The sequence below is a fragment of the Acinetobacter sp. A1-4-2 genome (assembly GCF_040233925.1).
In the GTDB taxonomy this organism is placed as follows: Bacteria; Pseudomonadota; Gammaproteobacteria; order Pseudomonadales; family Moraxellaceae; genus Acinetobacter.
Genome location: NZ_CP157981.1, coordinates 749,578 through 980,263 on the forward strand (window position 1 = coordinate 749,578; position 230,686 = coordinate 980,263).

General features: G+C 40.8%; 200 protein-coding genes, 14 tRNA genes and 8 pseudogenes (2 of these 222 running past the window's edge). 127 read left to right on the forward strand and 95 right to left on the reverse strand.

Annotation, left to right across the window (positions count from 1 at the left end; all coding sequences use genetic code 11):
* From ABJ384_RS03660 to ABJ384_RS03690, 7 genes are all read left to right on the forward strand, one after another.
* Positions 1-331, forward strand: the 3' portion of a protein-coding gene (locus ABJ384_RS03660) for a hypothetical protein (RefSeq protein WP_349928904.1). 53 nt of this gene lie to the left of the window's left edge; the window shows 331 of its 384 coding nt (coding positions 54-384); its start codon lies beyond the left edge, outside the window; its stop codon occupies positions 329-331.
* Entirely contained in the window at positions 328-543 is a 216-nt protein-coding gene (locus ABJ384_RS03665; RefSeq protein ID WP_349928906.1) for a helix-turn-helix domain-containing protein, read from the forward strand. Before ABJ384_RS03660 ends, ABJ384_RS03665 begins: the two co-directional genes overlap by 4 nt.
* The gene (locus tag ABJ384_RS03670; RefSeq protein ID WP_349928907.1) at positions 540-1,046 is read left to right on the forward strand and encodes a BRO family protein; all 507 of its coding nucleotides are present in this window, start codon (positions 540-542) and stop codon (positions 1,044-1,046) included. Before ABJ384_RS03665 ends, ABJ384_RS03670 begins: the two co-directional genes overlap by 4 nt.
* Complete coding sequence (locus tag ABJ384_RS03675) at positions 1,039-1,407, forward strand: hypothetical protein (RefSeq protein WP_349928909.1); 369 nt, start codon at positions 1,039-1,041, stop codon at positions 1,405-1,407. The genes ABJ384_RS03670 and ABJ384_RS03675 overlap by 8 nt, the downstream gene beginning before the upstream one ends.
* 9 nt (positions 1,408-1,416) lie before the next feature.
* Positions 1,417-1,734: a hypothetical protein gene (locus tag ABJ384_RS03680; RefSeq protein ID WP_349928911.1), complete on the forward strand. Its 318-nt coding sequence runs from the start codon at positions 1,417-1,419 to the stop codon at positions 1,732-1,734.
* Between the two features lie 111 nt (positions 1,735-1,845).
* Complete coding sequence (locus ABJ384_RS03685; protein WP_349928913.1) at positions 1,846-2,160, forward strand: hypothetical protein; 315 nt, start codon at positions 1,846-1,848, stop codon at positions 2,158-2,160.
* Positions 2,153-4,618 carry a DUF927 domain-containing protein gene (locus ABJ384_RS03690; RefSeq protein WP_349928915.1) on the forward strand — a complete coding sequence of 822 codons (2,466 nt, stop codon included), beginning with the start codon at positions 2,153-2,155 and terminating at the stop codon, positions 4,616-4,618. The genes ABJ384_RS03685 and ABJ384_RS03690 overlap by 8 nt, the downstream gene beginning before the upstream one ends.
* A gap of 417 nt (positions 4,619-5,035) precedes the next feature.
* Here ABJ384_RS03690 and ABJ384_RS03695 read toward each other — a convergent pair whose 3' ends face one another.
* A complete protein-coding gene (locus tag ABJ384_RS03695) occupies positions 5,036-5,986 on the reverse strand; it encodes an FRG domain-containing protein (protein WP_349928916.1) in 951 nt (316 codons plus the stop codon).
* Between the two features lie 1,712 nt (positions 5,987-7,698).
* Here ABJ384_RS03695 and ABJ384_RS03700 point away from each other — a divergent pair.
* Both ABJ384_RS03700 and ABJ384_RS03705 read left to right on the forward strand, forming a co-directional pair.
* A complete protein-coding gene (locus ABJ384_RS03700; protein WP_349928918.1) occupies positions 7,699-7,875 on the forward strand; it encodes a hypothetical protein in 177 nt (58 codons plus the stop codon).
* 333 nt (positions 7,876-8,208) lie between these two features.
* Positions 8,209-9,345, forward strand: coding sequence for a tyrosine-type recombinase/integrase (locus ABJ384_RS03705; RefSeq protein ID WP_349928919.1), 1,137 nt, complete (start codon positions 8,209-8,211; stop codon positions 9,343-9,345).
* Positions 9,346-9,505: 160 nt separating this feature from the next.
* Here ABJ384_RS03705 and ABJ384_RS03710 read toward each other — a convergent pair.
* Positions 9,506-10,653 (reverse strand): IS3 family transposase gene (locus ABJ384_RS03710; RefSeq protein ID WP_349927412.1). Its coding sequence is split into 2 segments (ribosomal slippage): positions 9,506-10,407 and positions 10,407-10,653, totalling 1,149 coding nucleotides; the frame shifts between segments, so codons are not numbered across the junction.
* A gap of 289 nt (positions 10,654-10,942) precedes the next feature.
* Between ABJ384_RS03710 and ABJ384_RS03715 the strand changes: the two genes are divergently transcribed.
* A complete protein-coding gene (locus ABJ384_RS03715) occupies positions 10,943-11,926 on the forward strand; it encodes a hypothetical protein (protein ID WP_349928921.1) in 984 nt (327 codons plus the stop codon).
* Between the two features lie 609 nt (positions 11,927-12,535).
* Here ABJ384_RS03715 and ABJ384_RS03720 read toward each other — a convergent pair.
* Both ABJ384_RS03720 and ABJ384_RS03725 read right to left on the reverse strand, forming a co-directional pair.
* Positions 12,536-13,981, reverse strand: coding sequence for an amino acid permease (locus ABJ384_RS03720; protein ID WP_180042448.1), 1,446 nt, complete (start codon positions 13,979-13,981; stop codon positions 12,536-12,538).
* A 417-nt stretch (positions 13,982-14,398) separates the two neighbouring features.
* Positions 14,399-15,901, reverse strand: coding sequence for a PLP-dependent aminotransferase family protein (locus ABJ384_RS03725; protein WP_300043262.1), 1,503 nt, complete (start codon positions 15,899-15,901; stop codon positions 14,399-14,401).
* Positions 15,902-16,208: 307 nt separating this feature from the next.
* Here ABJ384_RS03725 and ABJ384_RS03730 point away from each other — a divergent pair, with 307 nt between their 5' ends.
* The 4 genes from ABJ384_RS03730 to ABJ384_RS03745 all read left to right on the forward strand — a co-directional run bounded on the left by ABJ384_RS03730 (position 16,209) and on the right by ABJ384_RS03745 (position 21,827).
* Positions 16,209-17,492 (forward strand): Glu/Leu/Phe/Val dehydrogenase, encoded by a 1,284-nt coding sequence (locus ABJ384_RS03730; RefSeq protein ID WP_349928924.1) that lies wholly within the window; start codon positions 16,209-16,211, stop codon positions 17,490-17,492.
* A 145-nt stretch (positions 17,493-17,637) separates the two neighbouring features.
* Positions 17,638-18,819, forward strand: a complete 1,182-nt coding sequence (locus ABJ384_RS03735; protein ID WP_349928926.1) for a hypothetical protein — start codon at positions 17,638-17,640, stop codon at positions 18,817-18,819.
* Positions 18,820-19,099: 280 nt separating this feature from the next.
* Entirely contained in the window at positions 19,100-20,359 is a 1,260-nt protein-coding gene (gabT, locus tag ABJ384_RS03740; RefSeq protein WP_349928928.1) for a 4-aminobutyrate--2-oxoglutarate transaminase, read from the forward strand.
* Positions 20,360-20,378: 19 nt separating this feature from the next.
* Entirely contained in the window at positions 20,379-21,827 is a 1,449-nt protein-coding gene (locus ABJ384_RS03745; RefSeq protein ID WP_166167687.1) for an NAD-dependent succinate-semialdehyde dehydrogenase, read from the forward strand.
* A gap of 515 nt (positions 21,828-22,342) precedes the next feature.
* On the opposite strand, the pseudogene ABJ384_RS03750 reads toward ABJ384_RS03745, so the two are convergent.
* The 4 genes and pseudogenes from ABJ384_RS03750 to hcaE all read right to left on the reverse strand — a co-directional run.
* Positions 22,343-22,572 (reverse strand): annotated as a pseudogene (locus ABJ384_RS03750) (FAD-dependent oxidoreductase); the annotation flags it as partial.
* The gene (locus ABJ384_RS03755; RefSeq protein ID WP_349928930.1) at positions 22,565-23,530 is read right to left on the reverse strand and encodes a 3-carboxyethylcatechol 2,3-dioxygenase; all 966 of its coding nucleotides are present in this window, start codon (positions 23,528-23,530) and stop codon (positions 22,565-22,567) included. The gene ABJ384_RS03755 and the pseudogene ABJ384_RS03750, both read right to left, overlap by 8 nt.
* A 153-nt stretch (positions 23,531-23,683) precedes the next feature.
* Positions 23,684-24,202 (reverse strand): 3-phenylpropionate/cinnamic acid dioxygenase subunit beta, encoded by a 519-nt coding sequence (gene hcaF / locus ABJ384_RS03760; RefSeq protein ID WP_180042443.1) that lies wholly within the window; start codon positions 24,200-24,202, stop codon positions 23,684-23,686.
* Positions 24,199-25,566, reverse strand: a complete 1,368-nt coding sequence (hcaE, locus tag ABJ384_RS03765; protein ID WP_166167679.1) for a 3-phenylpropionate/cinnamic acid dioxygenase subunit alpha — start codon at positions 25,564-25,566, stop codon at positions 24,199-24,201. The genes hcaF and hcaE overlap by 4 nt, the downstream gene beginning before the upstream one ends.
* Before the next feature lie 1,535 nt (positions 25,567-27,101).
* Here hcaE and ABJ384_RS03770 point away from each other — a divergent pair.
* Both ABJ384_RS03770 and ABJ384_RS03775 read left to right on the forward strand, forming a co-directional pair.
* Positions 27,102-27,584 (forward strand): VOC family protein, encoded by a 483-nt coding sequence (locus ABJ384_RS03770; RefSeq protein ID WP_349929704.1) that lies wholly within the window; start codon positions 27,102-27,104, stop codon positions 27,582-27,584.
* A gap of 603 nt (positions 27,585-28,187) precedes the next feature.
* The gene (locus ABJ384_RS03775) at positions 28,188-28,766 is read left to right on the forward strand and encodes a hypothetical protein (RefSeq protein ID WP_349928933.1); all 579 of its coding nucleotides are present in this window, start codon (positions 28,188-28,190) and stop codon (positions 28,764-28,766) included.
* 350 nt (positions 28,767-29,116) lie between these two features.
* On the opposite strand, the gene ABJ384_RS03780 is transcribed toward ABJ384_RS03775, so the two are convergent.
* On the reverse strand, positions 29,117-29,404 hold the full coding sequence (locus tag ABJ384_RS03780) for a hypothetical protein (protein WP_349928935.1): 288 nt from the start codon (positions 29,402-29,404) through the stop codon (positions 29,117-29,119).
* A 371-nt stretch (positions 29,405-29,775) separates the two neighbouring features.
* Here ABJ384_RS03780 and apbC point away from each other — a divergent pair, with 371 nt between their 5' ends.
* Positions 29,776-31,053, forward strand: coding sequence for an iron-sulfur cluster carrier protein ApbC (apbC, locus tag ABJ384_RS03785; RefSeq protein WP_349928937.1), 1,278 nt, complete (start codon positions 29,776-29,778; stop codon positions 31,051-31,053).
* A gap of 197 nt (positions 31,054-31,250) precedes the next feature.
* On the opposite strand, the gene ABJ384_RS03790 is transcribed toward apbC, so the two are convergent.
* Complete coding sequence (locus tag ABJ384_RS03790; RefSeq protein WP_349928939.1) at positions 31,251-31,790, reverse strand: DUF2062 domain-containing protein; 540 nt, start codon at positions 31,788-31,790, stop codon at positions 31,251-31,253.
* A gap of 277 nt (positions 31,791-32,067) precedes the next feature.
* On the opposite strand from ABJ384_RS03790, the gene ABJ384_RS03795 reads away from it, so the two are divergent.
* The 6 genes from ABJ384_RS03795 to ABJ384_RS03820 all read left to right on the forward strand — a co-directional run bounded on the left by ABJ384_RS03795 (position 32,068) and on the right by ABJ384_RS03820 (position 40,139).
* Positions 32,068-32,661, forward strand: coding sequence for a LysE family transporter (locus ABJ384_RS03795; protein WP_349928940.1), 594 nt, complete (start codon positions 32,068-32,070; stop codon positions 32,659-32,661).
* A 141-nt stretch (positions 32,662-32,802) separates the two neighbouring features.
* A complete protein-coding gene (gene dcd / locus ABJ384_RS03800; protein WP_349928942.1) occupies positions 32,803-33,372 on the forward strand; it encodes a dCTP deaminase in 570 nt (189 codons plus the stop codon).
* A gap of 245 nt (positions 33,373-33,617) precedes the next feature.
* Positions 33,618-35,723 (forward strand): hypothetical protein, encoded by a 2,106-nt coding sequence (locus ABJ384_RS03805; protein ID WP_349928943.1) that lies wholly within the window; start codon positions 33,618-33,620, stop codon positions 35,721-35,723.
* A gap of 11 nt (positions 35,724-35,734) precedes the next feature.
* Entirely contained in the window at positions 35,735-36,454 is a 720-nt protein-coding gene (locus ABJ384_RS03810; protein ID WP_349928945.1) for a hypothetical protein, read from the forward strand.
* Between the two features lie 28 nt (positions 36,455-36,482).
* Complete coding sequence (locus ABJ384_RS03815) at positions 36,483-38,807, forward strand: DUF6160 family protein (protein WP_349928946.1); 2,325 nt, start codon at positions 36,483-36,485, stop codon at positions 38,805-38,807.
* Positions 38,808-38,846: 39 nt separating this feature from the next.
* On the forward strand, positions 38,847-40,139 hold the full coding sequence (locus ABJ384_RS03820; protein WP_180042437.1) for a DUF6160 family protein: 1,293 nt from the start codon (positions 38,847-38,849) through the stop codon (positions 40,137-40,139).
* Between the two features lie 52 nt (positions 40,140-40,191).
* On the opposite strand, the gene ABJ384_RS03825 is transcribed toward ABJ384_RS03820, so the two are convergent.
* The 4 genes from ABJ384_RS03825 to ABJ384_RS03840 all read right to left on the reverse strand — a co-directional run bounded on the left by ABJ384_RS03825 (position 40,192) and on the right by ABJ384_RS03840 (position 46,965).
* Entirely contained in the window at positions 40,192-41,907 is a 1,716-nt protein-coding gene (locus ABJ384_RS03825; RefSeq protein ID WP_349928948.1) for a proline--tRNA ligase, read from the reverse strand.
* Between the two features lie 96 nt (positions 41,908-42,003).
* Positions 42,004-45,108 (reverse strand): efflux RND transporter permease subunit, encoded by a 3,105-nt coding sequence (locus ABJ384_RS03830; protein ID WP_349928950.1) that lies wholly within the window; start codon positions 45,106-45,108, stop codon positions 42,004-42,006.
* A gap of 26 nt (positions 45,109-45,134) precedes the next feature.
* A complete protein-coding gene (locus ABJ384_RS03835; RefSeq protein ID WP_349928952.1) occupies positions 45,135-46,241 on the reverse strand; it encodes an efflux RND transporter periplasmic adaptor subunit in 1,107 nt (368 codons plus the stop codon).
* Between the two features lie 79 nt (positions 46,242-46,320).
* Positions 46,321-46,965, reverse strand: a complete 645-nt coding sequence (locus tag ABJ384_RS03840; protein WP_349928954.1) for a hypothetical protein — start codon at positions 46,963-46,965, stop codon at positions 46,321-46,323.
* A 281-nt stretch (positions 46,966-47,246) separates the two neighbouring features.
* Here ABJ384_RS03840 and pilG point away from each other — a divergent pair, with 281 nt between their 5' ends.
* The 6 genes from pilG to ABJ384_RS03870 all read left to right on the forward strand — a co-directional run bounded on the left by pilG (position 47,247) and on the right by ABJ384_RS03870 (position 55,788).
* On the forward strand, positions 47,247-47,630 hold the full coding sequence (pilG, locus tag ABJ384_RS03845) for a twitching motility response regulator PilG (protein ID WP_086195987.1): 384 nt from the start codon (positions 47,247-47,249) through the stop codon (positions 47,628-47,630).
* Positions 47,631-47,653: 23 nt separating this feature from the next.
* Positions 47,654-48,022, forward strand: coding sequence for a response regulator (locus ABJ384_RS03850; RefSeq protein WP_086195986.1), 369 nt, complete (start codon positions 47,654-47,656; stop codon positions 48,020-48,022).
* 5 nt (positions 48,023-48,027) lie between these two features.
* Positions 48,028-48,564 carry a chemotaxis protein CheW gene (locus ABJ384_RS03855; RefSeq protein WP_086195985.1) on the forward strand — a complete coding sequence of 179 codons (537 nt, stop codon included), beginning with the start codon at positions 48,028-48,030 and terminating at the stop codon, positions 48,562-48,564.
* A gap of 45 nt (positions 48,565-48,609) precedes the next feature.
* Positions 48,610-50,682 carry a methyl-accepting chemotaxis protein gene (locus ABJ384_RS03860; protein WP_349928957.1) on the forward strand — a complete coding sequence of 691 codons (2,073 nt, stop codon included), beginning with the start codon at positions 48,610-48,612 and terminating at the stop codon, positions 50,680-50,682.
* A 173-nt stretch (positions 50,683-50,855) separates the two neighbouring features.
* A complete protein-coding gene (locus ABJ384_RS03865) occupies positions 50,856-55,325 on the forward strand; it encodes an Hpt domain-containing protein (RefSeq protein ID WP_349928959.1) in 4,470 nt (1,489 codons plus the stop codon).
* Positions 55,326-55,329: 4 nt separating this feature from the next.
* The gene (locus ABJ384_RS03870) at positions 55,330-55,788 is read left to right on the forward strand and encodes a hypothetical protein (protein WP_086195982.1); all 459 of its coding nucleotides are present in this window, start codon (positions 55,330-55,332) and stop codon (positions 55,786-55,788) included.
* Positions 55,789-55,864: 76 nt separating this feature from the next.
* Here ABJ384_RS03870 and dapE read toward each other — a convergent pair whose 3' ends face one another.
* The 3 genes from dapE to ABJ384_RS03885 form a co-directional block, all read right to left on the reverse strand.
* A complete protein-coding gene (gene dapE, locus ABJ384_RS03875) occupies positions 55,865-57,001 on the reverse strand; it encodes a succinyl-diaminopimelate desuccinylase (RefSeq protein WP_166167645.1) in 1,137 nt (378 codons plus the stop codon).
* 129 nt (positions 57,002-57,130) lie between these two features.
* The gene (locus ABJ384_RS03880) at positions 57,131-57,280 is read right to left on the reverse strand and encodes an entericidin A/B family lipoprotein (RefSeq protein ID WP_086195980.1); all 150 of its coding nucleotides are present in this window, start codon (positions 57,278-57,280) and stop codon (positions 57,131-57,133) included.
* A gap of 99 nt (positions 57,281-57,379) precedes the next feature.
* Positions 57,380-58,276, reverse strand: coding sequence for a DUF1853 family protein (locus tag ABJ384_RS03885; protein WP_349928961.1), 897 nt, complete (start codon positions 58,274-58,276; stop codon positions 57,380-57,382).
* 96 nt (positions 58,277-58,372) lie between these two features.
* On the opposite strand from ABJ384_RS03885, the gene ABJ384_RS03890 reads away from it, so the two are divergent.
* From ABJ384_RS03890 to ABJ384_RS03940, 11 genes are all read left to right on the forward strand, one after another.
* Complete coding sequence (locus tag ABJ384_RS03890) at positions 58,373-58,756, forward strand: YbaN family protein (protein WP_349928963.1); 384 nt, start codon at positions 58,373-58,375, stop codon at positions 58,754-58,756.
* A gap of 7 nt (positions 58,757-58,763) precedes the next feature.
* Entirely contained in the window at positions 58,764-59,294 is a 531-nt protein-coding gene (gene elsL, locus ABJ384_RS03895) for a cell wall-recycling L,D-carboxypeptidase ElsL (RefSeq protein WP_349928964.1), read from the forward strand.
* A 293-nt stretch (positions 59,295-59,587) separates the two neighbouring features.
* Positions 59,588-59,663 (forward strand) — tRNA-Val (locus ABJ384_RS03900).
* Between the two features lie 26 nt (positions 59,664-59,689).
* A tRNA-Asp gene (locus ABJ384_RS03905) sits at positions 59,690-59,766 on the forward strand.
* Between the two features lie 47 nt (positions 59,767-59,813).
* Positions 59,814-59,890: transfer RNA gene (locus ABJ384_RS03910), tRNA-Asp, on the forward strand.
* Between the two features lie 21 nt (positions 59,891-59,911).
* A tRNA-Val gene (locus ABJ384_RS03915) sits at positions 59,912-59,987 on the forward strand.
* Between the two features lie 13 nt (positions 59,988-60,000).
* Positions 60,001-60,077: transfer RNA gene (locus ABJ384_RS03920), tRNA-Asp, on the forward strand.
* Between the two features lie 31 nt (positions 60,078-60,108).
* Positions 60,109-60,184 (forward strand) — tRNA-Val (locus ABJ384_RS03925).
* A gap of 58 nt (positions 60,185-60,242) precedes the next feature.
* A tRNA-Asp gene (locus ABJ384_RS03930) sits at positions 60,243-60,319 on the forward strand.
* Positions 60,320-60,424: 105 nt separating this feature from the next.
* Positions 60,425-60,500: transfer RNA gene (locus ABJ384_RS03935), tRNA-Val, on the forward strand.
* A gap of 74 nt (positions 60,501-60,574) precedes the next feature.
* A complete protein-coding gene (locus tag ABJ384_RS03940; protein WP_349928966.1) occupies positions 60,575-61,036 on the forward strand; it encodes a DUF2750 domain-containing protein in 462 nt (153 codons plus the stop codon).
* A gap of 2 nt (positions 61,037-61,038) precedes the next feature.
* Here ABJ384_RS03940 and ABJ384_RS03945 read toward each other — a convergent pair whose 3' ends face one another.
* The 4 genes from ABJ384_RS03945 to yccS form a co-directional block, all read right to left on the reverse strand.
* Entirely contained in the window at positions 61,039-61,821 is a 783-nt protein-coding gene (locus tag ABJ384_RS03945; RefSeq protein WP_349928968.1) for a YdcF family protein, read from the reverse strand.
* Positions 61,822-61,924: 103 nt separating this feature from the next.
* On the reverse strand, positions 61,925-64,561 hold the full coding sequence (locus ABJ384_RS03950) for a sulfite reductase flavoprotein subunit alpha (protein WP_349928970.1): 2,637 nt from the start codon (positions 64,559-64,561) through the stop codon (positions 61,925-61,927).
* A 167-nt stretch (positions 64,562-64,728) separates the two neighbouring features.
* Positions 64,729-65,289 (reverse strand): YcxB family protein, encoded by a 561-nt coding sequence (locus ABJ384_RS03955; RefSeq protein ID WP_086195974.1) that lies wholly within the window; start codon positions 65,287-65,289, stop codon positions 64,729-64,731.
* 85 nt (positions 65,290-65,374) lie between these two features.
* Positions 65,375-67,549 carry a YccS family putative transporter gene (yccS, locus tag ABJ384_RS03960; RefSeq protein ID WP_349928972.1) on the reverse strand — a complete coding sequence of 725 codons (2,175 nt, stop codon included), beginning with the start codon at positions 67,547-67,549 and terminating at the stop codon, positions 65,375-65,377.
* A gap of 135 nt (positions 67,550-67,684) precedes the next feature.
* On the opposite strand from yccS, the gene ABJ384_RS03965 reads away from it, so the two are divergent.
* From ABJ384_RS03965 to ABJ384_RS04005, 9 genes are all read left to right on the forward strand, one after another.
* Positions 67,685-68,902, forward strand: coding sequence for a multidrug effflux MFS transporter (locus ABJ384_RS03965; RefSeq protein ID WP_349928974.1), 1,218 nt, complete (start codon positions 67,685-67,687; stop codon positions 68,900-68,902).
* A 653-nt stretch (positions 68,903-69,555) separates the two neighbouring features.
* A complete protein-coding gene (locus tag ABJ384_RS03970; protein WP_349928975.1) occupies positions 69,556-70,848 on the forward strand; it encodes a DcaP family trimeric outer membrane transporter in 1,293 nt (430 codons plus the stop codon).
* Positions 70,849-71,169: 321 nt separating this feature from the next.
* A complete protein-coding gene (locus tag ABJ384_RS03975) occupies positions 71,170-72,162 on the forward strand; it encodes a patatin-like phospholipase family protein (protein ID WP_349928977.1) in 993 nt (330 codons plus the stop codon).
* A gap of 315 nt (positions 72,163-72,477) precedes the next feature.
* The gene (locus tag ABJ384_RS03980) at positions 72,478-72,675 is read left to right on the forward strand and encodes a hypothetical protein (protein ID WP_171263187.1); all 198 of its coding nucleotides are present in this window, start codon (positions 72,478-72,480) and stop codon (positions 72,673-72,675) included.
* A gap of 365 nt (positions 72,676-73,040) precedes the next feature.
* Positions 73,041-73,562, forward strand: coding sequence for an acyl-CoA thioesterase (locus ABJ384_RS03985; protein WP_086174788.1), 522 nt, complete (start codon positions 73,041-73,043; stop codon positions 73,560-73,562).
* 146 nt (positions 73,563-73,708) lie between these two features.
* Entirely contained in the window at positions 73,709-74,272 is a 564-nt protein-coding gene (locus ABJ384_RS03990; RefSeq protein WP_086195969.1) for a TetR/AcrR family transcriptional regulator, read from the forward strand.
* Positions 74,273-74,298: 26 nt separating this feature from the next.
* Complete coding sequence (locus tag ABJ384_RS03995; RefSeq protein ID WP_349928980.1) at positions 74,299-75,492, forward strand: MFS transporter; 1,194 nt, start codon at positions 74,299-74,301, stop codon at positions 75,490-75,492.
* A 15-nt stretch (positions 75,493-75,507) separates the two neighbouring features.
* Entirely contained in the window at positions 75,508-76,401 is an 894-nt protein-coding gene (locus tag ABJ384_RS04000; protein ID WP_349928982.1) for a LysR substrate-binding domain-containing protein, read from the forward strand.
* Positions 76,402-76,544: 143 nt separating this feature from the next.
* Positions 76,545-77,159 (forward strand): glutathione S-transferase family protein, encoded by a 615-nt coding sequence (locus ABJ384_RS04005; RefSeq protein WP_180044401.1) that lies wholly within the window; start codon positions 76,545-76,547, stop codon positions 77,157-77,159.
* Between the two features lie 551 nt (positions 77,160-77,710).
* Here ABJ384_RS04005 and ABJ384_RS04010 read toward each other — a convergent pair.
* Positions 77,711-79,318 (reverse strand): bifunctional 3-(3-hydroxy-phenyl)propionate/3-hydroxycinnamic acid hydroxylase, encoded by a 1,608-nt coding sequence (locus ABJ384_RS04010; protein ID WP_349928984.1) that lies wholly within the window; start codon positions 79,316-79,318, stop codon positions 77,711-77,713.
* A gap of 478 nt (positions 79,319-79,796) precedes the next feature.
* Here ABJ384_RS04010 and ABJ384_RS04015 point away from each other — a divergent pair, with 478 nt between their 5' ends.
* From ABJ384_RS04015 to pgaD, 8 genes and pseudogenes are all read left to right on the forward strand, one after another.
* Positions 79,797-80,807 carry a GTP-binding protein gene (locus ABJ384_RS04015; protein ID WP_349928986.1) on the forward strand — a complete coding sequence of 337 codons (1,011 nt, stop codon included), beginning with the start codon at positions 79,797-79,799 and terminating at the stop codon, positions 80,805-80,807.
* Between the two features lie 62 nt (positions 80,808-80,869).
* The gene (locus tag ABJ384_RS04020; RefSeq protein ID WP_349928988.1) at positions 80,870-81,400 is read left to right on the forward strand and encodes a YaeQ family protein; all 531 of its coding nucleotides are present in this window, start codon (positions 80,870-80,872) and stop codon (positions 81,398-81,400) included.
* Between the two features lie 88 nt (positions 81,401-81,488).
* A pseudogene (locus tag ABJ384_RS04025) lies at positions 81,489-81,581 on the forward strand (MgtC/SapB family protein); the annotation flags it as partial.
* Positions 81,582-81,827: 246 nt separating this feature from the next.
* Positions 81,828-82,166, forward strand: a complete 339-nt coding sequence (locus tag ABJ384_RS04030; protein ID WP_086195963.1) for an FKBP-type peptidyl-prolyl cis-trans isomerase — start codon at positions 81,828-81,830, stop codon at positions 82,164-82,166.
* Positions 82,167-82,371: 205 nt separating this feature from the next.
* On the forward strand, positions 82,372-84,168 hold the full coding sequence (locus tag ABJ384_RS04035) for a diguanylate cyclase (protein ID WP_349929705.1): 1,797 nt from the start codon (positions 82,372-82,374) through the stop codon (positions 84,166-84,168).
* 275 nt (positions 84,169-84,443) lie between these two features.
* Positions 84,444-86,438, forward strand: a complete 1,995-nt coding sequence (pgaB, locus tag ABJ384_RS04040; protein WP_349928990.1) for a poly-beta-1,6-N-acetyl-D-glucosamine N-deacetylase PgaB — start codon at positions 84,444-84,446, stop codon at positions 86,436-86,438.
* Positions 86,439-86,449: 11 nt separating this feature from the next.
* The gene (gene pgaC / locus ABJ384_RS04045; RefSeq protein WP_349928992.1) at positions 86,450-87,742 is read left to right on the forward strand and encodes a poly-beta-1,6-N-acetyl-D-glucosamine synthase; all 1,293 of its coding nucleotides are present in this window, start codon (positions 86,450-86,452) and stop codon (positions 87,740-87,742) included.
* Positions 87,732-88,145, forward strand: coding sequence for a poly-beta-1,6-N-acetyl-D-glucosamine biosynthesis protein PgaD (pgaD, locus tag ABJ384_RS04050; RefSeq protein ID WP_349928994.1), 414 nt, complete (start codon positions 87,732-87,734; stop codon positions 88,143-88,145). Before pgaC ends, pgaD begins: the two co-directional genes overlap by 11 nt.
* A 79-nt stretch (positions 88,146-88,224) precedes the next feature.
* Here the strand turns inward: pgaD and ABJ384_RS04055 are convergent, their stop codons facing one another.
* Positions 88,225-89,175, reverse strand: a complete 951-nt coding sequence (locus tag ABJ384_RS04055; RefSeq protein ID WP_349928996.1) for a DMT family transporter — start codon at positions 89,173-89,175, stop codon at positions 88,225-88,227.
* A gap of 75 nt (positions 89,176-89,250) precedes the next feature.
* On the reverse strand, positions 89,251-89,394 hold the full coding sequence (locus ABJ384_RS04060) for a hypothetical protein (protein ID WP_180044399.1): 144 nt from the start codon (positions 89,392-89,394) through the stop codon (positions 89,251-89,253).
* A gap of 117 nt (positions 89,395-89,511) precedes the next feature.
* On the opposite strand from ABJ384_RS04060, the gene ABJ384_RS04065 reads away from it, so the two are divergent.
* Positions 89,512-89,994, forward strand: a complete 483-nt coding sequence (locus ABJ384_RS04065; RefSeq protein ID WP_349928999.1) for a hypothetical protein — start codon at positions 89,512-89,514, stop codon at positions 89,992-89,994.
* Positions 89,995-90,138: 144 nt separating this feature from the next.
* Here the strand turns inward: ABJ384_RS04065 and ABJ384_RS04070 are convergent, their stop codons facing one another.
* Positions 90,139-90,924: a crotonase/enoyl-CoA hydratase family protein gene (locus ABJ384_RS04070; RefSeq protein ID WP_349929001.1), complete on the reverse strand. Its 786-nt coding sequence runs from the start codon at positions 90,922-90,924 to the stop codon at positions 90,139-90,141.
* A gap of 222 nt (positions 90,925-91,146) precedes the next feature.
* On the opposite strand from ABJ384_RS04070, the gene pnuC reads away from it, so the two are divergent.
* From pnuC to ABJ384_RS04085, 3 genes are all read left to right on the forward strand, one after another.
* Positions 91,147-91,731 (forward strand): nicotinamide riboside transporter PnuC, encoded by a 585-nt coding sequence (pnuC, locus tag ABJ384_RS04075; protein WP_349929003.1) that lies wholly within the window; start codon positions 91,147-91,149, stop codon positions 91,729-91,731.
* 17 nt (positions 91,732-91,748) lie between these two features.
* Positions 91,749-92,024 carry a hypothetical protein gene (locus ABJ384_RS04080; protein WP_349929005.1) on the forward strand — a complete coding sequence of 92 codons (276 nt, stop codon included), beginning with the start codon at positions 91,749-91,751 and terminating at the stop codon, positions 92,022-92,024.
* 136 nt (positions 92,025-92,160) lie between these two features.
* Complete coding sequence (locus ABJ384_RS04085; protein WP_180082114.1) at positions 92,161-92,658, forward strand: DUF2505 family protein; 498 nt, start codon at positions 92,161-92,163, stop codon at positions 92,656-92,658.
* Between the two features lie 221 nt (positions 92,659-92,879).
* On the opposite strand, the gene ABJ384_RS04090 is transcribed toward ABJ384_RS04085, so the two are convergent.
* Positions 92,880-93,083, reverse strand: coding sequence for an amino acid transport protein (locus tag ABJ384_RS04090; protein ID WP_166167563.1), 204 nt, complete (start codon positions 93,081-93,083; stop codon positions 92,880-92,882).
* A 219-nt stretch (positions 93,084-93,302) separates the two neighbouring features.
* Between ABJ384_RS04090 and def the strand changes: the two genes are divergently transcribed.
* The 4 genes and pseudogenes from def to ABJ384_RS04110 all read left to right on the forward strand — a co-directional run bounded on the left by def (position 93,303) and on the right by ABJ384_RS04110 (position 97,228).
* Complete coding sequence (def, locus tag ABJ384_RS04095; protein ID WP_349929006.1) at positions 93,303-93,782, forward strand: peptide deformylase; 480 nt, start codon at positions 93,303-93,305, stop codon at positions 93,780-93,782.
* 359 nt (positions 93,783-94,141) lie between these two features.
* Positions 94,142-95,074 carry a GGDEF domain-containing protein gene (locus ABJ384_RS04100; RefSeq protein ID WP_349929008.1) on the forward strand — a complete coding sequence of 311 codons (933 nt, stop codon included), beginning with the start codon at positions 94,142-94,144 and terminating at the stop codon, positions 95,072-95,074.
* 286 nt (positions 95,075-95,360) lie between these two features.
* Positions 95,361-95,582 (forward strand): annotated as a pseudogene (locus ABJ384_RS04105) (DUF559 domain-containing protein); the annotation flags it as partial.
* A 74-nt stretch (positions 95,583-95,656) separates the two neighbouring features.
* On the forward strand, positions 95,657-97,228 hold the full coding sequence (locus ABJ384_RS04110) for a DUF2971 domain-containing protein (protein WP_349929010.1): 1,572 nt from the start codon (positions 95,657-95,659) through the stop codon (positions 97,226-97,228).
* A 55-nt stretch (positions 97,229-97,283) separates the two neighbouring features.
* Here the strand turns inward: ABJ384_RS04110 and metH are convergent, their stop codons facing one another.
* Entirely contained in the window at positions 97,284-100,973 is a 3,690-nt protein-coding gene (metH, locus tag ABJ384_RS04115; protein WP_349929012.1) for a methionine synthase, read from the reverse strand.
* Between the two features lie 781 nt (positions 100,974-101,754).
* On the opposite strand from metH, the gene ABJ384_RS04120 reads away from it, so the two are divergent.
* On the forward strand, positions 101,755-103,374 hold the full coding sequence (locus tag ABJ384_RS04120; protein WP_349929014.1) for an inorganic phosphate transporter: 1,620 nt from the start codon (positions 101,755-101,757) through the stop codon (positions 103,372-103,374).
* Between the two features lie 323 nt (positions 103,375-103,697).
* Here ABJ384_RS04120 and ABJ384_RS04125 read toward each other — a convergent pair whose 3' ends face one another.
* Together ABJ384_RS04125 and ABJ384_RS04130 are read right to left on the reverse strand one after the other, a co-directional pair.
* Entirely contained in the window at positions 103,698-105,248 is a 1,551-nt protein-coding gene (locus ABJ384_RS04125; protein ID WP_349929016.1) for a hypothetical protein, read from the reverse strand.
* 233 nt (positions 105,249-105,481) lie between these two features.
* On the reverse strand, positions 105,482-106,099 hold the full coding sequence (locus tag ABJ384_RS04130) for a rhomboid family intramembrane serine protease (protein ID WP_086195945.1): 618 nt from the start codon (positions 106,097-106,099) through the stop codon (positions 105,482-105,484).
* A gap of 158 nt (positions 106,100-106,257) precedes the next feature.
* Here ABJ384_RS04130 and nfuA point away from each other — a divergent pair, with 158 nt between their 5' ends.
* A complete protein-coding gene (nfuA, locus tag ABJ384_RS04135; RefSeq protein WP_086195944.1) occupies positions 106,258-106,896 on the forward strand; it encodes a Fe-S biogenesis protein NfuA in 639 nt (212 codons plus the stop codon).
* Positions 106,897-106,997: 101 nt separating this feature from the next.
* Here nfuA and ABJ384_RS04140 read toward each other — a convergent pair whose 3' ends face one another.
* Complete coding sequence (locus ABJ384_RS04140; protein WP_349929018.1) at positions 106,998-108,005, reverse strand: hypothetical protein; 1,008 nt, start codon at positions 108,003-108,005, stop codon at positions 106,998-107,000.
* A gap of 15 nt (positions 108,006-108,020) precedes the next feature.
* Entirely contained in the window at positions 108,021-108,974 is a 954-nt protein-coding gene (locus tag ABJ384_RS04145) for an alpha/beta hydrolase (RefSeq protein ID WP_349929706.1), read from the reverse strand.
* A gap of 384 nt (positions 108,975-109,358) precedes the next feature.
* Here ABJ384_RS04145 and ABJ384_RS04150 point away from each other — a divergent pair, with 384 nt between their 5' ends.
* Positions 109,359-109,973 carry a carbonic anhydrase gene (locus tag ABJ384_RS04150; protein WP_086195941.1) on the forward strand — a complete coding sequence of 205 codons (615 nt, stop codon included), beginning with the start codon at positions 109,359-109,361 and terminating at the stop codon, positions 109,971-109,973.
* A 28-nt stretch (positions 109,974-110,001) separates the two neighbouring features.
* Here the strand turns inward: ABJ384_RS04150 and ABJ384_RS04155 are convergent, their stop codons facing one another.
* Positions 110,002-110,631 carry an arylesterase gene (locus ABJ384_RS04155; RefSeq protein WP_349929020.1) on the reverse strand — a complete coding sequence of 210 codons (630 nt, stop codon included), beginning with the start codon at positions 110,629-110,631 and terminating at the stop codon, positions 110,002-110,004.
* An 11-nt stretch (positions 110,632-110,642) separates the two neighbouring features.
* On the opposite strand from ABJ384_RS04155, the gene ABJ384_RS04160 reads away from it, so the two are divergent.
* Together ABJ384_RS04160 and ABJ384_RS04165 are read left to right on the forward strand one after the other, a co-directional pair.
* Complete coding sequence (locus tag ABJ384_RS04160; RefSeq protein WP_349929022.1) at positions 110,643-111,371, forward strand: ABC transporter ATP-binding protein; 729 nt, start codon at positions 110,643-110,645, stop codon at positions 111,369-111,371.
* A 1-nt stretch (position 111,372) separates the two neighbouring features.
* Positions 111,373-113,853 (forward strand): FtsX-like permease family protein, encoded by a 2,481-nt coding sequence (locus tag ABJ384_RS04165; RefSeq protein ID WP_349929024.1) that lies wholly within the window; start codon positions 111,373-111,375, stop codon positions 113,851-113,853.
* A 33-nt stretch (positions 113,854-113,886) separates the two neighbouring features.
* On the opposite strand, the gene ABJ384_RS04170 is transcribed toward ABJ384_RS04165, so the two are convergent.
* Positions 113,887-114,699: a rhomboid family intramembrane serine protease gene (locus ABJ384_RS04170; protein ID WP_349929025.1), complete on the reverse strand. Its 813-nt coding sequence runs from the start codon at positions 114,697-114,699 to the stop codon at positions 113,887-113,889.
* A gap of 79 nt (positions 114,700-114,778) precedes the next feature.
* Here ABJ384_RS04170 and mtgA point away from each other — a divergent pair, with 79 nt between their 5' ends.
* Together mtgA and ppk1 are read left to right on the forward strand one after the other, a co-directional pair.
* The gene (gene mtgA / locus ABJ384_RS04175) at positions 114,779-115,453 is read left to right on the forward strand and encodes a monofunctional biosynthetic peptidoglycan transglycosylase (protein ID WP_180042938.1); all 675 of its coding nucleotides are present in this window, start codon (positions 114,779-114,781) and stop codon (positions 115,451-115,453) included.
* Positions 115,454-115,569: 116 nt separating this feature from the next.
* Positions 115,570-117,651, forward strand: a complete 2,082-nt coding sequence (gene ppk1, locus ABJ384_RS04180) for a polyphosphate kinase 1 (RefSeq protein ID WP_349929027.1) — start codon at positions 115,570-115,572, stop codon at positions 117,649-117,651.
* Between the two features lie 939 nt (positions 117,652-118,590).
* On the opposite strand, the gene oxyR is transcribed toward ppk1, so the two are convergent.
* The 4 genes from oxyR to rubA form a co-directional block, all read right to left on the reverse strand.
* Positions 118,591-119,496, reverse strand: a complete 906-nt coding sequence (gene oxyR, locus ABJ384_RS04185; RefSeq protein WP_349929029.1) for a LysR family transcriptional regulator OxyR — start codon at positions 119,494-119,496, stop codon at positions 118,591-118,593.
* A 6-nt stretch (positions 119,497-119,502) separates the two neighbouring features.
* Positions 119,503-120,447: an esterase EstB gene (estB, locus tag ABJ384_RS04190; protein ID WP_349929031.1), complete on the reverse strand. Its 945-nt coding sequence runs from the start codon at positions 120,445-120,447 to the stop codon at positions 119,503-119,505.
* A gap of 56 nt (positions 120,448-120,503) precedes the next feature.
* Entirely contained in the window at positions 120,504-121,682 is a 1,179-nt protein-coding gene (gene rubB / locus ABJ384_RS04195; RefSeq protein ID WP_349929033.1) for a rubredoxin reductase RubB, read from the reverse strand.
* Positions 121,683-121,755: 73 nt separating this feature from the next.
* On the reverse strand, positions 121,756-121,920 hold the full coding sequence (gene rubA / locus ABJ384_RS04200) for a rubredoxin RubA (RefSeq protein ID WP_086195931.1): 165 nt from the start codon (positions 121,918-121,920) through the stop codon (positions 121,756-121,758).
* Positions 121,921-122,441: 521 nt separating this feature from the next.
* On the opposite strand from rubA, the gene ABJ384_RS04205 reads away from it, so the two are divergent.
* On the forward strand, positions 122,442-122,984 hold the full coding sequence (locus ABJ384_RS04205; RefSeq protein ID WP_166167506.1) for an adenine phosphoribosyltransferase: 543 nt from the start codon (positions 122,442-122,444) through the stop codon (positions 122,982-122,984).
* Between the two features lie 41 nt (positions 122,985-123,025).
* Here ABJ384_RS04205 and ABJ384_RS04210 read toward each other — a convergent pair whose 3' ends face one another.
* Positions 123,026-123,532 carry a YqiA/YcfP family alpha/beta fold hydrolase gene (locus tag ABJ384_RS04210; RefSeq protein WP_086195930.1) on the reverse strand — a complete coding sequence of 169 codons (507 nt, stop codon included), beginning with the start codon at positions 123,530-123,532 and terminating at the stop codon, positions 123,026-123,028.
* Positions 123,533-124,319: 787 nt separating this feature from the next.
* Here ABJ384_RS04210 and lysS point away from each other — a divergent pair.
* Positions 124,320-125,849 carry a lysine--tRNA ligase gene (gene lysS, locus ABJ384_RS04215; protein ID WP_349929036.1) on the forward strand — a complete coding sequence of 510 codons (1,530 nt, stop codon included), beginning with the start codon at positions 124,320-124,322 and terminating at the stop codon, positions 125,847-125,849.
* Between the two features lie 334 nt (positions 125,850-126,183).
* Here the strand turns inward: lysS and trpS are convergent, their stop codons facing one another.
* Positions 126,184-127,197, reverse strand: a complete 1,014-nt coding sequence (gene trpS / locus ABJ384_RS04220; RefSeq protein ID WP_349929038.1) for a tryptophan--tRNA ligase — start codon at positions 127,195-127,197, stop codon at positions 126,184-126,186.
* Between the two features lie 198 nt (positions 127,198-127,395).
* On the opposite strand from trpS, the gene ABJ384_RS04225 reads away from it, so the two are divergent.
* Together ABJ384_RS04225 and ABJ384_RS04230 are read left to right on the forward strand one after the other, a co-directional pair.
* Entirely contained in the window at positions 127,396-128,322 is a 927-nt protein-coding gene (locus ABJ384_RS04225) for a DUF808 domain-containing protein (RefSeq protein WP_349929040.1), read from the forward strand.
* Between the two features lie 51 nt (positions 128,323-128,373).
* Positions 128,374-129,279 (forward strand): neutral zinc metallopeptidase, encoded by a 906-nt coding sequence (locus ABJ384_RS04230; RefSeq protein WP_349929042.1) that lies wholly within the window; start codon positions 128,374-128,376, stop codon positions 129,277-129,279.
* Between the two features lie 46 nt (positions 129,280-129,325).
* Here ABJ384_RS04230 and ABJ384_RS04235 read toward each other — a convergent pair whose 3' ends face one another.
* Entirely contained in the window at positions 129,326-129,883 is a 558-nt protein-coding gene (locus ABJ384_RS04235; RefSeq protein WP_349929044.1) for a hypothetical protein, read from the reverse strand.
* A 237-nt stretch (positions 129,884-130,120) separates the two neighbouring features.
* Between ABJ384_RS04235 and ABJ384_RS04240 the strand changes: the two genes are divergently transcribed.
* Both ABJ384_RS04240 and ABJ384_RS04245 read left to right on the forward strand, forming a co-directional pair.
* Positions 130,121-131,620, forward strand: a complete 1,500-nt coding sequence (locus ABJ384_RS04240; RefSeq protein WP_180176535.1) for a cation:proton antiporter — start codon at positions 130,121-130,123, stop codon at positions 131,618-131,620.
* A gap of 82 nt (positions 131,621-131,702) precedes the next feature.
* A complete protein-coding gene (locus tag ABJ384_RS04245; protein ID WP_166167487.1) occupies positions 131,703-132,038 on the forward strand; it encodes an MGMT family protein in 336 nt (111 codons plus the stop codon).
* 68 nt (positions 132,039-132,106) lie between these two features.
* Here ABJ384_RS04245 and ABJ384_RS04250 read toward each other — a convergent pair whose 3' ends face one another.
* The gene (locus ABJ384_RS04250; protein WP_166167484.1) at positions 132,107-132,547 is read right to left on the reverse strand and encodes a universal stress protein; all 441 of its coding nucleotides are present in this window, start codon (positions 132,545-132,547) and stop codon (positions 132,107-132,109) included.
* Positions 132,548-132,870: 323 nt separating this feature from the next.
* Here ABJ384_RS04250 and ABJ384_RS04255 point away from each other — a divergent pair, with 323 nt between their 5' ends.
* Positions 132,871-134,289, forward strand: a complete 1,419-nt coding sequence (locus tag ABJ384_RS04255; protein WP_349929046.1) for a P-loop NTPase fold protein — start codon at positions 132,871-132,873, stop codon at positions 134,287-134,289.
* Here the strand turns inward: ABJ384_RS04255 and ABJ384_RS04260 are convergent.
* Positions 134,286-134,912, reverse strand: coding sequence for a CatB-related O-acetyltransferase (locus ABJ384_RS04260; RefSeq protein WP_349929048.1), 627 nt, complete (start codon positions 134,910-134,912; stop codon positions 134,286-134,288). The two genes, ABJ384_RS04255 and ABJ384_RS04260, sit on opposite strands and share 4 nt — an antisense overlap.
* Positions 134,913-135,078: 166 nt before the next feature.
* Positions 135,079-135,381, reverse strand: a pseudogene (locus ABJ384_RS04265) (RidA family protein).
* On the opposite strand from ABJ384_RS04265, the pseudogene ABJ384_RS04270 reads away from it, so the two are divergent.
* Positions 135,350-135,481 (forward strand): annotated as a pseudogene (locus ABJ384_RS04270) (TetR/AcrR family transcriptional regulator); the annotation flags it as partial. The pseudogenes ABJ384_RS04265 and ABJ384_RS04270 overlap by 32 nt on opposite strands.
* A 101-nt stretch (positions 135,482-135,582) precedes the next feature.
* On the opposite strand, the gene greA reads toward ABJ384_RS04270, so the two are convergent.
* The 3 genes from greA to carA form a co-directional block, all read right to left on the reverse strand.
* Complete coding sequence (gene greA / locus ABJ384_RS04275) at positions 135,583-136,059, reverse strand: transcription elongation factor GreA (protein ID WP_086196278.1); 477 nt, start codon at positions 136,057-136,059, stop codon at positions 135,583-135,585.
* Between the two features lie 95 nt (positions 136,060-136,154).
* Entirely contained in the window at positions 136,155-139,385 is a 3,231-nt protein-coding gene (gene carB / locus ABJ384_RS04280) for a carbamoyl-phosphate synthase large subunit (protein WP_349929050.1), read from the reverse strand.
* Positions 139,386-139,398: 13 nt separating this feature from the next.
* Positions 139,399-140,538 carry a glutamine-hydrolyzing carbamoyl-phosphate synthase small subunit gene (carA, locus tag ABJ384_RS04285; protein ID WP_200222965.1) on the reverse strand — a complete coding sequence of 380 codons (1,140 nt, stop codon included), beginning with the start codon at positions 140,536-140,538 and terminating at the stop codon, positions 139,399-139,401.
* Between the two features lie 310 nt (positions 140,539-140,848).
* Between carA and ABJ384_RS04290 the strand changes: the two genes are divergently transcribed.
* On the forward strand, positions 140,849-141,322 hold the full coding sequence (locus ABJ384_RS04290; protein ID WP_349929052.1) for a hypothetical protein: 474 nt from the start codon (positions 140,849-140,851) through the stop codon (positions 141,320-141,322).
* Between the two features lie 134 nt (positions 141,323-141,456).
* Here the strand turns inward: ABJ384_RS04290 and ABJ384_RS04295 are convergent, their stop codons facing one another.
* Positions 141,457-141,996: a DOMON-like domain-containing protein gene (locus ABJ384_RS04295; RefSeq protein ID WP_086196274.1), complete on the reverse strand. Its 540-nt coding sequence runs from the start codon at positions 141,994-141,996 to the stop codon at positions 141,457-141,459.
* A gap of 9 nt (positions 141,997-142,005) precedes the next feature.
* Positions 142,006-142,329, reverse strand: a complete 324-nt coding sequence (gene yhbY, locus ABJ384_RS04300; protein WP_086199214.1) for a ribosome assembly RNA-binding protein YhbY — start codon at positions 142,327-142,329, stop codon at positions 142,006-142,008.
* Between the two features lie 195 nt (positions 142,330-142,524).
* On the opposite strand from yhbY, the gene rlmE reads away from it, so the two are divergent.
* The 4 genes from rlmE to ABJ384_RS04320 all read left to right on the forward strand — a co-directional run bounded on the left by rlmE (position 142,525) and on the right by ABJ384_RS04320 (position 146,696).
* Complete coding sequence (gene rlmE / locus ABJ384_RS04305; RefSeq protein WP_086196272.1) at positions 142,525-143,175, forward strand: 23S rRNA (uridine(2552)-2'-O)-methyltransferase RlmE; 651 nt, start codon at positions 142,525-142,527, stop codon at positions 143,173-143,175.
* A 132-nt stretch (positions 143,176-143,307) separates the two neighbouring features.
* Positions 143,308-145,197, forward strand: a complete 1,890-nt coding sequence (gene ftsH, locus ABJ384_RS04310; RefSeq protein WP_166167460.1) for an ATP-dependent zinc metalloprotease FtsH — start codon at positions 143,308-143,310, stop codon at positions 145,195-145,197.
* Between the two features lie 132 nt (positions 145,198-145,329).
* On the forward strand, positions 145,330-146,187 hold the full coding sequence (gene folP / locus ABJ384_RS04315; protein ID WP_349929055.1) for a dihydropteroate synthase: 858 nt from the start codon (positions 145,330-145,332) through the stop codon (positions 146,185-146,187).
* A 194-nt stretch (positions 146,188-146,381) separates the two neighbouring features.
* On the forward strand, positions 146,382-146,696 hold the full coding sequence (locus ABJ384_RS04320; RefSeq protein WP_349929057.1) for a DUF5713 family protein: 315 nt from the start codon (positions 146,382-146,384) through the stop codon (positions 146,694-146,696).
* 29 nt (positions 146,697-146,725) lie between these two features.
* On the opposite strand, the gene ABJ384_RS04325 is transcribed toward ABJ384_RS04320, so the two are convergent.
* The 3 genes from ABJ384_RS04325 to ABJ384_RS04335 form a co-directional block, all read right to left on the reverse strand.
* Positions 146,726-147,118 carry a hypothetical protein gene (locus ABJ384_RS04325; protein WP_349929058.1) on the reverse strand — a complete coding sequence of 131 codons (393 nt, stop codon included), beginning with the start codon at positions 147,116-147,118 and terminating at the stop codon, positions 146,726-146,728.
* 105 nt (positions 147,119-147,223) lie between these two features.
* Positions 147,224-147,309: transfer RNA gene (locus ABJ384_RS04330), tRNA-Leu, on the reverse strand.
* Positions 147,310-147,472: 163 nt separating this feature from the next.
* Positions 147,473-148,204 (reverse strand): hypothetical protein, encoded by a 732-nt coding sequence (locus tag ABJ384_RS04335; RefSeq protein WP_349929059.1) that lies wholly within the window; start codon positions 148,202-148,204, stop codon positions 147,473-147,475.
* Positions 148,205-148,503: 299 nt separating this feature from the next.
* On the opposite strand from ABJ384_RS04335, the gene ABJ384_RS04340 reads away from it, so the two are divergent.
* A complete protein-coding gene (locus ABJ384_RS04340; protein ID WP_349929060.1) occupies positions 148,504-149,010 on the forward strand; it encodes a hypothetical protein in 507 nt (168 codons plus the stop codon).
* Between the two features lie 359 nt (positions 149,011-149,369).
* On the opposite strand, the gene ABJ384_RS04345 is transcribed toward ABJ384_RS04340, so the two are convergent.
* Positions 149,370-150,695, reverse strand: a complete 1,326-nt coding sequence (locus tag ABJ384_RS04345; protein ID WP_086196264.1) for a hemolysin family protein — start codon at positions 150,693-150,695, stop codon at positions 149,370-149,372.
* A 127-nt stretch (positions 150,696-150,822) separates the two neighbouring features.
* Positions 150,823-151,812: a LysR family transcriptional regulator gene (locus tag ABJ384_RS04350; protein ID WP_086196263.1), complete on the reverse strand. Its 990-nt coding sequence runs from the start codon at positions 151,810-151,812 to the stop codon at positions 150,823-150,825.
* 654 nt (positions 151,813-152,466) lie between these two features.
* Here ABJ384_RS04350 and ABJ384_RS04355 point away from each other — a divergent pair.
* Complete coding sequence (locus ABJ384_RS04355; RefSeq protein WP_086196262.1) at positions 152,467-154,071, forward strand: isocitrate lyase; 1,605 nt, start codon at positions 152,467-152,469, stop codon at positions 154,069-154,071.
* 136 nt (positions 154,072-154,207) lie between these two features.
* Here the strand turns inward: ABJ384_RS04355 and ABJ384_RS04360 are convergent, their stop codons facing one another.
* On the reverse strand, positions 154,208-154,582 hold the full coding sequence (locus ABJ384_RS04360; RefSeq protein WP_166167846.1) for a diacylglycerol kinase: 375 nt from the start codon (positions 154,580-154,582) through the stop codon (positions 154,208-154,210).
* A 395-nt stretch (positions 154,583-154,977) separates the two neighbouring features.
* On the opposite strand from ABJ384_RS04360, the gene ABJ384_RS04365 reads away from it, so the two are divergent.
* Both ABJ384_RS04365 and ABJ384_RS04370 read left to right on the forward strand, forming a co-directional pair.
* Complete coding sequence (locus tag ABJ384_RS04365; RefSeq protein ID WP_349929061.1) at positions 154,978-158,073, forward strand: multidrug efflux RND transporter permease subunit; 3,096 nt, start codon at positions 154,978-154,980, stop codon at positions 158,071-158,073.
* A gap of 240 nt (positions 158,074-158,313) precedes the next feature.
* The gene (locus ABJ384_RS04370) at positions 158,314-158,895 is read left to right on the forward strand and encodes a DUF4112 domain-containing protein (protein WP_349929062.1); all 582 of its coding nucleotides are present in this window, start codon (positions 158,314-158,316) and stop codon (positions 158,893-158,895) included.
* A 168-nt stretch (positions 158,896-159,063) separates the two neighbouring features.
* Here the strand turns inward: ABJ384_RS04370 and htpX are convergent, their stop codons facing one another.
* A complete protein-coding gene (gene htpX / locus ABJ384_RS04375) occupies positions 159,064-159,969 on the reverse strand; it encodes a protease HtpX (RefSeq protein ID WP_166167439.1) in 906 nt (301 codons plus the stop codon).
* Positions 159,970-160,104: 135 nt separating this feature from the next.
* Positions 160,105-160,971, reverse strand: a complete 867-nt coding sequence (locus ABJ384_RS04380) for a lytic transglycosylase domain-containing protein (protein WP_349929063.1) — start codon at positions 160,969-160,971, stop codon at positions 160,105-160,107.
* A 499-nt stretch (positions 160,972-161,470) separates the two neighbouring features.
* Here ABJ384_RS04380 and ttcA point away from each other — a divergent pair, with 499 nt between their 5' ends.
* Positions 161,471-162,391 carry a tRNA 2-thiocytidine(32) synthetase TtcA gene (gene ttcA / locus ABJ384_RS04385; RefSeq protein ID WP_200222925.1) on the forward strand — a complete coding sequence of 307 codons (921 nt, stop codon included), beginning with the start codon at positions 161,471-161,473 and terminating at the stop codon, positions 162,389-162,391.
* A gap of 225 nt (positions 162,392-162,616) precedes the next feature.
* Positions 162,617-163,000 (forward strand): SCP2 sterol-binding domain-containing protein, encoded by a 384-nt coding sequence (locus ABJ384_RS04390; protein WP_086196256.1) that lies wholly within the window; start codon positions 162,617-162,619, stop codon positions 162,998-163,000.
* Between the two features lie 96 nt (positions 163,001-163,096).
* Here ABJ384_RS04390 and ABJ384_RS04395 read toward each other — a convergent pair whose 3' ends face one another.
* Positions 163,097-164,206, reverse strand: coding sequence for a transglycosylase SLT domain-containing protein (locus ABJ384_RS04395; RefSeq protein ID WP_349929065.1), 1,110 nt, complete (start codon positions 164,204-164,206; stop codon positions 163,097-163,099).
* 363 nt (positions 164,207-164,569) lie between these two features.
* Here ABJ384_RS04395 and greB point away from each other — a divergent pair, with 363 nt between their 5' ends.
* The 4 genes from greB (at position 164,570) to ABJ384_RS04415 (ending at position 167,854) form a co-directional block, all read left to right on the forward strand.
* On the forward strand, positions 164,570-165,064 hold the full coding sequence (gene greB / locus ABJ384_RS04400; protein ID WP_349929067.1) for a transcription elongation factor GreB: 495 nt from the start codon (positions 164,570-164,572) through the stop codon (positions 165,062-165,064).
* Positions 165,065-165,154: 90 nt separating this feature from the next.
* Positions 165,155-165,244, forward strand: a tRNA-Ser gene (locus ABJ384_RS04405).
* 251 nt (positions 165,245-165,495) lie between these two features.
* Positions 165,496-167,466 (forward strand): ATP-binding protein, encoded by a 1,971-nt coding sequence (locus ABJ384_RS04410; RefSeq protein WP_349929069.1) that lies wholly within the window; start codon positions 165,496-165,498, stop codon positions 167,464-167,466.
* A 13-nt stretch (positions 167,467-167,479) separates the two neighbouring features.
* On the forward strand, positions 167,480-167,854 hold the full coding sequence (locus ABJ384_RS04415) for a hypothetical protein (RefSeq protein ID WP_279735514.1): 375 nt from the start codon (positions 167,480-167,482) through the stop codon (positions 167,852-167,854).
* Between the two features lie 88 nt (positions 167,855-167,942).
* On the opposite strand, the gene ABJ384_RS04420 is transcribed toward ABJ384_RS04415, so the two are convergent.
* From ABJ384_RS04420 to ABJ384_RS04430, 3 genes are all read right to left on the reverse strand, one after another.
* On the reverse strand, positions 167,943-168,950 hold the full coding sequence (locus ABJ384_RS04420) for a hypothetical protein (protein WP_349929071.1): 1,008 nt from the start codon (positions 168,948-168,950) through the stop codon (positions 167,943-167,945).
* 31 nt (positions 168,951-168,981) lie between these two features.
* A complete protein-coding gene (locus tag ABJ384_RS04425) occupies positions 168,982-170,262 on the reverse strand; it encodes an inovirus-type Gp2 protein (RefSeq protein ID WP_349929073.1) in 1,281 nt (426 codons plus the stop codon).
* Positions 170,263-170,638: 376 nt separating this feature from the next.
* A complete protein-coding gene (locus ABJ384_RS04430) occupies positions 170,639-170,851 on the reverse strand; it encodes an AlpA family phage regulatory protein (RefSeq protein WP_349929075.1) in 213 nt (70 codons plus the stop codon).
* A gap of 109 nt (positions 170,852-170,960) precedes the next feature.
* Between ABJ384_RS04430 and ABJ384_RS04435 the strand changes: the two genes are divergently transcribed.
* Positions 170,961-172,427 (forward strand): hypothetical protein, encoded by a 1,467-nt coding sequence (locus ABJ384_RS04435; RefSeq protein WP_349929076.1) that lies wholly within the window; start codon positions 170,961-170,963, stop codon positions 172,425-172,427.
* Positions 172,428-172,620: 193 nt separating this feature from the next.
* Here ABJ384_RS04435 and ABJ384_RS04440 read toward each other — a convergent pair whose 3' ends face one another.
* From ABJ384_RS04440 to ABJ384_RS04455, 4 genes are all read right to left on the reverse strand, one after another.
* Positions 172,621-173,154 (reverse strand): hypothetical protein, encoded by a 534-nt coding sequence (locus ABJ384_RS04440; RefSeq protein ID WP_349929077.1) that lies wholly within the window; start codon positions 173,152-173,154, stop codon positions 172,621-172,623.
* Positions 173,155-173,216: 62 nt separating this feature from the next.
* On the reverse strand, positions 173,217-173,522 hold the full coding sequence (locus ABJ384_RS04445; protein ID WP_349929079.1) for a hypothetical protein: 306 nt from the start codon (positions 173,520-173,522) through the stop codon (positions 173,217-173,219).
* Positions 173,523-173,539: 17 nt separating this feature from the next.
* Positions 173,540-173,686, reverse strand: coding sequence for a hypothetical protein (locus ABJ384_RS04450; protein WP_004984451.1), 147 nt, complete (start codon positions 173,684-173,686; stop codon positions 173,540-173,542).
* Positions 173,687-173,708: 22 nt separating this feature from the next.
* Positions 173,709-173,984 carry a hypothetical protein gene (locus tag ABJ384_RS04455; protein ID WP_349929081.1) on the reverse strand — a complete coding sequence of 92 codons (276 nt, stop codon included), beginning with the start codon at positions 173,982-173,984 and terminating at the stop codon, positions 173,709-173,711.
* 823 nt (positions 173,985-174,807) lie between these two features.
* Between ABJ384_RS04455 and ABJ384_RS04460 the strand changes: the two genes are divergently transcribed.
* The 4 genes from ABJ384_RS04460 to ABJ384_RS04475 all read left to right on the forward strand — a co-directional run bounded on the left by ABJ384_RS04460 (position 174,808) and on the right by ABJ384_RS04475 (position 178,482).
* Complete coding sequence (locus tag ABJ384_RS04460; RefSeq protein WP_349929083.1) at positions 174,808-175,125, forward strand: hypothetical protein; 318 nt, start codon at positions 174,808-174,810, stop codon at positions 175,123-175,125.
* Positions 175,126-175,188: 63 nt separating this feature from the next.
* The gene (locus ABJ384_RS04465; protein WP_349929084.1) at positions 175,189-176,226 is read left to right on the forward strand and encodes a DUF932 domain-containing protein; all 1,038 of its coding nucleotides are present in this window, start codon (positions 175,189-175,191) and stop codon (positions 176,224-176,226) included.
* 158 nt (positions 176,227-176,384) lie between these two features.
* Complete coding sequence (locus ABJ384_RS04470; protein WP_349929086.1) at positions 176,385-177,428, forward strand: lambda-exonuclease family protein; 1,044 nt, start codon at positions 176,385-176,387, stop codon at positions 177,426-177,428.
* 118 nt (positions 177,429-177,546) lie between these two features.
* Positions 177,547-178,482 carry a hydrolase or metal-binding protein gene (locus tag ABJ384_RS04475; protein ID WP_349929088.1) on the forward strand — a complete coding sequence of 312 codons (936 nt, stop codon included), beginning with the start codon at positions 177,547-177,549 and terminating at the stop codon, positions 178,480-178,482.
* A 38-nt stretch (positions 178,483-178,520) separates the two neighbouring features.
* On the opposite strand, the gene ABJ384_RS04480 is transcribed toward ABJ384_RS04475, so the two are convergent.
* On the reverse strand, positions 178,521-179,408 hold the full coding sequence (locus ABJ384_RS04480) for a hypothetical protein (protein WP_349929090.1): 888 nt from the start codon (positions 179,406-179,408) through the stop codon (positions 178,521-178,523).
* Positions 179,409-179,775: 367 nt separating this feature from the next.
* On the opposite strand from ABJ384_RS04480, the gene ABJ384_RS04485 reads away from it, so the two are divergent.
* Genes ABJ384_RS04485 through ABJ384_RS04495 form a run of 3 tightly spaced genes read left to right on the forward strand, consistent with a single transcriptional unit; the run spans position 179,776 to position 184,497 of the window.
* Positions 179,776-181,425, forward strand: coding sequence for an ABC-three component system protein (locus tag ABJ384_RS04485; RefSeq protein WP_349929092.1), 1,650 nt, complete (start codon positions 179,776-179,778; stop codon positions 181,423-181,425).
* Positions 181,418-182,128, forward strand: coding sequence for an ABC-three component system middle component 1 (locus ABJ384_RS04490; protein WP_349929094.1), 711 nt, complete (start codon positions 181,418-181,420; stop codon positions 182,126-182,128). Before ABJ384_RS04485 ends, ABJ384_RS04490 begins: the two co-directional genes overlap by 8 nt.
* Complete coding sequence (locus ABJ384_RS04495; protein WP_349929097.1) at positions 182,125-184,497, forward strand: AAA family ATPase; 2,373 nt, start codon at positions 182,125-182,127, stop codon at positions 184,495-184,497. The genes ABJ384_RS04490 and ABJ384_RS04495 overlap by 4 nt, the downstream gene beginning before the upstream one ends.
* 676 nt (positions 184,498-185,173) lie before the next feature.
* Here the strand turns inward: ABJ384_RS04495 and ABJ384_RS04500 are convergent.
* The 6 genes from ABJ384_RS04500 to ABJ384_RS04525 form a co-directional block, all read right to left on the reverse strand.
* On the reverse strand, positions 185,174-186,514 hold the full coding sequence (locus tag ABJ384_RS04500) for a DUF6602 domain-containing protein (protein ID WP_349929099.1): 1,341 nt from the start codon (positions 186,512-186,514) through the stop codon (positions 185,174-185,176).
* Positions 186,515-186,658: 144 nt separating this feature from the next.
* Positions 186,659-187,933 carry a tyrosine-type recombinase/integrase gene (locus tag ABJ384_RS04505; protein ID WP_349929101.1) on the reverse strand — a complete coding sequence of 425 codons (1,275 nt, stop codon included), beginning with the start codon at positions 187,931-187,933 and terminating at the stop codon, positions 186,659-186,661.
* 265 nt (positions 187,934-188,198) lie between these two features.
* Positions 188,199-188,609, reverse strand: a complete 411-nt coding sequence (locus tag ABJ384_RS04510; RefSeq protein WP_180042719.1) for a hypothetical protein — start codon at positions 188,607-188,609, stop codon at positions 188,199-188,201.
* Positions 188,610-188,898: 289 nt separating this feature from the next.
* The gene (locus ABJ384_RS04515) at positions 188,899-189,207 is read right to left on the reverse strand and encodes a NifB/NifX family molybdenum-iron cluster-binding protein (protein ID WP_349929103.1); all 309 of its coding nucleotides are present in this window, start codon (positions 189,205-189,207) and stop codon (positions 188,899-188,901) included.
* 72 nt (positions 189,208-189,279) lie between these two features.
* The gene (locus tag ABJ384_RS04520; RefSeq protein ID WP_166171018.1) at positions 189,280-189,540 is read right to left on the reverse strand and encodes a helix-turn-helix domain-containing protein; all 261 of its coding nucleotides are present in this window, start codon (positions 189,538-189,540) and stop codon (positions 189,280-189,282) included.
* A 252-nt stretch (positions 189,541-189,792) separates the two neighbouring features.
* Entirely contained in the window at positions 189,793-190,263 is a 471-nt protein-coding gene (locus ABJ384_RS04525) for a DUF2946 domain-containing protein (protein WP_349929105.1), read from the reverse strand.
* Positions 190,264-190,532: 269 nt separating this feature from the next.
* Between ABJ384_RS04525 and ABJ384_RS04530 the strand changes: the two genes are divergently transcribed.
* From ABJ384_RS04530 to ABJ384_RS04555, 6 genes are all read left to right on the forward strand, one after another.
* The gene (locus ABJ384_RS04530; protein WP_086194965.1) at positions 190,533-190,880 is read left to right on the forward strand and encodes a rhodanese-like domain-containing protein; all 348 of its coding nucleotides are present in this window, start codon (positions 190,533-190,535) and stop codon (positions 190,878-190,880) included.
* Positions 190,881-191,306: 426 nt separating this feature from the next.
* On the forward strand, positions 191,307-191,714 hold the full coding sequence (locus tag ABJ384_RS04535) for a DUF2946 domain-containing protein (RefSeq protein WP_349929107.1): 408 nt from the start codon (positions 191,307-191,309) through the stop codon (positions 191,712-191,714).
* 261 nt (positions 191,715-191,975) lie between these two features.
* Complete coding sequence (locus tag ABJ384_RS04540) at positions 191,976-193,421, forward strand: cytochrome ubiquinol oxidase subunit I (protein ID WP_349929109.1); 1,446 nt, start codon at positions 191,976-191,978, stop codon at positions 193,419-193,421.
* On the forward strand, positions 193,418-194,422 hold the full coding sequence (gene cydB / locus ABJ384_RS04545; RefSeq protein WP_349929111.1) for a cytochrome d ubiquinol oxidase subunit II: 1,005 nt from the start codon (positions 193,418-193,420) through the stop codon (positions 194,420-194,422). Before ABJ384_RS04540 ends, cydB begins: the two co-directional genes overlap by 4 nt.
* A gap of 9 nt (positions 194,423-194,431) precedes the next feature.
* Positions 194,432-194,539, forward strand: coding sequence for a DUF2474 family protein (locus tag ABJ384_RS04550; RefSeq protein WP_004973777.1), 108 nt, complete (start codon positions 194,432-194,434; stop codon positions 194,537-194,539).
* A 127-nt stretch (positions 194,540-194,666) separates the two neighbouring features.
* Positions 194,667-194,984 (forward strand): hypothetical protein, encoded by a 318-nt coding sequence (locus ABJ384_RS04555; RefSeq protein ID WP_349929113.1) that lies wholly within the window; start codon positions 194,667-194,669, stop codon positions 194,982-194,984.
* Positions 194,985-195,383: 399 nt separating this feature from the next.
* Here ABJ384_RS04555 and ABJ384_RS04560 read toward each other — a convergent pair.
* A pseudogene (locus ABJ384_RS04560) lies at positions 195,384-195,530 on the reverse strand (MFS transporter); the annotation flags it as partial.
* Between the two features lie 39 nt (positions 195,531-195,569).
* On the opposite strand from ABJ384_RS04560, the gene ABJ384_RS04565 reads away from it, so the two are divergent.
* Positions 195,570-195,926 (forward strand): LysR substrate-binding domain-containing protein, encoded by a 357-nt coding sequence (locus ABJ384_RS04565; protein WP_349929115.1) that lies wholly within the window; start codon positions 195,570-195,572, stop codon positions 195,924-195,926.
* 317 nt (positions 195,927-196,243) lie between these two features.
* On the opposite strand, the gene ABJ384_RS04570 is transcribed toward ABJ384_RS04565, so the two are convergent.
* The 3 genes from ABJ384_RS04570 to ABJ384_RS04580 form a co-directional block, all read right to left on the reverse strand.
* Complete coding sequence (locus tag ABJ384_RS04570) at positions 196,244-197,218, reverse strand: class I SAM-dependent methyltransferase (RefSeq protein WP_349929117.1); 975 nt, start codon at positions 197,216-197,218, stop codon at positions 196,244-196,246.
* A 338-nt stretch (positions 197,219-197,556) separates the two neighbouring features.
* A complete protein-coding gene (locus ABJ384_RS04575) occupies positions 197,557-198,255 on the reverse strand; it encodes a pirin-like bicupin family protein (protein ID WP_086194971.1) in 699 nt (232 codons plus the stop codon).
* A 184-nt stretch (positions 198,256-198,439) separates the two neighbouring features.
* Complete coding sequence (locus tag ABJ384_RS04580; protein ID WP_349929119.1) at positions 198,440-199,675, reverse strand: L,D-transpeptidase; 1,236 nt, start codon at positions 199,673-199,675, stop codon at positions 198,440-198,442.
* Positions 199,676-199,877: 202 nt separating this feature from the next.
* Between ABJ384_RS04580 and hemE the strand changes: the two genes are divergently transcribed.
* The 5 genes from hemE (at position 199,878) to ABJ384_RS04605 (ending at position 205,909) form a co-directional block, all read left to right on the forward strand.
* Complete coding sequence (hemE, locus tag ABJ384_RS04585) at positions 199,878-200,948, forward strand: uroporphyrinogen decarboxylase (RefSeq protein WP_180042711.1); 1,071 nt, start codon at positions 199,878-199,880, stop codon at positions 200,946-200,948.
* A 38-nt stretch (positions 200,949-200,986) separates the two neighbouring features.
* Positions 200,987-201,787, forward strand: a complete 801-nt coding sequence (locus ABJ384_RS04590) for a DUF817 family protein (RefSeq protein ID WP_349929707.1) — start codon at positions 200,987-200,989, stop codon at positions 201,785-201,787.
* Between the two features lie 146 nt (positions 201,788-201,933).
* Positions 201,934-202,404: a DUF3015 family protein gene (locus tag ABJ384_RS04595; RefSeq protein ID WP_349929121.1), complete on the forward strand. Its 471-nt coding sequence runs from the start codon at positions 201,934-201,936 to the stop codon at positions 202,402-202,404.
* Positions 202,405-202,490: 86 nt separating this feature from the next.
* Entirely contained in the window at positions 202,491-204,392 is a 1,902-nt protein-coding gene (locus tag ABJ384_RS04600; protein ID WP_349929123.1) for a DUF4105 domain-containing protein, read from the forward strand.
* A 140-nt stretch (positions 204,393-204,532) separates the two neighbouring features.
* The gene (locus ABJ384_RS04605) at positions 204,533-205,909 is read left to right on the forward strand and encodes a diguanylate cyclase (RefSeq protein ID WP_349929125.1); all 1,377 of its coding nucleotides are present in this window, start codon (positions 204,533-204,535) and stop codon (positions 205,907-205,909) included.
* 89 nt (positions 205,910-205,998) lie between these two features.
* Here ABJ384_RS04605 and ABJ384_RS04610 read toward each other — a convergent pair whose 3' ends face one another.
* The 6 genes from ABJ384_RS04610 to ABJ384_RS04635 form a co-directional block, all read right to left on the reverse strand.
* Entirely contained in the window at positions 205,999-206,358 is a 360-nt protein-coding gene (locus ABJ384_RS04610; RefSeq protein WP_180081143.1) for a cupin domain-containing protein, read from the reverse strand.
* Positions 206,359-206,473: 115 nt separating this feature from the next.
* Positions 206,474-207,022 carry a GTP cyclohydrolase I FolE gene (gene folE / locus ABJ384_RS04615; protein WP_171522021.1) on the reverse strand — a complete coding sequence of 183 codons (549 nt, stop codon included), beginning with the start codon at positions 207,020-207,022 and terminating at the stop codon, positions 206,474-206,476.
* Positions 207,023-207,116: 94 nt separating this feature from the next.
* On the reverse strand, positions 207,117-207,806 hold the full coding sequence (locus ABJ384_RS04620; protein WP_180081145.1) for a Smr/MutS family protein: 690 nt from the start codon (positions 207,804-207,806) through the stop codon (positions 207,117-207,119).
* Positions 207,807-207,821: 15 nt separating this feature from the next.
* Positions 207,822-208,628 (reverse strand): indole-3-glycerol phosphate synthase TrpC, encoded by an 807-nt coding sequence (trpC, locus tag ABJ384_RS04625; protein WP_180081147.1) that lies wholly within the window; start codon positions 208,626-208,628, stop codon positions 207,822-207,824.
* An 18-nt stretch (positions 208,629-208,646) separates the two neighbouring features.
* The gene (gene trpD, locus ABJ384_RS04630) at positions 208,647-209,693 is read right to left on the reverse strand and encodes an anthranilate phosphoribosyltransferase (RefSeq protein ID WP_180081149.1); all 1,047 of its coding nucleotides are present in this window, start codon (positions 209,691-209,693) and stop codon (positions 208,647-208,649) included.
* 17 nt (positions 209,694-209,710) lie between these two features.
* A complete protein-coding gene (locus ABJ384_RS04635; RefSeq protein ID WP_218944725.1) occupies positions 209,711-210,295 on the reverse strand; it encodes an aminodeoxychorismate/anthranilate synthase component II in 585 nt (194 codons plus the stop codon).
* A gap of 965 nt (positions 210,296-211,260) precedes the next feature.
* Between ABJ384_RS04635 and glnA the strand changes: the two genes are divergently transcribed.
* The 4 genes from glnA (at position 211,261) to ubiA (ending at position 214,544) form a co-directional block, all read left to right on the forward strand.
* Complete coding sequence (glnA, locus tag ABJ384_RS04640) at positions 211,261-212,676, forward strand: type I glutamate--ammonia ligase (protein ID WP_171263131.1); 1,416 nt, start codon at positions 211,261-211,263, stop codon at positions 212,674-212,676.
* A gap of 92 nt (positions 212,677-212,768) precedes the next feature.
* Complete coding sequence (locus ABJ384_RS04645) at positions 212,769-213,044, forward strand: hypothetical protein (RefSeq protein ID WP_349929128.1); 276 nt, start codon at positions 212,769-212,771, stop codon at positions 213,042-213,044.
* 103 nt (positions 213,045-213,147) lie between these two features.
* Complete coding sequence (locus tag ABJ384_RS04650; RefSeq protein WP_349929708.1) at positions 213,148-213,648, forward strand: chorismate lyase; 501 nt, start codon at positions 213,148-213,150, stop codon at positions 213,646-213,648.
* Positions 213,649-213,665: 17 nt separating this feature from the next.
* Positions 213,666-214,544, forward strand: coding sequence for a 4-hydroxybenzoate octaprenyltransferase (ubiA, locus tag ABJ384_RS04655; protein ID WP_349929130.1), 879 nt, complete (start codon positions 213,666-213,668; stop codon positions 214,542-214,544).
* Positions 214,545-214,623: 79 nt separating this feature from the next.
* Here the strand turns inward: ubiA and ABJ384_RS04660 are convergent, their stop codons facing one another.
* A complete protein-coding gene (locus ABJ384_RS04660) occupies positions 214,624-215,508 on the reverse strand; it encodes a LysR family transcriptional regulator (protein WP_349929132.1) in 885 nt (294 codons plus the stop codon).
* Between the two features lie 188 nt (positions 215,509-215,696).
* Between ABJ384_RS04660 and ABJ384_RS04665 the strand changes: the two genes are divergently transcribed.
* Together ABJ384_RS04665 and ABJ384_RS04670 are read left to right on the forward strand one after the other, a co-directional pair.
* Positions 215,697-217,439 (forward strand): FAD-dependent monooxygenase, encoded by a 1,743-nt coding sequence (locus ABJ384_RS04665; RefSeq protein WP_349929134.1) that lies wholly within the window; start codon positions 215,697-215,699, stop codon positions 217,437-217,439.
* A 140-nt stretch (positions 217,440-217,579) separates the two neighbouring features.
* A complete protein-coding gene (locus ABJ384_RS04670; protein WP_349929136.1) occupies positions 217,580-217,822 on the forward strand; it encodes a hypothetical protein in 243 nt (80 codons plus the stop codon).
* Positions 217,823-217,885: 63 nt separating this feature from the next.
* Here ABJ384_RS04670 and ABJ384_RS04675 read toward each other — a convergent pair whose 3' ends face one another.
* From ABJ384_RS04675 to ABJ384_RS04705, 7 genes are all read right to left on the reverse strand, one after another.
* Positions 217,886-218,332 carry a DUF2726 domain-containing protein gene (locus ABJ384_RS04675; RefSeq protein WP_349929138.1) on the reverse strand — a complete coding sequence of 149 codons (447 nt, stop codon included), beginning with the start codon at positions 218,330-218,332 and terminating at the stop codon, positions 217,886-217,888.
* Between the two features lie 54 nt (positions 218,333-218,386).
* A tRNA-Asn gene (locus ABJ384_RS04680) sits at positions 218,387-218,462 on the reverse strand.
* Between the two features lie 103 nt (positions 218,463-218,565).
* Positions 218,566-218,817, reverse strand: coding sequence for a hypothetical protein (locus ABJ384_RS04685; RefSeq protein WP_349929140.1), 252 nt, complete (start codon positions 218,815-218,817; stop codon positions 218,566-218,568).
* Positions 218,818-219,068: 251 nt separating this feature from the next.
* Positions 219,069-219,144: transfer RNA gene (locus ABJ384_RS04690), tRNA-Asn, on the reverse strand.
* A gap of 5 nt (positions 219,145-219,149) precedes the next feature.
* A tRNA-Asn gene (locus tag ABJ384_RS04695) sits at positions 219,150-219,225 on the reverse strand.
* Between the two features lie 158 nt (positions 219,226-219,383).
* Complete coding sequence (locus ABJ384_RS04700) at positions 219,384-220,010, reverse strand: superoxide dismutase (RefSeq protein WP_086195136.1); 627 nt, start codon at positions 220,008-220,010, stop codon at positions 219,384-219,386.
* Positions 220,011-220,160: 150 nt separating this feature from the next.
* Complete coding sequence (locus ABJ384_RS04705) at positions 220,161-220,919, reverse strand: Nif3-like dinuclear metal center hexameric protein (protein ID WP_349929142.1); 759 nt, start codon at positions 220,917-220,919, stop codon at positions 220,161-220,163.
* Between the two features lie 170 nt (positions 220,920-221,089).
* Here ABJ384_RS04705 and ABJ384_RS04710 point away from each other — a divergent pair, with 170 nt between their 5' ends.
* A complete protein-coding gene (locus ABJ384_RS04710) occupies positions 221,090-222,271 on the forward strand; it encodes a trypsin-like peptidase domain-containing protein (RefSeq protein ID WP_180042741.1) in 1,182 nt (393 codons plus the stop codon).
* Between the two features lie 166 nt (positions 222,272-222,437).
* On the opposite strand, the gene ABJ384_RS04715 is transcribed toward ABJ384_RS04710, so the two are convergent.
* Positions 222,438-222,513, reverse strand: a tRNA-Asn gene (locus ABJ384_RS04715).
* A 238-nt stretch (positions 222,514-222,751) separates the two neighbouring features.
* On the opposite strand from ABJ384_RS04715, the gene ABJ384_RS04720 reads away from it, so the two are divergent.
* Positions 222,752-223,210: a hypothetical protein gene (locus ABJ384_RS04720; RefSeq protein WP_349929144.1), complete on the forward strand. Its 459-nt coding sequence runs from the start codon at positions 222,752-222,754 to the stop codon at positions 223,208-223,210.
* 60 nt (positions 223,211-223,270) lie between these two features.
* Here the strand turns inward: ABJ384_RS04720 and ABJ384_RS04725 are convergent.
* Positions 223,271-223,655 (reverse strand): annotated as a pseudogene (locus ABJ384_RS04725) (PaaI family thioesterase).
* 239 nt (positions 223,656-223,894) lie between these two features.
* On the opposite strand from ABJ384_RS04725, the gene ABJ384_RS04730 reads away from it, so the two are divergent.
* Positions 223,895-224,746, forward strand: coding sequence for a DMT family transporter (locus ABJ384_RS04730; RefSeq protein ID WP_349929709.1), 852 nt, complete (start codon positions 223,895-223,897; stop codon positions 224,744-224,746).
* Between the two features lie 122 nt (positions 224,747-224,868).
* Here the strand turns inward: ABJ384_RS04730 and ABJ384_RS04735 are convergent, their stop codons facing one another.
* The 3 genes from ABJ384_RS04735 to map form a co-directional block, all read right to left on the reverse strand.
* Positions 224,869-226,095, reverse strand: a complete 1,227-nt coding sequence (locus ABJ384_RS04735) for a pyridoxal phosphate-dependent aminotransferase (RefSeq protein WP_086194996.1) — start codon at positions 226,093-226,095, stop codon at positions 224,869-224,871.
* A 308-nt stretch (positions 226,096-226,403) separates the two neighbouring features.
* Positions 226,404-226,823 carry a hypothetical protein gene (locus ABJ384_RS04740; protein ID WP_349929146.1) on the reverse strand — a complete coding sequence of 140 codons (420 nt, stop codon included), beginning with the start codon at positions 226,821-226,823 and terminating at the stop codon, positions 226,404-226,406.
* A gap of 163 nt (positions 226,824-226,986) precedes the next feature.
* Positions 226,987-227,814, reverse strand: coding sequence for a type I methionyl aminopeptidase (gene map / locus ABJ384_RS04745; protein ID WP_180044554.1), 828 nt, complete (start codon positions 227,812-227,814; stop codon positions 226,987-226,989).
* Between the two features lie 207 nt (positions 227,815-228,021).
* Here map and rpsB point away from each other — a divergent pair, with 207 nt between their 5' ends.
* The 3 genes from rpsB to ABJ384_RS04760 all read left to right on the forward strand — a co-directional run bounded on the left by rpsB (position 228,022) and on the right by ABJ384_RS04760 (position 230,353).
* Positions 228,022-228,774, forward strand: a complete 753-nt coding sequence (gene rpsB / locus ABJ384_RS04750) for a 30S ribosomal protein S2 (protein WP_086175302.1) — start codon at positions 228,022-228,024, stop codon at positions 228,772-228,774.
* Between the two features lie 140 nt (positions 228,775-228,914).
* Positions 228,915-229,790 (forward strand): translation elongation factor Ts, encoded by an 876-nt coding sequence (tsf, locus tag ABJ384_RS04755; RefSeq protein ID WP_086194999.1) that lies wholly within the window; start codon positions 228,915-228,917, stop codon positions 229,788-229,790.
* Between the two features lie 77 nt (positions 229,791-229,867).
* Positions 229,868-230,353, forward strand: a complete 486-nt coding sequence (locus tag ABJ384_RS04760; RefSeq protein WP_349929149.1) for a DUF3465 domain-containing protein — start codon at positions 229,868-229,870, stop codon at positions 230,351-230,353.
* Positions 230,354-230,467: 114 nt separating this feature from the next.
* On the opposite strand, the pseudogene ABJ384_RS04765 reads toward ABJ384_RS04760, so the two are convergent.
* A pseudogene (locus tag ABJ384_RS04765) lies at positions 230,468-230,686 on the reverse strand (Mpo1-like protein) (it continues 179 nt past the right edge of the window).

The following is a 230,686-nucleotide window of genomic DNA, read 5'->3' on the forward strand; positions in this document are numbered from 1 at the left end:
CGCCGTGGCAAAGGATGTTTATAACCGTGATTTAGTGACGAGCATTAATCATGACCAGTTAAAAGACACCTCGGCCACGCTAAACGATCTATACGGCGTATTGGATACTCAGTACCAGCGCAGTATGAAAGCCGGTATTGATGAGCCTATGGAATACACAGAGCTTGTCAAAAAGCGCATTGATGCCCTTGCCGAATATATCCGTCCAGCGCGTCTTAAAACTGTTCATATCTCACCTAAGCATATTGTACAAATGCTCGATACTGAACAGCAGGCCATGCACCACCTTTCAACCCTCCTGGATGGAATCAATATAGGGGGTAAGGCATGAGTACAAACCATCAAACCCAAGTTTTAGCCCACCTTAAAACTGGCAAAACACTTTCACAGGCTGAGGCTATTTATCACTTTGATTGCTACCGGTTGAGCGCCGTCATTCAGCGTTTACGCATTGCCGGGCACAACATCGTAACCCACAACGAACCCAACCTTAACGGTAAAGGAACCCATGCACGTTACGAGTTAAATGAGGTGCAGGCATGAAACCATCTATTTTTAATTTCAATGAGCACGGCGTTCGTATTGTCCTTGATGGGAATAACGAGCCTTTATTTTGCCTTACTGACGTATGTAGCGTCCTATCAGTGAGCAGAACATCACGCTTATTACGTGAATTAGATTCAAAGGGTATGGCAGATTGCCACATCCTTACAAATGGCGGTACTCAAAAGCTCAAGTTTATTAATGAGCCGAATCTTTATCGCATTATTTTCCGATCTAATAAAAAAGAAGCATTGAGCTTCCAAAACTGGGTATTTGCAGAGGTACTGCCGACTATACGAAAAACTGGGAGCTATTCAGCACGGCAGACCGCTTATGAAGAATTGAACCGCCTTTGTATGCAGGAAAAAATATCAAAGGACAAAGGCACATTTCACAGTTTAGGTATGCACCGCCGTAAACATGAAAAGCATTTAAACGCCGTCCGTATTGAAACATGCAAAGCAAATTTACAGTTCACTTTTGAAGGGGTAGGCCATGAATAAACATGTAAACCCCGAGTTTTTTAAAGCCTTTGACCATTACAAAGCAATGCTGGCCCAGTATGGGGAACACCACCCCATCACAGAGCAGGCACTCATGCTGACAATGCACTACACGCCTGAGCATATCAAAGCGGAAATGCACCAAAAGGCTAAGGAATTAAACCTACTGCCACCAGTAAGCGGTTATACGGATGACGGTGAGCCTATGTACAGCCTGGAAGATATAGCCAAGCATTTCGGTATTAGCTTTGAAGATGCCGAACAGCATTTACTGCAGATGATGGATAACCGCGAAAAAGTCGGACTATCCAATGATGGCGTTTTGGTTGATTCAAATATCAATATCAACCTGGTGCAATGAGGGGAAAGCATGAAAAATAAATCATTCAACATTGCCAACATGCCCAAGTATGGTTATATTAATCAGGCTTTGAGCAAAATCTCAAAGTTAGCTTTGGTCGGCTATAAATATTCAGCGCATACAGTCCGCTTAGTGGGCTTTTTTTGTATGTGTAATCTCTCTATGCGTTCGCATATCTCTATGGCGAAGTTGGAGGGGGACACTCTCGAGTGTGCCAGTTACCTGAATTACTGGTCGACCAACCCCTTTCAGCTTTGCCACCATAATTACTTGGTCGTAATTGGCAAAGCTCCGTTAAATAATTCAGGAGCGCACTCTCATGCCTAAAAATATCCATCAAATTACACGCCAGCGCATCCAATCCGCAGACTTTGCACAAAAACAGGGATTAGTTCAGCGCATTTCCTCAATGCTTAAAAAAGTATTGGGAGTGTAATCATGTCGAATCAAATCAATTCTAAAAATGCACCTAAAACCTATGATGCTGGCGATATGCACGACTTAGCTGCATTGGCCGAGTGTGATATGGGCTGGATGAGTACGGCAATCACTCATGTTAAAAAAGAAATAAAAAGGATTCATGGTTTAGCCAAAAATGGTGAAGTTATTTCTCAATATCATTTTTCTGAATTAATCACGCATTTAGATATGTATGAATATCTGGCAGATGACCGCCGTCATCATCATGCTAAAGAGGCTGAGGCATACGAAGCTGAATGGGAGAAAATTAAAGGGGGTAGCCACAATGCTTGATTATGACCACCCCAAAGAACTAATAACACCCGAAGCTATTTTATCCGAATGTGTGCAGCTTGTATCGTTTAATGAGGCTTATTCATCACATCCATTAATACAGCGTTTTGGCAGCCCAAATCAGCCAATCTATGTTGATCAAAGCAATGTCGATATAAACGGCGTTACTTATGAACAGCCTTTGATTCTGCCTATCATGAATGGTCAACTTGAGCAGATCCAATGCGCAGTATTACAGGATGCCCAGCGTGTGCAAATCATGCTGGACGGATTGGCCAAAGGTTTTGCATGTTATGGCGACTTAAAGAAAGATCAGCCCATTATCATTACCTATGGCCTGGAAGCATTCTTTAAGATTGCCCAGGCCGGTTACGCCGTTGTATTGGTCGTACTCCCTACGCTATGTAATGTTAAGCATACAACACTCAAACCGTTTGATTTTGAGCAGATCCATTTTGTGATTAATCAGCTGTCAAATGCCGGATATAGCCAGCTTTATATGCCGGTACGCCCTGAGCATATCCAGCTGGAGGCATTCCAAAGCCTTGAGCAAAATACGGCAGTCAGATTATTAAACCAATATATAGAATATGGCGAAAGTTCATTTCTGACTGAGCTGTATAAGGATGATGATGTAGAAGAGGTTAAAGCTTTTATTCAGCTGGCGATTCAGCAATTGCCTGCAAATAAACTATTGCCCAAAGGTCATTTAGCCAAGCCTTTCAGAATGGATGACGGCGCATTTCTACATATCCTGGATACGGGCCTATATCTGATTAAAGAAAAAAGAGATGAGGACGGACAGCTTAAACAGACCCGGACTTTTATCTGCCATTCAGCCATTATCTTAGGCGAAGCGCGCAGCCTGAATAATGACAACTGGAAGCGTGTTATTCAGTTCCATGACAAGGACAATACTCTACACCGGTTATTAATCCCTTATGAGCATTTTATGGGTGAAGCCCAAGAGGCCTTAAAGATTATTGCCAATCATGGCTTGATGCCACCACGTCAAGCCTACAAGAAAAATGTCTTCATCAACTATATTCAAGATTACCCGATAGAACAGCGTTTCCGCTGCGTAGATCGTGCCGGATGGCATGGCTACTGTTTTGCCACACCCAATAAAACCTATGGCAACAGTGAAGATGAAGAACTGCTTTTTCACAGTGACAGCAAAAGCCCTTATACCGTATCCGGGACCTTTGACGAATGGCAGGATCTTAGCCGGCTGATTGAATCCCATGCTTTAGCTGTACTGGCATTCTCATGTGCATTTTCCGGGCAATTGGTTTTGCCTTTAGGTGCTGAAAGTGGTGGCTTTCACATCTATGGTTCATCGACCGATGGTAAAAGTACCATTACTAAAGCTGCCTGCAGTGTGTGGGGTAATCCAAAGCATATATCCAAGTCATGGCGGACCACAGATAACGCTTTAGAAAATGAAGCCGAGTTAAGAAATGACAGTTTTTTAAATCTGGATGAACTACGCCAGGCTGTGCCTAAAGCCGTGTCTGATATTGTTTATATGCTTACCGGTGGCCAAGGTAAGGCCCGAAGCACCAAGGCAGGTAAAAACCGAGATGCCAAGCAATTCAGCCTCATGTATACCTCTACCGGTGAAGTCACCCTAGAGGAACATTTACGCCGTGGCAATATCGAACTGGATGCAGGCCTATTGCTGCGCTTCGCACATATCCCCAGCGATGCAGGTAAAGGATACGGCGTATTTGACTGTATTAACTACGGTATAGCACCGCAGGACATTGGTAACCGCATTAATGAGCTGGCATCACAGCATTATGGTCATGCCGGCATTAAATGGCTTGAGTATCTGACCCAAGATAAAGATACGGTCATGCAGAAAGCCCAGGTTCTACTGGATAGCTTTATTGAACAGTACAGCCACGTTAAGAATGGTCAAGCCAGCCGTGTTTTACGCCGTTTCGCACTTGTAGCTGCAGCTGGAGAACTGGCCACACAAGCAGGCATTACAGGATGGCAGCAAGGGCGTGCATTTGAGGCTATAGCACAATGTTTTAATACTTGGCTGGGGAGCCTGGGCAACGGTGAGAACATGGAAGAAACCAAAACACTCGAGCATATCAAGGCCTTCTTTGAGGCCAATGGTACAAGCCGTTTTGAGGATCTAACTGTAATCAGACAGGCAGATGGTGAAGTCATCCGGCAACGTATTCATAACCGTGTTGGCTACTATGACCCTGAAGAAAAGACCTACCTGGTATCGCCGACCATGTTTAAGAAGGAAATGTGTATCGGGATGAATGAAGCCAGTGTTAAAAAGGCATTGATCAAGCATGGTTGGATTAAAGAATTTATTGAGGGAGATAAAAAACTCTATGTGAAGAAGTCCAGCAATAATCTACCCGATGGCACCCGGCCCCGAATGATGCATTTCAGCGCAGAAGCTATGCAGAGCCTAGATCATGAAATCTAGAAATCATATTTATAAGGTGGACGCAGTGGACAAGGTGGACATAGAGATATTTATTTTAGTTAAAATACTGTTATATATAGATATTAAGATGTCCACTTTATATAAATATATCTATTTTAATAGGTGGACATAAGGTGGACACGATTCAACGCAATCTATTCTGTCCACCTTATCTATTTTTAATGTCCACTTTTTTACTATGCAGATTTACATACAGGTGGACTAAATTAATTATTTAAAAACATGTATATAATTACTTCTGTCCACTTTGTCCACCATGTCCACCTAAAAAGACACACATACAAGTACAAACAGATTAAGAGATTGGCCAAATGCCAAACGTCAACAAAGTAATCCTCATGAGGTGTATTAGGTCGTGACCCTGAAGAAAAGACCTATAACCATAGAACTTAATTTTTAAAGGTAAACAGGGATGCCATCACCAGATTTTTGCCCAGTTCCTCTCTCAAAGTTTCTTTTTGCAATACATTCATTTGCATACCTAGCTGCTCCATCTGCTCCCCTAAATAGAGTTGCAGCATTAATTGAATAATCATTACAAAAATTAAAAATTTTTAGAGCCTCTATATGAGAAATAGTAATTTTCAACAATCCCTTCTCTTGTTTTTTTTCTTTCATAAGATCATTTAGTAATTTAACATTTGTGAAACGATTTTCTTTGAATTCTAATTCTTGATTGCGGTGAAATTGCTGTCGAATTAGCGTAAAACATCCTTGTTGAGATGATACGTTTACATTCGCTGCTCTTGGTACATCAATAATTTCTAAATTAGTTTGACTGTTCTGATTGAGTCTATATTTTATATCGGTATCAAAAACCCAAATAGACAAAGATTTTTCGTTCACTGATTCGTAATTTTCTTTATAGGAACATATAGCTCCACTAGCAGCGAAATACAAAGCAACCAACGGATTGTAAGACCAATCAAGTAGTTCTGTTCTATAACCATAGTGCTGGGAAAATGCTAATAATTCATAGATAGATTTACTTGGCCAAATAGATGAATCAAAAACACCCCTGTCATCAAATACCTTAACAGCCTCTCTCAATTCATAAGAATCATTAGGAATTAAAACGGCACTTAAATCACATCCTTGAATAAATGATTGAAGGTAAGTAGAGTGAGTGTGGTATAAATCTTCATATTTCTTCGAATACTTAAATGTATCTCTAAAAAGACTTGGAACTAGCAAATGTTCAGAGTCATATTGCCCTCTATATATTAAACGGGTGTTTTTAGCTCCAATATGTGGATCTAGTTTGTCTTTGTTTTCGGGTCTCAATAAATCAATAAATTCATCAAAATTAACAGTTAATTCAATAAAACCATCGTCTGAAGTACTCATCATATAAGCCATTTAAATTATTAATATTAATGAGTAAACATTATCATAATTTTAGCTTTGATTAGCTCCAACACATATATCTTGTCAATTGCTATATCAGTTAGCCACTTAATTGGGGCTTTTCTTCCTTGATAGACCTTTTGTATTTGTTGGACAAGGTACTCAAAAAAACACTTATAAAAATGCACTCAAACCGAAGCTATACAAGGCATACGGCGTTTTAACTAAACATTGACTTTGTCCTGCTACGTCCAACAAGATTATCCTTATTTTAGGTGGACGACATATATTAAAAATAATACTCAAAAACTCACTCAAAAGCAGATACGGCAAGGCTTTAGGCTGTTTTATGAAAACCCTATTTCGTCAACCTAGGTCAACCTAAATTGGCTAAAATTTACTTTGACAAGGTACGCCGTAAATATTCTATAAAATCGCCTATAAGCCTTATCAGCCATAGAACACAGCCCTTTTATATACTTTTCATAAAACTGCATTCCGTCTAAGTACGTCAAAGAAGAAGCCTTATTTCATCAACGTACATCAACGTAATACGTGCCATTTCCACCATTCCAACAAGGTACAACAAGGTAAATTTATTTTGCTTTACAGCCCATCTGCATAAATCGCTATGTAAGCCAAGCACAGAAAGGCATACAGCCATTTTATTAATTTCAATCCGTATAGCTACGTAAAGCAAGAAATGTGAAAAATGACCTATCTCATCAAGGTACATCAAGGTAAATGGCTTATTTCATCTAAGTACATCTAAGTAATTTTTGTTTTACATGGTACTTATAAGAAATACCGCCTATGCCAGTTACAGCAAGGCATACAGCGATTTAATGGCTTTGATTTCGTAAAACAACGTAAAACAAAACACCCTTAAATTATTCTCTACGGCGTTTATTTAGTTTCCTTGATAGGACACCAGTAGAAAGACTATTAAAATGACCTTAAAGCTATATGCAGCAAGGTTTACCGCTATTTTGAGGAAATCCTATTCCATCAAGTTTCATCAAGGAAAGCCCCTTGTTTTGTACAGCTACGTAAAGAATTTTCCCCCTTATTTTTTGTCTTACAGCACCACATTAAAAAGACCATCAAAACCATGCTCAAATATAGGCACAGAAAGGTTTACGCCGTTTGTGACGAAAACCGATCTTGTAAAGGTACGTAAGGGTAAAAGCACTTAAATAGATCAGATTAATTAGTGATACAGCGCATCTTAAATTTGATAGACAATACTGCTTCAATACATAAGTGGAAGCCAATAAACATAAGGGATACAGCCAATTTATAAATACGTTTTTGTCTAGCTACGTCTAGCAAATCCGTATCACTACGTATCAGTAAATGATGCTTAATCACGCTGTTATGATTTCAAGTTTTATCAGGTTCGAATGTCAGGTTTTGACAGGTTCAACGCGTTTGAGCATCACCTGGGCATCTTTGAATATTAGGTTTTATTAGGTTCAACATTAATGACGGCGCAAAATTGCGTTGGCCGAACTACGAAACTTTCGTACAGTCACCAGTACCTAAGCTTAAAAGTGAGCAACGCCTCTTAACTGCCTTAAAAGTGTAGTAAGCAGATCGGGAGCATTCATCCAACTGGGGAACTTGCTCTACCACTTGGGCGGTCAAGTTAATTCAGCATTTCAAATGTGGATGGGTACGCATTTTAAATATGCTGTTTGGGTGCGTACTGAATGCGTACCATGTACCAGTGCGTACCTGAACCACTAAATAGAGGAGCAGCTTTTAAATACTCTATTTCGCTTCAATCAAATGATGGGAGCGAAAAAACACAGCAAACCGATACACCAGTGCAGGCAATATTTAAAATAAAAGGCGTGGGCGTGCGAGGGGAGTTATTTTTATATTAATTTGACTCCCGATATAGCAACTAAACCCGAAGAAAATAGGCCAGCAACATATAATTTGTACACTGTCATGTACACTAGGTTTTTTATATAAAATTTAATAAATATAAAACAATTACTTAGGTAATTTGTTCAATTGTCGCCACCCCACCAAATTTCAATTCAGAGAAATCCAACTGAATGTAAAAAAGCCCTTAAAATCAATGTTTAAGGGCTTTTTTATTGCCTTGATTGTCCGATAGTGTTTGAAGCGATCTGACCTGATTTTTGCCATTTATGGGTAAAAAGAGGGAAAATTTTACCCACAGAATAGCTATTGCTAGTGGGGGAAATCTAATGGCTTTAACAGATATCGAATGTAAGAAGGCGCAACCGCGCGATAAACAATATCGTCTTTCAGACTCCAATGGCTTATCGCTACAAGTAAATCCAAATGGGAAAAAATACTGGAATTTACGTTTCACTGTAAATGGAGAGCGAAGATCTGAGTCGCTCGGTCAGTATCCCGACATGGGGCTTAAAAAAGCCCGCGAATTAGCCTTGGAAATTAAGTACAAATTTTCTCGTGCTGAAGAAATTGAAGAGCTGAAGCCGTTGTTTCGTGAAGTGGCTGAGGATTGGTTCAATAACCAGAAAGAAACTTGGTCACATAAACACATCTTAAATGTGCAGGCTTCTTTAGATGAACTGTACGTTTCATTGGGTGATAAACGCATCAATCAGATTAGTGCACCTGAGATTTTGCAAAGCATTAAAAAGATTGAGGTGCGTGGATCATTAGAGGTTGCTAAACGTACCTTGTCACGTTGTGGCATGGTGATAAAGTACGCGATTGCACATGGCTACCGCTATGATAATCCTGCAGGGGATCTGGTCTATGCCCTGAAATCAAAGAAAGTCACCAATCTTGCGTCTTTACCAGCATCAGAGATGCCACAATTTCTAGTGAAAGTACGTTCTTATCCAAGTGATGCCCAGACACAACATGCCATTATGTTGATCATGCTGACAGGTGTGCGTGTAAGTGAATTGCTGCAAGCAAGATGGGAGGAGTTTGATTTAGAAGGGCGTAAATGGGATATTCCGGAAGAGCGTATGAAGAACCGTTTACCACATCGAGTGCCTTTGACGGATATGATGGTCCAGGAGCTTCATGCATTGCGTTTGACCCATAATCAGGAATTGTTATTTCCCCATCGCTTGAATAACAAAGAGCCAATGCATAGTGAAACGATTTTACAGGTGATTAAACGCTCAGGATATGCAGGACGTATGACCACGCATGGTTTTCGTTCGCTTTTCAGCACTGTGTTGAATGAGTCAAACCTATTTAGCCCTGATGCGATTGAACGCCAGCTTGCACATGTGCCGCAAAATAGAATCCGTTCAGCATATAACCGTGCACAGTATTGGGATGAGCGTGTAAGGTTGATGGAGTGGTATGGTGAGCAGATCAAAAACTGGTTGAAGTAATAAATTTACTCAAGAAGCCTCTGTCTGATAGGAGGCTCTTATTGTTTATTTTTAATTAATAATATCCTAAAGCCTATAATAAAAATGAATAAGTTATACCTACGTCAAAATACTATCTACATATACGAATGACTTGAATCTCTGAATAGCCACCAAAATTCTAGACACACATAACCATCTTTTGATGGGCCTTTTCATAATCTAATGGAGAACGCTGACCATTGGAACCATGTCTGCGTTTTGAATTGTAGAACATCTCAATATATTCAAAAATATCCGATCTGGCTTCAGTTCTTGATGCATAGATTTTCTTCTTAATTCGTTCCCGCTTTAATAGCTGAAAGAAGCTTTCTGCAACAGCATTGTCATGGCAATTCCCTCTACGACTCATACTACTTTCAAGATTATGATGCTTGAGAAATGTCTGCCATTCATGGCTGGTGTATTGGCTGCCTTGGTCAGAATGGATTAGGACTTTGTTCTTTGGGTTTCTTCGCCATAAAGCCATCAATAATGCATCTAAAACCAGGTCTGTCGTGATTCTGGATTTCATCGACCAGCCAACAACAAGACGTGAAAACAGGTCAATCACAACTGCGAGATATAGCCACCCTTCATGAGTACGGATATAGGTAATATCTGTCACCCATATTTGGTTGGGATAAGTTGGATTAAATTGGCGGTCTAAAGTGTTTGCGGCAACGATAGCTGGATTACCAGCGTGAGCTCTAGGTTTACGATAGCCACGCTGTGATTTGAGACCATTCGCCTTCATGAGCCGATGTACTCGATTAATCCCGCAACTTTCACCAACATCTTTTAAATCACAGTGAATCTTGCGATAGCCGTAGATACCACCAGATTCCAGCCAGAACTGTTTAATCAATCCTGAAAGCTGTTGCCGTTTCCTCGCAGTTTTACTGGTGGGTTGCTTTAACCATGCGTAATAACCACTGTGATGAACATCCAGAGCTGAACATAAACGACGGACAGGCCATATGTGCTGATTGTCCTGAATAAAGGCGTACCTCATTTGGACTGGCTTGCGAAGTACACCGCGGCCTTTTTTAATATGTCTCTTTCTTCAGTGACCCTTTGCAGCTCTTTTTTTAACTTTGCCAATTCTGCACTTGGATCAGTAGATTCTGTTGTCTTGGGTTGCTGTGGATCATAACGTTTAATCCAGGCATATAAACTATGTGTGGTGGTTCCTAAACGTGCAGCAACTTCGGTCACACTATGACCTTTCTCAGTGACTTGTTTTACTGCTTCAATTTTGAATTCTTCAGGATATCGTTTACTGCTCATAAGCACCTCGTTAATTAGCCATTTTATCTAACTAAAAGGTGTCTACAAAATCGGTGGCTATTCAGTCTGCGATTAAAGATCGTGACAAAACAAGAGAAACACTTATTCAGTCGTTACCATAAACATTAATCTAAGACTTATTCCTCAAGAGTTTAGATCTAATCGCATAGATCTATGACTTGAGCATGGTGTCAATTTAACTCAGTTATCAAAATTTATCGGTGTGGTATTTTGTATGGTTAAAATATTTAGATAGTAGGTTTAATTGACGCCATTGGAGTTTTGAAAATTGTTTAAAGAAAAAGCAGAAGATATGGATCAATGCCTGTTTGAAGATATTCCTCTTAATAGAGATTGCTATTTAGTAAGCGATATTTACTTGCAAGGCTTCGAAGAGTCATTTCGTAAAATGATCAAAGGGGAAATAGGTGTAAATTTTGAGGTTGGTGGTGTAAGTCCAGTAGCTGTCAGAAAAGTAAATAGTAATTCACTAGATCTCTCTTGGTATCCCAATACTTATACACGGTTTCATGAGTTATCAGTAAGTTTGCCTCGAGATAAGTTAATAAAATGTGTGGATGGATGGCGATATGATTTGAAACCATACATATTTGTTGACCATGAATGGCATGAGCATCTTTATACAAGAGGATATTCGATATTTGCATTAATTGATGCAATTGGTGTGCGAAATGCTATAAGTAATAATGAACTCTCAAAAAGTAAGCTAATAGAGCTGAGGGATAAAATAGATAGTTTGGCAGAGATGGAAAAAGATATCTCTTTTATTTCTTTCGCAGATAGTTTAATTCTGAAAACAAATTGGGATGTCGGCTATTTTGATAAGGGGATAGAATATTCATATAAGCCAGAGAAAATGCTATATGTAATAAAAAAGCTTGAGAGTATTTATCAAGAGGTTCTAGGTCTGAGAATTTATGCAGTACTTACTCAAGGTAGTAACGAATATTTTGGAGAACCTTTGCTTCATATATCGAAAAATCGAAATCATATTTGTTTAAATAGTTTGGGTATTCCATTTGCTGAACTTATGGCTATTGAAAGTTCCGCAAAAAGTGCAATAAGGGCTGGTATACATCCTCCAATGCAGCTTTATGTGGATGAGCAATTTTATCACTCTATTCAATTTAAGTTTGAATTTCAGAAGAATGACAAGCCTAGAAACAGTTATTCGGCTATTATGAAATCAACTCATTCAAATTATTATTATGCATCTTGTGATGACTTACTGGAGAATATCCAGAGTAGATAGGCTAAATATGCAAATGGGTTTGTATGGTATTTTGTATGGTTAATTAATTAAATATACTTTATTAAAATCAATTATTTATTTTGTTAATTTAATTGATGACACCCCACCAAATACCTAACAAGACATGGCAAAATATGCCAAGTCTTAAAACGAAAAGGCTTGATTCTTAACGGATCAAGCCTTTTTTTATGCCTGTATATAACTGAGCTTAACCGAGTATATGAGTTTGTATCATATCGTGTATCATTGATAAGTAATTGAAACTACTGTGATACACAATAAAGTGTTCAGATATTAAAAGCGCCCTTTATCAGATACCGTATTAGAAAATCTAAAATATGAAGATAAGGACTATCAGGAACTTGATTTTGTTCGCCATGTTATCTAAGAAAAAAAGATCTATAAAATGGGAGATTATTTAAGGGATTTTAGGCAGATGATGCCCGACTATTGAGAACGTTGTTACTATTTATATCCGATAAAAAGAACAGCAGTTTTTGAATGATAAAAGATCTTTTATTGTTATTGGTAGGTGAAAGTTTAGATTAACGATTCACCTACCAGCCGGGTCTGATTCTGTCCCCAAGATTTATTTTATCAGCTTGAGCGTTAAATATTGTCGCTCAGGTTTATTCTATTTTGCGAAATTTTTTTTTGTGAATCTTTACCCCAATTGAATTTTTGTGCACAGATGCCTAATCCCACAATAAAGAGTGCAAGCAAGCTGGTATAAGTCACTTCTTTGAAATATGTTCCTTCAACCAGCATGGTAATCAGGGCACCAATAATAAAGAAGATTGCCAGATAAGTCAGCCAAGGGAATAACCACATTTTAAAGTCAATCACTTGTCCTTCCGCTTCTAATTTCTTACGCATACGTAATTGAGAAAAAGCAATGGTGAGATAGACATAGAGTGCCGCTGTACCTGTCGCTAACATAAAGATGTCGTAGACATTCATACTTTCAGTGGCCGTCAGGTAGGTTGCCAATAAAGCGAATGATGATGACACCAGAACACCCATCCAAGGACTACCATTACGGTTGATTAAACCAAAGCTTTTCGGTGCATCGCAACGTTTTGACAATGAAAACAGCATGCGTGAACAGGTATAGAGTGCAGAGTTAAAACAGCTACACACTGAAGTCAGAACCACAAAATTGACAATGTGTTTTGCTTCTGGAATACCGAGTGCAGTTAAGGTCACACTATAGGTTCCCCAAGTTGGGTCTTTGAGTAGTGGATTGTTATGTGGAATGAGGCAGACGGTAATAAGCATTGAACCAACATAGAACAACATGATACGCCATACCACTGAGTTCGATGCTTTACGGATTTCACGTGCAGGGTTTTGTGATTCTGCAGCAGCCACCGTCACAATTTCAGCGCCAATGTAGGCAAACATAACCCCGAGTAATGCCGTGATTACCGCAGAGAAACCATTGGGCATGAAACCTTCAGCGGTTAAATGGGTAATACCTGTCGCACCTGCTTGGCTCCATGGCCATAAGTGCATGACGGCCAAGCTACCAATGACTAAGAAAATAACAATTGCGATCACTTTGATCAGTGCAAACCAAAACTCAAATTCACCATAGTTTTTGACATTTTGTAAGTTAACGACAACCAATGACACAATCACTAGGAGCATGTAGCCCCAGATGGGGATAAACGGAAACCAGCTGTTGAGAATTTTACCTGCGACATACGCTTCCCAGCCCATCAGTAAGGCCCAAGAACACCAATACAGCCAGCCAATGGTAAAACCTGCCCAGCGGCCAATTGCACGATCAGCATAGGTTGAGAATGAACCGCTATCCGGGTTGAGAACGGCCATCTCACCCAGCATGCGCATGATTAATAGAATGAGCAATCCACCAAAAGCATAGGCCAAAATTGCAGCGGGACCTGCCGAGTAGATTACATTACCAGAGCCAATGAACAGTGAGCCACCAATTACCCCGGCAATCGAGATCATTGTAAGATGACGTGACTTAAGTCCACTCTTTAAGCCGTGTGATGAATCGGGCGTGGAGACATGTTGATGTTCTGCCATATAATTTCCCTTAATATCCATAGTGCAACAGCAATAGAGCTCTCTATCTTGTGTACACTATCTATCCTTTGAAACTGTAACCGAATTCGCAATCACTTCATTAATTTTAAGTTAAACTTAATAAAGCCGATGTTTCTATAAACACATGAAAAATCACACTTTGATTACAAAACTGTTACATGCTGTTTATGTATGCTGCTAATTTCTCTTTTTTGTTGTCAGGTGACGAGAGCCATTTTTTAGCTATTGAAGGGAGCCAATTGCTTTAAAAAGGCGAAAATTACAGAAAGAAATGTTTACAGAAAAATAAAGACTAAATAAAATGAAGTGGCCATAAAAGGTTTTACTCCTTGTTTAAAAACCGGCCAATAATATATTGATTTTAAAAATAAAATTTTAATTAGAATCTGAATTTTACTAGTTTAAAGTATGAATTCCATTGTCGCGCAAGCATTTCAACAGTACGCCGAAAGCCACCAATATTTCTTGTTCCCTCACGCAGGCGAAACCGAGCAGTAATCCTTTCTGCCGGGTAGAATAGTGCTTGGTATAGTATTGCGATAGGGCTCTGACCTTAATACCTTGATCAAGTGCATTCGATGCAATTAGGACATCATCACTGCTGCTTGGCAGTTTTAAAATCAGGTGTAGGCCTGCTGCCGTGTTGTATTCGTGCAGAAAATCTTCACCTAAATGACGGTGAATTAAATCAATCAGAAATGCATGGCGTTTACTGTAGAGTAAGCGCATGCGTCGGATATGCGCCTCATAATGGCCTTCACGGATAAATTCTGCCAGTGCCTTCTGATCAATTAAATGTCCACCGCGATAGAGTTCTGCGGCCACAATGCGCAGCGGGGAAAACAGTTTCTTCGGAACTACCAGATAGCCGATACGCAGTGCAGGATAAATGGTTTTGCTGAATGTGCCCATATAAATGACCGGGGAATCAGGTTCCAATCCTTGTAAAGACGGATAGGGCTGGCCTGAAAACCTGAATTCACTGTCATAATCATCTTCCACAATCCAGCTTTTATGCTGCCGGGCAATTGCAATCAGCTGTTTGCGTCGTTCCAGGCTTAGATGTGAACCTAGCGGATACTGGTGGGAGGGTGTAACAAAGATCAGCTTGGGGGGTACTTTCGGATCAAGATCAGGAATAATGCCTTCCTGATCGACCGGCAGTGAACGCAGATTGACCCCGTTAATGCGCAAAATGTTGCGGGCGCCCCAGTAGGCTGGATCTTCGATCCAGACTTCATCGCCAATGTCGCTCAAGGTACGGGAGACTAGATCAATCGCCTGATGCGTGCCTTCGGTAATAATGATTTGATCGGCATCGCATTGCACTGAACGTGCAATTTTCAGATATTCCGCAAGTTCTTGGCGCAGTTCCAGACAGCCGCCTGCATTGCTGTAAATCAAGCGGGTAATTTCCGGTTCACGGCTCAAACGGGTCTGAATTTTGCTAAAAATGTGATGCGGAAACTCTGTCACATCCGGAGCACCTGGAACAAAAGCACCCCATTGATAAGGCGAAGCTGCTGAATAGCCGATTAAGTAAGAACCACGCTGAGACAAGCTGTAACTTTGCTGAGATTTTTTTTCTTGAACAGGGGCATTGCTATTTTCCGCCTTGACTAAAAAGGATTCGGGCAGTTTATCTGTGACCCAGGTGCCTTGTCCTGTGCGGGCATCGACATACCCTTGTGCCTGTAATTGTTCATACGCGCTTAATACCGTATTGCGGGAAACCTTGATCTCTTTGGCCAGATCGCGGGATGCCGGCAGACGAGTCTTGGGTGCCAATACGCCGTCAATTATGGCATTGCGTAAGCAGCGAAATAATCGCAGCTGCAATGTTCCATCGATATCTTGCTGTAATCGCTGCAGCAAATAGTCTCCAAGCAAGCTACGCAATTGGCTCTCTCCTACAAATTCAAAGTGGCTCTCGTGAGAGCGATATCGGTATGTGCAAAATAATCTGGTCAGGCAGTAATTGTAAAGTATCCCGTTGTTGCGCAGTGCATGTAAATACGGGCCTGTAAACGGCAGGCAATATACACATATCTTGGTTAAAGCCAAAGCGAAAAATCCAAGCTGAATGTTTTAGCTCAGATCACGCTGGCTACAGAGCTGGATCAATAAATGCCGACAAGCAGAGATAAATTTATACTTTTTGCGGTCGCAAGGAAATGCGTCTGCATACAAAAAACAGGATCATGCAATGAACACAATGATGAAGGGGCTTACCTATACCGAGCACGGTACGACGGCCTGGAACAATTATCTGAAACAGCTGGATAAAGTGGCTCCTTATCTGGGTGAACTCAACGAAAGACTGGATATGTTGCGACGCCCGAAGCGAAGCCTGATTGTGGATATTCCGGTAATTATGGATGATGGCAGCGTTCAGCATTTTGAAGGTTATCGGGTTCAGCATAATTTGACCCGCGGTCCGGGCAAAGGCGGTGTGCGCTTCCATCCTGATGTCAATTTAGATGAGGTGATGGCACTGTCTGCATGGATGACGATTAAGTGTGCGGCACTGAATTTACCTTTTGGGGGTGCCAAAGGCGGTGTACGGGTTGATCCAAGCCAGTTATCCAAGCGTGAACTAGAACGATTGACACGCCGTTATACCGCAGAAATCAATTTGGTTATTGGGCCGCAAAAGGATATTCCGGCACCGGATGTAGGGACAAATCCACAAATTATGGCCTGGATGATGGACACATTTTCCATGAATGCCGGTTCTACCATTACCGGTGTGGTGACCGGGAAACCCGTGCATCTTGGCGGTTCTTTAGGCCGCAGTAAAGCCACAGGACGTGGCGTGTATATTAGCGGACGTGAAGTGGCTCAGCAAATTGACCTGGATTTAAAGGATGCCCGGGTGTGTGTGCAGGGGTTTGGTAATGTCGGCAGCGAAGCCGCCTTGCTGTTTCATGAAAATGGCAGCAAAGTGATTTGCGTACAGGATCACTCCGCAACCCTATATCAGGAACAAGGGATTGATATTCCCAAGTTAATGGAATATTCAAACACCTATCACAAGATTCAGGGGTTTGCTGCAAGCGACGAAATCGCGATGGCAAAATTCTGGCAAATTCCCGCAGAAGTGTTTATTCCTGCGGCGCTGGAAGGGGTGATTGATGTGCATGTTGCTCAAACCATTCAAGCCAAGATCATTTTGGAAGGGGCCAATGGTCCGACCCTCACTGAAGCGGATGAAATCCTGAGTCAGCGTCAAATCATGGTTGTACCGGACGTGATCTGCAATGCCGGTGGCGTGACCGTCAGCTATTTCGAATGGGTACAAGACCTTGCCAGCTATTTCTGGACAGAAGAAGAAATCAATCAGCGCATGGACGTGATCATGAAAAATGCCGTGCATGACGTTTGGCTTAAAGCCACGCAGGCCGGATGTTCTTTACGTACCGCAGCTTATATTTTGGCATGTGAACGGATTCTGATGGCTCGCCAAGAGCGCGGCATCTATCCAGGTTAAGGGTAGGGTCTCTTGCAGGATGCAATATTTGACCCGGCATAAGTTTGCATATTTAACGCCTTTGCTGATTCCATTTGGTCAGAAATTTTGCTTTTGCCAGCGACCTGGTTTTGAAGATTATTATTTCTTTTTTGGGGCTTCTATAATGTCGCAACGTTTTTTAGTGAAACCATTTTCGTTCTGTGCGCTTGTCGCCAGTGCCATTACGATGTCTGCCACTGTGCAGGCAGATTCGCTTTCTTGGGGAGATGCCGATACCGATTTAGGTAAACTGACCGTATCGGGGTGGCTACGAGCAAATTATCAGGATAAAGATTATTCGGACAGTGACCATAAATTAAAGTTTAATGCAGCAAAGCTCAGCCTGAAATACGATGCCAAGTCATTGTTCGGCGATGTGGAATACCGTTGCTATCAAAATGATACCCTGTGTGATTTTTCAACCTTGGTGAATGCCAACCTGGGCTATAAGCTGAATGATGACAGCCGCATCACCTTGGGTCTGCAAGATATGCCTTTTGGTATTGGCCGCTTCTGGAGCAGCAGCTGGTACGGCAGTTCAATGGACAATGCCGGACTGGAAGATGTGCATAATCTGGGTATTAACTGGCAGCAGCAGCTAGGTACAAATACCAAAGTCAATGTGGCTTATTTTGTGCGTGATGGTGGAAGTTTTGCCGGCACTGGTGACGATGCGGCACGTTATGCAGCCAATTATGTCAAGCCGGAAGATGCCAGCACCGATGACATCGAAGAAAAAAACATGTGGGTTGCACGTATCAATCAGCAGATTCCGCTGCAGGACAGCCCGGTTAAACTGAATGTTGGCGGCTCGTACTGGTATTCAGATTTGGAAAATAACCGCAATGGTCAAACCGGGCATCGCAATGCATGGAATGTGTTTGGTCGCTTAAACTACCAGAATGCAAACCTGACCCTGACTGCCGGACAGAATCGCGCAGATACCCAGGCTGTAGATAATCCAGATTATGCGACGGTAGGTTCTTTTGAATCGAAGTATCATGTGGCCAATAAAGCCAATTATTATGTGGCGAATCTAGATTATCAAATGACTGATTTTTACAAAGATTACGATCTGACGCCTTATGTCAGCTATACCGTCTTTGATAAAGACAAGTCCGGTTTTGCCACATCCACACGCAATATTTTGGGTGCTCAGCTGGATGTTAAGCAGTTTTCGCTGGCAGCCGAATATATCATCGGTAAAAATGATGTATTCATTGGCGGTGATGCCGGTTCTTTGGCGCAAGGAGATGCAGCAGGCCATAGCCGACTACTGAATTTACTGTTTATGTACAATTTCTAAATTTTTGCTTTCAGTTATTAAAATGGCACCTTGTGAAAAGGTGCCATTTTTTTATGGTGTAATTTCAAGTTTATGATTTATATTTAATTATTATGTTTTTTGATTTTTTAAATCCTTGGGATAGGGTGAATTGGCTCTGTCTATCTGATTCAAAGTGGCTCTCGTGTCAGGCTGATAAAAGCGCAAAATGAGGAAGATCAACCAGTCATTTGCATATCATCAATCACATGATATGGATGCCAAAATTTTACACTGTATGAATCAAGAATGAGGATACAAAATGGACAGTAAACACTCTGCACTGAATGCACGTAAACAGCAAGCGACGCCTCGTGGTGTTGGTGTCATGTGTCAATGGTACGCGGAGAAAGCAGAGAACTCGACAATTTGGGATGCTGAAGGCAATCAATATATCGATTTCGCAGGTGGTATTGCGGTACTGAATACCGGTCATCGTCACCCTAAAATTATTGCTGCTGTTACTGAACAATTAACAAAATTTACCCATACAGCCTATCAGGTTGTACCTTACGAAAGTTATGTCTCTCTTGCTGAGCGTATCAATGAGCGTGCACCGATTGACGGCCCTGCAAAAACCTCATTCTTTTCTACCGGTGCTGAAGCGGTAGAAAACGCAGTTAAAATTGCTCGTGCCTATACTGGCCGTCACGGCATTGTGACTTTTGGTAACGGTTTCCATGGCCGTTCATTTATGACCATGGCCATGACGGGTAAAACGGCCCCTTACAAACGTGACTTTGGGGTAATGCCAGCGGGTGTTTTCCATGCACGTTATCCGGTAGAGTCAAAAGGCATTACTGTGGACGATGCCATCCAAAGCATTGAAGACATTTTTGCTGAAGATGTGGCGGCACATGATGTGGCGGCAATCGTACTTGAGCCTGTGCAAGGTGAAGGCGGTTTTAATGTTGTACCGGCAGAATTTTTAAAGCGTTTACGTGCATTGTGTGATCAGCATGGTATTTTGATGATTGCAGATGAAGTACAAACAGGCTTTGCCCGTACCGGTAAACTGTTTGCCATGAATCACTACGAAACCAAAGCAGACCTGATCACGATGGCAAAAAGCCTGGGCGGTGGTTTCCCGATCTCTGGCGTGGTTGGTCGTACTGAAGTTATGGATGCCCCGAATCCTGGCGGCTTAGGCGGTACTTATGCGGGTAGTCCGATTGCCGTTGCTGCAGCACATGCAGTTATTGATGTGATTGAAGGTGAAGGTCTGTGTGATCGTGCCAATGTCTTGGGTGCGGAACTGGTTTCGGTATTAAATAACATTAAAACCAGCAGCAATGTAGTTACTGATATCCGCGCGCTGGGTTCAATGGTTGCAGTAGAACTGGAAACGGCTGAACAGGCCAAAGCGGTGCAAAACTATGCAATGGCAAATGGCCTGCTGATTTTAACCTGCGGTCGTTCTGGTAATGTGATTCGTTTCCTATATCCTTTAACCATTCCAACAGCGCAATTCCGTGAAGGTCTGGCTATTTTAGAACAGGGATTTGCAACTTTAACTGCATAAGAATGAATGAGGGATTGAAATGCTTCCAGATCATTTGAAATATTTATTACAGCATCCGGATGTTTGCTTGGATCAGCCCTTAAGTGGCGATTACATCGAAGTAAAAGATGCGGCAACACATGACACGCTGGCATGGGTGAAATCCCATGACCGTGCATCGGTAGAACAAGCAATTGCTCGTTCACAGACGGCACAGAAGGCATGGAAAGCACAAACAGCATTACAACGTGCTGATGTGCTGTGGGCCTGGTTTGATTTGATGCAGGAAAATAAAGAGTCATTGGCTCAGATTTTGACTGCTGAACAAGGTAAACCTTTAGCTGAAGCGCGCGGTGAGATTGCTTATGCCGCCTCCTTTATCCGCTGGTTTGCTGAACAGGCGCGCCGTATTGACGGTGAAGTGCTGACACCAACACTGCCGAATCAGCGCTTGCTGGTCATCAAACAGGCAATTGGGGTCACCGCTGCAATTACGCCGTGGAATTTCCCTGCAGCCATGATTACCCGTAAGGCTGCGCCTGCAATTGCTGCCGGCTGTTCTATGCTGGTTAAACCGGCTGAGCAAACGCCATTAACAGCCTATGCTCTGGAAGTGCTGGCTTTGCAGGCAGGTTTACCACAAGATGTATTGCTGCACATTAGTGGCGATGCCATTGAAGTGGGCAAAACCTTGTGCGAAAGCGACACAGTGAAAAAGCTGAGCTTTACCGGTTCGACTCAAGTCGGCCGTATTCTGATGCAGCAATGTGCGCCAACCATCAAAAAACTGTCACTTGAGCTGGGTGGCAATGCGCCAGTACTGGTTTTTGATGATGCCAATCTGGAGCAGGCGGTTCAGGGCATTATGGTCAGCAAGTTCCGTAATAGCGGTCAAACCTGTGTCTGTGCCAACCGTATTTATGTGCAAGATGGCATTTATGATGCGCTGGCTGAGAAATTGACTGCCGCTGTAGCCAATTTAAAAGTGGGTGATGGCCGTCAAGACGGTTCCACTCAAGGTCCGTTAATTGATGAAGATGCAATTGCCAAGGTGCAGTCGCATATTGCAGATGCAGCGAGCAAAGGTGCACAGATTAAAATTGGTGGCCAGCGTTCAAGTCTAGGCGGCACTTTCTTTGAGCCTACCGTGCTGACTGAAGTAACCCAGGACATGAAAGTGGCTAAAGAAGAAACTTTTGGTCCATTGGCTCCATTATTCCGCTTCCATACGGAAGAAGAAGCGGTGGCGATGGCAAATGATACCGAGTTTGGCTTGGCTACTTATGTATTTACACAGAGTACAGCGCGTCAATGGCGTGTCGGTGAAGCATTGGAATATGGCATGGTCGGAATTAATACCGGTGCTATTTCTAATGAAGTTGCGCCATTTGGTGGTGTGAAGCAATCTGGTTTAGGACGTGAAGGTTCTAAATTCGGTATTGATGAATATCTCGAAATGAAATATCTGTGTGTAGATTTATCTTCATAATAAATGCTACATCAACCAGTTAAAAATCAGCCCTGCCCATTCAGGGCTGATTTTTATACAATAAAAACTGTTTAAACTTAACTCACACAGCAGTTAAAAAATATTTTTAAGCAACATGATTTGTCTATATCAATAACTGGAATTGATTGTCTGCCAAATATCTTTATTGGCTAAAATTATTCTGATTCTAGCCATGAAAGAAGAGTTTCCATTTCTTTTCTTGTAAAGGGGTCCGGTATTTCAACTTGAACCTTACGGTTTTTGATTTTATTCATTGGATTTTTAGAAATAACATTATTCTTTACGGCCACTTCAAATACATCTCTTAAGGGAGTTGCACAGTTGTTAAAAATTTTAGCTGTTTGAAAATGCGTTTTTTTCTGGTCACTATAGTTTTTCTTCTGTTTTAGACCTTTAGATTAGAATTTTTGTGGCATCTACAATCCCAACATTCCAATCAATACCTTCGCCTTCAGACAACTTTTTCGGCAAATTGAAAAGTTTGGGCGGCTTGGCTGCACTATGGGAACCAGTGCCGGTGATTCTTCCAGAGTACGTAGGGTAAAATATGTTTGCCCAGCGTATCGAAGTTTGGTAGATGACGTGCTACACCTTCAATTGCAAGCAAAAGCTTGTGATAAGCAACACCGTCACCATTTTGAAGTTCAACCGTATGCGCTTCAGCGTTGATTTTATTTACGCTATTGCCACGGATGGTTTCGATGTTGCTCATGTCATTAAGCTTTTAACTCAGCAGATACGATGCCGAAGCCCGCGATCCACTCACTGATTTCTTCATAGCAATGTGTCGTCATGTCATATTCGCCCAGTTCGCTCAAGGCAGCAAATGCAGCCATCCAGGCACGAACTTCCTGACCACCACGGCCACCGTCACGGCGGATTTCCGCTTCAGTCATGGCTTCCAGTGCAGCGAAATCTGCATTTTTGAATTTTTCAAGCAATGCCAGATCCCACTCAGGGTTTAGAGGCACAGAAATGCTCTTGTCGCCTGCAGCCAGACGCTGACCGACAGAAATCACGTTCGCCTGACGGGCATTACGTGCTTCAGGTGTCGGGTTACGGCCCGCAATCAGGAACTCTTCCACTTCTGGTGGCACAGAACCCATTTGCGGAGTCGGTGGATCGTGTGACAAACCACCGGTACCCAGGACAAGTACACGCTCATTTTCAAGGTTTAAAGATTTGATAAACTGACCTACAGCACGGCCTAAAGCGATGGTACGCTTGGTGGTGGGCATGGGTGCTGCAGCGCCATTAATAAAAACCGGAATTGTTGGATAACGGTCAAGCTGACCTTCACAGAGGAAGTGTAAAGGCTGGGTTACCCCATGGTCAGCTTGCATGCGATAAGAATATGCAACATCCACACCTTCATCCAGTACACTGCGAACCAAAGCCAGTGCCTTGTCTTGAGGTACATTCAGGTGGTCATTATCTTTACCATAGTCCCAGTCACCTGCAGCCTTGGCACGAACACCGACACAGAAGCTTGGCATCAGGTCATAGAAGAAACCATTAAAATGGTCAGGACCAAAAGTAATGATCAGGGTAGGGGCATAAGCTTTTACTTCAACTGCCAGTTTGGCAAAGGCATCACGAACAACCTGTTCTTTGCGTTTTTCCTGAGGTGAAGCAAATTCCATTAAAGGGCTATGAGATGCACAAATAAGTTTAATAGCCATAAGAGACTCCTTAAAAGGAAGGCAGCCTAAGAACAGGCTGCCGATAAGTCCGTTTTGATCAGACTAGATTTTTATTCATCAAAGCATCTAGCATACAGCTGACGTAAACTACGGATATCTAGACTGTAACTTGACAAATAAAAACCTTATTCATCAGAAGAACACACTCAGGTTATGTGAGGTATAGGTCACTTGGTCTAGGGTGATTTTGCGGTCAAAAATTTGCCAGCCTAAACCACCTTCAACTTTACGGATCTTGTCGTGACGTTTACCACAGTAAATCGTAATATCTTTCTCTTTTTGAGAACGGTAGAGCAGATAAGTCACGTATACGTCGTATTCGCCTGCAACTTCAGTTGGTTCAACAATCACGTTGCTCACCATGTGAGTGGTACGTGATGGAGGCTCTTCCGCCCAAGCCATACCCGTTTCCAGACGCGCTACACGACGCTCTAACAGATGTTTGTTGTCATTGAACACCCAAGTTGTTGGTGGCTCAACTGAACGGCGACGGTCACGGGTTTGCGCGTTTGGCGTGGTACGCAGGACGTAAGAAACGTCGTCTGCCATAACATCTAGCCATTCGCGGAATTTCCAGTCATCCAGCAATTTTGCTTCACGATAAAGAAACTGACTGATTTCGTAATGAAGTTCCACACTGATTTGACTCATTTCACAAGCTCCTTCTCATATGCTTCAGTTGCTTTCTCAACATCTTCCCATTCTTTATGAATCAGCAGGTCTGCCCAACGACGATAAAAACCACGTGCTGCTGTTTCAGAGAAAATATAGCTGGTGATACCAGGGACACCATCTTCACGTACTTTTTCGCTGCCTTTACCCATCTCAACGATCAGTTTGTTTTGACGAGCTTTGTAACCACGTAATACTTTTTGAATTTCTACCCAGTTTTCAGAGTCATCTTGCTCAAGGAAACCAGCAGGACCGAAAGCACGGGTTGCAGAACGTTCAAATGCATCTTTTACGTCTTGTGGTGCATCAGCATCACAGATACAGAATGCCCAAACTTCAGTTTTGTTTGGACCACGTGGGTGCCATACACGAAGTGTTGCCGTACCGTTTAACCAAGACAGTGTCGGGAACATGGTGTTGTGACCTGCTAGACGCAGTGCACGGGTTTCACCTAAACGTTCTTTTACTTCTTCGTAAGTTTCACGGAAATAGTTTGCTACTTCACCGTCTACCCAAACGTTTGCATCTGGTTTTTCGGTGAAGAAGAAGCCTGAACCATGGCCACGTGAACCGAATTGGATCGCGTCTTTCGCTGTTTCCCACACTGGACGGGCTGTTTGTGCTGCACCAAGGTGTTTAGATGCATCATCGTCCGGTTTTGCACCAAGCACCTGTACTGCAGATGCATGAGAGAACAATGCGTGGTATTGGTCAGATGCGAACTGTTCAGCAGCAAATTTCCAGTTACACTCGATTTCCCACTTGTGTACACCACCAACAATCACTGTACCACCAGGGCGACGATCTAGAACACCATCTAAATACCAAGCCATATCGCCCATGTATTCTTCTAGGTCAGGCGTTGTTTCATCCCAGCAGCCAAATACCAGGCCTTTGTAGGATTTAACACGGGTTACTTCAAGTAATCCCCATTCTTTTTTGCAAGCCCCTTGTGGGTAAGCACGCTCTTCAAGCGGGATGTCTTTCAGTGAACCGTCAATACCGTATGACCAGCCGTGGTATGGGCAAGTAAACGCACGGGTATTACCACAGTCAGCAAAGCTCACGCGCATAGCACGGTGACGACATTGGTTTAAGAATGCTTTGACTGAACCGTCTTTTTGACGTGCCACGATAATCGGGTCTTCACCCATGTAGGTGTTAAAAAAGTCACCGGCTTTAGGAATCTGGCTTTCATGGCAAAGGAATAACCATGTACGACCAAACACGCGTTCAAGTTCTAATTCGTATAAATCTGGATCTGTATAAATAGATGGAGTAATACGTCCATTTTGTGCATCGACTAAAGCGTCGATTTCGCGCACATCAATTTTTCCACTCATGAAAAGCTCCTGCGACCAATCTTGGCACAAAGTAATAGACTTAACTTTTCAACGATGATGAAATTTTCGGGCGTATTTTAGGAAATATTTTATTTATTTTAATTAATATATTTAATGGATTATTATTGTGGTAATAATTCCTATTAAATTGCTCGTGATTATAATCTGTTTTTTAATTTAATAAATGTATTTTTTAGTAATTCATACTAAAATACTAGTATTTAAAGTGTGTTGTTTTTAATTTAATTAATATTATTTAATTTGAATGTTGTTTTTTTAATTTTTTATTGTTTATTTACAAATACTTAATTTAATATTATTTATTTTTATTGATATGTTTTTTCATTGTTTTTCAGGAATAATTCCTACTAAATTACTCATATTTTGGATGTGTGATTTTATTTTAATTTTTGTATTTGCAATTATAATTAAAGTAGTAATTCCTACTAAAATACTTATATTTAAGGTGGGCCTATTTTTTAGGTGTTAGGTGTAAGATTTTTTATTACTTGGCGAGTCAGTTATATAAAACTATGGTGCCTCCATTGCTTTATGACCGTTGCTGAAGAGTTGAACTTCTCTTAGTCAATAAATCAAAGATGAGGAATAAGGTATTGATGTGAAAAGCCATACTGTATCAAACCTAAAGAGGAGTTTGCTGAGGAAAATGTATTTTCCTTAAATGGGTACTTGACCCTGCACAACGCAGTTTTGGACTTTACTAAAAGCTTAGGGCATTCGGCACAATATTGTACAAAAGGTCAATAATATCCTGTCTAACCTTTATCATCTCGATCGGGGTGAGCTGAGAATGTACCATTTTGCTGGGCTATATTGTGTCTTTGAGTATGAATGAACGTGTGCTTCAGCCATGGATATAAAGCTACTTTATCCTTTAGGTGAATATGAAGGAACTCCGGAGAGGTACAGGGGCTCGTTTTTTATTTCTTTTGATAAATCGTTTATTTTTAAATCATCAACCATCGTTCAAATTCAGCAACTTTAGCTATTTTTCTAACCATGGCAGCATCAAAAAAAACTATCAAAAAGCCCACATTAATCAATTCCTGACGAATATCCTCTATCTTTTGCTACTTAAGTCTAATACGGTTTTCATGAATAAAAATAGGGATTTAGACGCCAAAAATATTGTGAAAATTATGTTTAACTCTAAATCAGCATTTAATGAAAGTAGTAATCATTTAATTATCGGTAATCTCCCCTAAAAATGATCGTCTCTCAGACTCCCATGAATTATCGTTAACTATCAAAATGAAAATATTTTAGTGATAGAGGAATACAACAAACCTATCTCATAATTTTTATCATCATTCATTAAATTCTATGAAAAACCAGTGGTTTTGCTCACTAAAAAATACGTTTAGATTAATAAAAATACAATTATGAAATAGGCCTATTCCATTTTTTGCTTAAATATAGAAAAAGTGTTGAATAGAATATTTAGACCGATATTGGAAATATTGGACAGTGATGACGAATCACATCAACTCTAGTCTCTATAAAGAGGTGAAATGATGAATATTGCAAAGAATAGCATATGCCTCTGGTACGATAATGACGCTGAAGGCGCTGCAAGATTTTATGCCGAGACCTTTCCAGATTCATCGATTGGTGCAGTGCACTGTGCACCTGGAAATTATCCATCAGGGAAAGCAGGGGATATTTTAACTGTAGAGTTTACCGTGCTAGGCGTTGCCTGCATCGGACTAAATGGCGGATCAGCATTTAAACACAACGAAGCGTTCTCATTTCAGGTTGCCACCGAGGATCAGGAGGAAACGGATCGCTACTGGAATGCGATTGTCGGAAATGGTGGTCAGGAAAGCGAATGTGGTTGGTGTAAAGATAAATGGGGAATCTCTTGGCAGATTACCCCAATCGTCCTAACGAAAGCTTATACCAGTCCTGACCGTGCGGCTGCCAAACGTGCATTTGATGCCATGATGACCATGAAAAAAATTGACATTTCTGTAATAGAAGCCGCATTTCGTGGTTGAAATGGGGGCGGGAGTCGGCAATTCCTTCAAGTTGTGGCCGCTTGCTTAGATGGGGCAACTCAAAACATGCTGAAAAGGACCATATTTAAAAAACCAAATCAAATATTAAAAAACTTTTATTAGAAAACTCTTGTTCGAGAATTTTTATCAGTTGCCTGATGAGAAGCTGCAAAATTAAAGCCTTCTATAATTTTTAGCACAGGTTAAAGCAGCCGAAGCTGCGTTTTTAATGAAAAATTTAAGCTGTCACTACATCTGAAGTGATGATCACTTATCATGTTCTTTCCCTATTCAAAAATAGAATAGATAATATTTTTCCAGGATATTGGGGACAGTCCAAATAAGATCGTTTTATGGTCAGGATACCGTGAGTGGCATGGTTTCTATATTGGTAAATTATTGTGTCCTAGTGATTTCATTTGTTATGAAATCTGTGCATTGCGGTACATCATATTGATGGAATAACTCAATATGATTAAAAATAATCAGCAAAATAATAATTATGTTGCATTCCATTTTTAGTTAGTTTTGTTATAGGGCCAATGTGCCAGATAACTTGAGTTAGGGGGTCACAAACATAACCTCCAATTTGGAGCACAGACCATGAATTTCCCTAAAATATTAATTGTCACCGGATGGGTTGTCCTATCCGCACCGGCCATCTTCGCAGCGGAGACCAAAGGCGGTAAACCGGGCAGTACCCCGGCAGCTGACCAGAAGGCTATCGCCAGCGCAATGAGCGCAGCACCGAAAAAAGTCAGCGCAGCAGCAACCATTGTGGCTATAGGCTCAGATGGCAAGATGCGTACTTTGCACAAAGGTAGTAATGGTTTTACATGTATGCCTGACAATCCGACTACTCCCGGTCCAGACCCGATGTGCATGGACAAGGCAGCTCTGGAATGGGCGGAAGCCTGGATGGGCCACAAAAAACCAATTGCAGGTAAAATTGGCTTTATGTACATGTTGGCGGGTGGAACCGATGCCAGTAATACAGATCCCTATGCCCAAAAACCCACTACTGGTAACCACTGGATCAAGACCGGCCCCCACGTCATGATTGTTGGTGCTGAACCAAGTTTTTATGACATGTACCCGAAGCATGCCCAGCCGGATACGGCTGTACCTTACGTGATGTGGCCTGGAACGCCATACCAGCACTTGATGATCCCGGTTAAGTGAGTGCACAGAAGGCTGCTAGGCGCTCATAATTTGATAGAAACAGGTACATCATCTAGAGATAACAGCGCATTCTTTAATTGCAGCGGTACGCCTTCGACGGCCGCTGCAACAAATCCCTGTCAGGATTTAAACAGGATACTTCATCATAAAAGGTTTAGATTTTTTTAATTTATAAACCTGCATAAATCGGTTTGTTTTGTAAAATTTACAAATCTGGATGCTTATTGGGTTAAAAACACAGAAAAAATTGCAGTCGTAAGACACAATCAAACCTAAAACTGTTCAGCTTTCAAGTGACATCAGAGCGAAACAATATCCATTTTAGCTATTTTTTAGTTAATAATTTTGAATCATTGCTTTGTAATTTTAGTTTGCATGTCCTGATCGGTATTCAGCCATTCAATTTTTTTTACCCGGTCGTTCACAATGGTAATGGTGTAAAGCATATTTTCAACTTCATAGGTATAGTCCATCGCCAGATAACGGTTTTTACCTTCTTGGAGTTCATGTGTAATCATGGAGCTTGGGGATAAATGCATACGACTTTGCATGTCGGCATAAGAATCTCCCAAACTGAGGGACTGACCCGCTGGAGTGCGTATCGATGATGTTTCATTTGCTGCGTGAGTAAATGACATTGCTGACAAAAATATAATTGGAATTAGGTGCTTAAATAACATGTTATCCCCAAAATAAAATGATAAACAGAATAATTCACCAATATAAAGAACAAAATAGCAGCATGTCTGTAGCAGAATTATTAACAAAAATGGGCAGATATCTGGCAGATCAATCTGACTTAAGGCTGCTTTGTTGTTGTATGCACTTGCTATCTCAATCAGCTGAACAAGACATTGTAGAAATAAAAATACAAAACTGAATTCCACGCTATCGATTCATTTGGATTTATCATTACATTCACCAAGCTATAAAGAACTATGCTTAACCTTCGCTGCATTTACAGCTAAACTATGCTATTCAGCTGTATGTCCGTACTTGGAGTAAACTTATGTCGTGGCTTTCTTCGCTTAAATCTGTCTTTTCACCCGCGCAAGAGGTGAAGGAGGAAGAAATCCAGAATGTGTTACAGGGCTATATCTTGCCTAATTCCAACCATGCCTTGAAGGACCGAATTACACAAGTCAATGTAGAAGGGCAAGTATTACAAATCACCATTCATACTTATCCTGAGGAAGCCGATCATCTTCAAAAAATTCATGATGATCTGGGTGATGCACTGGAAAAATGCGGCATCCAGGAACTGAATATGCATGTCATTCAGCAAAAGCATCAACATGGTGAAAGCTGTTCTAACCCTGAACATGGCAAACAGGGGCATAGCTGCGCAAGTAATGCACAGACTTCAACGGCATCTTCAGCTCAAAAACTTCCCCCTGTAGTCGATGCTGCCGGACAAACGGCTCCAGCTGAAAGCAAACAGGAAGAAGATCCTAATAATCCACCGATCCAGAAAGCAGCACCGCAGCAAAGAGATGTGCCAAAGCATCCACGTATTCAAAATGTGATCCTGGTTTCATCAGGTAAAGGTGGCGTGGGTAAGTCGACAACTACGGTTAACCTCGCATTGGCCTTACAAAAACTGGGCTTAAAAGTCGGTGTTCTAGATGCCGATATCTATGGGCCAAGTATTCCCACCATGTTAGGCAATGCCGGACGTACGCCTATGATTGAAGCAGAAAATTTTGTTCCGCTTGATGCTTATGGTATGGCTGTACTCTCCATTGGTCATTTAACCGGAGATAACAACACTCCGGTTGCCTGGCGTGGTCCCAAAGCGACTGGTGCTTTAATGCAATTATTTAACCAGACTTTATGGCCAGACCTGGATGTGTTAATGATTGATATGCCACCAGGAACAGGGGATATTCAATTAACCCTGGCGCAGCGTATTCCGGTGACCGGGGCAGTGATTGTCACCACCCCGCAAAATGTTGCCTTACTGGATGCAACGAAGGGTATTGAACTGTTTAATAAAGTTCAGATTCCTGTGATTGGCGTAATTGAAAACATGTCGACTCATATCTGCTCTAATTGTGGTTATGAGGAACAGATTTTTGGTACAGGGGGTGGCGACAAATTGGCTGAACAATACCACATTCCTTTACTTGGGCGTTTACCATTAAATGTGCAAATTCGCGAAAATGCAGATGCCGGTAAACCTTCTGTGCTGGTGGGAGATGATGCGGCTGAGAGTTATATGGCTATTGCGCAAAAAATTGCCGATCAATTGCCAAAAGCAGAAAAACCACACAATAGAATTTTCTAATTTTTTTGTGGTTTGATTAAAGCAACATTTTCGAAAAGCCCAACGTTGTTTGGGCTTTTTATATCGTAGATTTAGTTTTTAGTTGTTATGAAAACAATGTGATGAAACAGCGAGAAATCAGCTGAGTTTCATTTTTATAGTTACAGTGAATTTGAAGAGGCTAAATAGTGAAATATAGTTAAAAGATGCAATGATTACTAAAAATCTCGGCGGCGTTTATGGTGCTGAATAATATTCCATCGCCACAATAGTCGGGTAATCACGAACAATACAATTGCAAAGATGAAAGCTTCGAGTACCAGTCCAGATAATAAAATTTTCGCCAGACTCAAGTCGATATGTCCATGCCCAAAGTGGGTGATAGCGTGGCTGATCTGATGCAATACACCCAGCATCATATCCTGATCAATCATATTAACCTGAAATATTTTGCTGCCTAACCAGAACCCAAGATACAGAATCGGAACCAGGGTAAAAGGATTGGTCAACCAGGCCAGACATAAGCTCACAGGTAAATTGACTTCAAATAGCAATACCGTCAATACAATCAAGACACTGTGAAACGGTAAGGGTAACATACCCCAAAACGTGCCAATAAAAACAGCTTTTGAAATGGACTTTCTGTTCACATACCAAAGTACAGGATTTAAGGTACGTTGACCAAAAATCTTCATTACTTTCATCCCTGCAACTTTTTGTGGTGAGGGAAGCCAGGACTGAAAGAACTGTTTTGCCATAAAAGTAGGTCGCTTAAATGATAGGGTATTGTGCCTGAATAGCTCACTCAGGGACAGATCAAGCTCGGTAAATGTAAATGATCAATCTTAAAAAAAGATTTATTGAAATTTTTTTTAACAAATGACTCCTGAGTAAAACTGCAGATATTAGTTTTAATTTATTGAAACTTAAATATTTTTTTAAAAAAATTCTAAGTTTTTAAAAGATGTAAAATTTCTGATTTGCTAAGTACAATAAACTGATTTACTCTTCGCGCACTCTATAGAGAGATCGCATATGATTTCATGGTTATTCATTGGTCTAGTCATTAGCATTCTATTGACGCCTGGCCCAACAAATACCTTACTTGCATCATCCGGTATTCAGATTGGTGTACGTAAATCATTACGATTAATTCCTGCCGAAGCGATTGGTTATTTAATTGCGATTACAGTTTGGGGCGTGATCATTGGCAGCGTTTCAACTCAATTTCCCATGCTTCCGACCTTGTTAAAGCTACTGAGTGCATTCTATATTATTTTCCTCGCCATTAAACTTTGGAAAACTGCTGATATTGAAGCAAGTTTTAATTTGCCGACCATCCGTGCCCGCGAATTGTTCTGTGCAACTTTACTCAATCCTAAAGCCTTACTGTTTGCTTCAGCTATCTTTCCAAGCACAGCCTGGCTAACGCTGAATAATTATTTAGTTCATATTGTCATGTTTCTGCTACTGATTGTGCCTATTGCTTTGTTTTGGACATTTATTGGATCAATTCTGGCTTCTAATAAAGTACGCTGGTTAAATCAATCCAATTTACAAAAGACTGCTTCTATCATCTTAATCAGTTTTTCAATTCCATTAAGTTATTCTGCTATTTTGAGTCTTTAAACTTTTAAGTCTTGAAATTACGGCGATGAAAATATACATTTTGTAAAAAAACACCTCATCGCCTGATCATTATTTTCATTGTAGCCAATTTCAGTTAAAGTACAGCGCAATAATCGAATTAACTATTTTTGGATTGAAATAATGGCAATTAAGTCTGATCGTTGGATTCGCGAAATGAGCGAAAAACACGGCATGATTGAACCGTATGCGGAAAACCAGGTACGTTATGATGAAGCTGGTGAAAAACTCATTTCTTATGGTGTTTCAAGCTATGGTTATGATGTTCGTTGTGCACGCGAATTTAAAGTATTTACCAATGTTCATTCAGCAATTGTCGATCCAAAAAACTTTGATGATAAAAGCTTTATCGACATTGAATCGGATGTTTGCATTATTCCGCCCAATTCATTTGCTTTGGCCCGTACCGTAGAGTATTTCCGTATTCCGCGTAATGTTTTGACTGTATGTCTTGGTAAATCGACTTATGCACGCTGCGGTATTATTGTGAATGTCACTCCACTTGAACCAGAGTGGGAAGGACATGTGACACTGGAATTTTCAAATACCACCAACTTGCCAGCACGTATTTATGCAGGTGAAGGTGTTGCGCAAATGTTGTTCTTTGAATCTGATGAAGTATGTGAAACTTCATATAAAGACCGGGGTGGTAAATATCAAGGACAAACCGGTGTGACTTTGCCAAAAGCATAAATATTACAAATAATTGAATAAGCGGATCATTTTGGTCCGCTTATTTTTTGCTTGCTTCATTCATCGGAAACTGTGTTCATTCGCCCAGTTTTTTTTGCAATTGCAATAATATTCAGCATAATAAAAAGTTGAACAGACTTGGTCAGAACATTGTCATCATGACAAATAAATAAAAATTCGACATACCAAGCATAGGATAAATTAAAAATAATGATGCGGAGCATCTGATAAAAAGGAAGGTCGTGATGACTCAGAGTTGGAATAATACAAGATTTAAAAAATCTTGTTTGGCGAGCATGCTCGCAGCTTTACTTAGCCCATCAGTTTATGCGCTTGAATCTTTGTCAGATGATCATCTTTCTGAAACTACAGGTGAAGGCGTTGCTTTAGCCCTTGAAAATTTTAAGATGGTCTTTCAAGGTCCAAACGAAATTTCACAAGCTTCAAGTTATGGCAAAGGTATTGCCGATCCGGGACAGTATGATACGGGCTTTATCCGAATTATTCCGACGGGTGAAAATTATGAACTGCTTGGTCAGCGCGCTTATACTAAAATTTATAATAAAGCTTATACGGATGCTTACTTAAGCGGGAAGGCTGCTAATTATAACGGTGTTTACGAAAATACTTATCAATCTGCTTATAATACTTATAGAACAAATAACTATACGACTGTTAACACAACTGTAAAGAATAACTATACAGCAGAATATCGGGGGAATGTGGTACAAAGTTATGTCGACTCTCCTTTGATGAAGCAATATTATCAACAACGTTATGATGATTATTATGATGGGAATGTGTGGCCATTAAGTGTAAAAGATGATGGTACAACTGAACCGGGGGCTGCCGAATCTACATTATGGTTAAAAGACAAATCCCAACAATATGCTACAAAAAATACATTAGAAATGATTGAATTGCTTTATGGCAATCGTTCAACTGAAAGTATACCTACAACTACCTATTCACAAAGTGTAACCAGGCAAAATACGATCGACACCACTGTTGCGAATCAACTGGAAGTTAAAACCCAAGCAGTACTTAATCAACAAGCCGCTGAATATGCGAAAAGCGTAGCCACTACAGCAAGTAATACTGCACTTGCTGAGGTTGAAGCTGAAGCCATTCGATTGGCAAAATTGGCAGCAGCTCAAGCTACAGTAGGAAGTTTAAGAACCAAAGCAGATGTTTTTATTTATGGTCTGGCTCTTTCTAAAAGTGATGGGTCTTTGAGTACCCGATACAGTAATCAAGGTTTTAATTGGGGAACAGCAGCAAATCCATGGCTGATTCGTGCAGGTAATGTGGATACGATTCAGTTTGCAAAAGGCAATAAGGCCAATGTCGGTTATATTGCATTGGAAGCACCGTTAAAGCTAAAAGGAACAGATACCAGTGACACTTTTAAATTAGGCTTCTGGAGCGATATTTTTTCACGCCAATTAAGTTCAAGTAATATGGTGGATTCGTTAACAGGAGCACCCACTTCTGGACTAGATAAAGATTATCGTTTGAGAACCCAGTTTATTGCCAATGGCTTGAATTTAAATGGGTCACAAGTTCGATTATTCCAAACATTACCAGCAACGAGCAATGCCAATTACAATCAAACTTTAGGCATGGCTGCAATTTTACGTCTAAATACTCATGATGATCCATCCACGCTAAAAGCAACGGATGCCGACCTGGATGCTCGTGGAATTAGAATGAGTACTGCTGCAAAAAAAGGCCCGGACAGCACTCCTGATCTATATGATGGTACCGCCGTCACTCCAGCGATTGACCGCTCATTAGCCCCTATATTTAATGATGTAGAAGGGATGTATTTATATAGTCCCAATATTAACTTGGTATTAGGGAATATGTATCAGCCTTTTATTTTAGGTTCTGAAGGTAACAATATTATTTTAGAAATTACCCGTATTCCAAATGTGCCAGAAATATATTCACAAATTTATACTTATTATAGTGACACAGACTCAACAACTGTATTGAAAGATAAAAATAATCAGAATATTGCGATGATTGATAAAGATGGAGTGACCTACACGAAACTTTCTGATTATTTAAAAGGTTCAACCTGCAATGTTTATAGTTGCGGTACTGAAATTACCACAACAGCAAATAACATAACTACGACTTATCAAGGTCGAAATGCAACCCATAGTAGTATCAGTATTGGTACGGTAGAACGGTCAGCTACAGGTAATTTGTTAAACGCCAATAAAACTGCAGATGCAACCGGGGTTGTCTTTAAAAATATTAATGGCCAGGCGACAAATTTAGGCTCAGTTGCAATTGATGGTGTACTCATTCAGCACCTAAAAATAAAAACAACAGGTTTATAGGAGAATAGGCTATGTATCCACGTATTAAAACTTCTATCCTGAACCTGGTTTGTTCAATTTCTATCTTGGCTTTTACCCCTATTGCAAATGCACAGTTAGTAGGTATGGCTAATGATGAGATGACTGATATATCTGGACAAGGTGGTGCAGATTTAAGTTGGACTCTATCGTTAAATCATCGCTATGCTAAAGATTTATCTCTAAAAAATATTTCAGTTTTTGATACAACAGGTAAGGCAACAGAGGCATTTTATACTTATAGTTGTACTGATAATGTATTTTGCCGTTTAGCGATCGCACCGAATAATCATAAAGATGCTGCGGGTAATAAAAAATGGTTGGTTTTTAAAGGCATTCAAGGCACCTTACAAATTGATCAGTTTTCATTAGATGGTGCGACCATTATTAACCGTGACGGTAATCCTCAGACTGCATTACAAATTTCTTTTTTTGATGATAAGCCACTGAAAATTAGGAATTTAGGTTTTAATACTTTGGCGGTCGAAACAGGTGATGCAGGTGTTGAAGGGTATGCCAATAATATGATTTATAGCACCTATACAGAAAAAAAATCTGATGGAACAACAGTTGCAGGCTTAGATGTACCGACGTTTGATAAAAATACAGAAAAAGGCTTTATGGGCTTAAATACGCATGGCAATTTGCATATGTCAGGTAATTTAAAAATATTCAGTTTTAACTGTACAGGTGCAGGAACTGCGCGCTGTTAATTGAATAAAGCCAGATAGGGATATAAGAATGAAAAAAATAACAAAGTTAAAAATACTTACGGCAAGCATTTTGATTGCACAACAAAGCCATGCATTTGAGCAACTTTCCGATGATTATCTTGGCTCAGTAACCGGGCAAGATGGTATCAGCATTACACATGAGATCTCCAAGGCAACTATAAATGCTGTCAACTGGGTTGATTCTTCTTCGAAAGGTAATGCCAACGATTCATTGTTACGTCCTGATACCATGAAGATGGGGCTGAAAGATGTGACCATGTCAGGTGTCAATAATCAATCGATTATTTCTACGCTTGACTTTGATGTGGGGGCAACTGATCGAGGGGCTGGGATTCGCATAGAAGCCAATATTTCTCCATTTGAATTAGCTGTTAACAACCTCATGTTACTGTGTACTGATGCAGCTAAATGTCAGACTCCTGAACAAAGTTTGGGTTCTCTCGATATCAAAACCAGTTCACCACTTCGTTTACTTCTTCAAACGCAAGCAGGATTATTTAATCGAGATGAAACGGCACACCTTAATTTTCAATTGCAAAATGCCAGTATCAGTCATGGTTTAAACGGGCAAAAGCTCACTTTGAAAGATTTTAACTTCAATTTTTCTGGTGATGGCTATATGTATCTGAACTCTTATCAAGAAAGAACATCAAGCAGTTACATGGATGAAGGGATTGTCCTGACTACAAAGAGTCGTAATGGTGCGACGGATCATGTTGTAATGTTGGGACGAGTAGATGACAGCGATCCTGTCGCCAGTGCAAATTCACTGCCTGGTCGTGATACCGTACATTCATCAAGAACCAAGGCAACCAACCCAGGGGTAAATATTGACCTGCGTTATGGCAGTGATCCGAATCAGCAACGAAATTTAATTCGTATGGGGGCATCGGGTGCGGTAACCAATGCCACAATTTTCTTAAATGCCAATCAAAGTGGGATTACAGATTTTGGCCGTACTTCAACAGCGACATTAACAGGTTATGATGCGGTAGGGCTAGGCGGGCTGCATTTTGGTATTTCTGCCGATTTTACCCGTGAAGGGAATGCACTTTTAGGTACGAATCAGCCCCCAACAACCCTTGAGATTGGTCATACAGGTAATGGAAGTTATGCCATTGAATTTTCCAATTTATCACCTTTAACTGTTCGTAATTCGAGTTCTAAAACAGATTTAAATACCAAAAATGCCTATATTGATTTTGGTGACATTTATATTAATGCGATACAAGCAAAAAGTTTAGATTTTTTAATTAACGATAAAATTAAAAAGACTTTAGGGGTGAGCAATTTAGTTCAGATGCAGCAATTATCATCGATTGAAAAAGGTAATGACTTTGCATTAATCGCTATACGTGGTATGGATTTTCAATCGATTGCACGTAAAGCACGGTTTATTGCGGATAACTCTTTAGCTGAAATTACCAATGATACTAGTAGCTGGGGAATTGGTATCCCTGTTTATAATCTGAATGCGAATGTTGCGCTTGCAGGCACAGAATATACATCAAAAGTGGATGGTGGGACTAAAAAAGGAATTGCCTATAATGTGATGGCAACTACCGATGGTTATGGAATTGACACAAAAACGGGGGCAGCGAGTACCACATCATTAATTTTAATCGATGGAAAGAAAGGGCTGCACAATGAAGAAGTAAATTATTATGCCGGTTTACGTAATATTGATGCATTTGTCAAAGCCAAAGGCGTGATTGGTTACGAAGAGCAAGGAATCTACATTAGCGCCGATGATTTGCTTGTCGCTGCAAGTGCAGAAATGGCGATTGGTCAATTACCTGGTTCGCTTTATAACTGTACCAGTGGTTCTGTTAAATGTGGCAGTGTCGTTCCTGTTGATAATTTCGCCCGCAAAGATGATGTGCTGACTTCCATCGCCTTTAAACTGGATGGTAAAGGTGATTTGTTTATTATTCCCGGTATGAATGATAATGCAGAAAATAACTTCTTATCTTTCCGTGCTAATTTTGAATTTAATGCATTATCAGACACAGATAAATTGAACCCCAATATTTTGGGAAGCTACTTTAGTTTAATTAACGAAGATGTTGATGCGAATAACACGGTTGTGAAAACTTCAAGTATTAATTTGAATAAATTGCAAGGTGTCCTAGCGCTTGAATCACAAGTCAAGATGCAAAAAGATACTGTGGTATTTGATAATAAAGTGGATATTAATCCGGCTAAATCTTTGAATCAGGTATTCAGGACTGAATTATCGATGTCTACCATGCCGAATCAAATGCAGAAAATGGCAGATATTGCAATTACAGGGGGAAGTATTAGAAGTAATTTAGGTATTACTCCACGTTAACCTGTTTGAGAATAAATAAAAGAATAGGGATAGAATTTTATGAAAAAATTACTATTGGCAAGTTTGATTACTTCATCTATTGCAATACCGAGTTTAAGTCATGCAATGGTTGCTATGGATGATGATTCATTATCTGATGTAAGTGGTCAAGCATTATTGTCTATGGAATATAACGCGGGTTATAACGTTATTGATGCTAAAGGACAAAATGTAGACCAGACGAATCTGGGATTTTATAAATTGGGCCTGGAAGCTGAAATGGAAATCAACGCCAATATTAAAAAGCTACAATTAGGTTGTGGTGGGGTGAATGGTATTGGCAAATGTGATATTGATATTGATAATATTTCTTTAAGTGGCTTGCAAGGTGCAAACTATACCTCTGATGATCGTGCGGCAAGCTCAGCCCTTATTACCAATCCATTTGTTGAGTTTGCTATTAAAAATCCAAAATCTGCTTCTACTCGTGAGGTTCTTGGCTTTCGTTTAAGTGCTGAAAAAATTGCTGGCTTAATGACAATAGGAACAGAAAACAGTAGTACGCCTAATGGTATTAACTCCTTTAGTGGTTATATGAAAACCAAGGCATCTTCTGGGGTGGCAATTACAGATCCTCGAATTATGGATTATGCAGCAACGGGTCAATATATCGAAGGTGCTGTAACGGGAACATTGGTTGGTATTCCTTTAGAATTGCATTACAAGTCAAATGATTATTCATTTAACTTATCTTCAACAACGGCACCTTTTACCATTCCATCTACGATCGTATCTGGAACACGTATGACAGAGGCCGTCCTAAAAGGAACAGGAACAGTAAATCAAATAGATTTTTCTGGACCTTTAGCTGCACAGATTTCAGCATTAGGTTTAAATCTTACTTTGAACAAGCAAATCGATGGTTATTTAACTGGTTTAAAGACTGATATTACAGTGAATCAAAATTTAGGTTTGATTCATTCTTTGTATCTAAATAACGCAAGTTCATTATCACTACAGACCCAGCAAATATTGTGGCCAGGTGCATCGGTTGCTGCAAATCGAGGGTGGTGGTTAGCAATTGAAGATGAAGTGGATTTAGGGAGTATCAGTCCAACAACCAATGTAAAAATTACCGACGAAGTGCTTAAACAAACCATTGCAGGAATTAATCACGACTTAACCTCTAAGCCGCGTGCATGTGGCGATTTACTGTTTGGATGTGTTGCAGGTACCGGATTATCTGTGGGTGAAATTAAAAATCCAACACTTATTGATTTTCCATTACAGAACTTAACCTTGCAAGGACAGAACTTTAAGTCTAACTGCTTTGGTGGGCTGAAATTCTGCTAATGAGGATATAAAAAATCCCGCAGTTAGCGGGATTTTTTATTTTAAAGATGAATTACTTTGCAATTTTAGCAAGCAATTCTTCTTTTGAAATATTGACAGATTCAGCATCACGGCGACCTTTATATTCAAAAGTCCCTGCATCCAAACCTTTCTCACCAATTACAATACGGTGTGGAATCCCGGTAATTTCAAGGTCAGAGAATTTTACCCCTGGACGCTCGTCACGGTCATCCAAAATCACGTCATAACCCGCAGCTTGCAGTTCTGCATAAAGTGCTTCAGCAGCTTCCAAAGTACGTGGTGATTTATGTGCATTCATTGGAACAATCGCAACTTCAAACGGTGCAATTGCAGAAGGCCAGATAATCCCTTTGTCATCGAAGTTCTGTTCAATGGCAGAGGCTACCACACGCGTTACACCAATACCGTAGCAACCCATGGTTACAACCGTCGGTTTGCCGTCTTTACCAAGCACTTTGCAGCCTAAAGCTTCAGAGTATTTTTGGCCTAGCTGGAAGATGTGACCCACTTCAATACCACGCTTAATTTGCAGTGTTCCTTTACCATCTGGAGATGGATCACCTTCAACCACATTACGTAAGTCATAAACTTCAGTAAATGTTGCATCACGTTCCCAGTTGACACCTGTTGCATGTTTATCGGCTTCATTAGCTCCGGCAACAAAATCAGAAAGCACAGATGCCGCGCGGTCAACAATCACGGTAATGCCTTTTTCAACCAGACCTTGTGGACCAATGAAACCAGTGGTTAAGCCAAGTTCAGCAATTTGAGCTTCTGTTGCGAATGTTAAAGGCGCAGCAATTAACGGATGCTTTTCAGCCTTAATTTCATTCAGTTCATGGTCGCCACGTAAGAATAAAGCAATTACTGGAGTAGCTTTACCTTCTTCAGCAATACCTTGAACGAGTAGTGCTTTTACAGACTGCGCAGCATCGGTACCTAAGAAGGCAGATACATCGGCAATGGTTTTTTGAGCTGGTGTATCGACCAGTTTTAATTCCTGAGTTGCGGCTGCACGCTCACCGACAAGAATTGCTTCAGCCATTTCAACGTTGGCAGCATAATCAGATTCGGTAGAGAAGGCGATATCATCTTCGCCACTTGATGCTAAAACGTGGAATTCATGTGAACCTGAACCGCCAATTGAACCAGTGTCTGCCTGTACTGGACGGAAGTCTAAACCCAGGCGGCTAAAGATACGGCAGTAAGTGTCGTACATCACGTCATAGGTTTCTTGTAGTGATTCTTGATCGACATGAAAAGAATAAGCATCTTTCATGATGAATTCACGTGAACGCATTACACCAAAACGTGGACGAACTTCATCACGGAATTTGGTTTGCACCTGATAGAAATTGATTGGCAGCTGTTTGTAGCTTTTCAATTCATTTCGTGCAAGATCGGTGATCACTTCTTCGTGTGTAGGACCAAGCACAAAATCGTTATTATGACGGTCTTTGAAGCGCAGCAGTTCTGGACCATATTGCACAAAGCGGCCGGATTCTTCCCAAAGGCTTGAAGGCTGGGTTACTGGCATGAATACTTCCAGCGCTCCTGCACGGTTCATTTCTTCACGGACAATCGCTTCAACTTTATTTAGCACGCGTACGCCCATCGGCAACCAAGTGTATAAACCCGAAGCCAATTTACGAATCATCCCCGCACGTAACATGAGCTGATGTGAAATCACTTCAGCATCATTTGGGGTTTCTCTTAACGTAGCAAATAAAAAGCGACTCGCGCGCATGGAAACTGTCCTAATAATTAAGCGTTAAAGCATAAGATTATACGATAAAAAATGAGGTGAACATTTCAGAATGTCACCTCATGTCAAGTGGGTTTATTATGCCATGATTTTTCGGATTTGGCGCGTCATAAAATTCTTCAAGTCATCCAGGTAGGTGAAGATCACAGGAACCACAACCAGAGTCAATAGGGTGGAGGTGATTACGCCCCCAATCACGGCATGGGCCATGGGTGCACTTTGTTCGCCACCTTCACCCAGACCCAATGCAAGAGGAATCATCCCCATCACCATGGCACTGGTGGTCATTAAAATAGGGCGTAGACGGGTTTTACCAGCTTCTATGATGGCATCATAACGATCAACCCCACGATCCATGGCTTTTTTGATGAAGTCAATTAACAGGATGGCATTTTTGGTCACTAATCCCATCAGCATGATAATGCCAATAATGGAAAACAGGTTCATGGTGGAATTAAACAGGAATAAAGCCAGAAACACCCCAATCAGCGAGAGGGGAAGGGAAGCCATAATCGCAGCAGGATGAATGAAGCTGTTAAATTGTGAACCCAGTACAATATAGATGAACACAATGGAAAGGGTAATGGCGGTTAAGGCATAACCTGCCGATTCGGCCATGTCTTTATTTGCACCTTGCGTAGCAAAGCTATAACCGGGTGGTAAATCAAAGTTATCTTGAATTTTTTTAATGTCTTGACCGATATCCCCTGCAGGGCGGCCTGCTGTATTGGCTTCTACCAGTACTTCACGGGCCAAATCACGGCGGGTAATTTGCGATGCCCCCATACTTTCTTCGAAGTTTGCCACACTGGCTAGAGGCACTAAAATAGGCTGGCCAGAAGCATCGGTTTTTTGTGAATTCAGATAAAGATTTTCAATATCGCTCGGTAAGGTACGCCTGTTTTCAGTCAGGCGAAGATTAACATCATAGATTTCGCCTTTTTCATCTTGCCAGGTGGTAACGTTGTCGCCTGCAATTAAGGGACGAATGACACTGGCGATTTGATTGACAGAAAGACCTAAATCACTAGCAAGGACACGATTGATATGAACCGCCAAGGTGGGCTTAGGTTCTTTAAGTGAACTTTCAAGATCGACGATACCTTCGACTTTGGAAATTTCTGCCAGAAAGCGATCGGAGATTTTTTGCAGTTCGTTCAGGTCGGTGCCTTTAATGGAAATCAGGATCGGTTTTTGCCCTCCTGAAACCGTTTCATCTGCCGAAGCCACCGAGGTAATGGTAATACCCGCTACACTTTGCAAGCGCTGGCGAAACTCGTTATTCAGTTGGTTCAGGGTCTTATCACGCTCCAGACGAGGAGTGACCTTGACCCGTATGCTGACATGGTTTTTACCACGATCCGTTACCCCATTGATAATGCTGTAGGTATTACGTACATCGGGATGCTGGCGCAGAATATTTTCTACTTGCAACAATTTGGCTTGTGAATATTCGAGTGAGGCATCTACAGGCGTTTCAAATTTAATCCGAATTTCGTTTTTATCTGGAACAGGAACAAATTCCGTACCAATCAATTTAGATAAACCCAATGCACCAAAAAGTGAAGCTGCGGCCACTATCAGGGTTAAAATACGGAAGTGTAGTGCCAGTTTTAACAGTTTTTCATAGTAATGGCTTAAATGATCAAGCTTGTTGGATATCCAGTTAAATAAGCGCTTGATTCTGCTGGGTTTCTTGTTTGGATTATGTTTTTCAGCCCAGTGTGCAGAAAGCATGGGATCGAGGGTAAAGCTGACAAACATTGAAATCAGCACGGCAGCGCTGACCGTTACTCCAAATTGATAGAAGAATTTACCGATAATACCTCCCATAAATGCAACCGGTAAAAATACCGCAACAATGGTCATTGTAGTGGCTAAAACTGCAAGTCCAATTTCTTTGGTGCCATCGAGTGCTGCCGTTACAGCATCTTTGCCCATATCGGCATGACGGACAATATTTTCCCGCACTACAATTGCATCATCAATCAACAGGCCAATACTGAGGGATAATGCCAGTAAGGTCATCATGTTAATAGTGAAGCCGAAAGCCCAAATAAAGGTTAATGTCCCCAACAGGGAAATCGGTAAGGTCAGCCCGGTAATGGCGGTAGAGCGAAAAGAACCCAAGAACAGTAAAACAATCAGAACAGCGAGAACCGCACCTTCAATAATGGTCCGTGCCACATCTTTAATACTGCCACGAATACCTTTGGAGCTATCGACGGCAACTTTAGCCACAGTACCCTCGGGGAGCTGTTTCTCGATTTTTGCTAGGACTTTATAGTTGGCATTGACCACATCAATTACATTGGAATCCGAATTGCGCAGAATATCAATCGCGACCGCAGCTTTACCATTTAAATAAGCACTGGATTCCAGATCGGCTTGACCATCTTCAATGCTTGCCACCTGTTTTAGAAAAATAGGAGCACCATTTTTATTGGCAATAATCAAGTCACCAAATGATTGCGGGTGAATCACTTTGGATTTGATTTCCACCACCAGTTCAGAGGTAGGCTGTTTTAAGGTTCCCCCCGGAACCTCAATATTTTCACCTTTCAAGGTATTGATGACTTTATCTACACCAATACCAAAGCTTTGCAGTTTTTGCGGATCGACTTCAATACGAATCTGGCGCTGTGCATCACCCAGTAAATTGACTGTACCCACGCCCGGCACGGTTCGAAGTTGCGGGACAATCTGCTGACTTAAATAGGAACTCAAGTCACGTAACGGCATGGTCTCCGATTCAAACACAATCGACATCACCGCATTGGCAGTAGGGTCATAACGTTCAACAACAGGATCCTGAATTTCATCTCGAAACTGGGCGGTAACAGGAGCAATCTTATCGCGAATATCCTGGGCGGCAACCGCAGAAGACATATCCAGATTGAATTCGACAATAATGGTCGACAGCCCTTCACTAGACTGGGAAATAATCTGTTTTAAACCTGAAATGGTATTGATCTGGTCTTCCATTTTTTTGGTAATTTCAGATTCAATGGTTTCAGGGGAGGCACCCGGATAGGAGGTATAGACTACAACAAATGGAAAATCGACATCGGGAAATTCTTCTACGCCCATGCGTTGCCAAGATGCCAGCCCCAGTACCAGTAAACACAACATCATCATGATGGTGAAAACAGGATATTTAACGCTAATTCGGGTAAACCACATAAGAACAATCCTGTACTTATTTTTTATTATTTATTGATGATGACCGCTTGATGAATGTCCTGGTCATTAAATTTAATACGGCTAATCTGGTCGGCGTTTTGCAGTCCTTGCACGACAGCCAAATTGTCCCGATAGCGCTGTTCCAGAATCACCAGGTTGACCTTTTCAATTTTGTTTTGGCGGATCACCCAGACATAGGGTTTATCTTTGATATTCTGGATCACATCGAGCGGAATGATTTGACCTGAAACTTGAGTCGAAGCAAGAATGTTGCCTTCCACGAAAGAACCAATACTCAGTGAGTTAATGGTTTCATTCGGTCGGGCAAAGAATTCAATCTGACGACTGGCAGGATCGGCAATCGGGGAGATGCGTGTTAAAACAGCAGTCAGTTGAGCTGGATTACCTTGAATGGTGTATTCAATATGTTGTCCCACTTTTAAAGCGGTTTGCATGTCACTTGGCAATTTGGCCTGAATTTCCAGCTGATTCGGATCCACGATTTCAAACAGGGTCTGGCCAGCAGCAACGGTTTGACCAGCATCGACTTGGCGCTGTGTAATCACTCCAGAAATGGGGCTATAAATAGTCCCTTCACGCTCGGCTTTTTTGGCAATATTGACACTGGCCTGTTGCGCATGCACATTTTCCAGTTGCGCCTGATAGTCGACAGCAGCCTGTTCATATTCAACTTTGGAGATAAAACCTTGATCCAATAAGCGTTGTTTGCGCTGCATCATATTTTTAGCCAGATTGGCCTGCGCTTGTGCTGCTGACAAATTGGCCTGAGCTTGCGCTAAACGTGCAGCATTATCTTGATTATTCAGGCGAACCAAGACCTGTCCCTTAGCGACTGACTGTCCGACCTGGACATAGACTTGGGTTGCAGTGGCAGTGACCTGAGCCTGTATGCTGCTTTGATTGACTGCACGAAGCGTACCGGTAAAAGCACTTTTTGCGACAGAAGTGCCATTCTTCACTGAAACTAGATCTTTTTCAATTAACTCAATTTTTGTTGTGGTTTCTACAGGTTTTTCTATTTCATTTTTTTTGCAAGCTGTTAGAAATAAAATTAAACACAGAACGCTGCCGGTTAAATATTGCTTATGGTCACTTAATTTAGATTTTTTCATATGCTGTCCAGATAGCATGTAGCTTCATCCTTTTTATTTATTGTGACTTAAATTAAGTGCTTCATAGCCTAAATACAATTTATTCAAGCGCTTTTAAGCGATCGATAATATTGTCGTATTTTGCTTGAGTATTTCGATAGTTAATTTGTAATGATTGAATCGTTGCTTTTTTTGCTTCAATATTCTTTTGATTATTCTCGATTGTATTTTTCAAGCTGGCTGGAATGTCTTCAGCTTTACGTAAATGTTCAATCTGTTGACGCTTAAAATAAATACGGTCAGTTTGTAATTGCTTTAACTGGTCTTGCTGAAAGGCAATTTGCTTTTTGATGCCGGTTAATGCGTCATTACGTTTTGCGAATGCAACTTGACTATTACCATAAGCCTTTTTTAGTTTTAAGTCCGCTGCCTGCTGCTTGGCGTGGGCTGCACGTTGCGGTGCCTGTCTAATATCGGCTTCAGTATTATAGGCACGATTACGCCGGATGACCTGCATGTTCTGGTCCAAAGCTTCGTAGCCATAGCGAATATGATTGGGGGTGACATTGGTGCTAATATTGGCTATACCCTTACTGTCATAATAGCGATACCAGGTGGCTTTAGGTGGCGGATTTTCAGCATATGCGAATGCCGATTGCAAAACCAGAAAAGAAAGAAAAATGAATCTAAAGTTCATTTTTTTTTGTGCAATGAAAGCAAGTTTGTATTTAAACTGACTTTGCATTGTAACCCCCCGAATAAAAGTTGACTAAATTACTTATTTTTAAAGTAATAAATGAGCTATATTAGACTCAAAATAAGTAATAAAAAACCTCTGTCTGTCAAAAAAAAATCATTGGTCGATAGAAAGTGTGAAGTCGTTATTGGAAATAGACTAAAATGAGTCTTCGTGCGGAAAATGTTCGTTGAAAAGGCAAGTAAAGATATGTTAAAAATGTTTGTAACTTGTAATAAAATTTTTGACTAAAATTGTTTGTACATTCTAAAAATGGGAAGGATCATTAAATGGACGAAAAATTCCAAAATCTAAAAGTGATGGTGATTGATGATTCAAAAACCATTCGTCGTACAGCAGAAACATTACTCCAACGTGAAGGTTGTGAAGTCGTGACCGCAGTAGACGGGTTTGAGGCTTTGGCAAAAATTGCTGAAGCAAATCCGGATATTGTTTTTGTAGATATTATGATGCCACGTTTAGACGGTTATCAAACTTGTGCATTGATTAAAAATTCGCAGAATTATCAAAATATTCCAGTCATTATGCTGTCAAGTAAAGATGGTTTATTTGACCAGGCAAAAGGTCGTGTTGTTGGTTCGGATGAGTATTTAACTAAACCCTTTAGTAAAGATGAATTGTTAAACGCAATCCGCAATCACGTAACAGCATAAGTTTATTTTTATTGGGGAAAAGCATGTCACGTATCCTTATCGTTGATGATTCACCTACGGAAACATTTCGTTTTAGAGAGATTTTAACCAAGCATGGCTTTGAGGTGATTGAAGCAGCAAATGGTGCTGATGGTGTCACAATGGCACAAGCAGAATTGCCAGATCTGGTGCTCATGGATGTGGTCATGCCTGGTGTAAACGGTTTTCAGGCAACACGTCAGATTGCCCGTGGTGCTACTACTAAACACATTCCGATTGTGATTGTCAGTACCAAGGACCAAGCCACTGACCGCGTTTGGGGGAAACGTCAGGGGGCAAGTGATTATTTGACCAAGCCTGTAGACGAAAACCAATTAATTGATGTGATTAAACAACACCTCAATGCAGGATAAGCTCTATGGCAGCAAATGGATTTATCGAATTACTTCGGATTGCTAAACGTGGTAACAAAAACTACGTTACAACTGAAAATGAAGTAAACCGATGGTCAGGCATTGCTTTTGAGATGATGGGGCAATATTTTGTGGCCCCTTTGGGTGAAGTATCTGAAGTGATATATCCACCAAAATATACTCCGGTTCCAAATACTCAGTCATGGGTGATGGGACTGGCCAATATTCGGGGACGTTTACTTTCCGTCGCTGATTTGGCGCATTATATTTCAGGACATCGAAGTCAGTTTTCACCGACTCAAAAAGTATTGTGTATTAGTCATAATGACCATTATGTCGGTTTGGTGGTAGATCAGGTTTTGGGGATTCAACACTTTAATAAGAAGAGTTTCTTTTCTAAAAACAGTGAATTAGATAGCAATTTACAAGAATATTGTCAGGGTTATTTTTATCAGCATAATCAGCACTGGCATGTTTTCTTATTTAGTCGTTTATTGCAAAACCCAAAATACATGAATGCCTCTATAAAATTTATAAATTAATAGTCGCAAGCTAAAGAATGATAGCGCAACTCGGGGAGAAGCTGGATGGGCTTTAAACTTAAAAAGAAAAATACAGGTGAAGGCACCAGCCATAATGGCGGGAATGCTTTAGTCGCAAAGATTCAATCACAAACAGAGCAATTATCACGTGTATTTGGTGACAGTGAAAAGTCCAAACCATTAATTTTGGGGGCAGCATTTTCTCTGGTCGTAGCACTCTTCCTGTTATTGTACTTATTCTATAGTGTACCGCGTAACAATGAATTGACACGTAGTGTGGGTGATTTGCGTCTATTGTCACAAACCATTTCACGTCAGGCAACTGATGCAACTGCTTCAGGAACCAAAGAGTCGATTGATAAATTAATTAAATCGCAAAAAGAATTTGCTGAAAACCTGGAAACGGTTAAAGATATTCATCCACATACAGCTGCATTGGTTGAGGTGGAAAAGCAGTGGAAATCGCTATCAGAAGGGATTGATTTAATTTCGTCTCAACAGAAAATGATTAACAAGCTGTACGATACCAATATTGCAATTGGTGAGTCGATTCCGGGAATTCAGGCAGAATATAACCTGATGGTTGACCAAATGGCGCGTCAAAACATGCCATCTAACCAGGTGGTTATTGCCAAAAACCAGGTATTCATTGCAGAACGTATCTTACGTTCAATTAGTTCGGTACTTACAGGTAACGATAACTCGCGTGAATCTGCGGATGACTTCAGTGCCGATACTGAAACTTTCGGTGCTTACCTCAATGCACAGCTCAATGGTAGTGCAGAACTGGGTGTAGAACGTATTGATGATCCGGCATTGCGTGAATCACTGACAGGCATTAAAAGCGAATATGATGATGTACTAAAATCAGCTTCTGCAACAATTCTTTCAAACTCGGCGCAAATTGTAAAAGTACGTCAAGCTTCTGCTGCAATTTTTGCCCAATCGGATGAATTGTTAGCCAACCTGAATAAGCTATCTGGTGGTTCGAGCTTGGCTATTGCGCTTCCTGCCTTGCTTTTAATCCTGTGTCTGGTTGCTTTCCTGTTTTCTGTATTCAAGTTGCTTGCATTACGTGGCCAGTCAGATAAACAGCGTGTGGCAAACCTGCAAGAAGAATATGACCGTAACCAGAATGCGATTTTACGTTTACTGGATGAAATTGCCGACTTGGCGGATGGTGACTTGCGTTCATATGCAACGGTATCGGAAGATTTTACCGGAGCAATTGCCGACTCCATTAACTTCGCGATTGACCAGTTACGTGACTTGGTATCACGTATTACTGAAACGTCTCAAGAAGTTGCGCAATATACAGCGAATACCCAGGGCATTACCCACCAGCTTGCTGAAGCATCTGAACACCAGGCACAAGAGATTGCCGGTGCATCTGCCGCGATTAACGAAATGGCGATGTCTATTGACCAGGTATCTGCAAACGCGGAAGAATCTGCAGTGGTTGCGGAGCGTTCGGTACAAATTGCTGCCAATGGTGCAGAGGTTGTAAACCGTTCTATTGAAGGTATGGACACCATCCGTGAGCAGATCCAGGAAACATCTAAACGTATTAAACGTCTGGGTGAATCTTCTCAGGAAATTGGTAACATCGTTGCCCTGATTAACGATATTGCCGACCAAACCAACATTCTGGCATTGAACGCTGCAATTCAGGCATCTATGGCGGGTGAGGCTGGTCGTGGTTTCGCCGTGGTAGCCGATGAGGTACAACGTCTTGCGGAACGTTCAGCCTCTGCAACCAAACAGATTGAAGGCTTGGTAAAAACCATTCAGACAGATACCAACGAAGCCGTAATTTCGATGGAGCAAACCACTTCCGAGGTTGTTCGTGGTGCAAGCTTAACCAAAGATGCCGGTGTGGCACTGGATGAAATTCAAAACGTATCGACCAACCTGGCGCGATTGATTGCCAACATTTCGGATGCTGCAAAACTTCAGTCTGCTTCTGCTGGTCACATTGCGACAACGATGAATGTCGTACAAGAAATTACCTCGCAAACCACAACAGCAACCTTCGATACAGCACGTTCGGTATCGGAACTGGCAAATATGGCCGAATCATTACGTGAATCTGTAACCGACTTTAAATTACCTGACTAAGTTAATTAAAAAGCGTTGCAGTGATATTCCCTGCTTTTGGGCAGGGGATATCCATAAGACACAGATCAAGCATCGACAAGATGAACTTAACTTCAAAGTTAGGTCTCGCGTGATGGTGACAATTAAGTTTGAGCAACCTTCTTGGTGGCAGATAAACGTAAGAAGCCTAAGCTATGAAAGAAATATTAAAAAATTTAGTTGAAACGACTACGCTTCCTGAAGATAGTTATCTTGATCAAGATGCAGAAATTCTAGAAATTTTTGTTGAAGAAATAGAAGAAATCTTCGTTGAATTAAGTACTTTATTTACAACTTGGTTGGAAAATCCGAATGACCAAGAAACTTTAACGACCATTCGCCGTCATTTTCATACCCTTAAAGGTTCTGGCCGTATGGTTGGAGCAAAATCTGCGGGTGAGTTGGCATGGGCGGTTGAAGATACTTTAAATCGGGTTATTTCCGGCACAGTACCTTTGGACAGCACAGTTCAACGATTTGCCCAAACTGTATTTAATATTTATCAATACAAGTTATACCCAATTTTTAAAACTGTTCAAAATGCTGATATCGACTTAAGACCTTTAGTATTATTGGGGCAGCAAATTCAGCAGCAGGTCAGTTTGGAACCTGCACTAGAAGAATTGCTTGAACTGTCTAGCACACTGACCAGTGTCAATAGTCTCACTGGTCTGGAATTGCAGGATCAATCATTTAGTGAAGCAGCGCCTGAAATGGCAATCGAAACTACTGCTACAGCAACCCCAGTTGCAGCAGACGACAACAATGATATTGAAGAAACGGTCGCGATCTTTATTGAAGAAGCAGAAGAACATCTGTTTACGATTGATCAGTTCCTGAAAAATGAACAGGAACAACATCAGGATTATAATGGCCTGATCCGTGCCTTGCATACCTTGCGTGGCAGCTCTTCTATGGCGCATATTGATCAGATTTTTGCAGCCAGTACCAAGGTTGAAAACTTATTTAAAACACTTTTACAAGAAGAAATTGTTTCTACCTCCAGCCAGACTGCGTTGCTAATTCAATATGCTGAATTTGTCCGTGATTATTTACATACTTTAAGACAGGGTCAGACCCAGAAACTTGATGCCATATATGCCACCTTTAATTCGGCATGGGACGACTATGGTTTCAGTTCTGCAGAAGTGGATGAGGATGTCAATCCGCAAGGTCTGGTGTCCAAACTGGTCGAATTGAATATTGATTTACTTCTGGATGCCGAATTCGAATTTGAAAAACGTGCCAAAGTAGAATATCCGGAATACATTCAGGCCTTAAGCCAGCAGGCACAGCAATTATTGGATAATACTGATAATCGTGCTGCGATGGGCATCTATCAATTTACCCATGAATTGAAGTCTGGCTATGAAGCGCTGGTATTAAAACCGGAACTGCTCAATATCGACTATGCATATGATCTGTTTGGGCAGGCACATCAAGAGTTCATTCATCTGTTCGATACCCTGGCGGCAGGTCAGCGCGTTATTTTAACGGAAGATATCCAGAAAGTTCTGAATGATCTGGCAGCCTTTGTTCAGCAGGATCTTGAACAGTTCGAAGTTCAGGAACCGAATCCTGCAACTCAAGTTGAAGCCTCACCAACTGCTGCTTCAGGTATTGTAGATCTGGCACAGATTTCACAAAAAATTGGTTCAGACCGTGAACACATGCATGCTGATGATGCAAATCGTGATTTTGATGAAGATTTGTTGGATATCTTCCTGGAAGAAGCAGAAGAATTACTGGGCGGGATCGATCAAGACTTGAATACCTGGTCGAAAGATCCGTCCGATACTGCGGCACTGAATAATTTAATGCGTTATTTGCATACCCTTAAAGGGGGTGCCAATATGATTCAGGCGACTCATATTGGCTTAATTGCGCATGAATTGGAAAGCATTTATGAACGCGTGATCCGTCATCAAATTGAGGTCAATCCGCAACTCATCAGTATTATTCGCTTAGTACAAGATGATGTATCAGACCGTATTCAAGTCATTCGCGATGAGCAGATTGATTATTCTGGTACTGAATCGATTGAAATTTTGCGTAATATTCAGGCTATCGCTCAAGGTAGTGTGGCTGTAAGCACCGCAGTTGCGGAAGTCGAAGTTCAGGCTGAACCTGAAGTTGCAGCTGAAATTGAAGAACTTGAAACTGCAACGACAGTAGAAACAGAAATTGAACCTGAGATTCAGCTTGAAACTGAAGTGGAAGCTAAAGCCGAAGCTGAAACAGCTGCTGAAGTTGCCTTGGCAACTCCAGACCATGTTGAAGAGCCAGATGACAGTATCCGTTTAATTGCAGAAGAAACCTTCTGGGAAGAAGCAGAAGAAATTCTGGAGTCTACAGATAGCCTGTTGAAACAGTGGTTTGAGCAGCGTAGTGACCGTAGCTTGCTGCTTCAATTACAGCGTGCAGCCCACAGTTTGAAAGGTGGCGCACGTATGGTGGAAAATGAACCGGTAGGGGCAATTGCTTACCAGCTGGAAACCACCTTCGAACGCTTTGCGGTGCATCAGTTCAACTCCAATGTTTATGACCTGTTATTGCAAACGACTTTGGCATGGTTAAAGCAGGCCATTTTCGAGCATGATTACAGTAATTTTGACAGCGTCAAATTAAGTTTAGAGTCGATTGAATTTGTTGATGTCATTGCGCAGTTACCTAAGCGCGTGGCCGAATCTGATACGCTGTCTACGGCTAAAGTCTTTGAATTTGTTCAGGGTGATGGTACCGAACCTCCAGCAATGATGGGTGAGTGGGATACAAGTAATCAACAGGACAACAGCAATGAAATGATCCGTATTTCTGCCGATCTGGTCGAGAAAATGATCGACTTGTCTGGTGAAAATGCGATTAACCGTTCACGTATTGAAATGGACTTGGGACAGTTTAGTAATACCCTGAACGAAATGGAACTGGCGATCAAGCGTCTGGCTGACCAGTTACGTCGAATGGAAGGTGAGCTCGAGTCTCAAATTATTGCCAAACATGGTGATAATTCACGTTATGCCGATTTTGATCCTCTAGAGATGGACCAATATTCATCATTAAACCAGTTGTCAAAATCGCTGGCGGAATCTGCATCTGACTTGGTCGATTTCAAGACGACCCTGTCAGAAAAAATTCGTGATACGGAAGGTTTACTGTTACAACAATCCCGTATTCAAGCTGAGATTCAAGAAAGCCTGATGCGTACCCGTCTGGTACCATTTGATCGTTTATTACCACGTTTACAACGGATTGTGCGTCAAACCTCATCGACTCTGAACCGTCCGGCCGAGCTGGTGGTGCAAAACACCGAAGGTGAATTGGACCGTAACATTCTAGAGCGTCTGGTTACACCGTTCGAGCACATGCTGCGTAATGCGATTGACCATGGTCTGGAAGATACTCACGTACGACATGAGCTACAGAAGCCTGAAGTCGGGAAAATTATTCTCAATATTAGCCGTCAAGGTACAGATGTACTGGTGTCATTCAGTGATGACGGTAAAGGGATTGATGAAACAAAAATTAAAGAAAAAGCACTCAGCTTGGGTTTAATTAAAGCCGATCAATCCATTGATAAGCAGGAAATCCTGCAATTAATTTTCCATCCTGGATTTACTACTGCCAAAGAAGTGACGCAAATTTCCGGACGCGGTGTAGGTCTGGACGTGGTGCAAAGCGAAATTAAGGCACTGGGTGGGCATATTTCCATCGATTCTGAATTGGGTAAAGGGACCACCTTTACCATTCGCGTACCGACTACGGTGGCTGTAAGTGACGCCTTGATGGTCAAATCAGGCGACCAGCAGTTTGCGATTTCACTGGCACAAATTGACCGTATTGTACGTATTGCACCATCAGCGCTTGAACAGTATTTCAATAGTAAAGAAGATTTCTTTAAAATTGATAACACCAGTTACAAACTGCGTTATTTATCCGAATTTGTGTCCAATCAGCCTTTACCACGTTTAAGTAATGTTGCACATTCTTTACCTGTATTGCTGATTAAAGGCAATAGTGGTCAAACTATTGCACTACTTGTGGATCAGCTGATTGGTTCGCGTGCACAAATTGTGGTGAAACCGATCGGTCAGCAATTCTCAAGTGTTGGCGCTGTTGCCGGAGCGACTATTCTAGGTGATGGTCAAGTCTGTCTGATTCTGGATGGTCAGAATATTGCCCGACAAATTCAGAACACTCAACGTCTTAAACATGTGTCTGATCAACGTGAGCATTCGCGTTACAGTAATGCACGCCGCCTGATCATGATTGTGGATGACTCGGTGACAGTACGTAAGGTGACTTCACGTTTACTTGAACGTCAAGGCTTTGATGTGGTGACGGCCAAAGATGGTATTGATGCCATGGAGCAGCTGGAAAATGTCAAACCAGACTTGATGTTGCTGGATATTGAAATGCCGCGTATGGACGGTTTTGAAGTCACGAATCTGGTTCGTCACCATGACGTGCATCAAAACTTGCCTATTATTATGATTACGTCGAGAACAGGCGAGAAGCACCGTGAACGTGCATTCAGTCTTGGGGTAACGCACTATATGGGCAAACCGTTCCAGGAAGCGGAATTGCTGGAAAATGTGGAAAGTTTGTTAGAAATCAGTCAGGGATAACTCAATGAGCCAAAATAGTGTTTCAAACTCTGCTGTTGACCGAATTTCACAACAGGAGTTACACCACCTTATTACGGTATCTACCGGATTTATCGATACCTATATTATCGATTGTTATGGTAAGGAAGCGATGATTCTTCCGCAAAACATTGTCTTGTCTGCGCTGGATAGCGCTACACAGGTGCCTTTTGTGGAATGGCATGAATTGAAGCTGCCAGTGTATGCTGTGAATGATCCGGAGCGCAAAACGGGTGTAGCATTGGTCATTGAAGGCGATGATGTCAGTCAGCGTTTTGCCCTGATGTGTAATGAGATGCCAAAAACGATTCGTCTGCGTATTTCCGAAGTGGTAGATGAAGAACGCACGGCAACAGACCCTGATGTATTCCAGTATGTACGGATGGGAGATCAGGTGTTTTATGTGCCTAATCTCGAACACATTCAGTCTTCTTTAGGATTGTAATGTTGAAGCATTTATAAAAGGTGGGTAATAAAAAAGGAACTGTTCAGTTCCTTTTTTATTTTATGTGGTTACTGTTTTAGCGAGCTAATAAGCCTTCTAGAATTTGTTCGTAAATTTCAGCAAGCGGTTCCAGGTCAGCAACATTTACATGTTCGTCAATTTGATGGATGCTGGCATTTAATACACCGAGTTCCAGCACCTGTGCACCTGTAGGGGCAATAAAACGACCGTCGGAAGTACCGCCACTGGTAGAAAGTTCAGTTTCAATACCGGTGACATTACGAATGGCATTTTTAGCAGCATTGACCAATTCGCCTACTGGGGTAAGGAATGGCAAGCCAGATAATGTCCATTCAATATCATAATCAAGATTATGACGGTCTAGAATTTCTAAGGTACGTTCTTTTAACTGTTCAGCAGTCACTTCAGTTGAATAACGGAAGTTAAATAAAAGATTCATACTGCCCGGAACCACGTTAGTTGCACCGGTACCTGCATTGATATTGGAAATTTGGAAAGATGTTGCAGGAAAATATTCATTGCCATTGTCCCACACCGTATCGCACAGTTCAGCCAGGGCTTTAGAGGCAGTATGAATCGGGTTGATGGCAAGGTGAGGATAAGCCACATGTCCCTGTTTACCTTTCACGGTTAATTTGGCATTCAATGAACCACGACGACCATTTTTGACCACGTCACCCAACTGTTTGGTACTGGATGGTTCACCAACCAAACACCAGGTCATTTTTTCATTACGGGCTTCTAAAGCTTCCACAACTTTCACGGTACCGTTAATGGATGGGCCTTCTTCATCGGAAGTAATGAGAAATGCGATAGAACCTTTATGGTCTGGGTGTTTTGCCACAAAACGCTCTGAAGCCACTACCATCGCTGCCAGTGCTGTCTTCATGTCGGCACTGCCACGTCCATACAGTTTACCATCGCGAATTTCCGGTACAAAAGGGTCCGAATTCCAAGCATCTAAACTCCCAGTAGGTACCACATCGGTATGGCCTGCAAAACATAAAACAGGTGCTTCAGTACCTTTACGTGCCCATAGATTGTCCACGTCTTCAAAACGCATCGGTTCAATATTGAAGCCGATTTTTTCCAGACGTTCCGCCATGATATTTTGGCAGTTATGATCGATTGGTGTTACAGAAGGCTGACGTAGCAGTTGCAGGCTTAAATCAAGGGTAGCGGAAGAGGTCATGCGATTTTCATAAGTCGATAAATTTGTCTGCACTATAATAGGCGAATATGTCCTTGAATGTGAATGGCTGCCCTAAAATTGGTATAAAAAAACCCTATCTTGGATAGGGTTCTGTACGCTGAAGACAAACTAGTTTTTGCGGATTTCCTCAGAAGTTTTTTCTGCAGTATCGGTTACAGCCTCTCCAGCTTTAGATACATCTTTACCCATACCTTTAAACGTATTACAGCCAGTTAAAGCAAACGCAATAATGAGGGAAGCAGCAAGAATTTTTTTCATCATCATCTCCAAGTCATTCATTATTTTGATGTGAATTCAGGTTAATTAATGCACAGTCTAAACAATAGGGTTTTTTGATGGTAGAAAAGTAAACATTTGTTATAAAAATAGACAATTCTCATAAAATTGGCGATGTATTGCTTGAGAGAGTAAAGGTGGATTGCGGTACATATAGAAATTATTTTGATCTTTTTGCAGATATAAGCCGTTACTCCACCACTGTGCGGTATCGCTACTGATATGCTGTTCTGGACAGATCCATTCGAGTCGCTGTAAGCGGTAAAATTGAGCACTTTGCGGAGGAATATCGCTTCCCCAACAGCCTAAACGTCGTTGTTTATTGACCCAGTTGGGAAGGGTACTCACTGTGCTTCCAACAGAAAGATAAAGTTGCCCTTTAAGTACTGCGAAACGCTGCTCAATGTTGTGTTCTAGTGCATCCTCAAACTGAAACTGCTTTTGGCTAAAGTGATTTAATTTTCGCAATAAAGTATCGCTGCGGTTTAAGCCATACCAGTAGGGCAAAGAACAATCCAGTTCTGCCAGATAATATTTTAAAGCCACTTCCCAGTGTTCAATGGCTTGGGTTTCTGTATTCAATAACAGAAAATCGAGTTCACCCAGGGTTTTAGGTCCCGCAATTTTCTGAATGCTATGACCGAGTAATTGATAAGGGTGATAGTCTTGATCGAGCAGCCAGAACCAGACCAGCATTTCAAAACGCAGCCCTAAGCGCGTGCTTTTGAGTTGTTGTAAAAAGTTTTCTAATTCTTGTGGATGCTGGTCTAAATAAAGCAATCTGGAGTGATAATTCTGAAAATGGCTACGCCATACAGCATCATCATGAAATTGAAAAGCATGCTTGAGTACCATTTCGGACGGGATGTGGGATAAAATATTTGGACTGCATACACAAAAGGCCAGTTGCCGAACCAGTAAATTTTTAAATTGCAGCCACGGTTCTTCAATATGAGAGACTTGATTTAAAGCAAACATAGCAACCCCGGGCGATAAATTAAAAAGTGCAGAATGACAACGGATAATATGCAAAAACACTTTATACTACCGCAATTAGTTGTATAGGGTAGTGCTATGAAAATGTTGTTTTGGCGAAGTTTAGTGATGATTTTTGTCATCCTGGGCTTTATCGGGGTACTTTTACCGGGTATGCCAACAACAGTATTTCTGATTTTAGCTGCCTGGTCGGCTTCGAAAGGCTGGCCGCAAATGGATGCCTGGTTGCTGAATCATCCTAAATATGGGGCGACCTTAAGGGCATGGCGTGAAAATGGCACCGTACCACGCAAGGCAAAATGGTTCGCTACTATCATGATGATGATCAGTGGAATCATCATGTTATTTACCAATGCACCGCTTTTGGTGAAAATCTTCACTGATCTGACCATGCTGACAGTGGCCATCTGGTTATGGCTACGTCCTGAACCTTCAGCAGAACCAATCAAAGATGGTGAGTGATTTTGTTATGGCATATTCTTTAGAACAGGCGGATATATGGATTGATTTGATCGGGCAACACCTGACCTTGCCCAAACATAACAAATCTTATGTCATCTCTACAGGCAAAAATGGGATTGGCGAGCAGGAAAATTCCGGCAAGACACCACGAGGCTGGCATAAAGTAGCACTAAAATTCGGACATGCCGCTCCCCCAAATGCGGTATTTAAAGCACGGCAACAAACTGGTGAAGTCTATGATGCAGCATTGGCTGCACAATATCCTGAACGCGACTGGATTTTATCGCGTATCCTCTGGTTAAGCGGTCTGGAAGAAAATTTTAATCAGGGTGAGGGCTGTGATACCTTTCAGCGTTATATCTATATTCATGGCACCCCCGATACAGAACCCATGGGGATTCCATTGTCACATGGCTGCATCCGGATGCGTAATCAAGATGTGATTGAATTATTCGAACTGATCGCTGAGGATGCTTTGGTGTTTATTTCAGAACAGCGTTTGAATTTGAAGGATGGTACACAGGCAATCGCCGATTAATAATGTGATAAAGCATTAAAAGCTTAACGTTCTGCTGAATATATAGTGGATGAAAAACGGCGGTATTCGCCAGCAGTTCAAAAAATATTGCAATATTTTGCTTAAAAATGACTCGGTGATTTTTGGGTTTTTACAGAAAATAGTAAATAAGTTATCGAAATTGTTTGTTTTTATAGCAAACAACCTATTTTTTAATCACTCAAACGTAAAAAACCAAAAACAGTCAGAAAAGCGTTTGACAGTCTGTCAGGATTCTCTATAATGCACCTCATCAAACGATGAAGACGTTTAAAGGGCGCTTAGCTCAGTTGGTAGAGCGTCTGCCTTACAAGCAGAATGTCGGCGGTTCGATCCCGTCAGCGCCCACCAAGCTCTTAACGTTAAGACACTTTAGTGCAGCGGTAGTTCAGTTGGTTAGAATACCGGCCTGTCACGCCGGGGGTCGCGGGTTCGAGTCCCGTCCGCTGCGCCACTTCAGTTCTTAATATTCGTTTGCCACAATAGCGACATTGTGTAAGTGCAGCGGTAGTTCAGTTGGTTAGAATACCGGCCTGTCACGCCGGGGGTCGCGGGTTCGAGTCCCGTCCGCTGCGCCATTTACATGATAGACCTTTTGAGGGCGCTTAGCTCAGTTGGTAGAGCGTCTGCCTTACAAGCAGAATGTCGGCGGTTCGATCCCGTCAGCGCCCACCAGATTTTTTGCGATGCAGCGGTAGTTCAGTTGGTTAGAATACCGGCCTGTCACGCCGGGGGTCGCGGGTTCGAGTCCCGTCCGCTGCGCCATCCTTAGAATCAAAAATGCAAGACCCTTTGAGGGCGCTTAGCTCAGTTGGTAGAGCGTCTGCCTTACAAGCAGAATGTCGGCGGTTCGATCCCGTCAGCGCCCACCATATCTTTTAAAGATATCTTCTTTCTTAGATATAACTACTTAGAAATAAGTATCGTGATGCAGCGGTAGTTCAGTTGGTTAGAATACCGGCCTGTCACGCCGGGGGTCGCGGGTTCGAGTCCCGTCCGCTGCGCCATTTTTAAAATGTCTTAAATCCCTGAGTTTAAGATATCAATACCAAGACTACGTACTTCGCTTGTCTTGCGTCATAAAAAATAACGATGTTATTTTTTAATTCTCAGGGCGCTTAGCTCAGTTGGTAGAGCGTCTGCCTTACAAGCAGAATGTCGGCGGTTCGATCCCGTCAGCGCCCACCATATATTCTCCTTGATCAAATTCTATTTTTCTCCTAAAATCCTTAGTTAATAATAATTTTAACTATTGAAAAATCATGAGAAATCCATATCAACGCAAGGCTGCGTCTAAGACCCAAAATAATACTTATAATGCCCAAGAAATCTATAAAAAATTTGTTGAAATGATTGTAGCTCAAGGTTATGTCCATGCCCTGTATGATGATGGTTGGGCATTATGTGCAACACCTACCGGTCAGCGTGCATTTGCTATTTGGCAAAGCAAAGGGCTGGCAAAATTGCTATTGAAAGACAATTGGGCAAATTATCACGTTGAGGATATTTCACTTAAAGATTTTGTTGAAAAAGTCATTCCTTTTTTACGTCAGGAAAATACCTGTGTGTCGATGGATTTAACTCCGGAAGGGCAAAATGTGCTGGTGGCACCAGAAAAATTATTATTGGATATAAAAAATTATTTGTATCAGATTTACCTGCAAAAACCTGAATTGTTTAAAGATGAAAAACTGCCTTTACCCCGTAGCATTCGTTTGAACTGATTTTAGTATTCCTGTAACAGCCAGCCACTAATGAAAGCAAAATACTCGCGTAACCAGGAGTTATAGCGAATATAAAGTGGTGTTGGGGCGCTAAGGGTAAATATCTGTTGATAACCTTGATGTTTGGCAATGGCTTTGGCACGTAAAATATGAAAATCACTGGTGACGATGACAACAGGCTGTTTTAGGGAAATATGCTGCTGTGCCAGCAAAGGCTGTACATTACGCAGGTTTTCTGTAGTGCTGGTACTTTTTGCTTCTAATAAAATACGTGATGGATCAATATGATGTTGTTGTTGCAGATATTCAGACATCACGGCTGCTTCAGCAATTTGTTCTTTAAATCCTAAACCTCCGGTCACGACCAGCAGGGTTTCCGGGTAACGTTTGGCATAGGCAGCACCAACATCTAAGCGCTGTTTTAAGGTGGGAGAGGGACGCCCCTTTTCAATACCACTGCCCAGTATGATGACGGCAGCAGCGGGCTGAACGGTATTGGACCGCTGAATGTTATATTGCAAATAACTGAAAAATATCACCAATGTACCGAGCCAGAGAAAAAATCCGGCCCATGCACAGTGCCATAAAGTCTGTCTTAAGGGGGGGTGCTGAATAAAGTTTTGAATCCGGTTAAAAAACGGGGCATAGAGCATCAGTCCTATACCAATGATCAATGGAAGAATAATGCCGAGATGAATTTTATCCAGTGATAGTAACCATAAGCCATCGAGAGTCAATATACTGCCGATGATCAAGCTCAGGTGACGTTTGAAGCTGCTGGACATAAAATTAATCTGGGTGAATGTTGTTGCTAGTTTAAACAAATTGGATACTTTAAGTATAAAAAAACCGGATTCTGAGACCCGGTTTTTTTATTGACTTCAATGATTAGTAGACATCACGACGATAACGACCATCTTGACGTAGCTGATCAACTACAGCTTCACCCAGAATGTCGGTTAAAGCCTGATCGACATCGCTGGCCATACCGTTGATACTGCCGCACACATAAATCACTGCACGATTGTCAATCCAGGCTTTTAGTTCCTGTGCCTGTTCACGCAGTTTATGATGCACATAGACTTTTTCTGCCTGATCGCGTGAGAAAGCCAAATCCAGACGTTGCAGCATGCCGGTGGTTTGCCAGGCTTCAATCGTGCTCTGATAGAAGAAGTCATGTTCACGCTGGCGTTCACCAAAGATCAGCCAGTTTTGCGTATAGTCCTGACGGGTACGTGCATGTAGCAAGCTCATTAAGCCTGCCAGACCGGTACCGTTACCAATACAAATGATAGGACGGTTGTCATCAATCAGGTGGAAAGATTCATTGTTACGGATGCGCAGTGCAATCTCGCTATTTAACGGGGCATGCCGAGTCAGCCAGCCTGAACCCAGGCCCAATTGACCTTGAGCATCGGACTGTTGGCGCACCACTAAACGCAGAACTTGCTGTGAAGGAATGTTGGCAATGGAATATTCACGTGAAGGCAGCGTTGGAAGTTGCTCCAGTAAATGATCCATATTGGCAAAAGGTTCAACTTCAACAGTCAAATCTTTGTTCCATAAGGCCTGCTCAATATTTATATTTAAGGAATCTACAGAGGCATTCGGCTGAATTTGATGCTTTTGCATAAATTGGGCAATACGTTCAGCACTGTTACCGGGTTGAATCTCGGCGATATCACCGGCTTGCCAGCTCACTTCATGATCCGGCTTTAACTCGATATTAAAGGCCGCGGCACCGAGGCTGTTCGGGTTGAGCAGATCACGTTGGGTTAAAGTCCAGCGATCGAAGGTTTTTTCAATATTCATGGCTTGCAATTCAAGCTGGGTTACTTTTGCTAAAGCCGTATTCCATGCCTGAATCTGCTCTTGATTGGTATTATCCACTTCAATGATATTAAACAACTGCTGCGCACCATTCTGTTTTAACCAGTCATCAATTGCATGGCCAAAATGACAGAAAGTGTCGGCATATTCGTGAGAACCCAAGGCCAATACTGCATAGTGCAGATGGCTTAAATCAGCTTTTTTGCGCAGTATTTTTTTGGCAAAACCTGATGCTAAATCAGGTGCTTCACCAGTACCGTAAGTACTTGCTACAAATAAAACCTGTTCGGTATTTTTTAAATCATCCAGATTCAAATGTTGTACAGATTTCACGCTCACAGGCTGATGAGCCTGTTGCAGGCTGGTTGCTGTACGCCATGCCAGCTGTTCTGCCGTACCAGTTTGTGACGCATAGACAATCAGCCAGGGTTTTGCACTGGTATCAATATTGACCGCGGTTAATCCATGACGTGCAGTTTGAGTCAGTTTCTTCTGTTTGCGACGTTTCAGGTAGAGCATCCAGCCTGTAACAAAGAACAATGGCATACTCAGAGCAGCCAGCATAGCCAAGAACTGGTAAACCGGACCAAAGAAGCTACCACGGTGCACTGGCAGCATGCTACTCATGATTTTTTCATTGAGTTTTTTATTTTCGTAAAGTTCCATCTCTTTAATGCTAGATGCTTGATAATCAAATATGGCTTTGTTGCGTGCACGTTCGTTTTGCGGAATGGCATCGACAAAGCTAATTTCAAGTTCACCATTGGCTTTTTTCGGGATATTCAGGGTAATGCTTGAATAATCACGGTCCACTTGAGCATTAAAGCCGTTCCAGCTTTGACTAAGAGCCAGATGGATCTGTTCCGGGCTTAAGCCTTTTTTCTCGCGTTTTTCACCACGCTGAGGTTTAGCGGCTTTTTCAGGGTTGCTTGTAGCTGTATTAGGTAATGCTTCGCTCGAACCCTCACGGTTACCGCGTGCTTCACCACCTTTTGGCGCTTCAGCTTCACCCTTGGCTTGCGGTTGTTCAACACCCATCACGGTATACAAGCCGCTACGCCACCAGCCATAAGACCAGGTTAAACCGGTACAGGCGATAATCAGGAAGAAAATCACCACCCAGGTACCCACAACCGCATGTAAGTCCCAAAGGAAATTACGACCTTTCAGTTGTGGCTTAAGCATGAACCACTGTTTAACAGAATGCTTTTTCGGCCAGCGCAGATATAGACCACTGAGTACAAAAAAGATCAGCATGAGGGTACAGGCCCCGGTGATCTGCTTGCCGACGGGTCCAACGGTTAAATTGCGATGCAACTGTTCGATAAACTTGAAAAATTCTCGTCCTTTAATCTCAGGTAACACTTCGGCTGTGTAAGGGTTAATCATCATGGTATAGCCTTTACGTGCACCTTCTTTGACAATATTAATGCTTGAAGATGCTGTCGGATCTATGGCTATGGTGATGCTGTTAATTTTCATTTCCGGATCAGTTTTTTGAAAATGCTGATACAGTTCGGCAGGGGTTAATTTATCTTGTTTTTCCACCTGGACGGTATAGCTAGCCGGATTGAACCATTTCTGGATAGGCTGTTCATATGAATAAATGGCACCAGTTATTCCCATAATGGAGAGGATTAAACCGGCAGTAATACCAAGAAACCAGTGAATCTGGAAAAAGATTTTTTTTAACATAGCCGAAAAAACAGGGTGAGAAACAGAATTAACCTGAATTATAGCTGAACTTTTCCAAAATGATATCGATTTTGTAGGTAATATTTATTCTCATTATCATTTAATTTTTTCGGAATTAAAAAACCCCCAGTCTGGAGGTTTTTTTAATGTCTAGCTTGCAGGAGCATTTAAATCTGTTTTGCTTCGCCCACAGTTTCATTCAAGTGCTTGCGGATAGTCTTGAAAGAAAAATTCTTTGAATCCATACGCTTTGGCAAGATATAAGCACCTTGTTGACCTTTAACCTTGAAGTTAATCAACATAAAGTCAGGGGTATTATACCACTCATAAATATCTTTCCAGCCAATGGCACCGACACCTTCCTGTGCACCCATTTGCTGACGCATGATAATGCCGTGCGGCTGTACGCCCAAACGGATACCTTTAATTTCCTGTACCGGAAATTCATTCATCTTGCGTTTTACATACCATTCCAAGCCGAATTTACGGATCAGGAAATATGCAAGCACACAGACCAAAGCCACCCAGCAGAAAATGGTGGAATAGTTTTTCAGCAAGATGATACCGACAATGGAAAGTAGGGCAACAGCTGCCATGATGATCCAGGCTTTGGTGCCGATTTTATTGGTGCTACGCCAGATGGCAAGTTGCGCTTGACGTTGTTCAGCCTCAGAAATTTCATAGTTCACAGGCTGCAGGGTATAAGCGTATAAATTTTTCGCGGTCATAATGAAAATAACAAATTTAGAACTGTAAAAAGTTTAGCATTATTTATACCAATTCAGTGAGTATATTGTTCCAAAATCATCCTATTTATAATGAGGCTAATTCGGTGGCTTTTTCATCACGGTCATGGCTTAGACTTTGCTTTAAACGACTGAGCTGATTCAGAATACTGAGCATCAACGATAATTGCTGCAACACAATCAGAGATTTTTGATCCTCTTCATTATTTTGGCTTAAGCGTTGGCGTATGGTATTCAGCATATTTTGTGCCGTCAGGTCGGGCACTTCATCTTTTAGCAATGCCCCTTGAATGTCGTCCAGCGCTTGATCGAGGAGCTGCAAGACTTCCTGATCTGCAATTTTTTCACGATGTGCGCCCAGTGCAGCAATATAGCTGAGCAGGGTGTGATTCAAGCACAAGAATTCAAAAGCCTGGCTTTTTTGTGTCGGGTCAAAATCAGGTTCTGTGGCCAGGGTCGAAATCAGTGAGGCCACATCTGCATCGTTATTATGCGCAGCACGACGTACCACTCGATATTTCAAACCGTTATTACGGCCATTTTTGTACTGTTCAATGACTTCGGCTAAATATTCACATTGAGCAGTGAGTGAACGTCGGATCGTGCGGGGTAAACGGCGGAATTTCCAGTCCGGGAAGATAAAGCTCACCCCAAACCAGGCCAAGGCACAGCCAATTAGGGTATCAATCATACGGGGCAGGGCTGCGGCAAAACCCATACCATCAAGGTTAAAGTTAATCAGCGCCAAAATAGTGATAAAGGCGGTGGCCTGGGCATATTGCTTACTGCGTAATTCGAAGAACAGCACACCACTTAAAATCAGCAGTAATAATTGACCTTCGATAGAAGGAATAAAATACAAAACGGCATAACCGAGAATAATACCGACCAAGGTGCCGACAATCCGTAAACGCAGGCGGCGTTTGGTGGCGTTAAAGTTGGGCTGGCTGACGAAAAGAGCAGTTAATAAAATCCAGTAGCCATATTCAATATTGGTCACTTGAACAAAAATATAGCCAATAAGCAAAACGATGGAGACACGAATTGCGTGTCTAAACAGCACCGACTCCGGGGTTAAATGCTGCTTGATCCGGATCACAATATCATCCCAGCCTTTTAAATCATCATCTTTCAGCTGGTTTTCAATATGTTTGCTTTTATCGAACTTGATATGCCGCTCTGTTTCTACGTTACGAAGCTGGGCATCAATCGACTTTAAATTTTGATAAAGAGAAAATAAGGCATTGACCCAAACCTGATCGTATTGCTGCTCGGCACGGAGTTTTTCCAAGGATATTTTTAAGTTGGCAAAGGCATGTTTAAAGCGCTTGTTATGCTGATAGGTTTCACGATTTAAAATACTGTGACCCAAGTCTTTACAGGCCTTACCCTGAATAGAAAGAATGCGTTGAAAGCGAAATAAAATGTCACTATGTTCAAAAACTTTGACCAGTTTTTGATAATCAATATGTGCTGAATCTGCACGTTCATGGATATCCTGAGCCACAAAATAATATTGCAGGCTGCGACGGGTATCTTTTTGTCCACGGTCACCTTTTAATCGGGTTAACAGGGCAGTTTTCATTTCATTGAAAATACCGACCAATTTGCCATTTTCCAGCGACAGCTCAATCATGCTTTGCTGATAACTTTCTGGCGTCATGTCAACATCAAACAGGTTCGATTTTGCAAACAGAAAGTCCCCCAGTGATGAATAGCATTGGGACAGTTTGTCCTGAACCTGCCGAACCGGAAATAACAGAAAACTGATGGTAGAAAGCAGGCCATACCACATCGCACCGGCAACCAGCAGCCCAGCCTGCATATACCATTGATCAAAGAGAGAAACGCCCAGCATCGAATATACAGAAATGACCAGACAGCCATAGGAAATGGTCGCATAACGCCGTCCTAATGAGCCGAGCAGAATCCAGCCAATGCAGGACACAATCAGCCCTATGGCAAATAAAACGGGATGAGGAAATAAAAAATAAATCGAGGCGGCGGTAATAAAGAAACCGATGTAAGTATAAATCAGGTTCATGATCCGCACTGAAAAGCGGTCATCAATATCACTTAAACCGGCAGCCACCACCCCTAAGGTCAAGGGAATGGTGGCAAGCTGTTGTCCCATAAAATAGGGCACAAAGGCAGTACCTGCAAATGCAATAATCATGCGCAGGTTATACATGAAGGTGGTGTTGTAAGTCGCTTGTTTAAGACGCGTCAGCCAAGATTTCAAGTTATGTCCTAATCACTAAAGGATGTATGCATCAGGGAATGAAATTATGTGAAATTTCATTTTCAATCCTTAAAATAATACTATGTACAGTGTAAGCTTGTCTTTAAAGCCCCCATTTAAAAATTGAATATCGTTATGTCTGTACAGCAATCTACACGGCAGTATTCCACAGCATGGATCATGCTGCTGGCTTTATTGACCTCACTTGGTCCACTTTCTATTGATATGTACCTGCCAGCCTTGCCGCAAATGGCACAGGATTTTGGCGTCAGTACGCAAATGGTAGCCAATACTTTACCGGCTTATTTTTTGGGACTGGCTTTAGGGCAGCTGATCTATGGACCTTTGAGTGACCGGATTGGGCGCAAAACGCCACTGTATTTTGGATTAACCCTGTATGTTGTTGCAAGCCTGCTGTGTATTTTTGCCAGCAATGAATGGAGCTTAATTGCTGCAAGGATTTTACAGGCTGTTGGAGGCTGCGTAGGGGTGGTGATTGCTCGGGCTGCCATTCGTGACCGTCTGGATATGCAGGCTTCTGCACAGGCCTTTGCCAGCATGATGATTGTGATGGGGATTGCACCGATTGTCGCGCCGAGTGTCGGGGCAATGGTATTGACGTTCTTTAGCTGGCATGCAGTCTTTGTCTTTTTAACCTTGATCGGACTGATCTGTTTATTCTGTGTGCACTTTTTCTTTAAAGAGAGTTTGCCGCCTGAACGCCGTTTAAAGCTGAATGTCGCCCAGATTATCCAGCTGTACGGTAGTATTTTTAAAGACCCGAGTTTTAAATGGCCAATGCTGGCTGGTTGTTTTTCTGGCGGCATTTTATTTTGTTATATCAGTTCATCTGCTGCTGTGCTGATGGATCATTATGGATTAGCGCAACAGCAATTTGCTTATGCTTTTGGGCTGAATGCCTTTGGTATCATGCTGTTATCTGCGCTCAATAAAAGACTTGGCCAGCAATTTTCGGTACTGAGTCGCCTGAAAATAGGCGGCATCATCCAGTTGCTTGGGGTCTGCATTTTATTCAGTGCAGGTTTAATCGGTCATAGTCCCTTATGGCTGGTATTGATTGGCATGTTCTGGGCAGTGGCAGGAATTGGTTTTACTGGTCCCAATGCGATGGCTTTGGCCATGTCGCAACAGGGTGCGCAAGCGGGAACAGCCAGTGCCATTATGGGAAGTATGCAGTTTGCCTGTGGTTTGCTCGGTGGCGTGATTTTAAATTTTCTGATGTGGGATTCACTGCTCAATATGGGAATTCTGATGTTGATCTTCGTGGCTGTGACTTTGCTTGCAATTCTGCAGTTCAGCAGACAATTGCAGGATAAAAGTTTAAATATTTAAATATCTGCATAGCAAAACAGACCTTTAAACTTATTCGTGCTAAAGGTCTGTTTGAGTTAAAGCTATTTATTTATTTATCCATAAACGCGGCAATATCCATTTTTCCGGATAACTAGGCAAAGGTTTTCTTAAGGGTGCCCAGCTTGCCACGGTTAAAATGTTTTAATGATTTATGGATCACCTGTCTGATACAAAAAGCTCGTACCGCATGGCGGGCAGTTATGGCATCGTTTACATGCTGAAATGAGCTGTAAATTTATAAAAATGTCTTTTGAAATGAGTTTTTTAGCGCTGGGTAGTTATATACATTAGTCGAATGTCTGGTTGTTCGGCTTTAGGATGAATTTTTCTAAGTCTAAGAATATCCACATTATTTTTTTATTAGATCTGAAAATGAGATGATTTTTCAATCACTGTTCGGGAAAACTGATTTTAATAAAGTCTGAAAATTGCTAGATTTAGCACGATATGTGGATGTCACATATTTGTAATATTATAATATTTTAAGTTTTTTACTGTACTCAGAAGCTGAAAATGCAATGGTTTTTTAAGCTTATTAATTTTTGAAGGGTATTTTTTCATAGATTTATTGGGTTTTTAAAAAATCACTGAATGCATGGAATGCGAAATTTAACAAATCGGAGATTTTAAGAATGAGTCAATTACGTAACGGTAAATTTATTGCTAAAGGTTTAGCATTGGCAGTTACAGCAGTCATGGTTAGTACAGCACATGCCGGCACAGCTGAACAAAAACAAATTCAACAATTACGTCAAGAAGTTGAAGCATTAAAATCTTTAATTCAACAACAACAGCAAGTGCAGCAACAGCAACAAACTCAAATTGAGCAAGTCAAGGCACAGCCTGTTCAACTTGCAGCAGCACCTGCAGCGAAGTCTGAATCAGCATTAACTGGCTTTAAAACTAAAGCGGGCGCCAGTGTAAACCTATACGGTTTTGTTCGTGGTGATGCTAACTATATTATTGAAGGTGCAGATGACGACTTTAACGCAGTACACAAATCTGGTGGAGCAACTGCATTAGTTAATGACAAGCTTCGTGCTACCGGAAAAATGACCCGTTTAGGCTTAGATTTTAATACGCCAGTGGGTGATGCAAAAGTTGGTGGTAAAGTTGAAGTTGATTTTGCAGGAACCAATGAAGCATTGCGTATTCGTCATGCTTACTTAACCTATAATGACTGGTTATTCGGTCAAACCACTTCAAACTTCCTGTCGAATCATGCGCCAGAAATGATTGACCTTGCAACGAACGTGGGTGGAGGTACACTGCGTGTTCCTCAAGTACGCTATGGTCTTAAACTGGCTCCTGCTACCCAATTATTCTTGTCTGCAGAAGAAGCAGATAGTTCGGCTACAGGGGATACTATTAAATATCGTTTACCTAATTTAACTGCGAAATTAGTGCAAGGTTTTGCGGAGGGTAAAGGTTCCGTATCTGCACGTGCTTTGGTTGAAAATTATAAATCAACAGCAGCTGATGATAATAAAACTGGCTGGGGTGTAGCGGCAGGGGTTAATTATCAAGTTGTTGATCCTTTAAAAGTGTCTGCTGATGTTTCGCATGTAGTGGGTAACAGCAACTATTTATATGGCAGCAATTCAGCTTATGTTGTAGATCCGGCAAATAACAGTATTGAGCAGAATGAGTTTAATGCAGTTCAAGTCGGCGCAACTTATAAGATTTTACCTAACTTGCGTTCAACATTGGCTTATGGTGCATCGTTTGCTGACGATGGTACTGACTATGCCCGCCTCAATAAAACAGCGAATGAAAAAGTGCAACAAGCTTGGATGAACATTATCTATTCACCAGCTGCACCAATTGATTTAGGTGTGGAATATATCAATGGTAAGCGTGAAACATTTGCTGGTCAGTCATTCAAAGATAACCGTGTAGGTTTGATGGCTAAATATAATTTCTAATTCAAAACTGGAAATTTAAAAAAGAGGCGACTGGTTCGCCTCTTTTTTTATTTGAAAAATTATTTTTCATCTCCAGTTAATACCTCAGTGATCTCATTCGTATGAGAATCATCAGCGCCAGTCGTATGGGCAAAAGCCTGCTATAAAAAAGGTCAAAAGATGAGATAATATCAAGAGGAAGGCGGCAAATATATGAGCCCTGATCTTTTAAAAACTGAGAGCTTTTAAGGATAACTTTACGAAAGAATACAGTGTTACACATAGATCGTTCTTAAAATATACGCCTTTTTGCGAACAGCTTTATTTATCTTTAGGTGGTTCATGAGCAATATCAAATTTAGTTTTATTGTTTTGGCAGTATTGGGGTTGGGAGGCTGTCAAACGGTTGCCCAACCTAAGCTTACTGTTGGTTCGACAGGACTATCAGAGCCACCTGCTGCAGATGCTCAAGTTCGGGCAGAGCGTATTAATTTTAAAAAACTCAAACAGCAGGAAAACCGTCCTATTGTTGCCTTGGTACTGGGCAGTGGTGGTGCTCGTGGCTATGCTCATATCGGGGTCATTCAGGTACTGGAGCAGCAAGGGATACACCCGGATTTGATTGTAGGCACCAGTGCGGGCAGTATTGTGGGTTCCATTTATGCCAGTGGTAAAACAGCAGAAGAGCTGCGTGATATTGCTTTAAGCATGAAAGCCAATGATGTGCGTGATGTAAAGCTGGATATGAAAGGCTTTTTCGATGGCCAAAAAGTTGAAAATTATGTCAATCAACAAGTCAACAATACGCCTTTAGAGGCATTAAAAATCCCGATGTATGTGGTCGCAACGGAATTAAAACAAGGTAAAAAAGTCGTTTTTAACTATGGTAATACCGGACAGGCGGTACGCGCTTCCGTGTCTATTCCCAGCATGTTTATTCCGACCAAAATTGGTGCGGATGAATATGTGGATGGCGGTCTGGTGAGCCCGGTGCCTGTGGGCGTGGCACGTGATTTGGGGGCGGATATTGTGATTGCTGTAGATATTTTGGCGCAACCCATGCATACCGAAACCAGTAATGTTTGGGGAATGTTCAATCAAAATATTAATATCATGCAAAGCCGTTTAGCTGAAGAAGAGTTAAAGCATGCAGATATTGTGATTCAGCCAGATTTAAGGGAAAAAGGGCATATATTTGATGTAAAAGGTCGTGCAATGACCATGCAAGCCGGAATAGATGCAACAGAAAGTCAGTTAAATGAAATTACCACTTTATTGAAACAGAAGCATTATCCATTTGGTCATACCATTCAGCAATTAAGCGCACAGGATTAAGTCCTTCAATTAATTGCAATGATGAAACCGAATCCTTAAGGGTCTCAGATTCATTATTGCAATGCTGTTAGGTTTTAGTCTGTCGTTATTTAGGTTTTGAGGGATAATCAATCAAAATGAATGGAATTCAACTGTAAAGATAAACTAATTAATTGATATTATTCAATAAAATCAACTAAGTGATGAAAGCTTTTGTATTATACAATTTTTATATAATATGTGTTTGTTCAATGATTTAAGTTTACCAGTAAATAAAAATTCTCTACACTGGAGTTTATTAAAGTCATAAAAGCATATTTCTGTAAGGATGGTTAAATGCATAACAGTAGTATGAACATAGAAAAATTTGCCATAGGTCAAAAAGTTAAAATGGCGAGTATGGAAAATCTGGTATTTACCGTGATTTCAGAAAATACTGATGGTACCTATAGTGTTGAGACCCAGCTTGACCAGCAAAATGTATTGAGCTATGGCAATATTTCCAAAGAAATGCTACGCAATGTAACACCTTGATATTAGTTTAAGCTGAGATTTGACTGGTCTGATATGACACGTTAGAGACTAGCAGTGTGCCCAAATGGATTTAAATTTTGTTTGATTCATGGGTATTCAAGTAATAATCACACGATATGTTTTAAAATACATAGCCATCTTTTTGTAATTTAATTTTTAGAACAAATATTCTATTAAAATCATGCTATAAGAAAAATGTTTATATCTCAGTGAGTTGGTAAAATTGATATATATTTTTTTGAATGATACCAAAATCACTATAAATAATAATGATGGGTTTATTGGCAATTTCGACATTTTATTTCATAGAAAAACGATATAATCATTCCTTATACTATTGTCTGTAAAAGAGTCTAGAGAACGCGATGTCCCCATTAGATCAAATTGCTCCAGCATTAGATGACCAGTCTGAATTAACCATGACAGTTTTAATGACTCCTGATATGGCGAACTTTTCAGGAAATGTTCATGGCGGAACAATTTTAAAATTACTGGATCAGGTCGCATACGCATGTGCTAGCCGTTATTCAGGCAGTTATGTGGTGACTTTGTCGGTGGATAAAGTAAATTTCAAAGAACCGATTCATGTGGGTGAACTCGTTACTTTTCTTGCCAGTGTCAACCATGTCGGCCGTACCTCAATGGAAATCGGGATTCGCGTAGAAGCGCAGAACATTCAAAAACGTACCGTACGTCATACCAATAGTTGTTACTTCACTATGGTAGCTGTAGATGAAAATGGTCAACCGAAACAGATTCCGCCATTGAAGCTGGACAATGACTGGAAACGTTGCCGTTTTGAGGCTGCTGAACATCGTAAAGTGGCGCGCTTGCAAGAAAGCCATCATCCTTCATGCAGTATTTATAAAAAAACCTCGCAATGCTAATGTTGTATTAACACAGACGGAACGCTGATGTTAAAAAGACTGCTTTAAAGCGGTCTTTTTTGATTTTAACGGGAAGATCAGAGCTATACAGCAAGCAAAAATTAGCCTAATATAGAACGATACGTATCGTTTCGTTTTGGTGGTGAATGACTGAGCTAGAAAAAACTTCGCGTCGTAAGCAATGTATTTTGCAGGCAGTGACTGCTGCATTGGAAGATGAGGATTACAGTCATTTAACTGTTGAAGATATTGCTGCACGGGCAGGGGTAGGAAAGTCGACCATTTATCGCTGGTGGAAGCATAAATCTGATCTGGTCTTTGATGCCTTTAAAGAGCACACCGCTTCGGTCTTTGATCTGGATTTCGAGCAGAGCCTGGAAGTTAATCTGAACCAGCAGCTGTTAAAATTGTCACTCGCGCTAAATCATCCGTTAGGGCGAGCTTTATTGGTGGTGATGGCCGAGCATCGTGAAGCAGCCGGTGAGTTTTTCAGGCTGTATTTATTACCGCGTCGTGAGCAAACACGCAAGTTGATTCAACTTGCCATAGAGCGTAATGAAATTATTGCCGATTATCCATTTGAACTGATGCTGGATACGCTGTATGGGCCGATTCATTATCAGATTATTTTCTTTAATTGCATGCCAGATGAAACTTACATACACAATCTTGTACGTTTGGTGATGCAACCTGTTCTGGTTCAAAAGTAGCAATAGCTACAGCTAAGTTGGTCATTATGTCTGCGACAAACACTGAGCGCCTGTGGAATCGCTCGTTTATATTGTGTCTATGCAATAACCTGTTTTTATTTACCTATTATTATGCCTTATTAACCGTCTTGCCGATTTATATCATGAAGGATTTAGGCGGGACGGTGAAGGAAGCAGGTTTGGCACTGACCCTATTTCTGGTTTCTTCAATTGCGGTTCGTCCATTTTCCGGACTGATTGTGGAAAAATTAGGCAAAAAAATTGCCTTTCGCGGCTCGGAATTGCTGTTTGTACTGTTTGCTTTTAGCTATTTATTTGCCGACAGTATGTGGGCTTTATTGTTGATCCGTTTTATTCATGGTATCTGGTTTAGCATATTAACTACGGTCACCGTGCCCATAGCAAATGATTTTATTTCAGATCGGCGTAAGGGTGAGGGCATGGGCTATTTTGTCATGTCGACCAATCTTGCCGTGGTATTTGGGCCTTTAATTGCCTTGACCGTGTTGCAGTTTACTGATTTTAAGATGCTATTTGCGCTATTAACTGCTGTGATCAGCCTGGGTTTTATTTTTTGTTTAATCATTCCGGTACAACAGCAGGACAAGGTTGCCTTTACGGCTGAGACTCAAGAAAAAAAATGTTTGGGTTGGCATGACATTATTGAAACACGTGCTATACCGATTGGCTTTGTTGCCTTGCTGACTGCATTTGCTTATTCCAGCATTATGAGTTTCATTACCGCTTATAGCGAATCTAAAGCTCTGCTCGCGTATACCAGCCTGTTTTTTATTGTCTTCGCCATTTCCATGATTGTAGTCCGGCCGTGGGTAGGCAAAATTTACGATCGTAAAGGTGCCAGTGCAGTCATTTATCCTTCCTTTATTTTCTTTGCCATAGGCCTGGTCGTGGTCAGTTTTATCTCCAATCAATGGCTGCTCTGGTTATCTGCTATATTTATTGGCATTGGTTATGGCTCCCTGTTTCCATGTTTTCAAACCATTGCTATTCAGTCTGTGCCAAAACAGCGTATGGGGCATGCAATTTCCACATTCTTTACCCTGTTTGATTTGGGTATGGCAATCGGCTCAGTCATTTTGGGATTGATGATTGCCTATTATGGTTATCAACTGAGTTATTTATTCTGTGCTGTAATTACTGTGCTGACTTTATTTGTTTATAAATACACAGTTTCGGCATCACTGAAGCAACCTAAATAAAGAGAGGTCCGGCACGTGGAATTACGTCATTTACGCTATTTTGTTGCAGTTGCACAAGAACTGAATTTTACCAAGGCGGCACAGCGCATGTGTACGGTGCAACCATCTTTGAGCCAGCAGATTAAAGATCTGGAACATGAGGTGGGTGTTCAGTTATTGGTTCGATCCAACCGTAAAGTTGAGTTGACTGAAGCGGGAAAAGTATTTCTGAAAGAAGCGCTGCTGAGTTTGGAGCATGCAGAAAAGGCGATTGATGCTGCGCGGAAAATTGCCAACCTGAGCAAAGACCAGTTGAATATTGGCTTTGTCCCTGTGGCAGAAATGAAAATTTTTCCCTATATCATGCCGAATATACGGGCTCATTTTCCCGACATCAAAATCAACTTTCATAGCCTGACCGATGCCAACCAGCTTAAAGCCTTAAAAAAAGGTGATATTGACATTGCCTTTACCCGCTATGTTGATGAATCGGATGAACTGGAGCATGTACAGATTTTTAGTGAGCCTCTGGCTTTAATCGTGCCGAAGGATTCACCGATTGCCGAGCAGCGTCATATTAGTATCAAGAGTTTTAATCATCAGGATTTTGTCATTAGTGACGAAGATGCCTCACCGCAGTTGTACAAGATTATTACCGATTTCTTTAAGCAATCTAAACTGGATGTCAACGTCGTACAGCACTCGACTAATATTCTGTTAAATGTCAATTTAGTCGGCATGGGGGTGGGCTGGAGCCTGGTACCGGCTTATGTGATCCCGCTATTGGGCGATAAAATTATCGTGAAAAATACTATTGAGCCCTTACCGATGATTAACCTGTATGCCAGTTATCGTAAAGGGCAAAAAAATGAGCTGATTGAACTGATTTTAAAAATTTTGAAAGAACAGTTTTATATGGGCTTTTTTTAAAATAACTGTTTGATATCACACGATGCTTTTAAAGCGATAAAAAGCATCGTTAACGAGAGTGCATGTATCACATAATCACCATCAAATAATCAAAGCGCTTTATATTTAAAAACTAAAATAACAACAGAGGTCGAATTAAAATGATGAAGCTGTATAACAATGCCCAGTCGCGTGGCATGACCGTGATGCTTTTATTAAAAGAGCTGGGTATAGAAGACCAGATTGAAGAGATAAACGTGCCCTATGAAAATATGCATCAGGCCGAATATTTAACTATTAATCCCATGGGAAAAGTCCCCTGTCTGGTCGATCAGGGCGTAGTGATTTCTGAAGTTGCGGCCATATTTACTTATCTGGCAGATAAATATATGGAAAAAGGTTTGGCGCCTGCCCTGGATGACCCCAAGCGTGGTGCCTATCTGAAATGGATGTTCTTTGCGCATGGTCCTTTGACTGAGTTTATGGATTTAAAAGGGCTAGGCGTATCGGACGAGCAAATTGAGCAAAGAAAACGAAGCCTGACTTTTGGTCATGAAGAGAGCGTATTGGCATTGCTAAAAAAGGGTATGCAAGAAGCAAATCCATATTTGCTGGGTGATAAAATTTCAGCAGCAGATCTATTTCTGGGGTACTGGGTGATTTTTGCCATCTCTCTCAAAATATTGCCTTATCTGGATGAATTCAAGCCGTTTGTTCAGCTTCTGGCCCAGCGTGATTCAATGAAAGGTGTGCCATGGTTGCAGAAGATTAATGCTTAATATTTTTACTGTTAATTTTTAATTGAAATTGCTAAAGATATTAAAGTGATTGAGCTGATTTTGAAGAGTTAAAGGAATAGATTTATTTGGAAGTTCTCTTGCATAAATCAAAAAATGTTCAATATTTGATTTTTTTAAATCAGCACTGTCTCATTTGATTGATTTAATTTTTTTACCTTCTCGTAGGCCATCTCTCTACTTTTGAAAGGTCAAAATGAGGATCTCAAAATGTATTGTGAGTCCGCAGGAAAAACCTTTTATTTCCCATACACGACATCCTGAGCCAGTTTTAAGCACTGCTTTAAAATGTAGCGCAAGGGATGGGAAACGTTGGGCATCCATGCCACACTCATGAATCTGATATTGACTAAAATCTATTTTTTAATTTTGGTTTTACGAACAATTTTTAGTTTCTAAAATGATGTATGGAAGAAGTCTAATAATTGACATTAAATTTAAAGATTTATATGAGTGAAAAATAAAAAAAAGACCACGCTTTCGCGTGGTCAGGCCTCTGAATATGATTCAGTAAATGTATTTTTATATCCGTATTATTTTACATGCAGCTTTTTAAACAGCTGTTGGCTCACGTGATCCAGAGTTTGTGGAATCGCCAAGGCCGCCACAAAACGGTCAGGACGTAGAATTACCACCGATTCTGAAGTTTTACCAAACCAGCTGCGAATATCGGTTCCGATATCGCCAATGGTAATCACGCCATCAACGTTCTTGCGATTTTCATTGCCAAACTGAACTTCAGGAATGACCTGAATAAATTTGACGCCTAATTTTTTCCAGACTTGCATGGTGGTATCCGAGATGCCCCATTGAGGATCGACTCCCCAGGCAATAATAGCAAAGTCGTTGCCAATCACTTCATCCAGTAAAACTTGTTCACCCGACTCAAGTTTTACTTGCGGCTGAATAAACATCTTGCCGACCGGAGATTCTTTCTTGCCGTCTGCCAGCAAGGCACCGTCATGATATTTCGGCATCGGTTTAAAACGCATTTCAAGCAAATACTGTTTAATTGGCTTGATGTAATTCAATGCATAGGCAATACCGTCACGCACGAAACCTTGCCATTTTTTCGGTGGCGCAAGTACATGACCTGCCATCACTGAAAGATCAATCATGGCTTTAGCATGGTCTTTACGTTCAATCTGGTAAGAATCCAACAGGTCTGGAGTCGCCTTGCCCTGAACAACCAATGCCACTTTCCAGGCCAGGTTAAAGGCATCGCGCATACCGCTGTTATAACCCTGACCTTGCCATACTGGCATAATATGTGCGGCATCACCGGCAAGTAGGATGCGGTCAACACGGAATTTATCGGCAATACGCGCATTATGTGTATAAACACGCTGACGGATCACTTCGATATTTTCAGCATTCGGCAATACTTTAGACAGCAATTTGGCAATATTTTCCGGTTTGCTTAACTCTTCTTGAGTTTCACCTGGCATCACCATGAATTCGAAACGGCGAATACCATGAGGCAGGGCAGCAGATACATACGGACGTACCGGGTCGCAGCATAGATAAATATGCGGTGTTGCCAAAGGATCATTTTCAATGTCAATCACGATCCATTGGTTTGGTGCGGTTTTACCATCAAAACCAATATTTAAAGTACGACGTACAATTGAGTTACCGCCATCACATGCAATTAAATATTTTGCTTGAATAATTTCTTCTTTCTGGTTTTTATCTTGAATCTTAAGCGTTACGCCGTTGGCATCTTGGCTAAATTCGCTCAGTTGACGTGAAAACAGGACTTGAGTGTTTTCATACTGGTTCAAACCTTGCAGTAAGACATTATCGACCTGAGGCTGAATAAAGGCATTGCGGCGTGAGAAACCGAATTCACGAGTCAATGGCTGAATGTCGGCAAAGCAACGACCTTTAGGCGTCAAGAAACGCATGGCATGATTTGGTGTGGTATGCGGTAAAACTTGATTCACTAAGCCAAGTGACTGAATAGTACGCAATGCTTCATCATCAATACCAATCGCACGCGGGTAATCAATCAAACTGTCCAGTTGTTCGATTACAGTGACCTGAATGCCTTGTTTACTTAGATAGTTCGCAATAGTCAAACCCACAGGGCCTGCGCCCAAGATTGCCACTTCAGTGGTGTAATTTGTTTTGTTGCTCATAGCGAATGCCCATTCAATCAATTCACATTTAAGCGTATTAACGGTGAATTTGAGGGTCTAAACAAGCTATGCCATAGTAGATATGTTGAATGAAAACAAAACAGCGGAAATACATATGATTATCTAAGATATTGAAAATAAATATTTATTTAAATTGTCTACTATATGGTTTTTGGGCTTAATGATCATTTTTTTCTATCATATATAAATATTTGCTAAACATAAAAAGCGCAAGGGTTTACCTCATTCCGCTTTTTGACTTAATCCTGCTTTGGATACAACAGCATGGAGTGAATGATTTGCAGTTAGATTTTAAAAACGTCAAAAAATAAAATTGAATGATGAAGGATTCAAAATAAACTGGATGCTTTACTATGCAGTACGGAAAAAATGAAAGTGAGCATCCTCATGATCCGTATGGGTTGGTGAGTTGTGCTTACTGGTGAACTGATTATATCTATCTGAAAGCGAGTTGATTTTGAAACTGATTTCTCCTACTCAAGCGGTACCGACTCATATTATTTCTGGTTTTTTAGGGGCTGGAAAAACCACCTTGCTTCAACATTTGCTCAGTCAGAAGCCAGAAAATGAGGTCTGGGCGGTGTTGATGAACGAGTTTGGGCAAATTGGGGTCGATCAGCAGCTGTTACCGCAAACTCAAGGCTATGAAGTGAAAGAGCTGTTGGGCGGTTGTCTTTGCTGTAGCAGCCAGTTACCGATGCAGATTGCCTTATCGCGTTTATTGTCAGAAAGCAAACCGGACCGGTTGTTTATCGAGCCCACAGGTTTGGGGCATCCTGCACAATTGCTGGAACAGCTGACCGAACCGCACTGGCAGCCAAGTATTGCCATGCGGGCACTGGTAACTGTAGTTGATGGTTCGCGTTTGCATGATGGTGATTGGAGCAAGCAGAATTTATATGCCGATCAGTTAAAAGCAGCACAAATCATTGTGGTGTCCCATGCGGATACTATGAGTTTTGCAGATGATCAGGCTTTGCAGGCATTAAAGCATGAATATCAGGCTTATCAGCAAACCTGGCTGATGAGCGGGCAAGATAAAATTCCTCTGCAACAAATTGACCTGCCTTATGTGGGAACCAGACGTAACATTCAGCCTTTATTGAAAATCCAAAAAACATTTTCAGCTGGACAGCCTCTACCAGAAATTAAACAGTTGCCTTATCACTATGTTGAAACTGCACAAGGCTATAGTGTAGCGGGATGGAAATTGCCCAAGCGCTGGCAATTCGACTTTTATGCCTTGCTGGATTTACTGTGTGAACAGCAACAGTGGCTGCGGATTAAAGGGATTTTTAATACCAACCAGGGCTGGAAAACCTTCAATTTTAATCCCGAGCAGTTTAACTATCAGTCTGCAGAAGAAGGCGTGGATAACCGTATTGAAATTATTGTGCAGCATCCGCATGACTGGCAGTTATTTGAACAGCAACTATTTCAGTGTCAGATCCATTCAGATCAGGATTAAAAACATTTCAGCAAAATAGCCGCAAATCTTATATGCTAGGCGCCAAATTTGAGGACTCTTTTATGGCGCTAAAAGCAACAATTTATAAGGCAGATTTGAATATTGCCAATATGGATGACCATCAATACGGTGATTATCAACTCACTATGGCTTTGCATCCTTCAGAAACCATTGAACGCTTGATGGTACGTATTTTGGCTTATGCACGTTTTGCCGATGAAGCTCTGGAATTTACCAAAGATCTGTTTGAAACTAATGAGCCGGCGTTATGGCAAAAAGACCTGACCGGCCAACTGATTAAATGGATTGAAGTGGGCAGTCCGGATGAAGATAAGGTGAAAAAGGCCAGTGCGCGTTGCAAACAGGTGGCTGTCGTTACTTATGGTTCAGCTGTGGATGAGTGGTACAAACGCAACAGCAAACTCAAAACCTTAAGCAATGTAGAAGTGTGGAAACTCTCTACCGCAACCACAGAGGCATTGCCACAATTATGTGAGCGCACCATGCAATTGCAGTTAAATGTCATGGATGGCGAATGGACCTTAATTGGCGACCATGCTCAAGTCGTGGTGGAATGGGAACGCTTACAATAAATAGATGCAGGTTGCAGGCTTAAGCTTGCATCCTGATCACAAAATTGCCTATACCTGAAAACAATAAAAATGAATAAAGGGAAAATATATGTATCCGGATCTCTATCGTTTGCTGATTGCCCTCGGCATTGAGGCAATTATTGGTGCAGAGCGAGAATATCGCAGCAAATCGGCCGGCCTTTGAACTATGATTATGGTCAGTCTGAGTTCCTGCCAATATTCTGACCGGGCTGGATTTGTCCGGGCAGGGGTGATTTTTAAGGATGAAAATCATAAAAAATTGACGGCTTATTTAGTGAATGATTCGAATATCCAGGAACTCTGCTTTTAAGTATAGAAATACCGATCTCCTTAAATTCTAAAGCATGCAGCTAAATCCGGTTATACTAGGCATTGAAAAATTGCTGCTCAGTTTAGGTAAATGACCATGATAAATGAATTAGAGATTATCGATTTAAAAGTAGGTGAAGGTAAAGAAGCGGTGAAAGGTGCACTGATTACGACCCATTACACCGGCTGGCTGGAAGATGGAACCAAATTCGATTCATCCATTGACCGTGGTAACTACTTTGAAACCGTGATTGGTACTGGTCGTGTGATTAAAGGCTGGGATCAGGGCATTATTGGCATGAAAGTCGGTGGTAAACGTAAATTAATGGTGCCTGCACACCTGGCTTATGGTGAACGTAAAATGGGTAAAATCATTCCTGCAAACTCCAATCTTATTTTTGAAATAGAGTTGTTTGATGTAAAAACACGTGATTAAGTGCGCCTTGATTATCGGTTAAAAAATATTCTGCAAGAGGCAAGGATGAATCTTGCAGATAGGTGAAAAATAGTTTGAATTTTATTTTTTTACCGCTACATTAAGAAATAGCTAAGCGTATTTAAGGATGATTCGCTTTTTGTATAAAATTCAGAAATTAATTCATTTTTTTAAACTTTTTCTAGCAATATGTCTATGCATAGGTCTGGGGCAGAAGCAGGTCTGGGCACTTTATGAAGCCGCGCCTGAATCTTATTATTTACATCAAAAATTCTTGAATGATGTTCAGTTTACTGAAGATAGCTCTACGCCTTTTAAGGGGACATGGCAGTATTATCCTGAGCAATTCATCACCCAACCCAGTTCAGTTTTAAAATCGACTAGCGTAACTTTGCCAGTCTCTTTTAAAGAAATCACTGGAACTAACCAGACTTATGGCACATTTATTGGCCATTTTAAAATACCTAAGCAATTTGTAGGGCGCCGTATAGCCATTTTTATTCCCAATCAATATGGGGCTTATAAAATGTTCTTGAATGGTGATTTTATACTGCGTTTAGGAGAAGTCGGAAAAGACCCAAGCCATCATCAAACGGAAAATGCACCTAAAATTGCCTTTTTTGTGGTGGAAAAAGAGTATTTCACCATCACCATTCAGGCATCCAATTTTGATCCTCAGCATGGTGGTCTTGAAAATCCGATGCGGATAGGCATAGGCACAACCATTGGTCGCCAGTTCCAGCAGATGATGATGAGTATTGGCCTGGTGTGTGGAGCAGTCTTGGGTATTGGAATGTTTACCTTAATGTTTTCAGTATTCCAGGGGGTGATTAATCGCAGCAGTATCCGGGTTTTTGTGTTTGGTGTTTTTATTCTGTTTCTGGCCTTACATAATTTATTTTCAGCCCCTTATGCCTATACTACCTTTACCAATATCAGCTGGTTATGGGGAGCGCGTTTAGAATATCTGTTTACTTATCTGGCAGTCACTTTTTTTATCAGTTATATGTTTTTACTCAGTCGGCGTTATCTGCATCCGATTGTTTACAGTGTGGCCATGTGCGTACTGATCATGGATATGATGGTGACCTTGTTTACTGTGCCTGAAGTGTTTCAGCGTTTTGCCTTTTATAGTTGGGTCATCAGCCCGATTGTCATTGTAAATTTTGGCTACGGTTTTTATCTGACCCTGAAATCAAAAGAGCAATATTCCAGTGTCAATGTATGGGCGATAATTTTATTATGTGTGACCTTTTTTCATGATTTCTTGTTGACCTTAAATTTACTCGATTCATTTAATCTTTCATTTATTTCAACCAGTTTCTATGCCTTGCTGATTATGTTTCAGCAGTCAAAAAACTATGCACAGCATACCTCGCATATTGAGCAATTGAATAATAGCTTACTTGAGCTGAATAGTTCTCTGGATCATAAAGTACAGGAGCGCACTTCACAGTTACATCAACTGAACCAGAAGCTAGAGCGACAAATTCAAATAGATGCATTAACCGGGGCTTTTAACCGGCGGGCTTTAAATGCTGAAATTCAGCGATTATTTACCCTGACACAAAATCATACCCATTATAGTCTGGCATTTGCCATGTTAGATGTGGATTATTTTAAAAACTATAATGATTACTATGGGCATTTGAAGGGGGATGTAATTTTGCAAGATTTGGTCAAGCTGATCCAGCAGGCCTTGCCTGAATCTGCTTATGTTGCCCGCTACGGTGGGGAAGAGTTTGCCATTATTTTGCATAATATTCCGAGTCAAGTGGTCTTGAATATGTTGCAGCAGGTTTTAAATGCAGTCAGAGATGCTCAATTTGAACATTTAAACCGGCCTGATCAAAAACAGTATGTGACTTTAAGTATGGGGGTGGCATGGATGGATCGAAATCATCCCTATAGTGATATTCATGAACTGATGAAAGCTGCCGATATCCAGCTTTATGCAGCCAAGGATGCCGGACGGGATCAATATCAGCCCTCTGGAACTTAGTTTAAATTTTGTGGATATTTAACCTTTTTTTAGCTCTTTTGACTAAAATAAAAAGTAGGTATGCCAGTTAAAGTATGATGATCTTGATCACAGTTCCTCTATTTTTAAACATTTAATTTTCAAAAAAATTATTATTTTTTAAGCTTCATTTCAGCTTGATTGGATAAAAAGACAGATTCAGAGTTCTGAACGTCGTAAATCATGAAAAGGGTAGTTTTCTATTGATCAATGATGCTACGTGTTCAGAGCATAAAATGTTTTTTGAGCACCATTCAATGAAGACTCGCTTGCTGTCCACCTTGCTTTCTGCTTCTCTTTCCGCCGTTTTATGTCAGATGCCTCATTTAGCCTGGAGTAAAACACTACCATCCAGCAATCCCACCCTCACGGTGATTGGCTACCATGAAATTACCGATAGACAATCGGCATTGATTCCTGACTATTCGGTAACGACGCAGCAGTTTCAGCAACATATTAGCTGGCTTAAAAATAACGGTTTTCATTTTATTAATGTTGATCAGCTGATTAAAGCGCACGAAGGGAAATATCGCTTGCCGAGCAAACCGGTTTTATTAACGGTGGATGATGGCTATGCATCATTTTATAAAAGTGCCTATCCGGTGACCAAAGCCAATAAAATTCCCGTGGTGCTGGCGGTCGTGGGTTCATGGCTAGAGCCTAAAGCAGGTCAAAGCGTTGACTTTTCAGGTGAGAAAATTCAGCGTAGTCAAATGTTGTCCTGGACTGAATTGAAAGAGATGCAGGACAGTGGTCTGGTCGAAATTGCCAGTCATAGCTATAACCTGCATCGCGGCATCTTGGGCAATCCGCAGGGCAATATGGAACCGGCGGCAGTGACACGCCTATATGATCCTAAATCTGCCAGCTATGAAACCGAACGTCATTATCAGCAACGGATTACAGGTGACTTAAAGCAGAATAACCAGTTATTGACTGCACATGGTTTGAAATCACCTCGTGTGATGGTTTGGCCCTATGGTCACTATAATATGCAAACCGTAAAAATTGCCAAACAGTTAGGTATGCCGGTAGCCATTAGTCTGGACGATGGTGCAGATTCGGCTAAAGATTCATTGGGGCAGCTCAACCGTATTCTGATTGAAGGCAATATGACCACGGCAGATTTGGCTCAGGAAATTCAAAATCGCCAGCAACATTTAGGCGACAATAACCGTCCGCAAAAAATCATGCATATCGATCTGGATTACATTTACGACAAAGATCCTATTCAGCAGGAACGTAATCTGGATCACCTGCTTGACCGGATTGTGGCGATGAAAGTCAATACCGTGTATCTGCAAGCCTTTTCCGATCCGGATGCCAATGGTTCTGCGGATATGGTGTATTTCCCGAACCATTATTTGCCCATGCGTGCCGACCTGTTTAACCGTGCTGCCTGGCAAATTCAAACCCGCACCCAAGTCAGCCGGGTCTATGCCTGGATGCCATTACTGGCCTGGGAATTACCAAAAGATAACCCGGTGTCCAAAGATGTGGTGGTGACCCAGCAAGCCGATGATTCCAACCATCTGAATATGGGCTATCACCGTTTAAGTCCTTTTTCTGCCGATGCGCGTAAAACCATTGCCGGTATTTATCAGGATCTGGCCAAATCAGTGCCATTTAACGGCATTTTATTCCACGATGACACCACTTTATCGGACTATGAAGATGCCAGCCCTGATGCTTTAAAAGCCTATGCTGCGATAGGCTTACCGACCGATCTGGCCAAAATCCGTAATAACGATGCCGAGCTGGAAAAATGGACCGGCTTTAAAACCAGATACATTGATGACTTTGCCATGCAACTGGCGCAAGAAGTCCGTCAGTATCATCCATTCTTGCTGACTGCGCGCAATTTATATGCCCAGGTTGCCCTGCGTCCTTATGCGGAAAACTGGTATTCACAGTCTCTGGAACAGTCGATCAACCGTTATGACTTCACTGCGATTATGGCAATGCCCTATATGGAGCAGGCCGCAGATAGCGATGCTTTTTACCGGGACATCGTTAATCGCGTGAAGCAATATCCCAATGGCATGAAGAAAACGGTGTTTGAATTGCAGTCAGTGAACTGGCGAACCAATCAACGTGTTCCTTCCGATGAAATAGCCAGAACCATTGAGTCTTTATATACCCAAGGGGTGATGCATGAAGCGTATTATCCGGATGATCCGATTCAGGACTATCCTGATACAGGCGTGTTACGCAAAGCCTTTGATATGAAATCCAGCAAACTTATTCCTTAAAGGAATTCCATATGTCAACGCTGCAGCATTTTTGGCATTCTGCATTGCACTTTGTTTTTTATTATCCATTATTTATGTCGTATTTATGGATGATCGGTGCACTGATTTTCTACTGGAAAGAACGACAGGATCCGCCGTATCAGCAGCCTGAGGCATTACCTGATTATCCTAAGGTGGCTGTACTGGTACCTTGTTTTAACGAAGGTGATAATGCCGAAGAAACATTGGGTCATGCACTGGCGCTGGATTATCCAAATTTTGAGGTCATTGCGATCAATGATGGCAGTTCCGATAACACCGCAGCCGTGTTAAACCGTTTGGCAGACCGGTATGAAAAATTGCGTGTAGTGCATTTGGCACAGAATCAGGGCAAAGCCATGGCACTGCAGGCGGGAAGCTTGCTCACTGATGCTGAATATTTGCTTGGCATTGATGGTGATGCCTTGCTTGATCCGCATGCGGCGACCTGGATGTTACGGCATTTTCTAAAGGATGAAACTGTGGCTGCGGTCACCGGTAATCCACGAATTCGTACCCGTTCGACTTTGATTGGACGTATTCAGGTGGGAGAATTTTCCTCCATTGTTGGCATGATTAAACGGGCACAACGCAGCTTTGGTCGGCTGTTTACCGTTTCTGGCGTGATTACTGCCTTTCGTAAAAGTGCGGTGCATGAGGTCGGCTACTGGTCACCCGACATGCTGACCGAAGATATCGACATTACCTGGAAGCTGCAACGTGCAGGCTGGAATATTCACTTCGAACCGAATGCCTTGGTCTGGATTTTGATGCCAGAAACCTTTAAGGGCTTGTGGAAACAGCGGCTACGATGGGCCATGGGCGGGGCACAGGTGCTGATTAAAAATATAGATGTGCTGTTTCAACCGAAACTGAATTTTTTATGGCCGCTGCTGTGTGAACTGGTTCTGACTTTGGTATGGTCTTATTTGATGCTGTTTATGGCCGTCCTCTGGTTAATCCATTTTGTGGTTCCATTGGGCATATCGGGCATTAGTTCACCATTTTTACCCTATGGCACCGGCATGCTTTTGGGCGTGACCTGCCTATTGCAGTTTGCGATCAGTAAATGGATGGACAGCCGTTATGAACCTTCGCTAGGCAAAAATTACTTCTGGATGATCTGGTATCCCTTTGTATTTTGGCTGATCACCCTGACGGCCAGTATCGTGGCATTTCCTAAAGTATTGTTACGCGGTAATGGCCAGCGCGCACGCTGGGTCAGTCCAGACCGCGGGATGCGTAATTCCAAACTCAATAATGAAGAAGTCATCCATGAAAAATAATCCTTTAATTATTGATTTACGTCATTGCTTGCCGTGGCATAAACGTTATGCATCACATACCTCTACCGCCATGATGTGGGCGGTATGGCTGTTGTTATGGCGACCGTTGTTGATTGTGCTGGGGATTGTCAGCCTGCAAAAACAGCATGTGTTGCATCAGCTTTTTTCTGCCTTTGGCTTGGGCATTGAACATGGCGTGAGTGCATTATTGGCCTGTGCTGTGGGCTTGCTGCTATGGGCAAATTTTGTTCCTGCAAAAACAGTAAAGACAAGCTCTGCCAAAAATATTGCCGATTATGGACAACATTTTGGTTTGGCTCTTGAAGAAATCGAACAGGGACGCCAGCAAAAGGTCAGCGTGGTTCATCATGATGAACACGGCAAAATCATTCACATTGAATAACAGATTTTTATCTGTATCCAGAACCAAGAAAATCCCGGATTGATATCAAGCCCGGGATTTTTCTATTTTATTTTATCGGCTATTTGCCCGGTACGCGCAACGCATAGCAGGCTAAACCCATACACAGTAACAGCAGCCCTAGGATGAAATGTGAGCTGAGCAGTTCATGATTAAGCCATGTGCCCCACAGCGTGGCCAGTACGGGGCAAATGATGTTCATCAGCATCAGTGTAGTGGGCTTGACTTTGTTCAGCAGCTGATAATAAAAAATCATTGCCAGTACAGATGAAAATACTGCGCTATAGACAATTGCGATAGCGGTATCTAACGACGGCAGCTCATCTGGCATGTCGGAGGAGAAAAAGGGCAGCAAGCTACAATAACCCAGCCATGACATGATAGTAGCACCGGTCATCTGACTGACCGGATGGATATTTGCAGCAACCGCACGCACAGCAAATGCAGAAAGTACATACAAAAGCATGGCCACGATTTCCAAACCAATGCCAAATCTATCTAATAACAGGTTTTGCGCGTTTAAGCCCAGTGCGAAATATAAGCCCAACATACCCAATAGCAAGCCCAGCCATTGATAGGCACTAAACTTTTCACTGCGAAAAATATAAATGGCCACTAAACCAGAGACAAAGGGAGCACTACCATAAATGATTGAAATCACCGTGGAAGGTACCCTGGATGCGCCCATATAGCAGAAGGCCATGGAGGCAAACAGGCCTAGAGCACCCGCGGCATAGCTGAGCAAAGCTTGCGGGTGCACCGGTATTTTGACCTTGAAGTAGGCCTGACAGGCTAGTGCAATCGGTATGGCCAAGCTAAACCGGATAAATAAACCCCACGCCCAATGAATTTCATGCACTGTCCAGACGGCTGAAAGCGGAGTGAGTGACCAAATCAGCACAACAGTAATAAATTGACCGGCTGTAGCAAAGCGTGAGTTTTGGCTAAAAGGGGCTACAACCGGTTTGGACAGTGGTGTGGGGAATCCATTTTTATTGATTGGATTATTCATCAGCTTTTTCCTTGTTTTCAGGCAATAAAAAAGGCCGCTATTGAGGCGGCCTTGGGGTATTTTTTACTTAGTGATTTATTCTAAATCATCATCAGGGTACAGTTTCCAAGGCACCTCATGTAAAAACTCCACACGTCGTGAACCGGCCTGGTTGACCTGAAGATCCCAAGCGAGGCAAGTGACAAGCGTATATTGAGCAGATGAAGAAATAGGGAACATGAGTAAAATTCCTTGGCATTCTTTTTTATAACATAAAATTTTAAAAATCGTATAATTTTTATTCAAATTGTTTATGTAATATAAAGATAATAATTATTTATTCATGAGAGTGACGCTATGGTGAAAATACTCTTGGGGCTATGTGTTTGCATTGGACTGATTGTCCTTTGGAAAATATTTTTAAAAATTCAGATCAATCAACATTTACAGCAATTTAGAATTAAGCAGCTCGCCGATTTAATCAAACCCGATGCGACCTCTGCACAGCCCTTATCCACAGCACAAGCGCGGGTAGATGAGGTGGAAGAATATGAACAACAGCTGTTTGATGATGTCTGCCAGATGTTTTTTGAACGTCATCTGACCGAACGTAATTTAAGTCAGGCTATTGTGGTTCAAGAAGGTATTTTAAGAAAATTGCCCGCCAAAGCCCAAACCCGGATTCGTAAGCTGGACTTGGGCGAATGGTCGATTTACTGGACTTTCTATGACCAGTCTTTAGAATATTATGTCGGACGTTATGGGGTGTTCTATACCCATATTGACCGTTTTGGTTGTGAGCATAAGTGTGAATTCAAGGAGCAGCATAGTCGTGCCTGACTGAAACTAGGCCTCTTATACTGCTGCTGATATTGCTGAACAGGCAGCTGGACTGAGATTAAAATGACTGCTTTATCACTGCTTGTAATTTGGCATGGCAAACTCGTGTTGTGACTGGAGTCAGAACGACACTTGGCTATTTAATTATCGGCCTTTAAATTCAGGGGCGCGGCGTTGCAGCATGGCCATGACACCTTCTTGTACATCTTGGGTTTTTAGCAGTGGGGTAAGGTGTTGCTGTAAATTGGAAAATGCTGTTTCTGCCCCTTGTTCAGCAGCTTCTTTGGCAGAAGCCAGTGTGGCTTGTACAGCCAGCGGGGCAGCCTGGGCAATATGTTCAGCCAGTTCGATGGCACGTTGCAGTGGCGGTTCAGTGCTTATTTCAGTAATCAGGTTTAAATTCAGTGCGGTTGCTGCATCAAAATAATCGCCGGTCAGTAAATAGCGCATGGCCTTAGACCAGCCCGCAGCCTGTACAAAACGGACGGTTGCACCGCCAAAGGGTAAAATGCCACGCTGCACTTCCATTTGCGCGAACTGGCAATTGTCCTGCGCAATGACGATATCGGCATTCAGCATCAACTCGATGCCTGCTGTATAGCAAATACCTTGTACCGCCACAATCACCGGTTTCTTGCGTGCTCTTGAGGTCGTGCCCCAGGGATTAATTTGTTCAGGATCAAAATCAAATACACCTGTTTCCAGTTTGGGTTGTAACTCGACCAGATCCAGCCCGGCAGTGAAATGATCACCATGGGCAAAAATGACTGCACAACGCAATTCCGGGTCATCTTCATATTCAGTTAAGGCCAGTGACAGGTCATGAATCATATGGCTATCAAAGGCATTTCTTTTGGCAGCACGATCCAGACCAATCAGCAACAGAGACCCACGGATTTCCCAGCTGACTTTTCCTTGTTGTTGTGACATTGTTATTCTTCCAGATAGACTGTTTTCTAAGTTTTTAAACGATGGTTAGAAAACTGTCAAACCTGTGCACTCCAATTTTTGAATGCTGTTGAAATTGCACAATCTGAAGATAAAAAACCTGTGGTGATGGGCGAGCAATGGGACAAAATAGGGATAATTTAACTTGCGTTCAGGGCTTTTTTTTTCATAATAGCAACACCTGTTCGCTGTTTGATTATTGCCATGTCACCTTTAGAAATTGTTGCAGTTATTATTAGTCTGATTGGGGTGACACTCACCGTTAAACGCAATATGTGGTGCTGGTGGTTTAACTTTGCAGCTTTTGTACTGTATGCCTATCTTTTTTATCAATTCAAGCTCTATGGCGAAACCGTATTGCAGTTCTTTTTCATCGTGGTGAACTTTTATGGATTCTATCATTGGCTGAAAGGCAAGCAGCAAGATCATGAAATTCGGATTGAGCCGATCGCCACAAAAATAGTGATTTTCCAAATGTTGCTGGCCGCGATTGGCGGTTTAATTTTCGGTTTAACGCTAAAGCATTTTACCGACGCTGCTGTGCCTATGCTGGATTCACAACTGGCTGCATTTAGCCTGCTGGCCACCTATTGGACCAGCCGTAAACATATTGCCACCTGGGTATTGTGGGTTTTTGTCGATATTGTTTATGTCGGCATGTTTATTTATAAAGACCTATTTTTAACTGCTGCTTTGTATGCGGCTTTTGTTGGTCTGGCAGCTTTTGGCTGGTGGCAGTGGGAGCAGGTGAAAAAGAAACAGGCTTTGACTCAGTTCAAAGCTGTTTAAACCCTGAGGAGTGATGCATGCTGATCGACTTTACTCAATATCAGTTGCGCAGGTTTGACGAACTGGCAGCCCGAATTCAAGCCGAGCCGGAAAAATATCTCAACTTTGATTCTGTTTCTGACTTTTATAAAGCGGCCTGGTTGCAGGATTTTCCTCAAGGTACAACCTGGACTGCCACAGGTCTGGATGATGGTGCCGAACAGTTTGATGTCATCATTGAATATCGTGGGCATTTTCTCAGTATTTGCTGTGCCGAGAAAATAGTCATTCATTGTGGCATAGGTGCTGAATAGTTTGGTATAGAGGGTCAATGACAACAGCTTTAAGATTTAATTAAATAAAGAGCTATAAAAATAGGCTAGATCAGTGATGATCGAATGGTTTAGAAAAATTTAAAACAACCACTAGAAAAACAAAGGATTAGAAAATATGGCACATCGTTTTACTGTGAATTCTACAATTCAGGGTGTTTCAATCGATCAGTTCAAACGACTTGTAGCAAATACAGCCTTACACGAGGCAGTATGCCGACGTATTCCCGGGGAAAAACTGGAAATTATTGAATCGAAAACAAGCGGTGATATTTACACTTTACGCCGTGCCTATAATCTGGATGTCAACATTCCAGACATAGCGAAAAAATTCCTTAAAGATGCATTTCGAGTCAAACGTACTGATGTTACCGATTTAGCTGCATTAACTTCAAATATTACCTTGGGCGCAAATATGCCTTTAGAAGCGAATTGCGAACGTCTGGTAACAGGAGATGAGCAGAAAATTCACATTAGTCTGAATTGGCATGTCAAAGTAAAAGTCCCTTTGATTTCAGCTATGCTGGAAAAACATGCCGAAACAGAAATTCGTAAATTCAGCCAGCTGGAAATCCAGATCGTTGAAGATGAGTTAAAGAAAAGTTTAGTCGCTTAATCCATAAAAAGCCCTTCAACTGAAGGGCTTTTTTGTACTTAATCTTTAACCAGATAACTCAATAAAATCACTTTTCATGTTCTCACGCAGTCTGCCAATCATCTTGTAATAATACGAATCAAGCCTTTGCATGATGATAGCTGTCTTTATATATTAAACGCATCGGGACGCTCAAAACTCACGGCATTTTCATTTTGTAAATAAACATGATTTATCGCTCATTAAAGCCGGATAAAATAGGGGGCAATAGATAGAACAACACCGATTGTGGTCAATAGACCAGTACTTTCTATAAAATAAGGGAAAATCATCAGAACCAAGCCACAGATCCAGGGCATGACCGCTTTTTGCTTTTTCCCATACAAAAAATAGCCTAAGCCTATAGAACTAAAAAGCACACCGAGCAGGAGTTGGGCAGTTGTCATATTTTTTATTGATAAAGAAATTTGGCAAATAATAATCAGGAAAAATTAAAAGGGGCTTAAAAGTTTGAGCATTTCGAACAGCATAAATCATTCATAAATGTGCAATAGAAAGTTTAAAACTGAATATCACCCAGCACATTTTGGGGTTAATATTTCTATAGAATTTTGAATTGAAAAAGATAGTGATTCTGGCGTTATCGCTGGGTAAGGAAAAAATAGATGAGCACCATTTTACCTGTGGCACAGCGTGGTGAAAGCATTTTGACGTTAACAGCGGCAGAAGTGGCAAAGACTGAGTTGAATAGTCCTTGGCTAAAAGAACTTGCAGAAGCCATGCATGCCACCATGTTGGCACGCAACGGGGTAGGGATTGCAGCCCCTCAGGTCTATGTGTCAAAACGGGTCATTATTGTGGCTTCACGTCCGAACCCGCGTTATCCCGATGCACCTGAAATGGATGCGCTGGTGATGGTAAATCCTGAAATTCTAGAAAAATCTGAGTTGACGGTTTGGGGCGAAGAGGGCTGTTTAAGTGTACCGGATGAACGTGAGCAAGTCGCTCGTGCTGAAAGCATTAAGCTGCGTTATTGCACTTTAGAGGGTACAGTGGTAGAAACGACCTTGAGTGGTTTTCCTGCCCGAATTGTGCAACATGAAGTGGACCATTTGGATGGAGTGCTGTTTATCGACAGGATATAAGCATATATTGTTTGTTTTTTGTACTTTTGGTATAATTTTGAGCTAATAAAAAATCTATAAATTATAAAGATACAATAACGAACATGAAATTTTTTAGAAAAATATTCAGGCTGACTTTTCATTCCTGGGGCAGAGCCAAGTTTCATTTATTTGAATCCGATAATTTAATTATTAACTGGTCCAATTTTGACAAGGGCATATTGCTCTGCTTTTTTGGAGCGTTTTGCCAAGTCAGCGCGATTAAATGGTATCTGTTTAGTTGCTATTCAGAAGAAAATCGGGTCTGGATTAATCATGACTTTTTTTTCGTCCGTATTAGTACGGTAGTCGCCACCTTAATTGTTTTTATCGGCATGATTGTGCTTAGTCACAGATATAAACACAATGCAAAATTCCGTCAATTCATTGCCTATTTTTCACCGGTGTTTTTTGGTGCCGTGATGATTTATGCAGGCTATACCGTGGGTATGTTTAGTCCTGCAACCATTGCCGGTTTTGTCAATATTGTGCTGATTGGCCTGGTCTATTATTCACGTAAAATGATCTATGGCATCGCCCTTTTTGCTTCTATTTTTACTGTTATTATCAGCTATTTAACTTTTAATGGGGACATTCGCTATGCACCTGTGTTCAGTGATACCCTGACGCATAGCGAGTTTTATCATAATCCGTTCTGGATCAAAAGTATGGCTGAGGTCTATCTCCCTATCTTGCTCACTTCAATTTTATTTTTTGAAATTTTGCTCTCGCAGTGGCGTCGTCGTGAAATGAAGATTAAGAAAATGAGCCAGACCGATGCGCTGACCAATGTATTTAATCGTCGTTATATTGGGGAACAGCTCAGCACCTTGGAAAGCAAGAAAAAAGCGACTTACGCCGTGGTGTTGCTGGATTTGGACTATTTTAAAAAAATTAATGATGATTATGGTCATGAAACCGGAGATGCTGTTTTGCAGCGTGTAGCCACCATTTTATGTACCACAACGCGAATACAGGATGTGGTGGGGCGTTTTGGTGGTGAAGAGTTTATCCTGATTTTAAAAGATCAAAATTTGCAGCAGGCAATCGAGATTGCAGAACGTTGTCGCAAAATTATTGAACAGGAAGAATTTGAGCTGGAAACCGGGAAAATTTTAAAAACCAGTGCCAGTTTTGGGGTAGCCCTTTCTCAGGAAAATGCCAAAAAAGAATACATCATTCGTATGGCAGACCGGGCCTTATATCTGGCTAAACAGAAGGGGCGCAATCAGGTGCGGAATTATTTAGAGTTAAACTTAAAGCCTGCTGTTTAAGGTTCTGTTTCTCGGTTGTTTGCGTACTTCGTTTTTTTAAGGGCGATGAGGCATTATTTGAATGTGGTGGAGATAAAGCTGAAATCTTGTTGAAAGAATACCTGCACCCGGTTTGGTCTGAAGAAAGAACTGAATATATTCGATTCTTTTATGGGGAAAGGATTATTTTCAAGGCACCTCTCCCTAACCCTCTCCTAAAAGGAGAGGGAATCTTATTATGAAAGCCAAGTAATTATTCAATCGGATGACGCTCCCTCTCCCCGTGGGAGAGGGTTGGGGGGAGGGCAATTTTTACTGTCCTACTGCAAATTTAGTGATTGAGTGTGATGGCAGTCAGCACTTTACCAATGAAGCATTAGAAGTAGATCGACTGAGAGGTGAAGTTTTGGCACAGTTGGGATTAATAGTATTGAGATTTGATAATGGGCAGGTGATAGGGCAGTTGAATAATGTAGTGGAATGGGGTTATCAAAGTTGTAGATATGGAACTCATAGAGATTATTTCTAATTAAGAGCAGATTACTTATTGATTTTTTTGTATATACTTTAAATAAGTTAGTAACATTAAAAAGATTTTTATAAATGAAAGAGAAGTATTTAGAGCTAAGTTCACTTTTTTTTATGTACTTATATGAATTTGACAGAATTTATAATAAAAAACAAAATAAAAGTAGCTTTATGGGAGAGGATTTTTTTGAAAGGGGATTTCTTGATTTAGATCAAAAAAGTGTTGAGATAATTAATGAAATTAAATCAAACCTTATTAGATTAGAGAACGAATATCAGGATTATGCGATTGATGAAAAGTGTACTAGTAAAAATTTGAAGAAAGAGATTTTTGAAAGAAAAATTAAAAAAATTACTAATGAACAAAGGTTTTTTGAGAATTTACGCCTTTTTTCAATTCTTATATATTCTGTAACTCAAATTGAATCAAAAGAAATAAATAAAAAGGTTTTTCAAGAGATAAATAAAGAAGTTGTAGAGTCTAATAATATTTTTTTGAAAATTTTTTATAAAGTAATCATTTTGAAAAACTATGAAAAGACTTTCGAATTACCTGCTAAATTAGTTAATGATCTTTTCAATTTTGATGTCTTTTTAACTACGCTTGTACTTTCCGATGAAGCTCTAAATTTAGATCTCAAACACAATATTAATATTAGTGAAAGTGAAAAAATAGAAATTTTAAAATTACAAATTTTATTGATTTTAACTTTAAGTAAATTGGTTGTACGAAATGATCAATTAGAGCGAAAAGTTGCCCATTACACCACACTAGATATAGGAACAAAATTAGCAACTAATTCAACTATGATTAGATTGAATTCAATAGATTTTATGAATGATCCTAAGGAAGGAAAGATATTAGGCGAGTTTTTAAATTTAAAAAGTGGATTTGATGATAATCCGCATATAAATACTTTTTTATCATGTTTTACATTTAATCATAATTCGCTCAATCAGTTTAGATTATATGGGAATACTGAAAGTGTAGAGTGTTCCGGCATGAGTTTAGTTTTTGATATGAATTTCTTTTCAAATGGCTTTGATTCTATTAGAACTGAAAATGATATTTATGATAAGTTACCATTATTTAGATGTATTTACTTAGATCCATTTACGGGATTTTTTGAAATAGCTAGAAGGAATAGATTTACTTTTTATCAGGAGTTTAAGGATAAAAGAACAGCAGAAAGAAAATGGAATAAATACTATAAGAAAATTAATAATATTGAGCATGATATAAATATATATTTTAATAATATTAAAAATATTTTAGATGATATTTACAATGAGAAAAACATAGAAATAATTAAAATTATTAATAATATTTTAAAACCCCTACATTTCTTGATGAAGCATTTTGCATTCCAAGAGGAACAAGAGTGTAGAGTGATGAAAGTTGAGGACATTTCGAACTCTGAAGTAATGTTTGATATTAAAGCTAATAAAAGCTTTATTGAGTATAAACTGGATTGTAATAAATATTTAAAAAACATATATTTGGGGCAAAAAAGTCGACTAAACCATACGCATCTTATTAAGAAGATAGTTGATGCTAAAGGTAAACTCCCACAAGTAAGGGTATCTGATAATCCTTTTAGATCCGATAAAAAAGATATTATGTATAATTCTGAAAAAAATGAGTAAATATAAAACAAAAAAATCCCCTCACTAGAGGGGATTTTTATTGACTTTAAACTAATTACTGAACTGAATCATCCAAATTCGGCGCTAACCAGCGTTTTGCCTCATCCAAAGTCCAGCCTTTACGTTTCGCATAATCCTCAAGCTGATCGCCTGCGATTTTACCCACGTTAAAGTATTGCGACTCAGGGTTCGCATAGTAGAAACCGCTCACTGATGAAGGTGGCCACATTGCAAAACTTGAAGTTAAGAATGTACCAATTTTGTCAGTAGAACCCAACCAGTCAAACAATGGCGCTTTTTCAGAGTGTTCAGGGCATGCAGGGTAGCCCGGTGCTGGGCGGATACCGACATACTTTTCTTTAATCAACTCTTCATTGCTTAAAGATTCAGATGCTTGGTTACCCCAGAACTCTTTACGAATACGCTCGTGCAAATGTTCCGCAAAAGCTTCAGCAAAACGGTCACCTAAAGATTGAACTAGAATCGCAGAGTAATCATCGCCTTTGGCTTTGTACTCGTTCGCCATTTCTTCGGCACCGAAGATCGATACAGTGAAACCGCCCAAGTAATCTTCCGCCACGCCTTTAGGCGCAACAAAGTCAGCCAATGACAAGTTCGGCTTGCCAGTCACTTTGTCAGACTGCTGACGAATGTGATGGAAAGTATGTGTTACCGATTGACCATCTTCGCTATACACTTCAACCGAATCAGCAGCTGAACGGTTGGCAGGGTAAATACCAAACACAGCACGTGCATCAAAACGTTTATTGTCGATGATGTCTTTCAGCATTTTCTGCGCTTGTTCATACAAGTCAGTCGCTGCTTCACCCACCACTTCATCTTTCAGGATGGCAGGGAACTTACCTGCCAAGCTCCAGGAAATAAAGAATGGTGTCCAGTCAAAGTATTTAACCAAAGTTTCCAGAGGATAATTGGTCAGTGTTTGCGTACCAATGAAGTTTGGTTTCACAGGTGTATGGGCTGCAAAGTCAATTTTCAAGCCATTTTCCACCGATTCTGCATAAGACAGTTTGGCTGCTTTCGGCTGTTTGTTGGCAATACGTTCACGCACTTTTTCATATTCAGCACGGGTTTCTGCCACAAAGGCAGGTTTCATCTCTTTAGATAGCAGGGTGGTTGCTACACCCACCGCACGAGATGCATCGGCAACGTAAATCACTGCATCATTTGAATATTGCGGATCAATTTTCACCGCAGTATGCGCTTTCGATGTGGTTGCACCGCCAATCATCAGCGGTACATTAAAGCCTTTACGCTGCATTTCTTTGGCAACGAAGACCATTTCATCCAAAGACGGGGTAATCAGGCCAGAAAGACCGATGATATCAACCTTCTCGTCAATAGCCGTTTGCAGAATCTTCTCGCACGGTACCATCACGCCAAGGTCGATGATGTCATAACCGTTACAGCCCAATACCACGCCAACAATGTTCTTGCCGATATCGTGCACATCGCCTTTTACGGTCGCCATCAACACTTTACCTTTAGACTCACCGCCTGATTTTTCTGCTTCGATGTACGGATTCAGCCAAGCTACGGCTTGTTTCATCACGCGGGCAGATTTCACTACTTGCGGCAGGAACATTTTGCCTGAACCGAACAGATCGCCGACCACGTTCATGCCGTCCATCAGTGGACCTTCAATCACATCCAGCGGACGTTTTGATTTTAAACGCGCTTCTTCGGTATCTTCATCAATAAAGGTGGTAATACCTTTGACCAAAGCATATTCAAGGCGTTTTTCAACTGACTCGTTACGCCATTCAAGGTTTTCAACGGCTTTTTGTGCACCGGCCTGACCGCGATATTGTTCAGCCACTTCAAGCAATTTTTCAGTCGCTTCCTGACCGCTTTCACCCTGGTTCTGGTTCAGGATCACATCTTCAACCGCAGCTTTCAATTCGGCAGGGATGTCATCGTAAATTGCCATTTGACCAGCGTTTACGATCCCCATGGTCATGCCTTGCTTGATGGCATGGTAAAGGAATACCGAGTGAATGGCTTCACGAACAGGCTCGTTACCACGGAATGAGAACGATACGTTGGACACGCCACCGGAAATCATGGCATGCGGAAGGTTCTGTTTAATCCAGCCGGTCGCTTCAATAAAGTCCACCGCATAGTTATTGTGTTCTTCAATACCAGTTGCCACAGCAAACACGTTCGGGTCAAAGATGATGTCTTCAGCCGGGAAGCCGACTTCATTGACCAAAACATCGTATGAACGCTTACAGATTTCACGTTTACGTGCGGCAGTATCGGCCTGACCATCTTCGTCAAAAGCCATCACGATCACGGCTGCACCGTACTGACGGCAAAGGCGTGCTTTATGGACAAACTCGTCATAACCTTCTTTCAGGGAAATCGAGTTGACGACCGGTTTGCCTTGTACGCATTTCAAGCCCGCTTCAATGATTTCCCATTTAGATGAGTCAATCATGATGGGTACACGTGAAATTTCCGGTTCAGAGGCGACCAGATTCAGGAAGTGCACCATTGCACCCTGTGAATCGAGCATGCCTTCATCCATGTTGATGTCGATGATTTGCGCACCGGCTTCAACCTGCTGCTGTGCGACTTCTAATGCTTCAGCAAAGTTTTCTTCACGAATCAAACGCAGGAATTTTTTCGAACCGGTGACGTTGGTACGTTCACCGACGTTGACGAATAAGGATTCTTCTGTGATGTTAAATGGTTCTAAACCGCTTAAACGGCAAGCTGGTTTGGTTTCAGGAACCTGACGTGGCTTGATGTCTTTTACCGCATTGGCAATGGCGCGGATATGATCCGGTGTGGTACCACAGCAACCGCCAGTAATGTTGATTAAACCGCTTTCGGCAAATTCTTTCAGGAAGGCAGCAGTTTGTTCCGGAGTCTCATCATAACCACCGAAGGCATTTGGCAAGCCTGCGTTTGGATGGGCAGATACGAATACATCGGCAACGTCAGACACCGTTTTTACGTGTGGACGCATGGCATCTGCACCAAGAGCACAGTTAAAGCCAATTGATAACAAGTCACCGTGACGAACCGAGTTCCAGAACGCTTCTGCGGTTTGGCCTGTTAATGTACGGCCTGAAGCATCGGTAATCGTTCCTGAAATCATCAATGGCAATTCATAGCCAATCTGGTTAAAGACTTCTTTTACTGCAAAGATCGCCGCTTTACAGTTCAAGGTATCGAATACGGTTTCAATCAGCAGAATATCTGCACCGCCTTCAATCAGCGCATGCGCCGCTTCGATATAGTTTTCTTTTAATTCATCAAAGGTGATGTTACGGAAAGCAGGGTCATTTACATTCGGTGAAATCGAACAGGTACGCGATGTCGGCCCAAGTACACCGGCAACAAAACGCGGTTTGTCTGGGGTTGAATATTTTTGGCAGGCTTCTTTGGCAATACGTGCCGCTTCACGGTTAATTTCCGGAACCAGATCTTCCATGTGGTAATCCGACATAGAAACACGTGTACCGTTGAAACTGTTGGTTTCAATAATGTCGGCACCCGCTTCCAGATAAGCTTCGTGAATACCCTGGATAATGTGCGGCTGGGTCAACACCAAAAGGTCATTGTTGCCTTTCAGGTCAGATGCCCAGTCAGCAAAACGCTCACCACGGTAGTCAGCTTCTTCGAGTTTGTGACGCTGAATCATGGTGCCCATCGCACCGTCGATAATCAGAATCCGTTGAGCGAGCAGCTCTTTTAGGGTGGCAAGCGTGGACATAAATAACCCCAATCCGGTGGAATATAAAATCGGCAAATATATTAACAGAATTCAATCCAGTTTTATTGATATTCGCAGGCCAGGGGCACGCACTATATATTAGGTTGTTGAATAATTAGACATATTTGTTGCCAAGTATAATGAGGGTCTGTTGACATTTCATAAATGGCTTGCGTTGTAGGCTAAAATTGAGCAGACAAGGAATGAAATGCAAAGAATGGTGGTTCCATTTTTAAATTTCATGACGAAGTCTGAGATAATTTTAGCCACAACCTGAGCCAGAACAAAGCACTGCTTTGTTTGCAGCGCAAGGCGCAGCTGGGAACTAGAGTATTTTTTGATGCTACGTCATTGTGAACTACGCGCATTTAGAATGACTAAATTCCGTATTTCACGCCTCGTATCCTCTAAAAAATACTCGTAGTCGCAAACATAGACGAATTGTCAACAGATCCTAATATAAATGCTTGGAATGCTTAACGAATTTGTCATATTAATCAGGCATGATGGAAAATGGGCAATAGGCAGGAGCAAATATGACAATAAATATGAATTTATATCAGATAAGCTGAAACATTGATTTTCAAAATAAATAACAGTGAATTATGTATTCTAACCAATTGATTTATTTTATTAAAGTGAAATAATTTGATAGGTTTTGGTGAGTGCATAACAGTAAATAAAGTATGAAAAACTGCTTTATATGACAGCTCTTTGTCATATAATTGTCACAATTAAATTGAACAATAAGGGGATTTTATTATCCCTTTGAACCGTCTGCATGAATTCTAATATTCCTCCCGTCCAAGATCAGGTGCCATCAGCACCAGCGAAATCGACGAATGTGCATGTTGCTACACCGAAATTTTTTATGCCGGTGTTTCTCACGGTTATTATTTCAACTTTAGTGTATATCGGTTTTCAGCTTTCGACCGATTTGGCGCATGTGCCAGCATTAAGTTTATATTCCGTTATTCTTTTGGCGACTGCTTTATTAATTGCTTTAGGCTTTGAATTTGTTAATGGTTTTCATGACACGGCCAACGCAGTCGCAACTGTTATTTATACCAATGCCTTATCTGCACCTGTAGCTGTCATGTGGGCAGGCTTCTGTAACTTCCTAGGGGTAATGGTGGCAAGTGGTGCTGTCGCTTACGGCATTATTGCTTTATTACCTGTAGAACTGATTATGAATGTCGGTTCTGGCGCAGGCTTTGCCATGGTTTTTGCCATGCTGATTGCTGCGATTCTCTGGAATTTGGGTACCTGGTTCATGGGTATTCCGGCATCAAGCTCACATACCCTGATCGGTTCGATTTTAGGTGTGGGTATTATGAACTACCTGCTTCATTCAGGTGCTGGCGCAAGCGGCATAGATATGGAACAGGTGATGAAAGTAGGCAAAGCACTGCTGTTTTCTCCGCTGATCGGTTTTGCTTTTGCTGCTGTCCTGTTTTTACTGGTGAAAAAAATCTTCCGTAAACAGTTAGAGCTCTTTCATCCGCCTGAAGGTAACAAGCCGCCGCCACCTTTAATTCGTGCAATTTTGATTTTCACCTGTACTGGTGTGAGTTTCGCGCATGGTTCAAATGACGGTCAAAAGGGCATGGGCTTGATTATGCTGATTTTGATTGGTTGTGTGCCCTTGGCTTATTCTTTAAATAAGAATTTAGACAGTGCACATATTCAGTCTTTTGAGCAATTGTCTCAGCAAACGGCTACTGCTATTTATCCGCAGCATGAAAATATTACGGATGCTCAGGCACGTGCTGTCATTACCAAATATATTCAAACCAAAGAAGTGAACCCTGAAGTGGTTCCTGCTTTAGCAAGCTTGACAAATCATTTGGGCGAACGTGTTGCCAAATATGATGATATTCACACTATTCCAGAGGCTGAAGTTTCTGCGATCCGCAATGATATGTATCTCAGCACGACTGCATTTAAGCGTTTAGATAAAGCTGAGCAGCTTCCTGAAATGTCAAAAGATCAAAGCAAGTTAGTTAAAGAATATCGTAAAAATTTGGATTCATTCCTTCAGTATATTCCAACTTGGGTGAAAGTGGCTGTTGCCTTGGCATTAGGTCTGGGTACGATGGTGGGCTGGAAACGTATTGTGGTCACTGTAGGTGAACGTATTGGTAAAAACCATATGACTTATGGTCAAGGCATGTCAGCCGAACTTGTTGCGATGACTACTATTGCTGCAGCAGATGGTTTTGGTATGCCTGTATCGACAACACACGTTTTGAACAGTGCAGTTGCAGGTACCATGGTAGCCAATAAATCAGGTTTGAATTTGCAAATGGTGCGTACGATTTTATCGGCATGGGTCTTCACTTTACCAGCGACCATCTGTTTATCTGGTGGTTTGTACTGGCTATTCTTACAGTTCGTTTAAGACTTCTGTTAGAAACAAAAAACGCTGCAATTGCAGCGTTTTTTGTTTCTAATGAATACTTGGTTTTTAAAAAAATAAACTCTTTCTGGATGAGCAGAACTAATCATCTTTTAAAAAGAGAGAAATTCCTCATCCCTTTGGGATGAGGAATATATTCCGTAAGAGGTGGAGGGTTTTATTAATATATGTACCTTTTAGTACAGTAAAAAATGACTTCTCTCTTGCGTACTCAGAATATATTCTCAGGATACTCTCATCTTAGAAGGAGATGGACTAAAACGAGAGGACAATAAAAATATTCATCAAGAGAGAAAAATCTACCCTTATTTCTTAAATTTGCCTAACACTCGCTTAATCGGAAATTTTTCGTTGGCAAAGCCATACAGTGCGGCAAAAGGCAGAGCAGTGCGGGCCAAATAAGGCACACGCCACAATCCGCCATGGTTGGCGCCTTTCATCATCAGTTCCAGCGGATGATCCAGATGGGTTTCTGGATTGGCAACCGACTCTGGATGACGCAGGTCATAAATCCATAAGGCAGCCATTAAAGCATTGGTGGTTTCAGGGCTAAACGATTCCACATCGAACAGGCTTGCACCATTGAAGGCCGCTTTCAATAACGGATTTTTGGTCACTGAATGGGTTGTAGTAGACGGCGCAATATTGATACTGACCCGTTGTCCATAATGACGCGCCAGTGTTGCACGCCACTGCTGGATCCGTTTGGCCAAAGCATAGTTTGGGCCTTGCTCGACCACCAGACAGTCCGCAATGCCATATTCCTGACCATTGTCGGAAGGAATGAGCATATGTAGATTCTGCTGGAAAAAGCGCTTGGCGGTAACGGCTGAAATGCCTTTACTCATAAGCTGCCGGACTTTGGAACGACATTGGAACTTGTCATAAGATGCTTCAACGACTTCCTTCGGAATGGCATAGACATCGGTTGGCGTGCACATGAACATCAAACTGGTATCCGATTTTTGCTCACTGACATATTCCATGATGCTGTCCATGGCCATGGCAACACGGACATGCTTTTCACCATCGAGATAGGCAATGGCAGCCAGGTCAAGCTGACGTTCACTTTGGCTTAACCAATGGGCAATTTCAGGAGTTTGGGTGAGCAAATCTGCACCTAATTTTTCTTTCAGCACTGTGCTTGAGGTATCTTCTGCCAGTTTTTCCGTGCAAGGTGCATAAAGTGTGGCGTTGCCTTGCTGAATGGTGTTGAGGATTCTGTCCCATACCCGGGTATTGGGTAAATCTACCGCGACAATATTGGCTTTCCAGCGTGCCAGCCAGGTCAGCGGACCCGCTTCAGACCCTGCACCAAATAGCACCATGGTACGGTCAGAAAGATCAAACCATTCCGGATGTGCCTGTGCTGTACGCAAGGCATCTGCATGGCTGCATTCGATAATGCCTGCATCTTGCCAGATCTGGATTTGATCCAGTAAAGCCTGGCCTTGTAATTTTTGCCCTTTATAAGGGACATACCATTCCGGTGCAGCATCACTTTCACCTTTGAGCTGAATGGTATACAAGGTGGCGGTATCGACATCTTTCATGATGTCTTTCAATAAATAGCGTTGACCATCACGATAAAAGTCAAAGCTATGATGGGCTTTATGCAAGCCTTGTTTGGCAATAGTAATAGAGTTGTTGATGGTGTGAATGCCTTGTTCCACCAAGGCCTTGAAGTAAATCGGATAGTTCTTGCGCCAATTTTTTTCGGCAAGTGCATACATCGATGACTTGTTGTCGACTATAGACAGGGCTTCAGCAATAATTTCTTTGCCTGTTTGTGAGGTACTGGCCTTTTTGCTGGTGGGATTAATCGGGAATTGAAGACCATTTAATGAAGTGGACATGCAAAAGATCTCTTTTTTTTGCGCATTAATATACAGATGTCTACATTATCTATGCCAAATTGATTTGAGGGGTAGCATTTAATGACAAAATTATGTAAATATTCTTTTAGCAATAAACAATAAAAAAGGAGCATTGCGCTCCTAAATAGTTAAATGTCAGCAATACGCCTTATTGAGCAAACCTGCAATTTTTTAAGAATATATGTAGGGTGATTCTATCCTTCTCAGTATCCTTAAAAAGGAAATTGCATCAATTTATTCAAAAAGTGGCCAATCAGCCGTGGTTCAATAATGATGGTCATGATTACTCCATAAGCCGCGCCCCATAAATGTGCACTATGGTTGATATTGGAATTGCCGCGTTTACCCGACCAGATGCTATAAGCGACATACAGCACGGCAAAAATAATCGCCGGTACGGGAATAAAAAACACAAAGATCAATTTCCACGGTTCAAACAGAATATAGGCAAACAGGACAGCAGACACTGCCCCGGAGGCACCCAAGCTGGCCCAGCGATGATCATTTTTATGTTCTAAATAACTTGGAATAATTGCTGCAATCAGCCCGCCCAAATAAAACAGCACAAAGCCTAGATCGTACATATATTGCCGATAAAAACTTTCAATCACGCTGCCAAAAAAGAACAGGGTAATCATGTTGAATAACAGGTGAGTCCCATCTGCATGCACAAAACCATGGGTAATAAAACGATCATATTGTCCACGCTGCATCGCGGGTGGCCAGAAAATGAGTCGGCTCATGACTTTCTGGTTTGAAAACGCAATCAGCGAGATAATAACGGTAATAAGAATCAGTGTAACGGTATGGTTAAAAGGTAAATCCAACATAAAAGCAAGTTCTACATTTCAAAATTTATCGTTCATAATGCCATTAAATGGCAGCTTAAGTGGAACTTTCACAATAAATCCGACAATTTTAGTTGAATTTATGAAATTACCCCGCATCTTCAGTTAAAATGGACACTTCAGCTTGAGGAAAAATTGTTATGTCGACTGAGAACACCAGCACTGCAGTTGTAGAAGAGATTCCAAACTTATTGATTACTCCGACTGCTCAAGAGTATTTAAAGGATTTGTTAGAAAAGCAAAACACACCTGGCATTGGGGTGCGTGTTTTTGTGGAAAATCCTGGTACGCCACGTGCTGAATGTTGCATGGCATATAGTGCACCTGATGAAGTTGTGCCAACCGACTATAAACAGGATTACCCGGATTTCCCGGCATTTATTGATACCCCGTCAATTCCGTATTTGCTGGATGCTGTAATTGATTACAATAAAGACCGTTTTGGCGGTCAATTAACCTTCCGTGCACCTAATTCAAAAGTACCACGTGTCGGTCCGGATGCATCGGTAGAAGAACGTATCACTTATGTACTTCAGTCCGAAATTAACCCGGGACTTGCAGGACATGGTGGTAACTGTGCACTGGTTGAAGTGGTTGAAGATGAAGAGCACGGTTTAACTGCAGTACTGAAATTTGGTGGTGGTTGCCAGGGCTGTTCATCGATTGATTTAACGTTGAAACAGGGTGTAGAAACCACCTTGAAACAGCATGTTCCTGAATTGATGCGTGTGGTTGACCAAACCGACCACAGCAACACCGAAGGTGCTTATTTCAAATAAGACCGAATAATTTCAAAAAATAACCTCCAGAATGGAGGTTATTTTTTATATGGGGGGTAAGAAAGCTACATCATGCGACTTTTTTATTTATATAGTTCTTATTAAGCATCAAGATTTAAAATTTTCTGTGCGCTTTCGGCATAATAGAATTTCTCTAAATAGGCTCTGGCACGTTCACGTAGATAGGCAGATGAAACCAGTTTTTGCACGACAGGTGCTAGCAACTGCTGCAATGCGTGTTGAATCAGGGCTTCATCAATATTCAGGTCTCGCAGTAATAAATCAAAAGGGCGTTCCTGATTGCGGATATACCAAGCATAGACACCATCATGAACCTGCTGTTTCAGGTAATCCGTTTGACGGATGTGATCCCAGATTTCATGGCCTAAATTCACCGTGTTACCGAGATCCTGAACTTCAATATAATTTTTCAGTACCGTTAAAGGCATATCCTTGATTTTATGCCAAAGGTTGGCTTGGAAATGATAGAGCTTTTCATTATCAAAGTGCTGATTCAGAACATGCTCACTCATTTGGCTCAGTTTTAAAATATTCTTTTGCAAATAATGTGCAATGGTTTCATCCAGATTTGAATCGGTCACGGTTTCTAACACCGATTTGCCCATTTTCATAAAACGCGACACGCCAGGCACCCGTTTGGCCATGACTGAATTATCCATATAGTCTTGAATGGAGTGCTGAATGAGCTGGGTAATCATGGCGGAAAAAGCAGGATTATTGACCACCTTTTTAATCAAGCGTTGACGGTGATCACTTTTGCCCGCGACATATTGGGCAATTTTGTCGATGGTTAAAACCGGAATGACATCCGCTATTTTAGTATCTTTATTAAGCGGATGAACCAAGGCAAAACGCAGATGCTCAGCGATTTGTTCAATCAAAAAGCTACTCGCTGGCGTGGCTAAAATCTGCTTTTGCAAAAGTGCATTAATTTGCTCAAAGGACCAGATCTGTTGCAGTGGCTGTTTTCTAAACCATTGATAAAAATTCAGGAATTCAGTTTCAATCGTGGCAGTATGTGAAAACTCTTGTTCTAAAAAGTCAAGATGAGCTTCAATTAACTGCTCAATCATCGGATGTTTTTGCATACTGTCTCGAAAAAATTAATTTAATGGAATAAGTTTATCCGCAAGCGGGTTTTTCATCTTCTGGGTTTTGGCAAGAAAAGGTAAATAATGTGCTGCTACTTCCTGTTCTGCTTCCAAAATTGGCATATGTCCCACATTGTTAAGAATGACAGGAGCTTCAGCGCGTTTCAATAACGATTTTAATTCATTTGCCACTTCAACATTAATAATCTTGTCCTGTTTACCCCAAAGAATCAGGGTAGGTGCTTCCACCGTTCGAGTAAGGCGGGCAAAGGATTCTGGCGTATAAATGCGGCTTAGTGCCACCAGCTGATCAATCAGTTTGCCATTCTTTGCTGCCTGAGTAATCAGGTAGTTCTCTTGGGCAGATTTTACAGCCTTAGGTAAGCTGGGTGGATTTTGCATGACCCGATGCATCACCTGTTCCAGATCTCCAGGTTTGGACACAATCAGCTGTTTCAGGGTCAGTGGATCTTTAGAATAACGGGTATTGGCTTGGGTATAAATACCGGCGCTATTAAGCAAAAACAGGCTTTGCGTATCAAACGGATATTGTGATGCATACACAGTGGCAATCGATCCACCCAGGGAATGTCCGGCCACATTCAACTTATCTTCGACATCAATGGCTTCGACAAAACGACGCAAGTTTTCTGTTACATTGGGTACAGAAGCATCAAAATTTTCAGGTGTTCTGGTTTCACCATTATTAGGTAAGTCGGGAATCACCACATGATAGTAAGGCGTTAAAAAATGAGCCACCCGATTCCAGTTGTCCCGATTTCCGGCTAAACCATGAATGAGCAGAATGGTCGGTTTTTGCCGTGAACCCCCTTCATTATAGGCCCAGCTAATCTCACCGACTTTAATGGTTTTAGCTTTTAAACCCGCTTCACTGCGCTCCTGGATCAGATAGTTTTGTAAATTTATTTTTTCTATATTCACTTTATTGTTTTGAGCCATAACCATGCCTGTAAAACAGCAGGCACTCACCAAACAGAGGTTGCGTACAAATCGAGCAAAATTTGAAGCAGGCTGTGTCATTGACGATCATCCTTGAAGACTCATGACGATAATATTTATAAATCGGGAATAAAAATATTTAATTTCAGACAGCATTTAATTTTTTTAAAATGTCTGTAGTTTATTGTAAGTATTATTAAAGAAATGTCACTGAATTGTTTTTTGAACTCGGTAACCTGAAAGCTTTAAAAATGTGAACCGGGTCATTTTTTGAAGCTAAATAAAAATATTTTCTCAGGTCATTATAAACTGTAGAGCTATGTTTTTTGCAAGTGACTTTCGGTTTTGATGGCATTAAAATATTGCAACTTAAAACATTGGAAGACCAGCATGCTAACAGCAGAAGAAGCTTTGGATCGTTTAAAAAAAGGGAACCAGCGTTTTGTAAACGGTGAAACAACCCATTTGAAGCTTTTGACTCACCAACAGCGCGCAGAAATGGCCGAAAGCCAAGACCCATTTGCGATTGTTTTAGGCTGTTCAGATTCCCGCGTACCGGCTGAAATGGTATTTGATCAGGGGCTGGGTGATTTATTTGTTATTCGTGTCGCGGGTAATATTGTTGCGCCATCTCAAGTGGGAAGTGTCGAATTTGCAGCAGAAAGCTTTCATTGCCCCGTAGTGATCGTATTGGGTCATACCCACTGTGGTGCCATTCATTCGACCATTGATGCCTTGACCAATCCAGCAGCTCCACCATCAGCAAACTTGATGTCGATTGTCAACCGCGTACGTCCTTCAGTTGAAATTTTAATGCAGACTGAACTTAAAGATGATCTGGATAAACTGTCTAAACATGCAGTACGTTCCAACGTTTTTGCATCTGTGAATCAGTTGCGTCACGGGTCTGCGGTATTGGAAAATCTAATTGTCCAAGGCAAATTAAAAGTAGTAGGTGCAGAGTATTCACTTGAAACGGGTGAAGTGGTTTTCTTTGATTTTTAAGTAAAAAGCATGATTCATAAAAGGCGCTTTATAAAGCGCCTTTTATATAGGGATAAGCATTGTTCAACAAGATGCTTTGGGCAGATGCATTGGGATGAACCAGATCGGTTTGCATCAGGTCTTTTTTGCCAGCAACCCCTTCTAAAAAGAACGGCAACAATTTTACCTTATATTGTTGACTGACAATCTTATAATTTTTCTCAAAGGCCTTGCTATAAGCTGTGCCGTAATTGGGCGGGATTTTCATTCCAAAAACAATCACTTTTGCTTTTGCCTTTTGACTTTGCTGCACTAAAGTTGCCAGATTTTTTTGAATCAACAGCGGTGGCTGACCGCGCAAACCATCATTTCCGCCCAGTTCAATCACCACAATATGTGGCTTATGTGTTTGCAGCAATTTCGGTAAACGCGCCACAGCACCACTAGTGGTTTCACCGCTGACACTGGCATTGACCACTTTATGCTGTTTCGGATACTGTTGGTCTAGACGTTTCTGTAATAATGCTACCCAGCCTTGCCCTGCCTGTAGGCCATAACCTGCACTAATACTGTCACCCACAATCATAATGGTTTTCGCAGATGCCATGACCGGGCTAAGACCCAGACTGAGCATGGCCAGGCAAGTCCATACAAGAGTTTTCAGATTGCGATTTTGCATATAGGAATTTTATGACCTACGTTAATAGCGACCATTCCATCATGCCACAAGTGATTATCTCTGCACAGCAGCTTAGCCAAAAGATCAAATTTGCCCAAAAAGAGCTCAGCATTTTTGAAAATCTAAGCTTTGATATTTATCGTGGTGAACAGGTAGCGATTACCGGAAGATCCGGCTCGGGTAAATCGACCTTGCTGGGTATTCTGGCCACGCTGGATCAGGCCAGTTCAGGAACATTGCAGGTATGCGGGCAATCGATTGGTGAATTGAATGAAGAACAGCGTGCATTGGTGCGCTTAAAAAATATCGGTTTTGTGTTTCAGTCCTTTCAGCTGCTACCGCACTTAACGGCGGTTGAAAATGTTATGTTGCCGCTACGCTTACAGCAAAATTTTAACTTTGCTGCAGCGGAAAAAAAGGCTTTGGCCTTGCTGAAAAAAGTCGGCCTGGAACGTCAGGCCATGCAAACTCCCAAAGTCTTGTCTGGTGGTGAGCAGCAAAGGGTAGCGATTGCCCGTGCCTTAATCAGCGATCCACAAATTATTTTTGCCGATGAACCGACCGGTAATCTGGATGCGCAAACCGCCAAGGAAATTGAACAACTGTTGTTTCAGCTGAATCGTGAGTTTGGTACCACGCTGGTGCTGGTCACTCATGATTCAACATTGGCCCAGCAATGCCAGCGTCATTTTGAGTTGCGTGATGGCCATTTGATCGAACATGGCTCGGGAGAGAACTGAAATGAATCGATTATTTCGGCCCTTGTTGACCCAGAGTTTTAAAAGTACGGGGGTTTATCTGCTGATCATTGCCTTGACCCTGGCGATTAGTGCCACCACTGCACTGAAATTTAGCAATGAACAGATTCAGAATGCCGTAGCCTTACAGGCCGCAGAAATGCTGGCAGCTGACCTGGTGCTGAGCGACAATCAGCCGCTGGAACAAAAGTGGCAGAATCAGGCCAGACAATTAAAACTGCAACTATCTCAAGTCACCGCTTTCAGTTCAATGGCGCGTACCGATGATCAATTTGTCATGGTCAATGTCAAAGCCATCGATCAGGCATTTCCCTTACGCGGCGAGCTTCGGGTGCTGCCCCAGGTCAAAACCATCCAGTCCGGTGAGGTCTGGATGAGCCCACGTGCTATGGATTTATTGCATGTTAAATTGGGTGACCAAATCAATATTGCAGATGGCCAGTTTAAGATCACGGCAAAAATTGTACATGATTCCAATCAGGAACTGGGCTTTTCCGGTTTTTCACCGACGGTAATGATTTCCCGTAACGACGTCGCCAAAACCAATGCCATCCAGGTCGGTAGCCGTGCCGAGTATCGTTTGTTAATGGCGGGTGATCCCGAGCAAACCAAGCAGTTTGAACAAGATTTTAAGCAACAGCAGCACGCGACCTTGCCGAAAGCAGCACATGATGCACCAACGCAGGATGAGCAAAATAGCCTTAGGTTAAGAAATGCCAGCGAAGGCAATACCCGTTTAATGAAACCGATTGCCAATTTGGATACCTTCCTGCAACTGAGCAATATCTTGACCATTTTGCTGTGCGGGATTGCGATTGCCCTGACCAGCCAGCGCTATGTGCAACAAAATCAGGACAATATTGCATTGATGCGTTGTATCGGTGCGACACGAGGCCAGATTCTCAATGCCTATCTTACCTTGCTAGCCGTGGTTTTGCTGGTCGCCATGCTGATTGGTAGTTTGGCTGGGGTAGCTTTGGGTTACGGTTTGCTGCAATTGATGCTGCAACTGATTCCAAATTTACAGATTGCATTTTCAGCAGGAGAGATGCTGCTGGGACCATTACCGATTGCTATGCTGACCAGCGCAGTGGTGCTATTGGGATTCATTGTACCCAGCTTATGGCAATTGCTCAATACCCCGCCGATTCGGGTCATTCGCCAGCAGGAAAAGTCAGTACAATCCATGCTGTGGATGTTAATCATGGGCACAGCCAGCTTGGCATTATTCAGTATTGTGCTGACTGAAAATATCGTGCTCACTGCCTGGGTAATGGGAGCAATTGTATTGCTGTGTACACTGCTCTATGTGTTGATCTGGGGCTGTTTAAAATTCATCAAAAACCTGAAAGGGGTAATTTCAGCCTATGTGCGGGTGCCGTATCAAACCGCTTTTCAAATTACAGCCTTGGCACTTGGCCTGAGTCTGATGACCGTGTTAACCGTGTTGCGGACAGATTTGCTGGAACGTTGGCAGCAGCAATTGCCTGCAGGCACACCGAATCAGTTTGTGTATGGTCTGCCGCCGTTTGATATGCCAGCCTTCAAAGCTCAGATTAAGCAACATGGCTGGCCAAGTACGCCTTTATATCCCAATATTCGTGGCCGATTGGTGGCGAAGAATGATCAGCCCTTTGCAGCAGATCTGGTCAAAAGCAACAATTCTTTACGCCGTGAACTGAATTTAACCCAAACCACCGAATATCCGGCTGACAATATCATCGTGCAGGGTGCGGTAGCCTTGAAACATCCCGGTGAGGTGTCAGTTGAAGCCAAAATTGCAGAGGAATTGGGCATCAAAATCGGCGATCAGTTGACTTTCAGCCTGCCAGAAGGATTGATTCAGGCCAAAGTAGTGAACTTGCGCAGTGTGGAATGGGAAAGCTTTAGTCCGAATTTTTTCTTTATTTTTGCCCCCAAAACTATGGATGAAAATGCGGGTAGCTATTTAGGCAGTTTTTATGTACCGGAACAGGATAAAAACCAGATTGTTGCGCTGATTCAGCAATTCTCTAACACCGTGTTTATTGATGTCAGTCTGATTCTGGATGAGGTCAAACGTCTGGTGAATGTGCTGGTACAAATTGTTACCATTCTGGCACTGTTGGTCAGTGTTTCGGGTATTCTGGTGTTAATAGCCTGTTTAAACCTGTTGATGGATGAGCGTAAACGTGAAGTGGCTTTACTACGTTCATTTGGCAGTTCCAAACAAAAGCTCAAGCAGATGATGACCCTAGAAATTGGTTTTATGGGATTCATGGCAGGAATCGTATCTTGCCTGTTTGCCGAAGTCATCAGTGCCATTGCCAGTTATAAAATGAATCTGCTGATTCAGCCCCATTGGCAAATCTGGCTGATTTTACCCATACTGATGACGCTACTGTGCGCGCTGATTGGACGTTATCGTTTGAGTTATCTGTGTGATATTCCGCCACTGCAAAGTTTACGTGAGATGAATCAATAGCAGATTCATCTTCAGTAGACAAAATTATGGGCATTAAAAATGCAGTTGTGCCCGCATAGCAGCCAATATTTGCCGCCAGACTGGTTCCAGAATCTGCACTTGCTGCATGCAGTAAGCATACAGCAAATAACAACTGATGATGCCTACTGCCATGCCTACTACAAAAGCCAAATTGGGTTTATGTATTCTTTGTCCCACATACCAGATTATTGTGAGCAGCGCACCCATCAACATGCCGCCAATATGTGCGGCATTGTTAATTCCGGCGATGGTAAAGCCAATCAACAAATTGATGCCCATAATCATCAGCAAGGTTTTTTTATCTAAAATAAATCGCTGCTTCGGTAACATGGGAAATAAGGATAAAACTGTCAATGCACTGCCAATACCCATCACGGCACCCGATGCACCGGCACTGACGGTGGGAAGAAGTGTAGGGTCATTGCTTTGCAAGAGTGCAAAGGTATTCTGAATATCGATGAAACCGCTGAGTAAACTGCCCATCAGACCGGCAAGAATATAAAGTCCCAGATAATAAAACCGGCCTAACAGCTGTTCAGCCACACTGCCAAAAATATACAGTGCCCACATGTTCAGCATTAAATGGATCAGGCCAAAATGAAAAAACATGCTTGTAAACAGGCGAGTGGGTTCCTCTAAAAAGGTTAAAGGTGCATAATCAGCACCCCAATGAATCGCATCGACCAGACTTGGAGTCGTAATATTGACTCCACTCAGGACTTGCCAGAGAAATAAACCGACATTGATGGCAATAAAAACTGCCGTCAGCCACCAAAGATGAACCTCGGGTTTAGTTCGAATGGGAGGGGGAGAAAGTTCGGCCATGCTATTCTTTTATAATCTTTGCTATATTCAGCATCCAGCTTAGCACGAAAAAAACAGATTTTTGGAGTAACTCACTGACATGAAAGCTTTTATTGTTCGTAGTTTGTTAATACTTGTCAGTCTGGTGCTTTTGGTTCAACTGTGGATTTTTTCAAGTTTGCTGTGGTGGCGCACCCATCCGGTTGATACCACCATGATGATGCGTCTGGATTATTGGTCCGAACCTTCGAAACCGATTAAACATGAGTGGCGTGATTATGATCAAATCAGTGATTATATGAAACATGCCGTGGTTGCTGCGGAAGATGGAAAGTTTTTGCAGCATAAAGGTTTCGACTGGGAAGGCATGCAATTCGCCTTGGAACGCAACAAAGACAAGGGTAAGGTGGTAGCCGGCGGTTCAACCATTTCCCAGCAACTGGCCAAAAACCTGTTTTTATACAATAAGCGTTCCTTCCTGCGTAAAGGACAGGAAGCGGTTGCCACCTGGATGATGGAACGCATGTGGTCAAAACAGCGCATTTTGGAAGTCTATCTCAACTCGGTAGAATTTGGCGACAATATTTATGGCATAGAAGCGGCCACCCAGCATTATTTTGGCAAAAGTGCGCGTAGCCTGAGTCGTGAACAGGCGGCATTTTTAGCAGCCATTTTACCTAACCCTAAATATTATCAAGATCATCAACATGATAAAAAATTACAATATCGTAAACGCATGATTCAAAAATATATGCGTTATAGCCATATTCCCTAATTTAGGATTTATTTTCAAAAAGCCCAGTGATTTGGGCTTTTTTTTATGAAATTGTCATAAATTTGAAGCATACTTATGAAGATACGGACTACTTTCGAATAATCATAGGTTAGGGTATGAATACGGCTGCTAATACGACTCCGGCGCAAATAGAATATACATATAATGATCGCTACATTAATCGTGAGCTTTCTATTCTCGACTTCCATTTGCGGGTATTGGAGCAAGCGGTCGATCCTTTGCATCCTTTGCTTGACCGGATGAATTTCCTGCTGATTTTCTCGCGTAATCTGGACGAATTTTTTGAAATTCGCGTTGCTGGGGTGATGGAGCAACTGGACTTGGGTAATGAAAGCCGTAGTCCGGATGGTTTAACCCCTAAACAGGTGCTGGATATCATTTCCAAAACCACGCATGAGGCAATTGACCGTCAATACCGTATTTTAAATGAACAAATTTTGCCTAAACTGCGTGAAGAAGACATCTGTTTCTTGCGTCGCGGTGAATTAACCCCGGCACAGTCGGCTTGGATCAAAAAATATTTTCAGGAACAGGTAGCCCCCGTTCTGACCCCGATTAGTCTGGATCCTGCACATCCATTTCCACGTCTGGTTAACAAAAGTCTCAACTTTATTGTGACCCTAGAAGGTAAAGATGCTTTTGGCCGTCAGATTGATCTGGCTGTAGTACCTGCACCGCGTTCATTGCCACGTGTCGTGCGCTTGCCGGATGAACTTACTGGGGGGAAAGAGCATCATGTGATGCTGTCTGCGATTATTCATGAGCATGTTTCAGACCTGTTCCCGGGCATGACGGCAACGGGTTGTTACCAGTTCCGTGTCACCCGAAATGCCGATTTAGCCTTAAACGAAGATGTAGAAGACTTGGCCAAAGCCCTAAAAGGGGAGTTAAATTCGCGTCGTTTTGGCCGTGCGGTACGTTTGGAAGTGACTCATAACTGCCCGAAACATATCTATGACTATTTGCTGGATGAGTTTGATCTGGAAGAAGAGCAACTGTATAAGGTTGATGGCCCAGTTAACTTGGCGCGATTATTGTCCAATTTTAAGCGTCCACATTTACGCTATGATTCACATACGCCTATTATTCCGAAAGTGCTGAGAAAATCTGAAAATATTTTTTCTGCTATGCAGAAACAGGATATTTTACTCCATCATCCGTTTGAATCTTTTGCACCAGTCATTAACTTGTTACGTGAAGCAGCACGTGATCCACAAGTTTTAGCCATCAAGCAAACGCTATATCGCAGTGGTCCGGATTCTGAAATTGTTCAGGTCTTGGCGGAAGCAGCACGTAATGGCAAGGAAGTGACGGCAGTCATTGAACTCCGTGCCCGTTTCGATGAAGAATCCAATATTGAAGTGGCGAATGTACTGCAAGAAGCTGGAGCAGTCGTCGTGTATGGCATTGTGGGTTATAAAACCCATGCCAAAATGATTCTGGTGGTGCGCCGTGAAAACAATAAGCTGGTGCGTTATGTACATTTAGGTACAGGTAACTACCATGCCGGCAATGCCCGTATTTATACCGACTATGGTTTGCTGACCACAGACAAAGAGCTTTGTGAAGATGTGCACCGCATTTTCCAGGAATTAACCGGTATGGGGAAAATGGCAAAACTGAAAAAGTTATTGCATGCTCCTTTTACCTTGCATGCTCAGCTGATTAATTTTATTGATGATGAAATTGCCAATGCCAAAGCCGGTAAGCCTGCACAAATTATTGTCAAGGTGAATGCCTTAACGGAAATGCAACTGATCAATAAATTATATGAAGCATCGCAAGCCGGTGTACAAATTGATCTGATTATCCGTTCAATCTGCTGCCTGCGTCCCGGTTTGCCTGACCTGTCTGAAAATATTCGGGTACGCTCCATCGTTGGCCGTTTCCTTGAGCATACCCGTGTCTATTACTTCTTGAACGGAGGAGATAGCCGGATTTACTGTTCAAGTGCAGACTGGATGGATCGAAACCTGTTCAATCGTGTGGAAGCCTGTTTCCCGATTGAAGATGCGGTATTGAAAAAACGCATTTATCAGCAAGGTTTACTGAATTATTTAAAGGATAATCAGCAAGCGTGGTTACTGCAAAGTGATGGTACATGGTTACGTGCACAGGTTGCCGAAGGAGAAGCAGCACATAATGCACAGCGTATATTATTAGAGATGATTAAATAATCCACAATAGTGTCCCCATCTCAAATCAAGGAGTCTTTGGATTCCTTGATTTGATTGATTTATTCATAAATTATTCCCAATAAATCATCCTCAACTTAAAAAATGAAGGTTCTACGCTGGCAATTTTTCTGTAGATATTTTTAATATTGTTTTTCTAATGGATGATTAAAAAAGGGTTGATCTTCTATCATCATGATAGAAACGGTTAATAGTAGTTCACTAACAAGCTTGTATTCACAATGGTTGTATATTTTATCGAATTACTTTGTTATAAAACTAAACAAAACTGCTACCCTTGAAACTGGTGAATTTATAAAATAAAAGTAAATTTAAATATATGTAAAGTAAAGGATATTTATATATAAATTATTTTATTTTATTTTATTTTATTTTGACTTGCTTGTTGTTGGGTTATTTTCTTGTGCAAAGTACAGGCATTCTTATAAATGATGAAAAATACCCAATTATAGGGATATTAGAAGTGATATTTAGCTTATAGCATAACAGTGCTTTTTGTTTGGGTTGACTCAACAATACTGTTTCAACTCCAAGGGCTACAATATTTCTATTACAATCAGAGTAATGGAAATATTTTACCTTACATGGCTTATCTGGGTGGATAAGCTATTTTTTTACCTTTCATTTTTAAATGAAACATAAAATACCTATTATCAAGTATATAAAGTAGTTGAATGGTTGCCTGGAATTGCTCACTTTTGATGGTGTTTGCAATTCAGAAGTGAGTAATTTCTTGAATGTAGTTTTCTCTATTTATTCCTATGTATGAGAAGTTGTCCATTTGTTTTAATTAAGGTTTATCCGGAGTGCTAAGCATTTTTTTATAAAAAAAATAAGGCATTTGATTAAAAAAATGAGCCTGCATACTTTACATTAAGCATAAAAAAAGGAGCCGTTGCTCCTTTTAATAGATTGAATCTTTTAATGAAGACTTTGGGTGATTTTTTGCAAGATTTGTAACAGGACATCAAACTCGCTTTGCAATGGGGTACTTTTACGTGTCACCAGGGCAAGGGTACGGCTTGGCGCTGCCTCTATAGGTTTCACTACCAAGTCTGAATTGGCTTTAATCATATGGGTATGAATCGCAATTTCAGGAAGCAGGGTAAAGCCCAAGTCTGAACAAACCATTTCTATCAGTGTCGGCAATGAACTTGCTTTTAAGCGATGATCATTTTTGCGTTCACCAATTGGACAGGCACTTAACACATGGTTGCGTAAACAATGACCTTCTTCAAGTAATACCAAGCGCGATAAATCCAGATCATCCAAACTGCGGGCATTCTGCGCATTCTGATCTGCTTTATGATAAACCAGATACAGATTTTCTTTTGCAATTTCTGCAACTTTTAAGCCACGTGTGTCAAAAGGCAATGCCAACACGATCATGTCCAAATTACCATGTTCGAGTTTTTCGACAATTTTTTCACTTTGTGCTTCGTGCAAGTGCAACTGAATTTTAGGAAGTTGTTTATGCACTTCATCTAGCAGTTGCGACAGAATAAAAGGTGCAATTGTGGGAATAATCCCTAAATGTAGATCACCTGTTAAAGGTTCGCTCATTTCACGACTTAAACGCATCAGGTCTTGGGCGTCTGCCAAAAGAACACGGGCTCGTGCAACAACCTGTTCGCCAAGCGGAGTTAAACGTACATTTTGGCGATCGCGTTCAACAAGTACTCCACCTAGCAAGCGCTCTAACTCCATGATCCCGCCAGACAAGGTTGACTGGGTCACAAATGAACGGCGCGCAGCTTCAGTAAAATGCAGCGTTTCAGACAGTGTAACGAGGTATGACAGCTGTCTTAAAGAGGGTAATGCAGCCATAGTGTCCTAATGTTTTGATTTAAAGTGATCAGCAAATAATCCGCTTAGATATGGAATAAAATGCGGTGGGATATCATGCCCCATTCCCTCAATTAATTCAAACTTAGCATCAGTAATTGCCTTTGCAACTGCTTTGCCATGACTCGGTGGCAATAAACGATCACGAGAGCCATGTACCACGAGGGTAGGTTGCTGAATTTGCTTACCCAATTGTAGCAAAGAACCTGTACATAATATTGCTAAAAACTGTTGAAGTACACCCGCTGGATAGTAACTTCGTTGATATAATTTGCGTGCTGTCTGAATAATTTCCAGTTGATTGATATATCCAGGTGAGCCAATAATGTTAAATACCTTCACGCTATGGTTCACAATGCCTTCTTCATCAGTCGATTCTGGTCTGCCAATCAGGCCAAACAGCTGTTTGGGAAAAGGCGGCGGTAACAGCGGCTGATTGTTACTAGTAAACATCAGGCCCAGATTACTGACTTTTTGTGGATGTTTTGCTGCCAGAATTTGTGCAATCATGCCTCCCATGGAAGCGCCAATGACCGAGACTTGTTGCAGACCCAAACGATCAATTAGTAGTGCTGCATCTTCTGCCATATCATATAAGTTATAGGGCGCACCTTGATTTTGTAAGCCTAAGGCAAAACGTCCCATCAATTTCAATGTGTTGAGACGTGGACCAGAATGACGGATTTTGGAAGACAAGCCAATATCGCGGTTGTCAAAACGAATTACGCGATAACCTTGGTCAATCAGGGATTTGCAGAAAAAATCAGGCCAAAACAACATTTGCGCACCTAAACCCATAATCAGTATGATGGCAGGATGTTCCGGATTTCCACCCATTTCCACATGAAGTTCAACGCCATTACCTAAATTGACTTTGGTTTCATGCATAAAAGATGTATAGGGAGAACCCGTAAAACTGAGTGCGCTATCCATTGTTATTTTCCTAAAAAAGGACATTTTGCTGAAAAAATGTCCTTGGTATTAAAATCTTAAACTGCAGCAGGAATCAAGTCCGGCACCAGTTTGGTGAGAATCAAACGCTGTTTGGCAGCACTTGGTCCCAACAAGACAAAACCACGTAATGTATTTTCACTATCGATGGCTTTAGCAATCATGCCATCTTCGAGTTCTTCTGTTTCCCAGTTTACATCAACGTCCACAGGTGCAGGAAGTACTGTAAGAGGTGCCGCAGGTGTTTTGACCGCAACCGGCATTGCTGGGTAATGCACATGGGTTTTTTCACCATTTAAGGTTTTGGCTAAGGCACGTGCCTGTTGCATAATTGGCATGACATACGGCAACAGCAAACCATTGACTTCGGCGCAGTCCCCAATGGCATAAATATCTGCCTGGTTGGTTTCCAGATGGCTATTGGTCAAAATACCGCGACTGCAATGAATATCAGCAGCTTTTGCTAACTCCAGATTCGGGTGTAAACCAATCGCAGAAAGCACAATGTCAGCAACCACAGACTGACCATTGGCTAACGTGATTTGATAATCGCCTTTTTCTACTTTGATGACTTTTTCAACCGTGGTGCCCAGAACAAAGTGAATACCGGTATCCTCAAGTTTTTCCTGGAAAGACGTTGCAACATGGGCGGGTAATAGGCGGCCCAAAGGTTGAGGAGCCAAATCAATCACAGTCACTTGATGGTCTGTGTTTTGCAAGTCATTGGCAAATTCACAGCCAATCAGACCAGCACCTAAAATCACCACACGTTTATCATGATGTTGATCCAGATTTTTACGGAATGCCTTGTAGTCCTCTAAATTATTGACGACATGAATATCATCACTGCCATCGCCTGCAATCGCTACGCGAACAGGATGAGCACCCACTGCAAGAACCAGTTTGGCATAAGGCTGAGTACTTTGCTGACCATCTTTTTCTAAAATAAGCTGATGTTGGGCTGCTTGAATTTCTTTGACCCAGGTATGTGCTTCAATACGCATATTCAGTTGCGTTGCCATTTTAGCTGCATCGCCTAAAGCAATTTGTTCAGGTGCCTTGTTCCCAGCTAAAGCATTGGAAAGTGTCGGTTTGGCATAGTTTACCGCATCATCTGCACAGATCATGACCAGCTCATGCTCGGGATTAAGCTTGCGAAATTCACGTGCTGCGGTATAGCCGGCCATACCAGAACCAATGATGACGATAGGATGCATATTATTCTCCAGACTGTTTTTCTTTAATAAGACATAAAAAAAGACCATTCACTATGGTCTTTTGTATCAATAATCAGACTTCTACCATTTCGAAATCAACTTTTGATACACCACAGTCCGGGCAGGTCCAGTCATCCGGGATGTCTTCCCATTTGGTCCCTGCGACAATCCCATCTTGTGGCCAACCTTCAGCTTCGTCATAAATCCATCCACAAACGATGCATTGATATTTCTTCATTTGACTCTCCAAAACACTGACTTTTCAAAAATATGCGGTCAGTAATATTCCATATACTGTGTGACTCTATTGATATGACTTTCAATGTACACATTCAAGCAAATTTTTACGCAGTTCTGTCTACAATGTAAAGCAAATATCGGAGTTTAAGGACAGAAATTGAAACCAGAATTGCTGAGCAGGACAAAACTGGTCTTTAAAGCATGAAAATAGTCAGAAGTGGAGCAATATAAATTAGCTTTCCTTTTTAAACAGTGCGACAAACAAAATTTTGGCTCCCAGCGTAGTTAAAGTTGATGAGGGTCTTTATAGACTAAGGTCGTGCAGAAAAAAAACACGTATTTGTTATTCTATGATTGGATAAATCTATACCTATTATTTATTTAAAAAATTAAATAACTAAATCAGTAAGTTATAATTTTGTGATTATTTTTATTATGGTTTAAAAGTAAGCGCTGACTGGTCATAGGCCTAATAAAGCGTTAAAATTCATATATTCTCTTTTAAAATACTTTTCTCCCATGAGCAATCTGTCTACAACTTTGTGGTCTAACATTCGTACGGTCCAGGATTTCCCTAAACCAGGTATTTGTTTTTATGACTTGACTCCATTATTTATGGGAAACATTGAGTTATTAACCGATGCTTTAGTTGCCAGTATTCCTGCTGAAAAATTGGCAGAAGTCGACAGTTTTGTCGCAGTTGAAGCGCGTGGTTTTGTACTTGCAAGTTTATTGGCGCAACGTTTGGGCAAAGGTTTATTGCTGGTTCGTAAAGCAGGAAAATTACCACCACCAGTGGTTGGTGTCGGTTATAGCCTGGAATATGGCATGGACCGTCTGGAAATGTCGGCTGATGTTCAAGCGCAAAAAATCATTATCGTAGATGATGTGTTAGCCACTGGCGGTACGCTAAAAGCAGTTAAACAGTTAGTGAATAAATGCGAGCATGAAGTTTTAGGGGCAAGTGTTTTTCTGGATTTGCCAGATTTGCATAATGACCTGGGCTTAGATATTTGGTCGGTATTAGATGAAAAATCGCAACCAGAACAAGCCGTTGCTTGATTAAAGCATGTGAAAAAAGCCTTGGTTATTCCAAGGCTTTTTTATTTTTTCAGAAAATATGTCTGCATATGCAGAAGCAGGCCATTGATATTTTCTGGACTGGCTAAACGATGATGCCCACCTTCGACGGCCTGAACCTGCATATAGGGTTCAAGTTGCTGTTGTACAGCATACATATCCAGTTCTTCATCGCCTAATTCCAGATAGGCAATTTGTGCAATATCATGTTCCAGATCATCTTCGCTAATAGGTGGATAATCAGCACGAAAGTCTGGGCTTAAGCTGGGATTGGCAATAATCGCCGGAATTTTGTATAGGACTGACATTTTCAAGGCCCAGTAAGCCCCCAAACTATGGCCAATCAGAATTTCCGGTTGAATTTTGGCAATAATTTCCCGGTAAAAATTAGCGACGGTTTGAAAATTTAGGTTGCGATAATCTACATCGATACAATATTTATGATCGGCGTTAATAGCATGGAATCTGGCTGATTCACGCGAAGAATCGAGTCCATGCAAAAATAGGATTTTTAAAGGGCATGTCGTCATTTTTTTAGTTCATACTTTCTTTATTCACAAAGATAGACACAGTTGAATAGATTACTTTTCAACTATTTTTCTTGAATCTATTGTAAGTGACTTGGCTGAACAAAGAAGTTAGCTTTTGGTCTAAGGTGTATTTCAGATCAATCTAATAAATTTAATTTAAAGATAAATTATTTATTAAAAATAAATACTTGGTGTTATTGATTGTTCAACTCAGTATTCAATAACAAAATGTAGCTATGATGTAAAAAATGGTTTCTCTACTTTTATGGACAGCATGTTTTGGAGAGTTGGCCACGCTATGGAAACATTAAGTTATGCAATTTTACTTGCAGCCTTTACCTTAAAAGTACGGCAGGTATATGGCCTCCTTAGCTATAGCTAATGGACCTACGGCAACGGGTATGGTTGCTACGATTGAGCGTTTGGAAGAGTTGAAATTGGTGATCTTTAAACATTTAGGTAGGGTTTGAGAGAGTATTAAAGATTTGGAAGGTGAAGAAGTTAAAAAATGGAAGGGTGCTTTAAAGAAATATGTTCTGGAGCAGATAGATGGAAAAAACATACTCAGGGTGAATGTAGATAGGTCTAAAGACTATCGGGAAATGATGGAAAACGGGTTTAAAAGGGTTATGAGAGTGTTAAACAGTTCGCTGAAGCTTAGCCTGATAAAGTAAAGAATGCTGTTTTTAGCAAATCCGTGCATTTGTATGGCAATTAGACATTCGAAATTTGCACTAAATCTGCTATGCTATGCACCTTCCGTTTTTTACATATATTTGAGGCAGAGATGACGCAACATAACGCTCAATCGACTTCTGAACAACACATTTCCGAAAACGATTTAATTGCACAGCGTCATGCCAAGTTAAAGCAGATTCAAGACCACGCAAAAGAAACTGGTATTAGCCCATGGCCGAACGCGTTTAAGCGTGAGCACTATGCACAGGATTTACAAGACCAATTCGCTGAAAAATCTAAAGAAGAAATTGAAGCTGGCGAAAAATTTTATGTAAAAGTAGCGGGTCGTGTGATGTTGAACCGCGGTTCATTCATCGTGATCCAGGACATGACTGGCCGTATTCAGCTTTATGTTGCACGCAAAGAACTTGCACCTGAAGTACTGGAAACCATCAAGAGCTTAGATCTTGGTGACATCATTGCCGTTGAAGGTTATATTGGCCGTTCAGGTAAAGGTGACCTGTATGTACACATCGAGCAATTTGAACTTTTAACCAAGTCACTGCGTCCACTTCCAGACAAATTCCATGGTTTAACCGATACCGAAGTTAAATATCGTAAACGTTACCTAGATTTAATCGTAAACGAAGAAACCCGTAAAACCTTTGAAATTCGTGCCAAAGTGGTTGCAGGAATTCGTAACTACTTAAGCAATGAACGCTTCATGGAAGTGGAAACACCGATGATGCATGTGATTCCAGGTGGTGCTTCTGCGCGTCCATTTGAAACGCATCACAATGCCTTGGACATGCCTTTGTTCTTGCGTATTGCGCCTGAGCTTTACTTGAAGCGCTTGGTGGTTGGTGGTTTTGAACGTGTATTCGAGATTAACCGTAACTTCCGTAACGAAGGGGTTTCAACCCGTCATAACCCAGAATTCACCATGATTGAATTCTATCAGGCTTATGCAGACTATAAAGACTTGATGGCTTTAACTGAAAATATGCTTGAGAAACTGGCGCTAGATATCCTGGGTACGACAGACGTTCCTTACGGTGAAGAAGTGTATAGCTTCAAGGGTCCATTCAAGAAAATTTCGATGTTTGATGCCATTTTGGAACACAACCCGCAATTTACTCCTGAAAATGTCAATGACCGTGAATTCCTGGCTAAATTTGTTCAGGAAGAATTGAAAGAACAGGTGAAACCTGGTTTTGGCTTGGGTAAACTTCAAACTATCGTATTTGAAGAAACAGTGGAAACCAAACTGCGTCAACCGACATTCATTACCGAATATCCAGCGGAAACTTCCCCATTGGCACGCCGTAATGATGAAAATCCGCACATTACTGACCGTTTTGAATTCTTTATTGGTGGTCGTGAGCTGGCGAATGGTTTCTCGGAATTGAATGACCCGATTGACCAGGCAGAGCGATTCCAGGCACAGGTTGCTGAAAAAGATGCCGGCGATGATGAAGCAATGCACTTCGATGCAGACTTTATTGAAGCACTTGAATACGGTCTTCCTCCTACAGCAGGCGAGGGTATTGGTATTGACCGTTTGGTGATGATTTTTGCCAATGCACCAAGTATCCGTGACGTGATTTTGTTCCCGCATATGCGTCATAAACATGCATAAGTGGTGAAGATTAAAAACCCGCTTCATGCGGGTTTTTTATTGCCTGAAACTTATGATGGCTTGAAAATCAGGCAAAAAAATACGCAATGATTGGGGTGATCATTGCGTAGAACAACGAATCTGTTTGCACAGTTCGGTTAAGGAGAATGTTAGAACTAGGGGTAGCTCTAAGCATTTAAGACATCTTAAAATGAAGGCTGAGTCATTTCATGATGCTTTCAGTTAAGTTGTGTTAATTCAGGTTAATCACTCTGGGTTAGTGTGATTGATTGCTCATTTTTAGCTATAAAAAAGCCCCTCTGAAAAAGAAGGGCTTTTAAAAAATATACAGTGTTTAAAAGTGGAAAACGCCAAGTCCTGCTTTCACTTCATCAAGCGTTTGCTGGGTAATATCACGGCACTTGTCAGTCCCGGTTTTTAGAATATCCATGATGTAGTCAGGATCTTTCTGTAATTCCATACGGCGTTCACGAATAGGGCCAATCAGTTCTTTCAAAATGCCTTCAAGACGTTTTTTCACCGTACCATCGCCCAAACCGCCACGACGATAATGTGCTTTTAACTCTTCCAGCTCTTCTTTATTGGTATCGAAAGCATCTAAATAAGTAAATACCACGTTGCCTTCCACCTGACCCGGATCTTCAATACGCAAATGATTTGGATCGGTATACATGGCATTCACAGCTTTTTTGATGTCCTTGTCAGAAGCATCCAGCACAATGGTATTGCCCAACGACTTCGACATTTTTGCTTTACCGTCGAAACCAGGTAGACGACCCACATTAGAAAGCAGTGCCTTACATTCAGGTAAAATTTCATGACCAATCTGACGGTTTAAACGACGCACGATTTCGTTGGTCTGTTCGATCATTGGAATCTGGTCTTCGCCCACAGGTACGACAGTGGCTTTAAATGCTGTAATGTCAGCGGCTTGTGCTACAGGGTAACACAGGAAACCTGCCGGAATATCGCGCTCAAAACCGCGCATCTGAATTTCAGATTTAATGGTCGGATTGCGCTCTAAACGAGATACAGTGACAAAGTTTAAATACAACATGGTCAGTTCATTCAGTGCTGGCAAGCAGGACTGAACACAGATAGTAGTTTTGCTCGGGTCAATACCTACAGCCAAATAATCTGTTGCCACTTCAATAATATTACGGCGTACTTTTTCAAAGTTATCGGCGTTGTCGGTTAAAGCTTGGGCATCAGCAAGAAGGAGATGTTGATGGTGAGAATCCTGTAAACCTACGCGTGAACGTAAAGAACCTACAAAATGACCTAAATGAAGTTGTCCGGTTGGGCGGTCGCCAGTCAAAATAACAGGACGATTGTCTTGATTACTCATTATCTCTCTATTCCAAAGTAGTGAACACTACATACTTATATGCTGATGTATTGCCTTATTGTACGGCATAATGTTTTTGAATGTCAGGCACTATAAAAACAGATCATTGAAAAAATAAGAACAATTTAATGATGTGGATACAGTTTTTTTGAATCTTTCTCTTTAAAATAGCCGATAGAACCTTTAGGGATAACAGGAATGGCGAGTAGTTTATTAATATTATTAGATGATATTGCAACTGTTTTAGACGACGTTGCTGTCATGAGTAAAATGGCGGCAAAAAAAACCGCAGGCGTATTGGGTGATGATCTGGCACTCAATGCCCAACAGGTGAGTGGCGTGCGTGCAGAGCGTGAGCTGCCTGTGGTTTGGGGGGTAGCCAAAGGCTCTTTTGTGAATAAGCTGATTCTGGTGCCTTTGGCGTTACTGATTAGTGTGATCGCGCCGTGGCTCATCAATCCGTTATTGATGGTTGGTGGTCTGTTCCTGTGTTATGAAGGGGTAGAAAAAGTGCTGCACAGTTTGCAGCATAAAAAAGCCACGACGGAAGAAGCAGCTGAAGCAGAATTCAATGCCATTGAAACCGATTTGGCCAAGTTCGAGAAAGAAAAAATCAAAGGGGCGATTCGTACCGACTTTATTTTGTCTGCTGAAATTGTAGTGATTTCATTGGGTACCGTTGCAACAGCTGCTTTTGGTACTAAGGTTATGGTGCTTTCAGCGATTGCAATTATCATGACCATTGGGGTATATGGTTTTGTCGCCATGATTGTCAAAATTGATGATTTGGGCTTGTACTTAACCGAGCAGGCTTCAAGCTTCAAACAGGCGATTGGACGTGGATTGCTGGCGTTTGCTCCAAAACTGATGAAAACTTTGACCATTGTTGGCACTCTTGCCATGTTCTTGGTTGGGGGCGGAATTATTACCCATACCATTCCATTATTTCATCATGTGACCGAAGACTCTGTCGATTATGTACAACACCTTCCTACAATGGGCAATATTATTGGCGCAGTGACTCCCACCTTAATTAATCTGGGGATTGGTTTTGTTGCTGGATTGTTGGTTTTAGTTATGGTTAGCGTTATTCAGAAGATGAAGTCCAAGTCAAAACAGGCTTAATGATGAAAAAGCTCACTAAAATAGATTGAGCTAATTCTAAGGAAAAGCACTATGCGCTGGAAAGGACGTCGAATCAGTAGCAATGTAGAAGACCGTCGTGGTGGTGGCAGAGCTAAAGCAGGCGGGATCAGTATCTTGGGGCTGATCGTCGCATTCGTGGCCTGGAAGTTTTTTGGAGTTGATCCTCAACAAGCCTATCAGGCCACCAAACAGGTCACTTCACAATCACAGTCGACCGAAACCAAAAGTCTGGAGAATCCAAGCCCGGAACAGCAGGAAGCCATGGATTTTGTCGGTACCGTATTGGCAGATACCGAAGATACCTGGAGCCAAGTGTTCCAGCAGCAGCTTAATGCGCAGTATGCCGCACCGAAACTGGTGATGTTTAATGGCATCGTGGATTCGGGCTGTGGCACCGCACAATCTGCCATGGGGCCTTTCTATTGTCCTTCGGATCAGAAAGTGTATATCGATACGGCTTTCTTTAAAGATATGCGTCAGCAAATGGGCATATCCGGTGAGCAAAACAGCACGGAATTGTCCCGCCAGGATCAGGCCGGTGATTTTGCCCAGGCTTATGTGGTGGCTCATGAAGTGGGACATCATCTGCAAACGCTGTTAGGTATTTCAGCACAAGTGCAAAAAGCCCGTGCCCAATCGAGTGAAGTACAAGGCAATCAGCTTTCTGTACGTCAGGAATTACAGGCAGACTGTTTTGCCGGCATCTGGGCGCATCATAACCAGCAACGTACCCAGTTCTTGGAGCAGGGCGATATTGAAGAAGCCATGGATGCAGCGCATAAGATTGGTGATGACTATTTACAGAAACGTGCGACCGGGCAGGTGGTACCCGATAGTTTTACCCATGGCAGCAGCCAGCAGCGCATGAAATGGTTTGAAACCGGGTTGAAATCGGGGAATATCAACGATTGTGATACTTTTAATCAAGCCATTTAAATAGAAATGAAGCATTAAAAAAGAGGATATTAAATCCTCTTTTTTGTTAACCATGAATAAACTGTTTAAAGTTTCGGATGATTCGAATCGATACATACAGTGCTGCCAATGCAAACAGTGCCATACTAAACAGATGATATTTTAAATCTGAAATATCAGCCTGATAAAATTGCTGAATTTGCGGCTTGGAATAAGACCATTGCTGCTGCTTTTGGGTACGACTATCTTGATAACTAACCTGCTGGATATAATGCTGCTGACCTACTTTTAATAGCTCTAATTGCTGGATTTGTCGGGTATGGGATTGGTTATATTCATCTGTACAAATATCTTGCAGATAATGCTGGCAGTTTAATTTGGCAATATAACCATTCTGTGCGATCACAATATAAATGGCCTGATCCGGACGTTGATTATTCGAGACCAGCACCAGTTGTTTGTCAGGTGTAGATTTTAAGGAAATCTGCGTGGCGTACTGAAAAGCTTGATCTGCTTTTATAATTTCTTGGCTTTTTGAAAAAATACTCAAAAATAAAGTCAAGGTAATAAGAAAAATGATCCCTGCAAAAAAAAGCCGAAATATGGTTTTAACTGTTTGATGCATGGTTAAATTCAACTTAATGTAGAGAGAAATGAAAGAAACGAGGAGATACTAAATAAATGGATCTTGGGCTATGTTAAATCATTGCTAAAAATATGTAAAAAAACTTAACTATTTTGTGGGTCAAAGAAAAAATGGTTAAACTGATTCGGTGAATAAATAGTATTGAATTAAATATTTATTTGGAAATGGTGGGATGCGTTCGCTTTATTCCAATCAATCGCTCAAATTGGAACTTTAATGGGAAATTTCTTTTTTCTTCAGGTCTTTACAGTTATTTTTGCGCTTTCAATTGCAACAACTATTTTTAATAAGCGTATTTTAGGTTTCCCACAGGCGATAGGTGTACCCATTGTTTCGGCAATTTTCGTCTTTATTTTACAATGGGGTGCTAGTTTACTCAGTGGCAACAAGTTCATCACCATTAATATTCACAATATTGAAGAAGCAGTTCGTCATATTGATTTCTATGATTTTTTAATCAATGGTGTGATCTGTTTTATCCTGACCTCTTCCGCTTTAAAATTTAAAGTGTCCGATTTAAAAAGCCACTGGAAGCCGATCAGTATTTTGGCCAGTATTGCATTGGTGCTGTGTGCGGTGTTTTTTGGTGTCACTTTATATGGCTATCAATTCCTGATTGGCAAGCATGTCGATTTACTGGTGCTTTTACTGTTAGGCGCTGCATTGGGTGCGACCGACCCGATCGGAATTAAAGGTGTACTCAGTTCGGTACGTGCACCGCATCACCTGATGGTTAAACTGGAAGGTGAATCACTGTTTAATGATGCCATGTGTATCGCCGTATTCATGACTTTATTATATGTATTGCAGGGTGAACATTTTACCATTATAGGTACTTTGCAAACTTTGCTTTACGAGATTGTGGTGGCCATAATTATTGGCTGGGGTTTTGGTCTGGGCATTTTAAGATTGCTTCGTGGCAAACACGAAATGGAATCTCTGATTTTAACCACGGCATTACTGGCTTGTGGTTCATATTTGGTGGCTTTATTCGCTCATGCCTCTGCACCAATTGCCTGTGTGATTGGTGGTTTGGTGGTCGGGAACAAGTGGAAAGAAATTTTACAGGAACGTGAAATTCGTGAAGTCAACCATTTCTGGCATACGGTTGAAGGAATCATCAATTCCTTCTTGTTCACCTTGATTGGTCTGGAACTGTTTATTCTGGATTTAAGCATTAGTTTAATTCTGGGCGGTATTGTCGCATTCCTTATTCTGCATGCTTCGCGCTTTGCTGCCAACTATCTGTCATTTGCATTTTTCCCGAACTTTAGAAACAAAAGCTATAACGGCAGTTTGGCAATTTTATCATGGGGCGGGGTGCGTGGCGGAATCTCGCTTGCCTTGATTCTGGCGGTGGCGAATATTCCTGAACTCAGTGAGTACAGCAGTATCCTGGTAGGCTATACCTTTATTGCCGTTTTACTTTCCGGCGTAGTCTGTGGACTGGGTTTACCTGCGGTCATGAATGCCTTTTATTATAACCCCAATGAAGAAACCACGGGTTTTAAGGGCTGGTATCAACGCTTGTGTCATAAAATGAACCGCAAAGGCTTTCAGTATATTGTTGGTGAAGATGCCAACGGTAATGAAACTATTACCGTATATAACCCGGATGCCTTAATTGATAAAAAAGCCGAAGATGGTGTTGCAGTCATGCATAATCCAGAGAAGGTGCAAGTCGTGAAACGTTTGGAAAGTCCGGATAATTTCTAAGTGTAAAACACAAATAAAAGAAGCTCATAACGGGCTTTTTTTATAGCTTGAAAGTTTAAATGTGATGATTTAAGGAGCTTATATGCCAGAACATTCAGGTCGCTCCAGTGATGAGTTGGCGCGTCAAATTCTGCAAGTGGTTGCCTTAATTCCATATGCTAAAGTGGCCAGTTATGGACAGATTGCCCGTATGGCAGGTTTGCCCAAACATGCGCGTTTAGTCGGTTATGTATTAAAACATCTGGATGCAGAGGCGGAAATTCCCTGGCATAGGGTTATCAATTCTCAAGGAAAAATTAGCCTAAGCAAATTAAATGAAAGCGGAGAAAATATTCAACGATTAAAATTAGTGGCAGAAGGGGTAATGGTGATTGGAGATAAAATTAATTTAAAACAATATCAGTGGATGAATAGTTGATAGAAACTGTAGATGATCAGAATAAAATTTTCCCACCTTTAGTTAAAGATGGGAAATATAAGGGAATATTATTGGCGAACAATCAGCACCGGAATATGAGATTCTCCGAGTACGCTTTGAGCAACGCTACCCAAGAACAATTTTTTCAGACCTGTACGGCCATGTGAACCAATGATGATCAAATCAGCATGGCTATCTTCAGCAGCTCTCACAATTTCACGGTGAATCACTTGTCCTTCAAGAAGTTTAGTTTCTACTTCAAGGCCTTGTTCATTGAATTTTGCCTTTGCTGCTGCTAGCGAATCAACAATCGCATTACGAGCACGTTCAATCAAGTCATTGGTTTGGCTAGCAGAAATGTATTCTGCTGCGATATACGGATCAAGTGCTAAAACTTGAACTACTGTAATTTTGCTGCCAAATGCTTTAGCAAACTCAGCTGCTTTAGCCACTGCTGCATAAGCTGTTTCTGAACCGTCAACTGGTACTAAGATATTTTGATAAGCCATGTGTATTTCTCCTTATAATCCTTACTAAAATGTATCGTATTAAGACTAGAACTTCTTGTTCAATAAAAACGTTTGAAATTTGATACTAGCTGTATTTCTATTAAAATAAAACCTAGTAATTTCATGGGGATAATTTATTCCCTAAAACAATTTTATAATTTAATCTATCATGATTTTGTTTAAAAACTAGCGGGCTTAAAACTAAAGTCTGAGGAAATTGTAAGCAGATTTTTTATTTGCAACTATCTGTAAAAATAGATGTGAACAGTTGTTTAAAATTGTCATATCATAAATGTAGTAACTTATTAATAATGAATTAAAAAATGCATGAAAAAGATCAATTAAATTGGCAACGTGACAATTTTGAAAATATTAATGAAGCTTGGGAAGGGGATTTATGGGATCGGAAACGTTTAGGGGAACAACTGACTAACTATGTAGATCGTTTGCAATGTGGTGCTGTTTTGGCATTAGATGCACGTTGGGGGGAAGGTAAAACATGGTTTGTAAGGCACTGGAAAAAGCATTTGGAAGATGAAAAGCATAATGTTATTTATTTAGATGCTTTTGCAAATGATTATTTAGATGATCCTTTTTTAGTGATTAGTTCTGAGATCACAAGTTGTTTATCTAAAGATTGTGATCTTGACCAAAAACATATAGATGCTTTTAAAGGAAAAGCTGCAGCTGCATATCACGCATTGTTACCTAGTTTACCTAAGGTTCTATTAACTTTAGGATTGAATTTAATTAGTGGTGGAGTTTTAGGTACAGCTGTACAAGAGGCTTATAAGGTTGGAGAGAAAGTTGTTGAGTCTGCAACTGATGAAATAGGCGATAAAATAAAAGAAAGCATTGAAGAAAAAATAGAAGCACATGAAGCAGATAAAAATACTTTATTAGCATTTAAACAGCAACTATCTCAACTAGCTGAAGATTTAGATAAACCATTAGTATTCATTATTGATGAGCTTGATCGTTGTCGTCCTGATTTTTCAATTCGTTTAATTGAAAGGATTAAGCATTTTTTTGATATTCCAAAAATTGTTTTTATTTTAGTGGTGAATAAGCCTCAGTTTGTTAGTGGTATAAGGCATATTTATGGTTATGGTGAGGATGAATCAACAATATATTTGGAAAAGTTTGTAGATTTTGAAATTCCACTGATTTCAAATAAGAGTATTCAGGAAAGCACGAAAAATGCTTATGAGATTGTTGCAAAAAATTTTATATCAATAGGAGAGGATTGTTCTGATATTCACTTTATTTTTCACCAAGCGGTGGTTGAAAATTTAAATAATAGAGAATTAAAGCGGAAAATTAATATTTATGCATTATTGAAAACGAAATCGATAGAAAAAAATATATTTTTAGCGTTAGCTATTGCTAGTAATAAGCGGGATCTTTTAAGGAAGTTGAGTGAAATATATGTAAGAGTTGTAAAATTAGAAAGTGGGAATCAAAATATTTCAGCTGTTCCTGAACAAAATTATGATATTGAAAAATTTAGATTGATAGTTAATGAACATTACAAAATTGAATTAAAGGTCGTAGTTGATTTTTATTCAGAAATTAAAGAGTTGATGGTCAGTAAAACCCAGTATCATATCCATAATTACGTTGAAAGAAGAGCAGAATTCTTGAACAAATATGCTTTATCACCTGTAAATAATATGGATGATCATCTATTTTTATCTCAATACCTAAATTATTTAAAAACGAATTTTGATACGGATGATTAATTATTAGGTTGAAAAAATTTAACAATAGAATCAACCTCATCCGTCTGCAACTGCTCACGCATTTTTAAAAACAGCTTTTCATCCATGTCATAGAGCTTAAGGGAAAGCAGTTTTTCTATAGCATCAGAAGGAAAACGGTATTTAATAATTTTTGCAGGCACGCCACCGACCACAGCATAAGGTGGTACGTCTTTGGTGACCACTGCACCTGTAGCAACCACAGCACCTTCACCCAGCTTCACGCCTTGCATAATCATGGCACGAGAGCCAATCCAGCAACCATCACCAATCACGGTGTCACCCGCAGGCACAAAACTACGGGTATCGAATGGAAAGGCTGAAATCCAGTCGGTACGGTGCAACTGGTTGCCACCCATCATGATCACGCACTCTGCGCCAAAACAGACAAAGTTGCCGATATAAAGCTGATCGATAGGCTTTTCTGATGTAGCGGCCTTGTCATGCAGGTAACGCACCACACAACGCTCAAATCCCTGATCCCAATAGGCTGAGTAATAGCTGTAATTGCCCTTGATATGAATGTTTGGATTCTTCACCGTTTTCGAGATGAATTCGAATTCGCACCAGTGATTCACAGGGGAATTAATTAACTTTTCAGACATAAAAGAATCATAGGTTAAAAGGACAAGGAATTATACCCAATTGGACTGCAATCGGGCAGGGTTGTAGTCGTGTTAAAAGTCAGGAGATAAAAGCTTAGAGGTTAATTTTAATGGCTTGTGAAGGAATACGAGCGATCACTTTGATTTCGAAGTCAAAGCCAGCGAGTCAGGTCACGCCAACCGCCGTCCAGTTCGGGTAAGGCTTTTGTGTAAAAATCTAGTGTTTAACTTTCATAATGGTTTTAAATTGCTGTTCAGGATCGGTATGAAAGGTGGTGATATCAACAATATTATCGAAGCTGCAACTTGCTGCAGCCAGTGTATTGCTGAGATTGCTAAAGGCTAACTCTAGCTGTTTTTCAAAATCAGGTTCAGGGCTACCATCTTCGCGGCTACCAACTTGTCCAGAGACAAAGAGTAAATCTTCCGATTTAATTGCAGCGGCCGTATTTTTAAATGGTGCTGCCATGAATGCGGCACTGTGGGTCGCCTCAAGTGAGCATCCTGACAAGGTCCTGCCTGAGGCATTACATGCATTTCAGTTATTTGCATCGGGACTTTTAAAATAAGCTGGAACTCAGCTTTCTGTAGCAGAAGGCTGAATATGCACTGAATATAAAAAACCCCCTCATCCGAGGGGGTTTTACAGCTTAAAATATCTATTTAAAACTTAGATATATTCAACTTTCACAATTTCGTATTCAACTTCGCCTTGCGGAGTAACGATTTTCACTTCGTCGCCTTCGTTTTTACCCAACAGGCCACGTGCGATCGGAGAGTTTACTGAGATCTTGTTGATCTTAAAGTCCGCTTCGTCATCGCCAACAATTTTGTAAGTCTTCTGTTCTTCTGTGTCGATATTTTCAATCGTTACCGTTACACCAAAAACCACACGGCCATTTTGCTCAAGCGTTTTTACATCAATGACTTGGCACGCACCGAGTTTACCTTCGATGTCCTGAATACGACCTTCACAAAAGCCTTGCTGTTCACGCGCTGCGTGGTACTCTGCATTTTCTTTCAAGTCCCCATGTTCACGTGCTTCAGCAATCGCTGCAGTAATACGTGGACGGTCAATACTTTTTAGTTGGTGTAATTCTTTCTCTAGGGCAATTTTGCCTTCAGGAGTCATAGGATAACGTTGCATTGTTGTCCCTCTAAGTTAAATTAAAAAAAATACAGCTGGTTTATAAATAAAAAAAGCCCGCCACCGAGAGGTAGCGGGACTTCTCGGTAACTTAATTAACCTTTGGTAAGGTCTTGCAAGCGGTAAACATCCATCGGCAATTTAATTGCTAAAGCCTGACATACAGCGTCTGCGCCATTCAAAGTTGTTGTGTGATACACCTTACCTTGAAGAGCAGAGCGGCGGATCGAGAATGAATCCTGCTGAGCTTGTTTGCCTTCAGTTGTATTGATAATGAGGTGAATCTCGCCATTTTTCAAGCGGTCAACAATATTTGGACGGCCTTCAGTTACTTTATTCACACGTTCACATTCAATACCTGCTGCTTTAATCACGTCATACGTGCCGCCAGTCGCAAGAATTTTGAAGCCGAAACCAGCTAGCTGCTTCGCAATACCAACAGCACGAGGCTTGTCAGAATCACGTACAGAGATGAATGCATGCTTCACTTCACCTTCGGTTGGAAGGCCAGGTAAGCGTTCATTCGCGCCTAGTACAGCTTTGTAGAATGCTTCGCCGAATGTTTTACCTACACCCATCACTTCGCCAGTCGATTTCATCTCAGGGCCAAGGATTGGGTCAACACCCGGGAATTTGTTGAATGGGAACACCGCTTCTTTTACAGAGAAGTGTTCAGGAATAATCTCTGAAGTGAATCCTTGAGATTCTAGAGATTGACCCGCCATACAACGTGCAGCAACTTTCGCTAAAGATTCACCGATACACTTAGAAACGAACGGTACAGTACGAGACGCACGTGGGTTCACTTCAAGAATGTAAACATCAGTGCCTTTAACCGCAAACTGAACGTTCATCAAACCGATTACGCCAAGCTCTTTCGCCATGGCAATCGTTTGACGACGCATTTCGTCCTGTACTTCTTGAGATAAAGAGTAAGGAGGAATCGAACATGCAGAGTCACCTGAGTGAATACCGGCTTGTTCAATGTGCTGCATGATACCGCCGATCACAACGTCTTTACCGTCAGATACGCAGTCCACGTCAACTTCGATGGCATCATCAAGGAAGTGGTCAAGAAGAACAGGCGCTTCGTTCGATGCCTGAACCGCATCACGTAGGTAGCGTTTCAATTCGTCATCATTGTAGACGATTTCCATCGCACGACCACCAAGAACGTAAGAAGGACGCACCACCAGTGGGTAGCCAACTTTCGCCGCTTCAGCCATACCTTCTTCAGCAGATTTTACGATGCTGTTGTTCGGCTGACGAAGTTGCAGACGTTGAATCATTTGCTGGAAACGTTCACGGTCTTCTGCACGGTCAATCGCATCAGGTGATGTACCAATAATTGGCGCACCAGCTTCTTCCAAAGCACGAGCCAATTTCAAAGGTGTTTGACCACCGTATTGTACGATAATGCCTTTAGGCTTCTCGACACGCACGATTTCAAGTACATCTTCCAACGTAATTGGTTCGAAGTACAAACGATCAGAAGTGTCGTAATCTGTAGAAACCGTTTCAGGGTTACAGTTCACCATGATGGTTTCATAACCGTCTTCACGCATGGCAAGGGCAGCGTGTACACAGCAGTAATCGAACTCGATACCTTGACCAATACGGTTAGGGCCGCCACCGATGACCATGATCTTGTCGCGAGTTGAAGGATTCGCTTCACATTCTTCATCGTAAGTTGAGTACATGTACGCTGTATCAGATTCGAATTCAGCGGCACAGGTATCTACACGTTTGTAAACTGGAGTCACACCCAGGTTCCAACGATGTTTACGGAATTGTTTTTGTGAAATGCCCATCAAGCCAGCGATACGAAGATCTGACAAACCTTTGCGTTTAAATGCACGGATATTGTCGGCATTTAAGTCACCAAAACCTAAAGTTTTGATTTGGTTTTCAGTTTTGATGATGTCTTCGATCTGGATCAAGAACCAGCGGTCAATATTTGTTGCAGCAAATACTTCGTCTAGGGTGAAACCGTGACGGAATGCATCGCCTACGTACCAGATACGCTCAGGACCTGGAACTTTAAGTTCTTGCAGGATCTTTTCTTTCGCGCCTTCAGTACCCACTTCGATTTTTTCATCAAAGCCGCAAGCACCCACTTCAAGACCACGAAGTGCTTTTTGCATAGACTCTTGGAAGTTACGACCAATCGCCATCACTTCACCTACAGATTTCATCTGCGTGGTTAAAGTTGCGTCCGCTTGTGGGAATTTCTCGAAGTTGAAACGAGGAATCTTGGTAACAACGTAATCAATTGCAGGTTCGAATGATGCAGGTGTTGTACCACCAGTGATGTCGTTTTTCAACTCATCAAGGGTGTAACCCACAGCCAGTTTCGCAGCAATTTTCGCAATCGGGAAACCAGTTGCTTTAGATGCCAATGCAGATGAACGAGAAACACGAGGGTTCATCTCGATCACAACCATACGGCCGTCTTTCGGGTTAATACCGAACTGAACGTTCGAACCACCAGTTTCAACACCAATTTCACGAAGTACAGCTAAAGAAGCGTTACGCAGTAACTGGAATTCTTTGTCTGTAAGCGTTTGAGCAGGAGCAACAGTGATGGAGTCACCTGTGTGCACGCCCATTGGGTCAAAGTTTTCGATTGTACATACGATGATACAGTTGTCGTTTTTGTCACGAACAACTTCCATCTCGTACTCTTTCCAGCCAATGAGTGATTCATCAATCAATAACTGTTTCGTTGGAGAAAGATCGAAACCGCGTTCACAGATTTCAATGAATTCTTCACGGTTATACGCGATACCGCCACCAGAACCACCCATGGTGAATGATGGACGGATAATGACCGGGAAGCCGAAGCGGGCTTGAATTTCAAGTGCGTGTTCCATTGACTCAGCAACGTCAGCTTTTGGACATTCAAGACCAATTTTACGCATTGCCTGGTCGAAGAGTTTACGGTCTTCAGCTTTTTCGATCGCTTCTTTGGTCGCACCGATCAATTCAACATTGTATTTTTCTAAAATGCCGTGCTCGTCCAGGGCAAGGGCACAGTTCAATGCAGTTTGACCACCCATTGTCGGAAGAACTGCATCTGGGCGTTCTTTCTCAATGATTGCAGCTACAGTTTGCCAGGTAATTGGCTCGATGTACGTTGCATCTGCCATAGAAGGGTCAGTCATGATGGTCGCTGGGTTAGAGTTGACCAAAATAACACGGTAGCCTTCTTCACGAAGTGCTTTACACGCTTGCGCGCCTGAATAGTCAAACTCACATGCCTGACCGATCACAATCGGACCTGCACCGATAATTAAGATGCTTTTAATGTCTGTACGTTTAGCCATGATGCTTCCTTAATTACTTCTTAGATGCTTCGATAAGTTCGATGAAATGATCGAACAATGGTGCGCAGTCATGTGGACCAGGGCTTGCTTCAGGGTGACCCTGGAAGCTGAACGCAGGTTTGTCTGTGCGATGCATACCTTGCAAGGTTTGGTCGAACAGTGATTTGTGCGTTGCTTTCAAGTTAGCCGGTAGCGTATCTGTATCTACTGCGAAGCCGTGGTTTTGAGAAGTAATCATCACTGTACCATCTTCAAGATTTTGTACAGGATGGTTGGCACCGTGGTGACCGTGAGGCATTTTCACAGTTTTTGCACCTGAGGCAAGTGCAAGAATCTGGTGACCTAAACAAATACCAAATACTGGAATTTCAGTCGTTTCTACAATTGTTTTTACAGCTTCAATTGCATAGTCACATGCAGCTGGATCGCCAGGGCCGTTTGATAAGAACACGCCATCTGGATTCAACGCTAACACGTCAGCAGCAGGAGTTTGTGCAGGAACAACAGTCAGTTTACAACCGCGGTCTGCAAGCATACGTAAGATGTTGGTTTTGACACCGTAATCGTATGCAACAACATGGAATTTAAGTTCAGGTTGGGAGAAACCTTTTCCAAGTGTCCAAGAGCCTTCAGTCCATTCGAAACCTTCAGGGTCACAGCATTCTTTTGCAAGGTCTAAACCGTTAAGACCACCGAACGCACGTGCTTTTTCTAAAGCTTCTTCTTCTGTGATATTTTCGCCAGCAAGGATACATCCATTCTGCGCGCCTTTATCACGTAAAATACGAGTGAGTTTACGCGTATCGATGTCAGCAATTGCCACAACATTGTGCTGTTGTAAGTATTCGCCTAGAGATTGAGTTGAACGGAAGTTGCTATGCAATAAAGGCAGGTCACGAATGATCAATCCGTTTGCCCATACTTTATGAATTCGACCTGACTCAGCGTCTTCATCATTACAACCTGTATTACCAATATGCGGATAAGTTAGGGTGACAAGTTGTTGTGCATAACTAGGGTCAGTCAAAATTTCTTGATAGCCAGTCATGGCAGTGTTGAAAACGACTTCACCAGTCGTACTACCCGATGCGCCAATTGAAGTACCTTTAAAAATAGTACCATCGGCAAGGGCTAAAATTGCTGGGGTGCTCAAACCAAAGCTCCTGAAATTTAGGCTGTAAAAAAGCGAGTAGACGAAAAAAAAGGAAGGCTATTATAAAACCTATCCTCCTTGTCTGCTCGCTTGAACTTAACACGGCATTATACGCAGAAATAGCCTTTAAGTCCAACGGCTTTACAGCAAAAGTATGAGATAAATCCCTTGCTTTTTGGCTTAAAGTCTGTTTCTGCATCTATGTATGTAAAATGTAAGCAAATTAGAATTGTCTAACAAATCAAAACTTAAATTTTATCAAAACGGAATACGCTAGAGCTCTCATGTAATAACTATAGGAAAAAAGATCATGACCTTAGAACACAAGCCAACAAAAGCAAAAACTACTTTAAAGGAAGTGGTTGCAGAAGGTGCGGACAAGTTGGAACAGGCATCTAAAGAAGCACAGCAAAAAGTGACAGAAGCGGTGACAGAATCTACTGAGAATGTAAAAGCAGAAGCAAAGGAGGTACAGGCAAATGTTCAAGAGCAGATTCAAAGTTTAAAACAAGACCTTTTTCAGCGTATTGAAACCATTAAAAAGCAACTCAATTTTTCACAGAAAGATTTGGCAGAATTGAAAGAGTTCGTAAAAGCTGAATTTAATGCGGTGATTGAAGACTTATCGAAACTTGGCAAAGAGTTAAAAGAGGATGTCAGTCAAATTTCAGTCAAACATAAGGATCATCTGGCTGAAACCTTAAAACGTTCTAAAGAACATACTTTAGATGTGTGGAAAAAGGTGTCAGTGAAATCGGATGACGAACCTACTTTAAAAAGCTGACATATAAGTAGACATGTCTACTTATACTGGCGAGGAAGGACCCTATGCTAGTTTTCTTTAGGTACACATTGAAGACATAAAAAAGTGAGGTACTTTGCCTCACTTTTTTACTGTTTGAATATTGCTGCTATGCTCTAGAACTGATGTAGCCAATCACGCTTGTTGTGAAAGTCCGCATTTGGACTGCTGTGTTGCATGGCATAATATTGTTCGCCTTGCGAGGTTTTGAGTACAGCGCTTAAGCCCAGAAACAAATCCGACCATTGCAATTTGTGCTTTAACATAAACTCGGTTAAATCAAGGCTCACATTTAAACCATAATGTGTGCGTTTAAGCTGGTTCAGTTCGATGTCATCGGCGGCTTGAGGCGGCATATCTTCCGGATAGCGATATTCCTCAAACTGATAGACCTGCCACGCTTGGGAAGGCGACAGATTGATTTCGCGATAGAAATCCTCACCCTGTACACCAATAAAAATTTCAAAACAGGTGTGTTCCCATAAGAAATCTTGACGAGGGTAGTCTTGAACCAGTTCAGGCCATTGTATGAACTGGTTGGGGTCGCGTAACCAGTAGCCCACATTTAAGCTATATGGGCTTTGTTGTTCAATCGCAGCAACCAGGGAGATCGATTGAAAGCGACGATCAAAGGCGCTAAGTTCGTAACTTGCCATAAAATCTGCTTAGTTAGACAAATGAGCGTGACGAACCAAGTTGGATAATTTGGCATTCTGTTTGGCCGCTTTTTTATAAATCAGCGCAATTTTACCAATTTTTTGAACAACTTCAGCACCAGTTTGAGCTGAAAGATCTTCGATTAAAGATGCGCGTTCTTCACGATCTTCCGCTACGATTTTCACTTTAATCAATTCGTGATCGTTTAAAGCGCGGTTTAATTCTTCGACTACAGCTTCAGTCAAACCTTTATCGCCTAGCATAACCACCGGGTTTAATGCATGTCCGATTTGACGTAAACGTTTACGTTCCTGAATAGATAAAGCCGCCATAAAGATAACCTAATTTTAAAAACGGCTTAGTATAACAAATGCCAAGTTTAAACGCTTTATATTCTGTTGAAATAATCGATTTCAATTATTGAAAAAAACCTTTCAAAGATTGGATTTAGATACAGATGTATACTGCAAGGCCTATGTTTTTCACGTACAATCACCTATTAGAAGTTTTTTATTATTTAGAGAGTTATGGCGACACGCATTACCAACCAGAAGTTGTCAAAAAGTAGTCGAGAGTGGATGCGCGAGCATTTGGATGATCCTTTTGTTAAGAGAGCACAAAAGGAAGGTTATCGTGCGCGTGCTGCTTATAAGCTTCTTGAAATTCAAGAAAAATACAAAATTATTAAACCGGGCATGACTGTGGTTGACTTGGGTGCGGCACCCGGCAGTTGGTCACAAATTGCAGGTAAATTAGTCGGTGACAAAGGCTTGTTGATTGCCTCCGACATTTTACCTATGGATGCCTTGCCGGATGTGACCTTCCTGCAAGGTGACTTCCGTGAGGAAGAAGTTTTTGAAAAATTGTTAAATATTTTAAACGGACGGACTGTAGACGTTGTAATTTCGGATATGGCCCCCAATACATCAGGTAATAAGGCTGTAGATCAACCGCGTCAAATTTACTTGTGTGAACTGGCTTTAGATTTTGCCAACAAGGTTTTAGGACCGAAAGGCCAATTTATCGTCAAGGTTTTCCAGGGCACTGGATTTGACGAATTCCGTAAACAAGTTGTAGATAGTTTTGATGTATTGAAGACGGCAAAACCTGCCGCTTCACGTGCCCGTTCTAAAGAAGTATTTTTAATCGGGCAAGGTCGTAAGAAGGCCTCTACATAAAGTTTACTTGCCAAGACGTTAAAAATTGTGCATTTTGTACATTTTTAAAATATTGCAAAGCTGATCTTCAGCTTAAATTAAGGTCACCCATTTTTGGGCATGATCAAATTAGATTGATATGGGAATAAAGCTTTGAGCGATCTCTTCAAGAATGCCGTATTGTGGCTGGTTATACTGGGTGTGCTGATTCTGATTTTCAGTAACATCAGTGACCGCAATCAACCGACAGCAATGAATTATTCAGAGTTTGTTTCAGCGGTGAATGCTGGTCAAATTAAGCAAGTCACCATTGATGGCGAAAGAATCCGTGGTGAAAAAACAAACGGTTCAGAGTTTGAAAGTATTCGTCCTGCGGTTCAAGACCCGGAACTGATGCCAAACCTCATCAAACATAATGTTGTTGTAGAAGGGACTGCACCGCAACGTCAAGGTTTGTTGATGCAACTTCTTATCGCTAGCTTCCCTGTACTTTTGATCATTTTGTTATTCATGTTCTTTATGCGCAACATGGGTGGTGGAGCAGGTGGTAAAAGCGGTCCAATGAGTTTTGGTAAATCGAAAGCCAAAATGCTCTCTGAAGACCAGATTAAAGTCACCTTTAGCGATGTTGCTGGCTGTGATGAAGCTAAACAAGAAGTTGTTGAAATTGTAGATTTCTTGAAAGATCCATCTAAATTTAAACGTCTGGGCGCAAGTATTCCTAAAGGCGTATTGATGGTTGGTCCTCCGGGTACCGGTAAAACCTTGCTTGCCAAAGCGATTGCAGGTGAAGCAAAAGTTCCGTTCTTCAGTATTTCAGGTTCTGACTTTGTCGAAATGTTCGTGGGTGTCGGTGCATCACGTGTACGTGACATGTTTGAACAGGCAAAACGCCATGCCCCATGCATTATCTTTATTGATGAGATTGATGCAGTCGGTCGTCACCGTGGTTCAGGTACTGGTGGTGGTCACGATGAACGTGAACAGACACTGAACCAGATGCTGGTAGAAATGGATGGTTTTGAAGGTAATGAAGGCATTATCGTCATCGCTGCAACCAACCGTGCCGATGTACTGGATAAAGCCTTGCTTCGTCCTGGCCGTTTTGACCGTCAGGTGATGGTAGGCCTTCCAGACATTAAAGGCCGTGAACAGATTCTGAATGTACATTTGAAAAAATTGCCTTCACACACGGGTGTGGATGTCAGAGTGCTGGCACGTGGTACACCAGGTTTCTCTGGTGCACAATTGGCGAACCTTGTAAACGAAGCAGCGTTATTTGCTGCCCGTCGTAACAAGAACACAGTCGACATGCATGACTTTGAAGATGCTAAAGACAAGATCTATATGGGTCCTGAACGTAAGTCGATGGTGATTCGTGAAGAAGAACGTCGTGCTACTGCTTACCATGAAGCGGGTCATGCGATTGTTGCAGAAATCTTGCCGGGTACTGACCCTGTACATAAAGTCACCATTATGCCACGAGGCTGGGCATTAGGCGTGACCTGGCAATTGCCGGAACAAGATGCAATCAGTCATTATAAAGACAAAATGCTGAATGAAATTTCAATTTTATTTGGTGGCCGTATTGCCGAAGAAGTGTTTATTAATCAGATGTCGACAGGTGCGTCAAATGACTTTGAACGTGCCACTAAAATGGCACGTGCAATGGTCACTAAATACGGTATGTCTGACCGAATGGGTGTGATGGTTTATGAAGATGAAAACCAAAACGGTTTCTTTGGAAATGTCGGTAGTCGTACCATTTCTGAAGCAACGCAACAGCAGGTAGATGCCGAAGTTCGCCGCATTCTGGATGAACAGTATAAAGTTGCTCGTGAGGTTCTGGAAAACCACAAAGAGATTGCGCATGCCATGGTGAAAGCTTTGATGGAGTGGGAAACCATTGATCGTGACCAAATCCGTGACATCATGGAAGGTCGTGAACCACAACCACCTAAAGTATATGTTGCTGAAAATCCGGTGATTGATGTAACACCAACAGATGGTCCTGCAACTCCTCCACCATTACCAGCAAGCTAAGTTGGATGGTTAGAAAAAAGAGTCTCAAATGAGGCTCTTTTTTTATGGATAAGGCAATGGTGTCTGAAAAGATTTCAGACTGTAAAATTGTAGAGTTGTTAGAATAGCCGGATTGCTTGAAGGAGAAATATAATGCAATTGATGCCATTACCTAATCGAATGCTGCAATGTGGTCAAATGAAGTTGGACTTGTCTCAGCCCCACGTGATGGGGATTCTGAATGTCACTCCAGATTCTTTTAGTGATGGCGGAAAGCATAATACCAAAGACCAAGCCATAGCGTATGCCTTGCAGATGATAGAGGATGGTGCAAGCATAATTGATGTTGGGGGGGAATCAACTCGTCCCGGTGCTTCTGTGGTGGAGGTGGATGATGAAATACGCCGTGTAGTGCCTGTAGTTGAAGAATTGGCTAAGCATGATGTCATTATTTCAATTGATACCTCACAACCCGAAGTGATAAAAGCTGCTGTTCAAGCAGGGGCACATATCTGGAATGATGTGCGTGCATTAACCCGTCCTCATGCCTTGCTAACCGCTGCTGAACTGAATATTCCTGTGATTATTATGCATATGCGTGGCGAACCCACCACCATGAATAATTTAGACCAGTATGATGATGTAACCACTGATGTGATTAAAGAGCTACAGCAGAGAGTAGATGATGCAATACAGGCTGGGGTAAAACCTGAAAATATTGTGATTGATCCGGGCTTTGGTTTTGCTAAAAATGCACAGCAAAATTTGAAGCTGTTAAATGAATTTTATAAATTGAATGATATGGGTTATCCAATTCTATCGGCACTTTCCCGGAAGCGCTTTATTGGTGAAGCTCTGGGTGGGGCGGATGCTCAAAATCGTGCGATGGGTTCTGTTGCTGCTCATTTATTTAGTATTCAACAGGGGGCCTGCATGGTACGAGCACATGACGTCAAGGCAATGAGTGATGCCATTAAAGTATGGCAGGCGATGAATAATCTGGGTGTATAACCTAGGTATATAAAAAAGCTCGATAAGGTATCGAGCTTTTTTAGTTTAAGGTGTAATTGTTGACTCATATTTAATTACTTCAAAGACATGTCAATAAAAATGGGGGAAATCACCTTTTTTATTGTAGCGTTTGGTAATTTTGTTGCTTTGTGTTATACAAGCTCGCGTTAATGCATGTCTTTTTTGAGTGTTGTATGTTTGAAGATTTACTTCTCCCGATGTTTGATGATGAATATTATCCCGATATTCTTGTGGCTGAAGTCAAGCAGGCCATAAAACAGTTTGCAAAGAAAGTGGCTAAGCCTGATTTATCTGAAGCTGAAATTTATCATTTTGCTGCTGAAACAGTGGCTTTGATCAATAAGATGAAACCGCAATTTGAGGATTTGGATTCTTCCTTGGATGATACGGCAGCCGATTATATTGCTGAAGCCATGATGATGGTGGTGCAAGATAACGGTTATATAGATATTGAAATGGAAGAACTGGTATCGAATAGAGAGTGGTAAGTCACTCTCTATTTGTTAGTTTTGTATATTTAAAGTTTGGCCTGACTAGGCAAAAGATCGCTTAGATGCCAACTGGCCTGAAGATGAATTTCGGCTATCTCATCTAAGATTAAATGAAATCTCTCGTTTTCAGTATAAGCCTGTGCTCTTAAATTGAGCCAAAAGTTCGGGGCTTTCCGCAGCAAGCTTTTAATCTGCTTTTCATCTTCTGGATGATTAAAGTGCAGGGGATAGGCATACTTAGATAAAGTGCAATGAGTTAAAACAAGTTGTCCATGCTCTTCGTGAACGGTACCAGAAAATAAATCATAAACCTTTGCGGGTTGCGGTTTTCCCATTGCTTGTACTGCATGAGTCAGGTTTGTGCTCATCCATATCAACAGGCTGGCATACAGCAGGAAATACGTTTTAAATCGCTTCATTTTTATTTTGTCTTTTTTATTAGTTTACTATTGTTGAATTATTTAGGCATAAAAAAACCAGCTTATTGCTGGGTCTTTTATTGCACCATTTTAAAAGTATTAAAATGGTGCCCGAGGCCAGACTCGAACTGGCACGCTTTGTGGGCGGGGGATTTTAAATCCCCTGTGTCTACCGATTTCACCACTCGGGCATGTGCGCAATAATAGTGGACGGAATAAAACTTGGCAAGTATCTTTCCGTGTATTTGCTTTCTTTTCAATCAATTCATGTGTTTATCACTGTAAAATAGTGTTTTGACCATTTTTTGTCGTGACAAACCTATTGTAAAACTAAGCGAGGCTGATTTTTTAAAGTTACATCAAGCTATCCAGATAGGTTTCGACATCTATATGCTTATGTGTTTTACACAATTCATTTTCATAACGAATCAGTTGTATGTGCAGATCGATAAACTGTTTTTCTTGTTGTCGCAGCGTGTGCAGTGCAGCTGATTTCTTGCTAACAAATAGGCTTTTGAACTGAATTTTTAACACCTGCTTATAGGCCCAAAAACAAATGCGGCGGGTTTCTTGCAGATAAAAATATTGTTCGTTTTGTGTACCTTCACGGAACATATTTTCTTTATAAAAACGAACAAAACCAAAACTCAAGGCAAAGAAAAAAAGAATAATTTGTAAAACTGTACTTTCAATATAAGCGATATTGATGGCTTGTAGCACAATGAGTACCGCAAGTTTAACCGGAGTATGGCGAAGTTGCTGATATAAAGAAGTAGAGCTATGTTTGATCTGTTTGATGACCACGGGCGTATAAAGCATAAACAACAACATAATGGCTAACACAGCAATGCCTTGGGCACGAAAAGCATTGAATTGCGGAAATTGGCTAGCAATGAAATGACCCAAACTCATCGAAAGCGAGATAAAAATCATTGCGGCCAGAACCCAGGGAATTAGCTCCTTCAGTTCATCTAAAATTCCTTTAGTTTTGATCATGCTGTAAAACAAATAATTTCTTTTAAATGCTGCCGGGTACTGTTCCCGCAATTGATTTAAAAAAATTGCCGTTTGTTTATTACTGATCATAAGAATTAAAGAAACATAAAAATTAGAGCTAATATAAAGGATTTGAAAGCATTTAACAGAGAAAAATCAGAAAATTACAGATTCCTTATTTCAAGGCTAAGCTCTATTTATTTCACATGCAGGCATGAGTTTTTAGCATATTCATAATGGCTGAGATGTATTGCGCCAATTTACTTAATCTTAGGGTCATGTTTTAAACCGCTAAATGATGAATCGACTCGGGAGCTTAATTTTATTCCTGTATTCAGTGAGGAATTATGCGAAAATAGCCCTTTCTTATTTTTGTCCAAGGACAGTTCATGACTGATCAATCTCCTGAATCTTTAAGCGATATCGAAATTTTAGACATTTTACAGTCCATGAAAAGCGATGTGCTAAATAGTGAAGCGAATGAGATGATCCGTAATGGTGGTAAAGCTGGTCGTCAAGAGGCACATAAAAATGCCCTAGTTGCTTTAAATGCCAGTTTTGAAAGCAAGTTTGTTGAAGCTGTCACTTTGGCCCTACATTTAAATGAAGCGCAAAGTAAAAAAATTCGTTATAAAAAAGACCGTATTCGTATTTTAAAAGCGCACGGCATTGATTACTTAGCTATTGATGGTGCCGAAACAGCACAGGTTTTATCACAAATTGCACAGGCCATTACCCGTGAAGATGCGACTGTGACTCACGACTTGCATAATATTTTTCCATTCTGGAAAGAAGGCTGGCCAATGGTGCAGTTCGACAATGCTTACAAGATTCTGGAAGATGACATTACTATTCACTATCAGGCTGTACTGGATGAGCTGATCAGCAAGTACTAAGTATTTCGTTAAAAAAGCATCCATGAGGTGCTTTTTTAATCCCGGTAAATGAGAGAGAGCAGCCAGCTGATTGGAAGAATAAACACTCTTCACCAGCTCAGGAGTGGCCAGAAAAAATACTGACCCCAAGTCAAGGTAGAGTCAAAGCCGCGTCGTCTGCGTTCATGCGGATAGGGAATTAAAATAACACTTAGTAGCAGCAAACCCATTCCTGTCAGTAACAAAACTGAATTTTGTTGCCGAGCAAAAAAGAAATAGAGTAGATAAATTCCCGAATAAAAACTGAGACAGGCCAGCAAAGCAGATAAATTCATCAGTGTACCTTTTTATTATTATAAGTTTAAAAAAGAAGAATCAGATTATTCTGATTCTTCAGGATGATTATTTTCTGCTTCCTTTAGAAGTCGTGTGACCAGGAGCTGGTCAATTTTAAAATGGTCAACATCCACCACTTCAAATTTATAGTTACCATAGATCACGGTATCGGCAGGGCGTGGAATTTTGCGTAGACGGTACATCATGAAACCGGCAAGCGTTTCATAATTTTCTTCATCCGGCATTTCATCAATTTCAAGGGCATGTTTCAGGTCCTCAATTGGCGTGCTGCCATCAATCAGCCAGGAATTGTTATCGCGCTTAATAATTTGCTGATCTGCTTCAATTGGCGTGACCCAGTCACCCATGACGGTAATCATAATATCAGACAAGGTAATCACGCCAACTACCAAGGCATATTCGTTAATTACCACCGCAAACTTTTCTTTGGTTGAACGGAAACGGTCCAGTAATTCAGATAAAGTCAAAGTATCGGGGATGGTTAATACATTGCGAATGGTACTTTCATTGAGTTGCAGTAAAGACTGGTTATTCAGAATCCGCACCAGAATATCCTTAGCATCAACATAACCAATCACATCATCAATATTTTCACTACACACCAGAAACTTGGAATAAGGATATTCAGCCAGTTTTTGCCGGATACTGGCTTCAGATTCTTTCAAGGTGAAATAGATGACATTTTCACGAGTTGTCATACTCGAAGGAACATTACGTTCTTCAAGCTCAAACACGTTTTCAATAAAGTGATGTTCCTGTTTCTGTAATACGCCTGCCTGCGCACCTGCATCCATGACAGCAGAAATATCATCAAAGGTGATGTTGTCTTCACGGGTGGTATTGACCTTGAACAGGCGAAATAACAGATTGGCAATGGCATTGATGAACCAGGCCAGTGGACGACATACGCTAATAAAAATTTGAATCGGATTGATCACAGACACAGCAATTTTTTCCGGTGCAATCATGGCCAGACGTTTTGGCATCAAGTCTGCAAACAGAATGAATAATGACGTGACTAAAGTAAAAGACAAGGCAAAACCGATCGTTTCAGCCCACGCACCCGTATAGAAACGTGAAACTAGCTCGAGAAAATAAGGACGGAAAGCACCTTCACCTAAAATACCGCCAAGAATAGCAACAGCATTTAAACCGATTTGTGAAGCTGCAAAAAAGTCTGCTGAATTTTCCTGTAAATCCAACACTTGCTGAGCACGTTCATCCCCTGATTCAGCCAGTATTTTTAGTTTAACTTTACGTGCACCCGCTAGGGCAATTTCGGTGAGCGATAAGAATCCCGCACCCGCAATGAGGATGATGATGATGACGATATTTTGAAAGAGGCTCACAAATCCACCTGTGGATCATCATTATTATGAATATTTTTAACATAAAAGAAGGTCAGGTAATAATGAAATAACTACCTGACTAAATACAGTATAAGCTTAAAAAAGAAGAATTTAAGAAAAATTGCGCTTAATAATGTGAAAATTGCGAATTATTCATTAAAAATTCACGATTTTCTTCTTCAATCATTTGGCGAGCCACATACAGAATCAGCTGGCGTAACCAGCGATGTGCCGGGTGATGATGCAATAACGGACACCATGCCATCTTCAATTCAAACTCGGGAATATAGAAGGGAGGGTCTTTCATCAGCAGGTTCTGGTTTTTAGCCTGTAAACGTGCAATGCGTGTTGGCAAAGTCGCAACGAGGTCAACATTGGCAGCCAATAACCCGGGCATTTGATAGTGACGGGTAAAGACCGAAATTTTACGCTTTTGACCAATACGTTCCAAAGCCTGATCAATCCAGCCCAAACCCGCCTGTTTTTCCGGATTGACCCCAAAGCCCACTCCCATACCTGTTTTAGAGACCCAGATATGCTGTGCATCTAAATAACTTTTAAGGTTTAAATTCCCCGCGGCAGGATGCTTGCTATTGAGTAGACAGGAAAAGCTGTCTCGCCAGACCAGGACCTGGTGGAAACTTTGCGGAATTTCATTGAAACGGTTAATCGCCAGATCGACTTTGCCTTGTTCCATGTCACGGTAGGACACGTCACTGGGGGTTAAAAAGTCCAGTACCACATTGGGTGCTTCGGAGCGTAAGGCTTTAACCAAACGTGGTACTAAAGTCGCTTCAGCATAGTCCGAGGTCATAATGCGGAAAACACGATTCGATGTATAAGGACGGAACTCGGTACGCGGTTCCAGAATCATTGAAAGATCAGACAAGGCATCACGGATACGCGGCTGTAATTCCAAAGCACGTTCTGTGGGGGTCATTCCTTCAGAAGAACGAATTAACAGCGGATCATTAAATAAATTGCGTAAACGACGCAAAATGTTACTCATGGCAGGTTGGGTTACACCCAATTGTTCTGCAGCACGCGTGACATTTTTTTCGCGAAGCAGTACATCAAGATATATTAATAGATTGAGATCGACCCGCTCCAGATTCATACAAGAAATACCGAAAATAAGCTCATGAAATTATTTCGATTATGCCATAAGCGACAAGGCTTGTGTAGGAATATTGATGAAAAAAGAGACGGGATAATCGTGGAATTTTATATAGATAAAATGAATTAATGAATGAATTAACGAGGGTAACCGTCACGCTTATTGAAGTAAAGTTAAATGAATCAGAGAGAAAAAATCGGGGATTTTAATACCAGATAAAAGCCTTTATTGAGTGAGCTATAAAAAGAAAATAGAAGAAATAAAATACAGTCATATTTTGATGATTTTGATTAAAAATTTACATAAATGACTAAAAAAGTAGCTGGTCAAGCTTTTTTCTTTCAGAGCACGACTTAAGTCTAATGAAGAAAAAAGCGGCATTGCGAACACTTTGTAAGCAAAAAATGATTTTGAGTAATTAAAATAAAGTTAATTAAAACAATAATTTAAAATTTTGAAACATAAATATAATAAGACTTTGATCTACATATTTTTTAAATAAATACTGGGAATTAATCGAGAATATTGGATTAATTTTTTAACTCAATCTAATCTGTGTTCATCTTAACGAAGCGCTCTAAATCTGAACAAATAATATGAGTGTGATTTTAGCCTTCGCTTGATGAAATCCTAATATTATTACAGGAAAATATCATGACTACATACCAAACAGCGATTGATGCAATCCGCGAATTAAAAGCGAAATTCGGCAACACTTGGGCAGACATCAGTGCTGAAGACGCTGCACGTATGCAAATGCAAAACCGTTTCAAAACTGGTTTAGACATTGCTAAATATACAGCTGCGATTATGCGTCGTGATATGGCTGCTTATGATGCTGACTCTAGCAAATATACTCAATCATTAGGTTGCTGGCACGGTTTCATCGCACAACAAAAAATGATTGCGAACAAAAAATACTTCGGTACGACTGAACGCCGTTATATCTACCTTTCTGGCTGGATGGTTGCAGCTCTTCGTTCAGAATTCGGTCCACTTCCTGACCAATCTATGCACGAAAAAACTTCTGTTCCTGCATTGATCGAAGAAATCTATACATTCTTACGTCAAGCTGACGCGAAAGAATTAAACGATTTGTTCCGTGCACTTAAAAAAGCACAAGACGCTGGTGACACTGCTAAAGCTGCTGAAATCACTGCTCAAATCGACGGTTTCCAAACTCACGTTGTGCCAATTATTGCGGACATCGATGCTGGTTTCGGTAACGAAGAAGCGACTTACTTACTTGCTAAGAAAATGATCGAAGCGGGTGCTTGTGCACTACAAATCGAAAACCAGGTTTCTGATGCGAAACAATGTGGTCACCAAGCTGGTAAAGTAACAGTTCCACACGAAGACTTCATCGCGAAAATCCACGCACTTCGCTATGCATTCTTAGAAATGGGTCTTGACGACGGTATCATCGTTGCACGTACTGACTCTGAAGGCGCTGACTTGACTCAAAAAATCCCAGTGGTTAAAGAGCCAGGCGACATCGCTTCTCAATACATCAGCTACTTAGACACAACTGAAATTGACATTTCAGAAGCGCAAGAAGACGAAATCCTGATCAAACGTGATGGTAAACTTCACCGTCCTAAACGTTTAGCATCTGGTTTGTACCAGTTCCGCGAAGGCACTCAAATCGACCGCGTTGTACTTGACTGTGTAACTAGCCTACAAAACGGTGCTGACCTGCTTTGGATCGAAACTGCAACTCCAAACGTTGACGAAATCGCTCACATGGTGAACCGTGTTAAAGAAGTTGTTCCAAATGCGAAACTTGTTTATAACAACTCACCATCGTTCAACTGGACTTTAAACTTCCGTCAACAAGCTTATGACCGTTGGGTTGCTGAAGGTAAAGACGTTTCTGCTTACGACCGTGCTAAATTAATGAGCGCTGAGTACGATGCTACTGAATTAGCTGCTGAAGCTGACGAAAAAGTTCGTACATTCCAGGCAGATGCTTCTCGTGAAGCAGGTGTGTTCCACCACTTGATTACACTTCCGACTTACCACACAGCTGCTCTTTCTACTCACGAGCTTGCACAAGGTTACTTCGGTTCTGAAGGTATGTTGGCTTATGTTGCTGGCGTACAACGTAAAGAAATCCGCGGTACCATCGCTTGTGTGAAACACCAAGCAATGGCGGGTTCTGACATCGGTGACGACCACAAAGAAATCTTCGCTGGTGACAATGCACTTAAAGCTGGTGATGACTCTAAAAACACTATGAACCAATTCTCTGCTCACTAAGCACTGAACTGATTCAAAAAACCCGGCACAAGCCGGGTTTTTTTATGTCTTAAAGAAAGTTTAGAATGAGATATAAAAAAAGCACCTGATAAAAGGTGCTTTTTGAAAATTGATAAAGATGAAAGCCGTAAAATGATTACTTGATTAAAATAATCAGCCAGACAAAGAAGATGATGCCAAGGGCTACAAACTGTGCAGCACTGCCCATGTCTTTGGCATTTTTTGAAAGTGGATGTTTGTCCAAAGAAATACGATCGACCACGGCTTCAATCGCTGAATTCAATAATTCCACAATCAAAGCCAGTAAGCAGACAGCAACCATGAGCGCCTGTTCAACCGCGGTCACATCAAGAAAAAAACTGCCCGGAATGAGTACGACATTGATCAGGACGATTTGACGAAAAGCGGCTTCATGGATAAATGCAGACTTAAAACCAGCAAGAGAATACTGGGTTGCATTCAATACACGCTTAACACCGGTTTTGCCTTTAAAAGGGGAATAAGAGTTCATTGCACTTAAATATTCAATAATTTGCACCATCCTATTCGATTTTGCTTAATTAAAAATTAATTCAATAAACCCAATTAAAATATTCCGGTTCTTTATCATTGCTGCCCCCCTTTTTAAGTTTCTTCCCTATAGTGAAGTATAATCAACTGAACAAAGACATCGATTGTAATAAAAAACTGTAAAAATAGGGGACATAAGCAAGATTGGCAAGAAGTCATCATTGAATAAAAATTCCTTCACATTTTCTCCTTATTTAAGGCAAAGTCTTATTTTTCTGTTAAATATGATTGGCTTTTATAGTTTTGTCATTGATGATCAATATCAGATCAATCATTTTAGTTATTCAATGATCGAGTTGAATTTTTTATCCCTTAGCACTTAAGTGACCAGGATATATGCTGTCTAGATTTTTTATTCATCGACCGATTTTTGCAGGTGTTTTAGCCATTATCTTGATGGCTTTTGGGGTTTTTGCAACGCTGAATTTACCGGTAGAGCGCTTTCCTGACATCGCCCCGCCACGGATTAGCGTCAGTGCCAGCTACAATGGTGCTTCAGCAGAAACGGTGGAAGAAAGTGTCACTCAGGTGCTGGAACAGCAAATTAAAGGCATTGATCATCTGCTGTATTTTAGTTCCAGCAGTGATTCATCCGGACGCAGCCGCATTAACATCAGTTTTGAAAATGGCACTGATCCCGATACTGCACAAGTCCAGGTACAAAATGCCATTAATGGCGTGCTGAACCGTTTACCGGATGAAGTGCAACGTCAGGGAGTGAATGTATTCAAGTCACTGGGTGACACGCACATGGTCATTGGCTTATATGATGCTTTGGGAAAAAGTGACAGCATTGCCTTATCCGACTACATGCAGACCCACCTGGAAGAAGATCTGGCACGTATAGATGGTGTGGGGGAGGTTGATGTCTTTGGTTCGCAATATGCCATGCGCATCTGGCTAAACCCGTTAAAATTAAAACAATACAATTTAATGCCGAGTGATATCCGCGCCGCTATTGAAGCGCAAAATACCCAGGTTGCAGCAGGGGCGGTGGGTGATTTACCGACAGTAGCAGACCAGTATTTAAATGCCAAAGTCACTTCAGGTTCTCGTTTAAAAACAGTGCCAGAATTTGAAAATATCATTGTCAAATCTGCGCGTGATGGCAGCTTTATCTATTTAAAAGATGTCGCCCGAATTGAACTGGGGGCAGAAAATTATCAATCCATGAATACCATCAACGGCTTTCCTTCTGCCGGGATGGGTATTTCGCTGGCTTCCGGTGCCAATGCCCTGGCGACTTCAGCACTGATTCAGGCTGAAGTGGAGCAGATTTCGAACCAGCTTCCTGAAGGCTATAAGCTGGTTTATCCGCGTGATAATACGCCATTTGTCAAAGAATCCATTAAAGAAGTGGTGAAAACCCTAGTGGAGGCCGTGTTGCTGGTGATTGTGGTGATGTTCCTGTTCCTGCAAAACTGGCGCGCGACGCTGATTCCGGCAATTACCGTACCAGTGGTCCTGCTGGGCACGATGGCGATATTGTATGTGTTTGGTTTAAGTATCAATACATTAACCCTGTTTGCCTTGGTTTTGGCGATCGGGCTGCTGGTCGATGATGCGATTGTGGTGGTAGAAAATATTGAGCGGCTGATGCATGAGAAAAACCTGACGGCTCAGCAGGCATCACTTGAATCCATGCAGGAAATTAGTGGGGCATTGGTGGGGATCACGCTGGTACTGACAGCGGTGTTTATTCCGATGGCCTTTTTTGGTGGTTCAACCGGGGTAATTTACCGCCAGTTTTCCATTACTTTAGTTGTCGCTATGGCTTTATCTCTGGTTGTTGCGCTCATTTTAACTCCAGCTTTATGTGCCCTGATTTTAAAGCCTAATCCACAGCCTGCCCAGTGGGCGCTCTGGTTTAACCAAAAGCTGGATGGCTTAAAACGGCGCTATCTTCAATTATCTACCTTAACCCTGCAATATAAAGCCATTTGTTTGCTGCTGTTTGCTGCACTGATCAGTGTTTTTGCCTTGTTTTATCGGGCCTTGCCGACCAGTTTTATTCCTAGTGAAGATCAGGGCATTCTCAATGTGCAGTTTAAGCTGGCAGATGGTGCACCGATGTCGAAAAGTACCGAAATTGGTGAGCAGATTAGACAGTATTTTTTGCAAAATGAAAAACAGAATGTAAATCTGGTGATGGTGCGTTATGGTCGTAATATGGCGGGAACGGGACAAAATCTGGGTCAGGGTTTTATTGCCTTAAAACCCTGGGATGAACGTTCAGGCAAAGAAAATTCAGCCCAAGCGATTCGGGAACGCGCCTTAAAGCATTTTAAAAAGAATCCGAATGCACAGATTAATGTGACGATGCCGGCTTCGGTCAGTGGTTTAGGCCAGACTGACGGGCTGGATTTCTGGATTCGTGATATCAATGGTCAAGGTCGTGCCTATCTGGATAGCCAGTTTAAGCAATTGCAGCAGCAGGCAAAACAATACAGCAGTTTTGAAAATCTGGATAAGCGTTCAAATCCTGATAAAGCCGGTTTGAAGGTCAATATTGACCAGAAACTGGCGATGGCCAATGGACTGTCACAAACCGCCATTAACAGTACCTTGTCGAGTGCATGGGGCGGCAGCTATATCAATGATTTTATTGATCGCGGCCGGATTAAACGGGTGATGATGCAGGGCGATGCCGAATTCCGTTCTAAACCTGAAGACCTGCAATACTGGTATGTGCGCAATGACTTGAACCAGATGGTGTCTTTTAGCAATTTTGCCACGGTCAGCTGGAGTGGCGGGCCAGATGTGGTAAACCGTTATATGGGCTATACCGCCCTACAAATGGAAGCGGATACTGCCAAGGATGTCAGCTCGGGTGTGGCAATGGGGGATGTTGAGCAACTGGTGGCACAGCACCCGGGGATAGACGTGGCATGGAGCGGTTTGTCCTATGAAGAAAAACAGTCCAGTAATCAGGCTTTATTTCTGTATGTGCTGTCAATCGGCTTTATTTTCCTGTGTCTGGCAGCACTGTATGAAAGCTGGTCTATTCCTACGGCAGTATTAACTGCCATTCCTTTGGGGATTGGCGGCAATATCCTGTTCAGTTATTTTGCCGGTTTTCCAAACGACATTTATTTCCAGATTGCCTTACTCACCACAATGGGTTTGTCCTGTAAAAATGCCATTTTAATTGTCGAGTTTGCTTCACTTGCCGAGCAGCAAGGTCGCAGTGTGATTGAGGCTGCACTGGCAGGGGCCAGTCTGCGTTTACGCCCGATTCTGATGACTTCTCTGGCCTTTGGTGCAGGGGTAATTCCGCTGGTATTTGCCTTTGGTGCGGGTGCTGTCAGCCGTCAGGAAATTGGGGTGAGTGTGTTGGGTGGGGTAATTTTTGCCACCGTTTTGGTGCTGATTTTTATTCCCTTTATGTATGTGCTGATTCGTACGCTGTTGAAAACCAAAACCCAAGTATAAGCTGAATTCAATTCAACCACTCAATAGGCTCCTTTTGCTGCAAGTCTATTGAGTGTTTCGGTAGATGGTCTAGGGTGAATCGGCAGTTGATATACCTTATTAATGCTTTAGCCCATCCCGCATATGAGGGATGGGCTATTGTGCTTCACTCACCTGGCTTCATTACATCATTACACTTCAAGCCGCGTAGATATACTGTAATCTCAAGTCGTTAGATCAATTATTTCTCTGGAACAGGCAATGTCTGAACAAGCAAAACTCAGCCAGCAAGAAGTCATACGTTTGGAACGGGATTTGGCCAAGTTCGCCAATATGATGGATTCGGTGGTACGGATTCCATTCACCAAACAAGGTGTCGGGGCAGATGCTGCCTTAAGTACCATTCCTGTGGCTGGCGATGTTGCCGGTTTTGCATTGACCTGTTATGCCATCTATAAGGCCAAGCAAATTGGTGTACCGCAAAACAAGCTGACTCCAGTGCTGAGATTGGCCATGATGGATGCTGTGGTTGGTTTTATTCCCGTTGCTGGAACGATTTTTGACGTTTTTATTCGTCCTAGTCGCAAAGCCTTAACCATTGTGCATGATCATATTCGTGAGGAATATCAGATTCGTAGTGAGTCACATGTCACCCATCCCTTTTTGCATGAACGTCTGGAACAGAAGCAGCAGTCTTCTGTATTTTGGCGTAACCCTGTCGTGGCCTGGATCTGGCTGCATCTTCCTGATTTACTGGGCGTTGTTTTTATCATTTTATTAATTATGGCCATGTGGCTGGGACTTGGCTGGTTATGGCAATGGTGGCAATCACTGAATATTTAAGGTCATGCAAGATCAATCAATCGATGATTTTGCTCTCGATATCGTGTGTATGAGTGGTGTGCATAATTGATTTCAATGACCGTCTATTAGCGGATTTAGTCACAAAAAAGCCTCCATCGTGGAGGCTTTTTATATCCCGTCTATCTAAGCAGATTCAGTCTAAACAGATTATGGGCAATTCAACTGTTGTAATGCAGCCACACGTTGTTCAATACTAGGGTGGGTCTGGAACAAGGCGGCCAAGCTGAAACCCTGTTCTTTGCCTTCTGCAATAGAGAAAGCTTTCATTTCTTTCGGCATTTGATCTGGCAATTCTGATTCTGCCTGTAAACGCAGTAATGCAGAAATCATCGCCTGTTTACCGGCTAAACGTGCACCCGCTTCATCAGCACGGTATTCACGGTGACGAGAGAACCACATGACAATCGCTGAGGCCAGAATACCAAACACGATATCCAGTACCATGGTAATGGCAAAATAAGCCAGGCCTGGTGCTTCACCATCTTCGCGACCAAATACATTACGGTCAATAAAGTCACCGACCACACGTGCAAAGAACATGACAAAGGCGTTGACTACACCTTGAATCAAGGCAAGCGTGACCATATCACCATTGGCAACGTGACCAATTTCGTGCGCAAGCACCGCACGAAGTTCGTCTTTATTCATGCGTTCGAGCAAGCCTGTTGAAACGGCAACCAATGCATCGTTTTTATTCCAGCCTGTAGCGAAAGCATTCGACTGATAAGATGGGAAAATACCCACTTCTGGCATGTTAATGCCGGCACGTTGCGATAATTGCGCAATTTCTTGTAATAACCATGCTTCAGCCTGGTTACGCGGAGCATTGGGGTCGATCAACTCTGTCCCGGTAGATTTTTTTGCCATCCATTTCGACATAAACAACGAAATGAGAGAGCCAACCATACCAAAGACAAAACAGATGACCATCAGGTTGCCTAGATTTAAGCCACCCGCGCCATGGTAACTACCGACACCGAAGAGTGACAAGATAATGCCAGCTACTACCAGTACCGCGAGGTTGGTTAGCAAGAACAAACCAATCCGCATCATTGGGAAAATCCTCTTATAATAAAAAAATAATCTGATTTATAAATCAAAAATCATCTTTCTAAATATGAGGTGTAAGTCTTAAAAATTCAAGAAAAAATTAATAAAACTCTATAATGCTACAGTTTCTAAAACAATTTAATTGTCAGCAATTGAAATTCTTGCGGAAGCCGTCGCATGGGCCGTGGCATACGAGCCGGGGGCATCGGTGAAACTGCCATCGGATGCCATGATAATTTGACGTTGTGAACTATAACGACGGGCTGCATGTGATGAAGCGGATTTATCATTGTTGGACTGGGCAACAATTTTGCCGGTATCGGAAGCAGATTTTGTTGAGTTCGAACTATGACCCAAGCCATTGGCATATAAGTTGCTGAAACGGCTGCTTACACGTCTGACATAGTCCTGGGTTTCTCTGAAAGGGGGAATGCCGCCGTATTTGGCGACATTGCCTTCACCTGCATTGTAACTAGCCAGAACCAGTGAGGTATTGCCATTAAAGCGTTTCATTAACCAGGATAAATATTTTGCTCCACCCATAATATTTTGATAGGGATCAAAGGCATTTGAAACATTAAAACGTCTTGCCGTCGCAGGCATAAGCTGCATCAGGCCCTGGGCACCGACAGGTGAGCGTGCATTGACATTAAAGCCTGATTCAGTATGCATGACTGCTTTAATCAGACCTTCAGATATGCCATGTTGAGACGCGGCCTGTTTAATAATGGAATCGAAAGCATTTTTATTGCGGCTATAACTCGGCAGTACCGAAGCTTCGGATGAACCCCAGTTACTATAACTATGGATATTGCTGTCTGGATAATACGTTTTTTTCTCGACTTTGAGATGGTTGTAACGATTTTTCTTGTTGGTGAGCAAGGTCGTACCATTCGAATCTTTTAATTGATAAATGGTCTGGCCGGCATGACTGGTCGTTGCAACAGATTGAACTGCTACACACCCCAAAAAATAAAGTCCAATTTTTACAAAGTTATTTTTCATTTTTATAAATAGAAAACATGTGTTCCAAACAGTACAAGTGGAGTTTAACAAAAAAAAACAAGATGGAAAGTATTACTCCATTAATTTTACCAATAGTTTGTAAAAATCAAGTACCGTTTGTTGAGATAGTAATCAAAAAAAATATTAATTTTTTTTTAATCAGGATAACTTGACACATATAAATAGTTGATTTTAATTAACATTTAAATTGATCAAAAAATGATCAATTTAAATAGAAGCCTTAAATAACAGGTCTGACACCTTGTCAAGTGTTTTAAAATCCACAAAGTTATCCACAGGTTTTGTGGACAACTGTGGAAAAGTACAAATGGCAAGCATTGTGGCTAAAACTTGAACTCATCAGGTCAAAATAAACGTGAGAGTTTTAGATGAAAAGGGTAGTAATAAACAATTTGCAGAAATTACATTCTTTTGGTGCGTGTTCAGACTGAATCGGATAAAATTGCGCGGTATTTTTATTTATGGGTAAATCTCGTCTATGTACTCGCCAGTTGAGTCCGAACAAGGATTTAATTTCAAACCAGAACTGCCCACTAGTTCGGCATATTACCGTTTGTTGAAAAAGCTTCGCCGTCAAGTCGGTCATGCCATTCGTGATTTTAAAATGATCGAAGATGGCGACAAGGTAATGGTCTGTATTTCTGGGGGTAAAGACAGTTATACCTTGCTGGATATTTTGTTGCAATTTAAACGCATTGCACCGATCAACTTTGATGTGGTTGCAGTCAACCTGGATCAAAAGCAGCCGGGTTTCCCTGAAGATGTCTTGCCCCGTTATTTAGAGGAAAATAAAATTCCTTATTATATTCTGGAAAAAGACACTTATAGTATTACCAAAAAACTGACGCCTGAAGGTAAAACCTATTGTGCAGTGTGTTCACGTCTACGTCGTGGTTCATTGTATGGCTTTGCGCAGGAAATTGGTGCGACCAAAGTCGCTTTGGGTCATCACCGTGATGACATTATGGCAACTTTCTTCTTGAACCTGTTCCATGGTGGCAGCTTAAAGGCCATGCCACCGAAACTGTTGTCATCTGACAAGAAAAATATCCTGATTCGTCCGCTGGCTTATGTGGAAGAAAAAGACATCATCAAATATGCAGAAATGCGCCAGTTCCCGATTATTCCTTGTAACTTGTGTGGTTCACAGGAAAATTTACAGCGTGCCATGATTAATGACATGCTGCGTGAATGGGATAAGCAGTATCCAAAACGTTTACACAGTATTTTTGGTGCTATGCAGAATGTATCGCCTTCACAATTGGCTGACCGTGAACTGTTTGACTTTGAAGCTTTAGATGCACAGCGTGAAATTGATTTCACTGGCAGCTGTTCAACTGAAGAAGAAGGGCAAAACAAACGGATCAATATGGTTAATTTAGGTTTTGTTGCGGACTAAGCGCATTTTTAGACACCAATTTTAGCATTGGTGTCTAATTTATATAACTTTATATATCTGATTTATTTAATAAATATATTAAAAACTTAAAAATTGAACGCATCGTACAAAAAACGTTAAGCAGAAAACAATTTTACATGCTATAACAAGCTTCAAGCAAAATAGCTTCACAAAGATGTTGTCTGGATAGGCGACACAAATGCACAAATAAATTGAGGAAAGATCATGCCTGCCTTTTTAACTGATGATTGGTTTTCAACTGTAGAAACATTAACTGCGCAAGCTGGTGATTTAAACTTGCCACCTGCACTTGCAAATTTAGCCATCAACCTGGTGGTGTCTGATGCTCAAGGCAATACAGAATTGTCTCTTGATGGTGGTGCAATCAAAAAAGGTCTATCTTCAAATGCGAAAACCACGTTGAACATGGATGGGGAAACTCTGCGTAAAGTGTTCCTTGAATTTGATATGGCTGCTGCAATGCAAGCCTTCATGACTGGTAAAATCAAAGTTCAAGGTGATATGTCACAATTGATGGCTTTACAAACAGCCAAGCCAAGCCAAGAGCAAAAAGATTTATTCAAAAAAGTGCTTGAGCAAACAGTTTAAGGGCTTTTTGCTTCAGAACTATCGCTTAACTTATTTTAAGCACAAAAAAGCTTACCCTAGGGTAAGCTTTTTTTATCTGGAAGATATTAAAAAATATTAAATATTTACTAACTCTGAAGTTTTAATATGTTCTAAATACGCACGAATCCGGGTTACATATTGTACCGCTTGACGGTAACGGCCATTGCTGGCCTTGTTACGCTCTAAATAACTATATAAGTTAACCCAGTTGTTCGGATTTTTATCTTGAGCCTGAATGCGGTTTTGAATCTGCTCGACTGCCCCCGGCCCCATATTATAGGCAACCAGCGCGTACCAGTTACGGTCAGGCAAAGGAACATCTGAAAATCGACTTAACATCTGGTCGTAATATTTCGCACCGCCTTCAATACTTTGTGCCGGATCGGTTCGGTTACTGACCCCCATGGCTTTGGCAGTGCTATTGGTCAGCATCATCAATCCGCGAACACCAGTAGGGGAAACGGAATTCGGTTTTAAATACGATTCCTGATAACCAATTGCTGCCAGCAAATGCCAATCTAAATCATATTTTGCTGCGGTATTTTTAAAGCTGGCTTTATAAATCGGCATGCGCTGATTTAAGTCACGTTGGATACTATCCCATGAATGTTCTTGTACCACATTCTGATTATAGAACGATGCCAATTGGCGAATTGCACCAGACTGTTTGCCCTGACAGACAAAGCCACTTGCAGTTTGGGCAAGTGGATCATTTGCATGTTTAAAGACCCAGTTTAGGCTGGTATTTAGACCATTCTGTTGCAGGCTGCTTATATCACCACAGGTTGCTGAAAAAGAGGTTAAACGCTTTTGTTCAATTTCACTGATATTTGCAGTGGTCATGGCAAAGTTGGCTTTACCTTGTGAAACCCATTTCAGTGCTGTGGCATTATCAGGTACAGTTTTAAACACCAACTTGACATTCAAGCTGTTGGCATAGTTACGTGCCAGGTCATAACCAAAACCATGCTGGTGCGAGCCATCTTTAAATACTGTAGTTGGGTTTTCAACTGAAACCACGGTGAGCTGTTTACCGCTGACCACAGCATCGTACTGGAATGACTTACTTGCATTGATACTATGGAATGGAAATAACACTGTGCTAAATGCAAGAATTTTTAACGAGAGAGAAGAAGTTAAAGGTTTAAGGCAAAGCCTCGCCCCAGAAGTTGAACTACTGTGCATGTTGTCTCCGCTACAAGTAATTTATGCCCTAAAAGCAAAGGCAAACAGGCCTCAGACTTTTACAAGTTTGATAAATTCAATAAGGGTTGGGCAGTCATGACGTCATTCAAAATGACATAGGATTAAAAGGAGAATCATGTAGAATTTCTACATAGATTAAAAAGTAAGCAAACTAAAAACATGGGCGCATAATAAGGCTGAAAAATATACTTGTCAAATTTTGTACGAAAATTTTTAGAAAAATGTAGCATAACAAATTAATTTTATTGAAGAATTAATTTTATAAACTTTAGTTATGTGTAAATACGGGATAGAATAGCTCATTCTTGTAAAGAAATTGTAAGCAAAACTTCAAAAAACATCATGAAATCTAACTTAATTACACGTGCTGGACATGACAAATTAGTCGCAGAATTACAACACTTGTGGCACGAAGAGCGACCAGAAATTACCCGGAAAGTGAACTGGGCAGCGAGTCTAGGCGATAGATCGGAAAACGCGGATTACCAATACAACAAGCAAATTTTACGCAAGATTGACCGTCGTGTCCGTTACTTGGGCAAGCGTTTAGAAGAGCTCAAAATTATTGATTTTTCACCTGAGCAAGACGGCAAAGTATATTTTGGTGCTTGGGTGGATATTGAAAACGAGGACGGTGAGCAAAAAACCTTGCGCATCGTTGGTGTAGATGAAATTTATGATCATCATCCACAGCATATTTCCATTGATTCACCCATGGCACGGGCTTTACTGGGCAAGCAGGTAGATGATGAAGTAAAGGTGCTGACGCCATCGGGTGAAAAACTCTGGTATGTGAATGAAATTCGTTATGAAAAGCCTGAAAATTCAGCAGATTAACAAATTTTGTTTTTATTTTAAGCGGTTGGTAAGAAAAATATAGAAAAGTATTTGCCAAGATGGGATTTTATTTATATTATAGCCGCCATTGGAAGCGTGGCAGAGCGGTTTAATGCACCGGTCTTGAAAACCGACGAGGGTGTGAGTCCTCCGTGAGTTCGAATCTCACCGCTTCCGCCAAATTTTGAATTAAGCCCTTGTATTTGCAAGGGCTTTTTTCTTGTCTGTGGTTTTACCCCACAACCTACCCCTCATCAAATTTTGGATGTAAAAAGTATTAATCGGATGATTTTGGATGGGATGGGAAATAGGTTTAAAAAACAATAATAATTCTAAACTCTTTTTAAGATTTTTTATTTCATAACTAAGTATATTGAAAAAGAATATTTTATACTCGAATTTCTAAAATTTAGACCATCATTTGAAATTTTATGAACTATGCTCATTCAGTACAATTAACAATACAAAATGACCTTATTAGTAAGCTTGGTAAAACGAGTCTTGTTGATGCATTGATTGAGTTAATTTGGAATGCATTAGATGCTGATGCTTTAAATGTCAGAGTGGTTTTTGAAGATAATGGTTTAGACTCATTGAACTCAATAAAAATTATTGATGATGGTGTTGGTATTCATTTTTCAGAAGCAAAAAATATTTTTAAAAATTTAGGTGGGTCTAAAAAGAAAAATAAACTTAAAAGTGATGTATATGGCCGTTTTTTACATGGAAAAGAAGGCAAAGGCCGTCTCAAAGCATTTTCTTTAGGTGCAACAGTAAATTGGTCAATTACATACAAAGATGAAAGTTTAGATAAATTATTTACCTACAAAGTAGCCATGCATTTAAATAACCCATCTGATGTAAAGATTTCAGATCCTGTGGAATCAGATGAAAATTTAAAGTCAGGTGTTATTCTTGAAGCTTATGATGTACCTAAAAAAATAAGAAAATTGAACGACTCAGCAAAGACTAAAATTTTGGAAACATTTGCATTTTATCTTTACGATTATAAAAATATAAACTTAGAAATTGATGGTGAAAAAATAGATCCTAAAAAAATAATCTTGGCTGTAACCCCTTTCAACCTTGATTTTATTAATTACGAAGGAAAAGATTATTCATCTACTTTGAGACTTACAGAATGGGTAAGTTCAAAACAAACGACTTCAACATATTTAAGCTGTAATCATGGTATTCCATATCTAAAGTTAGATATGGGGTGGAATTATCCAAATAAAAAATATACCGCTTATATTGAAAGTGAAGCCATTATAGAAATGGTCAATATGCATGGTTTGGATTTTGCCCCTTCCAATGCATCAGTTCAAAAAAATTTAGGCTTAGCAAAAGAAATAATAAAAGGGCACTTTAGAGCCCAAGAAGCTGAAAAAGCAGCCACATTAGTAGAACAGTGGAAAGAAGAAAATATTTATCCATATCCTTCTGAAACAACAAATATTGTTGAGCAGGTGGAAAGGCAAGTATTTGACATAGTAGCTTCTACGGTATCTCATAATATTGATAAATTTGAAAAAACTAGTAAAGAGAATCGAAAATTTCAGTTTAGATTATTGAAACAGGCTCTGGAAACGAATCCTAATAGTCTTCAAACTATTATTAATGAGGTTTTGAATCTTAAGCCTGAGGAACAAGATGATCTGGCTGAATTGCTTAGAGATGTATCACTCTCATCAATTATTAGTGCATCTAAAGTTGTAACGGATCGATTGAAATTTATTAATGGCCTTGAAAGTATAATTAATTCAAAAGACGGAAAGAAGAATTTAAAGGAAAGGACGCAATTGCACCGTATGTTAGCGGAAAATTGTTGGGTTTTTGGCGAGGAGTTTTTTATTTCCGTTGATGATCAGTCACTCACAGAATGTTTAAAGCAACATTCAAAATTGCTAAGTAAAGATGTTGATATTTTAGAGGCTGTTGAACATCCGACAAAAGAAAGGGGCATAGTTGATCTTATGCTTTCTAAAACAACACGAAATAATAAACCAAATACAGCCCATCACTTAATTATTGAGCTGAAACGTCCAAGAGTAAAAATCGGGCGAGATGAAATTTCTCAAATCCAAGATTATGCTGATGCTATAAGGCTAGACTCAAGGTTTAGTAAAACAAAAGCTAAATGGACCTTTATCGCTATTAGTTTAGATAGAGATATGAAATTAGATTCCCGTTATATTGACCTTGAGAATGGTGTTATTGCAGAGAAAGATAATTATATTATTTTAGTCAAAACATGGGCTGAAATTTTTGATGAATGTAAAGCTAAACTTCAATTTTTCCAAGAAAGGCTTAAATACAAAGCAAAGGCAATTGATGGGGTTGAACATTTACAAAAACATTTTCCAAAATATGTAGAAGGCGCTACAACTACAATTCAGTGAAGGGGAGTTAGAATTGGGACAAGCAAAACAAAGAGGTTCTTTAGAAGAGAGAATCGCACAGGCACAGCAAGAAATCCTTGAAGGTGAGAAGGTTACTATTGAAGAGGCTAAAAGACGCTTAGAGTTACCTAATAGTGCTGAGTTTATAGGTTATGTCATTCACTTATACGATCAAGATGAATTTGTAGGTAAAGTTGAAGAAACTGCATTATCGATTAACCGAGTTTATGTAAAAATACCTGATTTAGCGCAAATTTACGAAACGGCTGAAGATGCAGTGAATGAGGCCTTAAAAATCGATAAATATCGATTACTTGTCTGTATGCTATTTGAAGTTAATAACAAGCATATGATTCATGATGTTTGGGCTAATTTTGATGATGAATAACTAAATACTGTTTTTAGATGATTATTCAAAGTAGCCTATAAAAGTAGGCTACTTTGAATTTGAGTGCTTTTCCGATTATGGATGACAACTAAACATTGCCTGTGTATTCTTTCCAAACATAAGTAATACCATTGCCCTTATAACGATAAAAACCAAGTGGCTCATGTACGCGTTCAATCAGTTGTAGCCATGCCTTTTGAACAATGCCTTGCCCATCATAACAATGGGTGTGTTTGGGTTCTGGAAAAATCCCTTGAAGCTGATAATCAGAGCAAGTTAATTCCCATTGTTCTTTGAGCAACGGTAAATAATCGATTTCATCGCCGAGGATGTAAATGAATGCTTGTACTGTTAGCTTATGATCCAGTCCTTTGACGATCCGCCATTGAATATCAGAAAGTATACCGCTGAGCTGTTTAGCCCCATGTAGCCACTGGAAGTATTTCCTCAGTACTTTGACTGAATCTTTCTCTGCTTCTTCCTGTGTCTGGTAATGAGGCGGGTCAGTCTGCGTAATCAATGGTAACTCTAAGAAAATGCAATTGGCTTGGTCTTGAGTTTGCATCACGCGTCTGAAGACGGTTTTCTGTTCATTACGAAGTTTTTGCACTTGTGCTTCATATTTATTCGCTTGGAGCTTTGCTTTAGCGACGTATAACTGACCACGAAAAAAATCAAAGTTATTTTCAAATATATAGTTTGGAACAGGCTGCGGTGAGGTCACCACACCAATATTTTGCAGTGAAAATTGATGAAAGGCTTTTAAGTGAGGATGGGGTTCAAAACCTTCAAATAGATCAATGAAATGAGCAAATAGCAGTGCTTGCTGAAGTGCCCAAGCAAATAGTGGGTTCATAGCAGGGTATGGGCACGCTGCTGTTGGTTTAGCATAGACTTTAATTTTGTCTTGTTCTAACTGCTTCGTGACGTTGATCACACCGAGTGCGGCTTGACTAAATAGAATATCACCAAAAGCAGGGCGAGCTATTGTGACATTTGAAGTAAAGCAACCATTTCCACTTGGATAAACATTTGGTGGTGTTTGAGTATGATTAACAAATAAAGGCTGTGCGTTTGGTACAAATACGTTATTCATGTTGAAAATCTCTGTAATAGGGTTAAATAGATCAATAATGCTTGGTCAGGTTCGGACGACCCATTCGGTCACGTAAATGAGGTGAAACGCCAGTATTTAGTGTTTTGACACGTTCTAGGCTGCTATGTAAGACGTACTGTTCAAACTTGGCAAAGTAGTGAATCACCTTTACGATGTTGTCGTATTTGGTCTGATCAGCACGATTTATTACGCCTAAAGCATCGTATTTGTACTTCTTGCGATTTTTACTGGTATTGCAGTTAAAATAGCTATGCTTACCATCAATTTGCTTATCCCACATTTCACCAATCATCCGACCTAAGCTAATGTCTTCACGATGCTTGCTACCACAAAAAAAGAAAAATCCATGAACATGCAACGCCTGATCTACGCCTTGCTCAAGCTTCCAAACGTAGCCTTTTAAAAGCATAGATTTACTGCGACGTAGTTTCTGTAAAATCGTATGGAAATGCGCTACGATTTCTTTATGGGTTAGGTGCTTCTTATCTGCGGGTAGATAAAAGTCAACACGAATACCCAATAAACGTGAGTATTTTTTACGTAGTTTATCGATGTATATAAGGACATTCTTTTCACGCCTTCTCGCCATTTTTCGACGGTCATTCACCTGTTGTACAAATTTTGGATCTTTTAAGCCTTTAAAAATTCCTTCAATAATAGAATTACTAATCACAGCTACAGACTTTTCATGATCTGTCTGTATTCCATTTGCATCTATTACATTGAGTGGAAAATTCGGAAACTTAACTAAATCAAATAAAATATATGGATCATTTGGAATTACTTGATTGAACGTTGCTGTTACTAAACCAAACTCTTCACACTTCAATTGCATTGGTGTATTTAACTTTTTTGTCGCTAATAAAAAACTTTGACTTAATTCAGATAGTTCGGGATAAACCAACTCCCAATGATCTGGAACTAAGTCCTTTTGCTTAGACTGAATCCAACGATAAAGATAAGTTGCTCGTTGTTTTTTAATTTCATTGCATAAGAGAATGGCATATATGCATGAAACAATTTGCGGGTCTAACTGTTGTTTAAACAGCAGGTTATTTGTCAGTAAGTTTCGTAATTCAGCATTGTTGTCTACATTAGTTGAGTAAGCATGGTCTTGCTCAACATTGATCCCAACCTCATCAACTTGTTTCGATAATGCTTCTTCGGTCTCAACTTCAACCTCAGTTGATGGCTCCAGCTCTTCTGGAGGAGGTACTGTTTGCATGGGCTCAAGTTTACGCGCCACTTCAAAGAAGTTAGGTGGTAAATGATCCATTTCTATAAAGCTCATAGATATAGCTCCAATCTGTAATAAAATACATATTGCTGCCATCTAACCTATAGTATGTATAGAGTCTGAATATGATTTCTAATCTATAAGATATTGAATTCAATAAGTTATAGGTACAAACTGAATGGTTTGTATCCATTGAATTGATATCGAATCTATTATTTATCTTATGTATAAATATATAGATTAGTAGATTATATAAATAACCATATTAATCATGTAGGTATATTAATATTGTATATATCTTAATCATATAAAAACCAACACTCTAAAATTAGAGGCAACAACGGTTAACAAGGGCACTTGAGATCAAGCCCCTATCTGACATATCGATGAATTGTTGTTCAGCGTGATTGAAAAGATAAGCACTTCAGGCTTATGCTTTTTTCGAAATCAACCACGCCTCAATTTCGTGCCGAAGCCAGCCTACAGCTGAGACTCCAATGTGAACACGCGTTGGAAAGCTAGGGTCGTAGCGTGGGGATTTTGGGTTAAGCTTTTCATATATCGTCGACCGAGATAACCCACTTACTTGGGGTAATTCGTCCATTCTAATAACTGTTATAGACTGGGATTCTTGGTGTTTCATGTTTTAACTCTTGTTTAGTCGTGTTTTTTCAAGTTAATTTTCTCTTGTATTCTTTAGGACAGACAGACGAAAATTTGTGTCCTAAAACGTGGATATAGGATAAGAGATCATGAAAAAGAAATTTATTTACTTGACAGACTCTCAATTAGATGAATTTAGAGTTGAAAAACTATTAAGCGATCCGCTATACCGTAAGTATTTAAAAAAGCAAAACTTAAAAGGGATGGCAAAAATTGAGAAGAAGGTGGAAGAAACAATAAAAAAGACCATCGTAAAAGAAAAAACACAAACGGAAGAAATTTTTAGAAAATCAATAATTAAGCAAGTAGATAAAAAAATAACGACTTTAAAAACCATATTACTGATGCAACGAAGTCCAGAATGGGCTGATTTATATGTTTGGTTAAGAAAATTCCATCAATGGAGTGTAGAACCCTGTTTAAGCAAGGATTTACTTAAGGACGGCGCTCAGTTATATCTTTATGGTGGACCAGATGATGATGGTTTGCTTGCAGCTGAGCATTTTGAGTTTATGAAAAAGATTTATCATACGATTCAATATGGTAGTTATGAGTTGTTCCTCACTTCTGAAGTGTCAGACATTGATTTCGACAAGGGCAATACAAGAATAAATGAAATTGTTGATTCATTTTATAAACAGCTAGATAAAAATGATCTACTTAAACAGAGGTTTATTGATTTTATTCAGCAATTTGATTTACATGGTTTTATGTGTACACCAGATATTGAAACCTTTTTTCTTGATTGGTGGGATTACAGTCAATTTTTAATCAAAATAAAAAGAACAGGATTAAATACTTTTGGAGATATGGAAAGTACGTTATTGAGACAATTGCGCCATTTTTCGAGTAATGTTGATTCCTTGAACTTGCTTCCGCGTGTATACCACAGACATCTTAATCTAGCACTCGATGCTCATCACCAGAACAATCAGGAATTCGAGGATTTGTGTTTAACCTTAGATTTGCCAGTACGGAGTGAGGTTCCAATTGAGGCTGTAGTCAATGAGTATTTGCATGCATTGAATTACTATTTTGCCAAATATGCTGAAGATAATTTTAGTTTTCAAAAGCGGGCAATTGAAGTAAACGCATTTCAACGCCAATTCCAAAGTATGTTCCATACAACGCTAAAGTCAATAGATGAGACAGATTTGAATATAGCTGTGGTTGAGGTCTTGTATTTGAAGTGGTCATATGAGCGTGAGAATGAATATGATGTATTGGAATTTCTAAAAGAATTAATTGTATTGTTGGAAACTAAGTCTACTCGCGTTATTGAGAATAATTTTACAAATTCAAAAAAATGGTCATATAGCACAAAAACTAAAAAATGGACTTTGGATAAAAAAATTAAAAAATTGACTAAAAAAGACAAAGCAAAGATAAAAATCAAACTGATAAAAAAGATCACAAAAATTGATCGGGAAATACATCCGATTAAGTTTTCACTCAATAAGCCAAATCTACTTCCGAAAGGCTTTTTATATGAAATATCGGCTGGAGCGTTACGGAAAAAACTAGAGCGTAGCCATGAGGTTTTTACGACTAATTAAAAAAAGTTAAAACGTAAAAAAAACGTTATTTTTCTAAGATAAGGACTCATCCTTACATGTGCTCAAGCTGCCTAAATTGCGGTTTTTAGCGCCAAATTAGCTGCACTGCTGACTGGAATCGGTCAGCAGTTTCGTCCAGTATAACATCAAATTTCGCGTCACCAAACGTATCAGAATTTGGTGTTTTGAATGCCTAAAAATTATAGGTATAAGTCAATCCGCTATTGGTAGTGAGGGTCACCTCACGCACATTCTCAGCAGCACAACCTAAATACACCTGTGCTACTGAGCCATAGCGCATATTTTGATAATCATAAAAACCTTTGGTTCTACAATTACCGCGGTTGATTGAAACATTGGTCAGGCTAGTGGGATCATTATTCAGTGACATGATATTGAGTTTATCAACATAACCTGTCATGGAATATTGTGATTCATCACGACGAACACGAACTTCGAACTCTTCCTGTAAAGGTGGTTCCTGTGACAGTTCTGTCATTTGCTCAGCATCAGCACCATTTTCTAAAAACGATTTATCAACGACAAAATCATCCTCGGATTGATTGGTCATCTCAGACTGATCAGAAGCGTTATTCGCGGTAGAGGCTGTATTTTGATCTGATGTTGCTTTGGGTTCTACTGTAGCTTGAGATTCTTTGGATGGACTACATGCGGTTAAGCCCAGTACTAATAAACTGGATAAAAGAATCGGATGAATCAGTTTCATGGCTGAATTCCTAAAAAATACTTATTTCATCTATGAATAAAGTCGTTGATTGTTCTGCTTAGTTATTTGCATTTACCTTTGTGAACCGATTGCACCAAACGCGGTTCGGTTTTATCTGCATCTAGACGTAGGCAAATGGCTTTCTTACTTTTGATTGAACTGGAAATCAGTTCTTCGCCCTGAATCGGATTAGCACCACCTGCGTTATAAACTTGGTAACGTTTGCCAGTGGTGGTTTTAAAACTAAAGGCATCGCCTGATTCACTAAAGCCTTCGATCTTTTTAACAATCACAGTTGCTGAATGGGATTGTGCAAACAGAGAGGTGCAGATCAGACTGAGGCCACAGGTCAAGATGAGTTTTTTCATTTTGTTATTCCTATAGTTTAGTTCTTAAAAATGGTCACAGGCCAAACCACGGCTTTACCGAGATTGTAGGCATAGCTGTAATGTGCGGTACTGCTGCAATTCTTGAAATACACTGAGCAAATCAGTGCGATCAGCACATAGCCGATAATTAAATAGTTTTTCATGTGTTCCCCCTGATGCTTGAATTTATGACTGACATTGCTGAACAGCGTTTGCCATCACCACGTTAAAATCTTCAGGTGGCTGCATAGTTTCTCGAACCGTGACATCCGCCATTTGTTGCATGAATTCAGGTGAGTAATGCGCTTCGACTTTGTCGTAAATACAGCCACAGGTAGAGCGGTCTAAACCACCTGCCTGACAGCCTGCTTTAAAGTCACGTTTGATCTTGCTGTCACAGGCAGTCAGCAGGGTGCTACTGAAGGCAATGGTGATTACCCCAAACCAAGTTTGATATTTCATTTCTGTTCCAAATCATTGTTATCTATTGTTCTAAAGTCATACGGATGGGTTTATTTATGCAAGCCTGCTAGATAAATCAGCAGCCATAGTCCGCCAAGCACAAAAACAAAGGGGCCTAGCATCGCCACCACGACGACAATTAAAATGAGCTGTGCGATCAATTTCATAAGGTTTTTCCAGCACAAAGCAGCCCCTGAATTAAAAATTCAGTGGTTGAACAGTGCGGTGAAATGAATCAGTGCACAGGGCAAGACAATAAAGTTGGAATCGGAATGCAATACCGAAGTCGAGGAGTAGGTATAAATGAAGCGAGTGCAGGGGAAGAAAGCACAGTAAATTGAATCATGATAGATGACTCCTTGGAATTATAAGAAGTTCTACCAAATTACTGCTAAATAATGGTGGCAGAACGAAAGGGGGTTAGCAGACTGGGATCCAAGGAACCAGCACGCACAAGGCGTCCCCCTCCCGTCCTACCGCAACAACAGGGGGACACGAGGGTTCCACGACATACAAAATTACTTTCATATACCGTGCTGGATCTGCGGTCTGCTAAAACCGACTGGCAATGTAGGCCAGCCCTTGCATCATAATCGCTGATAAAAATCAGGTCAATTGATCCCTGTATTCAATCATTAAAATTGATCTAAAAAAGCATCGATTAAAAACACATTCTAAAAAAATACAGATACATATCATCTGAATGAGAAGTATGTGGCTGCTTCAAAACAGCGCTATGCAATAACCCGATTCACGTTTTGCCTGCTTTCCCTCCAAAGCAGGCTTTTTTATTTCGCTCATTTTTATTACAGGAATTAGTCAGATGAGTCTGCCATGTCCTTATTGTCAGTCCCGAGACACGGTACTGCTGGAATCCCCACAACATCTAGTCATCAACAGCAATTCACCTTCAGCGCAAAACAATGTGATGTCACCTCTGGCACTGGCGACGTTGGGCATCAGTGTTTCTAAAAGTTTAAACATTCCCCCGATTGCAGGTGCCCTCGTCGGGGTGCTGATCGGTGGCATTTGGATGTTGATCACGGAGGATGACATTCAAAGTAAATCGCATCCTGTTTATAGCCGACATTATTACTGCAATGACTGTGACCGCGATTTTAGTCCGAGCATCCGTAACTAATTTTTAAATGAATTTATCTAATTACCTTTTACAGCAATTCAACTTTTTATAGGAATTAAAATCATGGCTCATTTAATTGAAAACATGGCTTATGTCGGTGCAACCCCTTGGCATGGCTTAGGCAACCAACTCACCCAAAATCAACCGATTGAGGTCTGGGCACAGCAGGCAGGCATGGACTGGAGGATTGAATCCTCTAATGTCAGTTATATGGCTAAAAATGATCGAGGACAAAGTATCATCATGCCGTATGAGGAACAGCGGGTTTTATATCGTTCAGACACACATGCACCTTTATCCGTGGTCAGCCAACGTTATCAGGAAGTGCAACCGAAACAAATCTTGGAGTTTTACCGAGACCTCACTGAACAATCAGGCTTTGAGTTAGAGACCGCAGGTGTGCTCAAAGGTGGGAAGAAATTCTGGGCCTTGGCACGTACAGGACAAACTTCGGCTTTAAAGGGCAAAGATGTCAGTAATGGCTACATCCTCTTGGCTACGGCGTGTGACGGTACTCTTGCCACCACCGCTCAATTTACCAGTATTCGTGTGGTGTGTAATAACACTTTAGCCATTGCACTGAAAGGTCAGAACAGTAGTGCAGGTGTGGTCAAAGTGCCACATAGTACCAAGTTCGATGCCCAGAAGATTAAACAGCAACTGGGTATTTCAGTGCGTACATGGGATGAACACATGTATGAAATGAAACAACTCAGTCAACGTAAAGTCACACAGTTTGAGGCGGCAGCTTATTTTGATGCAGTGTTTAACAATACCAGTTTAAGTCCCGTGGAGCAGGACGAAGGCATTATTCAGTTTTACCGTAATGTCGCTACGCAAGCCACGAAAGCTGAAAACAAAACTGAACCGAATGGACGTGCCATGTCTAAAGTCATGACCATGTTTAATGGGCAGGGTCGTGGGGCAGAACTCAGCGCAGCCAAAGATACAGCTTATGGTTTGTTGTGTTCCATTACAGAATTTGCCGATCACGAACGTCGTGCCATGAGTCAGGATCATCGTCTGGATTCTGCATGGTTTGGTGCAGGGGCAGGCCTTAAACAACGTGGACTCGAACAAGCTTTACGCATGTTGGCCTAATTTCAAAGCTTCTATTGATTAGCCTAAGCAGATTCATCGCCATATCACCATACTTAAACGCTCAATCTTACAAATAACTTAACTCTTTTTATTTAAAAGCTGTGTCTACGGACACGGCTTTTTTTATGCCCAAAATTCAACAATGACAGGAAATTGCTATGAACTCAGCCGTAATTCATCCAAACAACGCCACACTGAATATCCACACCAATCGCCCAAAACTGTTTACTGCAAAACGTTTCGTCGAGACTAAAAATATGACGCAAGCCGAATGGCTAGAAGTACGACGCAAGGGCATTGGCAGCAGTGACTGTGCCGCAGCTTGTGGTCTAAACCCTTATATGTCGATGTTGGAACTGTGGATGATCAAGACAGGACGCATTCAACAAAACATTGAAGATGAAAGTGAAGGTCATGCACCGCTGTACTGGGGAAAGCGGCTAGAGCCACTCGTTGCGGAATACTACAGCATGCATACCAACTACAAAGTCCGTCGGGTCAATGCCGTATTACAGCACCCTGATCCAGACAAGCATTTTATGTTAGCCAACTTAGATTATTCCGTTGTGGGTAACGATGAGGTGCAAATCCTAGAATGTAAAACTGCAGGGGAATATGGGGCCAAGCTGTGGCGCGATGGCGTGCCTTTATATGTCTTATGTCAGGTGCAACATCAATTGGCAGTGACAGGTAAAAAGGCAGCCCATATTTGCGTATTGATCTGTGGACATAAAACCCGAATCTTTAAAGTCACTCGTTCTGAATCGGTGATACAACACATCATTAATGCGGAACGTTACTTTTGGGATTGTGTGGAAAAGGATACCCCACCTGAAGCTGATGCCAGTGAGTCGGCAGCCAAAGCACTACAGTTGCTTTATCCCGAACATGTGCCACTCAGTACCACGGACTTATCTGAAGATGAGCAAGCCAATCAACAGTTTGAGCAACTGATTCAAGTACGCAATCAGGTTGAAAAGCACCAAGAGCAATTTGACCTGCTTAAACATCAACTTCAAGCCAAGATGCAAGAAGCTGAACGCGCGACTTTCAAGGCAGGTTCAGTGACATGGAAAAAGGCTAAAGACACGGTCAGTTTAGACAGTAAAGCTTTACTCAAATCACATCCTGAATACTTAAACCTGTTTCCACAAGCCAAGCAAGGGACACGGCGCTTTCAGATTTATGCCTTTGGTGGATAACTCAGATTTTATCCACATCAGCATCACGCGAAATACCAACAAGCAAGCTCATATCAGCCCATGCCCACATCATGGGCTTTTTTATGCCTATTCAATTTATACAAAAGAGGAAATCAGCATGATTAAAGGTTTAGCAATTACACCCCCGATACTCGGCAGAATTAGTATCGGCAAGGTTGTTGAAAAGAATGGTAAAAGGCTGCCTGAAAAGGATGATCAATTTACCTTGACCTCCCAAATCCAAAATAAAGAGGGCTGGGTGAAGCATCCATTGGATGAACAGCTTCGAGCTAAAGCACCCAATCAAAAACTCCGAAGTATCCCAGTCCGTATGATCTTTAATGATCCTGAACTGAACTTACGTGCTGAGTACAGTTTATTTGATCGTCAAACGGGTAGACCCGTATGTGTGGGTAATGGTGAAACTTGCCAGCGACTGACCAATCAAGGTGTAGAGCATCATCCCTGTCCATCACCTAACTTATGTCCATTGGCACAAGGTGGGCTGTGTAAACCGTATGGTCGTTTGTATGTGAATTTGGATGAGTCTGATGAACTTGGCACATTCATCTTTAGAACCACAGGCTTTAATAGTATTCGGACTTTGGCAGCAAGACTGAGTTATTACCACGCAGCATCGAATGGTTTGTTGTCATGTTTACCTTTACAACTGACACTCAGAGGCAAGTCCACGACCCAAAGCTATCGAACGCCTGTGTATTACGTGGATTTAACTTTGAGAGATGGCATCAATTTGCAACAAGCCATACAGACGGCGCAAGACATTGACCAACAAGGTAAGCAGAGTGGATTTAATCAAAATGTGCTAGATCAGACTGCAAGGAAGGGTTTCGCTAATGCTCAGTTTGAAGTGTATGCAGAGGAGGGGTTTGATTTGGTTGAGGAGTTTTATAACGATGAAAACCAAGAGGCTAAAACTGAGCAAGTTCAAGTTGAAACCACAACGATAGCAATGCCTAAGTCGAATTCGAGTGAGGGTTTTATGCAGGATATTCAGCAAGGTTTACAGAGGTCTGTTCAAGCTTTGAATTAGAGTTTCAATGGAGGTTTAGTGCCTCCATTGAATCATAATTATTGTGGTGCTGGTGGAAGAACGATAATTTTATCATTTGGGATTGCTAAGTTTTGGGGCTTTGTTGCAGCTAGAGGCATAAATTGAATAACAGTTTTTTGACCTATACCTGATAGCTTAACATCAATGTCTTTAAATGCTATGAATCCCTCTTCAGTATATAGAGGACGCTGATCTTTATATTTTTCAGGTATGGCTTTGTCATAAGGTGGTTTAACTAATACTGATGATATTCCAATATTTAGATTAGAAAACCGCATTCCTGCATCCAGAACTCTACCTGATACACCACTGAAAATTATAGGGATAATCAGAATAAGTAGCAATAATGTCCATTTGGTTTTTTTAGTATTCTCTTCTTGAGTCATGTTGTTTGGTTTTAAGCGATTATCATGATAACCCGCCCATATAACCGAAAGAAAAAACGTAGTTGCTAATAAATTCAATAGAACAGTCGGATCAGAATTAGTTTTGTGCATGAAATAAATAAACAAGACACCTAAGACGGCTAACAGAATATGAATCATTTCAGGTTTAACAAACTCAATAGGATCAGAAACTTCTAGGACGCCTTTGTTCAATTTATACTGTTTATAATATTTGTGGATAAGTTTAAATAGTGGTTTCAAAACATAAGTAACACATACACCAAGTGATAGTAAGCACATGATCATGAAACCATAGATTAAACAAAAGCTTCCAGCAAAAATGATAAAAAGCAGGCTGTCGCTGATGGTTACTCCCATAGGGAAATAATTTAAGTTGTGACAATAGAGTGTGAAGCAAAGTGCTCCTAAAAATGTGCCTAGCTTAAACAAGAGGGATAGGTATCTTGAAAAATTTTCTGCTAGCTTGTTCAATTCATCTACTGTATTTGGGGTGGTCAAAATTACTTATTCCTTAAAGATACCTTTATGGAACTTATTATGCTTGAGGGAAATGAGTGAAAGAATGGGTTGTTACTTGAACTGCGACAATATGTGTCGTAATGTTTTAATTTTATTAAATGGGAACTTGATAGTCAGTAAATACTCATTTTGAATCATTGAAAAGCCAATTTTTTGGTATTTTGTATGGGGCTTAGGAAGTTAAAGAGGCTTCTATAAAGATAAATCTTAATCTAGAAGTTAAAATTAAGATTGAATATACATGTTTGTGAAATTGTTTCATTTTTTTGTAATTATTTTGTAGACTATGTAATTTTTAACAATATTAATATTGGCTGTAACATTAAGTTGATAAAGTGATAATTCAATGGCTGAAGATATAAAAAGTTCTTTACATGATGCTGTTCCAAGTTGGAATGGCTTCAATTATCAAGGCAAAATAGGTTTGTATGTCTGCCTGAAAAATATTTTAGATCAATTAAATGAAAATGGTTCAACTTCTGAAAAGTTCAATGAATTTATTGAATCATATTCAATTGAGTATGAGTGGATCGAAGATTTCTCAATAAAAAAAAATGAAACATATGTTTCATTGCATCAAGTAAAGCATAAAGATGGGTCAGACTTTAGTAGTCATTTAAGTGCAGTCGTGACGATATTAAATAGAAAACTTTGTAGATTGTCAGAAACGGATTTCATAAAGTACATAGAATTAGACTATAACTATGAAGATTGTGAAAGTAATGAAGAAAAAAGCAAAAAAAAATATGAACAAATACAAGCTAAAATGGAAGAGATGAAATGTGCAGGATACTTAGATGAAAAATATAGCTTAGCGAAAGATTGGGATAAAGTTAATGTAGAAATACCTAATATAGAACGTGATGCCCTATTGAAATTATTAAATGATTTTGAATATTTTTCTATGAATACTTTTTCTAGAGCAAAAGTCTATTTCCATACTTCTGAAAAAGTTAATAAACCACATAAGGAGTTGCAAAAATATAAAGATATGCCCATTTATCATCATGCATCTATTAATGGATTAAAAACACTCTCATCATTAAATATTTTTATGGGGTTTGATAATCAATGTGAATATAGCCTAGAATTAAGTGATGAAGAAACTTTAGAAAAGATAGATGTTTTAATTTATGAAATTTTAAAAATAAACTTTATAAGTGAAAATTTTACTAAAGATCAGATAATAATATATCGAGCAATTTTATTAAAAGAGATAGATAATCATGTTATACAAAGACATAAGAATATAAGAGAAAAACTCAATACTGGTGATGGTTATTTGCAAAGAAGAGAAGTAATTAAGTTTAAGAATTTTTTTACACCTCTTAAAGAAATTATTAGAAAAGAAGACCAACAGTATTGGGAAAGTTTCTGTATGAGGACTTTTGAAGAGGCTTATCTAGATGAAATTGATAAATTGGAAGCTTACATTAGAGATGACTATTCAGCAGAGGCTAATCAACAAAAAAAAATTAAACTAGAGTTGTTTAAGTCAAAGTTTATAGGTGGAAAATCATTAAAATATTCTGAATTGTTAATAAGGCTTTCACCGCATATCAAAGGGAGTAATTATTTTGATGTTTTTTATAGTCAGATTGCTAATAAAGAATCAATAAGAAGTACTTTTCTAAAACTGATTCAATGTATTGAAAATAACAGCTATACTTTTATTGTTAAAACAATTAATGATTTAAAAATACATCCTTCGACGATCTCATTTTCTGCTGTAACTGAAGAAGATTGGGATTATTGTTTAAAACAGTATCAGCGTCATATAAAAGAAAATAATCATCAGTCTCTATTTGAAGCTACTCATTTAATAGCTGCGACTGGTTATGGTCAAAATATAACAAATACACCTATTGTTTTAGATAGTTTGGTGGAATCAATTGTAAAAGAGAAAAATGTGAAAGAAAAACAATCAATAATAAATTTAAGTGAAGTTAAATTTATATCTGAATTTGATGCGTTAAAGGAAATAAATAATGGATAGTATTACTGATCTATTTAGAACACTTGTCTCAGAGCATGGATTTGAATTTTTTGTTGTTAATGACTATCCAATATCAGATGGATTAAGTGTTAATGTTACTATTGTAAATAAGAACTCCTTTGATTATTTTATTTACTTTGAAATTGATTATGAATATTTAGGTTTGATAGAAAGTGATATCCAAATAAACTTGGCTACAAAATTTAAGAGATATTTGCAAGAAATTGATGTTCCTTTTGAAATATCTCATTATTTTGAAAAAAATACTTATTTGATTATTGCAACAAAATATCCAAAAAATACAAATATTAATGCTTTGTTCAAGAAGATATCTCATGTTGAAGAGGATCCATATTTTTTTAAAAAACAAATTTTTTATTATTTTGATGAAGAACTAAGTGAAATTAAAGTTAATGATTTTGACGTAAATTATTCTGATTATTTTAATTCTGTTGTTTCTAATATTGAAAGATATAATAGCTATATTGAAAATAATGATGTTGAATATAGCTTTGCTATTAAAATGTTTGAGAAATTTCCATTCTTAAAGTTAAAGATTACAGAAAATGAGTTGTTGAATCTTAATCAAATGATTAATGACAAATTAAGCAAAAAAAATTTAGAACTCATTCCAAAGCTTTTGAGCTTATCTAATGAAAAATTAATTAATGAATGGATTGAGTCGTTGGGGGTAAGCAATTGATAAATTTAGGGAGATTGAGTTTTGAGAATTTCAAATCATTTAGTGACTTATATGAAGTTGACTTTAGAAAGGTTGATTTATTTGTCTTAGATGGGCCGAATGGCTTTGGTAAAACAACTATCTTTGATGCAATTGAAGTTTGTCTTACAGGAAGAATTGGTAGAGTATTCAGTACTGATAATAAGAAAAAAAACACACATTTTCTTAAAAATATTTTAGATAAACCAACTAATATTTTCCTTGAATTAGTGAAAGATCATGAAACAATTTTGGTTATCCATGCTTCGATCCCTAAAGATACTACAGTAGAACAAAATAAGATTAGAAATCATGGAATTGATATTAATTTCTTAAGTAAATGGCCTGATGATATTAGAAATATTTCTGATTTAGATTATTTAGTAGATTTTTCTTTGGAAAGAATATTAGATAATTCAAACTTTAAAAGTACTTTTGATATTTTTAATTACATTCAACAGGAAGAAACTTTTCATTTTTTGAAAAATAAAGAAAGTGAAAGGCATGATAAAATTAGTTATCTATTTGGAACTAGTAAGGAAGTGAATCAAAAAGATCACTTTATCTTTATAAAAGGTTTGCTTGAAAAAAAGAAAAATAACTTGACTGAAGAATTAGGTGTTCTGTATGGGGAAAAGAAAAATTTAGAAAATCAGCTGGGTTTAAATCTTAACTCAAATAATGTTTCTGATATACATCCAAGTAATAAAATTAATAAGCTGGTGAATAATGATAATTTGATATCTGAATTAAATCAGCATGTTGAAAATATTGGTAATTTAATTTGGATTTTAAATAATAAAGAAAATTTTAAAATATTGAAATTTAATTTTAGTATAAATTATATTATTTCTAATCGAAAAAGTGAACTCGAGAATGTTGTTAAGATAGGTCATTTAAAGGATTATAATGAATTCGAAAGGATTGAGAAACATATTGATTGGATTGAAAAACTTTCGAATATAATTGAAATTCATGAAAGTGTATTAAATGTTGATAATAATGTACTTGAATTGGAAACTATTAATTTATTTTCTAAAATTCATCCTATTTTATCAGAAAAATATACTATTGAAATTAAAAATTTAAAGGATTTAAAAGGTAGAGTTGGGACTTCTCAAGCAACTATTAATAAAATAGTAACAAGTAGAAATAGTTTAAAGCAACATTATGAGATGCATATTTCATCAGAAAGCTCTAAAATTTCTTGTCCTTTTTGTGGGGATTATAAAAATACAATTGTAGAACTTTGGGAAGAATTTGATAAACAGTCACAATACTTTGAAGAGTTAAAGGATGTAAATTCAATTGAACTTAGTCATTTGGAAAAGAAGTTAAAGGAATCGTTCTTCTTAGAATGTAGGTCTAAGTCTGACTATATCGTTTCAAAATATAAGAAATATCTTGATATTCTACCTTCATTAAATGAAAAATTATCACTAAAAGATCAATGGAAAAGTATGGAAAAACTTAGAACTTGGTTTGAAGAAGCAGATATAGATATTGGTAATTACATTTGTGTTAAAAGTTCTGACTTAATTGGTAATTCTCTTACTACTAAAATGAATGAACTTGTGTCTTTCTTAAGAAAATTAATTTTACCAATCGGAGAAAGTAAGAATTATTCAGATTTATATGGTGTTTTAAAGTATTATAATCTGTCAGAAAATCAGGGTATTATCTTTGATGTCGATAATAATATTATTGAGCTTGCTGATCTTGAAAAAGATTTGTTATTTTTATCCTATTATGATTTAAAATCTAAATCTGAAGATTTACGAAGAAAAACAAAAGAAATCAGTGATAAAGAGAGTAAGCTTAATGCTATAACTTCAAAGTTTAGCGAATTACAGTCAATTTGTAGCGCCTATAATATTTCGATAAAAAAATATGAACTAAGTGTAGCTAAACAAATTTCTATTCCATTTCATGTTTATAGCAGTAAGTTATTGCAAACTAGACCTGACGGTAATGGTGTATTTTTACAATCTGCAAAAAATGCACAAGAAGTTGGATTTTTCCGTTTTGTCTCAAATTTAACAGATGATCATGATGCATGGAATACAATGAGTTCTGGTCAACTTTCGGGGTTGATTTTATCTTTTACTTTAGCTATGAACAAAGTATATCCATCTAAGTTTAATACTTTACTTATTGATGATCCTGTACAAACAATGGATGAAATAAACTTAGCTTCATTTGTTCAACTACTTAGAAATGAGTTTTCAGACTATCAATTAGTAATTTCTACGCATGAAAGAAGGACATCTAGTTATTTCTCTTATAAATATCAGCATAATAATGAAGTAAAAATACTTAATTTAAAGCAATCTCGTTTAAATTTTTTATAGGGTTTTCATTCATGTTGTTAAGTTATGTTTAAATTCATGTGAGTAATGTTTTAATAATTATCTTGATATTTTTTGGTAATTCAATAGCTAGGCTTGTGCACTACTTTAATGTAATGAATAAGCCTGTAAAAAAATAATGTTTTAGATATTCAGGTGTTGGAGTGTAAATAACTGAAACTTGTTTAGTTTAATGAAATGTTATGCGTTGAGTAATCACCTATCTTCAATCTATTTAATTGTTTTCTCATCATTTGGATAATCAATGTATCCATTAGATCCTCCTCCATACAAAGTCGCTGGGTTCAGCTTAGCTAATGGAAATCCATTTTTAAGTCGTTCAACGAAATCAGGATTACTTATGAATAATTTCTCAAAAAAAATAGATCAGCTGTATTAGACTGTAATTGTTCATTTGCGAGTTCTAAATCATAACCATTATTCGCTAAGTATGTTTGGTTAAATCTCCTACGCAGAGCTTGATAATCAAATGGAGCAATATCACGAGGACCCCTGTAGCACCTTCTACAACATGTAAACAGACGATACCTAATTGATTGAGTTGTTCCGTAGTGTAAGTGTATTGAAGTTGAGGCTCATTATCATCGGACTATTAAGTAATAGAGAATGAATTTCATTATTTGTTACTGTAAACTTATTTTCAAATTGTCTTTGTAATTTAAAAATTGTCTTCTCCATCTATCCATCTTTGAGTAGAAAGAATTAATGTTTCCATCTCTTCAATCACAACTTCTTCTTCATCGTCATAATCAACTTGGAAGTATGCTCCCCAACTATCATCTTCTTCACGCAAGTTTTGTATTCTTGTATCAAGTGAATCTTCACCTAACATCCTGTTAAAATAATCAATTTTGTATGGCTTTATACCTCCAAATTTTAAATGAGCTAAAAGATTTTGTATAAAAAAACTAGACTGGCTAGAAAGTCCAGTAGCGCTACACTTGGAGTGTAAAAAAGGAACTAATCTGTTATTTTTATTTCTATCATATCTTATATAAGCAAAAGCTTTGTTGTGAACGCAAATACAACTTAAATGTTGGAATGGTTGACAAATAAGTACTCCTGGAGCACCTTGTGACATAGCACCAATGTTTGAGTAAAAATCAGCAATCTTCTGATATAATGACTCTTCTGTAATTGAGGCCTCGAAAGCAAATATTCCTTTGAAAAAAGGGGGGATGTTATCGTCTACATGAGTTGTTAGATCTAATAATTCCAACGCTGACTGAAGATTATTAGGCGTAATTTTAGTTTTAACCTCAATGACTGCACGCACTGATTCTGGAGGTACAATTACTAGATCAGCTTCACGAAAAATGGGAGCATAGTCAATTCTATCATAAATTAATATGTCTATTTGTTTCTTTACACCATAAATAAAACCTGTTGCGACATGGTAACGTTCGGGTAAATGCTTTTTAAGAGAATTTTGAAGAAGATTCTCTCGATAGGTTCCCACGGTTGGGGCGTGATTAATAATGAATCTAACTCGTTGGCTAAGAGCTTCCAATTCTCCAGCAATGGCAGCAGAGAATTTTCGTTCATTTTCTATCGCAATAAATGCTGGTGAAATTGAAAAGGAAACTATTTCTTTATCGTAAGTGGCAATAATCATTTTTGCTACCGTCAGACAGCGGAGTATCCACTCAATTTCTAATTTTTTAAATTTTAATTTAAATTTTGTTTGGTGTTTCATTAGTAATTGAGTTAAATCTGTGAGCGTCAAGGAGCCTGATTTATTTAAAAAAGCACAAATAAAATTGCCGACACGCCTCATAAATATATTAAGTTTTGTATGTTTGTTATCAACTGAAAATGAGAATGGGAAAATTTGTAGTTTGTCAAATTCGTTTAATGAAACTACTCTGCTATTTTTTTCTGAAATTAGTTCTGTACCTATTAATATTTCATTTTCTGTTATGCGATTTACATAGTAAGCTCTGAGATTATCCCAGTTATCATCCAGATGAATACAACGATCAAAAACTTGTAGTCTCATTTACCTTAAGATCCCTTTTATAAGTATGCAAAATAGAAATACAATATAACTATCTTTTAATTGGCCTTTCTATAATCAAATAGAGAATCCTGATCCTTTAAAATGATGTCTGCATTTGAAATTATAGGGTATCGGATTTTAGACCTAATCTATATTATTCTGACAATAATTAGCCCAATTAGCCATTAATCCTTTACGTTTTTCAAGATAAGCCCCACGTAGGTAAGCAGCTTCGACTTCATCAGGCAGCTTATGAGCAAGTACATGTTCACACACCTCACGTGGGTAGTCAGTCTTATCAGCAGACCAGTCACGAAACGTAGAGCGGAAACCATGCGTTGTAACTACTCGATTTTGTTTGGGATCAATATAGCCTAAGTTATTTTCTTTTATTTTTTGTTCATGCATACGTTTGATAAGAGTCGTTAATGACATGTCAGAAAGCATACTGCCGCGAGGAGCAGGGAATATGAAATCTTGAGGTTGGGAAAACTCTCGAATTGATTCAAGCAAATTGATCGCTTCTCGAGATAATGGAACACGATGTTCCTTTTCCGCTTTCATGCGTTCTTTAGGAATAATCCAGACCTTATTCTTAAAATCGATTTCCTGCCATTTAGCTCCAAAAACCTCACCAGACCGACAGGCAGTTAAAATTGTAAATTCCAGCGCTTTAGGTGAAATTCCTTTTTTCTGTCTCAGGTGGTGAATAAATTCAGAGACCTGATCATAAGGTAACGATGGGTGAGGGCGCGATTCCTGCTTTAAGTTGCCTAAGATTGGCTCAAGATTACCTTTCCATTCAGCAGGATTATCACCAACAAAATATCCCATGGCCTTAGCATAATCAAAAATGGTTTCTATACGACCACGAATACGTTTAGCTGTTTCGTTCTTCTCAGTCCAGATAGGTCTAAGAACTTCGGCAATATCGACTTTAGTAATTGTACCAATACTGATATCACCTAAAGTTGGGTAAATATAGGTTTCTAATGTAGAAGTCCACTGTCCAATATGCTTTTCATTTTTCAGTTCACGGGTTTTATTTGCTATAACGACTTTTGCACACTCAAGGAATGTTTTGTCATGAAGTTTCTGAACATACAGCTTTTCTAGTTGTTCTTGTTTATGAGCAATTGGATCAATGCCACTTCGTATTTGTAATCTTAATTCAGTTGCTTTGGCACGGGCTTCAGCTAAAGAAACTTCAGGGTAGGGACCGATTCCAATATCACGGCGATGTGGTTTTAACTTCCCGTTTTTATCCAGACGTTTTCCCACTACTGCACGTAAAATCCAGACACGAGAGTTACCTTCGACATTCAGGCAAAGGCCATCAACACCCCCTACAGAATGTCGCCCAGTCGCCTTAATTTTTGCTACACTCAGAGCAGATAACTCTTTAGATTTCTTTGGCATGTTCTTTTTACCCCACAACCTACCCCTCATAAAATACTGGAAATGGTAGGATGAGACAAGATGTGCTAAGATAATAAAAATATTAAACAATTGAAATATATGTATTTATTATATTGATTGGGATTGCTTAGGACTACTGTTAGACGGACACCGCTTCCGCCAAATTTAAGACAAAGCCCTGGTCATTGACTGGGGCTTTGTTGTTTTTAGGGTTATGCAAGGTAAGTCGATAATAAGCAGAATAAAAACCTAGCTTAAGTTCAAGTTATTGATCAAGCCTAAATACAATTTCAAATTGAGTACCGTCCCAAACAGTTAATTCACCAATCCAATTTGTTTTTGCATTAAATCTTTTCGGGTATTGGCTGCCATCTTTACCCTCTAAAATATTTTGAAAATCAGAACTGTTATTGAGCATTGCTATAATTGGTCTAATTTTTAAGTTTTCTTCCAAAGCAAGATCAAGATTTCTCTTAAACTCATTACGTCCATTGCCCGACCATCTATCAATACGGTCACGATAGACCTGTTTTCTTTCAGTTGGGTGTTTAGACAATAAAGGTTTATGCCCCCATAAACTAACAATTAGCTCATTGTTAGAGCTAATTGAAGATACCGACCAGTTCGGATTCTTAAGATCAGTATTAAATTTTTTAAATTCAGAAATGATACCCACAAAATAGCTTTATTCAATTTTACCCTTATTTAAAATATTCTGATTGGTATAAATTACAAGTATTTAATGGTAATAAATGTCTGATATTCCAACTATTTTGGGTGTACGCATGGGTGTGCATGTTGGAACTGAACCAGTTAAAAAAATTACATTGGAATAGAGTGGTTAGAGCTAGGCGATTTAAGTCAGATGATAGTTCGTATACTACTCAATAATTAAAAATTTAAATAAAAGACCCTGCTGATGCAGGGTCTTTTATTTAAGTTAAGATGATATGAATCTAAATTGTTTATTTAGTTGAAGCCAAACTACAGATAAATTGTTCTGGTTCAATTTCTGTAGTCAAGATGACATGTACACCAATATTTCTGAGCTTTTCTCGTAATCGATCTCCGATTCCTGTGGTCACAAATATGTCCATAGGCAAAAGTTTTTCGAGTACTTCCCCAGACTGGGAAAAAGAATCTTCTTTTTCCACTTCAATAAGCTGTTTGTCAGTCACTTTTTCATCTTTTAATTCATATTTCCAGAATTTTCGACATTTTCCAGCATGTGGAGTAATGTGACGCCGGTTCTGGGATGTAATTACAATTAACATGGAGTGTCTTCCAAACCAATATTGATTTAAATTGATGATAATCATAAGGGTTTAAATTATTCCCGATTATCATCAAGCTAGATTTTCCAGTACAAATTGAGGCGACTTTATAAATAGTTTGATCAAAGCCTGTGCCGAACTTGAGGGATGACGCACTCCGCGTTCCCAGCTCTCCAAGGTGCGGGCAGAAATACACAGTTTGGCCGCCAGTTCTGTCTGTGAAATATTAAGAGCATGTCTGATCCGGACAATCTGTTGCGCCAAATCCAGACAACAGCCGCTATTAAAATCATTTTTTTGCGAGTGTGCATGATCATGCTGAAGTAGATTCATCATTATCTCCTCCTTATTGATACATCAAAAAGTTGTAATAACACTTAAAAAAAATCCAAAGGTAATTAGACAGTATCAACTGAACTCCAAGCAGGTTTGAGCACAGTTAAACTAAACGTCATGATCACCTATTACGGATTGGACCACTGTGGCTGAAGATGTGGGTTACGAGATGCCTATGCGATAGATAGGGCCATACTGCATCGATATTCAAACGTAGGCAGACTACTCAGCGATACCACATCTGTTGATTTAGTGGGTGAGTGTTAAAGGAGGAGCACGGCCCTGAGGAATCAGGAACCAGGGAGCGGGTGGGGTCAGTACATGCGGGACAGAGGCACTGAAGAACAGAAGTAGGGTCTGAGTTTTGACCAGTACTGGTCTGAGCTTGGTGTCCAGTAGCGGTAGGGTATAGCTGTGCACCAGACAGAACTGGCAGTCATGAGTGGTGTGTGAATCATTCTGCTGTTGGTGTGGTGCATGCTGATCCTGCACGTCGGTGACGACCTGTACATCGTTCTGATCTGCTGCACTGGTGTGATGGACGTGTGGATGGGATGTTGGAAAATTAAGAGTTTTGTGAGTGCTATTAACTTGCAGATCTAATGCAACGGCAACAGTTTTACATACCGAAAAAACACTGTGCTTTTCTGGCAATAAAGGCTGCAGGAACACAGCGATCTGTAACAAGATTGCGGATAATCCCAACAATCTTCCCAACATTATGAGCACTTCACTACGCTTTTATGGATATTGCATGAATTATAATATAACAAAATATGAAATTTAGAACTGAAAAAAATAAGCTATTACATTAATTCTAATCTGTTATTAAACATAGTTTTATTTTTCTGCTGGATTTGAAGGCATCATCTATTTTTAAGCATAAACTTAGAGTTCAAACCAATATTGATTTATAGTGATTTTAATCGTTATTTTTATTCTATATTCTTATAAATTATAGATAAGAATTGTTTTGATAGAGGGAAATCATGTTTAACATTCTGATGTATGTCCCTTGGGGCAAGGTGCCTGAAACCCCGGCAAAGAAATTATGGGAGCAACGAGGAAATGTACAAATTGTGGATGTTCGAACTGAGCAAGAATTTAAACACAGCCATATAGAAGGTGCCGTCAATTTGCCGATTACCCGGTTTACAGAATCTGCAATATGCTCATTAGGTCTCAAAACAGATCAACCTGTTGTAACGATCTGTTTATCAGCACACCGGAGCATTCCTGCGACACGTAAACTGGCCAAGATGGGGTATTCAGTCTCACAGTTAAAAGGTGGCATGAAATCCTGGTGGAAAAATGATTTGCCGTGTATCGAAAACTAAAGGCTAAATCTGCAGTAAGAGATGTTTTATTTAAATAAATAAAACAAGTTTGGCTGGTCCGAGGGGGCAAGATTTTTTAATCCTCAAATACATCTATTAGGAATGCATAACGCTTTTTCTGGCTAGAACAAAATAGCCTCTCTTATTTAAAATTTCCTTTCATGCATTTCAATTCAGTAAATTTTTTTGTGGACACTCTTTAGTCAATAAATAAACTTATTCGGCAGTTTATACAGAGCAAGTTTATTTTTTATTTTAAGTCTTTAATTTAATTCACCTTTCGTTTAATTTTTTTGCTTTTCAAAACTGGCTATATGTTATATATTTATAAAGTGAAAAGTTGAGTAAATACGTAGGGATTTATCTTTAAATTTCATGTTTTTATTCAATGTATCCCTCTTAATTCGATTCCAGTCGAGAGAAAGTTTGCTGAAGCGAAGTGGATTTTTTATTGCATTTGCAGTCTTACTTCTGCAAATCGCAGTATATTTACAGCCTCTGCTGCCGGAAAAATTTCACATTGCTCCGGTCTGTATGTCGATTACCCACAATCTTCTTTCGTCTGCTGATCATCATGCCCACTCGGCTCATCATGAGCTGCTCAAGGATTTGATTCCTCAACACTCCCAAGATCACAGTCAGCATAATCATCAGTGCCAATACTGCACTGTCTATGGTGATTTGGTACTGCCATTTAAACTGGGAATTGATGAAGTTCTGGACCGGATTCAGGTTCGACTAAATTTCTATCAGTCGTTCTTCCGGCATGTTTATTTCAGCTTGCAGAAGCTGTATTTGCTGCCACAGGGCAGAGCGCCACCTCTGACTTTTTAGGACACGATTGGTCACGTCAAACAGTTGTTTTTGTTTGCACTACACAACATCTTAAAGAGTTTTAATCATGAAAATTCAGTTTTCGCTGTTCGCTAACAGCGTAATGGTTTCGTTCGCCCTCAAAAAAGTCTATAGCGTATCCAGTATACGGGTTGCATCTCTATACCAGAGGATCAATGTCCGGCAAGGTGTGTCAGTTTCACTGCATCAATCAGCGCCGTTGATGTCCTCCCTGTATTCAATTGATCAGTAGGAGGCAGCATGAATTTAGGGCTAACCGCGCTGGAACTGGCGCGTATCCAATTTGCATTTACCGTATCATTTCATATTATTTTCCCTGCTATTTCTATTGGTTTAGCCAGTTTTCTGGCCGTTCTGGAATGGCGTTGGCTTAAAACCAATGATCCGGTATACCGGGACTTATTCAAGTTCTGGATCAAGGTTTTTGCCCTGTCCTTTGGTATGGGCGTAGTATCCGGTGTGGTGATGAGCTATCAATTTGGCACCAACTGGAGTGAATTTGCACGGATTTCCGGCAGTGTCACAGGACCATTACTCGCTTATGAGGTTTTAAGTGCGTTTTTCCTTGAAGCCGGTTTTCTGGGGATTATGCTATTTGGTTGGGGGCGAGTGGGACCGAAAACCCATTTTTTCGCAACACTGATGGTGGCTATAGGTACCTGTATTTCAATGTTCTGGATTCTGTCCTCGAATAGCTGGATGCAAACCCCTCAGGGCTTTACTATAGAAAATGGCATTATTGTCCCGCAAGACTGGTTTGCCATTGTCTTTAATCCATCTTTCCCCTATCGATTAGCACATATGGCAATGGCCTCTTTTCTGGTTTCTGCTTTGCTTGTCGCTGCCACAGCCGCATTTCATTTATTAAAAAGCCGTCGTGATGCCTTGGTAAAAAAATCATTTTCCATGGCCATGTGGATGATTGTGGCATTGGCACCTCTACAAATGTTTGTGGGAGATATGCATGGCCTGAATACGCTTGAACATCAACCGGCCAAACTGGCAGCTATAGAAGGACACTGGGAAACCAATAAAGATCATGGCATGCCTTTATATCTATTTGGTATTCCCGATATGCAGGCTGAAGAAACCAAGTATGCGATCGGTATTCCGAATCTGGGCAGTCTGATTATGACGCATAGCTTAAATGGTGAAGTCAAAGGCTTAAAGGAATTTGCCCCTGTAGACCGTCCAAACTCACTGGTCATATTCTGGAGTTTCCGGATTATGGTCGGACTGGGGGTACTGATGATGCTGATGGCCATCATCGGTTTATGGTTAAGAAAAACCGGAAAATTTTATGAAACACCATGGTTCCATAAATTTTCCTTATACATGGGTTTATCTGGATTTATCGCTTTACTCGCCGGTTGGTTTACCACTGAAGTCGGTCGTCAACCCTGGGTGGTTTATGGCATTTTACGGACCAAAAATACTCTTTCTCCCGTTTCAGCAGAGCAGGTGGGTTTAACCCTGATCATTTTTGTAATGGTCTACTTTATTGTGTTTGGTGTTGGCATTTTCTACATGCTGAAACTGATGCGTAAAGGTCCGGAGTTTATACATTCGCCACCACATAGTGAGCAGGCGGTCATACAGGCATCAAAGCGTCCTTTAAGTACGATTGATGAGGAAAACGATCTGGATCAAGTAAGTTCTACACAATCTCAGGAGAATCAAAAATGATCGATTTATCATTAATTTGGATTCTAATTATTGGATTAGGAGTGCTGATCTATGTCGTGCTGGATGGTTTTGACCTTGGTATCGGTATCCTGTTTCCTTTTATTTCCGATCGCCAGGAACGTGATGTTATGATGAATACCGTCGCACCCGTCTGGGATGGTAATGAAACCTGGATGGTACTGGGTGGTGCAGGATTATTTGCTGCATTTCCCTTGGTGTATTCCACTGTGTTATCGGCTTTGTATATACCCATTATTCTGATGCTGATCGCGCTGATTTTCCGGGGAGTTGCCTTCGAATTCCGGTTTAAGGCCAATAAAACCAAATCTCTTTGGGATCAAGCTTTTATTTGGGGATCGATCTTCAGTTCTTTTTTTCAGGGCGTGATTTTGGGTGCCTACATTCAGGGCATTAAAACTACGAATGGCATCTATACTGGCGGTGGTCTGGACTGGTTAACACCTTTTTCCCTGTTTACTGGTTTAAGTGTGGTTGTACTGTATGCAACCCTGGGATGTGGCTGGTTGATCTTTAAAACCGAAAAAATGCTGCAGAATCGCATGTTTGAACTGATGCCAAAACTGCTCATCGCATTATTGCTGATTTTTGCCTGTGTCAGTATTTATACGCCTTTGCTTCATCATGAAATCGCAGCGCGCTGGTTCAGTCAACCGCAACTCTTTTATTTTAGCCCGGTTCCTGTACTGGTTCTGCTGTTTACTTTCCTGGCAATCAAAGCCTGTAAGCAGCGCAAGGAGTTCCTGCCATTCATTTATACTTTGGCTTTGGTAATTCTCGCTTATAGCGGTTTTCTGATTAGTTTATGGCCTTATGTCATTCCACCATCCATCACCATCTGGGAGGCTGCAGCACCTGCCAGTAGTCAATTATTTGCCCTTATTGGCGCACTGATCTTAATTCCGATCATTCTTATTTATACCGGATTATCGTATTGGGTTTTCAGGGATAAAGTGCGTGTGGGTGATGAAGGTTATCATTAAGGAGGCTGAATGAAAATTTCTGAATTGAAATGGTTTATTGGCTTATGGCTGGCTGGTTTTTTAAGCTTGGCCTTGGTTGCAGGGCTATTTAGATTGCTGTTGAAATTGGCGTATTAAGTTTTAAACACAGATCAGTGGGAGTTCTCACTGGTCTGCTGAATCAAGATACGGTATGTTAATCATGAAGCTGTTCATGGAATTGAACCAATTGAATCAGACAATTCATATCAATCAGGAGTCGATAATGAAAAAATATCTTTTTTGTGTAGGCATTGAATTTAAAAAAGCATCAGATCCATCGGAATCTTATGCGTATGTGACAGCTTATTTAGGCGCAAAAAACATCGATGAAGCAATTCAACGGGTGGAAAAACAGCTGGAGCAAGAAGGAAATGAAATCCTGTTTGTCCGTGGTTGTTGGGTCGTCGATTCAGACTGTGATGATGGTTTCTGTCCAACAGATGAGAGTAAAGTACTTGCAAAAAATGACTTGCTCTTTAATGACCAGATCTTGTTTGGAAAGTTACAGGAATGGTCTATCGATAATAACTACGAATACTAATTTCGTGAACGATGCATCAGTTGAGTTGGTTTTTTCTTTCTGATGTATCGTGCTTTATCCCAGTCCATGTATGGTCAGTGATGAACAGGAATTATACTCGGTAACAGACAGAACATCATCTGATTCAAATAGTTGTGGATAATGCTGGTGATATTCTAGTAGTGAAAAGTATTTACAAAGAGTTTGAAGGATACTAAAAAGCCCAACAATAAAAGCAATCCTTGTTCGCTAGAACTCATCAGGGTCTTAACATAAAAGCTATTCCAATCTTATCGGAATTACGCTGAAAATCGTAAATTGCAGTTTAGATGTAAATTTCAAACTGTTTTTGTCATGTAGAAGTTTCTATATTCACAGACCTCATAAAATATGAAGGGGTATATTTTTTCCTTCCAGCAGTTAAATTGCTTTTGCATCTTTTTTATGCAGCCATAACAGAGATAAGGCCGATAGAATAATCCAAGGTAGGCGAGCAATATTCATGATTTGCCATCCCCAAATATCCAATAAAGCTCCAGCACTGAAAGAACAGGCTAACCCGACAATGGGAGTGGAAGCTGGTCTGGACTTGTCGCTGAAAAATTAATGGGAGAAGAAACGTTTCCCGTCTGTTTACCCACCTTTTATCAAGCACATTTAGAACAATTAAAGTCTCCTGAAGGATTGTTAAATTTACCTCTAATTCATGATCTCTCAATGGATCATCACTCTGGTTTCACGACTTGGGATACATGGCTGCATTTTCATCAGATCACTAATGAGGATAATCCACGGGGTCTCAAAATCAATAATTCAGCTGCGGTATTACAGGCTGCAATTAATGGTCAAGGAGTAGCACTCGCGAGAAGTGTCATGGTCTATGATGATTTAAGAGCAGGGCGTCTGGTCCGCCTGTATCCAGAAATAAAATGTCCTTGCACCTTGGCCTATTATGTTGTTTAAAGAGAAGAATGCCGGACTTTACTCAAGCTGAGTGCATTTAAAGACTGGCTGATACAGCAGGCTCGACAGGCTGATATTTTGGAGTTAATTTGACGATGCGCTGATGAATAAGTCCCGCCGGGTCCCAATTTAAAAAAACGTGTCGATGATATTGCAGAGCCGACTGTCATTGATATGGTTCAGCTATAGCTTCATAATTCATCCTAAAACAGAATAGGTGGAAAAGCGGCGACTGATTTAACTGTAGTCGCTTTATTTTTTAATAGTTTCGATTTTGGCTAAACGCCTTTTAAAGTTTTTTAATATTGCAGCCACTTTTAATCCATCAATTCAGCCTTCACCAAAACCAAAGCAATCCTTTCAATCTGCTGATAAGCAGGCTGATCCAGTTCTTCACCAAAAACATCAGGATCAATTTCTTCATAACACCAGCGGATATTCGGTTGAGACAGCATTAATTTTTCAAGCTGTTGTAAAAAAGGGTTACCGTCTGGACGAATAGCTACACCCGTATATAAAAATAAACATCCTTGAGGATTAAGCCGCTGAATACCTTCTTTTACAATATTGAAGGCGAGTTCATTACCATCGAGTTGATTTCCACCATGACGATATTGACGCTGATCGGCATCCATTAAATAAGGAGGATTGGCAAAAATAAGATCGAACTGTCCTGCAAGATAAGTAAATAAATTACTGTAAACCGGAGTGATATTATTTAAACCTGCAAAGCTGGCATTGATTTGACTATACAACAATGCTTTCGGATTAAGATCTGACACGGTTATTTCACTAAAGTCTGGATAATGTTTAGCCAGACTAATCGCAGCAGCCGAACTGCCACAGCACAATTCCACAGCACGTTTAAATGAATGGGGACGAGCTGCTAAATATTGTTTAAGATGGTATGCAAAGCGGTAAGTATCGGGACCAAAAAATACCGAATCGTGTTGAAGGGTTGGGAAACTTGAATGAATAAATAATTCACGATCAAGCGAAGCGACACGTACATCACTCAGCCATTGATGATCATCCTGAAAATGGATGAGCCGATTTTCTTTTAGAATTTCAAAAAGTGCCGGATCAAGATCAGTTTCGGCAAATGCCAAATTCCAGCCAAATATATCTCGAAGCGTAATTATGGTGTTCTTTTCTTGTCTTTTTCGGCTCAGAATACGTTGATGGGAAAGTGGGGTAATGGTGGTAAACTGATAGTGTCGTTGTTTTAAGAAATCTAATAAAAAAAGCAAAGCCTGTTGTTGAGCGGTATCGACATTCAAAATTTGGTTCATATGGATGCTCTCTTCTGATTATTAAAAACCAATTCCGATGTTTTGGATCTTATTTAAGCTTTTGAAACGGGGTGTGACCAGACGAGTCCTGATTGATTAAAGGGCTTTTTATCGGGTAATTGCATAGAAAAGATAGGCTTGATTTTCGCCTAAAAAGCAGTTGATTTGGGTAAAAAAGTGCTGCTGATTGGTTAGATTTATATTTTTGTATAGATCGATAAGACAGGCTATAGACAACAATTAAATTTGAATAAATTATTCATTTTATTATTTTATTTAAATAGTTTGAGATGACTACCTGACAGTAATCATCTCGAACTTGGAGGTATAAAATGACTTTAATCTTGCAGTTCAGGCAAATCAAACCAGATGACTTGAGCATCTTGCAAAGCTTCAATCTGACTTGCCTCTAAAAAGGCAATGGCACCGCCAGCTTCTACAGTATGCTCTGCAATCTTGATTGAACCCGAAATAACATGCACATAATTAATATATTGGGTCGCTTCAATGTTTAGGCTTTGACCCTGGTTAATCACTGCAGTTTTAACTTCGGCTTGCTGACGAATATGCATCGGTGCATTTTCATTAGGACCAACAATCAAATGCCATTGATTCGGCTGTTCACGTGGGTCACATTTGATTTGTTGATAGTTTGGTTCTGCATTGCGTTCATTTGGAATAATCCAGATCTGTAATAAATGAACCGGCTCATCACCTTGGTTAATTTCACTGTGCTGAACACCTGTACCTGCGCTCATCAGCTGCCATTCACCGGCAGAAATTCCACCTTCATTCCCCATGCTGTCTTTATGAGAAATCGTTCCCTTAAGCACACAGGTCAAGATTTCCATATTGTCATGGGGATGGGTGCCAAAACCATTATGCGCTGCGATCAAGTCATCATTAATTACACGCAAGGCGCTGATACCCATGAGTTTTGGATTATACCAGCTACCAAAGGAGAAGCTGTGTTTAGACTCAAGCCAGCCCATTTTTACATGACCGCGGTTGTCACTGGGGTGTAAAAAAGCATTCATATTGATGCTCCTATCATTATATTTTAAACATGAGCTTATTTTAATGGTTTGAAAATGACATAGAAATCATAAAACGGCAACAAGTCATCCTGTTTTTGAAACGATGATGTTTATATTGTTGAGGCAGTAGTTTATAAAAAAGCCTGCAACAGATGCAGGCTTTTCTTGATACAGGGTGCAGGGATTATTCCAGGAATTTAACTGTGACACCCGATTTGACTTTTTTACCTAAATCATTAGCATCCCAGTTGGTCAAACGGATACAGCCATGCGATGCAGTTTTAGAAATGGCAGATGGATTTGGTGTACCGTGGATACCAAATGATTTTTTACTTAAACCGATCCAAATGTTTCCGACAGGAGCATTTGGACCTGGTGGTAAAGAAAGCGGTTTTGTATTATTGCCTTGAATAAAGTTACTTGGTGAATAGCTGTACCATGGGTTTTGCGCTACACCAGTAATTTTATAAGTACCTGTAGGGGATGGTGTATCTGAACTACCAATTGTGGCAGGGAATGAGCCAATCATCTGGTTACGACTATTAAATAAGTACAGTTGTTTCGCACCTTTATGCGCAACGATCAGATGAATATCTTCTGGAACTTCATTGCGGATATTGGCCACGATAATTTTTTCACCGGCTTTTTTGAAGGTTGCCTTAGGATTTAACTTTTTCAAAAAGTCTTCATCCATATGGAATTTTTCACCCAGCATTTCGGTTACGCGTGTGTAATACAGGCCTTTCATTTTGGCTTGCAGGGCATAATCGTGCGGAATGGTTTGTGCATAAGGACCTTTCAGGTCTGCATCGGTAATCGTATATTCAATAAATGCAGGCTTAGCACCTTGGCGAGCAATCAAAGCATCCCAAGTTTCCTGAGTTAAAATACCTGTCGGTTTAATGCCGTTGATTTGCTGGAAGGATGCAATGGCTTTGAGGGTGTTTTTACCACTTGCACCATCAATTGCACCCGGAGAAGCATGGGCATTGTTGAGCATCACATGAGCGCGTGCATAAACAGGGAATTGGCCTTTACCAATATTGTCATACCATGTAGCGTTATTTAAACCTTCTAAGGTCCAAGAGGCTTTCGCAGCAGCAGGGGTAGTAGTTGGCGTGCTTAGTGTTTTTGTAGTCGGTGCAGCACCAATCGCAGCATTATTATCTTCAGTATTTTGAAGATCTTGCAGGGTTTGCGAGGCCTTGTTCAGGTCATTTTGTTCTTGTGGGGTAATCTGTGCATTCGCAGTGCTTGCAGCACCAGATGCGGCATCGGTTGCCAGTGGATCAATCGGATCTTGAACCGCCGTATTCGCAATCTTTTGAGGATTTAATGGTTGTTCAGCAGTAGATGCGGCAAACGCTGTACCCGCAAAAATGCAACTTAAACTCATGGCGAGTAATGTGCGAACGTACATGTAATTCAACCTTAAGAATTATTCATTAACTATGTGACAAAACTAGGCAAGTATTGCAGAAAAAATGAGGAGATGCAGTATTTGTTTTGTGTAAAAAAAATTTACATTTAACGTGATCGATTTTTAGCTGCAAGAGAAGTTACTAAATTTTCGACCTTTTTGTTATGATGGTTCGAAGATTAAAAATGAGATGGGAAAGTAAATGACGACGCTAAAAAACGATCGTTTTCTGCGGGCCTTATTGCGTGAGCCGGTAGATACCACACCAGTTTGGATGATGCGTCAAGCAGGACGTTATTTGCCTGAATATCGTGAAACACGTGCCAAAGCAGGTGATTTCCTTTCCCTGTGCAAAAATAATGATTTTGCCTGCGAAGTGACCTTACAGCCTTTGCGTCGTTATGACTTGGACGCTGCCATTCTATTTTCAGATATTTTAACAGTCCCAGATGCTTTGGGGTTGGGTTTGTATTTTGAAGCGGGAGAAGGTCCAAAATTCCATAAGACTATCCGTACCGAGCAAGATGTGGCGAATTTACCCAATTTTAATGCCAAATCCGATCTTGATTATGTGATGAATGCTGTCAGCACCATCCGTTCAGCCTTGGGTGGTCAAGTGCCGTTAATCGGTTTCTCGGGTAGCCCATGGACATTGGCCACTTATATGGTGGAAGGTGGTTCCAGCAAGGAATTTCGCTATACCAAACAGATGATGTATGCACAGCCTGAAGTGTTACATGCTTTGCTGGACCGTTTGGCGATTGCTGTGATTGATTATTTAAATGCGCAAATTGATGCTGGAGCACAGGCGATACAGATTTTTGACAGCTGGGGTGGTGCGCTGGCACATCGTGAATATATCGAATTTTCACTGAATTACATGCAAAAAATTGTTGCTGGTTTAAAACGTGAAAAAGACGGACGTAAAGTTCCTGTGATTTTATTTACCAAAGGCGGCGGTCAGTGGCTAGAGCCTATGGTGGCAACTGGTGCTGATGCCTTTGGACTGGACTGGACTACACCTTTGAACGTGGCACGTCAAACCGTGAATGGCCGTGCTGCATTACAGGGCAACCTCGATCCGGCCACTTTATATGGTAATGCTGCATCGATTGAAAAAGCCACCAAAGCCATGCTGGATGATGCTTATGCGGGTGGTGAAAAAACAGGTTATGTGGCCAATTTGGGCCATGGTATTACCCAGTGGGTTGATCCTGCTAATCCTAAAGTGTTTATTGATACGGTGCATGAATACAGCGCTAAATATCTTTAAATCTGTATGAGTTAATTCATTATTAGGATTCAACCTTGATCAGTTTTTTTAAATCATGTTTTGAGTTCTCATTTAAGGCAGCTTCGGCTGCCTTATTTGGGATATTACTGCTGATTGCTTTTGCACTGACCGCCTCTATGGGGAGTCAGGAGTTTTACGGCTTGTTCCGTTATGACTATCTGTTGTTCTATGCTCTGATTATTCAGGCCTGTTTGCTGTATTTAAAATTAGAATCGTGGGCCGAAGCCAAAGTCATTGCCTTGTTCCATATCATGGCCATGGGCATGGAAATTTTTCTGACCCATCCACAGATTGCATCCTGGCAATATCCACAGCCGGCAGTGTTTAAAATACTGACTGTCCCCTTATTTGCCGGATTTATGTATTCGGCAGTGGGTAGTTTTTTTGCACGCTCACTCAGACTGTATCAGGTGTCCTTTGATAAATTGCCAAGCTTTCCGAACATGCTGGTTCTGGCGGTTTTTTCCTATATCAATTTCATGAGTAAATTTTTTGTTCCCGATATCCGCCTGTTTCTCTTCACCTGGAGTGTGATCATTTTCTGGAAAACCAGAATTCGCTTCCAGTTGCAACAGCATCAGCTACAACTCCCGATGTTGCCCGTACTGATTGTTTTAGCGTTCATCATTTGGATTGCAGAAAATATCAGTACTTTTTACAGAATCTGGCTGTACCCCAGTCAGGTCGATGCCTGGCATATGGTCGGCTGGGGCAAGATGGGTTCCTGGTATTTATTGCTGCTTTTGAGTTTGGTGTTGGTGTTAAAAATATTGGGTAATCGCAGCAAAGACGGGGTCTGGACTTTAAAAAACAAATAACTTCAATGTTTTATGTGGTGGGTGATGACTTTGGTGTAAATTGTTTTGCCTTATAAGAAAGTTGCCGCTATCTTACAGAGGTGTAATAAAATTTACACAATGGTGAAGAATTAGAACACTTGAATAATAAATTTTGGAGAATAACCATGTTGAAAAAATTAGCTTTAGCTGCAGTTGTAGCCCTCGGTTCTACAGCAGCATTTGCGGATCGAGATGCAGGTTGTGGTATCGGTTCTCAAGTCTGGGCAGGTCAATCCGGTAAAGTACCTAAAATTCTTGCTGCAACAACCAATGGACTTTTTGCCAACCAGTTATTCGGTATTACTTTTGGTACGCTAGGTTGTAGCGGTACAGGTACAGTGACTGCTCAAGCAGTGACTTTTACCAATGAAAATGCCGAATCTTTAGCACGTGATATGGCCGTTGGAGAAGGGGAAAGCCTAAATGTACTGGCTGAACTTTTAAATATCAAAGCACAAGACAAACCCCGTTTTTTTGCGGTTTCTAAACAAAACTTCTCTAAAATTTATGCTGCAGAAAATCACGATTCACTTCAGGTACTTGCTTCTTTGCAAGCGGTGATGGCTAAAGATGAAGTGTTGAAAGCCTACGTATAATAGATAAAGAAAAAACCCTGTCATTCTGACGGGGTTTTTTCTTATTTTACCTTTCTTCTTGAACAAAAGATAAATACCCAATTTGCATGAAATCACTTGCGTTCGTTTTTGCTTTAACCTTTTCTACAATGACCTACTCGGCAACAGCTGTTGAAAGCATTGAAGCTCATATCGCTCAGCCCTACATAGAACGTGCAGCACAACAAAAACTAGACCAAGACATCATCTGGCGCAGACTCATGTATGCCGATAAACAAGGACAAAGTGAAGTCAGCTATGCAGGTTATTTCTTATCGCCAAATGGTCAAGTTGATTTAAAACAGGAATTACAAGCCAATATTCAGGCCTTATTTCAACCCGCAGAGCCGAATCAGTCAGTACGTTGCCGCTTTCCGGCACGCAGTCAGTGGTTAATGCAACAACTCAATATTTCAGAGCAACAATTACCTGAGGTCGCTTGCCCGGAACTGGACGACTGGATTGGTCAGATCAAGCCTTATAAAGCCACACTGATTTATGCAACCGACTTTATGGGTAATCCCAGTTCGATGTTTGGGCATACCTTGCTGCGCCTGGATCCCCAAGATCAGAAACAGCTGAATTTGGTATCCTACGCCGTGAATTATGCGGCCACAGTCGCCGGGGGAGATGGCTGGTCTTTTGCATGGAATGGTCTCACCGGGCAGTATCCGGGGGAATATTCCTTAATGCCTTATTACCGTAAGGTCAAGGAATATGGGGATCTGGAAAGTCGGGATTTGTGGGAATATGAACTTAGCTTAACTCCTGACGAAACCCGATTTTTAGTGCAGCACATTTGGGAAATGAAACATGTGAGTTTCCCTTATTACTTTGTTAGTGATAACTGTGCCTATCGTTTATTGGGGCTGATTGATCTGGTTCGTCCACAGCTGGATTTAAAACAGCAATTTAAAGTGGCCGCCATTCCGGTTGAAACCATTAAAGCCATTGAGCAGCAAGGTCTGGTCAAGGAAACGATATACCGGCCTGCCTTAGAAACCCAGTTGCTATCACAAGTCAGACAGCATGGTAAACGCCTGGCTAAAGTGGCGCATCAAGTCGCTTTTGCTGAAATTCAGGACATGCCAAGAATTCTGGAAAAGTATCAGGATATGGATCGCGGAAAAATTCTGGAAATGGCCTATGACGATTTATACTTGCATTTGATTGGACGTAAAGTTGAACCAGGTTTTGCCCAGCCACGCTTGCGCCAGCTATTGAGTATGCGCAGTGAAATAGATCTGGAAAAACAACGCCAGCAACCACAACGCCCGAAAATGGATCCGACACAGGCGCATGATGCCCGTCATTTTTCGCTCACTATGGGGAAAGTGCAGGGGGAGAAGTTTGTCGAGCTGGGACATCGTCAGGCTTATCATGACCTGATTGATCCGCAAGGTGGCTTCCGAACTGGCACCCAGTTATTGTTTTGGGAGGGTTCAATTCAATATCGTGAAGATAAGTTAAAGCTGAATCATTTCGACTTTCTTTCGGTGAATTCCTATAATCCGATTACGCCGTTTAAAACACCACTGAGTTGGGGTTTTAATTTGGGCTGGAAGCAGGAAGCTTTGGAACAAAATGGTCAGTTTAGTGAGCAGGAACAGCACGGGATTGCCAATTTACAGGTTCAGATGGGCTATAGCTATGCAAACCCGGCACGTGAACATTTGTGCTATATGCAACTGCAAAATCATATACAGGCCGGCAAGGCTTTAGATCAGGGCTGGCGTGTCGGGATGGGACCGACTATAGGTTGTCAAAATATCTGGTCAGATCACATCAATAGTCTGCTACAGCTGGAATTACCCTATTGGGGAGATTCCAAGCAATGGCAACTTAAACTGAACACCCAGTGGCAATATGTCCTGAATCCGCAAAATGTCATTCGTTTTAATTGGCAATACCAGCAACAAGACCATAAGGACTGGATGAAAACCAGTCTGGGCTATGTACGTTTTTTTTAATACTTTATAAAAATAAATTTATTTTTTCTCATTACTTATGAAAAAACATCGAATAGTTCACAAAGTTATTTTTATTAAAATTTGTTATATTAGTCATCTAAACATCTCCCTCATATTCAAAAGCTGTTGGAATCAATTGTATGAATACTGAAAGTATTGCTGTGCTTGCCGCACAATGGAAGTCGGTTTGCCAGGACTTTTCAACAACTGATTTAAATGACACTTTTCAATTTATTCAAGCACATTCCCAGACCCTAGTCGATGAGTTTTATAAAGATATCATGCAGGAAAAGGAAGCATCCTATTTCTTATCCGATGATATGGTTCAGAACCGCTTAAAAATCACGCTGAATCAATGGTTAATCGATTGCTTTAATGTGCCCTTGCAGCAGAACTTTATCGAGATTGTCGAAAAGCAGCTGATGGTGGGTAAAGTCCATGCGCGTATCGGCATTCCATCCTGGTTAATTATGCGGGGTATCGGTGAAATTGAAAAGAAAGTCTTTTTGCTTCAGACCGAGCAGACGCAAGAAAACCGTCTGACCATTGCAGCGTATATTGTGCAAATACTGAGTTTTGCTTCGGAAATTATGTGTCGCTCCTATGAAGTCAATCTGGAAAAAAATAATGACACAAAACATACCTATCGTTTATTTTCTGCCATGCAGGATGTGTCGGCACAAAAGGACAAGCAACGCAGTTCATTATTAGACTGGGAAAATGAACTGATGTTTAAGGTATTTTCGGATGAGCCGAAATTTACACATCCCTTGCTGTCAAAATCTGAATTTGGCTTATGGTTTATCCATAAAGCTGCTTATGCATTTACCGGGACTGAGCAGGTCTCGACCATTATTGACTGTATTCACCAGATTGATCTGCTGAGCCAGCAAGTTTTAAATGCCAATGAAAGAGAGCAGGCCATTCAGCTGATCCAGCATATTCGTGAAAACAACAGGGAGATTCAGCATCTGGTCGATCAGCTGTTTCAGGTGGCTGACTATATCGACTCGGGCAGTGATTCCCTCACTCAACTGCTGAATCGGCGCTATTTACATACCATTGTTTCGCGTGAAATTAATTTTTCCCGTAAAAATAATGCCCCCTTGTCTTTACTGGCCATAGATGCCGATTACTTTAAACGGATTAATGACAAATTCGGCCATGCAGCGGGTGATTCAGCTTTAAAGTTTATTGGTGAAGTGCTGCTCGGTTCCATTAAGGGCAGTGATTATGCATTCCGTGCAGGTGGGGAAGAGTTTTTATTGCTGCTGGTAGACAGCGATTTGGTTCGGGCACAAGAAATTGCAGAAAAGGTCCGTAGCCGGATTCAGGAAACCACTATTCGTACCAGCATAGGCATCAGTTTTAATTTTACAGTCAGTATCGGCTGTGCATTATATGATGGTCATCCAGACTATCAGCGTTTTCTGGATGCAGCAGATGCAGCACTCTATGCAGCAAAAAATAATGGCCGAAACTGCATTCAAGTCACCAAGCAAGTTGCGAGTTCTTAATCTGGAAAAATCAAATCGATGAATAAAAAACTCCTCATATTCAGGGAGTTTTTTATTTGAAAATTTATGGTGAGTTATATTTTTAAAAGTTAGGCTTCGACAATCACGTAGTATTTTTTCACAGCTTCAAGCACTTCAAAGCTTCCCTTAAAGCCGGGCGGAATAATCCCAGCATTTCCAGCAGTCACTTCAATATAAGTTCCGGTCGCTTGGTCGTGGATGCGAACTACACCTTCAATCACCTGAAAGAACTCCTGTTTGTTGTCGGCAAACTGAATATTCCAGCAACCGACTTCACAATGCCAGATGCCACAGTCCATATTGGGATGTTCATACAGGCTATACGTTTCACGTTGAGGATTGCCTTGAATCAAACGGTCAGGGCGGGGGTAATCAATTGATTTTTCAGCGTGCGTTAAACCTTGTCCAGCTAACAGAATTTGCGACATGATCGGTCCTTGATATATGTGCTTCAATCAGGAGATATCAATTTTTGTACGGTGTTATTTAACCACACACAAAAAAAGACTCAATAGCGATTGAGGCTTTTTTTTTAGAATTAAATTAATAGCTTTCAGGCAAGGCAGCCAAAAATTCACGACGTTCATCTTTATTGGTTTTGAAATCACCCACAAAAGACACAGTACGGGTAGTCGATTCCTGTTTGCCTACACCGCGCATCATCATGCACATATGCGCAGAATCAATCATTACTGCAACACCACGTGCTTGAGTCACTTCAGCCACCGCCTCAGCAATTTGTTGGGTCAGATTTTCCTGAATTTGCAAACGGCGTGCAAACATTTCAGTAATACGGGCAAATTTGGATAAACCCAAAACCTGCCCTTCAGGTAAATAGGCAATATGCACACGGCCATAGAACGGTAATAAATGATGTTCGCAAAGTGAATAGAATTCAATATTTTTGACCAGGACCATTTCACGGTTGTCAGAAGGGAAGACCGCATTATTGGTCACTTCTTCCAAAGTTTTGCTATATCCAGACGTTAAATACGAAAAAGCTTTAGCAGCACGCATTGGCGTATCTTTAAGACCAGGACGATTAAGATCTTCACCAACGGCAGTTAAAATGTTGGCGTAGGATTGCTGCATAGACATAAGACGTGTTCACTTACACTGATATTGAACAAGGACGGCATTGTAGCAGAAAACCGCTACAATGCCCTGTTTTAGAGAAAAATTCCGATTACTGTTTGAATTTTGGGTTTTTTTCTGCACGTTTTAGCAGAACCAGAACAGCACCGGTACCACCTTGCTTTTCAGGTGCACTGACAAAGGCTAAAACATCACGGTGCTGACGCAGCCAGCCATTGACATAGGTCTTTAAAATGGCTTCAGGACCTTTGCCGTGCACAATTTTAATGACATTCTGATTTTCATCTTTGGCCATTTGAATAATCTGGAGCACCGCAACACGGGCTTCTTCCACCGTACAGCCATGCAAATCAACCGCTTCAAACCAGCGCAGGTTACCTGCTTTTAAATCTTCAAATACTTTATGCTGCAAAGTTGCAATGCGATAGCTTAATGTCGCCTGGCTGGCTACCGGATTGAGTATGGCCTGTGTATCAGACAACTCTGCCTGATCGGTTTGCATCGGGCCGGTCGCAGCTGCACGTTTCGCTAAAGTTTGTGCATCCGGTTTTTTCTTTGACGCTTTTTCAAGTTTTGCAATATTGCTAGTGTCCATCTTTTTGACACCTTGCATTTGCTTTTGAAAAAGCGCGAAGTCATCTTCCTGCTCTTGTTCAGCAGTCTTTTGCACAGGCTCAGGCTGCTTCGTAATCTTCGAGGAATGCGGATTAGTGATTTGCTTTTTAAAAGATTTCAGTAAATTGTACTGATCTTTCGAAAGCGAAGAATCATGCTTACTCATAATCTTAATTATTCATCAAACAGTTTCAGGCTGACCAAATAATGCCGTAAAGGCATGATCTGGACGAGGCTGTTTCATAAAACTTTCACCCACAAGGAAGGCATGAATATCATGTTCTTGCATCATGTGGACATCATCTGGTGTGGCAATGCCGCTTTCAGTCACCAATAAACGTGAGGGTTCGAGCAATTTTTTCAAACGCAGCGATGTATTTAAATCGACATCAAAGGTTTTTAAATTGCGGTTGTTTACACCCAGCAAGCAACGTTCTGAAAGTTTCAGTGCACGTTCCAGCTCATTTTCATCATGTACTTCAACCAGTACATCCAGATCATGTTCGAATGCGGTTTTAGACATTTCTTCCAGTTGCTGGTCAGACAGACATGCCACAATTAAAAGAATACAGTCTGCATGCAGGGCACGGGCTTCAATCACGCCATAAGGGTCAATCAGGAAATCCTTGCGTAATGCCGGCAGGGCACAGTGCGAACGGGCAATCTGGATATTTTCGTCGGCACCCTGAAAAAAGTCCACATCTGTCAGTACAGACAGGCAGGCTGCGCCAGCTTGCTCATACTGCTGGGCAATTTCAGCAGGATTAAAGTTCTCACGAATCACGCCTTTAGATGGAGATGCTTTTTTGATTTCTGCAATCACACCTGGGCGCTTGTGTTGTAAAGACTGTGCAAAACCACGCACAGGCGTTGCTGCTTGTGCCAGTTCTTCCACATCTTTATAGCTGCGTTGCTTAAGACGGACAGCAAATTCTTCCTGCTTACGGTCGACAATTTTGCCTAAAATTGTATTTGCGATATCTACCATGATCTTTGTCCTACCGTCTTAAGCTTCGTATTCTTTTAAAGTTTTGGTGAATTCAGACAAAATGCCCATTTTTTCTAAAGCTTGGCCGCCATAGATAATGTCATGTGCCAAAGCGACACCTTGCTTATAGCTATGGGTCAAGCCTGAAACGTAGATACCTGCACCGGCATTGAGTGCAATCATATTTGCCGCCTTTTCACCGATTGCAGATTTTTTCTTGCCTAAAGCATCTTTAATTAAAGCCAGGCTTTCAGCTGCACTGTCTACAGAAAGGCCGGTTAAAGTTTGCGATTCAATGTCGACTGCTTCAGGCTGAATTTCCCATTCCGTGATTTCACCATCTTTCAGTTCAGCCACATAAGTTGAAGAGGCAAGACTGATTTCATCTAAGCCATCTTTAGAATGCACTACCATGGCATGTTCTGCGCCCAGCTGTTTCAATACTTCAGCCATTGGGAGACAAAGTTCAGTGGAAAATACGCCAATCACAAAGCGTTTCACACCGGCCGGATTGGTGAGCGGGCCAAGCAGGTTGAAAATACTGCGAAAGCCGAGTTCTTTACGCGGACCAGCAGCATATTTCATCGCTTTATGGTGATTCGGTGCAAACAGGAAGCCAACCCCCATTTCACGGATGCAGCGTTCAGTTTGTTGCATGTTCAGGTCAAGATTAATTCCTGCCTGTTCAAGCAAATCAGAAGAACCTGATTTGGATGACACACCACGGCCACCATGTTTGGCAATGGTGGCACCAGCAGCTGCAATGACAAAGCTTGATGCAGTCGATACGTTAAACAGGTTTTGGCCGTCACCCCCTGTACCCACAATATCAACTAAATGTGGAAGATCGCTGACATCAATTTTAATTGCAAATTCACGCATGACACGTGCAGCGGCAGTAATTTCATCAATACTTTCGCCTTTTAAGCGCAGTCCCATCATCAAGGCACCAATCTGGGCATCAGTGGCCTGACCATTCATGATGGTACGCATCACGTCTTCCATTTGCGGTTGAGTGAGTTCGATATTTTTAGTGATGTTATTTAAAGCTTGTTGAATATTCATAATCTTTGTAGCGCTCATTATGCGTAAATTTCTAAAAAGTTTTTAAAGATCTGATGACCGTGCTCACTCAGAATGGATTCAGGATGGAACTGCACGCCTTCGACCGGCAATGTCTTATGTTTCACACCCATGATCTCTTCCATAGAGCCATCTTCTTCATTGGTCCAGCAGGTCACTTCCAGGCATTCTGGCAATGTCGCCTGATCAATCACCAGTGAGTGATAGCGCGTTGCAGAAAATGGGGAAGGGAGATTACTGAAAATCCCTTTATTGCTGTGATACATGTCCGATAAACGGCCATGCATGACTTTTTTAGCCCGAATCACATTTCCACCAAAAGCTTGTCCAATACTTTGATGTCCCAGGCATACGCCCAATAGGGGGATTTTACCGGCAAAGTGCTGGATTGCTGGAATGGAAATACCAGCTTCGGAAGGAGAACAAGGGCCAGGACCAATGACGATATACTTCGGTTGCCATCGCTCGATATCTTCCAATGTCACGGCATCATTACGGACTACTTTTACTTCCTGATTTAACTCGCCAAAATACTGCACGATGTTGTAGGTAAAAGAGTCATAGTTGTCGATCATTAAAAGCATGAGCTAACCTATTGAAATTTGCGCACATATATGTGCTCGAATAGTCCAAGAATACTCGCATGATTCAGATTTTCACTGCCTGGTCCAACTGAAACTAAAGGCAGTAAAACGGCTAAAAAAATGGAGTGCGAATCATCATAGCAAAAAATAAACATTTTCGGCTGAACTATTTCCATGATAATGATTTTATAGAAATCACTACATGAGAATAAGCTGATTTATTTGCATTTTATGTGGAAGAAAATTCATCGAAGATGAGGTTAATCATCTTATGTTATTTTGAAAATATGCTACAAGTACCACCTCCATTTAAAAGCTTAATATAAGATACTTAGTTTGTATTAGTAATAAACTATTTTTAAGTAAGTATGGCGCTAGTTAAATTAATGTGATTGAAGTTTGGCTTCATAAAGGTTCATAAAACTGTTGCAATCAGATTGGCAGCTTGTCACCAAAATGGCGCAGAGTATTTCACGCTTTCGACTGTTTGAAATATCTGCAATTTAAGGGCCAAAAATAAAAAACATATCTATAATAATAAGATAGCTTGTATTTATGCTTTAGGTGAGTTTTAGTTTGAAATAGAAAATGCTGAAAATATTCAATAATGAAATCATTAACATGACAGAAAATAAATTATTAAGAATTTATTTTAAGCTGAACTGATGGATATTCAGGCAAATCGCAAGAAAAATAGGACTCTTATAAAAGGGAAAAATAAATATGCACCAATTTGATACACTAAAAGCTACTTTTCAAGTAAATGTGATTATGAGTGTTTGAATATGGTGCATTTAGATTTACACACAGTATAATAGCAACAAAGCAAAAGGCTCAAATCTTCTATTCTGATAAAGAATTCAATATTTTAGCTTTGCTTTTTAAAAGTTGGTACGAGAATTGCTTTATAGACACCAACTACTAACACGCACTTAGCAGGTGCAACAAAAAATCATCGGAGCAAAATGAGCATGGCGAACAAGGTCCTTCAACTCATCCAAGAAAGTGGCGCAAAATGGGTCGATTTTCGCTTTACTGATACTAAGGGTAAAGAGCAGCACGTAACTTACCCTGCAGATACAATCGACGAAGATACTTTTGAAGACGGTAAAATGTTTGACGGTTCTTCAATTGCTGGTTGGAAAGGCATTGAAGCATCTGACATGATCTTGCGTCCAGACGCTGAAACATGTTTCCTTGACCCGTTCTTCGCTGAAGCTACAGTTGTGGTAACTTGTGACGTAATCGAGCCATCTACTGGTCAAGGTTATGAACGTGACCCACGCTCTATCGCTCGCCGTGCAGAAGAATACTTAAAATCAACAGGTATCGGTGATACTGCATTCTTCGGTCCAGAACCAGAATTCTTCGTTTTTGACGAAGTAAAATGGGACATCGACATGTCTGGCGCGCGCCACACATTGATCGCTGAAGAAGCTGCTTGGTCTACTGGTAAAGATTACGAAGCTGGTAACTCTGGTCACCGTCCACGTGTTAAAGGCGGTTACTTCCCGGTTCCTCCTGTAGATTCTTCACAAGATATGCGTGCTGATATGTGTGCCCGTATTGAAGACATCATGGGTCCAGGTCGTGTAGAAGTACATCACCATGAAGTTGCGTCTTGCCAGTTAGAAATTGGTGTGAGCTTCAATACTATGGTGCGTAAAGCTGACGAAGTTCAACAGTTTAAATATGCAGTTTGGAACGTTGCACACCAATATGCTAAAACTGCGACTTTCATGCCTAAACCAATGGTAGGTGACAACGGTTCTGGTATGCACGTGCATATGTCAATCTCTAAAGATGGCAAGAACCTGTTTGCTGGTGATGAATATGCAGGCCTTTCTGAAATGGCATTGTACTTCATCGGTGGTGTGATCAAACATGCTCGTTCATTGAATGCGATCACTAACCCATCTACTAACTCGTACAAACGTTTAGTTCCGCATTTCGAAGCGCCGATCATGCTTGCTTACTCAGCACGTAACCGTTCTGCTTCTATCCGTATTCCTTACGTTTCTAGCCCTAAAGGCAAGCGTATTGAAGCACGTTTCCCAGATCCAATGATGAACCCGTACTTAGGTTTCGCTGCATTGTTGATGGCTGGTCTTGACGGTATTCAAAACAAGATTCACCCAGGTGAAGCTGCTGACAAGAACTTGTATGACCTTCCTCCTGAAGAAGAAGCTAAAATCCCTACAGTGGCTCACAGCCTGGATATGGCGCTTGAAGCTCTTGCAGCAGATCATGATTACCTGCTTAAAGGTGGCGTGTTCACTAAAGAAATGCTTGAAGCCTATATCGAACTTAAAACTGAAGAAGTACGTCGTCTGAACACGACTACTCACCCAGTTGAATTTGATATGTATTACAGCCTGTAATTCATATTCGAATTTAGGTTCAAGAAAAACCCGCGCTTGTCGCGGGTTTTTTTTGTATGATCTATTCAATTACTTGAAGTATGTACACGACTATGGCGCAGCGTAAAAAGCACACCGGTTTCTTTCCTTGGATTGATCCAAAGGATCATGAAAAAGGATTTAAACTGAACTTTTCAGAAGTGACTTATATTGAGGTTGGGCGAACAGTGGAAGGCTATAAGCAAGCTGAATTCGTCGCTCTGAAAAATCCTGAATTGGCTCTGGATTATGCTTATCCTAAAAGTTTTTATTTAACTGCCGAAGGCATGATTTTAATTAAGACTCCGCAGGGGAAATTTGAAGTCATCGCCAAAACAGACAACAGTTAAACCAAAATTTCATTTTAAATTAAATGATAACAAGTAAGCTCCAGTCTTCTGAATATCATTTAAACTGTGTATAAATTTTCATATTTTTAAGAGCTTTATGGTTATGCGTGAACCGCGTGCATACGCAAATCAAAATTCAACTATTTTACCTGCATTAAAATCGTGGTTATATGCTTCAGGTTCACTGACACAACAATTAACCGATTTTGCGGGTGGGGTATTCAAGGTCCAGCCTATTGAAGAGCACTATCAGCGGCTTCTACGTGCCGATGCACAATGGATGAATATGCCGCATCAGCATACATCTTGGGTACGTGAAAGCTATTTATATGGCTGTGATGCAGAGCCGTGGGTCAAAGCGAAAAGCATTTTTCCAATCCTAAGCTTGCAGCGTCGGGCACGACTTTTTAAGCATATTGGTAAAAAACCGATCGGATGGTTTTTATTTCAACGCACAAACCCTATATGTCAGCGTCGTGTCATTCTGCTGGAAGATGGCTGGACACGGCAAAGTTGCTATACTTGGCATGGTTGTAAATTTATTGTGCAGGAAACTTTTTTACCTGCATTTGAGCAATTTATTCAACAAAAAATTAAACAGTAATCTGGTTAAGGATGGTCATGGCAACTGCGCATCAAATTACCTGGCGTGAACGCTTGGAAGCTTATTATTATCTCTGTCGTTTTGATAAGCCGATTGGTACGGAACTGGTGTTTTGGCCAACCATGTGGGCGTTATGGATTGCCAATCAGGGTATGCCATCCATCAGCATTTTGATTCCCATGATTTTGGGCACCATCTTTATGCGTGCGGCAGGCTGTGCCATTAATGATTTTGCTGACCGGAAAGTAGATGCACATGTGGAACGGACTAAAACCCGTCCACTGGCGACCGGAATTATCAGTGCTCAAGAAGCAATATATGTATTTTTAGCTCTGGTTGCTGCTAGTGCCTGTATGTTGTTCCTTTTGCCGATTGAAACCTTTTACTGGTCATTTGGGGCGTTGTTTCTGGCATTTATCTATCCGTTTATGAAACGCTATACCCACTTGCCACAAGTCTTTCTTGGCGCGGCATTTTCATGGTCCATTCCAATGGCCTATACCGCAGTTGGACAGACACCGGATTTAACCTGCTGGCTTCTGTACTTTGGTAATCTGGCCTGGACCGTGGCTTATGATACTCAATATGCCATTACCGACCGTGAGTATGATTTAAAGATTGGTGTGAAATCCACAGCGATTTTATTTGGCAAATATGACATTGAAATTATTTCTTTATTGCAAGTCATCAGCCTTATATTGATTGGCAGTGCCCTGTATTTGGAAAGTCTGTTGATGCCATTGGGTTTAATCGCATTGCTATGCGTTGCTGCAGATTTTATCTACCAATGGAGCAAAACCCATGACCGTGATCCGCAGCGCTGTTTTTGGGCATTCCGTCATAATCGCTGGGTAGGTGTTATGATTTTTGCCGGAATTTTTCTCGCTTTGTTTTAGTAATTATTTGAAGTAAAAATTGTCATAAAAAAGTATCCGTATGGATACTTTTATTATGGGTTAAATGTAGGCTGCGACATCAGCTCAACTGAGTTTGTATCTTTAGTTCCTGAGTAATGAACTGCAGTGCTGCATTTTTTGAATTTTTTCTAAAACTGGCATACAGCTGCAGGGTAGGAAGTTCGAATTCGGTCGCAATCACTTGCACATGATCACCTAGAAATTTGAGCAGATATTCCGGAACGAAACTAAAGCCCAATCCCATATTGATCATGTTGATATGTTGCAGAACATTAGTCACCCAGAGCATCTGATGATGCGGTAGATGTTTAAGCTGCAATTGCTGATTAATTTTTTCATAAAATACCGGCGAAGCACTTTGCTCACACATGATGATGTTCTGTTTTCTCAGGTACTCACGGTTGATCTGATGTTTAGAGGGATGTAATTTTTCTGCTGCTACAACATAGATTTTTTCAGTCAGTAAGCACAGGTTTTCATAATCATCATGCTGAACGGCGTAACGAGTAAAGGTCAGGTCTAGCTCAGCATTTTTTAGGCGCTGAATCTGCTCAAGGCAGGTCAGGCTTTGCACATGAATGTGCAGATCCGGAATTTGCTGCTTGAGTTTGTCTAGAATTAATGGCATGACCTTCAATTCTGCCACATTTAAAAAGCCAATATAAATCTGGTTGTTTTTATTGTAGGCAACTTGACGTGCAGCGGAGATAGCGAGCTGGGCATTTTCCAGTGCATTCTGTGCATAAGGTAAAAAGGCTTCACCTTCATCGGTCAGACGGATTTTTTTAGCAGAGCGGTCAAACAGTAACACGCCGACTTCTTCTTCCAGGTCTTTAATTTGCTGGCTTAATGACGGCTGTGCGGTGAACATCTTTTCGGCCGCCTTGGTGAAACTGCCTTGCTGAACCACGCTGACAAAATACCTTAAATGACGTAATTCCATAACTCACCAGACCTATAAACCCGATTGCACAGTCTCTTTCTGAGCTGATGCTGCAAATCAGATTATGAAATGTGGCAGACCTAAAAACTATGCAACCATAGTTTAAGTCTATGGGTGTTCTGCAAAATAACGCGGTTGCATACACTGAGATCAGACAGCTGAAGGGTGACATTGAAAAGGAGTAGGTGATGTCTGAGCAATTTGATACGGATGTGCTGGTAGTAGGAACAGGTCCTGCAGGGTCAACCTTGGGGCTGGCATTGGCCAATTATGGTATTAAAGTCCAGCTTTTTACCCAGTTTAGCTGGCTGGCCAACAGTCCACGTGCACATATTACCAATCAGCGGGCCATGGAAGTGTTGCGCGATCTCGGCGTAGAAGAACAGGTTAAGCAGATTGCCACGCCCTGGGAACAGATGGGGGAAAGCCTGATTACCACCAGTCTGGTCGGGGAAGAAATTGCCCGTCTTAGCGCCTGGGGTACCGGCGATGAACGACATGGCGATTATATTAAAGGCAGTCCATGTCCATTGGTGGATTTGATTCAGCCGAAAATGGAAGCATTGTTAGCAAAGAATGCCGCCGAACGCGGTGCCATTTATAACTTTAATACCGAATACCTGTCTCATACTCAGGATGAATACGGTGTGACGGCAACCTTTTTAAACCGGATTACCAATACTGAGTTTAGCTTGCGTGCCAAATATCTGGTGGGTATGGATGGTGCACGTTCTAAAATTGTTGAGCAGTTAAATCTGCCGTTGGAAGGCGTCATGGCGCGTGCTGGTACTGTGTATGTGACCTTCAGGGCGGATTTAAGCCAATATGTGCAGCATCGTCCAGCAATCCTGCAATGGATTGTCAATCCTGAAGCCAGCTTTGGTGACTTGGGTATGGGGCTGCTGCGCGCTATTACCCCATGGAATGAGTGGATTATGGGTTGGGGCTTTGATATTTCCAAAGGTGAGCCGCAGGTGACTGAGGAACAGGTTCGTGCTCGCCTGAATGCCTTTGTTGGGACTGAAGTTGAAGAAGTAGAAATCCAAAAACTGTCCTATTGGTATGTAAATCAGACCTGGGCGACAGAGTATTCCAAAGGTCGTGTGTTCTGCGGCGGAGATGCCGTACACCGTCATCCACCATCCAGTGGTTTAGGCTCTAATACCTGCATGCAGGATGCCTTTAACCTCGGCTGGAAACTGGCCTATGCAGTGAAAGGCTGGGCCAAAGAAAGCTTGCTGGATTCTTATACTCGTGAGCGTGCACCTGTGGGCAAGCAAATTGTGGCCCGTGCCAATCAATCCCGCTTTGACTATAAGCATTTGAAAGATGTCTTTGGTTTTGATCATGGTGTAACGACACAGGCAGAAATGTTGCAGCGAATTTTCGCTGAAGATGACGCGGGTGCCGAGATTCGTCAAAAATTATTCCAGGCGCTCGAGATTAAGCATTTCGAATTTAATGCCCAAGGGGTAGAGCTGAATCAGCGTTATGATTCAAATGCTGTGATTGCCGAGGCGACAGCGGAAACCTTTATGCAAGATTCGCAGCTTTACTTGCAGGCAACGACACGCCCGGGGGCAAAAGTGCCGCATACCTGGCTGATTAATGCCAAAGGACAGAAGCAATCGACCTTAGATATCGTAGGACAGGGCCGCTTTACCTTGTTGACTGGGCTGTCTGGTACAGGCTGGAAAAATGCGGTGCATGCTATGAATTTACCTTATCTGGATGTGATTCAGATTGGTTCCCGCGAATACCGCGATGTTTACGGAACCTGGAACCAGAAATCTGAAATCCATGAAGCGGGTGCGGTACTGGTACGTCCGGATGGTTATGTGGCTTGGCGAATGCAAGACAAGCCTGAAGCAGACTTTGATTATCTTAAAACCTTGCAAGAGGTATTGCAGCAAATTCAGCTTGCTGTCTGACTGTAGAGATAAAAAGCCGGTTTCGACCGGCTTTTTGATGCGGGTTTACAAAGTAGGTGAATGATCTGTTGAGACAGCACAGGGTTTTGTTATATTGGACAGGCAAATTTAGTGTGTATATAGATTGACAGGTATTGATTATGTCGCAGTCAGGCGCGAAGCCACACCCCAAGAAGATGATTATTCTGATGAGCCTTGGTTTACTTATCCCGATTTTTCTGGTCTCTATGGCCTATCTGGCAGTCAGTAGCGACGAGAAAAACCAGCAAAAATATCAACAGCAGCAGGCTGAAATGCTGGAGCGGATCAAAGCCCGTGAAGCAGCTGAACAGGCTGCTTCTAAGCCCACTGTAGAGCTGTCTGAACAGCAAGCCAGCAAATAATTGAGATTGATACTGAATTCAGCCACCGCATCATACGGTGGCTTTTTTTATGTCGAAATGGAATTAATTTAAAATGTCTTTTTTTAAGTTGTGGGTACTTGGAATATCGGTATAGCGATAGACCTGATAGCCTGCTTCGTTCAGCATGGCATCACGCTCGGCATCTTCCTGTTCCTTACCTATATGGCTGGGATCATCCAGTTCAATAATCGCGACCACTTCGAGCTTTTGATTCAGTAAAACGAAGTCGGTGACTTTACGGTTAAACTTGTTGCGTATCTTAAAGTTGTCATTGGTGATTAATGCGCTAAAAGCAACTTGAGCCAGAATATGATGCTGTGGAAAAGCTTCTTTCAGCCGGATAAACATTTTGCTTTCAAAAGGCGTGATCACACGTTTAGGGAAAAAATTCTGCTGTGGTTTGAACAGTTGCTGAAAAACAAGCGTCAGCAAAGCAAGAGTGGCAATGCAACCAATAATAAAAAAAGTAAGTTGACTTGAATTGAACACAATAAAATCTTGATATAAGAAAAAACCCACTCTGTTGAGTGGGTTTTTAGAATTTGGCTCTCCAACCTGGGCTCGAACCAGGGACCTGCGGATTAACAGTCCGTCGCTCTACCGACTGAGCTATTGGAGAATCTGGTACGCATTCTATGTATCTCAGCTTACAGGGTCAAGGGTTTAGTGTTAAAAAAGCCATGAAAATGAATTGAATGTTTTAAAAATAAACTTATTGCTGGTTATTTAAGTGATTTTATTAGGTCTATATAGTTTTCTTTGCTTTGTAATGGGTGAGCTTGACGGCATTCGTCCAGCAATTTCATCACTTCAGCTTGGGTAAGCTCAGGTTTGAGTTGCTGCTGAATGTGTTTTAAAACCTCCGGGTTCTTTTGGACTAAATTACGGGTGCAATGAAACAGGCGTTCATACATGAGCGCAGAAGCCTGTTTTTTATTTTCAGAATTTTGACTACATTGAAAAACGGCGAACATGACAACAATCAAAATAATCCAGAAAATTAGAGATTTTAACCAGGTGGCATTCATAGCAGTTTATTAGAATATTGTTATTAGAATGAACATAACCAAATTTTAATCAGCGAACAAGAGATAGGAGAATGATCTACAATTTTAAGAAAAAGTGATGACTCAAAAGTAGAGATTGTAAAAGTGCAGATTGCAGGAAATGTAAATCTGCTGAATAAAAAAAGCCCACTTCGCAATGAGTGGGCTTTCTAGAATCTTGGCTCTTCCACCTGGGCTCGAACCAGGGACCTGCGGATTAACAGTCCGTCGCTCTACCGACTGAGCTATGAAAGAATAGATGGCTCTCCAACCTGGGCTCGAACCAGGGACCTGCGGATTAACAGTCCGTCGCTCTACCGACTGAGCTATTGGAGAATCTGATGCGCATTTTAGGGATGAAAACTAAAGTCGTCAACAAGATAATGTAAAGAAACGAATTATTTGCTTTATTAATATGCGTTTGGGTCCTGAAAATAAAAAAATCACCCATAAAGGGTGATTTTTTAAGCAAAAAATAAAAAATATTTTATTTCTTATTTTTCAACGCCAGCAGCTTGACCAGCATATTTAGCATTTGCGTAATCCCAGTTTACCAAGCTTTCTAGGAAAGTTTTGATGTAAGCAGGACGTGCATTGCGGAAGTCGATGTAGTAAGCATGTTCCCAAACATCAATAGTCAACACCGCAACTTTACCATGAGCAAGTGGAGTGTCAGCATTTGAAGTTTTAAGGATAGATAAGTTACCATTTACTTCATCAGCAACTAACCAAGCCCAGCCTGAACCGAATTGAGTGGTTGCAGCAGCAGCGAATTCTTCAGCAAATTTTTCATAAGAACCGAAAGCTTCATCAATTTTAGCCGCTAAAGCACCAGTCGCTTTACCACCACCATTTTTAGCCATACAGTTCCAGTAGAATGTATGGTTCCAAACTTGAGCCGCGTTGTTGAACACGCCAACTTTAGCAGCATCACCAGCAGATGCTTTAATGATTTCTTCTAAAGTTTTACCTTCAAGGTCTGTGCCTTTGATCAGGTTATTCAAGTTTACAACGTAAGTGTTGTGGTGTTTGTCGTGATGGTATTCTAAAGTTTCTTTGCTGATGTGCGGAGCAAGATCTTCATAACCGTATGGAAGTGCCGGTAAAGTAATCGTTGTCATGTCTTCAATTCCTTGCATTTTGCTGGGTTTTAACATTAAGTCGCTTTATTGTAATAGATTCTTGAGGAAAATTGCGCATTGCTTATAAATAACAATACAGAATAAAGCCTCAATTTATACGTATAAAGAAAATGTTAAACCGTCATTAAATTAAATCGGATTGTTTAATTCAAAGTAACTATACTCAATATCGAACTGTTCTGAAATAGCTTTTGCCAGACGTTGTACTCCATAACGTTCGGTGGCATGATGCCCGCAGGCATAGTAGTGCACATTCAGTTCTTTGGCCTCATAAAAAGTCCGTTCACTGACCTCACCGGAAATGTAGGCATCACAATTTTGCGCAGCAGCTTTGTCAATAAAATCTTGCGCGCCACCGGTACAATAAGCCACTTTCTGAATGCTGGTTTTTTCTGCGGGAAGATGGATAGCATTAAAATTTAAACGTTCAGAGACATACTGTTTAAAGTCTTCAGCAGACATGGCGTTTTTTAAATAACCAATATTGCCAATCGGGTTGCGTTCAGCTGGATCTAAAGCTTCAATATTTTCTAATGCTAACATCTCGGCAATCGCGGCATTATTACCTAAAGTAGGGTGACTATCTAAAGGTAAGTGATAGCCGACCAGTGAGATATCATGCTGAATCAGGCTTTTAATACGTTTACCACGCATACCTGTAATCGGGTAGGGTTCACCTTTCCAGAAATAGCCATGATGCACCAGCAGTAAGTCGGCACCTCGTTCAATTGCAGCTTCAATCGCATCCTGAGATGCCGTAACAGCACACAAAATTCTACTAATCTCCGGTTTGCCTTCTATTTGCAGGCCATTTGGTGCATAGTCTTTAAATTCGTGTGATTTCAGGGTTTGATCACACCACTGAATAATCTCGCTGAGCTTTGCCATAAATTTCTCAAAAGCCTTAATATTGAATATCATCAAAAGATATTTTGAATTGTAACTAAAGCAGCACAAAACTCTGAATTATTTTTAAGTTTCCTGCTGTATTTCATTTTACAATGGCCGATAAATTACTTAGTCATCAACGAATTAAAATATTGTTAGAGGAAATTACCGTGCGCCGCACCTTTTCATGGTTACCTTGGGTTTTACTTGTTTTAGTCACTCTCGGTTTTCTTGTCTGGCAACATTCTCAGAAGCCGCAAGCCCCTGTTGCATCTGACGGTATAAAAATGCCAAGAGAAAAAGTCGAGCCTTTAGTTAATACCAACAGGGCGGGTGCAGTCGAATCTTACAGTAATGCCGTGAAAGTGGCGGCTCCTGCGGTGGTAAATATTTTCACTACCCAGAAAGTGAATAAAGCAGAGCACCCTTTGTTAAATGACCCTGCATTTCGCGAGTTTTTTGGTGATCAGGTCCCTGAACAGTTTGATCAGGAGCAAAATGAAAACAGTCTGGGGTCGGGTGTTATTGTACGTTCAGATGGCTATATCTTGACCAACAATCATGTAATTGCTCAGGCTGAACAGATTGTGGTGGGTCTGAATGATGGACGCCGTGCGGTCGCTAAAGTGATTGGCACAGACCCGGATTCCGATCTGGCGGTAATTAAGATTGAACTCGACAAGCTGCCGGTTTTGCCTTTTAAACTCAGCGGCAATGAAGTTGGGGATGTGGTGCTTGCCATTGGTAACCCATTCGGTGTGGGACAAACGGTCACTCAAGGGATTATTTCCGCCACCAACCGCTCAGATTTAGGCATTAATACTTATGAAGACTTCATTCAAACTGATGCGGCGATTAATCCGGGGAACTCGGGTGGGGCACTGATTGATGTGGCGGGTAATCTGATTGGTGTGAATACGGCTATTTTCTCGCAATCTGGTGGTTCACTGGGGATTGGTTTTGCCATTCCTGCGAAAGTGTGTCAGCAAATTCTCAATTCAATTCTGAAAGATGGTCGTGTAGTTCGCGGCTGGTTGGGCATTAGCCTCATGCCAGTGCAACAGGACAATATTCTTGAACCTAAGCAAACTGGCGTAGTCGTTGCTGACGTACTTCCTCGTGGTCCTGCAGCCAAGGCGGGAATTAAAAAGGGTGATAAAATTATCCAGGTCAATGGTGAACCGATCACTTCTGCTTCCCATTTGATTAATTATGTAGCCTTGCAAGCACCGAATAGCACCATTAAAGTTGAAGTGGTGCGAGATGAGCAGCCATTAACCCTGAATGTGGTGGTGACTGAACGTAAAGCACAGAATAATAATTCACAATATATTCCTTTACCTCAACAATAAAAACAATCCTGCTATTGATCCACGTTGAGGTGAGTGAGCATAGAAAAAGCGCATTTCGATGCGCTTTTTTTTATGGCCTGGCTTAGGATTTATCTGATGATTAGATAATTATAGATTATTTAGGTAATAAAAAAGCCCGCTTTAGTGCTGCGGGCTTTTTCGTATTTGGCTCTCCAACCTGGGCTCGAACCAGGGACCTGCGGATTAACAGTCCGTCGCTCTACCGACTGAGCTATTGGAGAATCTGCATGCGATTATAAGCAGATTTTATAGGGGGTCAAGCTAAAAGTGTCATGATTCCTTAATTTTTATGCTGTATGCTTTTTATTTAAACAACTCAATTAAAAATCCTAAAAAAACTTGCACAGCCAAAACTGGATTGTTAGATTAAATACATAACAGAGCGTTTGAATGTAAGTTCAAACAGTGTGGATTTAAACCAACTTGCCAGCACTAAAATGGCTAAACAGGAGAAAGCGAATGCATACGCTGACGATTGCCGAAATTTTTTCAAATTTATCTTTTTATCAAGACAACTACCTTTCTATTATTCAAGACCCGCAGCGCTATCAGACCGCTGTTGAGGATGCTTACATCCAGGTGTGGCCTGTCGGAACTCAAGTCTTATATTTGGGTGACTTGTTGCAGCTTTGGTTTAGCGATAAATGGTTGATTAATTCACCTTGTCAATTGCTGCTGGATAGTTATTCGAATGGTCGCAAGCAACCTTTGCAACGTGATCATGATCTGTATTTGTATCAGTTGAATGGCAGCGCTTTATCTGGACGCAACAATTCTAAAGTATGGTCGGTGTCGGAACAGAAGAAACTCTCTATATCACTCGATAGCGTATTTAAATATTTATGTATTTATAAAGGCACTTCACGTCCAGAAGTGGCTTTATCTGCTCTAACAAAATCATTTAAATCGGCCGTTTAATCTTGCACTAGAATAAGAGTTTAGGAAATGACTTAAGCTCTAAATGCAGCATATTGCGTATTAACGGATAATCATACATGTCGCGGTGGCATGGGCATAAAGTTTACCATCTTCATCGATAATTTCACCTTCAGAAATACCCAGGTTTTATGGATATTGATGACGGTTCTTGTGGCAAGCAGTTGTTGATCTTGAGGAATAGGGCAGCACATTTTTATATTTAAATTGATGGTGCCATAATCTGCTGCTTCCATAATACTGTGAACGGCACACCCGATGACGGATTCAGTATGGTTGCTATAAAATCGGCATGTACGCCACTCAATGGGTTTAAATGACGATAGTCTGCTTTTACTTTAAAGTGAATATTTCCTTTGTTGACCTGATAGAGTTGCATCGGCATGGTTTCACTGATACTTCTAGCTGGAATTTTTCCTGTACACATGACCTATAATAGTTGTAGTTCTATCTTTCGCTGATTTTCATCTTCCTTTCCTGACTGAATATGGTCTTATTTATTGCAGATTAAAATACCAATTTATTGAAGTTCAAATACTGAGTAGTCTCATGTTTAAATGATAAATAAAGATAATTTTTTTATTTTTATGCATTCAATCAGAAAAATAAAAAAAGTGTGCTAACGTGATTTTTATTCAGTTGTAGCCAAATAAGGATTGTTGTGTGCTGCTGATTAAAATAGGAATCGCAATGTTGGCCTTTGCTGCCAATTCTGTCCTGTGTCGTCTGGCACTTGCAGGCCAGCAAATTGACCCGATGAGTTTCAGTTTGATTCGTGTATGTAGTGGCGCGGTCGTTTTATTGGTGCTTTACCTATTTTCTGCACAAAAAACCAAAATTGAATGGAGTGTTAAAAACGGATTTTTTCTGGCGCTGTATATAGTCGCTTTCTCATTGGCCTATTTGCATCTTGATGCAGGTGTCGGGGCATTGCTGTTATTTGGCACGGTACAGCTAAGCATGGTTGGCTATGGTCTATGTCATGGTGAAAAAATCAATATGCGCCGAGGTGCTGGATTGTGTATTGCCATTATCGGTATTTTAATTCTCTTACTGCCAGGCGCAGCTGCACCAAATTTAGTTTATGCGGCCATTATGGTGCTTTCAGGAATAGGTTGGGCTATGTACAGCATTGCGGGTAAGAAGATGCAAAACCCGTTGGCAAGTACCTTGGCCAATTTTGTTATGGCGATTCCTTTTGTACTGCTGGCTTATGCTGTGTTTTACACAAAAAGTTTTGCATTGCCTCAAGGTATGCTTTTGGCGGTGCTGTCAGGCGGTTTGGCCTCAAGCGGTGCCTATGTGCTGTGGTATGTCATTGTGAAACAGATTGACCATGTCACAGCCAGCAGTGTGCAGCTCTCTGTGCCGTGTTTAGCGATAATGGGCGGTGCGCTGTTTATTGGAGAGGTGCTTAGCTGGCGGATTATTATGTCTGCCATCATTGTTCTAGTGGGAATAGCATTGGTAATTAGAACCATACCTGATCAGACGCATGCGCCAAGTACATTGAAATAATTAAAATATGTTTAAAGCAGAATTAATCTGGATATTTTTTAAGTTTTAAAAGATAAATCCTGAGATTTAAAAACCCGCGAATTTCGCGGGTTTTTTTTAAATCTTACTTTAGAAAAAGCAGATTATTTTTCAGCAGCAATTGAAGCAATCGCAGCGTCAACGCCTTCGATTGAATCAGCAGCTTTCTTGATACGTGCAAGCGCATCTACCAGTACTTCGTCAGCAGTCGCATAAGAAATACGCATGTAACCGCCTAGACCGAATGCATCACCAGGAACAACGGCAACACCAGTTTCTTCCAATAACCATGCAGAGAATTCTGTGCAAGATTTTAAGCCTTTGGCACGAATTAACGGACGGATGTTTGCATATGCATAGAATGCACCATCCGCAGGTAAACAAGTAATACCGTTGATGTCATTCAAGCCTTTCACAACCAGGTCGTGACGACGTTTGAAAGCTTCAACCATTGGCTCAAGAACGTCTTGAGGACCGTTCAATGCAGCTTCAGCAGCAACTTGTGAAATAGAAGTCGGGTTAGAAGTGGATTGAGACTGGATTTTTTTCATCGCGCCAATCAGTTTGGCAGGGCCCGCTGCATAGCCGATACGCCAGCCAGTCATTGCATAGGCTTTAGATACACCGTTCAGTACAATTACGCGGTCGTAAAGGTCTGGAGCAATAGTGGCGATGTTGTAGAATTCGTCGTCCCAACGGATTGGTTCGTACATGTCATCAGAAGCCACGAGAACTTCTGGGTATTTGCGAAGTACTTCAGCCAAAGCTTCAAGTTCAGCTTTAGTGTAGATCATACCAGTCGGGTTAGATGGGCTGTTCAATACCACTAAACGGGTTTTGTCAGTGATAGCAGCTTCTAATTGAGCAGGTGTGATTTTGAAACGTTGTTCTTCACCACATTTCACTACAACAGGCACGCCTTCAGCAATGAGTACCATGTCTGGATAGCTTACCCAGTATGGCGCAGGGATGATCACTTCATCACCTTTATTTAACAAAGCAAGTGCCAAGTTAAAGAATGACTGTTTACCACCGCAAGAAACCAGAATCTGGTTTGCTGCATAGTCAAGATTATTATCACGTTTTAATTTCGCAATAATTGCTTTTTTAAGACCTGGAGTACCGTCAACAGCGGTGTATTTGGTAAAACCGTTGTTAATAGCTGCAATTGCTGCATCTTTGATGTGTTGTGGGGTGTCAAAATCTGGTTCACCTGCACCCAAACCAATTACGTTTTTACCAGCAGCTTTAAGTTCGGCAGCTTTGTTGGTAACAGCAAGTGTAGGGGACGGTTTGATGGCATTTACACGATCAGAGAGACGTACGTCCACGGCAGTATTCCTTCTTATAGGGATTAAAAAATAAAAAAGCACACTATCTTATCTTAAATTGCGCCAAAAAGGGGAGGTCGAATATAGCAATATTGGAAAAAAGTATTTAATCCGGTTGAATCAGCTGAGCATTAACAATTAATAATTAAATATTTAGTCTGAATAAAAGGGCTAAGAATGACTAAAAAATGGCGCTAAAAGTGATAATTAAATGTGAATGACTAAGTGAAAAAGAACACTACAATTAAATAGTGCACTATTTAATTGTAGTGTGTGTAGTGTTAGCAAGTTATCACAAAAACTAAACATCAATAAGCATAATTCAGATCGGTATAATCATTTAAGGATTTTTGCAGATGGGTATTAATGAACTCATGTACATCAGCAGTGGTCATTGGTTGCCCCTGTTTGGTGATGACATGTTCAATCGGTTGTTGACCTTGAGCAGTAATGGTGTAGACAAAATTACGCGTCACTTTGAAACCAGCTTCTTCTTTGAGGATGCAAGTCACATAATGATAGCTATGCTCAAAGTTTAAATCGGTATGTGAAAATACAAACTGATCAAACAGTTTCATGTTTTGACCATCAGCCAAAGCTTTGAGTTCATCCACAATGCTGGCACTAAATTTCATGCCGTAACGTTCAGAGATAGGCTTGTGATCAATCAGTAGTGAAACGGTGTCATCATCATTTTGGGTTACAGTGACATTGCTAAAATCGGACATGAAAAATCCCTGTGTTAAATTGAACTGTACTACGGTATGTGGGAAATAAAGCGAAAATCAATTGAGTGTGGTACAGATTTTCAGCAAAACGTTTAACTGAAGAGGACTTCAAATAAAAATGGCTACAATAAGAGGTAGCCATTTAAATCAATTTGAAATGAACTTATTGATTAAAGCGGGACAGGTCTTCTTCAGGACGGGCAGTCAATACTTCAACACCAGTTTTTGTCACTAAAAGGGTGTGTTCATATTGTGCGGACAAGCTATGATCTTTGGTCACCACCGTCCATTTGTCACCTAAGATTTTGGTTTTCCAGTCGCCAGCGTTTACCATCGGTTCAATGGTAAAGGTCATGCCTTCTTCAAGCACCATACCGGTATTGGGTTGACCATAATGCAAAACTTGCGGTTCGTCGTGGAATACGGTGCCAATACCATGACCACAATATTCACGGACTACGCCAAAGCGTTCTGATTCAACATATTTCTGGATGGCATTGCCAATATCACCAATGGTAGAACCTGGTTTTACCGTCGCAATACCGAGGTACATGGCTTCTTGCGCCACTTTGCATAAACGATCGGCAAGAATTGAAGTTTCACTGCCGACGATATACATCATATTGGTGTCGCCGTGATAGCCGTCTTTAATGACAGTGACATCAATATTCAGAATATCGCCTTTTTTCAGGATTTTGCTTGCAGATGGAATGCCGTGACACACTACGTGGTTGACGGAAGTACAAATGACATGCTGGAATGCCGGGCGGCCAGGTGCTGCACCATAACCAAGACAGGCAGGAATGGCATCCTGTTTATTGACGATATAATCGTGGCAGATGGTATCCAGTTCGAGTGTAGAGACCCCCGGTTTGATATGCGGTTTGATCATATCCAAAACTTCAGCCGCCAGTCGACCCGCCACACGCATTTTTTCAATTTCTTCAGGGGTTTTAATGAGTCGACGGGGAGCTTCGTAAGTACTGTTCATGATCTTTAAAAACTTTTGGAAATTTGTGTGTGACTATGGTATAAATAGCCGCCCATTTTATCAAATGCTTTTTCGTGAATAAATTTCACGGGCTTTGTGCGATGGGGCAATAAAATCCGCACATATATCGACACATTTCTCTGGGTGCTCGCAAGAGTGGAGAATGCGGATATATGGAGGCCTAACCCAAACTTTAAGGTAAAGAAAATGGCAGATTACAACGTAAGCATGCGCGACCTTCTTCAAGCAGGCGCTCACTTCGGTCACCAAACTCGTTTCTGGAACCCAAAGATGCGCGAATACATCTTTGGTGCGCGTAACAAAATTCACATCATCAACCTTGAGCACACTGTTCCTGCGTTAAATGATGCTTTGAACTTTGTTAACAATCTTGCAAGCAAAAAGAACAAAGTATTGTTTGTTGGTACTAAACGTGCTGCTTCTAACATCATTCGTGAACAAGCTCAACGCGCTGGTCAACCATACGTAGACCACCGCTGGTTAGGTGGTATGTTGACGAACTGGAAAACACTTCGCCAATCTATCAACCGTTTAAAAGATCTTCAAACTCAATCTACTGACGGTACTTTCGCTAAACTTACTAAACGTGAAGCTTTAGAACGTACTCGTGAAATGGAAAAACTTGAACGTGCTTTAGGCGGCGTTAAAAACATGGGTGGTTTACCTGACGCATTATTCGTAATTGACGTTGACCACGAATCAATCGCGATTAAAGAAGCTAAAAACTTGGGTATTCCTGTAATCGGTATCGTTGATACAAACTCTAACCCAGACAACGTAGATTACGTTATTCCTGGTAACGACGATGCGATCCGTGCGGTTACACTTTACGCTTCTGCTATGGCTGATGCTATCCTTGCTGGTAAAGAGTACGCTCAATCACAAGCAAATGCTCAAGCTAAAGGCGAAGAAGCTGCTAAAGAAGCTCCAGAGGCTTAATGCGTTTTGACGCAGAATTGTCATTTTTGCGACATGTAACCGTGGCAAATTAAGCGTCAAGAAAGCGAAACGGTCCAGAGAACACTTTGGGCCGTTTTTGTTGAACAGATTCATTTTTCTACCGTATTTAGGAGAATAACATGACTGCAGTTACTGCGAGCATGGTAAAAGAATTGCGTGACCGTACTGGTTTAGCAATGATGGAATGTAAAAAAGCATTAACAGAAGCGAACGGTGACATCGAATTAGCGATTGATAACCTTCGTAAATCTGGTCAAGCAAAAGCAGCTAAAAAAGCTGGCAACATTGCTGCTGATGGTGCAATCACTATCGTTCAAGAAGGCAATAAAGCTATTCTTGTAGAAGTAAACTGCCAAACTGACTTCGTTGCTAAAGACGAAAACTTTGCTGGTTTCTCGACTAAAGTTGCTGCTGCTGCGCTTGCTGCAAACGAAACTGATGCTGCTAAAATTGCTGAATTGAAACTTGAAGATGGTTCAACTGTTGAAGAAGCGCGTATTGCTCTTGTTCAAAAAATCGGTGAAAACATCCAAGTACGTCGTGCAAAAATTGTTGAAGGCGAAAACCTTGCAGTTTACAAACACGGTTTAAAAATTGGTGTTGTTGTATCTTACAATGGTGATGCTGCGACTGGTAAAGGTATTGCGATGCACGTTGCTGCGTTCAACCCGGTTGCTGTAACTGCGGAAGGCGTATCTGCTGATCTTATCGCTAAAGAAAAAGAAATTGCTGAAGCGAAAGCATTGGAATCAGGTAAACCTGCAAACATCGTTGAAAAAATGGTAACTGGTTCAGTTGAAAAATACTTGAACGAAGTTGTTCTTGAGCGTCAAATGTACGTAATCGACAACGACAAGAAAGTTGCTGACGTTCTTAAATCAACTGCTACTACAGTTGCTCAATTCGTTCGCTTTGAAGTGGGTGAAGGTATTGAGAAAAAAGCTGAACTTTCTTTCGCTGAAGAAGTTGCTGCTGCTCAAGCTGCTGCAAAATAATCTCTGATTATTTGCAAAAAAAGCCCCGTTTGGGGCTTTTTTTATGCAGAGTTTAGAATTATGAGAGAGCAATAAAGATGGTGAACAAAGCCCAGATGGGCATCGATGCCATTATTCTTATTTTAGTTGCTGTCTATTTTGGTATTGATTTACAACAACGGCAAAATCCTTTAAATCAATTGCTCCGCAATTCAAAAGCACATACTGAAATTTTATCGAAATCACAATTTCAGAAAGCCTCTCTAGATTCGAAATCATCAAATTTTCAAATTCCAAATGATGATGCAAAAAATCAACAGGCCTTTCAAACACAAAAAAACAATATACAGCTCCAGTCAAGCGGAACAGTCAAAGTGGTTTTAGTGGATGATAACAACGGCTCACGTCATCAAAAGTTTATTCTACAATTGCAGAATGGCCTAACCGTGTTAGTGGCTCATAATATCGATTTAAATCCCCACATTGATGGATTGCAAAAAGGAGATACGGTCGGGTTCTATGAAGAATATGAGTACTCTGAAAAAGGTGGGTTAATTCACTGGATTACTCATGCTCAACAATAATGATATGCGGAAGTATGGTTGAAATAGAAAGGGAGAACCTATCAATAAAGGTTCTTCAGAAGGCTAAAACGATAAGTGCTCTTAAATTACGTTGTTTTGCGATTTTTGGCGGGTTTAAATTTTTTGTGGTGGTTTTATTGTGTAGCCATTCATGCACCATACGCGGCCAATCAGGAGGAACTGGAGATATTTAAACACGGAAGGCTTTTTTCTCTCGACTTTATGGCTATAAAGTTGCCCGATTCAGGCTAAAATGAAAAGCGCAATATAAAATCTTGTTCCTAGAGGCAAAATAAAAATCAGCCACGCCATGATTAGAATGAGAGCAGCCAT

Coding starts and splice junctions, on each gene's coding strand:
- ABJ384_RS03965 (WP_349928974.1), top strand. CDS start 67,685: ATGTCTGTACAGCAATCTACACGGCAGTATTCCACAGCATGGATCATG.
- ABJ384_RS04350 (WP_086196263.1), bottom strand. CDS start 151,812: ATGAATCTGGAGCGGGTCGATCTCAATCTATTAATATATCTTGATGTA.
- ABJ384_RS04600 (WP_349929123.1), top strand. CDS start 202,491: ATGAAATCACTTGCGTTCGTTTTTGCTTTAACCTTTTCTACAATGACC.
- ABJ384_RS04435 (WP_349929076.1), top strand. CDS start 170,961: ATGAAAAAGAAATTTATTTACTTGACAGACTCTCAATTAGATGAATTT.
- ABJ384_RS03985 (WP_086174788.1), top strand. CDS start 73,041: ATGTCCCCATTAGATCAAATTGCTCCAGCATTAGATGACCAGTCTGAA.
- rpsB (WP_086175302.1), top strand. CDS start 228,022: ATGGCAGATTACAACGTAAGCATGCGCGACCTTCTTCAAGCAGGCGCT.
- carB (WP_349929050.1), bottom strand. CDS start 139,385: ATGGCTAAACGTACAGACATTAAAAGCATCTTAATTATCGGTGCAGGT.
- ABJ384_RS03940 (WP_349928966.1), top strand. CDS start 60,575: ATGAGAAATCCATATCAACGCAAGGCTGCGTCTAAGACCCAAAATAAT.
- ABJ384_RS03795 (WP_349928940.1), top strand. CDS start 32,068: ATGATTTCATGGTTATTCATTGGTCTAGTCATTAGCATTCTATTGACG.
- ABJ384_RS04240 (WP_180176535.1), top strand. CDS start 130,121: ATGGGAAATTTCTTTTTTCTTCAGGTCTTTACAGTTATTTTTGCGCTT.
- ABJ384_RS04490 (WP_349929094.1), top strand. CDS start 181,418: ATGGATAGTATTACTGATCTATTTAGAACACTTGTCTCAGAGCATGGA.
- ABJ384_RS03705 (WP_349928919.1), top strand. CDS start 8,209: ATGGCTTTAACAGATATCGAATGTAAGAAGGCGCAACCGCGCGATAAA.
- ABJ384_RS03835 (WP_349928952.1), bottom strand. CDS start 46,241: ATGAAAAAATCTAAATTAAGTGACCATAAGCAATATTTAACCGGCAGC.
- hcaE (WP_166167679.1), bottom strand. CDS start 25,566: ATGAGTGGAAAAATTGATGTGCGCGAAATCGACGCTTTAGTCGATGCA.
- ABJ384_RS03955 (WP_086195974.1), bottom strand. CDS start 65,289: ATGACCGCGAAAAATTTATACGCTTATACCCTGCAGCCTGTGAACTAT.
- ABJ384_RS04425 (WP_349929073.1), bottom strand. CDS start 170,262: ATGAGCTTTATAGAAATGGATCATTTACCACCTAACTTCTTTGAAGTG.
- ABJ384_RS03670 (WP_349928907.1), top strand. CDS start 540: ATGAAACCATCTATTTTTAATTTCAATGAGCACGGCGTTCGTATTGTC.
- ABJ384_RS03780 (WP_349928935.1), bottom strand. CDS start 29,404: ATGTCATTTACTCACGCAGCAAATGAAACATCATCGATACGCACTCCA.
- ABJ384_RS04650 (WP_349929708.1), top strand. CDS start 213,148: ATGCGTGAACCGCGTGCATACGCAAATCAAAATTCAACTATTTTACCT.
- pgaC (WP_349928992.1), top strand. CDS start 86,450: ATGTCAACGCTGCAGCATTTTTGGCATTCTGCATTGCACTTTGTTTTT.
- ABJ384_RS04395 (WP_349929065.1), bottom strand. CDS start 164,206: ATGCACAGTAGTTCAACTTCTGGGGCGAGGCTTTGCCTTAAACCTTTA.
- ABJ384_RS04055 (WP_349928996.1), bottom strand. CDS start 89,175: ATGAATAATCCAATCAATAAAAATGGATTCCCCACACCACTGTCCAAA.
- ABJ384_RS04550 (WP_004973777.1), top strand. CDS start 194,432: ATGAAAATTTCTGAATTGAAATGGTTTATTGGCTTATGGCTGGCTGGT.
- ABJ384_RS04450 (WP_004984451.1), bottom strand. CDS start 173,686: ATGAAAAACTATTTAATTATCGGCTATGTGCTGATCGCACTGATTTGC.
- ABJ384_RS04165 (WP_349929024.1), top strand. CDS start 111,373: ATGAATCGATTATTTCGGCCCTTGTTGACCCAGAGTTTTAAAAGTACG.
- dcd (WP_349928942.1), top strand. CDS start 32,803: ATGGCAATTAAGTCTGATCGTTGGATTCGCGAAATGAGCGAAAAACAC.
- ABJ384_RS04530 (WP_086194965.1), top strand. CDS start 190,533: ATGTTTAACATTCTGATGTATGTCCCTTGGGGCAAGGTGCCTGAAACC.
- nfuA (WP_086195944.1), top strand. CDS start 106,258: ATGTCGACTGAGAACACCAGCACTGCAGTTGTAGAAGAGATTCCAAAC.
- ABJ384_RS04575 (WP_086194971.1), bottom strand. CDS start 198,255: ATGAATGCTTTTTTACACCCCAGTGACAACCGCGGTCATGTAAAAATG.
- pgaD (WP_349928994.1), top strand. CDS start 87,732: ATGAAAAATAATCCTTTAATTATTGATTTACGTCATTGCTTGCCGTGG.
- ABJ384_RS03870 (WP_086195982.1), top strand. CDS start 55,330: ATGAGCCAAAATAGTGTTTCAAACTCTGCTGTTGACCGAATTTCACAA.
- ABJ384_RS04340 (WP_349929060.1), top strand. CDS start 148,504: ATGACTGATCAATCTCCTGAATCTTTAAGCGATATCGAAATTTTAGAC.
- ABJ384_RS04070 (WP_349929001.1), bottom strand. CDS start 90,924: ATGTCACAACAACAAGGAAAAGTCAGCTGGGAAATCCGTGGGTCTCTG.
- ABJ384_RS04470 (WP_349929086.1), top strand. CDS start 176,385: ATGAACTCAGCCGTAATTCATCCAAACAACGCCACACTGAATATCCAC.
- ABJ384_RS04610 (WP_180081143.1), bottom strand. CDS start 206,358: ATGTCGCAAATTCTGTTAGCTGGACAAGGTTTAACGCACGCTGAAAAA.
- ABJ384_RS03890 (WP_349928963.1), top strand. CDS start 58,373: ATGAAAATGTTGTTTTGGCGAAGTTTAGTGATGATTTTTGTCATCCTG.
- ABJ384_RS04295 (WP_086196274.1), bottom strand. CDS start 141,996: ATGGCAAGTTACGAACTTAGCGCCTTTGATCGTCGCTTTCAATCGATC.
- ABJ384_RS03995 (WP_349928980.1), top strand. CDS start 74,299: ATGTCTGCGACAAACACTGAGCGCCTGTGGAATCGCTCGTTTATATTG.
- ABJ384_RS04485 (WP_349929092.1), top strand. CDS start 179,776: ATGGCTGAAGATATAAAAAGTTCTTTACATGATGCTGTTCCAAGTTGG.
- ABJ384_RS04160 (WP_349929022.1), top strand. CDS start 110,643: ATGACCTACGTTAATAGCGACCATTCCATCATGCCACAAGTGATTATC.
- ABJ384_RS04555 (WP_349929113.1), top strand. CDS start 194,667: ATGAAAAAATATCTTTTTTGTGTAGGCATTGAATTTAAAAAAGCATCA.
- greA (WP_086196278.1), bottom strand. CDS start 136,059: ATGCAACGTTATCCTATGACTCCTGAAGGCAAAATTGCCCTAGAGAAA.
- pilG (WP_086195987.1), top strand. CDS start 47,247: ATGGACGAAAAATTCCAAAATCTAAAAGTGATGGTGATTGATGATTCA.
- folP (WP_349929055.1), top strand. CDS start 145,330: ATGCAATTGATGCCATTACCTAATCGAATGCTGCAATGTGGTCAAATG.
- pgaB (WP_349928990.1), top strand. CDS start 84,444: ATGAAGACTCGCTTGCTGTCCACCTTGCTTTCTGCTTCTCTTTCCGCC.
- ABJ384_RS04210 (WP_086195930.1), bottom strand. CDS start 123,532: ATGACGACATGCCCTTTAAAAATCCTATTTTTGCATGGACTCGATTCT.
- ttcA (WP_200222925.1), top strand. CDS start 161,471: ATGTACTCGCCAGTTGAGTCCGAACAAGGATTTAATTTCAAACCAGAA.
- ABJ384_RS04360 (WP_166167846.1), bottom strand. CDS start 154,582: ATGAACTCTTATTCCCCTTTTAAAGGCAAAACCGGTGTTAAGCGTGTA.
- ABJ384_RS04665 (WP_349929134.1), top strand. CDS start 215,697: ATGTCTGAGCAATTTGATACGGATGTGCTGGTAGTAGGAACAGGTCCT.
- cydB (WP_349929111.1), top strand. CDS start 193,418: ATGATCGATTTATCATTAATTTGGATTCTAATTATTGGATTAGGAGTG.
- dapE (WP_166167645.1), bottom strand. CDS start 57,001: ATGACCTCTTCCGCTACCCTTGATTTAAGCCTGCAACTGCTACGTCAG.
- ABJ384_RS04670 (WP_349929136.1), top strand. CDS start 217,580: ATGTCGCAGTCAGGCGCGAAGCCACACCCCAAGAAGATGATTATTCTG.
- ABJ384_RS04760 (WP_349929149.1), top strand. CDS start 229,868: ATGGTGAACAAAGCCCAGATGGGCATCGATGCCATTATTCTTATTTTA.
- ABJ384_RS04620 (WP_180081145.1), bottom strand. CDS start 207,806: ATGAGTAAGCATGATTCTTCGCTTTCGAAAGATCAGTACAATTTACTG.
- ABJ384_RS04465 (WP_349929084.1), top strand. CDS start 175,189: ATGGCTCATTTAATTGAAAACATGGCTTATGTCGGTGCAACCCCTTGG.
- ABJ384_RS03720 (WP_180042448.1), bottom strand. CDS start 13,981: ATGGCAGAACATCAACATGTCTCCACGCCCGATTCATCACACGGCTTA.
- ABJ384_RS03950 (WP_349928970.1), bottom strand. CDS start 64,561: ATGTTAAAAAAAATCTTTTTCCAGATTCACTGGTTTCTTGGTATTACT.
- ABJ384_RS04635 (WP_218944725.1), bottom strand. CDS start 210,295: ATGCTTTTAATGATCGACAACTATGACTCTTTTACCTACAACATCGTG.
- ABJ384_RS04595 (WP_349929121.1), top strand. CDS start 201,934: ATGTTGAAAAAATTAGCTTTAGCTGCAGTTGTAGCCCTCGGTTCTACA.
- ABJ384_RS04565 (WP_349929115.1), top strand. CDS start 195,570: ATGGGAGAAGAAACGTTTCCCGTCTGTTTACCCACCTTTTATCAAGCA.
- trpS (WP_349929038.1), bottom strand. CDS start 127,197: ATGAGTAATCAAGACAATCGTCCTGTTATTTTGACTGGCGACCGCCCA.
- ABJ384_RS03745 (WP_166167687.1), top strand. CDS start 20,379: ATGCTTCCAGATCATTTGAAATATTTATTACAGCATCCGGATGTTTGC.
- ABJ384_RS04205 (WP_166167506.1), top strand. CDS start 122,442: ATGAGCAATCTGTCTACAACTTTGTGGTCTAACATTCGTACGGTCCAG.
- ABJ384_RS03990 (WP_086195969.1), top strand. CDS start 73,709: ATGACTGAGCTAGAAAAAACTTCGCGTCGTAAGCAATGTATTTTGCAG.
- ubiA (WP_349929130.1), top strand. CDS start 213,666: ATGGCAACTGCGCATCAAATTACCTGGCGTGAACGCTTGGAAGCTTAT.
- ABJ384_RS03980 (WP_171263187.1), top strand. CDS start 72,478: ATGCATAACAGTAGTATGAACATAGAAAAATTTGCCATAGGTCAAAAA.
- ABJ384_RS04420 (WP_349929071.1), bottom strand. CDS start 168,950: ATGAATAACGTATTTGTACCAAACGCACAGCCTTTATTTGTTAATCAT.
- ABJ384_RS04080 (WP_349929005.1), top strand. CDS start 91,749: ATGCTGATCGACTTTACTCAATATCAGTTGCGCAGGTTTGACGAACTG.
- ABJ384_RS04380 (WP_349929063.1), bottom strand. CDS start 160,971: ATGAAAAATAACTTTGTAAAAATTGGACTTTATTTTTTGGGGTGTGTA.
- ABJ384_RS04335 (WP_349929059.1), bottom strand. CDS start 148,204: ATGATCAGTAATAAACAAACGGCAATTTTTTTAAATCAATTGCGGGAA.
- ABJ384_RS04365 (WP_349929061.1), top strand. CDS start 154,978: ATGCTGTCTAGATTTTTTATTCATCGACCGATTTTTGCAGGTGTTTTA.
- rubA (WP_086195931.1), bottom strand. CDS start 121,920: ATGAAGAAATATCAATGCATCGTTTGTGGATGGATTTATGACGAAGCT.
- ABJ384_RS04455 (WP_349929081.1), bottom strand. CDS start 173,984: ATGAAATATCAAACTTGGTTTGGGGTAATCACCATTGCCTTCAGTAGC.
- ABJ384_RS03865 (WP_349928959.1), top strand. CDS start 50,856: ATGAAAGAAATATTAAAAAATTTAGTTGAAACGACTACGCTTCCTGAA.
- ABJ384_RS03695 (WP_349928916.1), bottom strand. CDS start 5,986: ATGAGTACTTCAGACGATGGTTTTATTGAATTAACTGTTAATTTTGAT.
- ABJ384_RS03680 (WP_349928911.1), top strand. CDS start 1,417: ATGAAAAATAAATCATTCAACATTGCCAACATGCCCAAGTATGGTTAT.
- map (WP_180044554.1), bottom strand. CDS start 227,814: ATGAACAGTACTTACGAAGCTCCCCGTCGACTCATTAAAACCCCTGAA.
- ABJ384_RS04255 (WP_349929046.1), top strand. CDS start 132,871: ATGCATGAAAAAGATCAATTAAATTGGCAACGTGACAATTTTGAAAAT.
- ABJ384_RS04090 (WP_166167563.1), bottom strand. CDS start 93,083: ATGACAACTGCCCAACTCCTGCTCGGTGTGCTTTTTAGTTCTATAGGC.
- yhbY (WP_086199214.1), bottom strand. CDS start 142,329: ATGGCGGCTTTATCTATTCAGGAACGTAAACGTTTACGTCAAATCGGA.
- ABJ384_RS03970 (WP_349928975.1), top strand. CDS start 69,556: ATGAGTCAATTACGTAACGGTAAATTTATTGCTAAAGGTTTAGCATTG.
- ABJ384_RS03820 (WP_180042437.1), top strand. CDS start 38,847: ATGAAAAAATTACTATTGGCAAGTTTGATTACTTCATCTATTGCAATA.
- ABJ384_RS04225 (WP_349929040.1), top strand. CDS start 127,396: ATGGCGAGTAGTTTATTAATATTATTAGATGATATTGCAACTGTTTTA.
- ABJ384_RS03945 (WP_349928968.1), bottom strand. CDS start 61,821: ATGTCCAGCAGCTTCAAACGTCACCTGAGCTTGATCATCGGCAGTATA.
- greB (WP_349929067.1), top strand. CDS start 164,570: ATGAAATCTAACTTAATTACACGTGCTGGACATGACAAATTAGTCGCA.
- ABJ384_RS03790 (WP_349928939.1), bottom strand. CDS start 31,790: ATGGCAAAACAGTTCTTTCAGTCCTGGCTTCCCTCACCACAAAAAGTT.
- ABJ384_RS04460 (WP_349929083.1), top strand. CDS start 174,808: ATGAGTCTGCCATGTCCTTATTGTCAGTCCCGAGACACGGTACTGCTG.
- ABJ384_RS04580 (WP_349929119.1), bottom strand. CDS start 199,675: ATGTACGTTCGCACATTACTCGCCATGAGTTTAAGTTGCATTTTTGCG.
- estB (WP_349929031.1), bottom strand. CDS start 120,447: ATGGATAGCGCACTCAGTTTTACGGGTTCTCCCTATACATCTTTTATG.
- ABJ384_RS04475 (WP_349929088.1), top strand. CDS start 177,547: ATGATTAAAGGTTTAGCAATTACACCCCCGATACTCGGCAGAATTAGT.
- ABJ384_RS04370 (WP_349929062.1), top strand. CDS start 158,314: ATGTCTGAACAAGCAAAACTCAGCCAGCAAGAAGTCATACGTTTGGAA.
- ABJ384_RS04290 (WP_349929052.1), top strand. CDS start 140,849: ATGACCTTAGAACACAAGCCAACAAAAGCAAAAACTACTTTAAAGGAA.
- ABJ384_RS03735 (WP_349928926.1), top strand. CDS start 17,638: ATGTCGCAACGTTTTTTAGTGAAACCATTTTCGTTCTGTGCGCTTGTC.
- elsL (WP_349928964.1), top strand. CDS start 58,764: ATGGCATATTCTTTAGAACAGGCGGATATATGGATTGATTTGATCGGG.
- rubB (WP_349929033.1), bottom strand. CDS start 121,682: ATGCATCCTATCGTCATCATTGGTTCTGGTATGGCCGGCTATACCGCA.
- ABJ384_RS04020 (WP_349928988.1), top strand. CDS start 80,870: ATGGCGCTAAAAGCAACAATTTATAAGGCAGATTTGAATATTGCCAAT.
- ABJ384_RS03755 (WP_349928930.1), bottom strand. CDS start 23,530: ATGGCTATTAAACTTATTTGTGCATCTCATAGCCCTTTAATGGAATTT.
- oxyR (WP_349929029.1), bottom strand. CDS start 119,496: ATGGCTGCATTACCCTCTTTAAGACAGCTGTCATACCTCGTTACACTG.
- ABJ384_RS03860 (WP_349928957.1), top strand. CDS start 48,610: ATGGGCTTTAAACTTAAAAAGAAAAATACAGGTGAAGGCACCAGCCAT.
- hemE (WP_180042711.1), top strand. CDS start 199,878: ATGACGACGCTAAAAAACGATCGTTTTCTGCGGGCCTTATTGCGTGAG.
- ABJ384_RS04390 (WP_086196256.1), top strand. CDS start 162,617: ATGCCTGCCTTTTTAACTGATGATTGGTTTTCAACTGTAGAAACATTA.
- rlmE (WP_086196272.1), top strand. CDS start 142,525: ATGGCGACACGCATTACCAACCAGAAGTTGTCAAAAAGTAGTCGAGAG.
- ABJ384_RS03840 (WP_349928954.1), bottom strand. CDS start 46,965: ATGCAAAGTCAGTTTAAATACAAACTTGCTTTCATTGCACAAAAAAAA.
- ABJ384_RS04520 (WP_166171018.1), bottom strand. CDS start 189,540: ATGAATCTACTTCAGCATGATCATGCACACTCGCAAAAAAATGATTTT.
- ABJ384_RS04005 (WP_180044401.1), top strand. CDS start 76,545: ATGAAGCTGTATAACAATGCCCAGTCGCGTGGCATGACCGTGATGCTT.
- ABJ384_RS04260 (WP_349929048.1), bottom strand. CDS start 134,912: ATGTCTGAAAAGTTAATTAATTCCCCTGTGAATCACTGGTGCGAATTC.
- ABJ384_RS04060 (WP_180044399.1), bottom strand. CDS start 89,394: ATGTTCCCTATTTCTTCATCTGCTCAATATACGCTTGTCACTTGCCTC.
- ABJ384_RS04155 (WP_349929020.1), bottom strand. CDS start 110,631: ATGCAAAATCGCAATCTGAAAACTCTTGTATGGACTTGCCTGGCCATG.
- ABJ384_RS04660 (WP_349929132.1), bottom strand. CDS start 215,508: ATGGAATTACGTCATTTAAGGTATTTTGTCAGCGTGGTTCAGCAAGGC.
- ABJ384_RS03880 (WP_086195980.1), bottom strand. CDS start 57,280: ATGAAAAAAATTCTTGCTGCTTCCCTCATTATTGCGTTTGCTTTAACT.
- ABJ384_RS04410 (WP_349929069.1), top strand. CDS start 165,496: ATGAACTATGCTCATTCAGTACAATTAACAATACAAAATGACCTTATT.
- ABJ384_RS04685 (WP_349929140.1), bottom strand. CDS start 218,817: ATGTTCGCCGTTTTTCAATGTAGTCAAAATTCTGAAAATAAAAAACAG.
- tsf (WP_086194999.1), top strand. CDS start 228,915: ATGACTGCAGTTACTGCGAGCATGGTAAAAGAATTGCGTGACCGTACT.
- ABJ384_RS04085 (WP_180082114.1), top strand. CDS start 92,161: ATGGCACATCGTTTTACTGTGAATTCTACAATTCAGGGTGTTTCAATC.
- ABJ384_RS03805 (WP_349928943.1), top strand. CDS start 33,618: ATGACTCAGAGTTGGAATAATACAAGATTTAAAAAATCTTGTTTGGCG.
- ABJ384_RS04320 (WP_349929057.1), top strand. CDS start 146,382: ATGTTTGAAGATTTACTTCTCCCGATGTTTGATGATGAATATTATCCC.
- ABJ384_RS03850 (WP_086195986.1), top strand. CDS start 47,654: ATGTCACGTATCCTTATCGTTGATGATTCACCTACGGAAACATTTCGT.
- trpC (WP_180081147.1), bottom strand. CDS start 208,628: ATGGTAGATATCGCAAATACAATTTTAGGCAAAATTGTCGACCGTAAG.
- ABJ384_RS04110 (WP_349929010.1), top strand. CDS start 95,657: ATGAAAGAGAAGTATTTAGAGCTAAGTTCACTTTTTTTTATGTACTTA.
- ABJ384_RS04140 (WP_349929018.1), bottom strand. CDS start 108,005: ATGCAAAAACATCCGATGATTGAGCAGTTAATTGAAGCTCATCTTGAC.
- lysS (WP_349929036.1), top strand. CDS start 124,320: ATGACGCAACATAACGCTCAATCGACTTCTGAACAACACATTTCCGAA.
- ABJ384_RS03665 (WP_349928906.1), top strand. CDS start 328: ATGAGTACAAACCATCAAACCCAAGTTTTAGCCCACCTTAAAACTGGC.
- ABJ384_RS04145 (WP_349929706.1), bottom strand. CDS start 108,974: ATGGTTATGGCTCAAAACAATAAAGTGAATATAGAAAAAATAAATTTA.
- ABJ384_RS03690 (WP_349928915.1), top strand. CDS start 2,153: ATGCTTGATTATGACCACCCCAAAGAACTAATAACACCCGAAGCTATT.
- ABJ384_RS04150 (WP_086195941.1), top strand. CDS start 109,359: ATGCTAACAGCAGAAGAAGCTTTGGATCGTTTAAAAAAAGGGAACCAG.
- ABJ384_RS04720 (WP_349929144.1), top strand. CDS start 222,752: ATGCATACGCTGACGATTGCCGAAATTTTTTCAAATTTATCTTTTTAT.
- ABJ384_RS04230 (WP_349929042.1), top strand. CDS start 128,374: ATGCGCTGGAAAGGACGTCGAATCAGTAGCAATGTAGAAGACCGTCGT.
- glnA (WP_171263131.1), top strand. CDS start 211,261: ATGAGCATGGCGAACAAGGTCCTTCAACTCATCCAAGAAAGTGGCGCA.
- ABJ384_RS04740 (WP_349929146.1), bottom strand. CDS start 226,823: ATGTCCGATTTTAGCAATGTCACTGTAACCCAAAATGATGATGACACC.
- ABJ384_RS04130 (WP_086195945.1), bottom strand. CDS start 106,099: ATGTTGGATTTACCTTTTAACCATACCGTTACACTGATTCTTATTACC.
- ABJ384_RS03885 (WP_349928961.1), bottom strand. CDS start 58,276: ATGTTTGCTTTAAATCAAGTCTCTCATATTGAAGAACCGTGGCTGCAA.
- ABJ384_RS04125 (WP_349929016.1), bottom strand. CDS start 105,248: ATGTCCACTTCATTAAATGGTCTTCAATTCCCGATTAATCCCACCAGC.
- ABJ384_RS03730 (WP_349928924.1), top strand. CDS start 16,209: ATGAACACAATGATGAAGGGGCTTACCTATACCGAGCACGGTACGACG.
- ABJ384_RS04010 (WP_349928984.1), bottom strand. CDS start 79,318: ATGAGCAACAAAACAAATTACACCACTGAAGTGGCAATCTTGGGCGCA.
- ABJ384_RS04500 (WP_349929099.1), bottom strand. CDS start 186,514: ATGAGACTACAAGTTTTTGATCGTTGTATTCATCTGGATGATAACTGG.
- ABJ384_RS04355 (WP_086196262.1), top strand. CDS start 152,467: ATGACTACATACCAAACAGCGATTGATGCAATCCGCGAATTAAAAGCG.
- ABJ384_RS04540 (WP_349929109.1), top strand. CDS start 191,976: ATGAATTTAGGGCTAACCGCGCTGGAACTGGCGCGTATCCAATTTGCA.
- trpD (WP_180081149.1), bottom strand. CDS start 209,693: ATGAATATTCAACAAGCTTTAAATAACATCACTAAAAATATCGAACTC.
- ABJ384_RS03975 (WP_349928977.1), top strand. CDS start 71,170: ATGAGCAATATCAAATTTAGTTTTATTGTTTTGGCAGTATTGGGGTTG.
- ABJ384_RS04065 (WP_349928999.1), top strand. CDS start 89,512: ATGGTGAAAATACTCTTGGGGCTATGTGTTTGCATTGGACTGATTGTC.
- ABJ384_RS04505 (WP_349929101.1), bottom strand. CDS start 187,933: ATGCCAAAGAAATCTAAAGAGTTATCTGCTCTGAGTGTAGCAAAAATT.
- hcaF (WP_180042443.1), bottom strand. CDS start 24,202: ATGAGTCAAATCAGTGTGGAACTTCATTACGAAATCAGTCAGTTTCTT.
- apbC (WP_349928937.1), top strand. CDS start 29,776: ATGTCGTGGCTTTCTTCGCTTAAATCTGTCTTTTCACCCGCGCAAGAG.
- ABJ384_RS04235 (WP_349929044.1), bottom strand. CDS start 129,883: ATGCATCAAACAGTTAAAACCATATTTCGGCTTTTTTTTGCAGGGATC.
- gabT (WP_349928928.1), top strand. CDS start 19,100: ATGGACAGTAAACACTCTGCACTGAATGCACGTAAACAGCAAGCGACG.
- htpX (WP_166167439.1), bottom strand. CDS start 159,969: ATGATGCGGATTGGTTTGTTCTTGCTAACCAACCTCGCGGTACTGGTA.
- ABJ384_RS03855 (WP_086195985.1), top strand. CDS start 48,028: ATGGCAGCAAATGGATTTATCGAATTACTTCGGATTGCTAAACGTGGT.
- ABJ384_RS04700 (WP_086195136.1), bottom strand. CDS start 220,010: ATGACAACGATTACTTTACCGGCACTTCCATACGGTTATGAAGATCTT.
- ABJ384_RS04570 (WP_349929117.1), bottom strand. CDS start 197,218: ATGAACCAAATTTTGAATGTCGATACCGCTCAACAACAGGCTTTGCTT.
- ABJ384_RS03810 (WP_349928945.1), top strand. CDS start 35,735: ATGTATCCACGTATTAAAACTTCTATCCTGAACCTGGTTTGTTCAATT.
- ppk1 (WP_349929027.1), top strand. CDS start 115,570: ATGAATACGGCTGCTAATACGACTCCGGCGCAAATAGAATATACATAT.
- ABJ384_RS03830 (WP_349928950.1), bottom strand. CDS start 45,108: ATGTGGTTTACCCGAATTAGCGTTAAATATCCTGTTTTCACCATCATG.
- pnuC (WP_349929003.1), top strand. CDS start 91,147: ATGTCACCTTTAGAAATTGTTGCAGTTATTATTAGTCTGATTGGGGTG.
- ABJ384_RS03675 (WP_349928909.1), top strand. CDS start 1,039: ATGAATAAACATGTAAACCCCGAGTTTTTTAAAGCCTTTGACCATTAC.
- ABJ384_RS03685 (WP_349928913.1), top strand. CDS start 1,846: ATGTCGAATCAAATCAATTCTAAAAATGCACCTAAAACCTATGATGCT.
- ABJ384_RS03815 (WP_349928946.1), top strand. CDS start 36,483: ATGAAAAAAATAACAAAGTTAAAAATACTTACGGCAAGCATTTTGATT.
- ABJ384_RS04445 (WP_349929079.1), bottom strand. CDS start 173,522: ATGAAAAAACTCATCTTGACCTGTGGCCTCAGTCTGATCTGCACCTCT.
- metH (WP_349929012.1), bottom strand. CDS start 100,973: ATGTCCACGCTTGCCACCCTAAAAGAGCTGCTCGCTCAACGGATTCTG.
- ABJ384_RS04705 (WP_349929142.1), bottom strand. CDS start 220,919: ATGGCAAAGCTCAGCGAGATTATTCAGTGGTGTGATCAAACCCTGAAA.
- ABJ384_RS03775 (WP_349928933.1), top strand. CDS start 28,188: ATGAATTTCCCTAAAATATTAATTGTCACCGGATGGGTTGTCCTATCC.
- mtgA (WP_180042938.1), top strand. CDS start 114,779: ATGAAAGCTTTTATTGTTCGTAGTTTGTTAATACTTGTCAGTCTGGTG.
- ABJ384_RS04325 (WP_349929058.1), bottom strand. CDS start 147,118: ATGAAGCGATTTAAAACGTATTTCCTGCTGTATGCCAGCCTGTTGATA.
- ABJ384_RS04120 (WP_349929014.1), top strand. CDS start 101,755: ATGAATTCTAATATTCCTCCCGTCCAAGATCAGGTGCCATCAGCACCA.
- ABJ384_RS04245 (WP_166167487.1), top strand. CDS start 131,703: ATGCCAGAACATTCAGGTCGCTCCAGTGATGAGTTGGCGCGTCAAATT.
- ABJ384_RS03770 (WP_349929704.1), top strand. CDS start 27,102: ATGAATATTGCAAAGAATAGCATATGCCTCTGGTACGATAATGACGCT.
- ABJ384_RS04645 (WP_349929128.1), top strand. CDS start 212,769: ATGGCGCAGCGTAAAAAGCACACCGGTTTCTTTCCTTGGATTGATCCA.
- ABJ384_RS04030 (WP_086195963.1), top strand. CDS start 81,828: ATGATAAATGAATTAGAGATTATCGATTTAAAAGTAGGTGAAGGTAAA.
- ABJ384_RS04525 (WP_349929105.1), bottom strand. CDS start 190,263: ATGTTGGGAAGATTGTTGGGATTATCCGCAATCTTGTTACAGATCGCT.
- folE (WP_171522021.1), bottom strand. CDS start 207,022: ATGCAGCAATCCTACGCCAACATTTTAACTGCCGTTGGTGAAGATCTT.
- ABJ384_RS04605 (WP_349929125.1), top strand. CDS start 204,533: ATGAATACTGAAAGTATTGCTGTGCTTGCCGCACAATGGAAGTCGGTT.
- ABJ384_RS03700 (WP_349928918.1), top strand. CDS start 7,699: ATGCGTACCATGTACCAGTGCGTACCTGAACCACTAAATAGAGGAGCA.
- ABJ384_RS04440 (WP_349929077.1), bottom strand. CDS start 173,154: ATGAAACTGATTCATCCGATTCTTTTATCCAGTTTATTAGTACTGGGC.
- ABJ384_RS04430 (WP_349929075.1), bottom strand. CDS start 170,851: ATGAAACACCAAGAATCCCAGTCTATAACAGTTATTAGAATGGACGAA.
- ABJ384_RS04170 (WP_349929025.1), bottom strand. CDS start 114,699: ATGGCCGAACTTTCTCCCCCTCCCATTCGAACTAAACCCGAGGTTCAT.
- ABJ384_RS04515 (WP_349929103.1), bottom strand. CDS start 189,207: ATGTTAATTGTAATTACATCCCAGAACCGGCGTCACATTACTCCACAT.
- def (WP_349929006.1), top strand. CDS start 93,303: ATGAGCACCATTTTACCTGTGGCACAGCGTGGTGAAAGCATTTTGACG.
- ABJ384_RS03825 (WP_349928948.1), bottom strand. CDS start 41,907: ATGCGCGCGAGTCGCTTTTTATTTGCTACGTTAAGAGAAACCCCAAAT.
- ABJ384_RS04250 (WP_166167484.1), bottom strand. CDS start 132,547: ATGGCTTATCAAAATATCTTAGTACCAGTTGACGGTTCAGAAACAGCT.